Below are 230,686 nucleotides of genomic sequence, written 5' to 3' on the forward strand. Positions count from 1 at the left end.
AGCGCGGTGACTTCGTGGTCTCCCCGTTCGCCTTCGCCGACAACACCTGTCCGATCTGCCGGGACGGCTTCCACACCGCCTGTCCGCACGGCGGCTGGTACGGCGCCGGTGGTGTCGGGGGCGCGCAGGCCGAGGCCATCCGCGTACCGCAGGCCGACGGCACCCTGGTCAAGCTCCCCGCGGAGGTGGACGCGGCACTGCTGCCCTCGCTGCTCGCCCTGAGCGACGTCTACCTCACCGGCTACCACGCCGCCCACATGGGCCGGGTCGAGCCCGGCAAGACCGTCACCGTGATCGGCGACGGCGCCGTCGGTCTGTCCGCGGTGCTGGCCTCGCGCCGCATGGGCGCCGAGCGGATCATCCTCATGGGCCGCCACACCTTCCGTACCGACCTGGGCAGGGAATGGGGTGCGACCGAGGTGGTCGCCGAACGCGGCGAGGAGGGCATCGCCGAGGTGATGGACCTGACCGGCGGCGCGGGCTCCCACATCGTCCTGGAGGCCGTCGGCCTGATGCCCGCCTACGAGCAGGCGTACGGCATCGTCCGGCCCGGCGGGATCATCTCCCGCGTCGGCGTGCCCCAGTACGAGGAGGCCCCCGTCGGCTTCGGCTCCCTGTTCGGCAAGAACGCCGGCCTCACCGGCGGCCCCGCCCCCGTACGCGCCTACATCGAGCAGGTCATCCCCGACGTGCTGGAAGGCCGCATCGACCCGGGCCGGGTGTTCGACGCGGAGGTCGGCCTGGACCGGGTCGCCGACGCGTACCAGGCCATGGACGACCGCAGCCGCCTCAAGGTCGCGGTACGCCCGTGACCGTCCACGAGCCCGGCCCCGCCCACGCCCCAGGGCCATGCTCGACCCGGCCGACGGCCTCGCTCCGGTGACCCGCGGCGCATGCCCGCGGTGACCACCCCGAACGCAACCCGACAGGAGAATGACGCAACCATGAAGCACATCAAGCTCGGTGACCTACAGGTCTCGCGCATCGGCCTGGGCGCGATGGGCATGTCCCACGGTCTGACCGGCGCGGGAAGCGACGACGCGGAATCCATCCGCACCATCCACCGCGCCGTCGACCTCGGCGTCACGCTCATCGACACCGCGGAGATCTACGGCCCCTACATCAACGAAGAGCTCGTCGGACAGGCCCTCAAGGGGCGCCGTGACCAGGTCGTGCTCGCCACCAAGTTCGGCATGATCGACCACGGCGGTGCCGGCGCCTGGAACCTCGACTCCGGGCCCGCCAACATCCGCACATCCGTGGAAGGCTCCCTCAAGCGGCTCGGCACCGACCACATCGACCTCTACTACCAGCACCGGGTCGACCCGAAGACTCCCATCGAAGAGACCGCGGGAGCCGTCGCCGAACTGGTCGCCGAGGGCAAGGTCCGTCACTTCGGCCTGTCCGAGGCAGGCCCGGACACCGTCCGCCGCGCGCACGCCGTCCACCCCGTCACCGCCGTGCAGTCCGAGTACTCGCTGTGGACCCGCGGGATCGAGGACCGGGTCCTGCCCGTCCTGCGGGAACTGGGCATCGGCCTGGTGCCGTTCTCGCCGCTGGGCCACGGCTTCCTCACCGGTACCGTCCGCAGCGAGGACGACTTCGAAGAAGGCGACTTCCGGCGCGGCAACCCGCGCTTCACCTGCGAGAATTTCCGCCGCAACCTGGCACTCGCCGACGAGGTCCAGGCCATCGCCGCGGAGGTGGGTGCCACACCCGCGCAGGTCGCCATCGCCTGGCTCCTCGCCCAGGGCGACGACATCGCCCCCATTCCCGGAACCAAGCGCGTGATCCGAGTCGAGGAGAACACCGCCGCCGACGCTCTCCAGCTCGGCCCCGAGGTCCTGGCGAAGCTCTCCGGCCTCCCGCCGGCCGCCGGAGACACCCACACCGAAGCGGGCCTGCGCATGCTCGAACGCTGACCCGCTACCCACCGCCCATCGAGCACGCAAGCGCACGGAAGCGCATGAGAGCGTACGAGAGCAAGGAGCACCGCATGGAGTTCGTGAAGCCACGGCCCACCGGCAAGGGCCCCGAGGACTGGTTCGACGGAGACGTCTGGTTCGACGTCATCCAGGCCGGCCAGGAGCCCTCCCGCCTGCGCGCCAACATGGTCCGCTTCGCCCCGGGCGCCCGTACGGCCTGGCACCGTCACACCGTCGGGCAGACCCTCCACGTCGTCGCGGGCACCGCACTGGTCGGCACCCGTGACGGCGTCGTCTTCGAGGCCCACCCGGGCGAGACGGTGACCTGCCCGCCCGGCGAGGAACACTGGCACGGCGCCACCGCCGACCGGTTCATGCAGCACATCGCCCTCTGGGACGGCACCGCACCCGACGACGACCACCCCGAGACCACCTGGCTGGAACACATCACGGACGAGCAGTACGACGCCCCGCGCACCCGCGCCCACTGACCGCGTCCCGCGAGGGATGAGCCGCCCGTGCCGAGGTGACGACAGTCGCCGTCAGATGGAGGTGCCGACGAGGAACTCGTCGTGCGCCCCGTGGACGCGCGCGATGACGTCGGTGGCGGCGAGCGGCCGGGGCGCGGTGGCGAACAGCGGCGCCAGACCCTCGACGGCCTCGTCGGCGCGAGGCCGCCACTTCGTCACCCACTCGTCGAGCACACCGGTCAGGTCCGGCTTCCGCTCGATCGCGTAGCCGGTCAGGGCCTGGGTCCAGTCCCGGCTGCGGCGGGCGTCCCTGTCGAACTCGGTGCACAACTCTGCGAGGAACCGGTCCCCGTTGGCCTCGGCCAGCCTGCCGAACACCTCGTTGACGAGGGTGTCCACCGCCGGTTTGACCGCGATGTCGAGCCCGACGAAGGCCTCCCCCCAGTCGTAGGCGATCAGGAGGTGCTCCAGGGTCTGCCGCAACGGCTGCCAGGCGTGACCGTCCTCCCAGGCCCCGCGGGCGGTGGCGGTCAGCGCGAGGTCGTCGCCGTGGGCGTCGGCCAGCACCTTGGTCCAGTAGGCGATCCGCTGGATCCGGCGCATCTCGTCGGCGGCCTGGAAGTGCGCGCAGTTGGTGATGTACGACGAGGGTGCCATCTGCCCGACGTACAGACTGACCATCTGCAGTACGTGCAGCGGGAAGCGCAGGGGGACGAACAGGGTCCGTAGTGTGCCCACCCAATCAGGGTCCAGGGCCGCCACGGATTCGTTCTCCTCGTGCCGGTCGACGAGGGCGTCCAGGTAGATCTCCCGGTCGTGCTGGAGCGCGACGTAGTCGCGGTAGGTCAGTTTGGCGGGATCGCGGAAACCCTCCCAGTCGTCCACCTGCAGCGGCGATCCCTCGCGGTGGGCGAGGTACCACTTGTTCAGCGTCCACTCGGGGTCCATCTCGAACGGGACCGGATCGCGCCGGAAGTGGTAGTGGAACCTGCCGGTGACCACCTCGTACGGTGTCGGCTTGCGCCGGACGTCGCCGAACATGCTCCAGGTCTTCTGCCGCCGCCTGTTCGATGCACTCGTCACGGCTCAGTCCTGCCTCTCCAGGTACCAGACCAACTGGTCGTCCGTCTGCTTGAGGCGCCCGGCGAACGCCGCCAGCGCGGGCTCCAGTCCGCTCAGCGGGAACGCCCGGCCCAGCTCCTCCTCCAGGCTGTCGCGCGTCAGCACACAACGCCGGGGGACACTGATCCGTACGTATCCGGCCTGGTCGTCGACGACCACCTCGGAGCCGGGGTTGTCCCGTTCGATCGCGGCGGCCACCGCCTCGGCGAGGTCGCCGTCGATACCGCGGATCACGGGCCCCACCAGCTTCTCGGCTTCGGCGTCGGTGCGGGTGCCGGTGTCGGGTACGGTCATCGTCTCGTCCTCACGCTCACGCTTCTCGGCAGCGGTTGTAGTGGCTCTCGCCGTCCCGCGGGATCCCGATCCGCACCGCACCGCCGTCGGTGGCCCGGACCGGGTACCGGTAGAGCCGGCAGCCGGACGGGTTGATGCCCGCGCCGGAGTTCAGGTCGAACTCCCAGCCGTGTCCGGAGCAGGTCAGCGTGCCCGCCTCCTCGTCCCACTTGCCGTAGGACAGCGGGAACTCCTGGTGCGGGCAAGCCCCTTGGTAGGCGGAGAAGGTTCCGTCGAGGTGGTGCACGACGAGCACCTGCTCACCGGCGACCTCCGCGTCGACGAGATCGCCCTCCCACAACCCTTCGGCCTCCGGCACGTCGAACCACTGCACCGGGGCGTCGTTCATGACGCGTACCCCACTTCCACCACGTCCAGCGGCTTCATTCCCGCGCTCACCACGGTGGCGTCGTCGGGCAGCGTCCGCCCGTCGTGCCGGACCCGTAGCGGGCGGTCCTGCGCCGCCACCCGGCGGTCGACCACGTGATGGGCCACCTTGTCGGCGACCACCGTCATCGGGTCCGTGTCGTCCACCGGTACCAGCAGCACCACGAAGTCCCCGTCGAACACGGCCTGCAGGGGAAACAGCGCCATTGCCGATCATTCCTTCCGTCCGAGTCGTCGGCCCGGTCAGCCGCGGGCGGCCGGGTGCCCCGGCGCCGCGACCCGTGCCCAGGCGTAGTCGGTGGCGTCCTGGCCCATCTCCTCGGGTGACAGCCCCATCCAGGCCAGCGCGCCCTCCATCGTCGGGGGCTGGATCTGCCCGCCGAGGAACCGGTCGATGACGGTGGTGTGCCCCCGGAAGCGCCGCGGGGCCCGCTCGAAGACCCACTGGCAGGGCTCGGAGCAGAAGATGTAGCGGCGCCCGCCCCGGTCGAGGATCCTCGGCAGCGGGCCGGCGACCTTGCCCAGCCGGTACCCGGCAGGTGCCACCACCGGGATGTGGCACAGGTTGCAGATCATCGGGAACGTCTCGGGCAGCGTGGCCTCGGGGCGGCCTGCGCGGATGTTGTCGGCGATGACGTCCCAGTGCCGGCCGAAGTGGTCGTTCCAGCCGGGGTACTTGTGCTCCAGCCAGTCCCGTTCCTCGGGAGCGACTCCCGCGTCGGGATTCCACCAGACGGTCGGACGCCAGTACCAGATGCCGAGTTGCAGGGCGTGGTGGTACCAGTCGAGGTCGGGCAGGAAGTGCTCGTCCCAGTACCAGGGCTTCTCCAGGCCGAAGTCGCGGAACTGGTCCAGGAACTGTTTGCAGATCCACTCCCGCATGAACTCCTTGAACGAGTGGCCGCGGTGCTCCATCGGCGTGTAGTAGTCCATCGACAACCCGGTCAGCAGCGCGAAGAGCCGCCACGACCGCCAGAACATGTGGTCCACCAGTTGCTGAGCGACGTCCTTGCGACCGTGCTCCACCAGGAGCTTGATGGTCGGTTCCCCCTGCTGCGAGTGCCGGGCCTCGTCGGTCTGGATCGAGGAGATCAGCGCCCCGAAGTCCACGTCCCCGACCTTCATCGCGTCCGCGGCCATCCCCAGGAACTGCAGGTTGGTGAACCCGGTCTCGAACGTGAAGGTCAGCTGCACGGCCGTGGACACCGCGTCGTTCGCGGTGAACATGTCGTCGAACAGGCTGCGGGCGGCGACCGCGCCCCACTCGTTCGTGTGCAGGGCCTTGTGCGCCCAGTCCGCCCGCGGCTCCTTGGCCAGGAGCCCGTACGGGAAGTAGGTCTGGATCTGGCCGTGGCGCATCTCGTCGAGGGTGCCGAACGTCGCCATGTTCCGCCACGCCGCCGCGCGCCCGAACCGGCCCATCCGGGACTCCGCGAGACTGGCCAGGTACTCGGGGATCGCGATCACGCCGTAGTGCGCGATGATCGCCGACTTCCACCCCGGGTCCAGCTGCTCGTACACCTTCGACCGCCCGATGACGGCGTTGACGGCGTAGACACCGGCGTCCTTGCCGTACTGGTTGTGCACATACTCCGGGTACGTGACCTTGTACGGCTCGTCCCACACCCACCACGCCTCGGCCGGCAGCCCGAAGCCGTTGGAGAGCTCGGCCGGCCAGACCTCCTCCTCCTTGACGTAGGACAGGGACCAGTTCATGTCGCGGGTCAGGTCGTACCACTCGGAACGGGCAAGACGCGGCATCTGTCGTCTCCCTTCGTCGAAGCGCGGAGAGGGTGCCGATCGGCGACGTTCCCATCATGGCTATCACCGTGACGGTGCCCGCGCCATATGCAAGTCGGCTCGCACGCCGGGCAGTTACGGTGGAGAGCATGGACGTGGCGCACTCGGGCGACCCGGGTCTGTACGGCCCGGACTCCGTGACCTGGCAACTGCACGCGGACCCCATGATGTGGATCGCCGGGGTCCGCGCGCTCTACCTCCAGGCGCTGCTCCCGCGCGCGGTGCGAGGCGTCACGCAGAACTCCGGCTTCCGAGAGGACGCCTGGGGTCGTCTGATGGGTATCGCCCACTTCGTCGGCACCACCACGTACGGGACGAAGGAGGCCGCCGAGCGGGCCGGTGCGAGGGTGCGGAAGATCCACGCGACGCTCACGGCGACCGACCCCGACACGGGGGAGCGCTACGGGATCGACGAGCCCACGCTGCTGCTGTGGGTGCACTGCGCCGAGATCGACTCCTATCTGCACGTCCTGCGCCGCTCCGGTGTCCGCCTCTCGGACGCGCAGGCCGACCGCTACATCGACGAGAACCGCGTCGGCGCACGACTGGTGGGCCTCGACCCCGCCGAAGTACCGTCCGACCAGCGGGAACTGGCCGCGTACTTCGAGAGGATCCGCCCGGAACTGGCCGCCGGAGCGGAGGCACGGGACGTCGACGACTTCCTGCGCGGACCGCCCGTCCACCCACTGCTGGTCCCGGCACGCGCACTGCTGTGGCGCTGGGTGGCGCAGACCGCGTACGCCTCACTGCCGCCGTACGCCCATGAGTTGTACGGAAGATCCGTACGGTCGCCCCGGATCGTGACCCGGCGGCTGCGCCTCACAGGCACCGTGCTGCGCTGCGTTCCCGCACGTCTGCGCTGGCAACTGCCGCCCAAACACATTATCCGCGCCATGTCACGGCTCGGCCCCGGCTCGCGTCCCGCACCGTACAAAGTCGGACCATAGCTCGCCATACTGGACGAGCCAGGGGAGGGCGGGTACGGACGACGGGGGCGATCGCGGCAGATGGGGGAGACCAGGCTCATCCAGGGCCGGTACCGGCTGCTCGACCTGATAGGTCGAGGCGGCATGGGAGAGGTGTGGCGGGCGCGGGACGAGTCGCTGGGCAGGCAGGTCGCCGTCAAGTGCCTCAAACCGCTGGGCCATCATCACGACAACTCGTTCACCCGCGTGCTGCGGGAGCGGTTCCGCCGCGAGGCCAGGGTGGCCGCGGCACTCCAGCACCGCGGCGTGACCGTCGTCCACGACTTCGGCGAGTCCGACGGAGTCCTGTACCTGGTGATGGAGTTGCTCGACGGCCGCAATCTGAGCCAGCTCCTGGAGGACAACAGACAGCATCCGCTGCCGGTCGCCGACATCGTGGAGGTCGCCGAACAGGTCGCCGCCGCCCTCGCCTACACCCATCAGCAGGGCATCGTGCACCGCGATCTGAAGCCCGCCAACATCATGCGGCTCGACGACGGCACGGTGAAGATCTGCGACTTCGGCATCGCCCGCCTAGGCCACGACATCGGCTTCACCTCACGCCTCACCGGCACCGGTATCGCCATGGGCACCCCGCACTACATGTCGCCCGAGCAGATCGGCGGCACCGAGGTCGACCAGCGCAGCGACCTCTACTCCTTCGGCTGCGTGCTGTACGAGATCGCCACCGGCGCCCCGCCGTTCGACCTCGAAGACGCGTGGGCGGTACTCGTCGGACACCGGGACACGGTGCCCGAGCCACCGCGCAACCACCGGGCCGAAATCCCCGAGTACCTGGACCGGATCATCCTCGACCTGCTGGCCAAGGAGCCCGGCCGGCGACCGCACGACGCCCGGGAGCTGGGGCGCCGGATCGGCGCGGGCCGCACCACCCCGGCGTACGTGCCGACCATGGTGTCGGCGCCCGTGCGGCCCGGGGCGACGGAGTGGCCCGAGGCGAGGGAGTGGCCCGAGGCCAGGAAGTGGCCCGAACCGACGGAGCGGCCGCAGGTGGCGGAGCGGCCCGTCTCCCGAGAAGGCCGCCTGCCGTCCTGGACCCGCGGTATGACCACCGGCCACAAGGCGGCCGGGACCGGCGCGGGACTGCGCACCACACCGCCGGACGCCGCCGCGGGCCTCACCGGCGACTGGATCGCCCGCACCGACACCCGCGGGGCCCCGGACCCGGTGCCCGCCGAACGGCCCACCCCGTCACCGGAGTTGCTCACCGCACTCGCCGGCCGCCACAACGCCGGGCTGAGCCTGGGGCGGCTCGGCCGCTGGCCGGAGGCCGGCGAGGTGCACCGCGCCGTCGCCGCCGAACGCGAACACGCACTGGGGCCCGACCACCCCGACACGCTGGCCAGCCGCTACGAGGTCGGCTTCACCCTCAGCCGCACCGGCCGCCCCGCCGACGCGCTGCGCGAATACACGCATGTGGCCCGCACCAGGGAGCACGTGCTCGGCCCCGACCACCCGGACACCCTGGCCGCCCGTCAGGAAATGGCGTACGTACTCGGCCAGTTGGGACGTCACTTCGAGGCGCACCAGGTCTATACGGGCGTGCTCGGCGCCCGGGAACGCGCGATGGGGCCCGACCACCCGGACACCCTGCGCTGCCGCCACAACCTCGCCTTCAACCTCAGCAGGCTCGGGCGCCTGGAGGACTCGTACCGGATGGCGAGCGAGGTGGCCACGGCCCGCGCCCGCGTACTCGGCCCGAACCATCCCGAGACTCTCGTCACCCGCTACGAAGTGGCTTACGCCCTCGGTCAGTTGGGGCGGTGGACCGAGGCGCTGGGCACCTACCAGGAGGTCGCGGGAGCCCGGGCGCAGGCACTCGGCCCCGACCATCCGGACACGCTCGCCGCCCGCTACGAGGTCGGTATCAGCCTCGGCAGGCTCGGGCACAGCGCACGGGCCCTTGAGCTGTACCGGGGGCTGATCGACGACCGCATCCGCGTCCACGGGCCCGCCCACCCCGAGACCCTGCGCGCCCGGCACGGCCTCGGGGTCAACCTCGGCAGGCTCGGCCGCTGGGAGGAGGCCCTCGCCGAGTCCCGCGACGTGTGCGCCATCCGGGAGCGGGTCCTCGGGCCCGACCACTCGGACACCCTGGTGAGCCGGCGCGAGGTCGCCGTCGGGCTCGGCTGGCTCGGCCGCTGGGGGGACGCGCTCGCGGAGTACCGGGCGGTGGCCGGAGCGCGTGAGCGGGTGCTCGGCGCGGACCATCCCGACGCGCTGGCCAGCCGCAACGACGAGGCGCACTGCCTGGAGCAGTTGGGGCGGGCGGGGGAGGCGGCGGAGTTGTACCGGAGGGTGGCGGCGCTGCGTCAGCAGCGGGTCTCCGGGGCTTGGTGACGCAACGGGCCGTCCTCTGCCGGGGCCCGCGCCGCTCCCCGACCCGCCCCTGCCCATGACACCCGACAGGTCCGGTCGAGCGACCTGCGCACGCCCGTCGGGACGCTGCCGCACGCCCGCACCCCGGCCCAGCCCCAGCCGGCCCGGGACCGGCTCAAGGCGCCGTGCTGGACCGTGACGCCCGCCCGGTCCGCCCCCGCCGCCCACACCGTCGTCGGCTGCGACGCCCTCCTGCTGCCCTGGATGGCCGCGCACCGCGCCGCCGCACCCGCCCTGCGCCCGGGGACGGCTTCGTCTAGGCGACCCTCCCCGCCCCCGACCCGCTACAGCCGGTTCGCCGCCTACGGGCAATCCGAACCGGTCAGCCTCATGTTCACCTACGAACTCCAGCGTCGCCGAGGACGGAGGACAGCCCTTGGCGCTCTTCCGTGAGTGCACCGTCCGTATCGACGGTGACACCGCTCGCGTGCGCCACTGACCCGTGGCCGGGCGCGCAGATCCCCGCGCCCCTTGCGGGTGTCCCTGACGGGGCGTCGCCCCACATGGGTGTCCGCCGGGTGCGCGTGGGGGTGGTCGGTGTGGATCTTTGCGTGTTACCTAGGGGGATGGGTGCTCACGAGGGATACCGGGAACAGGACGTCGTCATCGTCGGCGGGGGGCACAACGGGCTGGTGGCCGCCGCCTATCTGGCCCGTGCGGGGAAGTCCGTGCTCGTCCTGGAGCGGCTGGGGAACACCGGCGGCGCCGCCGTGTCGACCCGGCCGTTCGCCGGTGTCGACGCCCGGCTGTCGCGCTACTCCTACCTGGTGAGCCTGCTGCCCCGGAAGATCGTCCGGGATCTGGGGCTGGACTTCCGGGTCCGCGGCCGCAACGTGTCCTCGTACACCCCCACCGAGCGGGGCGGCCGGCCCGCCGGACTGCTCATCGGGGGCGGCGAGCGGCGCACCCGGGAAGCCTTCACCAAGCTCACCGGCTCGGGCAGCGAGTACCAGGCCTGGCAGCGCTTCTACGGCATGACCGGCCGCCTCGCCAAGAAGGTCTTCCCCACCCTCACCGAACCGCTCCCCACCCGCGAGGAACTGCGCCGCCGCATCGACGACGAGGAAGCCTGGCGCGTCCTCTTCGAGGAACCGTTGGGGGTCGCCGTCGAGGACACCTTCGCCGACGACCTCGTCCGCGGAGTCGTCCTCACCGACGCACTCATCGGCACCTTCGCCGACGCCCACGACCCGACCCTGCGGCAGAACCGCTGCTTCCTCTACCACGTGATCGGCGGCGGCACCGGAGCCTGGGACGTGCCGGTCGGCGGCATGGGCGCGCTCACCGACGCGCTGGCCGGCGCCGCCCGCAACGCCGGCGCGGTCCTCGCGACCGGCCACGAGGCGCTCCGGGTGGAGACGGACGGCCGCGCCGCCGAGGTCACCTACCGGACCGCGGACGGTGAGGCGACCGTCGCCGCCCGGCACGTACTCGTCAACGCCTCCCCGCAGGAACTCGCGCGACTGACCGGCGACGAGCCGCCCCTGCCCGCCGAGGGCGCCCAGCTCAAGGTCAACATGCTGCTGAAGCGGCTGCCCCGGCTGCGCGACACGTCCGTCGACCCGCGCGAGGCCTTCGCCGGCACCTTCCACATCGCCGAGGGGTACGAGCAACTGGCGACCGCCCACGCGCAGGCCTCGTCCGGTGTGCTGCCCGAGGCGCCGCCCTCCGAGATCTACTGCCACTCCCTGACCGACCCCTCGATCCTGGGCCCCGATCTGATCCAGCAGGGCTACCACACCCTCACGCTCTTCGGGCTCCACACACCTGCCCGGCTCTTCGCCCAGGACAACGACGGCGTACGCCGCGAGCTGCTGAAGTCCACCCTGGCGCAACTGGACGCCCACCTCGTCGAACCGATCGTCGACTGCCTGGCGGCCGACGCGGACGGCCGGCTCTGCGTCGAGGCGAAGACACCCCTCGACCTGGAACGCGATCTCAGACTCCCCGGCGGCAACATCTTCCACCGCGACCTCGCCTTCCCCCACACCCAGGAGGACACCGGCCGCTGGGGCGTCGAGACGGCCCACGCCAACATCCTCCTCTGCGGCGCGGGCGCGGTGAGGGGCGGAGGCGTGAGCGGCGTACCGGGCCACAACGCGGCGATGGCCCTCCTGGAAGCCCCGTAGGGGAGCCCCGCAAGGGGCGCGGGGAACGGCGCGGGCAACCCCCACGACCCGCACACGCATCCGCCACGGCCGTGCCCACGGCGGATGCGGCAGGTCGAGGGTGCGCTCGGACACCGTCGGTGCACTCAGTCCGAGGACACCACCCATCCCACGGCCACGATCCGCGCCGAGTCCGCCGGCCGCGCCTCGTCGAACAGGACCCGTTCGTCGTCACCGACCCGCAGCGCGTCCACGTACACGCCCCGCCCCACGTACAGCCGATCCGTCGCGTACCGCCAGCGCAGCGCGAGTTGCGCGGCCGAGGGAAGGTCCGCGCCGACCCGGTGCCAGGTCCGGCCCGACCAGCCGGTCACCGACCCGGCGGGGTGTCCGGCCGGATCCTCCCCGCTGCGGACGGTGGTGAACGGCACGGCCTCCCACGTCGTGCCGCCGTCCACCGAGGACTCCAGGAAGAGCGCGTCCGCCTGCGGTTCGGTGTCCCACCACAGGGCGCACCGCAGCCGCCCTCCGGCGCCGACGTCCAGCGCGGGCAGCGTCAGCGTCGCGGAGGTCGCGGTCGCCATGCCGGCGAACCAGGCAGTACGCCCCCGCGCGGGCCGGACCGGAACGGCGCGGGCCAGGTTGTCGGCGGCGGCGACACGGGGAGCGGAACCGGAGCGCCAACCGCGCACGGGGTGGACGGAGTTGCCGAGGAGGACGAGGAACGAGTCGGTCGTCGGGTCGAGCACGAGCGAGGTGCCGGTGAAGCCCGTGTGCCCCGCGGTGCGCGGAGTGGCCATCGCGCCCATGTACCAGTGCTGGTAGAGCTCGAAGCCGAGACCGTGCTCGTCGCCCGGGAAGGCCGTGTTGAAGTCGGTGAACATCAGCTCCACGGACTCGGGCTCCAGGACGCGCGCCCTGCCGTACACACCGCCGTTGAGCAGCGTCCGGCCGAGGATCGCGAGGTCCCACGCGGTGGAGAAGACACCGGCGTGACCTGCCACGCCGCCCAGGCTGTACGCGTTCTCGTCGTGCACCTCGCCCCACACGAGACCGCGGTCGAGCCCCGACCAGGGCTTGCGGGCGTCCTCGGTGGCGGCGATCCGCGGTTTCCAGGAGGGCGGCGGGTTGTAGCGGGTGCGGCACATCCCGAGCGGAGCGGTGATCTCGGTCCGGAGCAGGACGTCCAGGGCGTGACCGGTGATCTTCTCCAGGACGAGTTGCAGCGAGATCAGGTTGAGGTCCGAGTAGAGGTACTTCGTGCCGGGCGGGTTGAGGGGCGCTTCCTTCCAGACGAGCTGGAGCTTCTCCTCGTACGTCGGCGCGCTGTAGAGCGGGATCCAGGCGCGGAACCCCGAGGTGTGGGTGAGCAGTTGGCGGATGGTGATGTCCTGCTTGCCCGCGCCGCCGAAGTCCGGGAGGTACGAGGCGACCTTGCCCTCCAGTTCCAGCGTGCCGCGCTCGATCTGCTGCACGGCGAGGATCGACGTGAACAGCTTCGACACCGAGGCGAGGTCGAAGACCGTGTCCTCGGCCATCGCGATCTGCTGTTCCGCGGGGAACTCCACGGCGGTGTCGGTCTTCTCGTCGTACGCCGAGTAGCGCACGGCCCTGCCGATCGGCTGATGCAGGGCGACCGTACCGCCGCGGCCCGCGAGCAGCACGGCGCCCGCGTACCAGGGGTGCTTGGGGGAGGGGCCGAGGAACGCCTCGGCGTCGGTGACGAGTCGGCGCAGGGGAGCGGGGAGGAGGCCCGCGCGTTCGGCGGAGCCGTGCCGCAGGGTCGGGCGGCGGGGGCCCGCCTTGCCGCTCCCGGCCGTGCCGGGGGCCGCCGACGCGGCGGGCAGGGGTGCCAGCATCAGTGCTCCGCCCAACGCCGTCAGGCCGCGCCCCACTTGACGACGGGTCGGCCCGCCGCCCGCTCTGTCCGCCGTCGACGCCATCGATGTGTCTCCCGTCATGCCGCCTGAAAGTAACTTTCCGCCCTCGCTGTGTCCGATGAAACTTTTGTGTCGGGCGGGGGCCCTGTCAACGGTGCCGCCTCGACTCCTCACCTGCCGAGAAAACTGACGGGGCATCAGAAAAGGTCTTCCCTCGTCCGGAGGACTGCGGCATCCTGCGCCCATGCAGACGGAGCTGAGCAAGAAACTGGGAGTCGAGCACGCCCTCTTCGGCTTCACGCCGTTCCCCGCCGTCGCCGCTGCCATCAGCCGGGCCGGCGGACTCGGCGTGCTCGGCGCGGTCCGCTACACCGACCCCGACGAGCTCAAGGGAGACCTCGACTGGATGGAGTCGCATGTCGACGGAAGGCCGTACGGGCTCGACGTCGTCATGCCCGCCAAGAAGGTCGAGGGCGTCACCGAGGCCGATGTCGAGGCGATGATCCCCGAGGGGCACCGCCAGTACGTCCGGGACACCCTGGCCAAGTACGAGGTGCCCGAACTCGACGAGGGCGAGGCCTCCGGCTGGCGCATCACCGGCTGGATGGAACAGGTCGCGCGCACCCAGCTGGACGTCGCCTTCGACTATCCGATCAAGCTGCTGGCCAACGCGCTCGGCTCGCCGCCCGCCGATGTCGTCGAGCGCGCCCACGAGAAGGGCGTGCTCGTCGCCGCCCTCGCGGGCAGTGCCCGGCACGCGCGCAAGCACGCCGAGGCGGGCATCGACATCGTCGTCGCCCAGGGCTACGAGGGCGGCGGCCACACCGGTGAGATCGCCTCCATGGTGCTCACCCCCGAGGTCGTCGAGGCGGTCGCGCCCCTGCCCGTGCTCGCCGCGGGCGGCATCGGCAGCGGGCAGCAGATGGCCGCCGCGCTCACACTCGGCGCCCAGGGTGTGTGGCTCGGCTCCATATGGCTGACCACCACAGAGGCCGACATGCACTCGCGCGCCCTGACGCGGAAGCTCCTCGCCGCGGGGTCCGGCGACACGGTCCGCTCGCGCGCGCTGACCGGGAAACCCGCACGCCAGCTGCGTACCGAATGGACCGACGCCTGGGAAGACCCGAACGGACCCGGCACGCTCCCCATGCCCCTGCAGGGACTGCTGGTCGCCGAGGCCGTCTCACGGATCCAGAAGCACGAGGTGGAACCGCTGCTCGGCACCCCCGTGGGACAGATCGTCGGCCGGATGAACAGCGAACGCAGTGTCCAGGAGGTCGTCGACGACCTCACGCGCGGCTTCGAGGAGGCCGTGGACCGACTCGACCGCATTGCCGGAAGGAGCCACGAGTGAGCCAGCCCCCCAACGGCTTCTGGTCTCAGGCCACCGCCGACCCCGAGCGCATCGTGCTCGTCGCGACCGACGGCGAGGTGTGGACCGCAGGACGGCTGCACGCCGAGGCCAACCGCCTGGTCCACGGACTGCGCGCCGCCGGGCTCGAACGCGGCGACTCCTTCGCCGTCGTGCTGCCCAACGGCGTCGAGTTCCTCACCGCCCACCTCGCCGCCTCACAGGCCGGCTTCTACCTCGTACCCGTCAACCACCATCTCGTCGGCCCCGAGATCGCCTGGATCGTCGCCGACTCCGGGGCCAAGGCGCTCATCGCGCACGAGCGGTTCGGCGACGCCGCACGCCACGCGGCCGACGAGGCGAAGCTCCCCGCGGACCGGCGGTACGCGGTCGGCGCGGCCGGGGCGGCGAGCACGACCGGTTCAGCCACTGCAGCCGGTTCGGCCGGTTCGATCGAGGGGTTCCGGCCGTACGCCGACCTGCTCGACGGGCAGCCCGGGTCCGTGCCCGGGGACCGGACGCTCGGCTGGGTCATGAACTACACCTCGGGCACCACGGGCCGTCCGCGCGGCATCCGGCGTCCGCTGCCCGGCAAGCTCCCCGAGGAGACGTACCTCGGTGGTTTCCTCGGCATCTTCGGCATCAAGCCGTTCGACGGCAACGTGCATCTGGTGTGCTCGCCGCTCTACCACACGGCGGTCCTCCAGTTCGCGGGCGCGTCCCTGCACATCGGGCACCGGCTGGTGCTGATGGACAAGTGGACGCCCGAGGAGATGCTCCGGCTCATCGACACCCATCAGTGCACGCACACCCATATGGTGCCGACCCAGTTCCACCGCCTTCTGGCGTTGCCGGAGCACACCAGAGCGGCTTACGACGTGTCGTCCATGCGGCACGCCATCCATGGTGCCGCCCCGTGCCCGGACCATGTGAAACGGGCCATGATCGAGTGGTGGGGCCACAGCGTCGAGGAGTACTACGCGGCCAGCGAGGGCGGTGGGGCCTTCGCCACCGCCGAGGACTGGCTGAAGAAGCCCGGCACGGTCGGCAAGGCGTGGCCCATCAGCGAACTCGCCGTCTTCGACGACGACGGGAACAAGGTGCCGCCCGGTGAACTCGGCACCGTCTACATGAAGATGAGCACCGGCGGATTCTCGTACCACAAGGACGAGACCAAGACGCGGAAGAACCGCATCGGCGACTTCTTCACCGTCGGTGACCTGGGATACCTCGACGAGGACGGCTACCTCTTCCTCCGCGACCGCAAGATCGACATGATCATCTCGGGCGGGGTCAACATCTACCCCGCCGAGATCGAGGCCGCGCTGCTCACCCACCCCGCAGTCGCCGACGCGGCCGCCTTCGGGATTCCGCACGACGACTGGGGCGAGGCGGTGAAGGCGGTCGTCGAACCCGCACCCGGCTTCGAACCGGGCGAGGAGCTGGCCGCGGGGATCCTCGCCCACTGCGAACAGCAGCTGGCCGGATACAAACGGCCCGGGAGCGTCGACTTCATCGAGGCGATGCCACGCGATCCCAACGGAAAGCTGTACAAGCGACGCCTGCGGGACCCGTACTGGGAAGGCCGTACGCGTTCCGTATGAGGCTCGCACCCCATGTGATCCGGCCCCAAGTGATCCGACTCCATGTGATGCCAGCCCATGTGGTGCCAGCCCATGTGGTCCCGACCTGTGGGGGTCGGGACCACATGGGGCGCGTACTGCCGCGCCTACTGGTGTACGCGCACCACCCTCAGCGCGGGTGACGAGCGGATGTCCTTCTCGCAGAAGCGGGACGTCACCCACTTCTCGGCCGAGAACAGCCGGGTCTGGTCGGCGAAGTGCGCCGAGTCCGGATTCGATGACTGGGAGTACGTCAGGAGCGTACGGGCCACGGGGCAGCGGCTGCCGTCCCAGCCGACCGCCTGGATGTAGCTCGACCCGGTGGCGACCTCCGTGTACGCGCCGGTCGTCGCGTCCCACACCGGTTCGACCTTGTTCCACACGCCGAGCGACTCCGTGCCGCCCGGCACCGGGATCCGCTTGCCGCCGCGCACGACGTACTGGTTCGCTCCGAGCTTCGCGTCGAGGGCGACGCCTGCCGCGCGCAGTTCGCTCACGGTGTCGGCGAGAGCCCTGGCGAAGCCCGTCGCCTCCGTGTTCAGCGTGTTCGGGGTGCGCACCGGGTCGGCCGCCGAGAACGGCACCTTCCACAGCTGCGCGGCCGGCACCGCCGTGAGCAGCTTCCGCCAGAACCGGTCGAAGAGCAGCGCGCCCCGGCTGTCGGTGTCCATGGAGTGGTCCCACGCCTTGAGCGCGGCGCACGCCTGCGTGACGTCGACCGCCTTGCCGTCGCTGCCCGTCGCCGTGCCGCCCGGCAGTGCGGCACACGCGCGGGCCGCGTCGTCCGCCGCGAGGTCACCGGTGGGCACGCGGTTCGCGAACTGCTGCCGCTGGAGGTCCCGCACGGTCAGGTCACCGCGCCCGGCCATGGCCGCCACGTCCTCGACCGCGCCGCGCGTGCGCGGCGAGCGCTGGGTGCCGATCGTGCCGAAGACACGCTCGTAGCCGGTCAGCGGCTTGTCGGCGTTGGCCAGCCAGGCGCTGTCGTTGGAGTTCTCCGCGTAGGGCGCGTCCTTGAGGGTCGGCATCCTGGACGGGCCGAAGATGCCCGGCTGCACGGCGTCGTCGTCCTTCCCCAGCGCGCAGTCGCTCCTCGAACCGTCCAGGACCGCGAGACCGGACGACGGATACGTGACCTTGCCGAGCGCGGTCGAGCAGCGCTGTGCCAGGTCGTCGGTGATCCGGGGGAGGACCTGCGACTGGGTGAACAGCGAATGCCCGCCCGAGTCCGCCGCGATCGTGTTGACCCACGGGAGGCCCTGCGTGCGCTTCAGCGTGTTGAGGACGTCACCGGTACCGCGCGCCTTGCCGAAGCCGAGCGAGGTGTCCGAGCCGCGCAGATTGAGTGAGTTGGGGTCGCCCAGCGCGTACGCCGTGGTGCCGGTCCAGGGCAGCGGGACCTGGGCGCCGAGGGAGTTCACGACGGGGCCGTACCGCGTCCACCACTGGGTGCGGGTCACGGGCGTGCCGTCCAGCACGTCGACGGTCACCGTCCGCTTCGTCATGCGCTCCGGCTCGCCGTCCACCAGGTACGTGGTCGGGTCGGCCGGATCGAGCGTCAGCTGATGCAGGTTGAGGGTCACGCCCGTGGCGACGGTGTGGCTCCACGCCACATGCGCGTTGTGGCCGATGGACACCGTCGGCGAGCCGAGCAACGAGCCGCCGGACACATTGAGTTCACCGGGGATCGTCTGCTGGGACTGCCAGAACCGGCGGCCCCCCTGCCAGGGGTAGTGCGGGTTGCCCAACAGCAGGCCGCGTCCACCGGCCGTCGTGCTGCCGTTGAAGGCCACGGCGTTGGAACCCATGTCGGCCGACTCCGACGCGAAGAGCTCCTGCGCGCCACGCGCGATGTCCGTAGCGCCGGTGGCCTCGGTCGCGCCCGTGGCCGTCGGCGGTTGCGCGGTCGTGATGCCTTCCACGCCGCGCCCCTGGCCGCCGAGGACGGACAGGGCGAAGCTCCGCGCCGCAACGTCCAGGGGAGTCACCTGCCGTACCCAGGCGGCACCCCGGCACGCCGGGTCGGTGATCCGGTTCTTCTTCAGCCAGGCGTTGTATCCGGCCGCCCAGCCCCGCATCAGCTCCTTCACCTCGCGGCCCGGCCCCCGGGGCGCCGGTTCGGCGAGCAGCTTCTCCACGGTTCCGGTGTCCCGCACACCGCGGAAGTACAGGTCGCTGGAGAGGTTCTTCGTGGCGGAGGAGAGCGAGCCGTCCGGTGCCGCGTCGGCGCCGAAGAAGCGGGAGCGTTCGCCGCGTACCGTCACGAATCCGTCGGCGAGCGTGCACACCTGGTCGGCGGCCTGCGCCCATCCGGTGCCGAAGCCGAGATTCGCGTAGTCCTTCGCGACGATGTGCGGAATGCCGTACTCGGTGTACCGGATCACGGCGGACAGACCGCCGTGGGAAGGGTGTTGCCGCTCCGCGGAGCTCTGTGCGGTGGCCGCGGGGAGCGCGGTCGTGGCGGTGAGCAGTGCCGCGGCCACGACGACGAGTCGTCTGAGGCGGGTGCGCATCGTGCCTCCCAACATCCGTGAGGGAAAAGGCGGTCCAACGTCCTTACGAGAAAAGGCGGTTGAGCGTAGCAACGGGTGTGTGCAGCGACGGAGCCTCTGTCGAGATCGCCGTGTCGCCCGAATTCGGCCCGTGCCGCCCGGCTTGACCTGCCGCGTGCACGGACCGAGGATCATGTGTCATGACGCCTGGACACGGCAGCACGGTTGACGGGGTGCTGCGGCGCAGTGCCCGGCGCACCCCGGCCCGCGTCGCGGTCACCTACCGCGAACGCACCTGGACCTACGCCGAACTCGACGAGGCCGTCTCCCGCGCGGCCCAGGTGCTGCACTCCTCGGGGCTCGCCCCGGGCGACCGTGTGGGCGCCTACGGGCACAACTCCGACGCGTACCTCATCGGTTTCCTGGCGTGCGCCCGCGGCGGGCTCGTTCATGTGCCGGTCAACCAGAACCTCACCGGTGACGACCTCGCGTACATCGTCGGCCAGTCGGGCAGCACACTCGTCCTGGCCGACCCGGACCTCGCGGACCGGCTCCCCGACGGCGTCCGGGTGCTGCCGCTGCGGGACGCCGAGGACTCGCTGCTCGCCCGGCTGGAGTCGACACCCGCCTACGACGGGCCCGAGCCGCGCACCGAGGACCTGGTGCAGCTGCTCTACACCTCGGGCACGACGGCACTGCCCAAGGGCGCGATGCTGACCCACCGCGCGCTGGTGCACGAGTACCTGAGCGCGATCACCGCCCTCGACCTGAGCGCGGGCGATCTGCCCGTGCACTCGCTGCCGCTCTACCACTCGGCGCAGATGCACGTGTTCCTGCTGCCGTACCTCGCGGTCGGCGCCCGGAACACCATCATCGACAGTCCCGACGCCGAGCAGCTCTTCGACCTCGTCGAGACCGGCCGCGCGGACAGCCTCTTCGCGCCGCCCACCGTGTGGATCGGCCTGTCGAACCGCCCCGACTTCGAGACCCGCGACCTGAGCGGGCTGCGCAAGGCGTACTACGGGGCATCGATCATGCCGGTGCCCGTGCTGGAACGACTGCGGGCCCGGCTGCCGAAGCTGGCCTTCTACAACTGCTTCGGGCAGAGCGAGATCGGTCCGCTGTCCATGGTTCTCGGGCCGCACGAGCACCGGAAGAAGCGGCTGGACTCCTGCGGGCGTCCGGTGCTCTTCGTGGACGCGCGGGTGGTCGACGAGGACGGCAAGGACGTGCCCGACGGCACCTCCGGTGAGGTCGTCTACCGGTCGCCGCAGCTCTGCGAGGGCTACTGGGACAAGCCCGAGGAGACCGCCGAGGCCTTCCGGGACGGCTGGTTCCACTCCGGCGATCTCGTGGTGCGGGACGCCGAGGGATTCTTCACCGTCGTCGACCGGGTGAAGGACGTCATCAACTCCGGGGGCGTACTGGTCGCTTCACGGCAGGTCGAGGACGCGCTCTACACCCATCCCGAGGTGGCCGAGGTCGCGGTGATCGGCCTGCCGGACGAGCGGTGGATCGAGGCGGTCACCGCGGTGGTCGTGCCCCGTGGCGAGGTCACGGAGGACGAACTGGTCGCCCACGCCCGCGAGAAGCTCGCGCATTTCAAGGCGCCGAAGCGGGTGGTGTTCGTGGACGACCTGCCGCGCAACGCGAGCGGGAAGATCCTCAAGCGGGAGCTGCGGGACCGGTTCGGGGAGGGCTCCCCTGTGGCGGGCCCCTCCCCGGTGACCGATTGACTCACGGGTGACCTAATCTTTGCCGGCGGAATCCTCGCGGGGCTGAACTGAACCCGCTGGTGGGCCGTACCAGTTACGTTACGGCGGTCCGGCCACCCGAGCCTGGTCCGCCCAGTCACCACAGGGTTTCGCACGGAAGGACCTTCGGGTTGTCTAGCACCACGAACTCTCCCCAGTTGCCGGACCTGGACCGGACAACCCCGAAGGAACCCGAGATGCCCGAGGCACTGCCTCCGGCGGACAGCCCGTCCACCGAGCAGGCGGACACGCCCGCCGACGAAACGGCCGCGCCCGCGGGGGCGGCGGACACGCCCGCCGACACGGCGGGCCGACCCGCCGAAGCAGCAGGTGCGCCCACCGAAGAGGCCGGTGCGCCCACCGGGACGGCCGACACGCCCACCGGGACGGCCGATGCGTCCGACGAGATAGCCGGCGCAGGAGCCGAGACTGTGGACGCGTCGACCGGTGGGGCGGTCACGTCGGCTCAGGCCGAGGACGAGGCCACCCTCACTGAGGACCGGGCCGCACCCGCCGGCCAGGCGGCAGCAGCCCAAGACGTGTCAGCGACCCAAGCGGCGGCAGCGGCCGAGAGGGACGAGAAGGCCCCGGGGGGCCAGGAGACCGAAGAGAGCCTGGCGGCCGAAGCGGACCGGGAGCCCGGAGACAGCACGGCGGCCCCGGAGGACCCCGCGCCGGAAAAGGACCCGGCGTCGGAAGCGAGCCCGGCGGCTCAAGGGGATCCGGCGCCGAAAGAGGACCCGGGGACCGATGCGGCGCCGACCGCCCGCGGCTGGCGGGCCAAGCACCCCGTCGCGGCCCGGAACGTGGCCTGCACGGTCACCACCCTCGCCGCCGTGCTCGTGCTCTTCGCGCTGCTCATGCCGAACGAACCCGACCGCTTCCGGCCCGCCGTGTTCCTCCGGCTGCCGGTGGAGGCGATCTTCGGCGCGGCCGTCCTCATGGTCCTGCCGAAGACACTGCGGCTGGTGACGGCGATCCTCGCCGGCCTGAGCCTGGGCGCGATGACCGTCCTGAACCTCCTGGACCTCGGCTTCAACGAATTCCTCGGACGCGGCTTCAACGTCGTACTCGACTGGGTCCTGTTCGACGACGCCCGGACGTATCTTGAGGACTCGATGGGCAAGGCCGGCGCGGTCGCCGTCGTGATCGCGGTCATCGTGCTCGTCATCGCGGTGTTCGTGCTGATGGCCCTCTCCGTCGTCCGCCTGGCCAACCTGCTGGGCCGGCACAGCGGTCGCGCGACCCGTGCCACGCTGGTCGCCGGCACCGTCTGGGTCGCCTGCTCGGCGCTCGGCGTGCAGTTCGCGGGGGTGCAGTTCGCGGCCCGCAGCACCGCGGGGGCCGTACAGAACCGGGTGGACCGGGTGCAGGCGACGCTGAAGGACGAGGCGGAGTTCGCCAAGATCGCCAAGAAGGACGCCTTCGCGAAGACGCCGCCGGCGCAGCTCGTCCCCGATCTGCGCGGCAAGGACGTCATCTTCGCCTTCATCGAGAGTTACGGCCGCAGCGCCATCGAGGACCCGATCATGGCGCCCGGGGTCGACGCCACGCTCGACGACAAGACGGCGGCGCTGACGGAGGCCGGCTACTCCGCCAAGAGCGGCTGGCTCACCTCGGCGACGTACGGCGGCAGCAGCTGGCTCGGCCACTCCACCTTCCTGTCCGGCCTGTGGATCAGCAACCAGGCCCGCTACCGAACCGTCACCGCGGGTGAGCACCTGACGCTCACCGGCGCCTTCCAGAAGGCAGGCGCCTGGCGGACCGTGGGCATCATGCCGGGCATCCAGAAGAACTGGCCCGAGGGGAAGTTCTACGGCCTCGACAACGTCTACGACTCCCGTGAACTCGGCTACCAGGGACCCAAGTTCAGCTGGTCGACCATGCCCGACCAGTACGCGCTGAGCGCCTACCAGCGACTTGAGCACGGCAAGAAGCGCGACAAGCCGCTGATGTCGGAGATCATCCTGACTTCCAGCCACCAGCCCTGGGCGCCGATCCCCAAGACGATCCCCTGGGACGAGGTCGGCGACGGCTCGGTCTACAAGGACATCCAGAAGGACGGCAAGAAGCCCTCGGACGTCTTCTACGACTCCACCAAGGTCAAGGAGGAGTACGGAAAGTCCATCGAGTACTCGGTGACCAGCCTCATCGACTACGTGGTGAAGTACGGCGACAAGAACACCGTGCTGGTCTTCCTCGGCGACCACCAGCCCCTGGCCAGGGTCAGCGGCAACCACGCCAGCCGGGACGTGCCGGTCTCGATCGTCGCCCACGACAAGTCCGTACTCGACAAGATCGACGACTGGAACTGGACCGAGGGCCTCAAGCCCGACGACTCGGCCCCGGTCTGGCGGATGGACTCCTTCCGCGACCGCTTCCTGACCGCGTACGGCTCGACGCCCCACCCGTAGGCGTTCTCGTCACCCGACAGGCGCCCGCGGGCTACCGCGGGCGCAGGTCCACGATGCGCTTGATCTTGCCCACCGACCGTTCCAGGGACTCCGGCTCGACGATCTCGACCAGCGCCGAGACACCGATGCCGTCCTTCACGGCCGCCGCGATGGCGCGCGCGGCGGCGTCGCGGATCTCCGGGGTGGCTCCGGCGCGCGCCTCGGCCCGTACGGTGAGCGAGTCGAGGCGGCCCTCGCGGGTCAGCCGCAGCTGGAAGTGCGGGGCGACGCCCGGAGTGCGCAGGACGATCTCCTCGACCTGGGTGGGGAAGAGGTTCACGCCGCGCACGATGACCAGGTCGTCGCTGCGGCCGGTGATCTTCCGCATCCGGCGGAAGACGCGGGCCGTGCCGGGCAGCAGCGTCGTCAGGTCCCGGGTCCGGTAGCGGATCACGGGCATGGCCTCCTTGGTGAGGGAGGTGAACACCAGCTCGCCCTCCTCGCCGTCCGGCAGCACCTCGCCCGTGATCGGATCGACGACCTCCGGGTAGAAGTGGTCCTCCCAGATGTGCAGTCCGTCCTTCGTCTCCACGCACTCCTGGGCCACCCCGGGGCCGATCACCTCCGACAGCCCGTATATGTCGACGGCGTCGATGGCGAACCGCTCCTCGATCTCCCGGCGCATCTCCTCGGTCCAGGGCTCGGCACCGAAGATGCCCACGCGGAGCGAGGTGCCGCGCGGGTCCACGCCCTGCCGCTCGAACTCGTCGAGGATCGTCAGCATGTACGAGGGCGTCACCATGATGATCCCGGGCTTCAGGTCCTGGATCAGCTGGACCTGGCGCGCTGTCATGCCGCCCGACGCGGGGATGACCGTACAGCCGAGCCGTTCGGCGCCGTAGTGCGCGCCGAGCCCGCCGGTGAACAGGCCGTAGCCGTACGCCACATGGGCTGTGTCGCCGGGCCGGCCGCCCGCCGCGCGGATCGAGCGGGCCACCATGTCGGACCACATGGACAGGTCGTTCTCGGTGTACCCGACGACCGTGGGGAGTCCCGTGGTGCCACTGGAGGCATGGATGCGGCGGATACGGTCCCGGGGCACGGCGAACATCCCGTACGGGTAGTTGTCGCGCAGGTCCGCCTTCGTGGTGAAGGGGAAGCGGGCCAGATCGGCGAGGGAGCCGCAGTCCTCGGGCCGCAGCCCCGCCTTGTCGAAGGAGTCGCGGTAGAACGGCACGTTGTCGTACGCGTGCCGCAGGGTGGCCCTCAGCCGCTCCAGCTGGAGTGCGCGCAGCCCGTCCGCGTCGAGCCGCTCGCCCGCGTCCAACAGATCCGTCGAATCCGCCACAGGCCTGCTCCCTCACCCACGCGCCATTTCGGGCGACCGATCATTCGGTCGTGTCTTCGGAGATCAAGTAATCCAGCCGTACGGGCGGCCGTCAAGGCGTGCGGCGGGAACCGGGCCTCCCGTTCGTCCCTCTTCCCTTCCGAACGGTCGGCGGGTGACGGTCGACGGATGTCTGGGGGATGGAGGAGTACGGGTGTCGCGCACCGGGAGGAGAGCCGCCGGGGTGGGCGGGCTGGTCGCCGTACTGGCCTCGGCCTGTCTCGGTTGGGCGGTCTGGGCGGTGGCTTCCGCCGGGCTCGATGGCGACGGCGCGGACGGGCGGACCGGAGGAGGGCGGGCCGAGGACTCGTGGGCCGCAGGGGCGAAGGTGCCGTGCCGGGAGGCGCTGCGATTCGCGGACCAGGAGCGGCTGCCCGCCGGGGCGGAGGATGCCGCCTGTGTGATCCAGCGGGGCATCGACACGCTGTACGACATCCGGTTCCGCATCGGCGAAGCAGGCCTCGACGCATGGCTGACCGGCGCCTATCCCGACATGAAGCTGCGTTCGGACTGCGCTCAGGAGGACGCCGACCGCTGCGGACACGTGACGCTGGACCCGTACGCCGAAGGAGGCGCCGTGGCGGTGGAGATCACGGTGCGGGACGACGGCGACGGCCGCGCCCTGGTGCACTACCGGCCCTTCAACACGTGAAAAGGCCCCTCGGCCGACACGAGAACAGGCCCCTCAGCGCGCGGCCTCCGCCGCCACCGACCGGGCCCACCGGTAGTCCGCCTTGCCGCTCGGGGAGCGCTGGATCGATTCCGTGATCACCAGTTGGCGCGGGATCTTGTAGCCGGCCAGTTGTGTACGGCAGTGGGTCTGGATCTCGTCCAGGGAGGGCCGTCCGCCGCCTTCGCGCAGTTGCACCACGGCCGCCACATGGTTGCCCCACGTCTCGTCGGGCACTCCGGCCACGAGTGCGTCGTACACGTCGGGGTGCGACTTGAGCGCCTGCTCGACCTCTTCCGGATACACCTTCTCCCCGCCGGTGTTGATGCACTGCGAGCCGCGGCCCAGGACGGTCACGATGCCCTCCTCGTCGACGGTCGCCATGTCGCCGAGCAGCACCCACCGCTCACCGTCCTTCTCGAAGAAGGTCTCGGCGGTCTTCCGCGGGTCGTTGTAGTAGCCCAGCGGCACGTGTCCGCGCTGGGCGATGCGGCCGGGCTCGCCGACGGCGACCGGCTCGTGCGTCGCCGGGTCCACCACCTGGGTGCGGGAGTTGACCTGGATGCGGAAGCCGCGGGCAGGACCCGAGTCGTCCGTCGCCGTGCCGTTGAAGCCGGACTCCGATGAGCCGAAGTTGTTGAGGAGCATCACGTTCGGCACGAGGGCCTGGAACTGTGCGCGCACCGTCTCCGACATGATCGCGCCGGACGAGGAGACGCTGAACAGGGAGGAGCAGTCGGTGCCCTTCATGGGTCCCTTCAGTGCGTCGATCAGGGGGCGCAGCATCGCGTCGCCGACCAGCGAGACGCTGGTGACCTTCTCCTTCTCGATGGTCCGCAGCACCTCCTCGGGCACGAACTTGCTGTGGATCACGATGCGTTGGCCGAAGTGGAAACCGATGAAGGCGGTGAGGGTCGAGGTGCCGTGCATCAGCGGAGGGGTGGGGAAGAAGGTGATCCCGTCCCCGCCCGCCGCCACCCGCTCGGCGAGCTCCTCCGGCGTCTTCACCGGCTCCCCGGTCGGAGCGCCACCGCCGAGGCCCGCGAAGAACAGGTCCTCGTGCCGCCACATCACGCCCTTCGGCATCCCGGTCGTGCCGCCGGTGTAGATGATGAACTGGTCGTCGGCCGACCGTGCCGGGAAACCCCGCCCGGCGGAACCGGTGGCCTCGACGGCCGCGAAGTCCAGCGCAGGCAGCGGGGGCGCGTCCGGTGCCGGGGCGCCCACCCGTATGAGGAGCCGTAACTTGGGAGCGCGTGGCAGGGCCGCGGCGACCCGCTCGGTGAACTCCGCGTCGAAGACCAGCGCGACCAGGTCGGCGTCCTGGTAGAGGTAGACCAACTCCTCCTCGACATAGCGGTAGTTGACGTTGACCGGTACGACCCGAGCCTTCAGGCACCCCAGGACGGTCTGCAGGTACTCGATGCCGTTGTAGAGGTGCAGTCCGAGGTGTTCACCGGGCCGGACACCGCTGTCGATCAGGTGGTGGGCGACACGGTTGGCCGCCGCGTCCAGCTCCGCGTACGTGAGGCGGCGTTCGGCCCCCGTACCGGGATGGTCGACGTGGACGAGCGCCTCGCGGTCGGGGACCACGTCGACGACCGACTCGAACAGGTCGGCAAGGTTGTACTCCACCGCTCCTCCAGACCCCGGCATGCGTCGGCGAACATCGGCGTACAGCGATGAACTCCGGCGCATACCGGCGAGCATCGACGTGCGTCGGCGAGTGGACGTGCGTCACCGCTTCGCCGGTCATCAGAGCAAAGCCCGCCACAACTGTGAAGGGTCCGCGCAGAAGAAATCTGACTGCCTGTCAGAAAACCCTTGTACTGCTTCGGCGCCTCCTGCAACCTGTTCTCGTTCCTGAGACGGGAGGACGGCAATGGGTGGGACGGAACACCTCACCGTGCAGCGCGAAGGCGCCACACTGGTGCTCACGCTCAACAGGCCCGAGGCCAAGAACGCGCTCTCGCTGCCGATGCTGGTCGGCCTGTACGACGGCTGGGTCGAGGCCGACGAGGACGACGCCGTCCGCTCGATCGTCCTGACCGGTGCGGGCGGCGCGTTCTGCGCGGGCATGGACCTCAAGGCCCTCGCGGGCAAGGGGATGGAGGGACAGCAGCACCGGGACCGCCTCACGGCCGACCCCGATCTGCACTGGAAGGCGATGCTGCGCCATCACCGGCCGCGCAAACCGGTGATCGCCGCGGTCGAGGGCCACTGCGTGGCCGGCGGGACCGAGATCCTCCAGGGGACCGACATCCGGGTCGCGGGGGAGTCCGCGACCTTCGGGCTGTTCGAGGTGAGGCGCGGGCTGTTTCCGATCGGCGGCTCGACGGTCCGTCTTCAGCGGCAGATTCCGCGGACGCACGCGCTGGAGATGCTGCTCACCGGGCGGCCGTACTCGGCGCGGGAGGCGGCCGGCATCGGGCTGATCGGGCATGTCGTGCCCGACGGGACCGCGCTGGAGAAAGCCTTGGCCATCGCCGAGCAGGTCAACGCGTGCGGGCCGCTGGCCGTCGAGGCCGTGAAGGCGTCCGTGTACGAGACCGCCGAGATGGGCGAGTCCGAAGGGCTTGCCGCCGAGCTGAAGAGGGGGTGGCCCGTGTTCGACACGGCTGACGCGAAGGAAGGTGCGCGGGCCTTCGCGGAGCGGCGGCCGCCGGTGTATCGGCGGGAGTGACGTGCCGTCGGCGGGTCGGTTCGTGGCTGCGGGTCCGTCGTGGCCGGTCGCGCGGTTCCCCGCGCCCCTGGCGGGGCGCGCTGTCCCTGAGCGGGGTTGTAAGCCCCCTGAAGGTGCGCTGCCCCTGACCGGGGTCGAAAGTTCCCTGTGTGTGAGGAGATCCCCGTGCCCGAAGTGCTGAAAGCACCCCTTGTCGTCGAGTTTCCCTTCACCCGGTCCCTCGGGCCCGTGCAGAGCGCGTTTCTCACCGGGCTGCGCGAGCGCGTCGTCCTGGGGGTGAGGACCGCGGACGGGCGGACGCTGGTTCCGCCCGTCGAGTACGACCCCGTCACCTCCGAGGAGATCGGCGAACTCGTCGAGGTCGCGGCCACCGGGACCGTCACCACCTGGGCCTGGAACCACGACCCCCGCCGTGGGCAGCCGCTGGACCGGCCCTTCGCCTGGGTCCTGGTACGGCTGGACGGCGCCGACACCGCCCTCCTGCACGCCCTGGACGCGCCCGGCGGGGCCGACTCCGTGCACACCGGCATGCGGGTCCGGGTCCGCTGGGCCGAGGAGCGCACCGGTGCCGTCACGGACATCGCCTGCTTCGAACCGTACGACGGCGCCACCGCCGAACTCACCGGCAGCGAGGGGCGGTTCGAGGACCTGGTGACGGGCATCGTCGCGCCCGCCCGGCTCGACTACACGTACTCACCGGGCCGCGCCCAGACCGCCTACATCCAGTCGCTCGCCGAGCGACGGGTCATCGGGGAGCGCTGCCCCTCGTGCCGCAAGGTGTACGTCCCGCCGAGGGGCGCGTGCCCCACCTGTGGTGTGGCCACGTCGGAACGGGTGGAGGTCGGCCCGCGCGGGACCGTCACGACCTTCTGCATCGTGAACATCAAGGCGAAGAACCTCGACATCGAAGTGCCGTACGTCTACGCGCACATCGCCCTCGACGGCGCCGACCTCGCCCTGCACGGCCGGATCGGCGGCATCCCCTACGACCAGGTGCGCATGGGGCTGCGCGTCGAGCCGGTGTGGTCGGACGGGGGCGGCCACCCCGACCACTACCGGCCCACCGGCGAACCGGACGCCGACTACGACACGTACAAGGAGCTGGTCTAGATGCCCGCACCGAGGCCGCTCAGGGACATCGCCGTCGTCGCCTTCGCGCAGACCGACCACCGGCGCACCAGCGACGAGCTCTCCGAGGTGGAGATGCTCATGCCGGTCCTGCACCGGGTCCTGGCGCAGACCGGGCTGAAGACCAGCGACATCGGCTTCACCTGCTCCGGCTCCACGGACTATCTCGCGGGCCGGGCGTTCTCCTTCACCATGGCCCTCGACGGCGTGGGGGCCTGGCCGCCGATCTCCGAGTCGCACGTGGAGATGGACGGCGCGTGGGCGCTGTACGAGGCCTGGACGAAGCTCCTCACCGGCGACGCGGACACCGCGCTGGTGTACGCGTACGGCAAGTCGTCGCCCGGCTCCGTACGCGACGTGCTGACCCGGCAGCTGGACCCGTACTACGTCGCGCCCCTGTGGCCCGACTCGGTCGCCCTGGCGGCCCTCCAGGCGCAGGCGCTCATCGACGCGGGTGACACGGACGAGCCGGCGCTCGCCGCCGTCGCCACCCGCAGCCGTACCTCCGCCACCGGCAACTCCCATGCTCAGCTGCGCGGTTCGGTGCCGCAGGGCGACTACGCCGTGCGCCCCCTGCGCACCGGAGACTGCCCGCCCATCGGGGACGGCGCGGCGGCCGTGATCCTCGCCGCGGGGGAGCGGGCCCGTGAACTGTGCGAGCGGCCCGCCTGGATACGGGGCATCGACCACCGCATCGAGGCACACGGACTCGGCGTACGGGATCTGACCGACTCGCCGTCCACACGGCTGGCGGCGGAACGGGCCGGACTCTTCGAACGGCCCGTGGACACAGCCGAGTTGCACGCACCGTTCAGCTCCCAGGAAGTGGTGCTGCGCAAGGCCCTGCGGCTGGACGGCAGTGTCGACGTCAATCCGTCCGGGGGAGCGCTCGCCGCCAACCCCATCATGGCCGCGGGCCTCATCCGCATCGGCGAGGCAGCCGACCGGATCCGGCGCGGTGACTCCGACCGGGCGCTGGCGCACGCCACTTCGGGTCCCTGTCTGCAACAGAACCTGGTCGCCGTACTGGAAGGAGAACCGCGATGAGCCCCGCGACGAGTTCCACGCCGAGCCCCGCGACGAGTCCCGCGGTGGGCAAGGAGCCCGTGGCCGTCGTCGGGATCGGCCAGACCAAGCACGTCGCCGCCCGAAGGGACGTGTCCATCGCGGGACTCGTCCGCGAGGCCGCCCAACGCGCTCTCGAAGACGCCGAGTTGACGTGGGCGGACATCGACGCCGTCGTCATCGGCAAGGCGCCCGACTTCTTCGAGGGCGTCATGATGCCCGAGCTCTACCTCGCGGACGCCCTCGGCGCGGTCGGCAAACCGATGCTGCGCGTCCACACCGCGGGCTCCGTCGGCGGCTCGACCGCGCTCGTCGCCACGAACCTGATCGCGGGCCGCGTCCACGGCACCGTACTGACCCTCGCCTACGAGAAGCAGTCCGAGTCGAACGCCATGTGGGGCCTGTCCCTGCCCATCCCCTTCCAGCAGCCGCTGCTCGCCGGCGCGGGCGGCTTCTTCGCGCCGCACGTGCGTGCCTACATGCGCCGCACCGGCGCCCCCGACACGGTGGGCTCCCTGGTCGCGTACAAGGACCGCCGCAACGCGCTCAAGAACCCCTACGCGCACCTCCACGAGCACGACATCACGCTGGAGAAGGTCCAGGCCTCGCCCATGCTCTGGGACCCGATCCGCTACTCGGAGACCTGCCCGTCCTCCGACGGAGCCTGCGCGATGGTCCTCACCGACCGTGCGGGGGCGGCCCGTTCACCGCGGCCACCCGCCTGGCTGCACGGCGGCGCGATGCGCAGCGAACCGACGCTCTTCGCCGGCAAGGACTTCGTCTCCCCGCAGGCCGGCAAGGACTGCGCGGCCGACGTGTACCGGCAGGCGGGCATCGCGGACCCGCGCCGCGACATCGACGCGGTCGAGATGTACGTCCCGTTCTCCTGGTACGAGCCCATGTGGCTGGAGAATCTGGGCTTCGCCGAGGAGGGCGAGGGCTGGAAACTCACCGAGTCCGGGGTCACGGAACTGGACGGCGATCTGCCGGTGAACATGTCGGGCGGGGTGCTCTCCACCAATCCCATCGGGGCCTCCGGGATGATCCGGTTCGCCGAAGCCGCACTTCAGGTGCGTGGCCAGGCCGGGGAGCACCAGGTCGACGGCGCCCGCCGGGTCCTCGGGCACGCCTACGGCGGCGGCTCCCAGTTCTTCTCGATGTGGCTGGTCGGGGCGGCGCCGCCCGCCTCGTGAGGGGTAGACCCTGTCGTGGCCTGTGCGCGGCAGGTGCCGAAAGCTAGGCTGGCCGCGGACGACGAACCGGGAGGAGCACGGACGTGGCCGAGAGCACCATCCAGCAGCACCCGCTCGCGGGCTGGGACAAGCCGGAGCTTGACCTCAGCAGCGCCGACTGGCATTCGAGCAGCCGTGGGCTGGGGGATGTCCAGATCGCCTTTGTCGAGGGTTTCATCGCGATGCGCAACAGTGGCCGCCCGGAAAGCCCCTCCTTGGTCTTCACACCAGCGGAGTGGGGCGCGTTCGTGTCGGGGGCGCGGGAAGGGGAGTTCGACCTCACCTGAGAGGGAGCGTCGGCCGCACCTGAGAGAGGGCGTCGGCCGCACCTCTTTCCCGCTCGTGCAACCATTGGCATGCACGTGTGCTAATGGTTGCAACGGGCCGTATCATTAGTCCGTGAACGACTCCCTCGGCGCGGACGCACGGCTCTCCCTGGACCTCGCCCTGACCGTCCGCCCCGACGGGCGGGGCGGCGTGGCTGACGATCTCGCCACCGCGGAAGGCCTCACGGAGTGGGTGCGCGCGCACCCGGAGACCGTGGTGGCCGGGAGCGGCCGAGCCGTCGAGCCCGGCGTCCTCGGATTCCGCGCGGGCGATGCCGAGCTGGCCGCGGTTCGTGAGGTACGCGCTGCCGTGCGCGCCCTGTTCGCCCACGCCGTGCGCCCCGGCGAGCCGAGCCCGGCCGACGCCGCCCGGCTGCTCCCGCCGCGGGACGCGGTCGCACTGCTCAACACCCGGGCGGCCCTGGTCCCGACCGTCCCCGTCCTGTCGTGGACCGAGGGCGCCGATCCCGTCGTACGCCAGGAGCCCGTCGGGCGGCAAGGATCTGCCGTGCACCCGGGATCCGTTGCGCACCAGGGGCCCGTAGCGTCCCTGGAATCCCTCGTGCACCAGGAACCCGTCGTGTCCCCGGAACCCGTGGGCGAGGGAGCCGACCTCGTGGCGGCCCTGGCCCGTGCCGCCATCGCCTTTCTCGCGAGCCCCGACCGGCAGCGGTTGCGGGCCTGCCACGCGCCGCGCTGCGTGCGCTACTTCCTCAAGGACCATCCGCGCCAGGAGTGGTGCACACGCTCGTGCGGCAACCGGGCCCGTGTCGCCCGCCATCACGAGCGGCACAAGAAATCGGCATAACCTCCTGGCATGAGCAGCACGAGCAGTGGAACGGACGCGGAACGTGACCTCGGTCGACTGCTGAGCGGTATGGAACCCGCCCTGCACCCCGGCCGCTACGTCTTCACCACCGTCCCCGGCAGCACAGCGCCACCAGGACTCTCACCCGTCGTCACCGTCGTCGAGGACGAGGGCCTCACCCTCGTCGTCGAACAGGAGGACGCCGACACCGCACGCCTGGCCTACGACTATGTGGCCGGGTGGATCACCCTGCGCATCCACTCGGTGCTGGACGCCGTCGGACTCACGGCCGCCGTCGCCCGAGCACTCGCCGACGCGGGCCTGAGCTGCAACGTCGTCGCGGGCTTCCACCACGACCATCTCTTCGTCCCGCACGAGCGGGCCGCCGAGGCCGTGGCCCTGCTGGAACAGTTGGCAGACCGCTCCGGTCAGTAACGGTCGGAAGGGCCCGTGGCACTCGCCCCCGGCGTACGCTGAGGTGCCTGTAAGCCACGGTGCGCACCGTCTCCCCGCGTCGGCCGCACCCCCTGCCACGGTGGTGCGGCCGACGCGGGGAGCGCGCCCTGGCCGGCGGCTTCGGCTGGGCCGAGGCCGACCGCGGCTTCGAGGTGCCCGTCCTCGTCGCCCTCACCTTCATGTACGCCGACCGGCCGGGACGCACCGAGGAACTGTTCGCCGCCGGGATCGCCGACTTCGAACGGCAGGGCTGGCACGGCGCCCACCTCTCCTTCGGCTACACCCTCCTCGCGTACGTACGCTTCCGCCGCGGCCGGCTCGCCGAGGCCGAGGACTTCGTCCGCGCGGGGCTCAGGCTCGCCGAACGGGTCGGCCCCGGCACCCCCGCCCACTGGTACGCGGTCGGCATCCTCGTCGAGATCCTGCTCGCCCGCGGACGGCTCACCGAGGCCACCCAGACCGCCGAGGACTACGCCTTCGAGCAACCGTTCCCCGCCGCCGTCGTCTTCCCCGACTCCCAGACCGTGCACGGCGAGCTGCTGCTGGCCCGCGGCCTGGCGAAGGACGCCGCCGCCGAACTCGCCGCGGCCGGGCGCCGCCTCGACCCGCGCGGCATGCGCAACCCCGCCTGGTGCCCGTGGCAGCTGCACCTCGCCCGCGCCGAGAGCCACGACAGCCCCGAGCGGGCCGTGGCCACGGCCGCCGACGCGGTGCGGCGGGCCCGGCTGTACGGTGCGCCGTCGGCGGTCGGCCAGGCGCTGCGCGCGGCGGCCGACGTCTCCTCGGGCTCGGCCCGCGTCAAACTCCTCGAAGAGTCCGTCGACCACCTGGAACGCTCCCCGGCGGCGTACGAACTGGCCTGTGCCCTCGTCGCCCTCGGCGCGGAGCTGCGCCGCGGCAGTCGTCCCGGGGAGGCAGCCGAGCATCTCTACCGGGGGCTCGACGCGGCCGTGCAGTGCGGCGCCGACGGTCTGGCCGAGGCGGCACGCGACGAACTCGAGGCCGCCGGGCTGCGGCCCCGCCGGCTGCACAGCGCCGAGACGGACACGCTCACCGCCCGGGAGCGCGCGGCCGCGGAACTGGCCGTGCGCGGCCTCACTGCGGCGACCATCGCCGAACAGCTCGGCACGGAGGAGGCGACGGTGGTGCGCCTGCTGTCGGCGGTGTACCGGAAGGTGGGAACGGAGCGCTCGGGGCTGGGGGCGGCACTGGGGACGGCAAGGAGGGGGAGCCCCGGGGCCCAGAGCGTCTGATCGACGGGTCGTGTCGACGCGCGACGGCCGGTGTCCGGGAGGCGGGGGCCGTCGACCGTGGGGCCGATGGCCGCCGACCCCACGGCAGTACACCCCCCGGTGCACGTACCATTGCGGCATGTCCTTCCTCCGCCGCCGCAGCGCCACTCCCGCCGGGCCAGACTTCGATGTTCTGGCCATGGATCCGGGCGACTGGCCGGGCAATCTCGGCGCGGGCCTGCTGCCCGCACTCGATGGCAGCTGCCAGGGCGTGTTCCTGCGCTACGACCTGTTCGGCGGCCGCGGCCCGGCGATGATCATCGGCAATCTGCCGGAGGGCTCCCCGGCCCGGGACATCGCCGAGGGAGAGGTCCCGTTCGAGGTGGCCCAGCTGCTGCTGGCGCTGGAGAACGACGAAGAGGTCACCGTCACCGGCGCCGAGGACATGCCGGTGATGCAGGGAGACAACCTCCTCATCGTGCGCCGCCTCAAGCTCACCGAGACGCGTATCTCCTGTGTGCAGTTCGACCGCAGCGACAAGGTCCTGGTGACGATCGCAGCCTGGGACCGCCCCATCACCGACGACCTGTACGCGCTCCTGAAGCCGCTGCCCGCGGAGCTGTTCCAGCAGGGCTGAACCTCTCGGCCGGTGCACCACCGCTCCGCCGTCCTCCGTCTTTGTCATGACCCTTGCCGCTTGGGTGATCGGACCTCTAGCGTCAGGGGTCATGTCGTTTCAGTCACCTGAATCACCTGAGTCATGTGAACCGCACGATGCGCAGACGACCCCTCAGCCTTCCCGAAGAGCCACGCTGATAACCGCAGTCGGCGGGGCGGCCGGCCTCGCCCTGGGCTCCGGGGCCCTGGCGTCCACCGAGGCGGTGGCCGCAGATACATCGGATGTGTCGTCGCTTCCGTCCCCCGGACTCTCCTCCCTCTGGTACACCACCCCGGCCGGCGACTGGGAGCGTGAGGCGCTGCCCATCGGCAACGGCGCCCTCGGCGCCACGGTGTTCGGCACCCTCGCCTCCGAGCGGCTGCAGTTCAACGAGAAGACCCTGTGGACCGGCGGCCCCGGTTCGGCTCAGGGATACGACCACGGCAACTGGCGCGACGCCCGCCCCGGCGCGATCACCGCCGTGCAGGACCGTATCGACGCCGGGACCCGTCTCTACCCCGAGGCGGTGGCCGACGAACTCGGCCAGCCGAAGGCCGGGTACGGCGCCCACCAGACCTTCGGCGATCTCCACATCGACGTTCCGGACGCGCCGACGGCGCCCCCGGAGACGTACCGGCGCGAGCTCGACATCGCCAACGCCATGGCCACCGTCGTCTACACCCACCAACAGGTACGCCATCAGCGGGAGTTCTTCGCCTCGTACCCCGACGGCGTGATCGTGGGACGGCTGAGCGCGGACCGGCCGGGCCGTGTCGCCTTCACCCTTCGTTACTCCTCGCCCCGCAGCGACTTCACCGTGACCGCGTCCGGCGGAAAGCTGACGGTCCGCGGCGCGCTCGCCGACAACGGACTGCGCTTCGAGGCGCAGATCCGCGTACGGGTACGGGGTGAAGGGGGCACCGTCACCTCGAACCCCGACGGCACCGTCACTGTGACGGGCGCCGACAGCGCCTGGTTCGTGCTGGCCGCCGGTACGGACTACGCCGACACGTACCCCGACTACCGGGGCGAGGACCCGCACGCCGCCGTCTCCCGCGCCGTCGACGAGGCGGGCGAACGGTACGAGTCGCTGGTGGCCCGTCATGTGCGGGACCACCGCGCCCTGTTCGGCCGGGTGGCCCTGGACATCCGCGCCGAGGTTCCCGAGGTCCCGACGGACCGGCTGCTGGCGGGCTACACCGGCGGCACCACGGCCACGGACCGCGCCCTGGAAGCCCTCTACTTCCAGTACGGCCGCTACCTCCTCATCGCGTCCTCGCGCCCCGGCTCGCTGCCCGCCAACCTTCAGGGCGTGTGGAACAACAGCACGTCACCGCCCTGGTCGGCCGACTACCACGTCAACATCAACCTGCAGATGAACTACTGGCCGGCCGAGGCGGCGAACCTCGCCGAGACCACGGCGCCGTACGACCGCTTCGTCGAGGCACTGCGCGCACCCGGACGCCGTACGGCGAAGGAGATGTTCGGCTCGCGGGGCTGGGTCGTGCACAACGAGACCAACCCGTACGGCTTCACCGGCGTGCACGACTGGGCCACCGCCTTCTGGTTCCCCGAGGCGGCCGCGTGGCTGACCCAACAGCTGTACGAGCACTACCGGTTCGGCGGGTCCGTCGACTACCTGCGCTCGACCGCGTACCCGGTGATGAAGGAGTCCGCCGATTTCTGGCTCGACAACCTGCGCACCGATCCGCGCGACGGCACACTCGTCGTCACGCCCAGCTACTCGCCCGAGCACGGGGACTTCACCGCGGGCGCCGCCATGTCCCAGCAGATCGTGCACGACCTGCTGACCAGCACCCTTGAGGCGGCCCGCACCCTGGGCGACAGCCCCGCGTTCCGCGCAGAGCTGGAGAAGGCCCTCGCCGGCCTCGACCCCGGCCTGCGGATCGGCTCCTGGGGCCAGCTCCAGGAGTGGAAGGCGGATCTGGACGACCCCAAGGACGACCACCGGCACGTCTCCCACCTCTACGCGCTGCATCCCGGCCGTCAGATCGAACCGGGCAGCGCATGGGCCGACGCCGCGAAGGTCTCACTCACCGCCCGCGGTGACGGCGGAACCGGCTGGTCCAAGGCCTGGAAAATCAACTTCTGGGCCCGGCTGCGCGACGGCGACCACGCGCACAGGATGCTCGGCGAACAGCTCAAGTCCTCGACCCTGCCGAACCTCTGGGACACACACCCGCCGTTCCAGATCGACGGCAACTTCGGAGCGACCTCCGGAGTCGTCGAGATGCTGCTGCAGAGCCAGTACGACGTCATCGAGATCCTCCCGGCGCTGCCCGCCGCCTGGCGGGACGGCTCGGTCAGCGGGCTGCGCGCCCGCGGCGGCGCCACCGTCGACATCGAATGGGCCGACGGCCGCGCGACCCGCATCACGCTGACCGCGTCCCGCACACGGCGCCTCACCGTCCGAAGCGACCTGCTGCCGGACGGCGGGACGACGTTCAAGGCGATCGCGGGACGGAGGTACGTCTGGGGCGAACAGCCCGACAGGACCTAGGCCGGCGCTCCCAGGAAGTGGAAGCCGGGCCGCGGATGCATGAGGAAGTCGTGATGGGAGATGTTCCACGCGTACGCACCCGCGAGCCCGAACGCCACACGGTCGCCCGCCCGGAGCGCCGACGCGGGCACGTTCCGGGCCAGGACGTCCTTCGGAGTGCACAACTGGCCGGTGAGCGTGACGAGTTCGCCTCGCGCGACCGGCCGGGCCCATGGGTGCGGCCAGCCCTCCACCCTCAGTAGCGTGCAGGGCTGGTCGTGCCCCTTGGTCGCCGGAGTGCGCAGGTGGTGCGTCCCGCCGCGCACCACGGCGAACTCCTCTCCGTGGCTGCGTTTCACGTCCAGCACCTCGGTCGCGTACCAGCCGCAGTACGCCGTCAGCGCCCGCCCGGGCTCGATACGCAACGTCAGAGCCGGGTGTCGCGACAGGAGTTGCGCGAGGCCGACGCCGTACACGCTCCAGTCGAACCGCTCGTCGGGAGCCGCGTAGTCGACCGTCATGCCCCCGCCGACGTTCACCTCCGCCGGCCGCACCCCGTGCCGCTCCGCCAGGCGAACGGCCCAGTCCACGATGGACTCGGCCATCGCGAGCTGCTCCGGAGCCCGCAGCCCGCTCGCCAGGTGAGCGTGCACGCCCTTGAACTCGAGATGTGGATAGGTGCCGTCGGTGAGCAGCCCCATCACCGTGTCCGCCTGGGCCGGGTCCATGCCGAAGGGGCTGGGGCGCCCGCCCATCGCGAGGGCGCTCGCCGCCAACGAGGCCGACGTCACAGGGAGGTTGAAGCGCGGCAGAACCCCCACCCGGCCGTCCGGAGCTACCTGCCGGGCCAGTTCGGCCAGCACGTGCAGTTCGTACTCGCTCTCCAGATGGAAGCGCTCCACGCCCAGCTCCAACGCGGCCACGATCTCGGCGGGAGTCTTGCCGGGGCCGCCGAAGGCCAGCGGGCGGCCCGGCACCGCCTTGGCGACATGGGCGAGTTCACCGCCCGACGCGACCTCGTAGCCGTCCACGTACGGGCCCAGCGCGGCCAGGATCTCCGGCTCCGGGTTGGCCTTCGCCGCGTAGTACAGCTCGACGCGCTCGGGCAGGGAGGCCCGCACGGTCGCTGCGTGCGCCCGCAGCGCCGCCAAGTCATAGACGTACGCGGGTAGTTCGTCGGAGGTCAGGGAGAGTACCCGGTCCCGTACGGCGTCGGTGGGATCGGTCATCGGGTACTCCCGGTGGTGGTGGAGGGCGCGGTCATGGCCGCGCTCGTGTGGCGCGGGATGCCTTCGCCGAGGGGTGAGGCCAGACGGACGTATCCGGCCTCGCGGTCGGCCATGCGCTCCCAGCGGGTGAGGAGGTTCGTCTTGGCGGGCAGCGGCACTCCCGCGAGCAGCGCGGCAAGCGGCGGCGGGCAGCCGTACCGGTCGGCGTACGTCCGGAGGGTGCCGCGGACCTCCGCCCACAACGCGGCCTCGGCGTGCGGATGCAGATCGGCGATGGCGGCGAGCAGCTCGGCGACGTGGTTCACGAGCAGGCAGTAGACGACCCGGTCCCAGCCGCGCTGCGCGTCGTACGTCATCGGGGCCGCGACCTCGGGCGGCAGCGAGGCGAGGGTCCCGGTGTGCCGCTCGGGCACGAGCTTGGTGCCCTCCAGGTCCCGGAAGAGGACCTGGGCGGGCATGCCGTCGCCGTCGACGCAGATCAGCACGTTCTGCAGATGGGGTTCCAGCACCAGACCGTGGTCGAAGTAGGCGGCGAGGACCGGCGGCACGAGCAGCCTGAGGTAGGCAGCCCACCAGTCGAGCGCGGCTCGCGGCCCGGCCCCGCCGAGGAGGCGGGAGATGTGCGCCGGACCGGTGGGGTACTCGTCCGCCACGGCCGCCGCGAGCAGCGGGGTGGTGCCGGGCAGGAGCCGTCGGCCCAGGCCCTCGCGGACGATGACGCCGAAGCCTTCGAGCAGCTCTCGGTCCGGTGTTCCGTCCGGGCCGGGCAGGGCGAGGCTGCGGTAGGCGGGTTCGCGGAGCACCGCGCTGCCGGGGAACCGGTCGGCCAGGTCGGCCAGCACCGGGCCCAGCACACGGGTGAGGGCGACGGCGCCGGACAGCTCGTAACTGGCGTTCTTGCGCAGGCAGTTGGTGATCCTGATGTTCAGGCTGAACTTCAGGAACGACTCGCCGTCGTACAGGGTCCGCACGGATGCGGTGGCGGCGAAGGGCCTGCCGCTCGGCCCTAGGTCGAGGATGTCCCCGCGTCCGAGAGCCGCACGCAGCGCCGGGTGCTCGCGCAGCATCTCGAACTGCCAGGGGTGCGCGGGCAACAGCCGGTACCCCTCGGGGACGGTGGCGATGTCCTGCCCGGCCTGCCTGCCCTGCCCGGTCGGCCGGTCGCGTGGGTCCCGTGGGTCCCGTGGGCCGAGTCGGCCCAGCCGGTCGAGCGCGTCCAGGGCGCCGGGCTCCGCGGACTCCTCCGCGATCAGGTGTTCGCGCACGGCGAGGTGGCGCAGCGGGAAGACCGCGGCCGCCTCCGGCGCGTAGGCAGGCCAGGAGTCCGCGTCCCCGGTGCGCGCCTTGGGAGTGGGATGGAAGCGGTGCCCGAACAGCAGCGACTGTTCGGAGGCGAGATAGGCGGCGACGGGCGTGTCCGCCGGCGCGGGGCCGCTCCCCGGCTGTACGGGGTGGGCAGTTGGGGCGGTCCCGGTCGTCCGTACGGGGAGGGTCGCGGCGACGCTCCGGTGGCTGGAGTCGACCTGCTCCAGGAACTCCTCGTTGCGCACTCCGGTACGCAGGGACAGCTCGTCCTGCGTGTGCTCGGCCAGCCGCCGCCAGCCGATCTCGCTCCAGCCACCGTCCGCCGTCTGCTCACTCACCGGCCCGGTGAAGCGGTGTGCGCCGAGCATCGACGTACGGCGCAGCGCGACACGCAGCAGCACACCGCACCGGGGCAGCCGCAGCAGCAGATGGCGGTCGGTGAGCGCGCTCTGGTGCTCGGGGGCCGACACCTCGCGCAGCAGACAGTTGAGGAGGGTGTGGGTCACGGCCTCGTCCGCGGAGGGGAGTTGAGGGGGCTGTGCGGCGGGACCGGGGGCGGGGCCGAGGACGCGGCTGGGGGCGGTGGAGAGGGAAGTGCTACCGAGCGACTCGGTCAGCGAGGGCATGTGCGGCTCCAGCAAGTGCAAATGAGAGCGAAGTATGGTCGCGCGTACGGAGGTCGGGGCGACGGCGATGGCCGCGCCGATCCGGGCGGGGAGGGGGCCGGCAGGGCTGCGCCTCGGGGCTCAAGCCGAACCCCCGGTCTGCAGCAGGTAGTTGGGTCCAGTGGTGTAGTGCTTGTTGATGTCCGCCGCGCCGGACCGTGCCTTGGTGAGGAGCGTTCCGGCGGTGACCATCGCCTTGACCGGCAGACGCGGTGCGTCCAGCACCCGGGCACGCAGCACGGCGCCGGGCTCGCCCGGTCCCGTCCCCAGCCGTTCGATCGCCTCGGCGAGCCGGTCACGCACGAGCCGCAGCAGCACCGGCAGCGGCGCGCGGCCGTGTCTCGCGAGCCCGAAGGCGTAGGCGCCCGCGCACAGATGGACCGTGATCGTCGTGAACAGGTCGACGACCGGCCCGTCCCCCTCGGTGAAGGTCCGGACGTCGTCGAAGTCTCCGGGCCCCGGAGCGGCGGCCCCCAACCGGTCGCTCAGACGCGCGCCGTTGATGCGCGGCCCGTCGTTGTCCTTCAAGAGCAGCCGCAGCCTCGTACGGCCGTTGTGCTGCCGGTCGAGGACCATCGAGACGTTCTGCTGGTGCGACTCAAGCGCGATTCCGTACCCGAACAGCGTGGTCTGCCAGTCGAAGAGCAGGGTCAGACAGGCGTCGAGCAGCCCGAGGACGTCACCGGAGTAGAAGCGGTCGGCCAGGTGGTCGACGACCAGCCGTCCGCCGGGCGCTTCGGCGAGCAGCGCGGCCATGGGCACGACGACGGAGTCCTGGAGGCCGTCCGGGTAGCGCCGGAACAGCGCGGCGAGCAGTTCGTGCCCGGCATGCGCGTACACGGTCTCGTCGGCGTGCAGGATCGTGCTCCGGAAGCGCGGCTCGCGGGCGATGATCTGCTCGATCAGCCGCTGTCCCGCGGCCCCGTCGAGGAGTGTGCCGGGTTTGATCGTCCGCCGGTTGAGCAGCCCCAGTGTGGCGGTGGCCAGGGGGAGTTTGACATGCAGGGACGGCTCCGCGGACAGGGCCACGGTACGCATCGACAGGGTCGACACGGCTTCGAGACGGGCGCGGTCGGCGAGCACGGCCCGGTCCGTCAGGCCCGTGGCGCGCAGGGCTCCTTCCAGCGCGGGGCCGACGGTCAACGGGTGTACGGGCAGCGCCACATGCGTACGGTCGAGCCCCGCGAGCCCGAGTCGCGCGGGCGTCGGCCAGCGGTCCGGAAGTGTCCCGGTGACCGCCTCCTGCGGCACGGCGAGCCAGCGCAGAGCGAACCGGGGCGCCGACTCCGGGGCGTACAAGATGAGTTGCCGCTCGTTCAGCCCGGACCGGCCGCGTGCGGTGGGGTAGACGGGGTGGTCCAGGCGGGCGGCGAGGGCGTCGTACGCCATTCCTCCGGCCAGCCCCGACCAGGCGGCCGGATCGTTGCCATGACGCTCCGTCAGCCGCTCGGCCGTCGCGTCCCGGGTCGCGGTGTGCAGCCGCATGGTGGCCAGCGTCTGCCGGCACTCGACGGCGAACGCGTCGAACCCTTCCCGGTCGAGGGGGTGGGCGAGGACGCGCAGGGCGCCGAGGATCGCGTCGCACGTCCCGTGGACCACGGGCGCGGCTCTCCCTGCCCCCTCGGCTCCCCTGAACCCCTGGCGCCCTTCTGCTTTCCCGGATCCCTCGGTCCCCTCGGCGCTCCCGGATCCCTCGGCGCTCCCGGACCCCTCGGTCCCCTCGGATTCCCGCACGAGCATGGGCAGTCGGGCCGCGTACTCGCATTGGAACCCGTCCGCGACGACCGGCAGCAGCAGAGACTGGCCCTTTCCGGCGGCCCGTCGAAGCCAGGCGCCGTCCGGCCGGTGCACGAGCCTGCCGGACGAGCGCAGGCCGACGACGTCCTCGCGGAGCAGGGCGCTGAGCACCCGGATCACCAGTTCGCCCTCGGTGGCATCAGTGGCGTCGGCCTCCGGGGGCGTGCCGCCTTGGCCGCCACCGGCGCCGGTATCGGTGAAGGAGACGGTCACGGCTGGATCTCCCACCGCTGCTCGGCCAGGAACCCGGCCACCGCCTTGTCCACGTCCTCCTGGACGGTTCCGGTGGCCCTCACCACGCCGAGGAAGTCACGGTTGGTGCGATACACCTCGTGCCGCTCGCCGACCTCCCGCAGCGGACGGTAGGTCAACCGCACACCCCCGACCGTCAGTTCGGTTGCGGCCGGGGCGGCGGTCAGCGTTCCCGCGCTCGCGGCGCACGGGTAGTCCAGCCGGGCCACGCCGTCGCTCCGCGCGCCGAGCGAGGCGGGCAGGGGCTCACCCAGGTGCGTACGCAGGATGTGCTCGAAGAGCGGGATCTCCAGCAGGTGGGCCAGCAGCAGATCGCACTGGTCGCCGATGGCGCGGTAGTTGACCTCGATGATTCTCGCCCGGCCCTCGTGCACCACGAACTCGGTGTGGCAGGCGCCGAAACCGACTCCGAGCACGTCGAGTTGCGCCAGCACCTGGGCCACGACCGCTTCGGGATGGGCCGCGACGAAGGTCAGCCGCTCCTCGACGAAGTACGGCGGCGGGGACAGCACGGTGTGGAAACCGCCCAGCACATGGCGCACGCGACCGTCCCCGAGCGTCTCCAGGGTGTAGAGCTCCCCGGGCAGATACTCCTCGACGACCAGGGCGGCCCCGGGGCGCCGGCCCCGGATCTCCGCGCAGCGCGCCACCAGCTCCTCGGCCCCCTCGACGCGTACGACGTCCTCGCTGGCCACGCCCTCACGCGGCTTGACGACACACGGGTACGGCACGTCGAGGGCGGCCACGTCCGTGTCCTCGGTGACTTCGGCCGACCACACCGTGTCCGCGCCGGAGGAGGCGAGATGGCGCCGCATCTCCGCCTTGTCCTTGGTGCGCAGGGTGACCCACCAGTCCTTGCCCGGCAGGCCGAAGTAGTCGGCGGCCAGGGCGGCCTGGGTCTGCAGGTGATCGCTGTTGGAGAAGACCGCCTCGGGACGGCCCAGCGTCGAGATCCGGGTCACGACGGAGCGGAAGTCGCGGACGTCGCACTCCAGGACCTCGATCCCCGGATACACGCGCCGATGGGCGTCCGGCTGGTCGGTGAGCACGGTCACGTCCAGGCCCAGCCGCGCGGCGGCGGGCAGAAACCCTTCGGTGACGGAGTCGGTGGGGTTGAGGGCAAGCAGATACATGCGCACGCGGGGGAACAACTTCCGCTCGTAGGTAGGCGGTTGATGGTGAGCTGGTGAGACGGGGCTCGGCCCGCGGACGCACGGAACATGCGGGGGCTCCGGCGCCGGCGGAGAGCACGGATGCGTGCGGGCGCCGGGCGGTACGCGGGCGCGCACCCGTAGGCGCGGCCCGCGCAGGTGCGACCTGTTCGGCCGCGGTCACATTGAGTGAGATCAGCTTAGGCATGTTCTGTTTCTCGACCAGCTATGAATCCACTGTGACGTGCACCTCCCTTGATCGTTGTCTCGGGGGTGCCGTCACGCGCTGCTGTTGGCGATCTCTATACTAAGGTAAGCCTTACCTGCTTTTCTCGCTTTGTCCCCATGCACAGGAGTACCGATGACCGTGGCCCTGGAGACTCAGCCGACCGGTGCGCCCACGACCGTGTCCGGCCTGCTCTCCGACACGTACCGACAACTGGCCGAGGTGTGCCGGGCGTTGACGGTGCGTGTGGCCGACCCGGCGGCGTTCTTCACCCAAAAGGGCCTGAGCGGCGCGGAGTTGACGAAGGATCAAGTGGCCCTTGAGGCCTTCCTCTCGGCCGAGGACCTGCGCATCAGGGAACGCTACGACCACGTCCCCCGCCGGGACGTCGCCGCGTCCCGCGCCCTCCACGACTACGCGTGGTCGGTCGGCCTGCTGATGAGCGGCGTCTGGTACCTCACCGGCCGGGTGCCGCGCATCCGCCCCGAGGACGTACGCATCGACCTGGCGTCCGGCACGTTCGAGATCAACCCCGGACCGGACCTGGCCTGTCTGCCGGACGATCCGGCCGGCGCTCTCCCCGGAGTCCTGACCGTCCCTCACGAGGAGGCTCTGCGGGCGGAGTTGAGGGTCGCCGTCGCCGATCACATGGAGCCGCTGCTCTCCGCGATCGCCCCGTACATCAGGCGTGGTCCGCGCGCACTGTGGGGCCTGGTCACCGACGACCTCGTCTCCGGCATCTGGTACCTCGGCCGCATGCTCGGCCGGGAACAGGAATCCGTGCGGGCCGCGACCGCACTGCTGCCCTCCGCCGTCCCGCCCTTCCCCGGGGGAGCGGACTTCCGCCACCTCACCGGTGGCGACGGCCGACAGCATCCGACCCGCACCCGTATGGGCTGCTGCCTCTACTACACGATCCGCCCCGCCGAGGCCTGCGCCACCTGCCCGCGCACCTGCGACGCCGAGCGGCTGCGCCGGATCGAGTCCTGAGCCCCGCAGCACACCGGCCCGCGCCGCTTGCCGAGCCGCGTCACCCGCCGAGTCCCCGTCACACGCTGAGGGGCCGACGGACGGAACGCCGCCGGCCCCTCCGTGAGAGCGTCCACGCAAACGCCTACGCGGACGGCATCACCCGCACATCGGCGGCCCGTACGAACGCCACCCGGTGCCCGAACTGGATCTCGTAGTACATGTCCGAACCCCGCACCACCCGGTGCGGCGTCGTGTCGAAGGTCGGCGCGTAGAAGTACTCGCCCGGCACCTTGTCACCGGCCGCGTACTTCTGCCCCGCGAGCAGCTTGTACGGCAGCGGCGAGACCGTCTGGACGGGCACTCCCTCCGGGTAGGCCTCCTTCTCCGGGTAGGCACGTCCGTAGACGGGGATGTCGGTCAGCCCGGCCTTCGGGGTGATGACGGCGCCGGCCGCGTTCACCGCCGTCGGCTGCTTCGCCGGATTCTTGAACCAGGCCTTCTGACCGAGGTACCAGATCGCGGTCCAGTCGCCGTCGCGCCCGGCGACCGCGTACCGCTGACCGGTGGAGACACGCGAGCCGAGGTCGTTCACGCCGGTCGTGGAGTCGCCGCCGCCGGGCCGCAGACCGATGTCCTTGACGAGCGGGGCGTCCTCGCGCGGCTCGGTGTAGAGGCGTACCGCGCTCGATCCGTGTGCCGCGCAGGGCTCGCCCGCCGTGACGCAGCCGGTGAACACCGGCTTGTTCGTGGCGTAATCCGGCGCGATGGTCACCAGCCCGCCCTTCGGTCCCGCCGTGGCGCGCAGCGGCTTGCCGAGCAGTGCGAAGTAGTGCTGCCAGTCCCAGTACGGGCCGGGGTCGGTGTGCATCCCCGGGATGGTCGCGGTCGTCGTACCGGGCACGGTGTCGTGGCCGAGGATGTGCTGGCGGTCCAGCGGGATGCCGTACTTCTTGGACAGGTACGTCACCAGCCGCGCAGACGACCGGTACATCGCCTCCGTGTACCAGGTGTCGGGCGCGGTCAGGAATCCCTCGTGCTCCAGGCCGATCGACTTGGCGTTGATGTACCAGTTGCCCGCGTGCCAGGCCACGTCCTTGGCCTTCACGTGCTGGGCGATGTGCCCGTCGGTGGAGCGCAGGGTGTACTGCCACGACACGTAGGTCGGGTCCTGCACCATGTCGAGGACGCCGTCCCAGGCGCCCTCGGTGTCGTGCACGACGATGTACTTGATGCTCTGGGACTTCGGCCGGTCGCCCAGGTCGTGGTTGCCGTAGTCGCCGTCCCCGAACTCCTCGTACGGCGCCGGGATCCACTCGCAGGACACGGTCGCCGGACACTCGGTGGCGCCCGCGGCGGGCGCGCGCAGCCCCGCCGTCCTCACCTGCGCCGTCTCCGCGCGCAGCCGCGGCTGCGCGCCGAGCGTGATCCGCTGCCCCGAGTCCGTCGTGCGCCGCTCGCCGCGGCGGATCACGTCGAAGACGTCGTCGGCGTACGTCGCCGCCGTCGCCGTGTCGTCGGCACCCGAGTAGCGCGCCACCGCTCCGTACCAGTCGGCCGCGTCGTCGGTGAGCGGCTCGCCGAGCTGCTTCTGGGCCGCGGCGAGCAGCGCGGCACCGCCCGCCACATTCGCGGCCGGGTCCGTGCGCAGCCGCTCCGCGGGGACGCCGGTCAGCGCGGCGGCCTTCGTCAGCGTCTTGAGGCGCGCCGGAAGCCGGTCGTTCTCCGGAACCGTCGTGTCCGAGGTCTTCGCGCTCCGGGCCTTCGTGTCGGGCAGGAGGGCGTCACGCGATTCGTCGCCCCGCGCGTCCTCCGTACCGTCGCTGTGGTGCGGTGCGACGGTACGGGCGATCGCCGTGCGGGCGTCGGTCAGATGCATCGGGCCGTAGCCGCCCGTGACGCTCGGCGCCCCGTCGTGCGCGTCCCACCGGGACTGCAGATAGGAGACGGCGAGGAGCACGCTCTGCGGTACGTCGTACTCGTCGGCCGCGTCGGCGAAAGCATTCTGCAGCTTCCCGGAAGGCAACTGCCCGGAGGACGCGGACGCCCGCCCGTCGGCGCCGCCGTCGTACGGGGCGGCCCCGAGCAGGGGCAGCAGCAGCGCGGCCGAGGCGACGGCACCCGCGGTCCGGCGGGCACGTCTGTGCCGGGCGGAAGGGCTGGGGTCGGTGGGGGATCCTCGCAAAGCAGGCCTCCTGGGACGATCGGGCGTGACGGTGCGTACGGGGGCGGGTGTGCGTCAGTGGTATCTGCTCTCCGACGATCCGTCAATCATTCCCAGAGGCGGACGATTTCCCACGTCAGCGGCAGGCGTTCACCGCTTTCGGTGCGGTGGTGACCCGGCCTGCGAGGCGTCAGTGGAGTGGACCTTTGATGAAACGGCGGCGGACACGACGAAGGTCCGCGATGCGCCGCTGTCCCTGGGCGCACCGCGGACCTTCGTCCCCGTCAGCGAGTACCGACCGCCGCGCGAACGGCCTTGCGGGCCATCTGGCAGTCGTCGTGCAGCCGCCTCAGCAGCAGCCGCTGTTCCTCGCCGGACGGCGCGGCACCCGGATGGGCCGGTCCCGGTGCCGTCGGGGTCGTCTCCTGCATCGAACGCTGCACGGCCGTCTCGTACGTACGGATCTCCCTGGTGAGGACGAGCATCAGGTTCACCAGGAACGCGTCACGTGCCGCGGGTCCCGCCGACTGGGCCAGCTGGCTGATCTGCCGGCGGGCGGCGGGCGCGTCCCCGAGGACCGCCCACAGCGTCGCCAGGTCGTAGCCCGGCAGATACCAACCCGCGTGCTCCCAGTCCACCAGCACTGGACCGGCCGGTGAGAGGAGCATGTTCGACAGGAGGGAATCGCCGTGACAGAACTGGCCCATGCCCTGGCGGCCGGCCGAGTGCGCGATGCCGTGCACCAGCTTCTGCAGGTCGCCCATGTCCCGGTCGGTGAGCAGTCCCAGCTCGTGGTACCGGGAGATCCGCGCCGCGTAGTCCAGCGGGGCGTCGAACGTCCCCGCCGGCGGCCGCCACGCGTTGAGCCGGCAGATCGCGCCGAGCGCCGCCCTGATGTCCGCGCGGGGCGGCGCTTCCACCGGATGCCGGTTCAGCGCCGCCACCCGTCCCGGCATCCGCTCGATCACCAGGGTGCAGTTGTCCGGGTCCGCCGCGATCAGCCGGGGCACCCGCACCGGCGGCCGGTGCCGCACGAACGAGCGGTATGCCGCTATCTCGTGCCGGATCCGCTCGGTCCACACGGGGGAGTGGTCCAGTAAGCACTTGGCGACCGCGGTGCTGCGCCCTGTCGTACCGACAAGGAGCACGGAGCGTCCGCTGCGGCGCAGCACCTGCACCGGAGCGAACTCCGGGCAGATCCGGTGCACCGACGCGATCGCCGTACGCAGCTGGGCGCCCTGGGGGCCGGACAAGTCGAGTCTCCCGCTGAGCGGTGGCGTGCCGAGTCCCGGAATGCGCCGCGTCCGGCCGGCGCCGAGCACGGGAGCCGCCGTGGGTCGCGCGGGGTCGAGGTAGGGGCCGCCACCGACCGGGCGGGCGTGCAGCGACCGAGGTGGGGCGGACACGGAGGACGATGCTGTGTACATGGGCGAAACAGATCCCTTCGTGTGCCGGCGAGTTGCCGCGCTACCCGCCCCGGTCACGCCGGTACACCCTGGGGAATGTCCCTCGGTGACCGGGTCGGGGTGGCGCGTTCCTACCTGACACCCGGCGCCCACTGGCACACCATCTGGCGTGCCCTGGCGAACCCTGGCGAATAGTCGCTCAGCAACTGACAGGCGGTTACTGTCAACTCAGCCGAGAACCTGGGGGCTTGACGTGAGCGGACAACCCAACACCCGACTGTCGGACCTGTTCGGCCTGGCCGGCTGGTCCAAGGGCGAACTCGCGAGGATGGTGAACCGGCAGGCGGCGGCCATGGGCCACCCCCAGCTGGCGACGGACACCTCAAGGGTGCGGCGGTGGATCGACATGGGAGAGATCCCACGCGATCCGGTGCCGCGGGTGCTGGCAGCACTGTTCACCGAGCGTCTCGGCCGTGTCGTGACCATCGAGGATCTCGGTCTGGTCCGGCACGGGCGTACGGGGAAACGGCCGAGCGGCGGGAGTGCGGAACATCCCGACGGTGTGCCGTGGGCGCCCGAGCGGACTGCCGCGGTCCTCACCGAATTCACGGGAATGGACCTCATGCTCAACCGACGCGGCTTGGTGGGCGCGGGCGCCGCGCTCGCCGCAGGATCCGCAATCAGCAGCTCCATGCACGAGTGGCTGCACACCGACCCGGCCCTCGTGGCCGACGCCCCTGAAACCGACGATCCCCTGCACGCCGACCCCGCCGGGTTCGACCGCTACGAGGCCGCCCCCATCGGGTCGCAGGAGATCGAGGAACTGGAGCGCTCGGTCGAGGTGTTCCGGGCCTGGGACGCGGCCCGCGGTGGCGGACTGCAGAGAAAGGCTGTCGTAGGACAGCTCAACGAGGTGGGAGGCATGCTCTCCTACCGACATCCCGACCATCTGCAGCGGCGCCTGTGGGGCGTCGCCGCCAACCTCGCCGTCCTCGCGGGCTGGATGTCGCACGACGTCGGCCTGGAGCCCACGGCTCAGAAGTACTTCATCATCGCCGCCCACGCGGCCCGAGAAGGCGGTGACCGGCCCCGTGCGGGCGAGGCGCTCTCCCGAGCGGCCCGTCAGATGGTGCACCTGGGCCGGCCCGACGACGCGCTCGACCTCATGAATCTCGCCAAGTCGGGATCCGGCGACGAGGTCCTGCCCCGTACGCAGGCCATGCTCTACACCATCGAGGCCTGGGCACAGGCGTCGCTGGGCAAGGGCCAGGCCATGCGGCGCACCCTGGGCGAGGCGGAGGACCTCTTCGTCTCGGACAAGGGCGACGTGCCGCCGCCGAGCTGGATGCAGTTGTTCGACGAGGCGGACATGCACGGGATGCAGGCCCTGGCCTACCGGACGCTCGCGGAGCACGACCCGGCCGCGGCCGCCGTCGCGCAGCGCCATGCCAAGGAGGCGCTGGCCCTGCGGGAGAAGGGCCGGGACCGGTCGAAGATCTTCGACCACCTCTCGCTCGCCTCGGCGTGCTTCATCGCCGACGACCCCGAACAGGCCGACCGTTACGCACGCCTGGCCCTGACGTCGATGGGTTCGAACTCGTCCCATCGCACCTGGGACCGGCTCCGGGAGATGTACCGGCTGACGGGGCAGTACTCCAGCTATCCGAAGATCCACGATCTGCGTGAGGAGATCAAACTGTCCCTGCCCAAGGGTTCGTTGAAGCCGAGGGGCAACAACAGCGCACGGGCATGAGGGCCCGCGCACAGGCGCCTGCAGGGGCCCGTGGAAACACTCACGTCCGGAATCACGCACGTCGCGTGGGACGGGTCCGGTAGGAGCACTCAGGTGGTGACCCGGGCGACGAGTACGCAGGCGTCGTCCTCGCGGTCCGTCTCGCCGAACTCCTCCACCACCGTCCGTACGCAGTCCTGTGCCGTGCGGGCCCGGTGGAAGCGGGGGGCCAGGTCGAGGAGACGGCTGACGTCCCCGGTGGTGCCTTCTCCTGTGCCGGCGGCGTCCGTGTCCGGGTGGCGGGACCCCCACCGTGGGGGGACCAGCCCGTCGGTGTGCAGGAGCAGCAGGTCGCCCGGTTCGAGCGGCACTTCGGCCTGCCCGTAGACCGGACCCGAGGTGGCACCGAGCAGGACGCCGTCCGGCGGAGCCAGCATGCGCCCCGTCCCGTTGCGGAACAGCAGCGGGGCGGGGTGTCCGGCCTGCGCCCAGACGAGGGTCCGGCTCTCCGGCCGGTAGCGGCAGCACACCGCGCTGCCCAGGGCCGGCTGGACGGAGGCGTCGAGTAACCGGTTCAGCCAGGACATGAGCTGGCCGGGCTCGGTGCCGGCCACGGCCATGCCGCGCAGCGCGCCGAGCAGCATCGCCATGCCCGAGGTCACGGTGACGCCGTGGCCGGTGAGGTCGCCCACGCTCAACAGCGTCTGCCCGTCGGGCATTTCGAGTGCGTCGTACCAGTTGCCGCCGATGAGCGCGCTGGTCGACGAGGGCAGATAGCGGGCGGCCAGGTCCAGCGTCCCCGGGCCCTGTTGCGGGAGCAGCGGGGAGCCGCGCCACGGGGGCAGGACGGCCTCCTGCAGCTCGACCGCGAGGCGGTGCTCGGTCTGTGCGGCCTGCCGCTGTCGCTGCAGCGAGTCACGGGTCTCGGTGACGGTCCGCTGGCTGCGGCGCAGTTCGCTGACGTCCCGCAGCACGGCCCACATCGAGGCGGTGCTGCCGTCCGCGTCGAGCACCGGCTCGCCCATCATGTGCACGGTCCGTACGCCGCCGTCGGGCCGGACCATGCGGAACTCGCCGTCGATCGGTTTGGCGTCGATCAGACAGTCCGTGACCATCGAGGTCAGCCTCGGCCGGTCCTCGTCGAGGACGACGGAGGGGAGTTCGTCGAGGGTGAGCGGGGGAGCGGCGGGATCCCGGCCGAGGATCTGGTAGAGCTCACCCGACCAACTCGCCTCGTCCGTCAGCAGGTTCCACTCGGCACTGCCGACCCGGCTGATCAGCGAGCCGCGCCGGGAGGCCGCGGGAGGCGCGGCTCGTACGGCGGGTGCTGCTGTTCCGTGCTCGGCGGGCACGGGCGGCGGGCCGTCCCTCAGCTGCGCCAAGTGTGCGTCGAGGTCGTCGAGTTGATGCATGGCCAGGTCGCACAGGGCGCGCTGCCAGCGTCCCTCGGGGTCCGTGCCGTCGGCCGTCGCGTCGCGTCGTACGGCGTCCATGTCGCCCCGGAGCCGGCGCGTCTGCGAGATGAGCGCGTCGACCGAGCCGCGCGGCGGCTGGGCGGCAGGGTGGTCCGCCGAGAGATGGGACGGCATGACGTACTCCGATACAGGCACGGTACGACCAAGGCAGAGGGAAGGACCGTTACGACTGTTGCACAGCCCGCGACGCGCTGTAAGGGATTTGGCAACACGCGGCAGCGTGGTGCCCGTGGCATGTGCCGCAGTCCTCGCGCGGGGCCTGACCGGGGCGATTCCAGTACGTGAAACCGGCGCCCAAGTCGTACTGCACTTGGGCGAGTTGAACGGGAAGCCGAGTGCTCGACGACGTTCTCAAGCATATGTTCGGTCGGTCGTTTGTGCGGGCGTTTCGCATCGCCATCCGGGCCGGACGACGGGCGCCCACCCGGTCGGCATCACCAGGTGCTCACACCCCGGCCAGCCGCAGCACCGCGTCCAGCCCCCGGTGCGCACCCGGAGCGGCTCCGGCGGGCAGCACATAGGCCCGCAGCCCGGCACCGGCCGCACCGCCGTCCTTCGCCGGATGGTCGCCCACCATCAGCGTCTGCGCGGGCTCGACCCCCAACTCACGGCAGGCGTACGAGAAGAGCACCGGGTCGGGCTTCTCCGTGTCGTGCTCGTAGGAGTGCACCCACGACGAGAAATGCCGATCGAGCCCGTGGTGCGCGAACGTCGCCCGCAGATCCCAGCCCACGTCACTGACCACGCCGAGCGCGATCCCCTCGTCGGTCAGCCGTGCCAGCGCGGCTCCCGTGTCCGCGTACGGCACCCAGTGTTCGGGAGCCTGCAGCTGCGCGTAGAGCGCGTCCGCGTACGGCGCGAGCTCCCGTACCGACGCGTACCACGTGGTGAACGCGTGCCGGTGTGCCCGCGACGACACATCGCGCCCGCGCTGCGCCTCGACCACGTCCGGGTCGGCCAGCCCCCTCTCCAGCCCGGTCAGGAGCTCGTCCATCTCCCGCTCGCCGACCGGGCGCCGGAGCGCGGCGCGGATCCGGTCCGCGTACGTGCCCATCTGGAAGAGCGTGCCGCCGAAGTCGAAGAGCACGGCCCTGACGGTGACGGGGGACGGGACCCGCGCGGAGGGCGTGGCGCGCAAGGGCCCCTCGGGGCCGCAGACCGGGAGCGGGGAGCGAGTCATCCGATCTTCCTGGCCGCTCGGTGCGGCAGGGGCAATCCCCGTGCTCCGCCCGGCGCTTCGGGCGCGTGTCGGGTCAGTACCGCTGGGCCTGGGACAGCTTCGGGGTCAGGGGCGGTTCGGCCGGCTTGCGGCTGACGGCGAGAGGCTGGGCGCGCTCACCCGGCGCGAGGTCCTCGGCGCCGACGTACCTCGTCTCCACCGTCTTGCCGGAGGAGTCGAGGAAATCGACCCGCACGGCGTACGAGGCCTCGCTGTCGGTCTTGTTGGTGATGTTCACGAGGACGACGAGCAGGCCGCCGGTCCCGGACCTGGGTTTGCCGGTCATGGAGACGTCGGACATCGCGTTGCCCTGGCCCTTGACGTCCTTCAGCTCGTTCTCGGCGGCCTTGTTCGCCCGCTCCACCTCCGCCGACACGGACGCCTCGAAGGAGGAGGCGGCGGCCGAGGCGGACGACGCGGCCGCGGAGGCCGCGGCGCGTGCGGACTCGACGACCGACTCCTTCATGGAAGGGGCCGTCCCCGAAAAGGACGCGGTGTCGGGAGGCGACGGACGCTCGCTGAACGACGGGGTGGAGGTGTCCGAGTCGCTGTCGGTGCTGCACGACGTGACGGCGCCGGCGACCGCGGCCACGGCCGCCATCGCGACGACAGTCGAGCGCGTACGACCCGGCCGGCGGGGCTTGAGGGGCGGTGGTGTGTCCATCGAGTGCTGTCCTCGCTGTCGATGAGCCGGAGAGGCCGGACGGTCGAAATGAACCTTATGCCGGAAAATTCGGTGAGGCACTCGGTGAGGCACTCGGTGAGACATTCCGAGCGGGCTCGCCCGTCCGGTCTGCGGGCCCGCACGGAATGGCTCACCCGTTCCCCCGCCGGGGCTCGCCGCCGCATGATCCCTGGGGCAGCATGAGGGCATGGTCGTGCCGACCCGGATACGGGCGCTGCGCTGCGGGGCCTGGATCTGTGCCGTCCTGTGCGTCGTGGTCGTGGTCGTGGGAATGACGGCCACCGCGCGCGCTACCGTGCTGAACGCAGGCTTCCACCGTGCCGTGCTGGCCGACGAGCACGCGTACGACCGGCTCTACAACCAGGTGCTGGTCGACCCGGGCAGCACACCGGTCACCCGCGATCTGCTGGGACGGCTGCCGGTCTCCGAGGCCGTACTGACCTCCAACCTCAAGACGGTCCTCCCGCCCGAGACCCTGCGCGCACTGACGGACCAGCAGATCGGGCATCTCGTCGACTATCTGCGGGGCGACACGGACGACCTGCGGCTCTCCGTCGACCTGCGGCCCGTCATCGCCAACGTCACCGGCCTGACCTCTGCGTACTTCGGCGACCTCGTCTCCTCGCTCCAGGAGCGGCAGGAGCCGGACTTCCCGGCCTTCCTCGCCGACCTGGAGGACGCGGTGGGGCAGATCGCCGCCGGGCGGCCCCCGGCCGGGCTGCCGACGCTGGCCCTGTCGAAGGCCCAGGCGGCCACCGCCGCCGACGCCCTCCTGCGGGCCGCCCCCGAGGACGTACGCGGCACACTGCGCCCGGAGGTCACGGTCGCCCTGGAGAACGGCGACGTGGCCACCGCCCTCGCCGCCGTCGGACCGGCGGCCTTCTCGGAGCGCACCCGCGACGCCGCCGCCCGGCTGCGCACCGTCGCGGACGGCGGCACCTGGAACATCGCCGCCGACCTCGAACTCGACGAGCTGCGTCAGGTCCGCGCGGCCACCCGACTCACCCTGGACGTCGTCGAACCCCTGGCCGCGGCCCTCGGCATCGCGGCCCTCGCCGCACTCTGGTTCACCGGACCCGACGCCCGGCCCCGGCGCCTCAGGCACCTCGGCTGGGCACTCGCGGGCGGCGGACTGTGCACCGCGCTCCTCGCGCTCGCGATCCTCCGGGCCGTGGGCCGCAGCCCCGTCGAGATCTCCGCGGCCTGGCCGGACTCGGCGGCCCGGCTGCTCGACGACCTGCAGACCACGGCGATCGACCGCTTCCTCGCGGCAATGCTGACCGCCGCACTCGTACCGGTGGTGGCGGGGGCACTCCTGGTCGGCCTGGCGTGGGCGGGGGAGCGCCGCAAGACGCCCGTACGCCGCGCGTGGCCGACGGGGATCGGGCCCGCGGCAGGCGCGGCGGCACTCGCCCTCGCGGGGGTCGCCCTCGTGCCGGTCGCCTTCTCCGACGACGCCCCGCGCGTCTGCCAGGGCAGCCCCCACCTGTGCGACCGGCGGTACGACGAGGTCGCCCAGCTCACCTCGCACAACGCCATGTCCACCACGGCCGACAAGTTCATCGGCCCCCTCCAGGACCCCGTCGTCGTCGACCAGCTCGACGCGGGTGTACGCGCCCTGCAGATCGACACCTACCGCTGGGAGCGGCCGGAGGACCTGACCGACCGGCTCGACGAGTCGGACTTCCCACCCGAACTGCGCCGGCAGATCACCGCCGCCGTCAAGGGGTTCAATCCGCCGCGGCCAGGCCTGTGGCTCTGCCATTCCGTCTGCCGCGCCGGCGCCCTCGAACTGGTGCCGGCGCTGCGGCAGATCGGCGACTGGCTGCGCGCCCACCCGAGTGAGATCGTCACGCTGATCATTCAGGACGCCGTCAGCGGCGAGGACACGCAGGGCGCGTTCCGCGAAGCGGGCCTGCTGGACCTGCTGTTCACACCGGACGAGGACCCCGACCGCCCCTGGCCGACACTCGGCGAGATGATCGACGGCGACCGTCGTCTCGTCGCCCTCGCCGAGCGGGCCGACGGGCCGGCGCCCTGGTACCGCAACTTCTACCGGTACGCCATGGAGACGCCGTTCGCCTTCCGCGCGCCCGGCGAACTGAGCTGTGTCCCGCACCGCGGCGGCACGGACAAGCGACTGTTCCTGCTCAACCACTTCATCACCATCGACGGCGGCAGCCGTCTCGACGCGGGCTCGATCAACACCCGCCAGGCGGTGCTGGACCGGGCGCACGCCTGCGAACGCGAGCGGGGCCGGCCCGTCAACTTCGTCGCCGTCGACTACCTGACCGTCGGAGACGCGAAGGCCGCCGTGGACCGGCTCAACGCGGAGCGGCACTGACCCGGTGAGGCACCGCCCCGGTGCGGCAGACCTTCTTGCGGTGTCGGCGCGGTCTGCTGTATCCGAGTTCTGCACAGTCCTGCGCGGTCCCGCACAGTCCGGCGACGCCCCGTGCCCGCCGCGAGCGAGGAGGACTTGATGGCCCCACCGGTGCACGTCGTCGAGATGAGTCCCGCCGAGCGCGAGCAGGCGTTCGCGACCTGTCGCCAACTGGCCGAGGAGTTCGGCAAGGCCGGGCCCCAGCACGACGTGGAGAACTCGTTCCCGTACGAACTGGCCGAGCGTGTGCGCGCGTTGCGGCTGCCGGGCCTCAACGTTCCGAAGCGGTACGGCGGGTGGGGCGCCGACATCGCGACCACCGCGCGGTGCGTGGAGCTGCTGGCGTACGGCGATCCGGCGATCGCGCTGGCGTTCAACATGCACTGGGGCGTGATCGGCTTCTTCCGCGGCATGTGGAGCGAGGAACACCAGGAGCGCTTCTTCCCGGGCGTGGCGCGCGACGGGCACCTGTTCGACGGCGCCTACAGCGAGACCCGCGCCGGTGTGATCGGCCTGGCCGACACCCGCGCCGTACCGGTCGACGGCGGTTTCCGGGTCAGCGGGCGCAAGAGCTGGGGCACCCTGGCGCCGGTGGCGGACTTCCACACCTTGAACGCGACGATCACCGAGCCCGACGGCGAACTGCCGGCCGACCACGCGGTGCGCGCGACGCGCGAGGTGCTGCTGGTGTGTCCGGCCTCGGCCGAGGGTGTGCGCGTCGAGAAGACCTGGGACGCGCTCGGCATGCGCGCGACGGGCACCGAGACCGTGGTGTTCGAGGAGGTGTTCGTACCGGCGGGCGACCTGGTGTCGCCGGAGTTCCGGCCGGGTCTGTTCGCGAACCTGGAATGGCAGACGCTGAGCTTCGCGTCGGTCTACCTCGGGCTCGCACGGCGTGCGTACGACGAGACGCTCGCGATCCTGCGTACGAAGCGACTCGGCGCGGTGCCCGAGGCCGCCGACGTCAAGGTGAGCGACCAGCAGCTGGTGCAGGCCGGTGTCGGTGAGATGCGCGTGCTCGTCGAGACCGCGGCCAACACGATCGAGGTCGCCGCCGCGCGCCTCAACGAGCGGCGCGATCTCCCGGACGACCCGGCACGCCGGCTCGGCGCGCTGGAGATCCCGAAGGTCGTGGCGACCGAGAACGCGATCCGCGTGGTCGACATCGGCATGCGCCTGGTCGGTGGCGGCGCCTACCGTCGCGGCCACCCGCTGGAGAAGCTGTACCGCGACGCGCGCAGCGGACCGTTCCACCCGCTGACCACCGACCAGCTCATGCAGCACCTCGGGAGCGCGGAACTGGGCTGAACGAGTCGCTCCGAAGCGACCGGGCCCGTGTTCCGTGCTCCGTGTTCAGCAACGGGTCCGCCCAGTACCGGACCCGTTGAGTACCGGGCCCGCCCGGTGCCGGACCCGCTCGGTTCAGTACCGGACGACCGGTTCAGTACCGGAGTACTCCGGCGATGCCCTCCGCGTCGGCCAGCGTCCCGTCCGGGACGAAGCGGACCTGCGCGCCGGTGTCCAGGCACTGCTCGACGATCTCGTCCACGATGTCGACCCGGGCGTCGAGATCGTCGCCGTCGGCCGGGACGAGATGGTCGCCGCCGTCGCGTACCGTCACGCGGTAGTTCTCCTCCACGGCCAGCAGACGCACGCGGCCGGCGGTCGCGTTCTGCCACACCTCGTCGACGCCCGCCGCGAACTCCCGGCGGCCCCGGGCGGTTTCCAGCTCCCGTGTCAGACTGTCGACGCTTCTGCGGTCCTCGGCCATGACCAGTGGACGGACCGCCTGCCACACCGCCTCGGCCCCGGCGTGCCCGAGACCGCCGTGCGGGACATGGACGGCGTCCTTCGCGGCGGTGCCGACCTCGTCGAGAAGCGAGAGCGCGGCCGGTTCACCCGAGATGTACACGGGCCGCGGTGCGGAGCGCAGGACGGCGGCGAGCATGGTGTCGGCGTCCCGCAGGAAGCGGCGCGTCTCCTCGTCGCGGAAGGTGCTCGGCACCTCGCCGACACGTTCCTCGCGCTCCACGTCCTGGGGTTCCAGGCTTCGCGTCAGCGGGAATCCCGCCGTCTTCGCCTCGACGACGTGCCCTCCGCCACCGCTCCACAGCGCCATCCGGTCCGCCGAGACCGTCAGAACCCAGAACGGGCTCTCGGCGGCCTGCGCGGCGACGAGATTGCGGGTCAGGAACGTGTCCGACAGGACGACGCGCTCCGGAACGGTCCGGGCCAGCGACCACACCTGGTGCTCCCCGGGAGCGGCGAAGATCGCGAGCCCGTCCTCGGAGTGGCTCAGGTCGACCTCCGCCAGCGCCTGTTCGAGCTGTTCGACGACGTCGATCCGCCGCTCACGGGTGACCGAGGGGTCGGATTCCAGTTGCTTCTTGGCCTCGGCCACGACATTGCGCAGCCGGACGGGATCCTGCGCCTTGTCGGGCTCTCTGCGGTGGGTCGGCGTCAGCACCGACACCGCGGGATAGGGCCGCGGCCGACGCAGTTCGGTGAGGGTGGCGGGGCTCAGAACATGCTCCATAGATGCACCATATGACTGAATCGGCGGCGAGGCATTCGGGGGAATCGAATCGGGCAAAAGGGGCATTTGGTTGTTACTGTCGCCGGGCAGTCGCCTCGTGTCTCCCCGCCACGCCCGAGGACCCATATGAGCCAGGCCGAGACCGGAAACGGGACCGGGACCGAGTCCCGGACATCCGCAGCCAAACTGACCCTGCCCACGCTGACCACGATGGTCGTCGGCTCCATGGTCGGTGCGGGTGTCTTCTCGCTGCCCCGGCGCTTCGGCCAGGAGACCGGCGTGGCCGGCGCGCTCATCGCGTGGGCGGTGGCCGGCACCGGAATGCTCATGCTGGCCTTCGTCTTCCAGCGGCTGGCGCTGCGCAGACCCGACCTCGACGCCGGTGTCTACGCCTACGCGAAGGCGGGCTTCGGCGAGTACCTCGGCTTCTTCGCCGCCTTCGGCTACTGGGCGAGCGCCTGCGTCGGCAACGTCACGTACTGGGTGCTGATCATGTCGACGATCGGGGCCATCGCCCCGGCGCTCGGCGACGGCGACACCGTCCTCGCCATGCTGCTCTCCTCGGCCGGTCTCTGGGCGTTCTTCCTGCTCATCAGCCGTGGAGTGAAGGAGGCCGCGGCCATCAACCGGATCGTCACGGTCGCCAAGGTCGTGCCCATCCTGGTCTTCGTCCTCATCGCGCTGTTCTGCCTCAAGCCGCACGTCTTCGCCGAGAACTTCGCCGGGGCCGACTACGCCGGCTCACTGTTCCAGCAGGTCAAGGGCACCATGCTGGCAACGGTCTTCGTGTTCCTCGGGGTCGAGGGCGCCAGCGTCTACTCCCGGCACGCCAAGCGCCGCGAGGACGTCGGCCGCGCGACCGTCCTGGGCTTCCTCTCCGTCTTCGCGATCTTCGCCTCGGTCACCATCGTGTCGTACGGCATCCTGCCGATGAGCGAGATCGCCGAGCTGCGGCAGCCCTCCATGGCGGGTGTCCTGGAGGAGGCGGTCGGCACCTGGGGCAAGGTGTTCGTCAGCGTCGGACTGATCATCTCCGTCCTCGGCGCCTACCTCGCCTGGACCCTCATGGCCGCCGAAGTGCTCTTCGTCGCCTCGAAGGACGAGGACATGCCCCGCTTCCTGGGGCGCTCCACGGCGGCCGACGTGCCCGTACCGGCCCTGGTGATGACCACCGTCCTCACCCAGATCGTGCTCGTCGTCACCCTCTTCTCGGACGACGCGTTCAACTTCGCGCTGGATCTGACCAGCGCCCTGACCCTCATCCCGTTCCTGCTGGCCGCCGCCTTCGCGGTGAAGGTCGCCCGGTCCGGCGGCGCGGGCCGGTGGGACCTCCCCATCGCCGCCCTGGCCACCTTCTACACCGCGTTCCTGCTCTACGCGGCCGGCCTGAAGTACCTCCTCGTGTCCCTCATCATCTACGCGCCCGCCACGGTCCTGTTCGTCATGGCCCGCCGCGAGCAGGGCAGACGGCTCTTCTCGCCCCGCGAACTCGTCGTCCTCACGGTCTCGGTAGCCGGGGCCGTCGTGGGTGTCGTGGCCCTCGCGACGGGCTGGATCAGCCTCTGACACCGCAGCACTCGATCAAGTGACACCACAGAACTCGGTCAAGGCCGCCCGGTGGCCGCTCCCGACTCCGCGAAAGGCAGACCGTGACCAGACAGGACACCCCGCCCCGGCCCGCGTACGGCGTCCACTCCGAGGTCGGCAGACTGCGCAAGGTACTGGTCTGCGCGCCCGGCCTCGCCCACCGCAGACTCACCCCCACCAACTCCGACGACCTGCTCTTCGACGACGTCATGTGGGTGGAGAACGCCCAGCGCGACCACGCCGACTTCGTCAACAAGATGCGCGAGCGGGACGTCGACGTCGTCGAACTGCACGACCTGCTCGCGCAGACCATGGCCGACCCGGAAGCGCGCACCTGGCTGCTCGACCGCAAGATCACCGCGAACGAGGTCGGCCTCGGACTCCTCGACGACACCCGCGCCTTCCTGGAGTCGCTGGAACCCCGCAGGCTCGCCGAACACCTGATCGGCGGCCTGAGCACCGTCGACCTGCCCGACGAGTTCCGCGACGGCTACGTCGCCCTGGCCCGCGAATCGACCGGCGTACGCGAGTACCTGATGCCGCCGCTGCCGAACACCCTCTACACCCGGGACACCACCTGCTGGCTGTACGGGGGACTCACGTTCAATCCGCTGTACTGGCCAGCCCGGCACGACGAGACGCTCCTCATGAAGGCGATCTACACCTTCCACCCGGACTACCGGGGCTCCTCCGTGTGGTGGGGGGACCCCGAACTCGACTGGGGCCAGGCCACGTTCGAGGGCGGCGACATCATGCCCGTCGGCAACGGCGTGGTCCTCATGGGCATGAGCGAGCGCACCTCCCGCCAGGCGATCACCCAGGTCGCGGCCGCCCTGTTCGCCAACGGGGCCGCCGAGCACGTCATCGTGGCGGGCATGCCCAAACTGCGCTCCGCGATGCACCTCGACACCGTCTTCACCTTCGCCGACCGGGACCTGGTGACGCTGTACCCGACCATCATGGACGGGGTCCACACCTTCTCCCTGCGGCCCGCAGACAAGGCGCCCGGCATCGAACTGACCGACGAGGGCTCCCGCCCCTTCGTGGACGTCGTGGCGAAGGCCCTGGGGCTCGCCGCCCTGCGGGTCGTCGAGACGGGCGGCGACGTCTACGCCTCGGAGCGGCAGCAGTGGGACAGCGGGAACAACGCCGTCGCGCTGGAGCCCGGCGTGGTGTTCACGTACGACCGCAACACACAGACCAACACCCTGTTGCGCAAGGCGGGTGTCGAGGTCATCACCATCGTCGGCGCCGAACTGGGACGAGGGCGGGGCGGCGGGCACTGCATGACATGCCCGATCGTGCGCAATCCGGTCGACTTCTGAACCGCCCCACCCCTCCCTGCACGTGGCTCACTCCTCCGAGCCGCACGATTGGCCGTCGGCCGGCAGTCGCCCGTACAGCAGGAAGTCGTCGACCTTCCGGTGCACGCACTTCGAGGAGGAGTAACCGGTGTGGCCCTCGCCCTTGTTGTCGAGGACGACGGCCGACGGGCCGAGCCGGTCCGCGGTCTCCGTGGTCCAGCGGTACGGCGTGGCGGGGTCGCCACGGGTGCCGACGAGGAGCATCTTCGGTGTGTCGACGTCCCGGACCTCGTCGCGGATGTACGTGGTGCCCTTGGGGCGTCCGTAGCACATCAGGGCCTGGGCGAGCCGGTAGCGGCCGAAGACCGGTGACGCCTGCTCGTACTCGGCACGCAGCCCGTCGAGGGTCTCGGTGATCCGGTCTGCGGTGGGCCGGTCGGGGTCGTCGGCGCAGTTGATGGCCATGAGCGCGGCCGGGAGGTTGTCGAGGGGGATCTCTCCCTCGTCGACGAGGCCGCCATCGGCTCCGCCCCTTCCCTGGTCTCCGTTGTCGTGGGGGAGCGCGCTGCCGCCGACGTAGAACCCCATGATGCCCCGGGTGTCCCCGTCCTGGACCAGCGAGGTGAGCGCCTGCGAGAGGGCGGGCCACAGTTCCTTGCTGTAGAGGGCCTGCCCTATGGCGCCCACCAGGTCCTGGCCGGAGAACGGTATGCCGAAGTCCGAGGGCACCGGGTCCTCGTCCAGCGAGCCGATCAGCCGGACCACCTCCTCCCGGGCCGAGCGCGGGTCCTGGCCGAACGCGCAGTTGACGTCCTCCGTGCACCAGTCGAGGAAGTCCTCCAGGGCGGTCTGCTGGCCCTGGGCGCCGACGACGCCCTGTTTGCTCAGCGGTTCGGTGAGGGTGTCCACGCCGTCGAGGACCATGCGGCCGGTGTTCTCGGGGAACTGGGCCGCGTACACCGCGCCCAGCCGCGTTCCGTACGAGAAGCCGAGGTAGTTGAGCTTCTTGTCGCCGAGGGCCGCGCGCATCACGTCGAGGTCGCGCGAGGCGTCGACCGTACCGATGTGGGGCAGCACCGGCCCGGAGTGCTCGGCGCATTCCGCGGCGAGCTTGCGCAGCACTTCGAGAGCGGCCTGCGGATCGCTGCTCTCGTCCGCGCCCGTCTCCGCCCCCGCCTCTGATTCCTCGTGGGAGCCGGAGCCGGAGCCGGAGCCGGACTCGGCATCGGGGTCGGTGGCGTCCGGCGCTTCGTCCATTCCCTCGCCGCAGCTGACCGGGGAACTCCGGCCGACACCGCGCGGATCGAAGGTCACCACGTCATAGCCGTTCGTGAGGCCCATGAAGTCGTCGCCGCCGTCGGCGAGTTCGCCCACTCCCGGACCGCCGGGACCGCCGAAGTTGAGCAGCACCGAACCTCGGGATTCGCCGGTCGCCCGGAATCTGGCCATGGCCAGGTCGAGCGTCCCGTCGTCGGGTTTCGTGTAGTCGACGGGGACGGTCACCTTCCCGCACTGCAGGCCGTCGGGCAGTCCGTCGCCCGGGCAGGCCGCCCATTTGATCGTCTGGTCGTGGAAGCGGGACAGGTCGGGTCGGTCGGCGGCGGCCGCGGCCACCGACGGCAGCCCTGCTCCCAGCAGGGCCAGCGTCATGGCGCAGGTGAAGGCGCGGCGTTGGTGCGTGCTCAGCATCAGGCCTCCCGGGACGCCCCGGCCCGCGGCCGGGGATTCCCCCTCGATCACGATAAGGGGGCACCTGCGGCCACGCCTCCCGGCGAGCGAACGGGCGAAACAGGCCTTACCCTCCGCCGCCCACTCGGCACTCACCCGGTATCCAGGCGGTCTTGATCCAGCAGCCGTCCGACACCTGTCCCGCACCCGTCCGGCACCCGTCCGGTATCTGTTCGACATCCGCTCGAAGGGGGCGTTTGCCGGATCGGCCATAACCTGCGTGGTTTGCCCGCGTTTAAACGGTGCGGGCGCCTGCTCGCGACCATGTCTGGAAGGCAGGGAACCGATGAAACGGGTTGCCCGAAGTGGTTTGATCATCGTGGCCGCCGCCTCCGGCGCCGTGGCCGTGACGATGCCGGTGTACGCGGACTCCGCGGCCGACGGTGGCACGGCCGACTCGCCCGGTGTGATCTCCGGCAACACCATTCAGCTCCCGGTACACGTTCCGGTGAACGCGTGCGGGAACACCGTGAACGTGGTCGGCCTCCTCAACCCCGCGGCGGGCAACAGCTGCGCCAACGAGGGCGGCGACGGCAAGGGAGGCGACCACCACGGCTCCGCGGGAGCGGTCGCCGAGGGTGCCGAGAAGGATTCACCGGGCCTGATCTCCGGCAACGGTGTGCACCTCCCGGTCCAGCTTCCCGTGAACATCACCGGCAACTCGGTGAGCGTCGTGGGCATCGGCAACCCCTCTGTCGGCAACGAATCCACGAACACCTCGGCGGACGGGCCGCAGCTCCCGGACACGCCGTCCGGCCCGAAGCCCGCCCAGCCGTCGGAGCGGCCCACCGACCCCGCGGACCCGGCCGACCCTGCCGACCCGGTGGAGGCGGAGGGGCCGCAGATCCTGCCGCAGGGTGTCCCCAAGGCCGCCCTCGCCCAGACCGGCACGGACCTCATGGGTCCGACGGCCGCCGCGAGCGCCGCGCTGATGCTGGGCGGAGCCGCGCTGTACGGCCGCTTCCGGCCCGCCGCCGTACAGCGGCGGTCGGGGCGCCGGGACGGGCGCTGACCCGAATCCGCCGACGCGCCGAAGCAGGCGTGCCGAAGCAGGAGCGCTGAAGCAGGCGCGCTGAACCGGTGTCGGACGTGAGCGAGGCGTCGATCTCCGGCCGAGCGACACCTTCGAACGGAAGGCTCCACCGGTCACCGCGACCGGCGGGGCCTTCCGTGTGCGAGCGTGTGACGCCGAGGGCCGCATCCGTCTCTCCACCTTCCTTCCGACGACCCGCGCACCCACGAACCCGCGAACCCGTGAGCCCCGAAGGCGCGGACCCCGCACCCGTGAGCCCCGAACGTGCGGGCCCCGAACCCCCGAACGGAGCGCATCGATGACCTCTCCGAGCCCCGCAGGTCTCGTCGTCACCCGGGCCTCGCTCGACGACTGGCCGGTGATCAAGGCATGGGCGGCGGCCGAGGGATGGGATCCGGGAGTGTCGGACGGGCCGAGCTTCTTCGCCCAGGACCCCGAGGGCTTCTTCCTCGGCCGGATCGACGGCGAGCCGGTCTCGGCGATCTCCGTCGTCAACTACGGTGCCGATTACGCCTTTCTGGGCTGTTACCTCGTCCGCCCGGACCTGCGCGGTCGCGGTTACGGAATCACCACCTGGAGAACGGCCCTGGCCCACGCGGGCGGACGGACCGTCGGACTCGACGGCGTGGTCGCACAGCAGGGCAACTACCGGCAGTCGGGATTCGAACTCGCCTACAAGACCTTCCGGTTCGGCGGAGTCCCGACACCGGGTGCCGCCCCTGCCGGCGCCACCGGCGTCCGCGGCGCCGAGGACAGCGACCTCAAGGCGGTCATCGCGTACGACAGCGGCTGTCACCCGGCCGACCGCCCGCAGTTCGTGGAGAGTTGGCTCTGCGCCACCGGGCACCGTGCCCTGGTCCGGGTCGTCGACGGGCGGCTCACCGGCTACGGCGTGATCCGGCCCACCGCCGGCTCCCCGCGCATCGGCCCGCTGTTCGCGGACACCCCGGACGACGCCCGTGCCCTGTTCGCCGCGTTGATCGGCGAAGCCGAGGGCCGACGGGTCTCCATCGACATCCCCGAGACGCACACGGCGGCCGTCGCCCTGGCCGAGGAGCACGGCCTCACCCCGTCGTTCGAGACGGCCCGTATGTACACCGGTCCCGTCCGGCCGTACGCCACGGACCGCGTGTACGGAGTCACGACACTGGAACTCGGCTAGCCCCGGCCTGATTTGGTCAGGCCGGGCCGGTCCTCGTTGTCGCGGCTGAACATCCACTCCACGCGTGGCTCGACGACGAACCGGAACACCGTGCGGACCGGACCGGAGCACAGTGCGGTGATGAGGCCCACGGCGGCGGCGGTGACGGCCAGTTCGCCCGGCGCGGTGTGCAGCCAGGGGTGGTCGTACCAGTCCCAGAAGCGGGAGGCCTTGATGACGAAACCGTGCAGCAGATAGCCGTACATCGTGCCCGCGCCCAGTGCCGTGAACCACAGGTGCCGGCCGGGAACCCAGGACAGGAAGCAGGCCGTCAGGACCAGGGCGAGGCAGAACAGCGCCGGAGTGCTGAACAGCCCCACCCAGTTCGGCGCGCCCTGGCCCGTGACACTGCCCCGGTGGTAGAGCCACCCGGCGCTGAACCAGGGCGCCACCAGGTACGCCGTGACCAGTGCCGCCGCTCCCACCGGCAGCGCGAGCAGCCGTACGCGCCGGGTCCGCAGCCGTTCGAAGTGCTCGGCGCGCAGGGTGAGGCCGAGCACGAAGAACGGCAGGAATCCCAGCACCCGTTGGATGGAGATGTCTCCGCCCAGATCCGGTGAGACGGCGGCCAGCACGGCCAACCCCAGTGCGATTGGCACCGGGTGACGCAGTGTCAGCCAGATCGGTGTGGTGATGCGCCAGACGAAGAGCGCGAGCAGGAACCACATCACGTACCACGGGTCCAGCAGACTCAGCGGATAGCCGGGATCGTCCTGCGCCCACCGGTAGAACAGTGTGTACGCGGTCTCGAACACCAGATACGGCACGACGACGCTCGTCAGGAGCCGGCGCACCCGGCCGGGCGCCATGTCGAAGCTCCGCGAGAAATAGCCGGAGACGAGCGCGAACGCGGGCATGTGGAAGGCGTAGACGGTCAGATACGCGGCGGTCGCGAACCGGCTCCCGTGGGTCAGGGGTTCCCAGGCGTGACCGCAGGCCACCAGCACGATGGTGAGGTACTTCGCGTTGTCGAAGTACGGATCCCGGCGGGCGGACGCCGACCTGGCCGGGGACGCCGGCTCGGCCAGGACCTCGGTCAGGCCTTTCCGTGGCGCGGTCGGTGCGGGGGCTGACAGGTCGTGCGACACCACATCTCCTGGCCTCGGTGACGGTGAGCCGATCTCTCCCGCCTGCCCCCTCACGTACGGCTCAGTCGTGCCCCGCGTTCGCTCTCAAGTCCGCTCGCACGTCAGAGGGGCGTCCCGGCGGAAACGCACGGCGGTGGCCCGCGGCGACGGTCAGCAACGTCACCGTGATCAGCAGGAGCGTCGTCCAGGGAAGGGCCTCGGAGTCCGAACTCCCCAGGATCAGACCGCCGGTGAGGGAACCGGCCGCGATGCCCGCGTTGTAGACGGTGGTCTGCAGCGAGGTGGCCACGTCGGCGTTCGCGGTGCCCGAGGCGTCGACCAGGGCGGTCTGGACCAGCGTCGGCGCACCGCCGAACGCCACACCCCACAGGGCGACCGCGGTCAGCAGGACGGCGGCATGCCCGGCCCAGGAGCCCAGCGCGAGCATCGCGGCCGCGAGCAGGGCCAGCGCTCCCAGCAGGGTCCGCCGCAGGTGCCGGTCGACCAGGGCGCCGGTGAGCCAGATCCCGGCGACGGTCGCGACCCCGAACACCAGCAGCACCAGGCCCGTACGGCCGAAACCGGCGTCCTTTGCGAAGGGCGCGACGTACGTGTACATCACCTGATGGCCGACGAGCAGCGTCAGCGTGACGGACAGCACCGTGCCGATCCCGGGCAGCGCGGCGACGCGGAGCAACGGCACACGCTCCGCGGGCGGTTCACCGGGAAAGCCCGGCACCCGGCGCCGTACCCACACCACGAGCAGCACGGCCGACACCGCGGGCGCCGCGAACGCGGCACGCCAGCCGAGCGCGTCGGCCAGCGCCGTGCCCGCGGGAAGGCCCAGGGAGAGGGCGAGTGTGATGCCCGCCAGCACGACGGCGATGGCCCGGCCGCGCCGCTCCGCGGGCACCATCCGGGCCGCGTACCCGACGAGCATGGCCCACAGCGTGCCGCCCATCACCCCGGCCGTCAGCCGCGCCGCGAACGTCAGCCCGTACGACGAGGACAGCGCGGTGACGGTGTCGGCCGCCGCGAAGCCGAGGAGCGCGCCGATGAGGACGGGGCGCCGGGGCAGACCCCGCAGGGCGGCCGTGAGCGGGATCGCGGCGAGGAACGACGCGAGCGCGTAGCCGGTCACCAGATAGCCGACCCGTGCCTCGGAGACCCCGAGATCCGGCGCCATCCGGGGCAGCAGGCCGGCCGGAAGGAGTTCCGTCAGCACGGCGGTGAAGGCGGCCGTGGACAGCGCGAGCAGCCCGGAGAGCGGAAGCCGGGGCGGGGGAGCGGCGGGCGTGCCGGCGCCACCGGAGACAGAGGCGGTCGTCATCGGACCAGGCTGGAACACTCACATCAGTGTGAAGGCAAGCCCCGCCGGTTCGAGCGCTCTCGCCCCCGGTTCGAGCGGCCTCGCCCGCCGGTCCGAGCGGTCTCCCCCCCCGGTCGGGTCCGCGTCCGAATCCCGCCAGCATCCGTGATCGTGCCCGCCCATCATGGGAAGTGGCACGAAACCGCAGGAAAGGGAGGCGACGATGACCGCCTGGACGACGATCGACAGCCCACTGGGCGAACTGCTGCTGGTCGGCGAGGAGACCCCGGACGGTGCGACGACACTGACGTCGCTGTCCATGCCGGGACAGCGCGACGCCCCCGCACCGAGGGCCGGTCGGCGGCGGGACCCCAGCCGTCTCGCCGACGTCGGACGACAGCTGACCGCCTACTTCGCCGGTGAACTCACCCGGTTCGACATCGAGTTCACCCCGACCGGTACGGATTTCCAGCGGCGTGTGTGGCACGCCCTGGAGGAGATTCCCTACGGTACGTCGACCACGTACGGCGCGCTCGCGGAGCGGCTCGGGCTGCCCCGCGAGCGGATCCAGGCCCTGGGCGCGGCGATCGGTGCGAACCCGCTGCTCCTCGTCCGCCCCTGCCACCGTGTGATCGGCGCGGACGGGTCCATGCGCGGCTACGCCGGCGGTGTCGAGCGCAAGGTCCGGCTGCTCACGCACGAGGGAGCCCTGCAGCCGACCCTCCTCTGACCGCCTGGCCCCAGGGGCGCGCGGCCGCCGAAACTCCGTTGCCCGATCGGTCCGCGGATGCTGGAGTGGCCGGATGGATCACGAAGCGGTACTGGCACTGTTCGACCGGGACATGCGTGAGGGCGCGCGCCCCTTCGGCCCCGACTCCGTGGTGGAGCGCGTCGGCGGGGTGGTCCGGCACGTGGGTTCCGAGCAGGGCTGGAACGGGGTGCTCTGGTCGGACCTCACGGAGTCCGACGCGGACGCGGCGATCGCCGAACAGACCCGCCATTTCGCGGGGCTCGGCCGCGAGTTCGAGTGGAAGCTGTACGGGCACGACCGGCCGCACGATCTGGGGCAGCGCCTGCTGGCCGCCGGGTTCACCCCTGAGCCGGCCGAGACCTTGATGATCATCGAGGCCGCCGAGCTGGATCTCGACGCCGAACCACCGGCGGGTGTCGAGCTGCGGCCCGTCACCGACGCCGCCGGCGTCGACCTCGTGGTCGACGTCCACGAACAGGCCTTCGGCACGTCCGGCGCCGGGCTGCGCCACCAGCTGCTCGCCCAGCTCGACGACGCCCCGGACACCGTGGTCGTGATCGTGGCCCTCGCCGACGGCGTCCCGGTGAGCTCGGCCCGGATGGAACTCATCCCCGGCACCCGGTTCGCGGGCCTGTGGGGCGGCGGCACGGTCGAGGCCTGGCGGGGCCGCGGCATCTACCGCGCGATGGTCGCCCACCGGGCCCGTATCGCCGTCGACCGCGGCTACCCCTACCTCCAGGTCGACGCCTCCGACCAGAGCCGCCCCATTCTCCAGCGCCTGGGTTTCGCCCCGCTCACCACGACCGTCCCGTACGTCCACCCGGCGCCGTAACCCGAGCTGCCGCCCGAGCTTCGCTGAAACAGGACGTCTCCGGCACGGCCGAACGCGAACTGCGGGGAAACCCGCAGACGCCGGCCATGACGGAGACGTCCTGCAAGAACTCTTCACAGGCTGCCGCGCCGAACGCGCCGCGAACCGCTCTCGTCAGCGGCGGCCCGCCTTCGACCTGTCCAGCGCCGCGACACCGAGCGCCGCGAGACCGATCTGGATCAGCCACTCGATCCAGTCCACCCCGTCGGTGTCGCCCACGTCGAACGCGTTCGCGAGCACCGACCCGATGAGTGCGGCCACGATGCCCACCGCGATCGTCCACAGAATGCCGATGCGCTGACGGCCCGGAACCACGAGCCGGCCCAGCACACCGATGACAATGCCGATCACGATGGCACTGATGATGCCCGAGATCTCCATCTCAGCCCCTCTTCGTCGTACTCCTTACGCATAGGAGTGCCCCCCGAAGCCGAGTGCAGTCCGAGTGGTTCTCAACTCACAGGCAGCCGCTCCCGCGACTCACCGGTTGCCGTTCCTCCGCCTCAGCGGCCGGTGTGCGGGACCCAGCCCGTGACCGCCAGTACGTCGCGCGCGATGTCGATCACCTCGCGGTCGTCGGTGACCACGCGCACGGTGTCGGCGGGCACGCGTTCCTCCAGCAGCCGCGCCTTGTTCGCGCTGCCCCGCAGCTCCTGTTCCAGCTCCGAGCCGATCTCGCGGCCCTTGAGGCGCTTGGCCGCGGTGGCGTCGGTCGCGGTGAGAAGCACCCGTACGAGTCGCACGTCCTCGCCGATCGCCCGTTCGAACATGCCCGCCGCCTCGGCCAGCACGCTCACGGTGTTCGTGTAGACGAGGCGCCGGTGGCCCAGCTCGGCGAAGTTCCCCCACACCGCCGACAGATTGCGCTCGGTGATGAGGGCCCGGTGCGGGTCGTCCTCCGGCGCCGGATGCACCTGCCCCATGAAGTCGCCCTCGATGACGGCGTGCGCGACCGCGGCCCTGCGCAGCCGTGCCGACACCTCCCAGCCGACCGTCGACTTTCCGACGCCGGCCCGTCCGCCGATGAGCAGCACCTCCGTGAGTCCCATGTGAGCAGCCTGCCAGGCACAGCCCGGACCGCGCGATCGAGAGGGGCCCCGAAGAGTTAGAGCCCGCGCGGACACGGGCCCCTCGTGCGGACGCCCTCGTGCGGACGCAGGCCTTCGCGGACGCGGGCTCTCAAGGGTTGCTGGTGAGACTCCACGTCCGCAGCGAGATCTCACGCCCTCGCGACATCCGGAGGACGGGCTCGTCGTCTGTGAGGGCGAATCCGGCGGCCCGGGCGACGGCCGCACTGGCCGTGTTGGCCTCCTCGATGCAGAGCACCACCCGGCGGGCTCCCGTCTGGCGCTCGGCGTAGGAGGACAGCAGCCGGACGGCCCGGGAGGCCAGACCCCGGCCACGGTGGGCGGCGCCGACCCCGTACGCGATCTCGACGTCCCGCTCGTCGGCCTTGCTGCGGAACAGCAGCACCTCGCCCTTCGGCAGGACACCGTCCGTGGTGATCGCGAGCTGCACCTTGCGTCCCTGGGCCCGCGCCTCCTGGGCCTCGGCGAGATAGACCTGCGCGGCGGGCGGGTCGAACGGTGAGGCCACCGGTGTCCAGCGGGCGATCTCGGGGTCGTCGTACACCGCGATCAGGGCGTCCAGGTCGTCCCGGGACCATTCGCGCAGGTGAACTCCCTCTCCTTCGAGCCGGAGGTGCGCAGGGGCGGCGAGTGTCAGCGGACTGTCCATGGGGTGATCCTGCCCCGCGTGCGGGTGGGCGGCCAAGAGCGCGTGTCCCACGCTCACACCGCCACGGTGCGCCCCGGCCCGGCGAGAGAGGGGTCGGGAGCGGTCGCGCGGCGGACGGCCTCACGGATCGCGGCCGCGGGATCGCCCTGGTGGTAGACCCGCTCCGACGGTTCGACGCCGTCCAGGAACTCCTGGTAACGCACCGCGAACGCGAGCGGCGCGAGCGGTTCGGCGACGGCCAGGGCGCGGACCGGATCGCTGCCGGGGACCTGCTCCCGCCACGCGTCGGCCCAGGCGCGGGCGGCGCTCGCGCGCACTGGCTCGGGGAGGAAGGAGCAAAGACGCAGAGCGTCCAGGACCGGGTTTCCCCAGTGTGCGTCGGCGAAGTCGACAACGACCGGCGGCCCGCCGTCGGCACGCCAGTTACCGGGGTGGAAGTCGCCGTGCACGACCGTGTCCGGCAGGCCGCACTCCTCCAGCAGCGGCCGGCGATCGGCCAGCTTCCGGGCCAGACCGACCTCTTGTGCCGTGAGCTCGGCGCGGACAGGCCCGTCGAGCAGCTCCCTCACCCGCTCGGCGAGAACGGACACCCGCCGGTCCGGTACGGAGGAAGGCCGCTCCAGCGGGCGTTCCGCGAGGACCGCCTGCGCGGCGACGAACCGTCTCACCCCCGAGGCGGCGGTCCGCGCCGACGCCCTCCAGCAGTCCTCGCCCGGAATGTGCTCCATCAGGAAGCGTCCCTCGGCGGAGCCCACGACGGTCGGCACCAGCCCCGGGTCGACGCGGGCGAACGCGGCGATCACCTCGGCCTCGTCCGCGGCGAAGCCCGGGGTGGCCTTGAGCCAGACCGCCCCGCGGTCGGTCGGCAGCCGGAAGAGCCCGGCCAGGTTCCAGGTGCGGAGCTGTTCCACCGGGCCGGTCACCGGCCGCCCCGCCGCGGCGAGGGTGCGTGTCGACCAGTCGAGGAGTTCCCGTAGCCCGTCGATGTCGGCCCACGGCGCCCGCAGTGCCTGCTCCCCTTCCAGCAACCCCGGATCCGCGGGCAGTTGGAGCAGCACGTGCGGACGCTCCAACGCCTCGACGTGGTAGGTCACATGGCCGTCGCGCCCGCCCTCCCCGCCGTCCACGGACAGCAGGCGCAGCACCAGGACCCGTACGTTCAGGGCCCGTTGCAGTCGCAGGACGACCGGTTCGACCTCGGGCCATCTCGGTACGTCGACGGCGAAGGGGCCGGCGACGCCGAGGAAGTCCTCGCCCGACGTCACCCACGCGCTGAAAGTTCGGCTCACCGCGACAGTGTGGGCGAGCGGGCCGGGCGCGGCCAGCGAATTTCGCCTCCGTGCGCACTCCACCACGAGCCCCTCCGGCCGCCGGTGATTGACATGCAGGTAATCACCTGCATAACGTTGAGTGTGCGATCGGATGAGGGAACAGAGGCGGAGAGCGAGCCGGGCCCGACCAGGGGTCCGGACATGGACCAGGTCTTCAAGGCGCTGGCCGACGGGACGCGCAGGCGGCTGCTCGACAGGCTGCACGAGCACAGTGGGCAGACGCTGGGCGAGCTCTGCGAGCACATCGACATGACCCGCCAGTCGGTGACCCAGCACCTGTCCGTACTGGAGGCGGCCAACCTGGTCAGCACGGTGCGGCGAGGACGGGAAAAACTGCACTACCTCAATCCCGTACCGCTCCACGAGATCCAGGAGCGGTGGATCGACAAGTTCGAGCGTCCGCGCCTTCGTGCGCTGAGCGCACTCAAGCGACGAGCCGAGGAAGACATGACCGACAAGCCGACATTCGTGTACGTCACCTACATCGCCAGCACGCCGGAGAAGGTCTGGGACGCGCTCACCGACGCCGACCTGACCGCCGCGTACTGGGGCCACAGCAACGTCTCCGAGGACTGGCGTCCGGGCTCGCGGTGGGAGCATCGACGCATCGACGGCTCCGGCGTCGCCGACGTGGTCGGCTCCGTCGTGGAGAGCGAGCGGCCCACCCGACTGGTGGCCACCTGGGCCTCGCCCGAGGAGGAGGGGCAGCGGGACAAGCACTCCAGGGTCACCTATGACATCCGGCCGCACGGTGACATCGTCCGGCTGACCGTCACCCATGAGGACCTGGCCGACGAGAGTGCGGTCAAGGAGGTCTCCATCGGCTGGCCGGCCGTCCTGGCCAACCTGAAGTCGCTCCTGGAGACCGGCAGCCCGCTGCCGCAGGAGCCGTGGCTCGTTCCCTGACACCCGCTGCGGGAGCATATGCCGGCCGGCCCGCGGTGGTGGGCGCGCGGACCGGCCGACGAACCTGATGTGCCTTCCGTCCTCACGTGTGCGGGAGCCCCGCTACGTCTGCTGTGTGCTCTTCGACGAGGTGGCCGCGCAGAGGAACCCCATCACCACCGCCAGGACGCCGATGACGATGTTGTTGAGCACGACACCCGCGTCGGGGCTACTGCCCACGATCCACGGAGAGACGATCATCCACGCGCCCATGGCGCACATGGCCCAGCTCAGGCCGTACATCCGTGCCGGGTTCGTGGTGAATCCGAGGGCCAGTGCACCGATGGCGATACCCATGATGAGGTTGTGCGTCACCATGGCGGGCTGGCTCGTCGTGTAGTGGAGGATCCACGGCGAAGCGGCGCAGTACAGACCGAGCAGGAAAACCGGTCCGTCCACGAGCGCCACATCGCGACCACCGAGCATGCGGGCATAGCGGTCCCGCATCTCGGGCACATCGGGGTGCCGGGTGATGTCACCTCTGGTGTTCGAGACGTTGGCCATGGCTCGACTCCTTTGTCTCTGCAGGTGTCACTGCAGGTCTGACCGCGACTGTGCGGTATGCGGTAGACGCCGCTTAGATACATTCTGCCCTTATTTATCCCTTATGTGTAGAGGTGTGGGCGACCTGTCGGAGACCCGGCCAATCCGTGCCTGCCGCAGCTTCGGAATACCCACGACGACTCCGAGTGGAGACGGCTGGGAGGAAGCACGATGGCATCAGCGTCACACGACGCCACGGCGGAGGACGGGGAGGACATACCAGGGCGCACGGACCGGACCGGGCGAGTGGAACGGGCCGGGCGAGCGGAACGGGCAGGGCGTCGCACGGCGGTCGTCGGCTCGGGCGTCGCCGGACTCACCGCCGCGTACGTCCTCGGCCGCGAACACCGGGTGTCCCTGTACGAGGCGGACGAGCGGCTCGGCGGACACGCCCACACCCATGAACTGACGTCGTCGGACGGCCGGGTGCACCGCGTCGACTCCGGCTTCATCGTCCACAACCGCCGTACCTATCCGAACCTGCTCCGGCTCTTCTCCGAGCTCGGCGTCGCCACGCAGGAGTCGGAGATGAGCATGTCCGTGCGCTGCGACGGCTGCGGCCTCGAATACGCGGGCGCGCGGGGCGCCGCCGGACTCCTCGCCCAGCCCCGGAACGCGCTGCGGGGCCCGTACCTGCGCATGCTCGTCGAAGTACCGGTCTTCCACCGCGCCGCGCGGCGACTGCTCGCCGAGGCGGACGCGGGAGCCGGGGGAGGGGACGGCTCCCTCACCCTGGGCGAGTTCCTGGCCCGGCGCCGCTTCTCCGCCTACTTCGTCGCCCACTTCATGACCCCCATGGTGTCGGCGGTGTGGTCCTGCGACGCCGAGACGGCCCAGCGCTATCCGGCCGCCTATCTGTTCCGGTTCCTGGCGAACCACGGAATGCTGTCGATCGGCGACTCACCGGCCTGGCGCACCGTCACCGGCGGCTCGCGCGAGTACGTGGACCGTGTCGCCGAACACGTCGACGCGGTGCACACCTCGACCCCTGTCCGTGCCGTCCGACGGCACCACGACCGCGTCGAGATCACCACCGAGGACGGCGCCACGGACACGTACGACTCCGTGGTGCTGGCCGTCCACCCCGACCAGGCACTGCGCCTCCTGGCCGATCCCACCGAGCAGGAGCGCGAGGTGCTCGGCGCGTTCCGCTACTCCCGCAACACCACGCTCCTGCATACCGACACCTCGCCGCTGCCGCGCGCCCGCGGAGCACGGGCCTCCTGGAACTACCTGATGCCGTCGTGCGCCGCGAACGCCGACCGGGTCCGGGTCAGTTACGACATGAGCCGGCTCCAGCGCCTCGACGCGGCCGAGACGTACGTCGTCACCCTGGGCGGCCTGGACCGCGTCGACCCCGACCGCGTCCTCGCCCGCATGGTGTACGAACACCCCGTCTACACACCCGAGTCGGTGGCCGCCCAGCGGCGACTCCCCGACCTGAACAGCGCCGTCACCGCGTACGCGGGCGCCTACCACGGCTGGGGCTTCCACGAGGACGGCTGCCGTTCCGGCGTGGCGGCGGCCGAGGCTCTGGGGGTGACCTGGTGACCCCCGCCCTGGCTTCCGCTCCCGCCCTGTACCCGTCCACGGTCACCCACGTCCGTACCGCGCCGACCCGGTACACCCTGCGCCACCGCACCTACCTGTGGCTCATCGACCCCGACCGGCCGCCGGAACTGCCGTGGTATCTGCGCCCGTTGGCCAGATTCGACGCCCGCGACCACTTCGGCGGCGGCGCGCCGACCATCCGCGAGGGCCTGGACCGCTTCCTCGCCTCGCGCGGCGTCCATCTCGACGGCGGACCGGTGTCGATGCTCGCCCACGCCCGCGTGTTGGGCCACGTCTTCAACCCGCTCAGCCTCTACTGGTGCCACGACCCCCAGGGCGAACTGCGCTGTGTCGTCGCCGAGGTCCACAACACCTACGGGGAGCGGCACAGTTATCTGCTGACCCCGGACGAGGCCGGCGTGGCGCGCACCGACAAGGAGTTCTACGTCTCGCCGTTCTTCCCCGTCGACGGCGCCTACCGCATGCGCCTGCCCGCGCCGGACGGCCGCCTCGACCTGAGCGTGCGGCTGGAGCGCGACGGCGGCCGGCCGTTCACCGCGACCGTCCACGGCACCCGCCGCCCCGCCACCGCGGGCGCGCTGGTGCGCGAGGCACTGCGCCACCCGTGGTCAACCGCGGCCGTCTCGGCCGCCATCCGCGTCCACGGCGTACGCCTTTTCCTGCGGGGACTGCCCGTCCAGCCCCGCCCCCGTCACCGATCCCAGGAGAGTGCCGAATGAGGACAGCGGAGCCCGGTTCCATCGCCGGACGGCGGATGGACGTGGATCCCGAGCTCTGGCCGGACGTCGTCGGACGGCCGGGTGCCTCGCGCGCCCGGACCGCTGTCACCCGGGCCGTGCTGCGCAGGGCGCTCGAACGTCTGCCGCTGCGCGTGAAGTTCCCCGACGGCAGCCAGCTCGGCGCGGGCGGGCCGCTGGTCGAGATCCACGACGCCGAGGCGTTCCACGGGCGTATCGGAACCCAGGGGCTGATCGGCTTCGGCGAGTCCTACATGGCGGGGGAGTGGGACGCGCCCGACCTGGTCGCCGCCCTCACCGTCCTCGCGGGCAGCCTGGCGGAGCTGATCCCGGCACCCCTCCAGCGGCTGCGCGGACTGTGGGCCCCCAAACAGCCGGGCGCCCAGCGCAACACCCCCGGTGGCGCCCGCGACAACATCAGCCGCCACTACGACCTGTCCAACGAACTGTTCGCCCTCTTCCTCGACGAGACCCTCAGCTACTCGGCGGCCCTGTTCCGGGGCTTCCCCGCCACCTGGCCGCTCCTGGCCACCGCACAGCACCGGAAGATCGACCGCCTGCTGGACCTCGCCGAGGTCGGCGAGGGCACCCGGCTGCTGGAGATCGGCACCGGCTGGGGCGAGCTGGCCCTGCGCGCCGCCGCCCGCGGCGCCCACGTCACCTCCCTCACCCTCTCCCGCGAACAGCGCGACCTCGCGATCGAGCGGGTACGCGAGGCGGGCCACGCCGACCGGGTCTCCGTCGAACTGTGCGACTACCGCGAGGCCACCGGGACGTACGACGCGGTGGTGAGCGTCGAGATGATCGAGGCCGTGGGCGTGGAGTTCTGGCCCGTGTACTTCCGCACCATCGACGCCCGCCTGGCCCCCGGCGGCCGGGCCGCGCTGCAGGCCATCACCATGCCGCACGAACGGATGCTGGCCGCCCGCCACACCTTCACCTGGATCCAGAAGTACATCTTCCCCGGCGGACAGGTGCCCTCCGTCGAGGCGGTGGAAGAGACCGTCCGCGACCACACCCGGCTGAGCGTCACCCGCCGCGACGCCCTCGGCGCGCACTACGCGGAGACCCTCCGCCTGTGGCGCGAACGCTTCACCGACCGAGCGGACGACGTCGACGCGCTCGGCTTCGACGAGACCTTCCGGCGCATGTGGACCTTCTACCTGTCCTACTCGGAAGCCGGGTTCCGCTCCGGCTACCTCGACGTCCAGCACTACCTGTTCACGAAGGAGAACCCGCCTCGATGAGTACCGCCCGCCCCGCCCGAACCGGGGCCGCCCACCGGCTCGCCGCGCTGGCCGAGGACGCGCTCGGCGGCCGGCTGCCGGTCCGGCTGCGCGCCTGGGACGGCAGCGAGACCGGCCCCGCCGGCACCCCCGTGATCGTCGTACGTTCACGGCGCGCCCTGCGCCGGCTGCTGTGGCAGCCCGGTGAACTGGGCCTGGCCCAGGCCTACGTCACCGGCGAACTCGATGTCGAGGGCGACCTCGCCCAGGGCCTGCGGACCCTGTGGGGAGCCGCACGCGAACGAGGCGCGGACACTCCCCGGTTCACCCCCGCCGACCGCGTCCGGGCGGCCGGGACCGCCCTGCGGCTGGGAGCCGTCGGCCCGCGCCCCGCCACGCCCGCGTCACAGGCACGCCTGAGGGGCGGCCTGCACAGCAAGGCCCGCGACCGGGCCGCCATCAGCCACCACTACGACCTGTCGAACGACTTCTACCGGCTGCTCCTCGACGACACCATGGCGTACTCGTGCGGCTACTGGACCGATGACGAGGCGGACTTCACCGACGCCGACGCCCAGCGGGCGAAGCTGGAACTGATCTGCCGCAAGCTGGATCTCGTCCCCGGCGCCCGGCTGCTCGACATCGGCTGCGGCTGGGGCTCCCTCACGCTGTACGCCGCCGAACAGCACAAGGCACAGGTCACCGCGGTCACCCTGGCTCGCGAACAGGCCGAGTACATCCGGGAACAGGTCCGCGAGCGCGGCCTGGAGCACCAGGTGGACGTGGTGTGCCAGGACTACCGGGACATCACCGGCGGAGCCTACGACGCGGTCGCCACGGTCGAGATGGGCGAGCACGTGGGAGACGCCGAGTACCCGGCGTTCGCCGCCGCCCTGCACCGCCTGGTGCGACCGCGCGGCCGTGTCCTCGTCCAGCAGATGTCACGGGGGACCAACGCCCCGGGCGGGGGCGAGTTCATCGAGGCGTACATCGCTCCCGACATGCACATGAGACCCATGGGACAGACCGTCGGCCTGCTGGAGGACGCCGGCCTCGAAGTGCGGTCCGTGGAGTCGATGCGCGAGCACTACGTCCGTACGATCGAGGGCTGGCACCGCACTCTTGAGGAGCACTGGGACGATTTCGTCCGGCTCGTGGGCGAGGAGACCGCCCGGGTGTGGCGGCTGTACCTGGTCGGCGGCGCCCTCGCTTTCGAGGAAGGGCGCATGGGTGTCGACCAGATCCTCGGCATCCGTCCGGCGCCGGGCGGCGACAGCGGAATGCCGCCCTCGCAGCGCTCCTGGTACACGGCCCTGGACGGACGATGAGCGGCTTCCCCTGGGCGGCCTTCGCCCAGAACCTCGCATTCGCGGCCGCCGCCGCGCTGACCGTCATGCTCGTCACCTTCGCCGTCGCCGTCCGCAAGGGCATGCACCGCGTCGTGGACGTCGCCTGGGGGATCGGGTTCACCGGCGTCGCCCTCGTGTCCTTCCTCGCGTCCGCCGGTGAGGGGGACGAAGGGCGACGCCTGCTGGTCACCGTACTGACGGCGGTCTGGGGGCTGCGGCTGGCCGCGCACATCGCGTGGCGCGGCCGGGGACACGGTGAGGACCCGCGCTACGACGCGATGCTCGCCAAGGCCCCCGGCAGCCGCGACCTCTACGCGCTGCGCATGGTCTACCTCTTGCAGGGGGCCCTCGTGTGGCTCGTGTCGCTGCCCGTCCAGGCCGCGCAGTACGTGTCCGGTCCCCTGAGCGGACTCGTGTGGGCCGGGGTCGCGCTGTGGGCGGTCGGGATGTTCTTCGAGACGGTCGGTGACCACCAGCTCGCCCGCTTCAAGGCGGACTCCGCGAACCGGGGCCGGATCATGGACCGCGGTCTGTGGAGCTGGACCCGGCACCCCAACTACTTCGGCGACTTCTGCGTCTGGTGGGGCCTGTTCCTGCTGGCCTGCGACTCCGGCGCGGCTGCCGCGGTGACCGTGCTGTCTCCGCTCGTGATGAGCTACCTGCTCATGAACGGCAGCGGAAAGCCCATGCTGGAGCGGCACATGTCGGAGCGTCCGGGATTCGCCGAGTACCGGGACAGGACCAGCGGGTTCTTCCCGCGACCGCCGAAGCGGCCGAGGTCGAGCGGCTGACGCCACAGGACAGGCCGTGCCGCCCCCTCCTCGCCGGGGAGGGAGGGGGCGGCACGGCCGCGGGTCAGGCGGGGAAGGTCAGCAGGGCCACGGGATCGGAGGTCGGTTCGGCCGAGCCACCGGCCGGTTCCACGGTGATGCCCATGCCGGAGGCCCGGTCAACGGCGCCCTCCAGGAGGACAGCCTCGGCCGTCCGGTGGGAGTCCATCAGCCCGGCGGACCGCATGGTGCCCGCGTCGTTGAACCACAGCTGGTAGACCTTGCCGCTCGGCGGGCTCGCCATGCCCGAGGCGATGAAGACCGCCTCGTCACGGCGCTTGGACACCACGACCGTGCCACGGGCCCCGTCCGCCAGCTCGGCGGTGCGGGTCCTCGCGTCGGAGGCGGCCAGTACCGCCGCGATCGCGTCCGAGCGCCGCTCCGACCGCTGCGCCTGCTCATGGGCGTCCTGCGCCCGGTCGTACTGCCAGACCGTCGTGCCACCGAACGCGGCCACTGCGGCGAGACAGGCGGCGAGCGCCCACCGGGACAGCCTGCGGGCACGGACGCTGCCGCCCAGGGGCCGCGCCGGGGACACGACCCGCGGGCTCTCCTGGCGGACCGTCGTGATCCGCCCCATGACCCGGCCCTTGAGCGCGGCGGGCGGGATCACGGAGACCGCCAGAGCGAGCCGGGCCGCGGTCTCGCTCAGTTCGAGAGCCTCCTGCGCACAGGCCTCACAGTCCGCGGCGTGCCGTTCGAACTCGCCCCGCTCGTCGTCGGAGAGCGCGTGCAGTGCGTACGCGCCCGTCAGCGTGTGCAGGTCGACCGTGCCGCTCATGCGGCCACCCCCAGGCAGTCACGCAGGCGGATGAGGCCGTCGCGCAGCCGGGTCTTGACCGTACCGAGAGGCAGCGCGAGCGACTCGGCCACCTCGCGGTAGGTCATGCCGCGGTAGTACGCCAGCGTCACGGACTCACGCTGCAGTTCCGTCAGGGTGCGCAGACAGCGTCGAACCTGTTCGCGTTCCAGCCGGGCTTCCACCTGTTCCGTCACCTCGTCGTACTCGGGGGAGTGGTCGAGCAGGGCCGCCTTGTGCTCACGCGCGGCGGAGGCCTCGACCGAGCGGACCCGGTCGACGGCACGCTGATGGGCGAGTGTGAGCACCCAGTTGATCACCGAGCCGCGGTCGTGCCGGTAGCGGGCGGCGGACCGCCACACCTCGACCAGTACTTCCTGGGCCACTTCCTCCGACTGGGCCTGATCGCGCAGCACCCTGCGCACGACGCCGATGACGGGGCCCGCCACGACGTCGTAGAGCCCGGCGAAGGCCTGCTGGTCACCGAGGGCGACACTGCCCATCAGATCCTGCAGGTCCGGTTCGGCCGAGGGGTTCTTGCCGATGTGCACGGCTTCTTTCACGAGGGGGTCCTCCGGGAGGCGAGCTTCGTACGGCTGGAATCCGTTGCCGGGGCGCCGGCGGATTGGTCAGGGGCGGCTCTCTCTGCCCACCCGTCCGTACCGGGTCGCGTCGGCCGAAGCCCGAGTCCGGGGCGCCGTCGATGGTCCGGGACGGCACCCCGGGCTGCTGGGCCGGACCGGCGGGCCGAACGCCGGCGCGGCCTCCCCTCCCGATACAGCCGACTGCCCCGGGAGGGGGGTCCGAAGGAGCGGTGTCACGTCTCTCCGTGGCCCGGAGACCCGGGCGGTGCCGCTCCCTGTCCTCCGCTCTTCCGGTGGGACGGGGCGCCCGGATGCACGAAGACGAGTCCGGTGCGCGCCGAGCCGAAAACGACCCGTATCGAAGCGAAATCGGCATGCATCGAAACGGGACCGATCCGATTGGTGATGCTGGGGAAAAAGATGCAGCGTTTTTGCGTCGAACTGAGTCACGCGGAGCGTGTACCCGCCCGACGGGTGCCATGTCAGCCGCCCGCTTCGCGGCGCAGCCCGTGCCGCAACTGGTGCAGCCCGCGGCGGGCGTGGCTCTTGACGGTCCCCAGCGGCATACCGGTGCGCCGGGCGATCTGCGTCTGGGTGAGGTCCTCGTAGAAGGCGAGGCGCAGAACCCGCTGCTGGGTGCTGGGCAGCTTGGCCATCTCGCGTCCCACCAGCACCCGGTCGAGCACGGACTCGGGCCGCTCCTGCCCGGGATCGGCCAGCACCAGGACGGCCCCCGCCGAGGCGACGAGTTCGGCGCGTCGGGTCCGGGCCGCGAGGGCGTCGGCGATCTTGCGCTTGGTGATTCCGACGATCCAGCCGACGATCGCGCCCCGCTCGGGCCGGTAGCCGTGACGGCCGCGCCAGATGCCCAGGAAGACCTGCTGGGTGACGTCCTCCGCCTCCCTGTCGTCACCCAGCGCACGCCGGGCGAGCGTGTGCACCAGGGGCGACCACCGGTCGTGGGCGGCGGCGAGACAGGACTCGTCGCCGCCCACCAGGCCCCGGGCCACCTCCGCGTCGGTGAGCGGCTCCTCCAGCAGCACCCGCCGGGGCGCGGACATCCGCGCGGACAGCTGCTCGGGCATCGGTTGTCCGGTCGTGTGTCCGGTCATGGCTCACGGCTCCTAGCCTCGGACGACGGCGTCCCGGCCGCGCGGGGCGGCCCTGTACGGCACCTCCGGACCGCGGCAGTACGGTCCCGGGATGTCGGTCCGGGGCATCCCGCGCATCGCCTCGGTGCGGTCATCGTGGGAGCGAGTGGGCAAAGGCATCAAACCGCGTCGATTCTGCGTCGTATAGTCGCTCCATGGATGAGCCGAGGGGGAAACCCGCGCCGGAACCGACGTCCGAATCGACGGGTGAGCCGGTCGGTACGGGGATCACGACCGGGGGCCTGGCCCGCCGGCTCGGGGTCTCGCCGACCACGCTGCGCTCGTGGGACCGCCGGTACGGATTGGGCCCCGCGGTCCGTGCGGACGGGCGGCACCGCCGCTGGACCCCCCAGGACGTGGCGGTGCTGGAGGCGATGTGCCGCCTCACCTCGGCCGGAGTGCCACCCGCCGAGGCGGCACGCGCCGCCAGAGCGGGAGCCACCGGAACGATGGCCGCCACTGACGGAGCCCGTGCGGCCACTTCAGGCCGGTCGGAGAACGACCGGGCCCTCAGTGGGAACGACCGGGCCCTCACGGCGGACGATCGGGTCCTCACGGTGGCCGACCGGTCCCTCACGGTGGCAGGCCTGTCACCGGCGGCGGGGCCCGCTGCCGCGCCGCCCTCGTCCGACGACCGGACGTCCGGGAGCGGCCGGCGCTCGCAGGCGGCGGGGACTCTGCCCCTCGGCGATGTGCGCCAGGAATGCCGTGGACTGGCCAGGGCGGCCGTGCGGCTCGACGCCCCGGCCGTGGACGGCCAGCTGGCCTCGGCCGTCGAGCGGTACGGCCTCGCCGTCGCCTGGGAGGAGGTGATGGTGCCGACCCTGCACGCCGTCGGGCGCAAGTGGGCGTCGTCCGGTGACCGCTATGTCGAGGTCGAGCACCTGCTGTCCTGGCACATCTCCACCGCGCTCCGCCGTGTCACCCCGGTCTTGCGGACGGTCGTGTCGGACACCACGCCGGGGCCCGTGGTCCTGGCCTGCGTGCCGGGTGAGCAGCACACCCTGCCGCTGGAGGCGCTCAACGCCGGGCTCACGGAACACGGCATGCCCACCCGGATGTTCGGCGCGGCGGTGCCGGCGGAAGCGCTCACCGCGGCGGTACGCCGCCTGGGACCCGCGTCGGTCGTCCTGTGGGCCCAGGCACGCTCCACGGCGAGCCTCCCCCTGGCCCGGCACGTCGCCGCCACCCAGTGGGGCGTGCGGGGCGCGCGCAGGCATCCGATGGTCGTCCTCGGCGGCCCCGGGTGGGCGGGCCGTTCGGCCCAGGGCATGCTCCGGCCGCCGAGCCTGAAGGAGGCCCTGTCCGTCATCACGGCCCGCCAGGGGAGCGGCCTACCGGGGCCGGTGGGCTGACGGGCCGACAAGCAGGCGGGCCGACAAGCAGGCGGGCCGACAAGCAGGCGGGCCGGGGGACCGGTGGGGCAGAGGGGCCGGTGGTCGGCTCAGCCGCGTCCGCGGGCGTGCCTGAAACGCGCCAGCGCGTCGGAGAGGTCGACGACGGGCTCGGGATAGTCGTAGGCGGCCCGTTCGGGCCCCTTGAGTTTCCACGGCTCGTGCACGGCGGCTCCGGCGAGCCCTTCGAGTTCGGGCACCCAGCGCCGTACGTACGCGCCGTCGGGGTCGTACCGCTTGGCCTGGACGACCGGGTTGAGGACCCGGTTGGGCCGGCTGTCGGTGCCCGTCCCCGCCACCCACTGCCAGTTGAGCTGGTTGTTGGCGATGTCGCCGTCGACGAGGAGTCCGAGGAAGTGGTCGGCGCCCACCCGCCAGTCGACGTACAGCGTCTTGGCGAGGAAGCTCGCCGTCAGCAGGCGTCCCCGGTTGTGCATCCAGCCCTCGTGCCGCAGCTGCCGCATGGCCGCGTCGACCACGGGATAACCGGTGCGCCCCTCCTTCCAGTCCTCGATCTCCTGCCGGGCCGAGTCCGGTGACCGCCACAGGTCGTTCCGTGTGCGGTAGTCCTGCGTGGAGGCGGCCGGCCGCGCGGCCAGCACCTGGTGGTGGAAGTCCCGCCACGCGAGCTGCCGTACGAAGGCGTCGGCGCCCGGCCCGCCCGCCTTCCGGGCCCGGTGGACGAGTTCGACGGCGGACAGCGTGCCGAAGTGGAGGTGCGGGGAGAGGCGCGAGGTGGCGTCCCCGGCCAGATCGTCGTGGCCCTCCACGTACGAGTGGATCCCGTTCCGGAGCCAGGCCGTGAGCCGTTTCCTGCCCTCCCGCTCGCCGCCCTTGGCGAGCCCCGCGGACAGGCCGGAAAGCTCCGCGCGCTCCGGGAGCCGCTCCGAACCGACGTCCTCCGGTACGCGCACCGAGCGGGGCACGCCGAGCACCTGACGCTGGTGATGCCGCTCCCAGCGGCGGAAGTACGGGGTGAAGACGGCGAAGTGGTCCGAGGAGACCGGGGTGACCTCGCCCGGAGCCAGCGCGGTGACCACCTCGTCGTGGACGTGCAGCCGTCGCCCGTCGCCCTCCAGGGCGGCTCTGAGCAGCTGCTCCCGCCGGTGGGCGTAGGCGGACACCCCGGCGGCCATGTGCACCTCGTCGGCGTCCGTCTCGGTGACCACCTTGCACACCTCGTCGACGAGGTCGCCCGAGCGGTGCACCAGCCGGCCGCCGCGTTCGCGCAGACCCGCGTCCAGGTCCCGCAGACAGTCGGCGAGGAACGCCAGCCGGTTGGGGGCGGCGAAGCCGGCCCTGTCGACGGCCCGGTCGCGTACGAAGAGGGGCACCACCGTGCGCGAGCCGTCGAGCGCCGCGTGCAGCGGCGGATGATCGTGCAGCCGCAGGTCGGAGGTGAACAGGACGACCGAGACGTTCATGACGGGACTCCGGGACGACGGAACGGAACGAGAGAGAGTGGGGGTGAGGGCGGGGGCGGAAGCGGAGACCGGGCAGGGGCGGAGCGGGGTGAGCCGGGCCCTGGTGCCTTCGGCCACGAAGTACTTCCGGACCGGGACGCCCGACGGATGCGACTGTCACCCCACGGATGCGGCCGTCACGCCACGATGCCGCTGCTGTCGGGCCGAGGACGAGGCGTGTGGCGGGCCGGGCGTCAACCCGCGGATGTGCGTGTCGGCACCGCCGTCGCGGGGCCCGTCCTGGCGGCGGTGAGCGCGATGTTGCGGGCCATGCCGCCGAAGACGAGCGCGTGGAACGGCGACACGCTCCACCAGTAGGCGTGGCCGAGCAGCCCGTGCGGGTGGAAGAGGGCGCGCTGGCGGTAGCGGACCCGGCCGTCGTCGTCGGTGTCGGCGTACATCTCCAGCCAGGCCAGGCCCGGCAGACGCATCTCGGCCCGCAGTCGCAGCAGCCGGCCCGGTTCGATCTCCTCCACACGCCAGAAGTCGAGCGAGTCGCCGACCCGCAGATGTGCGGCGTCGCGGCGCCCGCGGCGCAGGCCCACGCCGCCGACCAGCCGGTCGAGGAGGCCGCGCGCCGCCCACGCGAGCGGGAAGGAGTACCAGCCGTTGTCGCCGCCGATGCCCTCGATCACCCGCCACAGGGCCTCGGGCGAGGCGTCGACGACGCGTTCGCGCCGGTCCGTGTAGAGGCTGCCGCCCGCCCAGTCGGGGTCCGTGGGCAGCGGGTCGCTGGGGGCGCCGGGCACCGAGGCGGACGACCAGCGGGTGGTGACCTGAGCGTCCTGGATGCGTTGCAGGGCGAGGCCCACCGCCTCGTCGAAGGGGATCGGTCGGCCCGGCAGGTCGGGCACGTACCGGGCGATGTCGTGCTCGTGGCAGACGACCTCGTGGCGCAGCGACTCGGTCAGCGGGCGCGCGATGGACCGCGGTACGGGTGTCACCAGGCCGATCCAGTGGCTGGAGAGCGTCGGCGTCAGGATGGGCACGGGCAGGATCAGCCGCCGGGGCAGGCCCGCCACGGCCGCGTACCTCACCATCATCTCCCGGTACGTCAGGGTCTCCGGGCCGCCGATGTCGAAGGCCCTGCTGACGTCGTCCGGCATCCGCGCGCTGCCCACGAGGGTGCGCAGGACGTCCCGTACGGCGATCGGCTGGATCCGTGTGTGGACCCAGTTGGGGGTGACCATGACCGGCAGCCGCTCGGTGAGGTACCGCAGCATCTCGAAGGAGGCCGAGCCCGAACCGATGATGACCGCCGCCCGCAGCACGGTCGTCGGGACACCGGAGTCCAGCAGGATGCGGCCGACCTCGGCACGGGAGCGCAGATGCGCCGACAGTTCCCGGTCCGGCACCCCGGCGGGGGTGAGCCCGCCCAGATAGACGATCCGGCGCACGCCCGCCGCGCGGGCCTGTTCCCCGAAGATCCGCGCCGCTTCGCGGTCGGTCCTCTCGAAGCCCTTGCCCGTGCCCATCGCGTGCACCAGGTAGTACGCGACATCGATGTCCCGCATCGCGGCGGCGACCGAGTCGGCGTCCGTGACGTCACCGCGCACGACCTCGGCGTCACCCGCCCACGGATGGTCCCGGAGCGCGCCGGGGGTGCGGGCCACGCAGCGCACACGGTGTCCCTCGGCGAGGAGCTCCGGGACCAGGCGGCCTCCGATGTACCCCGTCGCGCCCGTCACCAGGCAGCGCAGCCCGGCTCCGGCGATGTCACCGCTCATGGTGTTCCGGCCCTTCTGTTCGGTTGCGTCCCGCCCTGTTCCGGCGTCCTCCCCGTGATCCCTTCCCCGTGGAAGCCTTCGCCGGATGCGCCGAGTGGGCCACACGGTGCGTCCGGCTGCAGTACATGTACGTGTCGATCGGGGGCAGACGAGTTTCTGCAGAGACGTCGGTTCACACGGAAGGTCGGTCGTCATGGGTGCGAAGGTGCTTGAGATGTTTCCCGCGGGAGCCCCGCGTGGATCGTGGCCCGCCGAGGAGTACGCGGCACGTCGTCGTGCCGAGGGCGAGCCCGCGGCCGTGGTGATGGACCTGGAGTCGGACGCGTTCCTCGTGGTGGTTCCGGCGGGCGAAGGGGACTGACCCTCCGTAGGTCAGGCCTTCCGTACGTCGAGCCGTCCGCATGTGAGACCTTCCGTACGTGAGGCCTTCCGTACGTGGGGCCGTCCGTACGTCAAGTGGCTTCGGCCGTCGTCCCGCTCATCGTCCCGCCGAGTGCCGCCGCCCGGCGCACGAACACCTCGTGCAGGTCGTGCGCGGCCCGTGGCACCGAGTCCGCCCGGCGCCGCTGGAGCATCAGCAGCACCCGGGTCGAGTCGCCGGCCAGCGGGCGGCAGGTGATCGCTCCCTGCCGGGTCAGCGGATCGTCGATCACACTGAAGTCGGGCAGCACCGTGGCACCCAGGCCCTCCGAGACCATCAGCTTGCCCATCTCCGCACCGTCGGTGGAGTAGGAGAAGGACGGCTCACGGTTCCCCAGGAGCCGGTGGACGAACCGGTTCATCACATAGCCGGAGCGCATGGCGATGAGCGGCTGCGTGAGCAGGTCGGACACGGTCACCACGGACAGCGACGCCAGCGGACTGCCGGGCCGGACGCACACCACCGGCCGCCCCCACAGCAACTCCGTGTACTCGAAGTCGGCGGCCACGTCGTCGCCCTCCAGATGGTTCACCAGGCCCAGGTCGAAGCCGCCCTCCAGAAGGGTCCGGTGGATGTCCGACTGCTGCGCGCCCACCACCTCCACCTGGGTCTCCGGATGCGAGTCGCGGAACTCCCGCACGGCCGGAAACAGGAGCGGGACCGTCGCCGCGTTCACCGTGCCCACGCGCACCATGCGGCTGATGCGGTGCTGCTCGCCCGCCGCGCCCCGCAGCCGGTCCACCGCCTCCAGCACATTGATGATGTGGGGCAGCAGCTCCCGTCCCTCCGCGCTCATCTTCGCCCCGGAGCGTTTCCGCTCCAGGAGGTCGACCCCGAGTTCCCGTTCGAGATTGCGGACGGTCTCGCTCAACGCGGGCTGCGAGAGGTGGAGTTCCTCGGCGGCCCGGCGCAGCGAGCCGAGCCGGGTGACCGCCGTGATGTATTCCAGCTGCTCTATTCGCACCCCGTCAGAATGCGGGTCTCCCACTGCGCTGTTCAAGGGTTGCCCTGTCACGCCTTCGTGAAATTCGCCGGTCCGGGATGCGAGACCGATCGGGTATTCCTTGACGGTCCGGACCGCCGGCTGCCACGATCGAGCACATGATGATGCGACTGGACCTCACGCGGCGACGCCATGTCGACCTCTCGCGTGTCTCCAGTGCCGCCTGTTGCTCCGTGGCCTGACCTTCCGGATCCGCGGCCCGATTCGCCGGGTCCGCCGCGCCCCAGCCGTTCCTTCCGAGGCGCGAACCTTCCACGGCGCGCTCCCTCGACCGCGCGTCCCCGCCACGACTGTCGACCCGCCGCGGATCGCTCCCGATCCCTGTCGCCCGCCGTGAGACGTATTCCGCCGCCCGAATTCGACGATTCACCGAACGCCGCTGAATCGGCCCCCTGAATTCGGTCTGCCCGAATTCCCGCAACAGGAGTTCCTCATGCCTGCCGAGAACCTTTCCGCAGACCCCGTCCGCTTCGCCTACTGGGTGCCCAATGTCAGCGGCGGCCTGGTCACCAGCACCATCGAACAGCGCACCGACTGGGGCTACGACTACAACCGCGAACTCGCCGTCCTCGCCGAGAACAACGGCTTCGACTATGCCCTCAGCCAGGTGCGGTACATGGCCAGCTACGGCGCCGAGTTCCAGCACGAGTCGACCAGCTTCAGCCTCGCCCTGCTGCTCGCCACCCAGCGCCTGAAGGTCATCGCCGCGGTCCACCCCGGCCTGTGGCACCCCGGCGTCCTCGCCAAACTCGGCGCCACCGCCGACCACCTGTCGAACGGCCGCTTCGCGGTGAACGTCGTCTCCGGCTGGTTCAAGGGCGAGTTCACCGCCCTCGGCGAACCGTGGCTGGAGCACGACGAGCGCTACCGCCGCTCCGAGGAGTTCATCCGGGCCCTGCGCCAGATCTGGACCGAGGACCACACCGAACTCGCCGGAGACTTCTACCGGTTGCGCGACTTCTCCCTCAAGCCCAAGCCCCTCAACACCCCCGAGCGCCCGCACCCGGAGATCTTCCAGGGCGGCAACTCCAGCGCCGCCCGCGCCATGGCGGGCCGGGTCTCCGACTGGTACTTCTCCAACGGCAAGGACTTCGACGGAGTCGTCGAACAGCTCGTCGACGTACGGGCGTCGGCGGCCCAAGTCGGCCGCAGGGCACCGAAGTTCGGCCTCAACGGCTTCCTGATCGCCCGCGACACCGAGGCCGAGGCCCGCGAGACCCTCCGCGAGATCGTGGCCCACGCCGACCACGAGGCCGTCGAGGGCTTCGGTGCCGCGGTGAAGCAGGCCGGACAGTCCACCGGAGACGGCAAGGGCATGTGGCAGGACTCCTCCTTCGAGGACCTGGTCCAGTACAACGACGGCTTCCGTACGGGGCTCATCGGCACCCCGGAACAGATCGCCGAGCGGATCGTCGCCTACAAGCGCCTCGGCGTCGACCTCCTGCTCCTCGGCTTCCTGCACTACCACGAGGAGGTCGAGTACTTCGGCCGCCGCGTCCTGCCCCTCGTACGCGAACTGGAAGCCCAACTCCCGGGCACCCGGACCGAATCCGGGCCCGTCGCGCCCGTCCACGCCTGAGCCGGTCCGCTTGCGCACCCCACTGCGAGCCTCCTGACCGACCGTCCCGGGGCGCCTCCCGCGCGCAGGCGCCCCCGTCCCGAAAGAGGACCCATGGCCACCGTCCTGTCCGTCTCCGGCAGTCCTTCCGCCTCCTCCCGCACCAACCGCCTGCTGCGGCACCTCGACAACCGGCTGACCGCACAGGGCCACGAGGTGATCCCGCTCGACGTCCGCACCATCCCCGCCGAGGCCCTGCTCGGCGCCGACTTCCGGCATCCGGCGATCGTCGAGGCCACCGCCCTCGTCGCGCGCGCCGACGGCATCGTCATCGGCACCCCCGTCTACAAGGCCGCCTACTCCGGAGTGCTCAAGGCACTGCTCGACCTGCTCCCGCAGTACGCCCTCACCGGCAAGACCGTGCTCCCCCTGGCCACCGGCGGTACGACGGCACATGTGCTGGCCATCGACTACGCGCTGCGCCCGGTCCTCAGCTCCATGGGCGCCCGGCACATAGTCCAGGGCTGGTTCACCCTCGACAAGGACATCGTGGTCGGTGAGGACGGCGGACTCACCGTGGCACCCGCGGCCGGCGAGGCGCTGACCCAGGTGCTCGACCAGTTCTCCGAGGCGCTGGGCCGCAGGCCGATCCTGGCCGCGGCGAGCTGACCATGTCCACACAGATCTCCGAGGAGACCGGCGCGGGGCTCCCGGCGGAAACCTCCGTGCGGGGGACGGCGGCGGTCGTCGCCGACGACGCCGAAGCCCTGGCCGTGGCCGCCGCCCTGGCCGACGAGTTCCGGGCCGGAGCCGCCGGCCGGGACGCCGAACGCAGGCTCCCGCAGGAGGAGTTGGCCCGGCTCTCCGACTCCGGCCTGCTCGCCGTCACCGTGCCGGCCGAGCACGGGGGCGCCGACGTGCGTCAGGAGACGCTCGCCGAGATCTTCCGGCTCCTCGCGTCCGCCGACGCCAGCCTCGCCCAGATCCCGCAGAGCCACTTCGTCTACGTCAACGTGATCCGTCGTCAGGGAACCGCGGAGCAGCGCGCGTTCTTCTTCGGCGAGGTGCTGGCCGGGCGCCGCTTCGGCAACGCCCAGTCGGAGGCCGGAACGAAGCACGTCCAGGACATCCGCACCCGCCTGGAGCGGAGCCCGGACGGCGGCTCGTACGTCCTCACCGGCGTCAAGCACTACTCCACGGGCGCCCTCTTCGCCGACTGGATCCCCGTCCTCGCCCGCACCGAGGACGACAACCTGCACGTCGCGTATGTCCCCCGGGACGCCGAGGGCCTGACCGTCGTCGACGACTGGGACGGCATGGGCCAGCGCACCACCGCCAGCGGTACGGTCCGGCTCGACGCCGTGCCCGTACCCGCGGACCGGGTCCTCCCGCACCACCTCACCTTCCGGGAACCCCAACTCCACGGCGCTGTCGCCCAGTTGCTGCACGCAGCCATCGACGCCGGGATCGCGGAGGGCGCCCTCTCCGAGGCCGTGGACTTCGTCCGGACGAAGAGCCGCCCGTGGTTCGAGAGCGGGTTCGAGACCGCGGCCGAGGACCCGCTGCTCATCCAGCGCTTCGGCGAACTGGCCGTCCAGGTACGGGCCACCGAGGCGCTGCTCGGCGTGGCGGCCCGCACGGTCGACACGGCCCGCGCCGGCCTCACCGAGGAGTCGGCCGCCGAGGCGTCCATCGCGGTGGCCGCGGCCAAGGCGCACGCGGCGGCGACCGCCGTCGAGGTGGCGAGCGCGCTCTTCGAGGTGTCCGGCACCCGGTCCGCCCTCAACTCCCTCAACCTGCACCGGTATTGGCGCGACGCACGCACCCACACACTCCACGACCCGGCCCGCTGGAAGATCCAGCACATCGGCCGGTACGTACTCAACGGCACCCTGCCCCCGCGCCACGGACTCCTCTGAACGCCACGGACTCATCCGAGCCGGAACCCGAAAAGCCGCCGCCCGCCCGCAGAACCGCCCCCCGCCCGCAGAACCGCCCCTCACACCGCCCGCGCCCCGATCGGAGAACGCACCCGTGTCCCTCACCTTCCACTGGTTCCTGCCCACCAACGGTGACAGCCGCCATGTCGTCGGGGGCGGCCACGGCACCCCGGCCACGGTGTCCGGCCGGGACCGGCCGCCGACGGTCGCGTATCTGAGCCAGATCGCCCGCGCCGCCGAGGACCTGGGCTTCGTCGGCGCGCTCACCCCCACCGGCGCCTGGTGCGAGGACGCCTGGCTGACCACCGCGATGGTCAGCCAGAACACCGAGCGGCTGAAGTTCCTGGTCGCCTTCCGGCCCGGGTTCGTCTCACCGACGCTCGCCGCGCAGATGGCGTCCACCTTCCAGCGCCAGTCCGGCGGACGCCTCCTCCTCAACGTCGTCACCGGCGGCGAGAGCCACGAGCAGCGCGCGTACGGCGACTTCCTCGACAAGGACGCCCGCTACCGCCGTACCGGCGAGTTCCTGCAGATCGTCCGGAGCCTGTGGGAGGGCAGGACCGTCGACCTGGACGGCGAGTTCCTGAAGGTCGAGGACGCCAGGCTGGCCCGGGTGCCCGACCCGGTCCCCGAGGTGTACTTCGGCGGCTCCTCGCCCATCGCCGGTGAGGTCGCCGCCAAGCACGTCGACGTCTACCTCACCTGGGGCGAGCCGCCCGCGCAGGTCGCCGAGAAGATCGCGTGGGTCCGCGCGCTGGCCGAGAAGGAGGGGCGCACCGTCCGGTTCGGCATCCGGCTGCACGTCATCACCCGGGACACCTCCGAGCAGGCCTGGGCGGAGGCGGAGCGGCTGCTCGCGGGCTTCGACCCGGCCACCGTGAAGTCCGTACAGGCCGGACTGGCCCGCAGCGAGTCCGAGGGCCAGCAGCGCATGCTCGCCCTCCACGGGGGCGGCAGCCGCGACGGTCTGGAGATCCACCCCAACCTCTGGGCGGGCATCGGCCTCGTGCGCGGCGGCGCGGGCACCGCCCTGGTCGGCAGCCACGACGAGGTCGCCGAACGCATCACCGAGTACCACCGCCTCGGCATCGACGAGTTCGTGCTCTCCGGCTACCCGCACCTGGAGGAGGCGTACTGGTTCGGCGAGGGCGTCCTGCCCCGGCTCGCCGCGCGGGGCCTGTGGCAGCACCCGTTCGCCGCCCGGCCCGCCCCCTCGGCACAGGTCCCCTTCGCGAGCTGAGCGCGGGCCCTCCCCCGTACCCCGCCCCTGCAATCGAAAGAAAATCGCTGTACGCGGCCACCTCCCGGGTGATGACCTTGTGCGAGCCGCCCGGCTCGCACGAGGCAGCGGGCGGCGGGGGAGAGGGGGGACGGCTGTGACCACCAAGAACATCCTGCTGTCCGGGATCGTCGGCTCGACCGCGTACGGCCTGGCCCGCGAAGGCTCGGACGTGGACCGGCTCGGCATGTTCGCCGCCCCCACCGAGGACCTCCACGGCCTGCACGGGCCGAAGGAGTCCCACGTCACGACCATGCCCGACAGCACCCTCCATGAGGCGGCCAAGTGGTGCCGGCTCGCCCTGGGCGGCAATCCGACCGTGACGGAACTGGTGTGGCTGCCCGACGAGTTGTACGAGGTCCGCACACCGCTCGGTGACGAACTGATCGGCATCCGCACGACCCTGCTCTCCGCGAAACGGGTCCGCGACGCCTATCTCGGTTACGCCACCCAGCAGTTCAAGCGGCTCTACGACCGCGGCGACAACTCCTTCTCCGCGGACAGCCGCAGGCGCACGGCCAAGCACGCCAGACATCTGCGGCGCCTGTGCCACCAGGGCTTCGAGCTGTACGCCACCGGTGCCCTGACCATCCGCGTCGAGGACCCGGACGACTACCACCGCTTCGGCGAACAGGTGGCGGCCGACGCCATGACCGCGCTGCCCCTGCTCCAGCGCTACGAGGCGGCCTTCGACGAGACCCCCAGCGCCCTGCCGGAACAGGCCGACGAGGCTCCCGTCGAGGCATGGCTGCGCCGGGTCCGCGCCCACTACTACACGCGGCCCGGGGCCTGACCGGCCCGCTCGCACGCTGAACCGTGGCGCGGCCCTCTCCCGGACCGGCCTGCTCGTTCCGGCTCTGATCGGCGCGGGCACCAGGCGCCCGCGCCGAATCGGCTCACACGCTCAGCGCCTCCCGCACCGACCGCTCGGCCTCCTGGCCCCCCTCGCCCGACGACGTGACCCGCCCCGCCTCCAGGACGTAGTAGCGCTGCGCCGCCCGCATCGCGAAGCCCACGTGCTGCTCCACCAGGAGTACGGAGAGTCCGCCGCGCGCGGCCAGGGCGAGGATCGTCTCCTCGATCTCCGCCACGACCGAGGGCTGGATGCCCTCGGTCGGTTCGTCCAGCAGCAGGATCCGAGGGTCCGTCACCAGCGCTCGCGCGATGGCCAGTTGCTGTCGCTGTCCGCCCGAGAGCAGACCCGCGCGCCGCGTCGACAGGGTGCGCAGCACCGGGAAGAGGTCCAGCGCCTCCGCGATCGCCGCCCCGCCACGCCTGCGGCCGTCGGCGACGAGCTGGAGGTTCTCCGCCGTCGTGAGGTGGGGAAAGACCTGCTGTCCCTGCGGTACGTACGCCATACCGCGCGCCACCCGCTCGTGCGGCTTGCGGCGGGTGATGTCCTCGCCGTCGAGCCGGATCGCGCCGCTGGACGGAGTGAGCAGCCCGACGGCCGCCCGCAGCAGTGTGCTCTTGCCCGCGCCGTTGTGTCCGAGCACCGCCGCGACGCCGTCGTCCGGCACGTCGACCCGGACTCCGTGCAGGACGACACTGCGGTGGTAGCCGACCCGGACGTCGTCGATCTCCAGCTTCATACGCCTCGCACCTCCTGTACGGCCGCGCCCGCCGCAGCACCGTCGGCCGACCCCGGCCGGAGCTGAGGCTCCGGCTCGTCCGGCAGTGCCGGCTCGGCGTCACCGACGGCCGCGTGCCCGAGGTACACCTCCTGCACCTTGGGGTCGGCCTGCACCTCGGCCACGGTCCCCTCGCTGAGCACCTTGCCCGCGTGCAGCACACTGACGCTGCGCGCGAAGGACCGCATGAAGTCCATGTCGTGCTCGATGACGACCACGGTCCGCTCCTCGCTGATGTGCTCCAACAGCTCGCCGGTGGCCTGCCGTTCGTCGTGGCTCATCCCGGCCACCGGCTCGTCGAGCAGCAGCAGCCGTACGTCCTGCACGAGCAGCATGCCGATCTCCAGCCACTGCTTCTGGCCGTGGGCGAGCGTGCCGGCGAGGCTGTCGGCCAGGTCCGTGAGCCCGACCGTCTCCAGCGCGTGCGCGACGGGCTCCGGCACGCCCTTGCGGCGCCGCAGCATCGTCAGCATGCCGCGTCCGGCACCGGCGGCGATGTCCAGGTTCTGCAGGACCGTCAACTCCTCGAAGACGGTGGCGGTCTGGAACGTCCGGCCGATGCCCGACCGGGCGATCCGGTGCACGCTCCGGCCGAGCAGTTCCTCGCCCCCGAAGAGGACCGAGCCCTGCGCCTTCACCAGCCCGGTGACGGCGTCGACGAGCGTGGTCTTGCCCGCGCCGTTCGGTCCGATCAGGAAGCGCAGGTCGCCCGGCCGCACGTCGAGGTCCACACCGCCGACCGCGGTGAACCCGTCGAAGGACACCCGCAGCCCGCGTATCTCAAGCCCGGAAAGCTCGCTCATACCGTTCCTCCAAGTGGCAGGGCAGGCGCCTTCTCCCCGCCGGCGTTCGCGCTCGCGCCGCCCTTGCCGACATCCCCACTCATGTCGCCGTCGCCGTCGCCGTCGCCGTCGTAGTCGCCGTCCCCGCCCGCGTGCGCCGCCCTGCGCCTCCGCACGACCCCGGCCAGCGAGACGAGACCGCCCGGCAGGAACGCCAGGGCCACGATGAACAGCAGTCCCTGGAAGTACGTCCAGGCCGCCGGGAACTCCTCCGACAGGGCCGTCTTCGCCCAGGCCACCCCGATCGCGCCCAGTACCGCCCCGGCGAGGCTCGCCCGGCCGCCGACCGCGGCGCCGATGACGAACTCGATCGACGGCACGATGCCGATCATCGCGGGGGAGATGATGCCGACCGCGGGCACGAACAGCGCCCCCGCGAGCCCAGCCGTACCGGCCGCCACCACGTACGCGACGAGCTTCACGTTCGCCGGGTCGTACCCGAGGAAACGCACCCGCTCCTCCGAGTCCCGTACGGCCACGAGGAGTTCGCCGTAACGGCTGTGGATCAGCTGCCGCACCAGGACGATCAGGAGCAGCAGGACGGCGGCGATGACGAAGTACACCATCCGCTGGTTGACCGGGTCGTCGAGGTCGTAGCCGAAGAAGCCCTGGATGTCGGTGAGTCCGTTGGTGCCGCCGGTCGTCTCCTGCTGGCCGATCAGCCAGATCGCGAAGGCGGCGGCGAGCGCCTGGCTCAGGATCGCGAAGTACGCGCCCTTGACCCGGCGGCGGAAGATGAACGAACCGAGGACCGCCGCCACGGCCATGGGCAGCAGCACGGTCGCCGCCAGCGCGAACAGTGGATTGCCGAACGGCCGCCACCACCAGGGGAGTTCGGTGGCGGTGCCGTACAGCTGCATGAAGTCGGGGAGGTTGCCGGGACCCGCGTCCGCGATCTTCAGATGCATCGCCATGGCGTAGCCGCCGAGGCCGAAGAACACACCCTGGCCGAGCGTGAGGAGGCCGCCGCGGCCCCAGGCCAGGCAGATGCCGACGGCGACCATCGCGGTGCACAGGTACTTGGCGAGCAGCCCGAGCCGGAAGTCGGAGAGTGCCAGCGGCGCGATGGCGAAGAGGGCGACGGCAGCGGCGGCGAAACCGGCCCAGGCACGCGCCGAGCGGCCTTTGAGCACGGTCACCGAACGGCCTTCGAGCAGAGGTGGCAGGGTCATACGAGACTCCTCGTACGCAGCGTGTACAGCCCCTGGGGCCGCCACTGGAGGAAGGCGACGATGGCCACGAGGACGAGCACCTTCGCCACGCTGACGGTGGTGGAGTACTCCAGGACGGACTGCATGGCACCGAGGACGAAGGCGACGATCACCGTGCCCTTGAGCTGTCCGATGCCGCCGACCACGATCACCAGGAACGCGTCGATGATGATGTTGGTGCCCATCGTCGGCCCGATCGGGCCGACCAGCGTCAGCGCGACGCCCGCGACCCCGGCGAGCCCGGAACCGAGGAAGAACGCGGTCCTGTCCACCCGCGAGGTGGAGATGCCGGACACCTCGGCCAGGTCCCGGTTCTGCACGACCCCGCGGATGCGGCGGCCGAGCGAGGTCAGCCGCAGTGTCAGCGACAGCGCGACGACGGCCGCGACGGCGAGAGCGAGGATGAAAAGCCGGCTGCTGGCGCAGGTCAGCGGGTCGGCGCCGCCGATGACGGTGATGTTGCCGGTGAGCAGGTCGGGCGCCCGGGTCTGTACGTTGGGCGCGCCGAAGATGTCCCGGGCGAGCTGCTGGAGCATCAGCGACACACCCCAGGTGACGAGCAGTGTGTCGAGCGGGCGCAGGTACAGGCGCCGGATGAGCACCCACTCCAGCAGCGCGCCGAGCGCCCCCGCCACCAGGAAGGCGACGGGCAGCGCCACGAGCAGGGACAGGCCGGCACCGGAGATCGACTTCTGGAGGACGTACGTGGTGTAGGCGCCGGCCATGATGAACTCGCCGTGGGCCATGTTGATGACGTTCATCTGGCCGAAGGTGAGCGAGAGACCGAGCGCGATGAGCAGCAGGACGGCACCGATGCTGATGCCGGTGAAGGTCTGACCGAGGATCACGGTCATACGGCGGCTCCGAGGAGGCAGGACGTGGGGGCCTCGTACGGAGGGCCCCCACGCGCGGTCGGTCAGGAGAGGCCGGAGGCCCAGTCGTAGCCCTTCAGGAACGGGTCCGGCTCGATCGCCTTGCCGGAGTCCCACACCTGCTCGATCAGCCCGTCGGTACCGATCTTCCCGATCCGGGCGGTCTTGTAGATGTGCTGGCTGGCGCCGTCCACGGTGACCTTGCCCTCGGGGGCGTCGAAGGTGATGCCGTCCGAGGCGGCCTTGACCTTCTCCGGGTCGAAGGACTTCGCCTTCTCGACCATCGCCTTCCACAGATACACCGAGGTGTACGCGGCCTCCATCGGGTCGCTGGTCGGCTTGTCCTTGCCGTACTCGGCCTTGTACGCCTTCACGAACTCGGTGTTCGCCGCGCCGGGCGTGGTCTGGTAGTAGTTCCAGGCCGTCAACTGCCCCGCCAGGTACTGCGATCCGATCGACTTGACCTCTTCCTCGGCGATCGACACCGAGACGACCGGCATGCTCTTCGCGGTCAGTCCCGCCGACTTGTACTCCTTGAAGAAGGCCACGTTCGAGTCGCCGTTGAGGGTGTTGAAGACGGCGTCGGCCTTCGACGCCTTCACCTTGTTGGCGATCGTGCTGAACTCCGTGGAGCCCAGCGGCGCGTAGTCCTCACCGAGCACCTTCATGCCGTTGGCCTTCGCGTACGCCTTGATGATCTTGTTGGCGGTGCGCGGGAAGACATAGTCGCTGCCGACGAGGTAAATACTCTTCTCGCCCTGGCTCTTGAGATAGTCGAGCGCCGGGACGATCTGCTGATTGGTGGTGGCCCCCGTGTAGAAGATGTACGGGGATTCTTCGAGGCCCTCGTACTGCACGGGATAGAACAGCAGGGACTTGTTCTTCTCGAAGACGGGTTTCACCGCTTTGCGGCTCGCGGAGGTCCAGCAGCCGAAGGTGGCCGCGACCCGGTCCTCCTTGATGAGCTTGGAGGCCTTCTCGGCGAACGTCGGCCAGTCGGAGGCGCCGTCCTCGCTGACCGGCTTGATCTGCTTGCCGAGCACCCCGCCCGAGGCGTTGATCTCCTCGATCGCCAGCTTCAGTGAGTCGCGTACGGTCACCTCGCTGATCGCCATGGTGCCGGAGAGCGAGTTGAGCAGGCCGACCTTCACGGTGTCGCCGCTCGTGTCGGCCTTGGCGGCCTGGTCGGACGAGCCGCCCGCTGCGTCGGTCTTGGCGCCGCACGCGGTGAGCGCGACGGCGGTCGCGAGTGCGGCGGCACCCGCCAGCACCCGGCGCCGGGACGAACGGGAAGCGTCGGAACCGGACGAGCGGGAACCGCTGAAACCACTGGAACCACTGATACCGCTGGACAAATGGACCCCCTCGGGCTGGGAGGACAACCTCCTCCTGGCGTGCGGTCCACAGCCTCAAGTCAGCCTGTTTCCAAGGCGTTTCGCATTACTTTCCCGGCGGTATCTTCCCGCTCTCATCGGCCTCTCGGCGGGCAACAAAAAATGCCCCGGACGGAATTCAGAACATGAATTCACAGTTCGCCCGCGGCATTCTAATTACTTCCTGTGGGAAGTATCTTCGTGCAAGCGCGAACATGTCAAGACCGGGACCCGTGAAGATTCAGCTGGGCCACCACGTCGAAGTCCACCCCGTCCGCCCGTGCCAGGTAGATCCGCTGGCGCACATGGCTGCCGCGCAGCCGGAGCAGTCCGCGCGGGCCCTCGTAGGAGACGGTGTCGGCGGCGGCGCCGATCACGGTGACGTCCAGCGTCCTGGCCCGTTCGATGAGCGCGGCGAGCAACAGCACGCCCTCGTAACACGATTCACCGAGACTGCCGAGGGCCGGTGCCTCCACGCCGTACCGTCCGGCGTACTGGCCCTGGAAGTCGAGCGTGTCCTGATTGGCGAGGGAGGCGAAGAAGCCGGCCGTGCTGTAGAGGCCGGCGGTGGCTGTCGGGCCGCTCGCCATCAGCATGTTCTCGTCCATCAGGGTGCTCAGTCGCAGGCACCGCTCGTCGAGCCCGGACGCGGCGAAAGCCCGGTTGAAGCGCACCGCGTCGCTACCCACGAGCAGCATCAGCACGCCGTCCGCGTCCGAGCGCTCGATGCGCCGCAGCACTCCGCCGAAGTCATGGGTGCCGAGCGGCAGATACGCCTCCGCGCAGACGGCGCCGCCCGACTCGCGTGCGTAGCGGTGCGAGGCCCTGGCCGTGCGGCGGGGCCACACGTAGTCGTTGCCGACGACGAACCAGCGGCGCACCCCGTGTTCCCTGGCCAACAGGCCCATGGCGGGCCGGAGTTGGTCGTCGGGGGTCTCGCTCGTGAGGAACACGCCCGCCGTGTGCTCCCCGCCCTCGTACAGCGCCGTATACACATAGGGCACCCGGTGGGCGATCCGCGGCGCGAGTGCCTGGCGCACGGACGAGATGTGCCAGCCGGTGACGCCCTGCACGATGCCGAGGTCCACCAGCGCCTCGACCTTCTCGGCGACGTGCCGTGGTTCGGCGCCGCCGTCGACCGGCAGCAGCCGCAGTTCCTTGCCGAGCACTCCGCCCGAGCGGTTGACCTGCTCCGCGGCGAGCCGCGCGCACAACTCGCAGGTGGGCCCGAAGATTCCGGCGGCGCCCTGCAGGGGGAAGACCAGTGCCACGCTGACGACCGAGTCGTCGGCCGTGAACCAGCCGAGCGGGAGCGGGTCGATCGGGGACGGGTCGAGCGGAGGCGGGTCGGGCCGGACCATGAGGGCATGATTCCGGGAACGTCCGGTGAACTCCAGTCCGTCTCGGGGTACGGTCGGCGTCGCCCGCGCGGCATGGGGGAGATCCTCGGGGAAAGCGGGACTTGTACGATGTGCCGACCCTCTGGAGTGCCCCCCGGAGCGCTCAGTCCCGGGAGCGAGGAGAAGGATGCCGACCCCACCTCCGCGCCGGTCGCAGGACCTCGTGCACCTCTTGACGCGGGCCGAACGGCTGACGGCGCGCCGGCTCCAGGCCGCCCTGGAGGAGCACGGCTGCACGCTCGACGCCTGGCGCGTGCTGTCCCTGCTCTCCGACGGTGAGGGGCACCCCATGACGGCGGTCGCCGAAGCGGCCTTCCTGCCGCCCGCGACCCTCACCAAACTGGTCGACCACCTCGTCGACCAGAACCTGGTCCACCGCCGGGTCGACCCCCTCGACCGGCGGCGCATCCTCGCCCACCTCACTCCGCGCGGCGAGACGTACTGGCGGCGCGTCGACGGCGAGGTGCGCACGCGGTTGCCCGCCCTGAGCGGCGGCGACGAGGAACTGCTGCGCGGGCTGCTGCACCGGCTGGTGGACACGCTCGACGGGGCGTCGGCGGAATCGTCCGTCTGAGCGGAGACTCGTGGCCGGGTGTGACTCGATGATCACGTGCGGTGTGTTCGGCCCGTGCGGAATTTTCGATGCCGTATAAATGGTTGGCATATACATCGAGCTTGCCGCTCGATGTACCGAGTGCGGGTCACAAGCCCGCCCCGACCAGCGAGGCACCGTGAACCAGCCCACCCCCGAGCAGCCCGCCGACGTCGTGGCCCGGCTGCGCGCCACCTTCCGCTCCGGCCGCACCAAGCCCGTCGAGTGGCGCACCGGCCAGCTGAGCCACCTGCGCGAGATGCTCACCGAGGACGGCGCGGAACTCGCCGCCGCCCTCCACGCCGACCTGGGCAAGAGCTCCACCGAAGCGTTCCGCACGGAGATCGACTTCGTGGTGCGGGAGATCGACCACACCCTCGAACACCTCGAAGAGTGGCTGCGCCCCGAGCCCGCACCCGTCCCCGCGCACCTCGGCGCGGACGCGACGGGCTGGACGCGTTACGACGCGCTCGGTGTCGTCCTGGTCATCGCCCCCTGGAACTATCCGGCGCAGCTCCTGCTGGCGCCGATGCTCGGCGCGATCGCCGCGGGCAACGCGGTGGTCGTCAAGCCCAGCGAGCTGGCCCCGGCCACCTCCGCCGAGCTGGCCAGGCTGCTGCCGCGGTACCTGGACACCGAGGCCGTCGCCGTCGTCGAGGGCGACATCCCCGAGACCACGGCCCTGCTCGCCGAGCGCTTCGACCACATCTTCTACACCGGCAACGGCACGGTCGGCCGCATCGTGATGACCGCCGCCGCCCAGCACCTCACCCCGGTCACCCTCGAACTCGGCGGCAAGTCCCCGGCCTTCGTCGACCGGGACGCCGACCTCACCGTCGTCGCCGAGCGCCTGGCCCGCGGCAAGTTCCTCAACGCCGGACAGACCTGCGTCGCGCCCGACTACGTCCTGACCGACCCGGAGACCGCCCGCGCCCTGGAGCCCGTACTGGCCGGGGCCGTCGAGACGCTGTACGGGGCCGACGCGTCCACCTCCGGAGAGTACGGGCGGATCATCAACGAGCGGCACTTCGACCGGCTCAGCGGACTGCTCGAATCCGGCCGGGTCGTCGTCGGCGGCGCCACCGACCGCGCCACGAAGTACATCGCGCCGACCGTCCTGGCGGATGTCGCCCCCGACGCGCCCGTCATGCGCGAGGAGATCTTCGGCCCGGTCCTGCCGATCGTGACCGTCCCCGGCCTCGACGAGGCCATCGACTTCATCAACGACCGCGACAAGCCCCTGGCCCTGTACGCCTTCACCGAGTCGGACACCACCCGGGAGCGGCTCGCCGCCGAGACCTCGTCCGGCGGCCTCGGCCTCGGTCTGCCGCTCGCCCATCTCACCGTCTCCGACCTGCCCTTCGGCGGAGTGGGGGAGAGCGGCATGGGCAACTACCACGGCCGCTACTCGATCGAGACGTTCAGCCACCGCAAGGCGGTACTGGAGAAGCCGCTGAGCTGAAGCCGTCGTATCAGGGGTGCCGGGCCGGTGCCCCCGATCTGAAGCGGAGCGGTGCCGGGGCGAGTTGACTGGTCTACACCCTTGACTGGTCCAGACCAAGGTGGTGGAGTGTGCCTCACCACCCCCCACCACGGCCGCCCCGTACGCCGCGACCGGTCCCCACCGGCACGTGCGTACAAGGTCCGCCCCGCGCTGCCCTCGTACGGGTCCGGCCGTGCTCCGTGAAGGAGTTGATCCTGTGTCGAGGCGCCGTATCTCCGCGTTCGTGGCCGCGATCGTCCTAGGAACCGCCGCACCCGTGCTGTTGCCGGCCTCCAGCGCGTCCGCCGCGGCCTGTTCGAGCTATCCGAGCTGGGTGGCCGGCAAGTCCTACGTGACCGGCAACATCGTCCGGTACACCGACGGCAAGGCGTACATAGCCGAGCACGACAACCCGGGCTACGACCCCACCATCAGCACCTGGTACTGGGAGCCGTACGCCTGTGACAACGGACCCACCAACCCCTCAGGGTTCGTCGTCAGCGAGGCGCAGTTCAACCAGATGTTCCCGAACCGGAACGGTTTCTACACGTACAGCGGCCTGAAGGCCGCGATGAGCGCCTACCCGGCGTTCGCGAACACCGGCAGCGACACGGTGAAGAAGCAGGAGGCAGCGGCCTTCCTCGCCAACGTCAACCACGAGACCGGCGGTCTGGTCCACATCGTCGAGCAGAACACCGCCAACTACCCGCACTACTGCGACTGGGGCCAGCCCTACGGCTGCCCGGCCGGCCAGGCCGCGTACTACGGCCGCGGGCCGATCCAGCTCAGCTGGAACTTCAACTACAAGGCCGCGGGCGACGCACTCGGCATCGACCTCCTGAACAACCCCTGGCTCGTGCAGAACGACGCGGCCGTGGCCTGGAAGACGGGCCTGTGGTACTGGAACACGCAGTCCGGCCCCGGCTCCATGACCGGCCACAACGCCATGGTCAACGGCGCGGGCTTCGGCCAGACGATCCGCAGCATCAACGGTTCGCTGGAGTGCGACGGCAAGAACCCGGCCCAGGTGCAGAGCCGGGTGGACAGCTACCAGCGGTTCGTCGGGATCCTCGGCACGTCGGCGGGCAGCAACCTGTACTGCTGATACGCCGCTTGAGCGCTGTTCCACGGCCGACTCGCCGTCGGCCGTGGAACAGCGCTTTCGTGCGCCGCGCCCGGGTCGGTTGTCCCGCGCGGTCAGCCGAAGATGCCCCACGAGGTGGTGCCGTTCACCGCGATCAGGACGCAGAGCACCACGATGTCCGCGATGCCGAGCCACAGCCCGAGCAGCGCCCTGAAGCGGCGGGGCGTGCCCCGCCGCAGGGCCATGACGGCCAGGACGATGGCCACGGGGCCGAGGAAGAAGTTGAGGACGAGGAGTCCGACCAGGCCGAGGACGAAGGAGGCCACGGCCATTCCCTCGGTGTCCCGCCGGCCGGCCTGTCGCCCGCCGGTGCCCTGTTCGCCGGTCTCCCGTCGCCGGGACTCGGTAAGCCGCATCAGGTCACGCCCTCCGGGTCCGGTCGCCGTGCCTGCGCCGCTCGCGCACCGCGAACACGGCCAGCCACACGGCGATGGCCGCACCGGCCACGACGGTCACGGGCAGGGGGAGATAGGCGGCCGAGCCGATCAGGCCGGCCAGCAGGAGAAGGGCCACGACAAGAAGGATCACGTCTGCTCCCGTTCGCGCGGGGACATGGGCAACACGGTGGATCGCCACTTCATGAACATGCGGATACGGGTGTCCCGGCGGCTCGACATCACACCTGCGAACACTTCCGGCCGGTGGCGGAGATTTGCCCCGCCGCTCAGGGGTACCCCTCGGTCTTCCGCTTGATCGCTTGATCCGAGGAAGAACTGGAAGGTGGCCGGTGCCCGAAAAGAACGTGCGCGATGTGCAGAACGACGTGAGGACCGACGCGCGGAACGACGTGCAGAACGTCTTCGTGGTAGGTCTCGACGACGCCAACCTGCCGACGCTGGAAGCGGCTGCGGCGGCAAGGTCGCTGCGGTACCACCCGCTGCTGACGATCGAGGAACTGCAGGGCGGTGAGGTGTCCGTCCCCGAGCTCATCGACAAGGCCCGGGCCGTACTGGACGCCTTCGACGGCAGGATCGACGCGATCGTCGGCTACTGGGACTTCCCCGTGAGCACCCTCGTGCCGATCCTCGCCGAGCAGTACGGGACCCGCAGCACCAGCCTCGAGTCGATCGTCAAGTGCGAGCACAAGTACTGGAGTCGGCTGGAACAGCAGAAGGTCACCGACCGGCATCCGCGGTTCGGCCGGGTCGACCTGGACACCGACGACCCGCGGCCCCCGGAGAACGTACGGTTCCCGATGTGGGTCAAGCCCGCGCTCTCGTACTCCTCCGAACTCGCCTTCGGCGTCGAGGACATGGACGAGTTCCGGGACGCCGTCCGGCAGATACGCGAGGGGATCTCCCGGGTCGGCCGCCCCTTCGAGGACATCCTCGGCCGGATCGAACTGCCGCCCGAGATGGAGGGCGTCGGCGCCCGGGTCTGCCTCGCCGAAGAGACGATGACGGGCCTGCAGGTCGCCGTCGAGGGCTATGTCCACCAGGGCGAGGTGACCGTCTACGGCGTGCTGGACTCCATCAACTACCCCGGCACGTCCAGCTTCCAGCGGCACCAGTATCCCTCCACGCTGCCCCCGGCGGTGATCGCGCAGCTGCACGACGTCACCGAGCGCGTCATGCGCCGGATCGGCTTCGAGTCGGCCACCTTCAGCGTGGAGTACTTCTTCGACCCGAAGACCCAGGAGATCAGCCTGCTGGAGATCAACCCCAGGCACTCCCAGTCCCACGCCGAACTCTTCGAGTACGTCGACGGCGTGCCCAACCACCACGCCATGCTCGGCCTCGCCCTGGGCGACGATCCGGCCATGCCGCAGCGCAAGGGCCCGTACGCGATGGCCGCGAAGTGGTACTACCGCTGGTTCACCGACGGAGTCGTGCGCGACGTGCCCTCGGCCGACGACCTCGCCCGTATCGAGCGTGAGTCCGACGGCGTGCGCGTGGACGTCACCACCGAGGAGGGACAGATCCTCTCCGACCTGTCCCAGCAGGACTCCTACAGCTACGAACTGGCGCACATATTCACCGGCGGGAACAGCGAGGAAGACCTCCGGAAGAAGTACGACCACTGTGTGGCCGCGCTGGGACTCGCCTTCGACGAGAGCCCCCAGGACCGACCGCACGCCTGAGAGAGGAAGTCCGCCTCATGCGCTACGTGAGCAACCTGCCGTACGCGACGAAGGAAGAGGAGGACGTCCGTATCCCGATGCCCGACGGCGTCCAGCTGTCGGCCCGTGTCTGGCGCCCCACCTCTTCCGACAACGAACCCGTGCCCGCGGTGCTGGAGTACATCCCCTACCGCAAACGCGACCTCACCTCGGTGCGCGACTCCATGCACCACCCCTACATCGCCGGGCACGGCTATGCCTGTGTGCGCGTCGACCTGCGCGGCACCGGTGATTCCGAGGGCGTGCTGCGGGACGAGTACCTGGAACAGGAACAGGCCGACGCGGAAGCGGTCCTCGCCTGGCTGGCGGACCAGCCCTGGTGCGACGGCACCACGGGAATGATGGGCCTGTCCTGGGGGGCCTTCGCCGCACTCCAGGTCGCCGCGAGGCAGCCGCCGAGCCTGCGGGCCGTCGTCATCGCGTCCTTCACGGACGACCGGCACGCCGACGACATGCACTACATGGGCGGCGCCATGCTGTCCGACAACCTCGCCGAGGCGGGCACCATGTTCGCCTACGCCACCTGCCCGCCCGACCCCGCCGTGGTCGGCGACCGCTGGCGCGAGATGTGGCACGAACGCCTGGAGAACACCGGCCCCTGGGTGCTGCCCTGGCTGCGCCACCAGCGCCGGGACGACTACTGGCGGCACGCCTCGGTCGCCGAGGACTACCGGGCCGTGCGGTGCCCCGTCCTCGCCTCCAGCGGCTGGGCGGACGGCTACTCCAACGCCGTGACCCGGCTGCTCGGCAACCTGGACGTGCCCCGCAAGGGACTGATCGGCCCCTGGTCGCACAAGTTCCCCCACCTCGGAGAGCCCGGCCCCGCCATCGGCTACCTCCAGGAAGTGGTGCGCTGGTGGGACCACTGGCTGAAGGGCGTCGACAACGGCGTCATGGACGGCCCCATGCTGCGCACCTGGATGCAGGACAGCGTGCCTCCGTCCACCTCGTACGAGGAGCGTCCGGGCCGCTGGGTCTCGGAACCCACCTGGCCGTCCCCGCAGATCCATCCCGTCACGTACCCGCTGACCCGGCACCGGATCGGCGCTCCGGCCGAGGACGGGACCGTCGGTGAAGGGGGCGACGAGAGCGTCGGCGGGGGCGCCGAGATGACCGTACGGTCGCCGCTGTCCGTCGGGCAGTTCGCCGGCAAGTGGGCCTCCTACAACGCGCCCCCGGACCTGCCCTACGACCAGCGCGAGGAGGACGGCGGTTCCCTCGTCTTCGAGACCGAGCCGCTGACCGAGCGGCTGGAGATCCTCGGCTCGCCGACCGTGGAACTCGACCTCGCGGCCGACCGGCCGGTCGCGATGGTGGCCGCGCGCCTGTCCGACGTGAGTCCGGACGGCGCCGCCACCCGCGTCACCTACGGGCTGCTCAACATCACCCGGCGGGAGAGCACCGAGAACCCCGAGGCCCTGGAGCCGGGCACCCGCTACCGCGCGACCGTCCAGCTCAACGGAGTGGCCCAGGCGTTCCCGCCCGGCCACCGGGTCCGCCTCTCCCTGTCCACGTCGTACTGGCCGCTCGCCTGGCCGCCCCCCGAGCCGGCGCTGCTGAGCGTGTACGAGGGCTCCAGCACCCTCACGCTCCCCGTCCGCCCGACGGACGAACCGGACGGCGTGCCGGCGGACCCGTTCGAGGAGCCCGAGGGGACATCTCCGCTGTCCGTGACCCGGGTGACCGCCCCGGACGCGCGGTGGGAGGTGAAGCGCGACATGGTCGACTACCGCGCCGAACTGGAGATCGTGAAGGACCAGGGCCTCGTCCACTTCGACGAGATCGACCTCGACGTCGGCCGTCGCGCCTACGAGCGCTACACGTCCGTCGCCGACGACTTCACCTCGGCCACCGGTGAGTCGACCTGGACCATGCGCTTCAGGCGCGACGACTGGGATGTCCGCGTGGAGACGCACACCCGGCTGACCTGCGACGACACCGACTTCTTCGTGGACGCCACCCTGGACGGCTACGAGGGTGAGCGCCGGGTCTTCTCCCGCACGTGGAACGAGACGGTGCCACGGGACCTGCTGTAGGCGGCCCCAGGCCCCCAGGCACCGAGGCGACGACGCGTTCCCGGAACCCTCCGGGGACGCGTCGTTCTCCGTTGCCCGGGCACCCGCAGGAGAACAGTGGAGCACCACGACACGGAAACGACACGGCCCAGGACATTCAGAAACGATCGAGGAGAAGCAGAGCGTGAGCACACTCACTGGTCTGGAACGAGCGATGGAACGCCTCGGAGGGTCCCTGCTCGCGCACATCCGTCACAAGGAACCGGTCGAACTGGTCGAAGCCCTGCACAAGGAGTGCGACGACAACATAGTGGTGTGCAGCGGGAGCCTGACCGTCGTCCCCAACGCCTACGACGTCGAGCTGGCCGAGTTCGCCCACAAGGAACTGGAGCGCAACGGCGGGCGCATCGACCAGGTGCTCACCGACAGCCTGCTGCGGCACGGCGAGAAGATGGGCTATGAGTGGGCCGGCCCGCTCACGGTGCACGTCACCAGGTCCCCGGACCTGCCCAACGGCCGGTACCGGGTGGCGAGCCATGTCATGAAGAACGTGCGGGCCGGCGCCTTCCAGCACTGACCGACCGCACCTGGCCCCCGTGTGCCTTGCGGATCCCGGCCGGCCCGACCACCCGGGCCGGCCGCCGAGTCAGTCCCGCCGCAGGGGCGTCGGAGGCACTTCCTCCTCCTCGGGTACGACGTGCATCGCGGCCTCCTCGGCGCCCGCCGCCCCGCCGTCGATGCCCACGTCCGACGCGACGGCCTCCTCCTCCATGTCCGCGTGCGCGCCCTCGTCCGGCGCCACCAGACGGCCCGCGCGCTCGTCTCCGGCCTCGGGGTCGGTCGCCTCGCCCTCCCCGTAGGGCAGGTCACCGATGCCGTCGCCGGCCGGGGTCTCCGCGTCGGGGACCTCCTGGCTCAGCCGCTCGTCGAGCGACTCGCCCTCGTGCTGCTCGGCCGCCGTGACGCCGGTCTTGGTGACACCCAGCGGCTTCTCGGGCGGCGAATAGCCCTCGTCGAGCACGTCGTCGTACGTTCGTTCGTCCACCGCGTCCTGGAGATCCAGCGGGGCCGCGTCCGCCTGCTCCTCGTTGGTCCCCGTGGGCTGGTAGACGTCGTCCGCCATGCTGTCGTCGCTCATGTCCGGCCTCCTGGTGCGGTGATCATTTCTTGCTCCCCGTAGGAGTACCGCGGTGCCCGGCATACGCCCCGTGAAACACCGCGCTATTGACCGGTACATACCAAGCCGATTGAGTGTCCCGCGCAGACCCCCCACTTTCCCGGCCGCCGACCAGGCGCCGCCGCGCTGCCGAAGGGACCCCGTCACCATGCGGAGACACCGCCCCCTGTTCGCCCTCACCGCCGCCGGAGCGGCCCTCACCACCGCCCTGGCCGCTCCCGCCCACGCCGCGGAGGTGCCCACGGCGGGAGTGTTCTACGTACAGAGCGCGGTCACCGGCCTGAACGCCGCCGACAGCGGGGGAGCGGTCGTCCAGCGCAACCCCAAGGGCAACGAGGACCGCCAGCAGTGGACGCTCCGGGCCACCGGCGCCTCGTACGTGCTGGAGAGCACCGACACGGCGGGCAGCTGTCTCGGGCGGTCGGGCGGTCAGGCGCGAACCGTGGCCTGCACGGGCGCCGACGCCGCGTGGGAGATCACGCCGACGGGCACCGACCGGTACCGGCTGAAGGTGCCCGGCGCCGACCAGTACCTGACCGTCGGAGCGAAGGCATCCGGGGCCAACTACCCGGCACAGCTGGTCGTGGGCGCGGCCGGTGACCCCGCCGCCTGGTACCTGACTCCGGTGACGTCCCCGACCTCCCCGATGCCGTCGACGGACCGGCGCACCCTCGACCAGGTCACGTTCCTCACCTCCCACAACGCCTACGCGAACGGCGTCGACGGCGGTTTCGCGCCGCCCTTCGTGAACCTCGTCCCGAACCAGAGCCGGGGCATCAACCAGCAACTCACCGACGGCGTACGCGGGTTCATGCTGGACATCCACCAGACCTCGGACGGCGCGATCCTGTGCCACAACAGCTGCACCCTCGTCAGCCGGCCGGTGGCGCTGAACGTGGACATCCAGCGCATGGTCGACTTCCTCCGGCAGAACCCGAACGAGTTCATCACCGTGTTCCTGGAGGACTACGTCGACCCGGGCGTCCTGCGCGGTGAACTGGCCCGCGTGAACGGCCTGTCCGATGTCCTCTACCGCCCGGACCGGACCGGCGTACGCGCCGACGGCTGGCCGAGGATGGCGGACCTGATCGCCGCGAACGACCGGCTGCTGCTCCTCACCGACCACAGCCGCTCCGCCGACCAGTCGGCCGGGCTCACCCGGGACAGCTTCGGCGTCATGTACCAGCGCGAGTGGACCGTGGAGAACTACTGGTCCATGGGTTCGGGTCTCGGCAGCTCCGACTGGTCCTGCTACAGCCGCTGGTACGACGCCAACACCAACGTCCCGCTCACGGCGACGGCGCCGCCCTTCCGCCCGCTCTTCGTGATGAACCACTTCCGGGACGCGGCGATCGCCTCGACCGCGACCACCGACAACACCAAACTCACCGACCGGGCCCAGCGCTTCTGCCAGCCCGCCGCCCGCAAGAAGCCCAACTTCCTCGCGGTGGACCGCTACGACCTCGGCTCGCCGGCCTCGGCGGTGGCGACCCTGAACACGTACACGTACTGACCTCCACGTGCCGACGTGCGCGGCTGCCCCCGGCGGGACCGGGGGCAGCCGCGCACATCACCGCTCGACGAGGCGAGGTGTGCGGTCAGCCGAGCTGCGCGTGCAGGAACTCGACCGTGCTCCGCCAGGCCCGCTCCGACGACTCGGGGTCGTGGACCTCCGGGCGGCCGTCGTTGAAGAAGGCGTGGTCGGCCGGGTAGACGCGGAAGTCCGGGGTGATGCCGGACTGCTCGCGGACGGTCTCCCCGAGAGAGGTGAGGGAGTCCACGGGGATCGCGGTGTCGCGCTCGCCGTAGTGACCGAGGATCTGCGCCTTGAGGCCGGAGAAGTCGGGGGCCTCGCCCTGGATGACGCCGTAGAACGGGACGGCGGCGCGGACGCGGGGGTCGGTGGCCGCCTGGTACAGGACGAAACCGCCGCCCATGCAGAAGCCGACCGAGCCGACGGTCTCGGACGTGACCTCCGGCATCGCCAGCAGATGGTCGACCGCGCCGGACAGCAGCTCGACACCGCGCGGCACGGGCAGCTCCTGCATCATGCGGTACGCCTCACCGCTCTCGTGGGCGACATTGCCGCCGTAGAGATCCGGGGCCAGCGCCACGAAGCCCTCCTTCGCCAGGCGCTCGGTGACGTCCGCGATGTGGTCGGTCAGCCCCCACCACTCCTGGATCACGATGACACCGGGCCCGCTTCCGGCCGGTGGCAGTGCCAGGTAACCGTGCGCGGTGGTGCCGCCGCTCGGAAAGGTGACGTTCTGATGGGCGGGGGCCCCGGTCGACCTGGGCGTCTCGGACATGGTGGGTCACTCCTGTCGCTTGATCTTGTCTCCAGCATGCCGGAGGCGGGTGTCGCGCGAGCAGGCGGCCCCGGCTCCGGCCGGTTCGAGCGCGGGAGCGCCGTATCGATGACGCACTGATGCCACCGGGGTGCCGCAGCGATGGCGTATCCTCGCGTGTTACGTATAACCCCTACCGCTGCGAACCCCCGGAGAGACACCGATGCGACGCGTTGCCCTGGTCACCCTCGTCGTCGACGACTACGACGAGGCGATCCGCTTCTACACCGAGGCGCTCGGCTTCCGGCTCGCCGAGGACACCCCGCGTCCCGACGGGTCCCGCTGGGTCGTCGTGGAGCCGGACACCGGCATGTCCGGCACCGGACTCCTGCTGGCCCGCGCCAGGAACGAGGCGCAGCGCGCCCGCGTCGGTGACCAGACCGGCGGCCGGGTCGGCTTCTTCCTGCACACCGACGACTTCTCCCGCGACCACGCACGCATGCTCGCCGCGGGCGTGACCTTCCTGGAGGAACCGCGGCACGAGGCGTACGGCTCGGTCGTCGTCCTCCAGGACCTGTACGGGAACAGGTGGGACCTGCTGCAGCCCGCCGTCCCCGACGGGGCCGACCGGTAGGCGCTTACGGCTCAGCACTCCCCGCCCACAGACGACCTCCCAAGGAATCACCGCATGACCGCGCCCCGAAACGACTCCCGTAACGACTCCCGTGTCGGCTCCCGTCCCGACACGGACACCATCCGCAGGCTCCCCAAGGCCGTCCTGCACGACCACCTTGACGGCGGCCTGCGCCCCGCGACGCTCGTCGAGCTCGCCCGCGAGGTCGGCCACACCCTCCCCGCCACCGACCCGGACGCGCTCGCCGCCTGGTACTACGAGGCTGCCAACTCCGGCGACCTCGTCCGGTACATCGCCACGTTCGAGCACACGCTGGCCGTCATGCAGACCCGCGAGGGCCTGCTGCGCACCGCCGAGGAGTATGTGCTCGATCTCGCCGAGGACGGCGTCGTCTACGGCGAGGTCCGCTACGCCCCCGAGCTGATGCTGAACGGCGGGCTCACCCTGCCCGAGGTCGTCGCGACCGTTCAGGAGGGCCTGGCCGCCGGCATGGCGAAGGCGGCCGCCGCCGGTACGCCCGTCCGGGTCGGCACGCTGCTGTGCGGGATGCGGATGTTCGACCGCAGCCGCGAGATAGCCGACCTGGCCGTGACGTTCCGGGACGCGGGTGTCGTCGGCTTCGACATCGCGGGCGCCGAGGACGGCTTCCCGCCCGCCGACCACCTCGACGCGTTCGAGCATCTGCGCGTCGAGAACGTCCCGTTCACCATCCACGCCGGCGAGGCCCACGGCCTGCCCAGCATCCACCAGGCGCTCCAGGTCTGCGGCGCCCAGCGCATCGGCCACGGCGTGCGGATCACCGACGACATCGTGGACGGCAAGCTCGGCCGCGTCGCCGACTGGATACGCGACCGCCGGATCGCCCTGGAGATGTGCCCCACCTCCAACCTCCAGACGGGCGCGGCCACCTCGATCGCCGACCACCCGATTACCCGGCTGCGTGAGCTGGGCTTCCGCGTCACCCTCAACACCGACAACCGCCTCGTGTCCGGCACGACCATGACCCGCGAGATGTCGCTGCTCGTCGACGAGGCGGGCTGGACCCTCGACGACCTGCGCGCGGTCACGGTCAACGCGCTCAAGAGCGCGTTCATCCCCTTCGAGGAGCGCAACGCCCTGATCCGGGACGTCGTCCTGCCCGGGTACGAGGTCGGGCCGCGCTGACACGTGTCGAATGAGTCGTGGCCGAAACTGGTCGGCGACTGCGGGGACGGCGGTTCGGCGCGGCGCGAACCGCCGTTCTCCCGGCGACGGAACGATCGTCGGATTCCGGCATAACGGTAGAAAAAACCCGCGTTATAGGAGTGAATCGGCCGGAACGCGCGACGGGGAGGCGCCCACGGTGCGGAAAGCTCAGGCGTTCAACTTCGGCCAGGACTGGACTGTTTGAGCCATCGAAAGATCATTAACCTGTTCCTCGACGGCACGCATCTACCAAGAGGAGTTCCGTGTCCACTGCCCAGCAGGCGCCCGACATCCTCTCTCCCGAGTTCGCCGCGGATCCCTACCCCGCGTACGCGGCGATGCGAGAGAAAAATCCCCTGATCTGGCACGAGGCCACCCAGAGTTACATCATCTCCCGTTACGACGACGTCGAACGTGTCTTCAAGGACAAGAAGTCCGAGTTCACGACCGGCAACTACGACTGGCAGCTGGAGCCGGTCCACGGCAAGACGATCCTCCAGCTGAGCGGCCGTGAGCACGCGGTGCGACGCGCACTCGTCGCCCCCGCCTTCCGCGGCAGCGACCTGCAGGAGAAGTTCCTGCCGGTCATCGAGCGCAACTCGCTCGCCCTCATAGACGCCTTCCGGGACACCGGTTCGGCCGACATCGTCAGCGACTACGCGACCCGCTTCCCGGTCAACGTCATCGCGGACATGCTGGGCCTGGACAAGGCCGACCACGCCCGCTTCCACGGCTGGTACACCGCCGTCATCGCCTTCCTCGGCAACCTCTCCGGTGACGCCGAGGTGACCGCCGCGGGCGAGCGCACCCGCAGGGAGTTCGCCGAGTACATGATCCCGATCATCCGGGACCGGCGCGACAACCTGGGCGACGACCTGCTGTCCACGCTCTGTGCCGCCGAGGTCGACGGTGTCCGGATGAGCGACGAGGACATCAAGGCGTTCTGCAGCCTGCTGCTCGCCGCGGGCGGGGAGACCACCGACAAGGCGATCGCCAGCATCCTCGCCAACCTGCTGATGAACCCGGAGCAGTTGGCGGCGGTCCACGAGGACCGGAGCCTGATCCCGGCGGCCTTCGCCGAGACGCTGCGCTACACCCCTCCGGTCCACATGATCATGCGGCAGTCGGCCACCGAGGTCGAGGTGTCCGGCGGCACCATCCCGCAGGGAGCCACGGTGACGTGCCTCATCGGAGCCGCCAACCGGGACGAGCGCCGCTACGCCAACCCCGACCGGTTCGACATATTCCGGGACGACCTCACCACGACCTCCGCGTTCTCCGCGGCGGCCGACCACCTGGCCTTCGCGCTGGGTCGGCACTTCTGTGTCGGCGCGCTGCTTGCCAAGGCGGAGGTCGAAACCGGCGTGAACCAACTGCTCGACGCCATGCCCGACCTGCGCCTCGCCGACGGCTTCGACCCGGTGGAGCAGGGCGTCTTCACCCGAGGCCCCCAGTCGCTCCCGGTGCGCTTCACCCCGGTCGGCGCCTGACCACCCACGTCCTCAGCGGGTCGGGATCACGTGTCCCGACCCGCGGAAGACACAGCGCCCCGAAGGACAGCGCCCCGAAGGAGCGCGGGGAACGGCGCGCCCAGCCACGCTGCACCCGCGGAATTGGACGCACCCCGGCGGAGCGCTAGTGCACTGCGGGAGTGAACTGCACCGGCAGCGACGTCAGTCCCCGCATCCAGATGGACGGACGCCAGGTCAGCTCCGAGGGGTCCACACCCAGCACCAGATCCGGCAGACGCTCCAGGAGCGTCTCCACCGCCGTACGCGCCATCACGTCCGCGAGGAGCGGCGCCGGATACGGGCAGCGGTGCTCGCCGTTGCTGAACGACAGGTGCGAGGAGTTCTCGGCGCCGACATGCGACTCGGGCCAGATCTGCGGATCCGTGTTGGCCGCCGCGAGGCCGAGGACGAGGCAGTCGCCCTCACGGATGAGCCGCCCGCCGAGCTGCGTGTCGCGCACGGCCCAGCGGCCGATGAAGTTCTGGGTCGGTGTGTCCAGCCACAGCACCTCGTTCAGCGCGTCGCCGACACTGACCCGGCCGCCGGAGACGTTGACCGCGAAACGCTCGTCGGTGAGCAGCAGACGCAGGGTGTTGCAGATCCAGTTCGCGGTCGGCTGCTGGGCCGCCGCGATGACGGAGATCAGGTCCTGCACGATCTCCTCGTCACTGAGATCGGCCGGATCCAGCAGCATCCGCGAGGTGACGTCGGGCCCCGGGTTCTCCCGCTTCTCCTTCACCAGCTGCATGATGCGCGCCCCGACGCGCATGTACGCCGCCACCGGGTCGTCGCCCTCACCGGCGTCGAGCGAGATCCGCAGATCGTCGACGAGCTGCTCGGTGTCCGCGCTGCCCTGCGGCATACCGCACATCCACAGCACCGCACGGGCCGGCAGGGCGTGCGCGTAGGCGTTCATCAGCTCGGCCTGGCCGCTGCCGCCGAACGAGGCGATCAGCTGCTCGGCGATCGTCTGGCACTCGCGGGCCAGTTCGAACTGGTCGACCCCCTCCAGCGCCTGGGTGATGACACCGGCCCTGCGCTGATGCTCCGCGCCCTCGGTGAACAGCACGGACGGCTGGTGACCGACGAACGGCATGAGGGGCCAGTCGGCCGGAATGTTCGGCCACTGGTTCCACCGCCGGGAGTCCCGCGCGAACAGCTCGTCGTGGCTGGTCACGTAACTGACCTCGGGATAGCCGAGTACGAGCCAGGCCGGGACGTCGCCGTCGAGCAGGACCGGAGCGACCGCCCCGTGTTCCCTGCGCATCGTGCGGTACAGCTGCGAGGGTGTCTGCTGGTACTCCAGACCGCCCAGGTGCACGGCGGAACCGTGCGCGGGGCAGCCCGGTGGAGGAGTCTTCGAGGAAGAGGAGCCGGTGGTGTCGCTCACGACGTCCCCTCCTGGGACAGGGCCAATGCGTAGAGGTGGTCCACGAGAGTGATCAGCACTTCCTTGCCCGACGACCTGACCCGCGCGTCGCAGTCGACCATGGGCACATGGTCGCCCAGCGCGAGTGCCTGCCGGATCTCGTCGAGCGAGAACCGCTGCTCGTCGTCGTCGAAACGATTGACGGCCACCACGAACGGCGTCTTGTGGTGTTCGAGCCGGTCGATCGCGTACCAGGAGTCCTCCATGCGCCGGGTGTCGACGAGGACGATCGCGCCCAGGGTGCCGGAGAACAGCCGGTCCCACAGGAACCAGAAGCGCTCCTGGCCCGGTGCGCCGAACAGGTAGAGCACCATGCGCTGGTTGAGGCTGATACGGCCGAAGTCGAAGGCGACGGTCGTCGTGGTCTTGCGCTCCACGCCTGCCGTCTCGTCGACGCCCTGCCCCGCCTGGGTCATCACCTCTTCGGTGTTCAGCGGGCGTATCTCGCTGACCGAGCGGACCAGGGTGGTCTTGCCGGCGCCGAAACCGCCCACCACGACGATCTTCAGTCCGGTCTCGGCGGCATCGGCCAGCGGCGTGCGCTGGGCGGGCAGCTCAGAGGTTGCGGAGCCCATGGAGCACCTCCTGCAGCAGTGCGGTTTCGGGGAGGGTCGCGACGGAATCGGCCGCGCGGGGGTGACGGGCGCTCACCTTGCCCATGGCATGGAGGTCGCCGAGGAGGATCCGTACCACGGTGATGGGCAGCTTGAGTTCGGCCGAGACCTCGACCAGTGCCGTCGGGTGCCGGCACAGTTCGAGGATCCGGACGTGCTCGGACTGCATCCCGGCGGTGGGCTCGCACTCGCTGACGATCAGCGTGACCAGGTCGAAGGCGTCATCGGCTTCGCTGCGTCCGCCCGTGACCGTGTAGAGCCGGTCGGGGTCGCCGATGTCCACGGGTTTGCGGCTCACGCCGAGGCACCCCTGGTGACGGGCGTGCGCGGTTCGGCCCGCAGATGTTCACCGATCTGTTCCACCAGCTCGGTCATCTGATGGCCGACGACGCCCGGGTCGGCGCTCTCCTCGGCGACGACCGCCAGGTGCGCGCCCTGGCCGGCCTCCACGATGAACAGGAGGCCGCCGTGGAACTCGGTCATGGAGTGCCGGACGCCGCCGGTTCCGTCGCCGAACTCCACGGACGCGCCCTGCGCGAGCGCCTGGATGCCGGAGCAGATCGCAGCCAGCTGGTCGGCCTGGTCGAGGGTCAGGTGTTCCGTCCAGCACAGCTTCAGACCGTCCCGGGACAGGACGAGTGCGTGGCGGGTGCCCGGCGTGCGCTCCAAGAGGTTCATCAAGAGCCAGGTGAGGCTGTTGTCAGTGGTCTCCATGATGGGCGGGTCGGGTGCCGGCCAGTCGGCGGTCACCCGGCCCGTTCCTCCAATCCAACGGGGTGCGGCGAATCAGTGCGGGGTGGGCTTGCGAAGCTCTGGGCTGTGCGAAGGGCGGGGGATCTAGCCGTCCGTCCCGGGCCCGGTGTCGGGTCCGGCGTCCTCACCGGGGGCGGCGGGCAGGTCACCGGTGTTACCGGCGGCGTGCCGGCCGCGGTGGAAGGCGCCGAACCGGCTGCCGGCGTCACGCGCCGGACCGTCCGCGTCGGGCTCGGCCCGGGACGGCTCGGACGTGGTCTTCGGCCGTCCTCTTTCCGCCTCGGCCATGGTGCGGCCGGGAGCGCGGACGGGCAGTCCGCCCGGAGTGGCCGCGGTGCGCCTGCGGGGAATGTCGGCCGGGGGCGCCTCGTCCACGGGCGCGGTGGCCCGCGGAGTCCGTACCGGGAACGTTTCCTCGGCCGTGGGGGCCGGTGCGGCGGCCGGGATCTCCGCGGCGGGACGCACACGTTCGGCAGCGACCGGCTCGCGCTGCTGGGCCACGAGCTGGGGCGGCAGCAGTACGACGACACCGGTGCCGCCGCGCGAGGAGGGGCGGTAGTTGACGCTGATGCCGTGCTTGGCGGCGAGGCGTCCCACCACGCTCAGGCCGAGCCGGGTGCCCTGGAGCGAGGCGAGGTCGGTGACCTTGCCCGACACCGACTCCTCCGCGCGGCGCATGGAGGCGTCGGACATCTTCAGGCCGCTGTCCTCGATGGTGATGACGAGGCCCGCGCTGCGCTCCTCCACGTACACGTGGACCTCGTCGATCGGCGGCGAGAAGTTGGCGGCGTTGTCCATGAGTTCGGCCAGCAGGTGCATCACGCCCTCGGCCGCGAAGCCCGCGATGGACGCCTTGCTGGAGTTGTGCAGACGCACGCGCCGGTAGGCGGCGATCCGGCCGACGGAGCCGCGCAGGATGCTCTCCATCACGATCGGCTTGTTCCACACCCGGCTGGAGCGACCACCCATCAGCAGGGCCAACCGGTCGGTCATCAGGCCCAGCTGGGAGGTGCCGTGGTCGAGGCGCAGCAGATCGCCGAAGATCTCCCCGGCGTGCCGGTCCTGCATGTCCCGGAGGTCGGCGAGCATGCCGACGGTCTTGGCCTGGACCCGGCTGAGCGCCTTCGCGGAAGCGGCCTGGGCGGCGGCGGAACGGCGCTCGCTGTACGCGAGTTCCCGGATGAACGATTCGGCGGGGGAGCGCAGCAGCGGGTTGGTCGGCCAGTCGAGCTTGGCGAGAACGGTGTCGGCCGAACTGCCCTCGCGCAGCAGTGACACCGCGGCGGGCAGGGTGTCGTTGGTCAGCCGCTCGAGTTCCTGTGTCCCCTTGGCGAGTTCGCGCCGCATCATGTCGAGGTCCGACTGCGCGTCGGCGGTCCGCCGGACGGACTGGGCGACCTCGGTGGTGAAGACGTGCAGCATCCGCCGCAGATACGGGTCGGAGGGGGTGCGCAGACCGGACAGGACCTCGTCGGGGCCTACGCCGTTCTTCAGCTGCTCGGCCACCGCCGGCAGGGTCACATTGACCAACTGGTCCGTCTCGGCGCCGTGTTGGCTCCAGTTGTTCTTCGTCATCTCCAGTTCGCCGGACCGTGACAGCGTCTGGCGGTGGGCCTTGCGCAACCGGGCGGAGGTGAAGGCGACGACGGCCGCTATGCAGCACCAGGCGGCTATCGCCGTGCCCGCCACCCACGGGCGGGCTCCCTCGGGCGCGAGGCCGACGGCGGCTCCGGCACCCGCGGCCGTGACGACCAGGACCGCGGGGAACACGACCGGAGTGGAACCCGTCTTCTGCGCAGATCGGCGCTGACGGGGGCGAGCAGGCACTGGCATTCCGCGGTCCCTCGGTCCGTGCGAGCAGGAGTACGTCCACAGGTGAAACGTCGCCGAGAAGCCGGAAGATGGTAGGCCACCTTCCGGATCAAGCGCGTCGCTCATGCTAGTCACCGCACCTGGCGGACAGGACCGGCAGGGGGCTCATCACTCGCACGACTTCACTTCGTCGAGAAATGGCTACCTCGGCACCACTGTGTGGTAGATGAACTGAGTTGACGTCAACTGGGGGATGGCGTGCGGCAGTCGTCATTTTCATGTGCTTTGCCGCTCCCCCGTCGCGTTCGAAACTTCGTCACCTTCGATTCGGAGGGCGCATTTTCAGCCAACTAACCGCTGATCCTGGCCGACGAACCGACCGTCTCGTCGGCCAGAACCTCTGTGTCGAGCAGGGACATGAAGGCCCTCGCCGCCGGGCTGGTCGCCTCCGGTGGCGGCAGCATCGCGACGGTCTCGTACGGAGTGTCGGTGTCCGCCTTGAGCGGGAGGGTCGGGAGGGCCGGCCGCTTGTGGGCGAAGTGACGCGGTACGACGGCGATGCCGAGGCCCTCCTCGACGAGGTCGAGCAGGCTGTGCACGTCGTTCACCTCCAGGGTGACCGTGCGCTGCACACGCGCCGCCGCGAAGGCCGCGTCGGTGGTGCGGCGCGGCCCCCAGTCGGGGTGGAAGTCGACGAAGGCCTCGCCGCCCAGCTCGTGCGGGGTGACCGGGCCGCCGCCCGCCAGCCGGTGCGCGGGATGACAGACGACGGTCATCGGCTCGCGGGTCAGCGGCAGGCTCCGCAGCTGTTCCGTGTCGGCGCGGGTCGTCACCGCGAACGCCAGGTCCAGCCGGCCCGCGGCGACGTCCTCGGCGAGCGCGCCCGAGCCCGCCTGCCGCAGCCGGATCTCCACGTCCGGATGCCGTCTGCGGAATTCGGCCAGCAGCGGGGCCACGTGCACGCCGGCGATGCACTGCTCGGTGCCCAGCGAGAGCGTGCCCCGCAGCACCCCCTGTACGGCGGCCACCGCGTCGTGGGCCGCGCGGACCTGCGCCAGGATCCGCTCGGCCTCGGTCAGCAGGGCCCGTCCGGCCTCGGTGAGCGTGACGCGGCGGGTGGTACGGACGAACAGCGGCGCCCGCAGTTCGCGCTCCAGGGCGCGGATGGAGGCGGACAGGCCGGACTGCGACACCATGAGGCGTTCCGCTGCCCGGGTGAAGTGCTGGTCCTCGGCGACCGCGACGAAGTGCTGGAGATGGCGCAATTCCATGATTGAGAAGCGTATCCGCTGAATCCCATCCGATTCTCCTGTTGGACCGCTGCCCGTGGGGCAGGCGAGAGTGGACACCGGTCCACTCCGTACCGACCCCTCTGGAGAACGTGTTGTACACCGCACACACCGACCGCTACGCGGACATGCCCTACCGGCGCACCGGACGCAGCGGCCTGAAGCTGCCCGCCCTCTCCCTGGGCCTGTGGCACAACTTCGGCCCCGACCGGCCGGTGGACACCCAGCGCGCGATCCTGCGGCGAGCGTTCGACCTGGGCGTCACGCACTTCGACCTGGCCAACAACTACGGGCCTCCGCCCGGCGCCGCCGAGTCCGCCCTCGGCGAGGCGCTGAAGGCGGACTTCGCGCCCTACCGCGACGAGCTGGTCATCTCCAGCAAGGCCGGCTACCTGATGTGGCCGGGCCCGTACGGCGAGTGGGGCTCCCGCAAGTACCTGCTGTCCTCGCTCGACCAGAGCCTGAAGCGCATGGGCCTCGACTACGTCGACATCTTCTACTCGCACCGCCCCGACCCGGAGACTCCCCTCGAGGAGACGATGGGTGCCCTGCACACGGCCGTCCAGCAGGGCAAGGCGCTGTACGTCGGTGTCTCGAACTACTCGCCCGAGCAGACCCGTGAGGCCGCCCGGATCCTGGGCGAGCTGGGCACCCCCCTCCTCATCCACCAGCCGCGCTACTCGATGCTCGACCGGCGCCCCGAGGAGGAGGGACTCCTGGACACGCTCGACGAGCTGCAGGTCGGGTCCATCGCCTACTCGCCGCTGGACCAGGGGCTGCTCACGGGCCGCTACCTGGACGGCATCCCCGAGGGCTCGCGGGCCGCGAGCGACAGCCCCTTCCTCAGCGCGGACAAGCTGACCGAGGACCTCGTCGCCGATCTGCGCGCCCTGAACGACATCGCGAAGTCCCGCGGTCAGTCCCTGGCCCAGATGGCGCTGGCCTGGGTGCTGCGCGGTGGGCGGGTCACCTCCGCGCTGATCGGCGCGAGCAGTCCGCAGCAGCTGGAGGACAGCGTGGCTGCCACGGGGAATCTGGCGTTCTCGGCGGATGAGCTCGCCCGGATCGACGAGGTCGTTCAGCGCTCCGCCTGATCGCTCCGCGAAGCGCTTCGACGGGGGCGCGGTGATGGATCTGCGGGCCGGTGGGGGCCGGCCGCGCAGTTCCCCGCGCCCCCTGCGGGCCCCGCGCCCTTCACGGGCCCCGCGGGCCCTGATGGGCAGCGCCCCGGGCCCCTGACGGGCCGGGTGAGCGCGTACCGGATCAGGATCACCCCGCCGCGGGCACCCGGTCGAGGAAGCCGGACACGCTCCGTATCCGGCCGTCCTCGGCCAGGGAGATGACGTCGGACCCGGCGACGGGTGCCGAACCGTCCGCGGTGTTCACCAGCTCCCAGCCGAAGCGGGCGATGTCGTGGTGGCCGTCCACCGCGCCGGCCGGACGGAACACGAAACCGGGAAACTGCTCGTGGGCCGCGGCGATCACGGCCGCGACGGCGTCGTGCCCGCGGACGTCGGCGAGGGGGTCGGTGTATCCGCCGACCGTGCTCCAGGCGGCGGCCACCGCCTTCGCCAGGGCCTCGGCCCCGTCCGCGTTCCAGGCTTCGAAGTAACGGGCGACGGCGGTCTCGTACCGGTTCTCGTTCGCGGACATGGAAATCAGCCTCCATCGAGGGGCGTGGGGATTCGGTACCGCAACCATGCCGGGCCCCCCGGGACCGTCGATTACCTCGCGGGTAATGGGCCGCCGCGCGCGGATTCCGTACAGCTGGGAATTCCGTGCGGCCGGGGACGGCCCGAGCCGTTTCGGCCAACGAACGCCGTGAATATGCCAGGAGACTGGCCGGAAAGGCATGGTGACACTGAGTCAGGAGTGGCGATACTCGAAGGCTAGGGACATTCACCATTCACCACTCGACGAGCCCCCGGCGAACGGTCCGGAGAAGCCGAACCTCCTCGGAACAGCGCCACGGTGCACGCCAGAACGAGCCGCGCGAAAGAGAGGCCGACAGGCGGCGAGCGGATGCAATGGGGGAGTGATCGTGCACGACGAATTCCTGTGCCACGTCACCGCGTACGGAGTCTGTGGCGGAATGTGGGTCGGTGTACCGCTCGGCACCTACCGGGCGCCCACTCTGGCCCTGGCCATGTGGTGGTTACGGGACCGGGCGTCCTGGATCGCCGAGCGCCTCGATCCGAACCCCGACGCGCCCTACTTCCCGCCGAACTCGATGGCGCCCGTCGCGGGCACCACCCCCGATGTGCCAGGCCAGCTGCGCAGGTGGTGCGGCGACATCGCGCAACAGGAGCTCACTGCCGAGGAGTTGGCCGCCGGTCATCTGGTGCGCATCGCCACCAGTGACGAGACCACCGAGTACGAACTGCTCGCGGAGTCGGTCGACGCCCTGCGGATGCAGCGGACCCTGCCCTTCCTGTCGGTCCCCGCCGCCTGATCCGCCCGTCGCCCCCAGTGGCCAGGGCCCCACTCCCGCAGCAGGCGCATATACGGACGAATAGCTAGAATTCAGGCATGGGAGAGCGGTCTGCGGCGCCCGAACTCGTCCTCGAAACGGAGACGGGCTCCACGGTGATGACCCCGGACCACGCCTACCGCGTCGGCCGGGATCCGCTGTGCGACGTCGTCATCGAGGACGCCCGGGTCTCCTGGCACCACGCGGTCCTGCGGGCGGGCGCCGGCCACTGGACGCTGGAGGACGAGAACAGCACGAACGGCACGTACGCCGACGGCCACCGCGTCCACGAATGGGACGTCGGAGCAGGCAGCGTCATCCGCTTCGGCGCCGCCGCCGACGGCCCGTGCGCCGTCTTCGCCGACCGGCCACCGCCCGCCCCCGACCGGCCGTCCGTCGTGTCCGTGCCCGCCGCGACCGGCACCTTCCGGCAGCCCACCAGCGTGCGCCCGCTGCCCGCCCACACCGTCCGGATCGGCCGGGCCGACGACAACGACCTCGTCGTGGACGACCTGAGCGTCTCCCGGCGCCACGCGGAGCTGCGCGCGCTGCCGGACGGCACGTACGAGATCGTCGACCTGGGCAGTCACAACGGCACCTTCCTCAACGGGCAGCCCGTCACCCGCGCCCGTATCGACGGGGGAGACGTCGTCGGCATCGGCCACTCGGCGTTCTGCCTGGTCGGCGACCAGCTCCAGGAGTACGTCGACACCGGCGAGGTCTCGCTCGACGTGCAGGACCTGTCCGTCGCCGTCGACCGGGGCCGCAGGACGCTCCTCGACCGGGTGTCCTTCCCCGTCGGCGAGAAGTGCCTGCTGGCCGTCGTCGGACCCAGCGGCGCCGGGAAGTCCACGCTCCTCAACGCCCTGACCGGACAGCGCCCCGCCGACCGCGGCACGGTCCTGTACGACGGCCGCGACCTCTACCGGGACTACGCGGAGCTGCGCCGGCGCATCGGCCTCGTACCGCAGGACGACATCCTGCACGCCCAGCTGACCGTGCGACGCGCCCTCACCTACGCCGCCGAGCTGCGCTTCCCCCAGGACACCGCGAAGGCCGAGCGCAAGGCCCGCGTCGACGAGGTCATCCGCGAACTGGGCCTCGAACAACGCGCCGGGCAGCCCATCCACAGCCTCTCCGGCGGCCAGCGCAAACGCGTCAGCGTGGCACTCGAACTGCTCACCAAGCCCTCGCTGCTCTTCCTCGACGAACCGACCTCCGGCCTCGACCCCGGCATGGACCGCTCCGTGATGCACATGCTGCGCGGACTGGCCGACGACGGGCGGACCGTCGTGGTCGTCACCCACAGCGTGCTCAGCCTCGACGTCTGCGACCGACTGCTCGTCCTCGCGCCCGGCGGAAAGGTCGCCTACTACGGGCCGCCCGACGAGACGCTCGCCTTCTTCGGCTACGACCAGTGGCCGGAGGCGTTCGAGGCCTTCGAGCGGGACCACGACCGGGACTGGGCCGGCGACTACCGCGAGTCGATCCAGCACCGCCAGTACATCGTCGACGCCACCGCCCAGCCGCGCCTGCCCCAGGCCGCACCCGCCCCCGGCACGACCGTTCGGCCGCCCAAGGCACAGAGCTGGGGCTCGCAGCTGGGCACGCTGGTGCGCCGGTACGCCGCCGCGCTCGGCGCCGACCGCACGTTCCTCGCCATCATGATCGCCCTGCCCTTCGTGATGGGAGCGATGGCCCGTGCCCTGGCGGGCAGCAAGCTCACGCAGGAGACGGCGATGAACGCGCTGCTCATCCTCTGCGTCGGCGGAGTCCTGACGGGCGCGGCCAACGCCGTACGCGAACTGGTCAAGGAACGGGTGATCTACCAGCGGGAACGGGCCGTCGGCCTGTCCAGATCGGCGTACCTGATGTCCAAGGTCGTCGTCCTCGGCGCGGTCACCGTGCTCCAGGCCGTCGTCCTGACCCTGGTGGCACTGCTCGGCGTCGACCTGAACGCGCCCGGCGGCGAGGGAGTCGTACTGCCTCCCCTCGTGGAGATCACGGTCGCCGTCGCCCTGCTCGCCTTCACCGCGATGATGCTCGGGCTCCTCGTCTCCGCGCTGGTACGCAAGGAGGAGGTCACGATGCCGCTGCTCGTGCTCCTCGCCATCGTCCAGGTCGTGTTCTGCGGCGCGCTGCTGAAACTCGACGGTGTCCCCGGCATCGAGCAGCTGTCGTGGCTGGTGCCGTCGCGCTGGGCGCTCGGCGCCATGGCCGGCACCGTCGGACTGGCCAGGCTCGTGCCGGGCGACCTGACCGCCGACCCGCTGTTCGAGCACTCGGTGGGCGTGTGGCTGCTCAACATGGGCATGCTCGTCGTCCTCTCGGCCGTCTTCGGCTACGCGGTGGCCCGGCTGCTCAGACGGCACGAACCCGCGGTCATGCGGAAGTAGGGGCGGGGAGGCGCACGCGATGACGACGACCCCAGGCTTCCGTCCCACCCATGTGGTCCCGCAGGACGGCATGGCGGCCTGGGACGCCCCCGACCCGGCCTGGCCCACCGTGCCCCTCGACGCCCTTCTGCCGGTGCGGCTCGTCGAGCGGCGCGGTGACTGGGGGCACGTCGTCTGCGCGAACGGCTGGTCCGCGTGGGTCGACGGCCGGCTGCTGGTCGCCGTCCCGCAGGAGCCGCCCGTCGCCGGACAGCCGCTCGCCCGTACCGCCGACCCGCGTCCCCTGCTCGCCCGCGTCGAGGAGACGCTCGGCCGCTACCGGCGGCACGTCGAGGAACTGGCGGCCGGCCGCCTCGACGCCGAGGCGTTCCACGGCCTGACCCAGGGGATGCGGGTCGGGATCGTCGTCGAGGGGGAGGCCGTCTGGCTGTACGAGGCCGAGCACGAGCGGTGGGTGTACTGCGACGGCAGGCGGGTGAGCACGTACGCGACGGGGGCGCCGCCGTCCGCTGCCGCCGGACAGGGAGCCGGACCGTCCCCCGGGGGCGCGGCCGACCCATCCGCCGGGGCGCGTCCCGGCCGCCCGGTCGGCACCGGCGTGCCTTCTGCGCCTCCTCCCGACTCGGCGGCGCCGGGTGCGGGTCCTGAGCCGCCCGCCGGCGCGGGGCACGCGCCCACGCAGGTCGTGCGGGGGGTGCGACCCGCGGGGCCGGGATCTCCCGACGGGCAGGAGGGCACCCGGCACGCGCCGACCCGGCTCGTCACGGGTGACGGCGACGGCGACCGTCCGGGCGACGGAGACAGGTGATGCCGCACGACACGAGTCCGCACTCGGGGCGGCCCTCCGAGCTGATCGGCAAGCAGATCGCGGGCTACCGGATCGAGCGCGAGGTCGGCCGGGGAGGCATGGCCGTCGTCTACCGCGCCAAGGACCTGCGCCTCGACCGCACGGTCGCCCTGAAACTGCTCGCCCCGGAGCTGGCCCGCAACGACACGTTCCGCAAACGCTTCACCTACGAGTCCCGGGTGGCCGCCGCGATCGACCACCCCCACATCGTGCCGGTCTTCGAGGCGGGCGAGACGGACGGCGTCCTCTACATCGCCATGCGGTACGTGGCGGGCCGCGACCTGCGCCATCTCCTCGACAAGGAGGGGCCGTTGGCCATCACCGTGGCCACCCGTATCGCCGTCCAGGTGGCGTCCGCGCTCGACGCCGCCCACGACCACGGTCTGGTCCACCGGGACGTCAAACCCGGCAACGTCCTGGTCGCCGCGGGCACGGACAGCGACCACCCCGAGCACGTCTACCTCACCGACTTCGGCCTCACCAAGAAGTCGCTGTCCCTGACCGGCTTCACGACCGTCGGCCAGTTCGTCGGCACGCTCGACTACGTGGCGCCCGAGCAGATCTCCGGACGTCCCGTCGACGGCCGCTGCGACGTCTACAGCCTCGCCTGTGTCGTGTACGAGACCCTGGCGGGCGGGCCGCCCTTCCAACGGGACGACGACATGGCGCTGTTGTGGGCGCACCAGTACGACGTGCCGCCGGCGGTGTCCGGGAAACGGCCCGATCTCGCCGGTGCCGTCGACGACGTCCTGGCGAAGGCGCTCGCCAAGAGTCCCGATGACCGGTACGGGTCGTGTCTCACGTTCGTGGCCGCGTTGCGGTCCGCGGCGGTGGGGGGTGTGGCTGTCGGCCATGGGTCCACCCGGGGGGAGCCCTCGGCTGCGGGTGCGCCCGGGGTTCCGCCCTCGCCGCCGGGGTGGGCCGGGCCCGTGTTTCCCGGCTCGGTGGGGTGAGGGGGCCGCTTCGGCGGATTGCCGGGTGCGGGTTGGTGGGGCTCGCCGCGCGGTTCCCCGCGCCCTTTACGGGGCCGCCGTCAGTTCTTGCTCAGCAGCAAGTGGGCGTGCGGGAAGGGGCGTTCGTCCTGCAGCGGGGCTCGTACGAGGCGGGCCGTTTCCGTGAAGCCCGTTTCCGCCAGCAGGTCGCAGACGCGGTCCGGGGACCAGCGGTAGGCGAGCGCCACCTTGTGGTCGAAGGACTCCGCCAGCTCCGAGGGGTCGTCGTGGGCCTGGAACGCGAGCATCAGACGACCGCCGGACGCCAGGACACGATGGAACTCCGTGAATACGCGGGGCAGTTGCTCCGGCGGAGTGTGGATGATCGAGTAGCGGGCCAGCACACCGCCCAGGCTGTCGTCCGGCAGATCCAGCGCGGTCATCGAGCCCACCTCGAACCGCAGGTCCGGACGGGCCGCACGGGCGATGGCGACCATCTCCGGCGACAGGTCGACGCCGGACACGTCCAGGCCGAGCGAATCCAGCAGGGACGTCACATGGCCGGGGCCGCAGCCGAGGTCGGCCACCGGGCCGCCGCCGTCGGTCCGTACGAAGTCGGCGAACACGGCGAGCATCGCCCGGTCCAGCGGGAACTCCTCCAGGCCGTCGGCGAAGAGCTCGGCATAGCGTTCGGCCATCGCGTCGTAGGCCGTTCGGGTGGTGCGCAGGAAGTCTGGCTCGATCATGGATGCGTACCGTAGTACGACCCTCGGGCCTCACGCCCTCGGATTCTCCAACTCGCCGTGATGGCGCGTCCGGGAGGCGAGCAGCGTGCCCACGAAGCCGGTGGCCAGGCCCCAGAGCAGGGCGAGACCGAGTGCGCCCCACAGCCGAGGCCGGAGAAAGAGCTCGCCCGACAGGCCGCCGCCGAGGTCCCCGATGCCGAACAGCGACAGGCCGTAGTGGGCGTCGATCCGGCCCAGGAGGCAGACGGCGAGCACCGTGAGCGCGAGCGCGACGGCCATGTGCAGGGCGTGCCGCCAGGCCCGCACACGGGCCGGTGATCGCGAGGCCATCAGGAAGGCGACGGCCGGCAGGAGCACCGCGTCCACGGCCACGAGCCACCACACCCTGCCGTCCTGCTCGGACAGCGTGCTCAGATTCAGGGTCGAGAGGTCGGGCGTGCGCAGCACACTGTCCAGCACCTTGGGCATCGGCAGTCCGAACGGTCCCTCGACACGGCCGTCCCAGGTCGCGCCCAGACCGATCGTGAAGACGGGCCAGACGAGGTTCGGCAGCCCGAGGAGCACCACCGCGAGCGTCTGGGCGGCCTGCCCCCGGGTCACCGCCACCACCAGCGCGATGACCGCACCCAGGACGACGCACGCGAGCAGCAGCACGACCATGGCGTACGCGGCCGGGCGCACCGACTCCTGGAAACGCAGCAGCCGGGGCGGGAGCGGCGCCTTCGGGGAGACGAGCAGCGCGAGGACGAGGACGCCGGCCAGCCACAGCAGACCGAAGGCCAGCGTCACCGGCACGTCGGCCTCGAACCCGACCCGCGGCGACGAGGCGCCGAACAGGTCGCCGATGTCGGAGAGCGTGCCCTCGCCCAGGGAGACCGCGAAGGTCCGGCGGGCCGACAGCGCGAGAGCGGCCAGGGCGAGCAGCCACAGGACGGCGATCCGGCCCGCCCAGCCCGCCAGTTCGACCGTGCCCGCGACGGCCCGGTGGCGCAACGGCCGCAGGAAGCCGGCGGCGACGACCAGGGCTCCGGTCAGCGTCACCGAGAGAGGCATCACCGTCAGGCCCGCCCGGGTCTCGGCGACGGCTCCGGCGCTCCCGGCGAGGTGCACGGAACCGCCGACCGCCGTCACCACCGTCGCCGCGACGACACGCGGGAACGCGCCGTCGGGCAGGTCGGCGGCCCCCGCCGCCCACAGTCCGAGCGCGGAGACCACGAGCATGGCGATCAGCCCGGTGAGGACCGTCGCCAGGGCCTGGACCCAGCCGTGTCGGGACCTTGCCTGGTCAGAGGCTGTCTGGAAGCTCACCCTGCCACGCTAGGCAGGCCTCCGGCGGCGCGCCTGCCGGGAGGGCCGACCGCGTCCGCTTGCGGGCGGTACGGGACTCGAGCACACAATGGGCTCACTGTGGAATAAATCGGTATGAAGTGTGTGAAGTACCGCAGTGTCCCTACGCCGGGAAGAGGAGCTCGTGAGCGTCGAACCGCCGTCCTCCGGCCGTCCCACAGGACCGCCCTCCGGCCCCTTGTCGGGGCCGACCCGGCCGAGCCCACCTTCCGGTCCCTCCGGCGGAGGTCCGGGAAGCTCCGGGGGTTCCGGCGATTCCGGCGGTCCCGGGGGCCCAGGCGGTCCCAGCGGTTCCGGTGGACCCCGGCAGCCCGATCCGGGCGCGGGCGGTGGTCCAGGACGGCCCTGGTGGAAGTCCGCGCCGCGGGTCGCCCTCATCGCCGCCGCGGTCGTCGTCGCCGTGGTCCTGGCCGTCGTCCTCACCCGGCCCGACGGCACGACCACCGCCACGGGCTCGGACGGTGAGGTCTTCCTCCAGGCGGCGGGCAAGTCGGGGCCCGACCCGTTCACCGGGTCGACGGCACGGGACAGCTCCACCGCGCCCGTGACGCCCTCGCCCACGGACACCTCCGAGTCGGGCAACGCGACACGGGGCGTGGACGGTTCGGCGCCCGGCCTCTACGGCGGAACCCGCAAGACGGCAAGCTGCGACGTCGAGAAGCAGGTCTCTGCGCTGGAGCGGGCACCGGACAAGAACCGGGCGTTCGCCTCGGTGCCGGACCTCCGGCCCGCCGAGGTGCCCGCGTATCTGCGCTCGCTGACCCCCGTACAGCTGCGGATGGACACCCGCGTCACCAATCACGGTTACCGCGACGGCAAGGCCACGAGCTACCAGGCCGTCCTGCAGGCCGGCACCGCGGTCCTCGTCGACGACCGCGGGGTGCCCCGGGTGCGCTGCGCCTGCGGCAACCCGCTGCTGCCGCCGGTCGCGCTGAAGACCACACCCAGGACGACCGGTGACTCCTGGCCGTCGTACCGGCCGTCGAACGTCGTGGTCGTCTCGCCCGCGACGCAGGTCGTCAACATCTTCGTGATCTTCGACCCGGACAGCGGCGACTGGTTCACCCGGCACCAGGGCGACACCGGTGGCAAGGACCGGAAGACGGATCCTCCGGCGAACCAACCGTCCCCGTCGACGAGCTCCCTGCCGCCCTCGTCGGACTCCCCGTCCCCGTGCGTGTCCGTGCGGGACGGCGCGAGCGTGAAGCCGGGCGGATCGGCGAGCCCGTGCCCCTCGACCTCCTCGGTCACGCCGTCGTCGCCCTCCGAGGAGTCCGACCCGCCCTCGTCCGACCCGCCCGCGCCGGAGTCCTCCGTACCGTCCTCCGAGCCGGCGCCCGACGGCGCGTCCGACACGACGACGGAGTCGGCCGCGAGCCACAGCGTCCCGGAGACGGCCGCGACCTCTCCGGGACTGTGAGCGGATCCCGCCGAGGGGCGGGGGACCGGGGCTACTCGTCGATCGCGGCGCCGAAGGCGGCACCCACGTGGGGCGCGCCGAGCGTCTCGGCGCCGTACGTCCACGAACCCGAGGCCGTGATGCCGCCCGCGCCGGCCGACAGCACCCAGACGAAGCCGTCACCGGCGTTCTCGCCCGGTGCCGAGGCCAGCAGTCCGAAGCGGCCGTCCTTGTTGGGGTCGGTGAGGCGGACCTGGCCGCCCCACTTGTCGCCCTTCTCGGGGACACCGGGCACATCGGCGGAGTCCTGGTCCCACGACTTGGCACCCGTCGCGGTCAGGCCGCCGGACGCCCCGCGCAGCACCCACACCGCGCCCGCGTCGGCGACAGTGCCGATGTCCTCGCCCGCGGCGCCGATCGCCACGTCCGCGTAACCGTCCCCGTCCGTGTCCGCCACGGACAGGTCCGTGCCCCAGCCGTCACCGCGCTCGGCGGTGCCGGGGACACCCGGGGAGTCCTGCGTCCACCACTGGATCTCGTCCGCGGGCCCGTTCGGGCCGCCGTAGCGCACGCCGACCAGACCACCGGTCATGGTCTCGCCGCCGTCGTCGGGGGAGCTCGGCTCGCCGGTCACCAGATCGTCGTAGCCGTCGTTGTCGATGTCCCCGGACGCGGTGACCGGGCCGCCGCGCACATCCCGCTCGTACGTCAGCCCGTCCGCCTGCCCGGAGAGGTACGTGGACCAGCCGTGCCCCGGTTCGTCGCCGACCGTCACGCCCGAGACGACGAGGTCCGCGAAGCCGTTCTTGTCGTAGTCGCCCGTGGTCAGCGACTTGGGCAGGATGTGGCGCTGTTCGGCCCGGGCGGCGATCCGGGTGGACGAGCGCCGCTCCAGCGAGCCGGTCGCGGAGGCGTCGTAGGCGAACAGTTCCAGGTCGTCGTGGTCGAGGACGGCCAGCAGGTCGCCCGGTGTCTCGTTCGTGAAGTGCGCCGCGGCGAGCCCCGCACCGAACTGCTCGCCCGCGGTGGGCTCCTGCGTCTCAAGCCAGTCGCTGGCCGCACCGGCGAGGCCCGCCTCCGAGCCCCACAGGATCGCGACACCGCCCGCGTCCGCGACGGTCCCCAGGTCCTCGCCGGGGATGCCGACGATCGCGTCGTCGTACCCGTCCCCGTCCAGGTCGCCGGTGGCGACCGCCCTGCCGAAGCCGTCTCCCGCCTCCGCGGCTCCGGCGACGCCCGCCGTGGACTGGCTGAAGCGGGCGGCACCGGTCGTGCCGATGCCCCTCGACGAGCCGTACTGCACGGTCACGAGGCCCGCGCCCTTCGCGCCGCTGACGGTCGCGCCGGGGGCGCCCACCAGCACGTCCTCGTATCCGTCGCCGTTGAAGTCGCTGTTGCGGTCGCCTGCGCGCGTGCTGCCGGGTGTGCCCGCGTACGCGGACGGGGCGGCGGCGATACCCAGTCCCGCAAGCAGAAGAAATGATGCCGCAGCCAGTGCTGTGGAACGGTTTTTGCGCATGAGTCGGCTCCTGAAGAGAAGAACGGCTGGGCAGCGCGGGGGTGACCGAAAAGGGCCAGTTCCTTGTTCGGCACCCTGTTTGACGCCCCATGGTGCCCGAGGGTTGTACGGGAGTTTCGAGGCCGTTCGCCCGGAGGACTCGGGCGGGAGGTTCGGCTGGAATCGCCGGAAGGAAATTCGGTGGCGGATCTCCGACGGACCGCCCATGCTCCAGCGCATGGCCGATGCCCTTGAACCAGAGCCGAACGATCAGGCACAGCCCGAGCGGAACTTCGGGTGGTGGGACATGTTCGTCCATCCCGACGAGGACCCGCGGACCGACGACGAGTTCGTGGGGGAGCGGGACACGCTCGTCGGGTATCTGCGCGACAGCCGGCTCACGTTCGAGCTGAAGTGTGCCGGGCTCGACGCGGAGAGCATGGCGAGGCGTTCGGTGGAGCCCTCGAACCTCTCGCTGCTCGGACTGCTGCGACACCACGCGAGGGTGGAGCAGGGCTGGTTCCGGCGCGTGATGGCCGGTGAGGACGTGGCGCCGCACTACCGCACCGAAGAGGACCGGAACGCGGACTTCAACGGCGCGGTGCCCGACCCCGAGGTCGTGGCCGAGGCATGGGAGACCTGGCGGGCCGAGGTCGCCTTCGCGGAACGGTTCGTGGAGAAGGCGCCCGATCTCGACCTGCCCGGCAGCGACCCCGACGAGCCGGTCACGCTGCGCGTGGTGCTGGTCCACATGATCTCGGAGTACGCGCGGCACAACGGCCACGCGGACTTCCTGCGGGAGCGCATCGACGGACGCGTCGGTCAGTAGGGGACGCGTCGGTCAGCAGACCGGGCGGGCGCATTCGTTGTCGGATCAGCTCGCGCTGCCGCCGTCCCGCCGCAACTGGCGGAAGAACGCCCGTACGTCACCGACGAGCAGGTCCGGCTGCTCCATCGCCGGGAAGTGCCCGCCGCGGTCGAACTCCGTCCAGCGCACGATGGAGTTCGTGCGCTCCGCGTGGTGCCGCAGCGGAACGAAGTTGTCCCGGGGGAAGACGGCGAGGGCGGTGGGCGCGGTCGACGGCAGTGCGAGCGCGTTCTCACCGACGGCGTGCGCGCGCTCGTAGTAGACCCGCGCGGACGAACCGGCCGTGCCCGTGAGCCAGTACAGCATCACGTTGGTCAGCAGCCGGTCCCTGTCGACCGCGTCCTCGGGGTACTCGTCCGAGTCCGTCCACTCCTTGAACTTCTCGGTGATCCAGGCGAGTTGGCCGACGGGCGAGTCCGTGAGCCCGTAGGCGAGGGTCTGCGGCCGCGTCGACTGGATGTCGGCGTAACCCTGCCGTTCGCGGGTCCACTCCTGGTTGCGCCGCCATGAGGCGAGGGTGCGTTCGCGTTCTCCGGGGCTCAGCGCGGCCAGCTCCCCGGGGGCCGGCTCGGTGGTGGCGTGGGCGCCCGGCAGCAGATTCAGATGGACGCCGATCACCCGGTCGGGGTGGGTGCGGCCCAGCTCGCGGGAGATCGCCGCGCCCCAGTCGCCGCCCTGGGCGGCGAACCGCCGGTAGCCGAGCCGGTCCATCAATACGGCGAACGCGGCGGCGATACGGCGGTACTCCCAGCCGGTGTCGCGGGTGGGCCCGGACAGGCCGAACCCGGGAATGCTCGGCACCACCACGTGGAAGGCGTCGGCGGGGTCACCGCCGTGGGCGCGCGGATCGGTCAACGGGCCCACCACATCGAGGAACTCGGCGATCGAGCCCGGCCAGCCGTGCGTGACGATCAGCGGGGTCGCGTCCGGCTCGGGCGACCGGATGTGCGCGAAGTGGATGTCCGCCCCGTCGACGACCGTCGTGAACTGGGGCCACTCGTTGAGCCGGGCCTCCGCCGCGCGCCAGTCGTAGGAGTGCCGCCAGTACTCCGCCAGCTCTTCGAGGTAGGTCCGCGGGATCCCGTAGGCCCAGCCCACGCCCGGCAGCTCGTCCGGCCATCGCGTCAGGTCCAGGCGCGTGTGCAGATCGTCGAGGTCGGCCTGGGGGAAGTCGATGCGGAAGGGCAGGACGCCTTCGCCGTGCGGGGAGCTCATGGCGGATCATGCTAGTTCCGTGGCCGGGCCCGGGCAGGTGAATAAACCCGTGGTCACGGCCGTCCCGGACGCCGTCACCGTCCCGGCTGCGGGCGAACTACGACGACACCGGTGCCACCCGTCCGAGTCACTCCTCCGAGTCACCCGTCCGGAATCCCTGCCCGCGCCACCGATGAGTTCGGCGTCGAGGATCGGTCGATACAGATGACAGCGTTCCCGCTCCAGGAGGTACCCATGAGCACCGACGGATTCACCACGTGTCTCTGGTTCGACGGCCGGGCCGAGGAGGCCGCGAACTTCTACGTCTCGGTCTTCAAGAACTCCGCGCTGGGGAAGGTCGTCCGGGCCACGGAGGCCGGGCCCGGACCCGCCGGTTCCGTCGTCACCGTCGACTTCGTGGCCAACGGCCAGAAGTTCGTCGGGCTCAACGGCGGACCGATGTTCAAGTTCTCCGAAGCCGTCTCGTTCCAGATCGACTGTGCGGACCAGGCCGAGGTGGACCACTACTCGAACGTGCTCATCGAGGGCGGCGGCGAGCAGGGCCCCTGCGGCTGGGTGAAGGACAGGTTCGGGCTTTCCTGGCAGGTCGTGCCGGGCAGGCTGATCGAGATGATCAGCGACCCGGACCAGGAGAAGGCGGCCCGCGCCACGGCGGCGATGCTCAAGATGCACAAGCTCGACATCGCCGCTCTGGAGAAGGCGTACGCCGGGGAGTGAGGCGCCCGGCACCGCACGCAGGCCGCCTCCCCCGGGTCCGGAGAGGCGGCCTGACCGCCGTCGGCCACCCGGTCCCGGACAGGCGCCCCGGGCTCAGGCGGGCCGGCTGTCACCGTGCAGCGCCGTGTAGGCACCCGCGCGCAGCATCAGCTCCTCGTGCGACCCGATCTCCCGTACGGCGCCGTCCCCCATCACCACGATCCGGTCCGCGCCCCGGATCGTCGAGAGCCGGTGCGCCACCACGAAGGTGGTCCGCCCGCGCACCAGGCGGGCCAGGGCCTGCTGGACGAGCGCCTCGGACCGCGTGTCCAGCGCGGACGTCGCCTCGTCGAGGATCAGCACGCGCGGATTGCGGATGAGGGCCCGCGCGATGGCGAGGCGCTGCCGCTGACCGCCCGACAGCCGTGCTCCGTGCTCGCCCACCAGGGTGTCGAGCCCGCGCGGCAGCCGGTCCACGAACTCCAGCGCGTTGGCGTCCCGCAGCGCCGCGCGCACGGTCGCCTCGTCGGCGTCCGCGTCGTCCATGCCGTACGCGACGTTCTCCCGCACGGTTCCGTCGAACAGGATCGACTCCTGCGGCACGACCGACACGAAGCGCCGGTACGTCCGCAGGTCCAGGGCGTTCATGTCGGTCCCGTCGAGCAGGACCCGGCCCGAGGTCGGCCGGATGAAGCCGATGACGAGACTGAGCACCGTGGACTTCCCGGCGCCCGACGCGCCGACGAGCGCGATCGTCTCGCCCGGCGCCACGGAGAGGCTGAAGTCCCGCACGGCGGGCCGGTCGGCGTCCTCGTACGCGTATCCCACCCCCTCGAACTCGACGGCTCCGCGCAACGAGTCGAGCGGCGCCTTGCCCTCGTTGTCCTCCAGTTCGGGGGCCTGCAGCACCTCGCCGACGGACCGTACGGACTCCAGGCCCTTGGTGATGACCGGGGTGAGCCCCGCCAGGGTGGTCGTGGAGTTGGTGAGCGTGGTCAGGAACGCGCTCAGCATGACGACGTCACCGGGGGAGACGGCCCACACGCCGTAGTACGAGACCAGGGCGGCCCCGGTGAGGAAGACGACTCCGATCATGTTCAGGAACACCCAGGCCAGCGAGGCGAAGCGACCGTTGAGGAGGTCGAGGCGCAGCCCCGAGGCGAGCACCTTGTGCAGGGTGCCGTCCATGCGGCGCAGGGCCTTGCCCTCCAGACCGTGGGCCCGGGTGACCGAGATGAGCCGGGTCATCTCCGTCACCCGCGAGGACAGGTGCTCGACCTCGTGACGGAAGTCCTCGTTGTGGACGCGCAGCCGGCCCCGCAGCCGCGCCACGAGCAGCGCGGCGACGGGAACCACACACAGGAACACGGGGACGAACTCCGGTGTGCGCACGGCGATGATGATCAGCCCGCCCGTGAGCACGGTGACCGCGCCGAGCCCGGTCTCCGCGGTCTGCTGCACCATCTGCTCGACCGTCTCCACGTCACGGACGACCTTCGCCTGGAGGACGCCCGCGCTGACGCGTGAGTGGTAGCCGATGGAGAGGTGCTGCATACGTGTGCACAGCGCGGACCGCAGGGCCGTGCCCATGCGGCGCACGCTGCCGTAGAGCAGCCGCACGTACAGCAGGTGCAGCGGCATGTTGACCACCAGGACGAAGAGGATGACACCGGCGCTGAGCCAGAGGTCACCGATCGGTCCGTGCCGCACGACCGTGTCGATGATGGTCGCGGTGATCAGGGGCAGCAGCCAGACCGGGCTGTGCTTGACGGTGAAGACGAGGAACGCGGCGGCGAGCCGCCACCGGTCGGCGCGGAACAGGTAGACGAGGGTGCGTATCGGATGCTCGCCGCGGTAGCGGTGGTCGAGCGGTTTCTCCCACGAGGCCATGTCGGCCGTCCCTCCCCAGGGAGTCGTGAACACGGGGCAAGCGCTTTCTCCCCATCCCTCGATCACCTACACCCGGCGCGGCCCGCCATCAGCCGCCGCTCGCCCGCGCACTCCTCCGGCCGCCTCTCCGGTCACGTAACAGCTCGGTTTCCGACGTAAATTTCCGCGGTCCGGGGGTTGGCGGAGACCTGTCGGCTGGTTATCGTTCACGCACTTCACTCAATCGTTCGGCTGAACGAATAGCGAACGAATAGCGAGAGGGACGGTCGGCCCATGCCCGACATCCACCACCCAGGACGGCGCTCCGTCCTTGCCGCGGCAGCCGCCGGCAGCGCGTCGCTCGGTGCGTCCTGGCTGCTCACCGGCTGTACGGGCGCCTCGGCCGCCCCCGCCCTGCCCGAAGGCGCGAAGGCGGGCACCCCCGACCGCGGCGGAACCCTCCGCATAGCCCGGCCGCCCGCCTCCGAGGCCGAGACCCTGGACCCGGCGAGCGCCCTGTCCGCGTACGAATACCTCGGCGCCCTCTACAACCGGCTGGTCCGTATCGGCGGAGACGGCGATCTGGCGCCCGACCTCGCCGAGTCCTGGGAGCCGGACGCCAAGGCGCGCACCTGGACCTTCCGCATCCGCAAGGGTGTTGCTTTCCACGACGGCCGGGAACTCACCTCCGCGGACGCCGCGTACACGCTGCGCCACATCCTCGCCAAGGAGACGGCGTCCCCGCAGGCCGCCGTCCTCGCCCCGCTCATCGACCCGGCGAAGCTGCGCACCCCCGACGCCCACACGCTCGTCGTGCCGCTGAAGAGCCCCAACGCGGAGTTCCCGAGCCTCCTCACGCACTACAACTGCTATGTCATCCCGGACGGCAGCGCCCGCGGCATCGGCCGCACCGGCATCGGCACAGGGCCCTTCAAGCTGGAGTCCTTCGCCCCCGCGGGACCTGGCCGGATCACCGCGTTCAAGGACCACTGGGCGGGCCGCCCGGTCCTGGACGCCATCGACTTCTACTCCGTCGCCGACATGTCGGCCCGCTCGAACGCCCTGCTCGCGGGCCAGGTCGACCTCCTCTCGCAGACCAACCTGGACTTCGCGACCGCCCGGGTCGTCGCCGCCTCCGACCGCGCGACGATCGCCCGCGTCGAGAACGCCCAGTGGTACGTGCTGCCGATGCTCACCACGGAGAAACCCTTCACCGACGTACGCGTCCGGCAGGCGATGAAGCTGGCCTACGACCCCGAGCACGTGGTGAAGGTCGCGCTGCAGGGCGCGGGCACGCCCGGCTGGGACAACCCCGTGCCGCCGAGCGACCCCGCCCACCTCGGCGCCCATCCGAAGCACGACCCGGAACAGGCCCGCCACCTGCTGAAGAAGGCGGGCCAGGAGGGGCTGACGGTCGACCTCTACACGTCCTCGTACGACCCGATCTTCACGCCCATGGCGCTCGCCTACCAGGACTCGGCCAAGCGGGCCGGGATCCGCGTACGGGTGAAGACGGCTTCGGCGGACTCGTACTACACGCAGATCTGGATGAAGAAGCCGCTCATGGCCACCTACTGGTACACCGGCAGACCCGTCGACCAGCTGTTCACGCAGGTCTTCCGCGGCGGCTCCTCCTACAACGAGACCGCCTGGTCGGACAAGGCGTTCGACGCGCTGCTCGACCGGGCCCGGCAGGAGACCGACGATGAACGCCGGCGCGAACTGTACGGCGAGGCGCAGACCTTCGTCGTCGAGAAGGGCGGGGCGATGACCCCGATGTTCGCCGACCGGCTCGTCGGCATCTCGCGGAAGGTACGCGGATACGCGGAGCACGGCTTCGAGTTCGACTACCTCGGCATCGGCCTGAAGGGAGCCTGACCATGCTCTCCTTCATCGCCCGCCGCGTCCTCGCCGCCGTGGGCACCCTCGTCCTCTCCTCCGTCCTCGTCTTCCTCGCCGTCCAGGCCCTGCCCGGCGACGTCGCCACCCAGGTCCTCGGCAAGGACGCCACCCCCGACGCGGTCGCCGCCCTCCGCGAGAAACTCGAACTCGACCAGCCCGCCTGGGAGCGCTACGCCGACTGGATCGGCGGCGCCGTCCACGGTGACTTCGGCCTCTCCCTCGTCTCCGGCAAGGCGGTCGGCGGCGAAGTCTCCATGTACCTCGGCAACTCCGCGCTCATCGCCCTCGTGACCGTCCTGTTCGCCGTCACCGGCTCGATCGTCCTCGGCATCGTCGCCGGCCTGTACCGCGACCGCTGGCCGGACCACCTCATCTCGACGGTCAGCCTGATCGGGATGAGCGTCCCCGAGTTCGTGGTCGCCACAGTGCTGGTGCTCTGCTTCTCGGTCGCCCTGCCCCTGTTCCCGGCGGTCGTCCTGTACGGCCCCGAGGCGACCGTCGGCCAGCTCATGCCCGCCGTATGGCTGCCCGCCCTCGCACTCGCCGTCGTCATGGCCGCCTACATCGTCCGGATGGCCCGCACCTCCGTCATCGACGTCATGGCCGGCGAGTACGTGACCACGGCCCGGCTCAAGGGCCTGTCGACCTGGCGGGTCGTCACCCGGCACGCACTGCCGAGCGCCCTGCTGCCGACCCTGCACGTCATCGCCCTGAACGTCGCCTGGCTCGCGGGCGGAGTCGCCGTCGTCGAGAACGTCTTCAACTACCCCGGCATCGGAAAGCTGATGCTCGCCTCCGTCCAGAACCGGGACCTCCCCGTCATCCAGGCCATCGCCCTCATCAGCGCGCTCGTGTACGTCGTCTGCAACCTGGCCGCCGACCTCGGCGCCATGGCCCTCAACCCCAAGCTCCGTACGCGCGGGAGGACCCGATGACCACCCTCGACACCCCGGCGGACGCACCCGCGGCCCCCGCCGCACCACCGTCGGCCGCGGCCCGCGCCTGGCGCACCGTGCGCTCCTCACGGGCCGCCTCCGTCGGCCTCGCGATCGTCGCCGTCCACGTCCTGATCGCCCTGCTAGCACCCCTCCTCACCTCGTACGATCCGATCGCCAACAACGCCGATCAGGCGCTCCTGGGCCCCAGTTGGAGCCACTGGGCGGGCACGGACCAGTACGGCCGTGACGTCCTGGCCCGCGTCCTGTACGGCGGCCGGTACGCCATCGGCGTCTCCGTCGCCGCGACCCTGGTGACCCTGCTGGTCGGCACGGTCGTCGGCTGCGCGGCGGCCCTGCGGGGCGGCTGGTTCGACGATGTGCTGGGCCGCGTCCTCGACGCGGTGCTCTCGGTGCCGTCGGTGCTCGCGCTCCTGGTCATCGTCACCTCGCTGGGCACGGGCCCGTCGGTCATCGTCCTCGCCATCGCGGTCGTGTACGTGCCCCAGGTCGTACGGGTCGTACGGGGCGCCGCCCTCGCGGTGGCACCCGCCGACTACGTGACCGCCGCAAGGGCCCGGGGCGAGGGCACCCTCGCGATCCTGCGCCGCGAGATCCTGCCGAACATCACCGACGTGGTGTGCGTCGAGTTCGCGATGCGGGCCTCGTGGGTCGTGCTGCTGATCTCCTCGCTGTCCTTCCTCGGCTTCGGCGCCGACCCGCCGACCCCTGACTGGGGCCTGATGGTGGCCGAGAACCGCACCGCCATCACCGTCGTCCCGATGGCGAGCCTCGCACCGATCATCGCCCTGGCCACGCTCGTGGTCGGGCTCAACCTCGCGGCCGACGGCCTGTCCAAGGCATGGGGCGTCGACCGGATCAGGGAGGGGTCCTGATGACCGCCGCCGTCGTATCGGTGAAAGCGCTCGTGTCCGTCAACTCGCTGTCCGTGGCCTACCGTTCGGGCGGCCGTGACGTGCCCGTGGTGAGCGGGGTGTCCCTGGAGGTACTGCCGGGCCGAACCCTTGCCCTGGTCGGCGAGTCGGGCAGCGGCAAGTCGACCGTCGCGGCCACGCTGCTGGGGCATCTGCGGCACGGCTCGCGGGTGACGGACGGCTCGGTGCGGATCGACGGAGCCGACGTGTTCACCCTGCCCGCACGGGAGTTGAGACGCCTTCGCGGCGGCACCGTCGCCATGGTCGCGCAGAACGCGGGCCACGCCCTGACCCCCTCCATGCGCATCGGACGCCAGATCGCGGAGGCGGGCGGCGACGTACCCGTCGTGGACCTCCTCGAACAGGTCAGGCTGCCCCGCCCCGCCGAACTCGCCCGCCGCTACCCGCACGAACTCTCCGGCGGCCAGCAGCAGCGCGTAGCCATCGCCATGGCCATCGCCGCCCGTCCCAAGGTCCTCGTCCTCGACGAACCGACGACCGGGCTCGACGTCGTCACCCAGCGCGGTGTCCTCGACCTGATCGGCGCGCTGCGCGACGAACTCGGCCTGTCCGCCGTGCTGGTGAGCCACGACCTGGGGGTCGTCGCGCACATGGCCGACGAGGTGGTTGTGCTGCGGTCCGGCCGGATCGTGGAGGCGGCCCCGACGGCTCGGCTCTTCACGATGCCCCAGGACCCGTACACCAGGCGCCTGTTGGCGAGTGTGCCGCGCCTCGACGACGAAGGGCTCGCGCGGGTGGGCGAGGAGGGCGAGCGGGAGGTGCGCCCGAAGGACGTGATCCCCGACGGCGCTCCGGTCGCCGTGGCGGCCCGGGACGTCACCGTCGACTACGGGTCCAGCCGTGCCGTGGACGGTGTCTCCTTCGACGTCCGGCGCGGTGAAGTCCTTGCGCTGGTGGGGGAGTCGGGGAGCGGGAAGTCCACGCTCGCCTGGACGCTGGCGGGGCTGCGTACGCCGTCCGGCGGGACCATGACCCATGGGTCGGGCCAGCGGGCGGGCCATGGGACGGATTCCGGGCCGGGCGACCTCGCCCGGCCCGCCGGGAAGCGGCCCTTGGCGCTCCGGCGACGGGTCCAGCTCGTCTTCCAGAACGCCGACACGTCACTCAACCCGCGCCGGTCCGTCGGTGACGCGGTGCGGCGGCCGTTGCGGTTCTTCGGCACGACCGACTCGCGTGCCGAGACCGCCGTGCGGGCCCGGCAGCTCATCTCCGACGTGCGCCTCGACCCCGCCCTCGCCGAGCGGCTGCCCGCGCAGCTCTCCGGCGGGCAGCGGCAGCGGATCGGGATCGCGCGGGCGCTCGCGGGCGAGCCGGACGTACTGATCGCGGACGAGATCACGACGGCGCTCGACGTGTCCGTGCAGGCCGACGTCCTGCGGCTGCTCGACGATCTACGGCGGGAACGGGAGCTGGCCTGTCTGTTCATCAGCCACGACCTGGCCGTGGTGCGGGGGATCGCCGATCGGGTGGTCGTGCTGTGGAGGGGTGTGGTGGTGGAGGAGGGTCCGACCGACTCGGTCTTCTCCGAGCCCGGGCATCCGTACACGCGTCAGCTGATGGCCGCCGTGCTTGAGCCTGATCCGGAGGCGCGGGTTGTTGGGGGGCCGGTGCCTCAGTGGGTGGACGCGGCGGAGGTGGGTGACCTGTGGGTCACCGATGACGGGGTTGCCCCTGTCGGGGGGCATCGGGTGCGGCGGTGGCGGGCGGTGGGGTGAGGGGGCCTTGTTTCGCCCCCGCCGCCCCTACCCGTCCCGTCACGTACTCGGGGGCGCTGCCCCCGAACCCCCGGTCCTCAAACGCCGGACGGGCTGTCTCCTAGCCCGTCCGGCGTTTGAGGACGAGCGCGTCAGCGCGATACGGGGGCGAGGGGGCGCAAGCCCCCATGCGGGGACGGGAACGGGTAGGGGCGGCGGGGGCGAAGAAGGCCACCCACTCCCGTGAGCCAAGCAACAAGGAGCGAGCCAAGTTGAAATACCGCGAGCACTTCGACCGGCAGGTCACGGTCGAGGACGTCTGGATCCCGACCAGGAACGGCCACACCCACCTGCACGCCCGCATCTGGCGCCCCACGGACGCCGACACAGCCCCCGTCCCCGCCCTCCTCGAATACCTCCCCTACCGAAAGACCGACTGGACGGCCCCCCGGGACGCCCAACGTCACCCCTGGTACGCCGGCCACGGCTACGCCTCCGTCCGCGTCGACATCCGAGGCCACGGCGACAGCGAGGGCACCCCCGGCGACGAGTACGACGCACAGGAACTCGCGGACGGCGTCGACGTCGTCAACTGGCTCGCGGCACAGCCCTGGTGCACCGGCAAGGTCGGCATGTTCGGCATCTCCTGGGGCGGCTTCAACGCCCTCCAGATCGCCGCCCTCGCCCCGCAACCGCTCAAGGCGATCGTCACCGTCTGCTCGACGGACGACCGCTACGACAACGACGTCCACTACATGGGCGGCGCCGTCCTCGGCGTCGACATGCCGGCCTGGGCGGGCACGATGCTCGCGTTCGCCTCCCGCCCGCCGGACCCCACGAGCGTGGGCCGGGACCGATGGCTGCCGATGTGGCGCGACCGCCTCGAAGCACTCGAACCCTTCCTCCACACCTGGCTGGCCCACCAGCAGCGCGACGACTACTGGAAGCACGGCAGCGTCTGCGAGGACTACTCGGCGATCGGCGCGGCGGTCCTGGCCGTCGGCGGCTGGAACGACCCCTACCGCGACACCGTGCTGCGGCTCGTGGAACACCTCCCCGAGAACCGCGTACGGGGACTCGTCGGACCCTGGTCGCACCAGTACCCGGACCGCGGCCTGCCGCCAGGACCGGCGATCGGCTTCCTCCAGGAGACCCTGCGCTGGTGGGACCAGCACCTCAAGGACGAGGACACCGGCGTCATGCGCGAGCCGCTGCTGCGCGCCTGGCTCAACGACCCGGTCCCGCCCGCGACGTCGTACGACGTGATGCCGGGGCGGTGGGTCGGAGAGAGCAACTGGCCGTCGCCCAACGTCAGTTGGGACACGCGGCCTCTCGGGCGGAGCGCCGGCCCCGTCCTCGTGCGGTCGCCCCAGCACACCGGTCTCGACGCCGGACGGTTCTTCCCGTTCGGCAACGCGAGTGATCTGCCGCCCGATCAGCGTGAGGAGGACGGCCGTTCGGCCTGCTTCGACTCCGAGCCGCTGGAGGAGAGGGTCGAGATCCTCGGGCGCCCGCGCGTGCGGCTCCGCCTCGACAGTGCGACACCCCGCACCCATGTCATCGCCCGGATCTGCGACGTCGCCCCCGACGGCTCGTCCACCCTCGTCACCCGCGGTGTCCTCAACCTGCTCAGCAGGCACGGGCGGGACCGGGCCGTGGAGTGGAACCCGGGTACGTACGAGACGGTGGAGTTCGAACTCAATGGGGTGGGGTACGGCTTTCCGCCGGGACACCGTGTCAGGGTCGCCGTCTCCGACACCTACTGGCCCTGGGTGTGGCCGCACGGCGGGCGCGGTGAGCTGACCGTGCTGCCCGCCGAGAGTGCCGTACTCCTGCCCGTGCGGGACCCCGCGTCCGACGAGGGCAGGGCGCCCGTCCGTTTCGAGGAGCCCGAGCAGGCCGTGCCGCTTGCCGTCGAGCACGAGCGGGCCGCCGATCCGGGGCCGGAACGGCTGGTCACGCACGATGTCGCCAAGGGCGAGTGGACCCTGGAGGTCGACCCCAACTACGGCGGATCGAGGATCTACCCCGACGGACTGCGCTACGAGGAGAGCGCCCGGGAGACGTACCGGATCCTCTCCGACGACCCGCTGTCCGCGCGGGCGGTCTCCGAGTGGGCGATCCGGCTGCGGCGCGGCGACGACTGGGACGCTGAGATCATCACGCGTACGGAGCTGCGGGCCACGGCCACGGAGTTCATCATGGACAGCCGGATGGAAGCCCGGGCGGACGGAGAGACAGTGGTCAAGCGCGCATGGCACCGCACCACCCCGAGGACGTCCGCGTGAGGGCCGCGAAGACGCCCCGCCGTGCGGTCGCCGCGGCCGACCGCACGCGCCAGCCCACCGAGGTCCGCCGCCGGCTCATCGTGGAGGCGGCCGTCCCGCTCATCGCCGAGCGCGGCTACGCCTCCGTGGGCGTACGGGACGTCGCCGCCGCGGCGGGCGTGTCCGTCGGCACGGTCACCTACCACTTCGGCAGCGTCCAGGAGATCCTCTCCGAGGCCATGGTGCTGAACATCGAGCGCTATTACGCGGCACTGAACGAGGCCGCCGAGGAGGCGGACGGCGGCGCCGAGGCCCTGCGGCTGCTGATCGACGCGCTGTTCACGGAGGACACCGACCGGCACTGGCGGATGTGGTTCGACTACTGGAGCGCGGGCGACCGCGACCAGGACCCCGAACAGGCCTTCGCCGGCGGCCAGGCCAAGCGGTACGAGGACTGGCACGGGCAGATCCGCGTACTGGTCGAACGGGGCGTCGCCGACGGCGAGTTCGTGTGCGCCGACCCGGCCGGTTTCACCGTCCGCTTCGCCGCCCTCTCGGACGGCCTCGCCCTGCAACGGCTGCGGCAGGCTCCTCCGCTCAGCACGGAGGACGCGCGGCGGCACATGTACCGGCTGGTCGAGACGGAGCTGGGGACCGGCGGACGCTGATTTCAGTCCGCCGCCGAGAGCACGGCGCCGGTGATCGCCCGGGTGATGCGCAGGATGCCGGGGGAGCGGACCGGGCAGGGCTTCGGTGTCGAGGTGGTCGGAGCCAGACAGAAGTGCAGGTAGTCGTCGTCGCGGTGCAGGGCCGTGCGGCCACTGCTCGGCTGCGTGCAGTACGGCCCGTGCTCGCGTTCGTACGCGGTGCACGGCAGGTACTGCGTCCAGGTGTAGCGGGCGGAGGGCGCGCTCACCGCCTTGCCGGCGTCCGCGAGCAGGTCCCCGGAGGCGGTGGCCTGCTTCTCGTAGACGGCGTTGACGCGGCGGACGCGGTCGGGAGTCATCGGGTCCGGCCCTTGCAGCACCCAGACGACCTTCGCCCCGCTCGCGGCGCCCTCGATCTGGTCCGTGAGCCGCCCGGCGTCCGCGGTGTAGCGCGCGAAGTACTCGGCCCGCTTCTTGTCGTACGTGATGCCGTCCATGCAGGGCGTGTAGCCCCAGGCGTTGCCCCAGAACTGGAGCACCACGAAGTCCGGCCGCAGCCGGCGCACCAGGGCGGCGGCCTTGTCCTTCGGCGGGACCAGGGAGTCCTGGCCGGTGCCCTCCAGGTAGTCGCACAGAGTGGTGCCGGAGTAGGGGGCGCTGGTGTAGCGCGCCCTCGCCTCGTCCCGCAGGAGTCCGCCGAGGACCTTCTGGTTCTCCATGGCGAGGGAGTCACCGAGGTACAGGACGGTGGGGCGGGGGCGCCCGGCGGTCGCCGCACCCTTGGAAGCGGGCTCCGACGCGGCCCCCGTCCCGGCGCCGGACGCGGACCCGGCACTCGCTCCGGGGGAGGCGGGCGGGCGCTGATGCGTGGTCGAGCCGGTCGCGGGGGACGAAGGCGTGGACGCCGCCTCGGGGTCGGACGAGGGATCCCCGCACGCGGTGAGCAGCAGCAGAAGTCCCGCCAGTAATCCGACGATCCACGGCCTGCTCATACGGCAACTCCCGCCCCAGCCACCGAAAACGGCCCCCAGACAAGCACAGCGGGCCGAAAGGGGGAAGGGTCCCGGGGCGGAGGAGCACGCAGGGTCCTACGAGCCGTCGCCGGTCCCCTCCGGCGGCGGCAGGGCCCCGACCGCCCGTGTCACCGCGTCGAGCACCCGGTCCGTGTCGGCCTCGGACGTCCGCCAGTTGCTGAACGCGGCCCGCAGCGCGTGCCTCCCCTCGTGGAACGTCGGGGTCAGGAAGGCCTCGCCGGACTCCGCGACCGCACGGCCCAGCGCCTGCACCCGTTCCTGGGAGGCGGACCCGGCGAGCGTGAAGCAGACGACGTTCAGCCGGACCGGCGCCAGCAGCCGCAGCCCCGGTACGGCCGCGATCCCCTCGCCGAGCCGCCGGGCCTGGGCCACGTTCCGCTCGACGATCTCGCGATGCCCCTCGCGGCCGTACGCGGTGAGCGAGAACCAGGCCGGCAGCGCGCGCAGCTGCCGTGAGTTCTCGGGCGTGAGATGCACGAAGTCGGGCTCGCCGGTGAGCAGACCGAGGTACGGCGACGCGTTGTGGAAGACCCGCACCTGGAGATCCTGGTGGCGGGTGAACTGCACGGCCGCGTCGTAGGGGACGTTGAGCCACTTGTGCAGATCGACGCAGACCGAGTCGGCGGCGTCGATGCCGTCGGTCAGGTGCGCGTATTCGGGGGACAGCGCGGCGAAACCGCCGAAGGCGGCGTCCACGTGCAGCCAGAAGTCGTACCGCTCCTTCAGCTCCGCGATCGCCCGCAGATCGTCGAAGTCGACCGTGTTCACCGTCCCCGCGTTGGCCACGACCACGGCAGGGCGCCCGTCCAGCGCTTCCAGTGCCTCGGCCAGCCGCGCCACGTCGACGGCCTCCCGGCCGCCGGGCAGCACCGGCACCGTACGCAGGCGGTCGCGGCCGATGCCGAGGACGGACAGGGCCTTGGGAATGCTGGAGTGCGGGCTGCCGGAGAGCACGTCGACCGGGCCGAGCGCGGCGGCGCCCGCCTCGGCCACCCGCACCCCCAGCCGATCGCCCAGCCACTCGCGCGCCAGGGCCAGCCCGACGGTGTTCGACATGGTCGCGCCCGTCACGAAGGCGCCGCTGTGTGCCTCGCCGAGGCCGAACAGTTCCCGCAGCCAGCCCAGTGTCTCCCGCTCCAGGGCTGCCGCCGACGAACCGTCGCCACCGGCGGCGTTCTGGTCGTAGGCGCTGGTCAGCCAGTCCCCGGCGACCGCGGCCGGAGTCGCGCCGCCGGTGACGAAGCCGAGATAGCGGGGACCCGCGGTGGCGGCGAAGCCGGGCGCCCACCGCTCGGCGAACCGGGCGAGGGCGCCCTGCGCGCCGGAGCCCTCGGCCGGAAGTGGCTGTGCGTCCGGCGCCTTGCCCTGCTGGACCGCGGACTGGACCACGGGCCGGGCCTCGACTTCCGACACTTCGCGGGCGGCGAAGTCACGGGCGGACTGGAGGAGTTCGGGGAGCCGGGAGAGATCGCCGGCGAGTGCGGGATGCATGGCCGCAGCGTAGGCGGGCAGCCTGACGGAATCAGGGGCCAATCGCGGGGAACTGGCCCCGTTCCCACCTCGAGAACCGCTCGCGTGCGGAATGACCTGGTTCAAGATCATGTCACCGTTTCGTTCCAGCCGGGCCGGCACCACAACCGATGTCCCGCTGTGCGTGTCTAGCTGGCAGAGATCGACCGGATCGAAGAGGAAAGGCCTGACCATGGGGGACACGCGCAGACGGACAGCCGTCGCACTGGGGATCACCGGACTGGTGGTGCCGCTGACCGTCGCACTGGGCGCGGCGCCCGCGCAGGCGGCGAGCTGCACCACTTCGACCGGCCCGTATCAGAAGCAGGTGGAGAAGTTCCTCGGCCGGCCGGTCGACGGCAGGCAGTCCGCCGCCGACTGCAAGGCGACCAAGGCCTTCCAGACCAAGCACGGCATCACCCCGAACATCGGCTACGCGGGATCCGTCACCTGGGGCGTGATGGACCTGATGACCAAGCAGAAAGCCGTCGGGAACAAACCCAACAAAGACGGCAAATGTCCGGTCAACAAGGGGCGCATCGCCTGTGTGAACCTGACGCTCCAGCTCAGCTGGATCCAGGACGGCAACACCCTCGTGTACGGACCGGTGCCGGTGCGCACGGGGCGCAACGGCTACGAGACCCGCACCGGCCTGAAGAAGATCTACTGGCGGCACATCGACCACGTCTCGTCGATCTACGACGTGCCGATGCCCTACAGCCAGTTCTTCGACGGCGGCCAGGCCTTCCACTCGGTCGGTGTCAGCATGTGGAACCCGCCCGGCTCGCACGGCTGCGTCAACATGACGAAGACGACCGCCAAGAAGTACTGGTCGCTGCTGAAGAAGAACGACGACGTCTACGTGTACGGCCGCAAGCCCGGCACCTGACCGGGCCGGTCCGGCCGTTCCCGGGAACCGCCGGACCGTACAGAAACGTCACGCCTGAGGCGCGTCCCCGAAGTCCGGGATCTCCAGCCGTGCCCCGCCCTGCCGCGCGGAATCGTGCGCGACGATGCCCGGCAGGGTGTACCGGGCGGCCACCCACGCGTTCACCGTCGGCAGCGTGCGGGTGTTGACGGCGGTCACGAAGTCGTCCACCAGGAAGTGGTGGCTGCCCTCGTGGCCGTTGTGCAGGTTCTCGAACTCCTTCGGCAGCCGCGACCGGTCGTGCACGGGGGCCGACCCGGAGGTGAAGGCGGCCCGCAGCTCCGGCGCGATGTGCTGCAGGGAGGGGTCGTCGGGGGACATGGTGGGCTTGGGCTCAAGGAGTTCGCTGATGTCCTTGACCCCCTTCTTGTCCTGCCAGAAGGCCACCGTGGCGAGCTGCTCCATGCTGGCCTCCGTTCCGAAGAACCGGAAACGCGACTCCCGGATGTGCGAGGGATAGCCCACCCGCCGGAACTCGTTGGTACGGAACGAGCCGCCGCCCGCGACCTCGAAGAGCGCGGTGGCGTTCGAGAAGTCGTTGCCGAACTGGCTGACGTCCTCGTCGAAGACCCCGTCCCCGCGGTCGTCCTGTACGCCGATCGCGGACACGCTCACCGCGTGCGTCTGCCAGGCCCCGAGGACGCCGCCCACCGAGTGGGTGGGGTAGAGCAGCGGAGGATAGCTGGCGGTCGCCTTCCAGTTCTCGCCGCCGCTGTACTGGTAGGCCTCGTAGAACCCGAGGTCCATGTCGTGCACGTAGTCGCCCTCGGCGTAGAAGAGCCGGCCGAAGGAGCCGTCCGCGATCTGGTTGCGGGCGTGGACGGTCGCCGGGTTGTACTGGCTGGTCTCACCCATCATGTAGGTGAGCCCGGTGGCCCGTACCGTGTCGATGATCGACGCGATCTCCTCGTGGGTGATCGCCATCGGCACCGCCGAGTAGACGTGCTTGCCTGCGTTCAGCCCCTGGACCACCAGCGGGCCGTGGGTCCAGCGCTGGGTGAAGATCGCGACGGCGTCGACCGCCTCCGACTCCAGCATCGCCTGGTACGAGGGGAAGGTTCCCGCCAGCCCTTCGGCGGCGGCCAGTTGCTCCGCCCGCTCGGGCAGGAGATCGGTGACGTAGACCTCACCGACACCCGGGTGGGCAAGAAACAGCTTCGCGAACTGGCCGGAGAACTGGCCGGCGCCGACGATGCCGAGGGAGAACGTCATGGAGTGTGTGCCTTTCACTGTCCGAGTCACGGTCCGGTTCATCGGCCGGATCACCGGCTGGTCAACCGGCCGATTCACTGGCCGAGGATGAAGTTGATCTGGTCGTTGGTCTTGGTCAGGCCCTTCACCGGGGCGTTGTTGGCGAAGACGTCCTGCATCGCGGGACGCATCAGGGCGTACACGTCCGCCGCGTAGTCGGTGACCGGGAAGGAGAAGGTGGTGAAGTCCTTCTCGTCCGTGACCGGTCCGGTGAAGGCGGACACGTCGATGTCCTTCTTCCTGTACGCCGCCACCGCCGTCCTGGTCCCGTCCAGGGTCGCGGGGAAGACGATGCCGTAGCCGCCGACGGTCTTCTGGCACTCGTCGGAGGCCAGGTAGCGCACCCACTTCTTCGCGCCCGCCTTGTTGGGGGCGTTCCTGGTGACGGAGTCGGCGAGGCCGTTCATCATGGTGGCCCGCTTGCCGGTCGGACCGGCCGGGGTGACGGCCGTACCGACGTCGAGGCCCTTGGTGCCGTAGTACGTGGAGATCATCCAGGCGCCGTCGAGGGCGGTCGCCGCCCGGCCGGAGGCGACCTGGGCGTTGGGCGGGTTGGCGCCGTCGGTGTAGTCGGTGAACGGTGCGAGGTAGCCCTTCTTCGCGAGGCCGAAGTACCAGTCGATCGCCGACTGGAAGGTCTTGCTGTCGTACTGGTACTCGGTGCCCCAGCGTGCCTTGTCCGTGTACTTCCAGCCCGCCGAGGCGGCGAACGGGCTCCAGGTGGTCTGTCCGTCGCTGTCGCCGGCGCCGCCCGTGGCGAGGCCGTACACCTTGACGTTGTTCTTGTCGAAGCCCTTCTCGTCGCCGCGCTTCCCGTTCTCGTCGACGGTCAGGTGCGCGATGGCCTTCTCGAAGGTGCCGCCGTCCTCGGGGTTCCAGGCGAGGCCGTTGAGCTCGTCCGCGGCCAGCCCGGCCTTCTCGGTCAGCTTCTTGTTGTAGAAGAGGGCGACGGTGTCCCAGTCCTTGGGGGCGCCGTAGCGGTGGCCGTCCTGGCCGGTCCAGTTGGCGGCGAGGCCCGGCTGGTAGGCGGAGTCGTCGATGTCCAGGTCGTCGAGCGGTTCGAGCACGTTCAGGTCGGCGAACTGCCCGAACTTCTGGATGTGGTCGGTGAACACGTCGGGTTCGGTGCCCGCGATGAAGCTCGCGGTGAGCTTGGTCCAGTAGTCGGCCCAGCCCATCTGGGTGATCTTCACCTTCAGTCCCGGGTTCCGGCTCTCGAAGCCCTTGGCGCAGGCCTCGTAGGCGGGCAGCTGGTTGGCGTCCCAGAGCCAGTACGTCACCGTGTCCTTGCCCGCTCCGGCGGCCCCGCCCTTCGCGCAGCCCGTCGTCAGGGACAACGCCAGCACACCGGTCAGTGCCACGACCGTACGCGTACGAATTCGCATGCCCATTCCCTTACTTGATGCCGGTGAAGCTGATGGTGCTGACGATGCGGCGCGCGAAGAAGCCGAAGAGTACGAGCATCGGGAGCGCGGCGATGAGCGTGGCCGCCATCAGGCCGGACCAGTCGTAACCGGTCTGCGGCGTCTGCGCCCGGAAGATGGCCAGTGCCACGGTGAGCACGCGCGAGCTGTCGCTGTAGGAGACCATCAGCGGCCAGAAGTAGTCGTTCCAGGAGGTGATGTACGTCAGCACGCCCAGGGTGAGGACGGGCGAGGACGCCATCGGCAGCATGACGCGGAAGAAGATGCGGATCTTCCCGGCCCCGTCGAGGAGCGCCGCCTCCTCGACCTCCCGGGGCACGTTCATGAAGAACTGGCGCATGAAGAACACCGCGAACGGGGTCATGAACATCGTCGGCAGGGAGATGCCCAGCAGGGTGTCGACCAGGCCGAGTTCCTTGATGAGGACGAAGTTCGGCAGCAGGGTGAAGATCGTGGGGACCATCAGCCCGGCCAGGAACAGCCCGAACACCTTGTCCCGGCCGCGCCACCGCAGCCGGGCAAAGGCGTACGCGGCCATGGCGGAGAAGAGGATCTGGAAGACCGTGATCAGGGTGGAGACGATCACCGAGTTGACCAGATAGCGCCAGAACTTCAGCCCGCCGCCCGAACCGCCTTCGGCGATCGCCTCCTTGGTGGACTGCAGGCCCAGCGCCCGCTCGAAACCGCCGGTCGTCAGGTCCACGGGCAGGAGATCACCGGGGTGGGCCGCGAGCGCCGTGTTCGAGGACAGCGCGGTGCGCAGGATCCAATAGAAGGGCAGCAGGGTGATGAGCACCATCGCGCCCATCACCGTCCAGGCCACGACCTTCCCGAGGGAGAGCTTTCGGCGCGGTGCGGGCCGTACCTTCGTCGTCGTTGCCGTCACGGCAGTCATGTCGGTCGCTCCCTTCGTCAGCCGAGGTCGGTCTGACCGGCTCGGGTGAGCCGGTACTGGAGGATGGTGATCGCGCTGAGCACGACCAGCAGCGCCACGGACATCGCCGAGGCGTAGCCGAACTGGAAGCGGCCGAACGCCGAGCCGTAGATGTAGAACTGGAGCACGTTGGTGGCGTTCGCGGGACCGCCGTTGGTCGTCACCGCCACGGTGTCGAAGACCTGGAACGAGCCGATCACGGTCATGATCAGCACCACCGCCAGTACCGGTCGCAGCAGCGGCATGGTGATGCGCCAGAACATCCGCCACTCGCTCGCGCCGTCGACCTTCGCCGCCTCGTACATGTCGCCGGGGATGGCCTGCAGCCCGGCGAAGAGCAGCAGGGCGGTGTAGCCGACGTGCCGCCAGACGTTGATCAGCGCGATCGTCGGGATCGCCCAGGTCTCGTCCGCCAGGAACGGGATGCGGTCGAATCCCAGGCCCGCGATGATCTCGTTGCCGATGCCGAGCTGGGTGTCGAGCATCCACAGCCAGACGATGCCCGCGACGACGTTCGACATCAGGTACGGAGTCAGCACGATGCCCCGCAGCACCGCCGACTGTGTGAGGCGCTGCAGAAGGACGGCGATGGCCAGCGCCGAGACCGTCTGCAGACCGATGTTGATGAACACGTACTCGACGGTCACCTTCATCGAGTCCCAGAAGATGGGGTCGTTGACCATGCGGGTGTAGTTGTCGAGGCCCACCCACTCGGGCGGGGTCAGCAGGTTGTAGCGGGTGAAGCTCAGATAGATGCCGCGCAGTGTCGGCCACAGAAGGAAGACCAGGAAACCCAGCATGGCCGGCGCGATGAACAGAGCCGCGAGGGCCCCGTCACCGCGGCCGCCACCGTCACGTTCTCGCTTCCTGCCGGGTTTCGGCTTCGAAGCTGTGCCCTCGACGTCGCGCGGTGACAGACGCGACGGTGGGCTGCTGGAGGCGACGGTCATCGGGAGACTCCCTCGTCTGCGGCTCGTCCTCGGGCCACTTACTTTCGAGCCGAAAGAATCAAGCCGTCAAGAGGTGTGCGGGTTTCTTTTATTCTGGGTTTACGCGGCCTAGGATGGCACCATTACTTCAGCATCGAAAGAAATCTTGTGGGGGGTCGGTCATGACCGCACGTGCTGCCAGTTGGCTGCCGCTCAGTCCCGGTGAGCGCTCCGTGGCGATCGAGGTGCTCACGCGCGGCCCGCTGTCGCGCAGCGACATCGCCCGTCGGCTCGACCTGTCCGCGGGCAGCCTGACCCGGCTCACGAAGCCGCTCATCGAGTCGGGCCTGCTGGTCGAGGTCGCCGAGGGCAGCGCGCCCCCCGAGGTCGAGGTGCGTCAGGGACGCCCGTCCCAGCCCCTCGACATCGTCGCCGAGTCCCGGACCTTCGTCGGCTTCAAGATCACCGAGGACATGGTCTACGGGGTCGTCACTACCCTCAGGAGCGACATCGTCGCCCGCCACGACCTGCCCCTGTACAGCCATGATCCGCAGCACGTCGTGGAGGTGCTGCGGGCGGTCACGGAGGAGTTCGCCCGGGACTTCCCCGGTCTGGCCGGGATCGGCATCGGACTGGGCGGCCGGGCCTCGGACCGCTCCGTCGTCGACGAGTCGGCCTTCCTCGGCTGGCGCGACGTCCCCCTGGCGCGGCTCCTCCAGGAGCGCACCGGGCTCCCCGTCGTCGTCGAGAACGACGTGAACGCGCTCGTCGAGGCCGAGAGCTGGTTCGGCGCGGGCCGCGGCCTCGACCGGTTCGCGGTGCTCACCATCGGAGCGGGCCTCGGCTACGGCCTGGTCAGCGGCGGCAAGCGGGTGGTGACCGCCGAGGACGGGCGCGGCGTCGGCCGCTTCTGGATGGTCAACCCGTACGGCCCGCTCACACCCGAGGGTGAACGCGGCAGCGCCATCTCCCTGCTGACCATCCCGAGCATCCGCTACCAGGTCCGCGCCGCCACCGGCCGGGACGTCTCGTACGACGAGATCCTCGCACTGGCCGCCGAGGGCGAGCCCATGGCCGCCCGGGTCGTCGACGAGGCGGCGCGCGCCCTGGGCACCCTCGTCGCGCAGATCGCCAACTTCGCCATGCCCGAGAAGATCCTCCTCGCCGGGGAGGGCGTCGGCCTGGTCGACGTGGCCGGACCGGTGGTCCAGCAGGCCGTCCTCGCCAACCGCCATCCGCAGGCCGATCCGGTCAACCTGGAGACCAAGGTCTCCGACTTCCACGACTGGGCACGGGGCGGAGCCGTACTGGCCATCCAGACGCTGGTCCTGGGCTCCGGATCAGGCCCGGCCTGACGCCATCGCCCGATCTTGCGGCCGGGCGCCGTGGCCCTTGTCACAGGCGCCCGGAGGCGGTAAGGATCACAGTCGCCACTCACATGGTCTTCACGCAGAGCCCCGTATGATTCACGGTATGTCCACCACTCACCGTCGTGCGCCGGGAGCCACGCAAAGATCAGCCGCCGAGGTCAACGAAGAGATCCGGGCCCTGTGGCTCCGGGCCGGCGGGACGCTGAGCGGTGAGCAGCGGCGGGAGTACCAACGACTGGTCCTGGAATGGGCGGTCGCCGCCCCCCGGCCCGACGCGCACGCGGACTCGTCGCAGGCCGCCTGACCGTCCGGTCCGCCTTCGAACCCCTGTCGGTATCCCCCTTCGAGCCCCGTCGGCGCCCGTTTCGGACCCCCGTGCCTGACGCCCCGTCAACAGCGGTCAGCCCTTCATCGCCCCCTGGAGCAGTCCCGCGATGAAGCTGCGCTGGAAGACGACGAAGAGGATCAGGATCGGCAGCATCACGATGATCGTTCCCGCCGCCAGTGTGGGGATGTCCGTGCTGTTCTGACCGACGAAGAACCCGAGACCCGCGGGCGCCGTGTGCTTGGTGGTGTCCTGGATGAGGACCAGCACCAGCAGGAACTGGTTCCACGACCACATGAAGACGAGCAGCCCGAGCGTCATCAGGGACGGCCGGGCCAGCGGCAGCAGGATCCGCACCAGGATCGTCGCCGACGAGGCCCCGTCGATCCGCGCCGCCTCCACCAGCGACGTGGGCGTCGACAGGAAGTGCGTGCGCATCCAGAACACGCTGAACGGCATGAACAGCGCGATCTCCACCAGGATCACGCCCAGGTACGAGTTGGTCAGCCCCAGAGCGCGCAGGTCGAAGTAGAGGGGCACCACGATCAGCTCCACCGGGATCGTGAGGCCGGCGATGAAGAACGCCGCCACGGCGTTGCCGCCGGGCAGTTTCATCGTGCCCAGCGCGTACCCCGCCAGCGCGGCGAGGACCAGACAGGCGGGCACGACCCCGACCGCGATGACGAGGCTGTGCCGGATGAGGTCGGAGAACCCCGCCACCGACCACGCCGTCTCGTAGTTGTCCCAGTTCCACCGCTCCGGCCAGCTCAGGCCCACCACCGGGGTCCCCGCGGGCTGCAGCGAGGCGAGGAAGACACTGAGGAACGGGATCACGACGGCGATCGCCATGACGGTGAGGAGCGCGTAGCCGGACCAGCGTTCCGAGCGCGCGACGGTGTTCATGTCCGATCCCTCGACAGACGGTTGATGAGGTAGACGATCGCGAGTATCAGGACGCCCAGGACGACGGCCAGGGCCGCGGCGAGCCCCACCTTGCCCTCGGAGAACGCCAGCCGGTACACGAGCAGGCCGGGAACCGTCGTCTGCTCGCCCGGACCGCCGTTCGTCGTCACGTACACGATGTCGAAGCTGGCCAGCGCGGCCACCGTCGTGACGGTCATGGCGACGGCGAGTTCACCCCGCAGATGCGGCAGCGTCACCGACACGAACTCGCGGACCGGGCCCGCGCCGTCGATCCGGGCCGCCTCGTACAGGCTGGGCTCCACCTTCTGCACGCCGCTGAGGAAGAGCATCATGCACAGACCGCTCAGCACCCAGGTGCCGACGAGTCCCACGGCGATCAGCGCGGCGTCGAAATCGCCCAGCCACGCCCGGGCCACGCTGTCCAGGCCCACCGCGCGCAGTGTCTGGTTGACCACCCCGTCGTCCCCGTACAGCCAGCGCCAGGTCACGCCGACCGCGACGAGCGGCACGACCTGCGGCAGCATGAACAGGAAGCGGTACGCCCCCATGCCGGGCCGCCGGTAGCGGGCCAGCAGACCGGCCGACAGCAGCCCGAGCACGATGGGCACGAGGGAGAAGAACACCACCAGCACCAGGGCGTTGAACACCGACCGGCGCAGGATCGAGTCCTGGAAGATCTCCGCGTAGTTGCCGAGCCCGACCCACTCGCCGAGCGTGACGCCGTCCCACTCGAACAGCGACAGATACGCCGTGTGCAGGGCGGGCAGCACCGCGAAGGCGAAGTACACGGCGAAGGCGGGCAGGACGTACACGTACCCGCGCCACCGCCTGCGGGCCTCCCCGCTGCGGACCGGCGGCCTACTCCCCATGATGGTCCTCCCACTCGTCCTGAAGAGAGTCGAGGTAGTCCGCGGGCTCGACGCGGTCCGCGATGAGCTTCTGGACGCCGGAGCGCAGCCGGTCGAGCATCGCGGGCGCGGCGAAGTCGGGGAACGTGGTGATGCCGTCGTCGGCCACGGCCCGCCGGTGGCCCGCCGCGATGTCCGCGAGCACGCCCGTCGGCTTCTTCACGGCGTCCGGGTTGGGCGGCATGAAGCCGTTGTCGCTGATGATCTGGCCGGCCTCGGGAGAGGTCAGGAAGTCGAGGAACGCGCCTGCGGCCTCGGGGTGTTCGGTCTTGGCCGACACGGCGTAGGAGACGCTGAACCCCGAGGCCACCGTGGGAGAGCCGGCCTGTTCGCCGGGCATCGGGAAGAACCCGACGTCGTCCCCCATGACGGTGGCCAGCTGCCCGGCCGCCCAGTTGCCGTTGATCAGGAAGACGCTGTCGCCCTTGGTGAACTGGGCGGTCGAGTCGACCTGCGCGGTGCCGTTCGCGGACTCGTTGTAGTAGCCCTTGCGGCCCCACTCGATCATGTCCTCGCTGGCCTCGACCGCGGCCGGATTCTCTATCGTGGCGCCCTTCTTGCCGTTCACCCAGTCCCAGTACTCGTCCGTGGGCATCAGCTGGTTGAGCAGGGCGGCCCACAGGTGCAGACCGCCGGAGTCGAGCGCGCCGACCCCGAGCGGGGTCAGGTCCGCGTCCTTGGCCGCGGCGAGCTGCTTCCCGAACTCGTCCAGGGTCCTGGGCGGGGCGTCGATACCGGCCTTCGCGGCGAGTTTCTTGTTGTAGTAGATGCCCGTCATCGACAGCCCGGCCGGCACCCCGAACAGGGCGCGCCCGCCGGTGGCCTCGCTCGTCTGCCCGGCCGTGAGCTGGTCGAGGCTGACCGGCGGAATGGCCTTGTCCCAGCCGTACGCCTCCCGGTAGGGCGCCAGGTCCAGGATGTGGCCGTCCGCCGCGAGATCGGTCATACCGACCGCGTACTGCGCGATGTCGGGAGCGGTGTCCGAGGTCATCGTCAGCTTGAGGTTCTGGACGTAGTCCGAGAACGTCTTGTACTGCGGCTCCACGTCGATGCCGGGGTGGTCCTTCTCGAACGCGGCGATCAGCGCGTCGACCATCAACGGGGCGTCGGCGAACTGGAGATGCAGCGTGATGTCCCCGTCCGGCACGGCCGTCGAGGACGGCACGCTCGTGGGGCCCGGCACCGCCGTCGCGCTGCCCGGGGTGAGGGCGTCGCACGCGGCGAGCGGCAGCACGAGGGCGGCGGCGCAGACCGTCGCGGCGATGCGGCGGCGCACCCGGTGTGTGCGGTCCATCATCGGCCTCCTTGCGTGGCCTCGTCGGTCGGATCGGTACGTCAGCCTCTCGGACAGCGGTCCCTGAACCGCTCCAGCAGCTCGTTGTTGCGGTGCTCGGCGTCGGCGTCGGTGTTCTGACTGACGATCAACGGCGGTTCCTGCTTGTGATGTTCGGCGAGCAGTTGGGCCGCCCGGCAGGTCAGGGCGTTCACCAGGGCCGCCCCCAGCACGGTCGACAGGGCTCCCACGGCCAGGTCGCCCAGCGGCACCACCGTGTCGCCGGGGCTGCCGTGGGTGTCGATGACGATGTCGGCGACGTCGAGCAGCCGCAGCCCGCCGCTGTGCCGGGACTCGGCGGCCAGGGAGTGCGCCCGGCTGGTGACGGCCACCACGGTCGCCCCCGACTCGCGGGCGCCCAGAGCGAATTCGACGGGCACGGCGTTGATCCCGGAGTTGGAGACGACGACCACCACCTCGCCCGCCCTGATGTCCGCCGTACGCAGGACGGCCGCCGCGTAGCCGCTGACGCGTTCGGCCGCGCCGGCGTGGCGCGGGGCCACGGGGGAGAGCGCCGGGTCCGCGATGACGTTGACCGGCGCGAGTCCGCCGGCGCGCTGCAGCGGTTCGACGGCGACGAGTTGGGAGTGGCCGCTGCCGAAGTAGTGGACGACACCCCCGGCCACGATGCTGTCCGCCACGGCCCGGGCGGCGCGCTCGATCGCGGGCCGCTCGGCGGTGGCCATCGCGGTGAGGTTCTCCTGGAGTGCGGCGAAGTAGGCGAGATCGGCGTTCATCGTATCGAGGCCACCCGAGGTGTCGAACGGAGCCGCTGGCGTGGCTGTGGACCGTACCAGAGGGCCATGGCGCTGCCCAGCCCTGCGGCCGACCTGCCTTCTTTCCGGTCGACTTCCTTGACCGGCCCGAGTGGCACGGCTAGCTTCGAGAGTTCCGTGGTACGTACCACAGCCGAGGCCGGTGATGACTGCGGCATCGACTGTCGACGCCGTTGCCGACTTCGTCGCCGATTTCGTCAGGAGCGGTCCGGACGATGACACTTCCCGAGGAACAGGGCACCGGAACCCCGGCCGCCCGGCAGCTGCTCCGGCGCCTCCTGGGGGACCGGGCCGCGGAGTTCACCGCCGAGGTGGTCCCCGGGGGCGCCGGACGCGACTGGTACGAGGTCGACGCCGGGCCGGGCGGAGTGGCCCTGCGCGGGTCCAGCGGGGTCGCGGTCGCCTCCGCGCTGCGCTGGTACCTGCGGACCGCCTGCGGGACGCAGATCACCTGGGACGCTCCCGGGCCCCGGCTGCCGGACCGGCTGCCGCGCACCGGCACGACACCGCGGACGACCTCCCCGTACCCGCACCGCTACCACTTCAACGTGTGCACCTTCGGCTACACCACGGCGTTCTGGGAGTGGGCGCGCTGGGAACGCCACATCGACTGGATGGCCCTGCACGGAGTGACCACACCCCTCGCCATGACCGGACTCGAAGCGGCCTGGCAACGCGCCCTGCTGAGCACCGGCCTCGACGACGGGACCGCCCGGAGCTTCCTCGGCGGACCGGCCTACCTGCCGTGGAACTGGCTCGCCTCGCTCGACGGCTGGTCCGGCCCCCTGCCGCAGAGCTGGATCGACGGACACGCCGACCTCGGCCGGCGCATCCTCGCCCGGGAACGCGCCCTGGGCATGCGGCCGGTCCTCCAGGGCTTCTCCGGGCACGTCCCGCAGGAGCTGATCGCGGAGCGGGGCGCCCGCTCGACGACCCTCCCCTGGTGGGACTTCGAGGTCGGCATGCTCGACCCGCGGGACCCGCTCTTCGAGGAGTTCGGTACCACCCTGCTGACCGAGCAGACCCGGCTCTTCGGCACCGACCACCTCTACGCCGCCGACCCCTTCATCGAGACGACACCCCCGGTCAGCGACCCCGCCGACCTCGCCCAGGTCGCGCGGGCGGTGCACGGCGTCATGACCGCGGTGGACGACCGGGCCACCTGGGTCCTCCAGGCGTGGCCCTTCTCCTACCGCTCCCGCTACTGGACACCCGAACGCACCGGGGCCTTTCTCGACGCCATCCCGGACGACGGACTGCTGATCCTCGACCTGTGGGCCGAGCACCGGCCGGTCTGGCAGCGCACCGACGGCTACCGGAAGAAGCCCTGGGTGTGGTGCATGCTCCACAGCCTCGGCGGGCGGCCCGGCCTCTACGGAAAGCTGGACGAGATCGCCACCGGCGCCGCCCGCGCGCAGTCCGACGCACGCGGCGGCTCACTGTCCGGGACCGGCGCGAGCATGGAGGCCTTCGGCGGCGATCCGGTCCTGTACGAGCTGCTGGCCGACGTCGCCTGGCAGGGCTCCGTCGACGACGTACGAGCCTGGCTGGAGACCTGGACGCGGGCCCGGTACGGCCGTGCGACCCCCGGACTGCTGCGCGCCTGGGACCTGCTGCACGACAGCGTCTACGCGTCCGAAGGCCCCGGGCCACCGGGCTCGGTCATCGTCGGGCGGCCCACGCTGGAGGGCGATCTGCGGCACGAGCTGCCCGTCCACCTGGCCGACCGGCCGTCGCCCGACGTACCACAGGCCCTGGCCGAGGCCTGGGTGCTCCTGGCCGACGAGGCGACCCAGGAGGACAGCGCGGGGCCGCTCGGCCGGGACCTGTGCGACGTCACCGCGCAGGTGCTCACCCACGTGGCGTGCGAACGGCAGTGGCGGGCGGCGGACGCGGCCCTGGCCCGCGACGCCGACGGCTTCCACCGGGCCGCCCGCGAACTCCTCGACACCATCGAGGACCTGGACACGCTGCTGGCCACCCGGCCCGAACACCGGCTGGACACCTGGCTGGCCGACGCCCGCGGATGGGCCGCCACCCCGGCCGAGGCCGACCTGTACGAGACCGACGCACGACGTCTGATCACCCTCTGGGGCCACACCCGCAGCAAGCTGCACGACTACTCGGGCCGCCACTGGGCCGGCCTGGTCGGCACGTTCTACCTGCCCCGCTGGCGCGGCTGGTACGAGCACATCGCCCGGGCGCTGGAGACCGGATCCCCCTACCGGGCCGAGGAGTTCGAGGCATCGCTGCTCGCCCAGGAGGAGCGGTGGGTGGCCGACCGCAGCGGGCCGGCGACACCGGGAGCGGGTACCGCCGGAGCGACGCTTGACGTGGTGCGTACTCTGATGCCCCGCTACCGCGTCCTTCGAGAACAGTGGGAACGCCGGGGATAGCGGACAGGTACGAACCGCGGAGTGAATGTGACGGTCGAGGACAGGCGCTCGGACGACGGCCAGGTGACGGACTCCTTCAAGCACGAGGCGCTGCGGCGACGGCTCCAGGCCGACATCGCCGGGATGCGCCCCGACGAGGCGCTGCCCACCGAACGGCAGCTCGCCGAACGGTACGACGTCAGCCGGGCGACCGCCCGGCGCGCGCTCCAGGCGCTCCGCGAGGACGGCCTCATCCGCAGTGTGCGGGGCGTCGGATCCTTCGTCTCCCACCCCCAGATCACCAAGACGTCGACGCTCACCTCGTTCTCCGAGGACCTGCGCTCGCGCGGCTACCGGCCCAGCGCCGAACTCCTCGCCGCGGAACTCGTCGAGGCCGACCTGCACCACTCCACGGCCCTGGGCGTCGACCCCGGCACCACCCTCCACCGCATCGAACGGCTGCGCCTCGGCGACGGCTTCCCCATCTGCCTGGAGACCGTCTACCTCTCCGCCGAGCGCTTCCCGGACCTGGACGAGTCACTGCTCAAGGGCTCGCTCTCGGAAGCCCTGCAGACCACCCAGGGCGTCCGGGTCGTGCGGGCCACCCAACAGATCCGCGCGGTGAACGTCACCGGCCGCCAGGCCCGGCTGCTCGGCGTCAAGGAGGGCTCCGCCGCCCTGCTGGTCCGCCGCACGGCCTTCGACGAGACGGGCCATGTCGTCGAGTACGGCGAGTCGCTGTGCCGGGGAGACCTGTACGAGTTCTCGCTGGTCGTCACCAAGTAGCGACCCGGGACCGGGTGGCCGCCGAGCAGGGGCCCGTGCGGCGGCGCGGGCTCTGCCGTCGGCGAATCTGCTGAGGGCCGAGATTCCTTCCGCGGCGCCGACGGCGGACCGAGGGTGGAGAGACCGCGGCACACCGGGCCGCGCCACCACCAGGAGGAGCGATGGCACTCAGCAGCACCGCGTTCGACCCAGGGCCACGGGCCGAGGAGGGTGACACCCCGCCGTCACGGTTCGACGACCACCTCGCCGCCCAGCTCCTCAACCAGCGCATCATCTTCCTCGGCACCCAGGTCGACGAGGTCTCCGCGAACCGCGTCTGCGCGCAACTGCTCCTGCTCTCCGCCGAGGACCCCCGCACCGACATCGGTCTCTACGTCAACAGCCCGGGCGGCTCCGTCCACGCGGGCCTGGCGATCTACGACACCATGCGGCTCATCCCGAACGACGTCTCGACCCTGGCCATGGGATTCGCCGCGAGCATGGGGCAGTTCCTGCTCACCGTCGGCACCCCCGGCAAGCGCTACTCGCTCCCGAACGCGCGGATCATGATGCACCAGCCCTCCGCGGGCATCGGCGGCACCACCGCCGACATCGCCATCCAGGCCGAGAACCTCCGGTTCACCAAGGAGACCATCGAGCGCATCACCGCCGAACACACCGGCCAGAGCGAGGAGACGATCTCCCGCGACGGCGACCGCGACCGCTGGTTCACGGCCGAACAGGCCAGGGAGTACGGCATGGTCGACCGGGTCGTCGAAGCACTCGACGACGTCCGCCCGGCCTCCTCGAAGCGACGGATGGGGCTCTGACATGGACCAGTACACGAGGGGCCTGGACCAGCACACAAGGGGCATGGGCCAGTATGCGCCGGGCATGAGCTCGTACACGATTCCCAATGTCGTCGAGCGCACCCCGCAGGGCGAGCGCGCGTACGACATCTACAGCCGGCTGCTGTCCGAGCGGATCATCTTCCTCGGTACCGAGATCGACGACGGCGTGGCCAACGTCGTCATCGCCCAGCTGCTCCACCTGGAGTCGGCGGGGCCCGAGCGGGAGATCGCGATCTACCTCAACTCGCCCGGCGGCTCGTTCACCTCGCTCATGGCGATCTACGACACGATGAGCTTCGTCAGCGCGCCCATCTCGACGTTCTGCGTCGGACAGGCCGCCTCGACCGCGGCGGTGCTCCTGGCGGGCGGAGACCCCGGCCGACGCTTCATCCTGGAACACGCGCGGGTGCTGCTCGGCCAGCCCGCGAGCGGCGGCGCGCGAGGGACGGTCTCCGACCTGAGCCTCCAGGCCAAGGAGATGCTCCGGATCCGTTCCCAGGTCGAGGAGGTGCTGTCCCTGCACACCCACCACTCCGTCGAGACCCTGCGCGCCGACATGGACCGCGACAAGATCTTCACCGCGCGGGAGGCGGTGGCGTACGGGCTCGCCGACGAGGTGCTGAGCGGGCGCCTGGCGGCCGCCGCCTGAGACGTCAGGTATCCGTCCCGGGCGGCGTGACGCGGGTCAGGCGGCGAGCCGGATCTCGCCGGACCGGGAGCTCGCCCCGGTGCGCCGGGGCGCGGTGCGGGAGCTGAGGGTCCGCGGCTGGACCTGACGCATCAGGCGCCGGTGCGACAGGGCGAGCAGATCGGCGAGGCCCAGTCCGAGCGCGTGCGCGGCGGCTGCGAGGACCTCGGACGAGGCCTCCTTGCGGCCGCGCTCCAGCTCCGAGAGGTACGGCATCGAGATCCGGGCCGCTTCGGCGACATCCTTGAGCGTCCGCTCCTGCGCGAGCCGCTCGCGCCGCAGGACCTCACCCACGACGTCCCGCCACAACGGCTCCCTGGGTGTCGGTACCACCGGCACCACTGGTTCGGCGGGCTCGGCCGGATCGGCCGGAACGGGTCGCAGGGGAATGACGCGGGCTGAGTTCGACGCGTGGCTGCTCACGCCACCACCCTAGGAAACGCGGCCCGGTTCGGGGAGCCCGCCGCGTTCTGCCCTCGGCGAATCAGGGGTCCGGTCCGTTCAGGGGTCCGGGCCGGGCCGTCCGCTCAGTGCAGGTGCGGCTCGTCGCGGTGGACCGGACCGTGCGCGGCCTCGCAGTGCGCGTCGTCGCCGCCGGTGCGGACCTCAAGGAAGTCCTCGGGGGCGTGGTCGACCTGAAGGGTGGTGTGGCTGACCTCGTAGTCGCACTGCAGGATCTTCTCCAGGTCCCGGCGCACGGTGTGGCAGTCCGCGACGGGTTCGACCAGGACGTGCGCGGACAGCGCCGGCGTCCCCGAGGTGATGGTCCACACATGGAGGTCGTGCACCTCGGCGACCGACGAGTGCGCGGCCAGCCGGTCCCCGATGACGTCCGGGTCGAGGTGCGCGGGCGCCGCCTCCAGAAAGATCCGCCCCGACTCCCGTACGAGCCCGTAACCGGCCTTGAACATCAGGGCCACCACGACCAGCGTGGCGATGGCGTCGGCCCGTGCGAACCCGGTCAGCAGCACGACGAGACCGGCGATCGCGGTACCGATGAACGCGAACAGGTCGTTGAGTATGTGCTGGTAGGCGCCCTCGACGTTGAGCGAGGTCCGGTTGGCCTTCGAGATGCACCAGGCCGCCACGACGTTCACCGCGATGCCCGCGAGGGCCGTGTAGAACATCAGCCCGCCCTCCACCGCGGGCGGATCGAACAGCCGCCGCACCGCCTCGTACGCCAGCCAGGCACCGAGCAGCAGCAGCGTCAGCCCGTTCGCCTGGGCGGAGAGGATCTCGGCCCGCTTCAGGCCGTATGTGAAGCCGCCGCGGGCCGGACGCTCGGCGAGCCGCATCGCGATGAGGGCCAGCACGATGGACACGGCGTCGGTGAGCATGTGCGCGGCGTCGGAGATCAGCGCGAGCGACTGGGCGACGACACCGATGACGACCTCGACCGCCATGAACGTGGCGATCAGTGTCAGCGCGATCGCGAGCCAGCGGCGGTCCGCGTCCGCGGTGACACCGTGCGAGTGCCCCGCGTGCCCGCCCGACCCGTGCTCGTGGCCGTGGTGCGCGCTGGTCATGAGAGTCCCCCTCGTTGCGGTGTCCGACGGGTGTCCGTCATCCGCAGTGAAGCGCACCTCGCGGAGATCGGCAAAGGCTGCATCGGTGACCGTTGTCATCATCGTTAACCTGCCTCTGACCTGCGACGATATACAGCGGCAGCAAGGCTGTGGCGGGCGGTCGGGGTCAGGCGCCGAAGAGCTGCGTCCAGTACGTGCCCGCCGAACCGCCGCCCGCGAAGCCGACGCCCATGTGGGTGAAGGCGGGCTTGAGGATGTTGGCGCGGTGGCCGGGGCTGTCCATCCAGCCCTGGACGACCTCGGCGGGGGAGCGCTGGCCGCAGGCGATGTTCTCGCCGATGGTGCGGCGGGCGCTGCCCGCCGCGGCGGCCCGGTGCCAGGGCTCGCTGCCGTCGGGGGCCGTGTGGGAGTAGAAGGCGCGAGCCACCATGTCCGCGCTGTGCGCCTGCGCCGCCCTGGTGAGCAGGGGGTCCTCGACCAGCGGCGGCAGACCGGCCGCGGCCCGCTCCGCGTTGGTGAGCGCGAGTACCTCGGCGGCGGTCCGCGTCAGGCCGGCCGGGGTCAGGGGCCTGGCCCACAGCGCCGTCCAGTAGAGCGTGCCGGACCGGCCGTCGGGCACGCAGGCCACACCGGCCTCGGTGAACGCCGGGTCCTGGACCGTCCGCCGGGTCCGCTCGCCCGACAGGCAGTACTCCACGAACTCCGCCGGATCGCGCGGCCCGGAGACCAGGTGCTCGCCGATCGTGAGGTAGGCGTAGCCGCCCGCGGTGACGCGCTGGTGGACGGAGAGTCCGTCGGCGCCCTCCGAGCCCAGGCGACCCCGTGCGGCCATCGTGGCGGCGTGCGCCCGCGCGGCGGCCGTCAGACGGGCGTCCAGGGCGACGGGCGCGGAACCGACGGCGGCGCGGGCGGAGTTCACGAGCCCGAGAAATCCGTCGGCGACGGGCCCGCCGGTTCCGGAGCCACGCATTCCGGAGCTATGCATTCCGGCGGGAGCGGGAGCGGGAGCGGGAGCGGGAGCGGGTTCGGAGCGGGCACCCGCGTCGGCGTCCTCGCTCACCTCGATCCCGAAGTCCCGAGCGATCCCCGCCAGCCCGTCGGCGTACCCCTGGCCCAGTGCGCGCAGCTTCCACGCGGTTCCGCGGCGGTAGATCTCCGCGAGCAGCAGCACGGTCTCCCGCTCCGGACGCGGCGGTGTGAACCGGGCGAGGAGACGACCGCCGGCCCCGGTGACCCGCAAGGTCGGCGCGGGCAGCCGTCCCAGCGGGGTCCCGGGCTCGGCGGGACTGACGACGACGGTGACGCGGCTCGCCCCGGCCCGCAGCGCGGCCGGATCGACCGTGAGGGTCTCCCCGCTCAGGCGCGCGCCGGGGGCGGCCGGCTGGTTGTAGAACACGAAGTCGGCGTCCCCGCGCACGGTGCCGCTGTCGTCGGTGACGAGCGCCGACACGTCGAACGGGCCGGACACCCGCAGGGTCAGGGCGCCGCCGGGCAGGGGCAGATTGCCGCCGGGTACCAACTCACTCATCGTGCCGCCTGTCGGGTGCCGGATCGCTGTGCGCGCCCCGTGGGGCGTTGCCCGGACAACGCCCCACGGGTGTGCGCGGGTTCCTGGCACCCGCCGCCGGTCAGTCGCGGGCGATCCCGGGAGCGATGTCCTCGTAGCGCTCCACGAACGCCTGACCGCGCGCCGCCGGGGCCTTCGAAGCCTTCGAGGTCGCCGCCGGCTTGCCGCAGAACGCGGACTCCAGCGTGCGGGCCATCGTGTTGAGGACGGTCCCGTTGTTGGACGTGTTCGCGAGCGCCGTGACCGTGCGCGCGCCGTCCTTCGACGTGAAGGCGTACGTGTAGTAGCCCTGCACGGTACCCGTGTGGCCGTACACCGAGATCCCGCACGACAGGTCGCGCCGGCGCAGGCCCAGCCCGTACCCCTGGGTGCTGTTCACGGGCACCCACTGCTGCATCTGGGCGAGCTGCGCGGCCGAGGTCAGTTCGCCGCGGAGCAGGGCCGAGAAGAAGGTGTCCAGGTCCTTGGTGCTGGAGATGATCGCGCCCGCGCTCTGTGCCCACGAGACGGTCTGCTCGGTCGAGTCGACGAGCGTCCCACCCTCGTCGGGCGGGAGGTAGCCGTTGGCGTGCCGCCCGGCGATCGTCGTCCTCGGGTGCACGTACGAGGTGTCACGCAGCTTGAGCGGCTTGATGATGCGGCTCTTGTACGCGGACTGCACGGACGTGCCGGTGAGCTTCTCGATGAGCATGCCCGCGACGACGAAGTTGGTGTTGGAGTACGAGTAGGCGGCGCCCGGAGCGTTGCCGAGGGGCTGCTTCAGGGACAGGTCCACCAGTTCCTGGTAGCTGAAGACCTTGTTGCGTACGGCCTCGAAGCCCGGGACCGTGTTGGCGAACATGTCGTTGGTGTAGTCGTACAGACCGCTGCGGTGGCTCAGCACATGGCGCACCGTGATCCGGTCGTCGGGCAGCAGCCCCGGCAGGTAGGAGTTGACCGAGGCGTCCAGGTCGAGCGCCCCCTCGTCGACCAGTTGCAGCAGCACCACGGCGGAGAAGCTCTTGGTGACACTGCCGACGCGGAAGCGGTCGGCGTTGTCGATGGCCCGTCCGTCGGCTCTGTCCGCCACACCTTCGGCGACCTTGTGGACCGTGCCGTTGTCGTCGATCCGCGCCATGGCGCCGGGCGCCCCCTGCGAGAGCGCCGTACGCAGCACCTCGCGCAGCCCCGCGACGTCGGGCGCCGGGAGGGTGTCGGCCGCTGTCGTCGAACTGCCCTGTACGGTCCGGCTGCTGACGTCGGCGGGCGTCGCGGCCGCCGCGTCGTGTGCGGGAACAGCGAGGACGGACAGCAGGGCCGCCCCCAGCGTCGCCGTACCCCTGACCGTCATTCCTGAGACCATCTGTGTCGTACTCCCCGTAGTCGTCCGTCGAGCGGATCCAGGTGCGTGCCGCACCGCGGGTCGCGGCGCAGACATCATCTTCTACGCGCCGGACCCACCTGTGGGTTGCATGTGAGGGAGTGAATTCTTGATGTCAGCGTGACGCCCGGGCCAGCAGCCCCGACAGCAGGACTTCGAGCGACTCGCGCAGGGCTGTCGCGAAGTCGATGCGCAGGACCGCCAGTTCGGGCTCGGACTCGTAGACCGCGAGCACGGCCGCCGACGGGTGCGCGTGCGGCCAGGCGGCCGTGGCCGTCAGGAGAGCCCCGGCGGCGAACCGCACGCTGTCCCGCTCGCCCAGTTCGGGTACGTGCACGCGGGCCAGGTGTGCCAGGGCGAACGCCTGGGCGATGCCGGCGCGCTTGTACTCGGCGGCGACCTGGGTCGACACGTTCCGCTCCAGGACGGCGGCCTGAGCGCTGATCAGGTCGCAGAGCACCGGGCGCGCGGCGAGGGCGTCCGCCATGGTCGCGGCGACCCGGTCGGTGCGCTCGGAGACGGGAGCGTCGGCGTCGACGGCCTGGGGGAGCGCGGTGTCCAGATGATCCAGCAGCTCCTGCGAGGCGGTGGCGAGCAGTTCCAGCAGGACGGCCTCGCGGGACTCGAAGTAGCGCAGCACGTTCGACTTCGCGAGCCCCACCCGGCGGCTCAACTCGTTCAGGGACACCTGTGACACGGGCATCTCTCCGAGCATCGCCGCCGCGGTGTCGAGGATCGCCCTGCGGCGAACGGCGCGCTGCTCCTCGTTGCGGGCGCGCTGGAAGGTGTCTGCCATGTCCGCAGTCTACAGACCGGGGGTCTGCTGCCATCGATCAACAGACCCCCGGTCTGTTGTTATCGAACCGCCGGTCTGCTAGCTTGAAATGCAACAGACCGCCGGTCTTCTAATTTCCGGTGGGCCGCGAATCCCGAAGGAGTCACCGTGTCCACGTCCTACGTCGTCCCTGATCAGACGGGCAGGTCCGTCGTCGTCACCGGTGCCAACAGCGGCACGGGCAAGGAGGCCGCGCGGCGCCTCGCCCAGGCCGGAGCGCGCGTCGTACTGGCCGTCCGCACCGTCGCCAAGGGGGAGCAGGCCCGCGCCGAGATCCTCGCCCGGCATCCGCACGCGCTGCTGGAGGTGCGGCGCGTGGACCTGGCCGACCTGGCCTCCGTCGAGGCGTTCGCCGACGGGATCCTCGCCGACGGCGCCCCGCTCGACCTGCTGGTGAACAACGCCGGAGTGATGGCCCCGCCCACCCGGCAGACCACCGCGGACGGGTTCGAGCTGCAGATGGGCAGCAACTACCTCGGCCCGTTCGCCCTGACCCTGCGCCTGCTGCCGGCCCTGCTCGCCGCACCGGCGCCCCGCGTGACGACGATGAGCAGCGGCATGGCCGACATCGGCCGCATCGCCTTCGACGACCTCCAGTGGGAGCGCCGCCGCTACAGCCCCAACCGGTCGTACGCCCAGTCCAAGCTCGCCGACCTGATGATGGCCCGGCAGTTGGCCGGCCTTGCCGCCGAGCGGGGCTGGAACCTGCTCAGCACGGCCGCCCACCCCGGCTTCACCGTGACCAACCTGCAGACCGCGGGCGCCGGCCTCGGCCGCGACAAGCCCAAGCGGACGCTGATCACGGAGCTGGGGTTCCTGCTCCCCAAACAGCAGGTCGAGGAGGGCACCGAACCGATGCTGTACGCGGCCACCAGCCCCGAAGCGACGGCCGGCGGCTACTACGGTCCCGGCCGCAGGTTCGGACTGGTCGGCCCGACCGCCACCGCCCGCGTCACCCGCCGCGCCCTCGACGCCGACGCGAACCGCAGGCTGTGGACCGAGTCCGAACGCCTCACCGGCGTGGCCGTCCCCGCCGCCGTCGCCTGAACGGCCCCGTCGTCCGGGGGCGGCGTCCGGCTCCGCGTGAACCAGGTGCCAGACTGACCCCATGGACGAGCGCGAATTCAGCAGGTCAGGACAGCACGCATCGGTCGTCGGACTCGGCACCTGGCAACTCGGTGCCGACTGGGGCGACGTGGACGCCAAGGACGCCCTGGCGGTCCTGGAGGCGGCCGCCGAGTCGGGGGTGACGTTCTTCGACACGGCCGACGTGTACGGCGACGGGCGCAGCGAGGAGACCATCGCGACGTTCCTGAGCGGCCGGCCCGACCTGCATGTGCTGGTCGCCACGAAGATGGGGCGCCGGGTCGACCAGATCCCGGAGAACTACGTACTCGACAACTTCCGTGCCTGGAACGACCGTTCACGCCGCAACCTCGGCGTCGACCGGATCGACCTGGTGCAGTTGCACTGCCCGCCGACCCCGGTGTACTCGTCGGACGAGGTGTTCGACGCGCTCGACACCCTCGTCGAGGAGGAGCGCATCGCCGCGTACGGCGTGAGCGTCGAGACCTGTGACGAGGCGCTGACGGCGATCGCCCGTCCGGGTGTGGCCAGCGTCCAGATCATCCTGAACCCGTTCCGCATGAAGCCGCTCCAGCGGGTTCTGCCCGCGGCGCGGGAGGCCGGGGTCGGCATCATCGCCCGCGTGCCGCTGGCCTCCGGGCTGCTGTCCGGCAAGTACACGAAGGACACGGTCTTCGCGGCGAACGACCACCGTACGTTCAACCGGCACGGGGAGGCTTTCGACCAGGGCGAGACCTTCTCCGGCGTCGACTACGCCACCGGTGTCGAGGCAGCGGCCGAGTTCTCCGCGCTCGCCCCGGAGGGGGTCACTCCGGCGCAGCTGGCGCTGGCGTGGATCGTCCAGCAGCCGGGCGTGACCTCGGTCATCCCCGGGGCCCGCTCGCCCGAGCAGGCCCGTGCGAACGCGGCGGCGGGCAAGCTTTCGCCGTTGCCGGCGGCCACGCTGTCCGCGATCTCGGACCTCTACGACCGCCGCATCAAGGAGCAGGTCGAAGGACGCTGGTAGCGACTGCCCCCCCGGCCTGCGCCCGCTGCCCACGAGTAGCCCGGGCCGGCACCTGTCACCTGCGGGCGGTTGCAGCCGGCCGCGCAGTTCCCCGCGCCCCTCACGGGGCCCGCCTTCCGGGGCGTGGGGAACTGCGCGTTCGGCGGCGACGGCCCGCAGCCGGTTGCGGGCCCGTCACCTCCATCCCGTCCGGGGCGTGGGGAACTGCGCGTTCGGCGGCAACCGCCCGCAGCCGGTTGCGGGCCCGCCACCCCCACTCCCTCAGGGGCGCGGGGAACTGCGCGGCCAGCCTCAACGGCCCCCAGCCAAAGACCTACCGCACCCCCGGCAGGGCACCGCAAGCGCCACCACGACCACCCCCGGCGCCAGCAACACGACCGCGCTCCAAGGGAACGCCCCCGCGCCGAAGCGGTCCAGAAGGACACCCCCGACCAGCCCGCCCCCGGCCATCGCCGCGTTCCACAACGTCACAAGCATGGCCTGCGCGGCATCCGCGGAGTCCCCACCCGCGTCCGCCACACCCGTCTGCAACAGCGTGGGCGCGCCGCCCCACCCGAGCCCCCAAAGCGCCGCCGCCGTGCAGACGAGGAGGGCGCTGCCGGCCGGCACGGCCAGCAGACCCGCCGCCGCGGCGACCAGCAGCACGCTCGCCAGCGTCAGGACTCGCATCCGCCGGTCGATATGGGCACCCACGAACCAGATGCTCACCAGGGAGGCCGCGCCGAACACCAGCAGCACCAGATCCGTCGAGCCACCCATCCCCAGCCGGTCGAGGAACGTGGCGATGTAGGTGTAGAGGATCGTGTGCGCCAGCACGAAGACCAGGGTGACGAACAGCACCGACGGGACGCCGGGAATCCTCAGCGCCCCCAGCATCGGGACCCGTACCTCCTCCCGTCGCCCCGGCAGATCCGGCACGGCCGCCGCGATCCACCCGATCAGCACCACGGCGAGCACGGTCATCAGCGAGAACGTCACCCGCCAGCCGAGCGTCTCCCCGAGGAACGTCCCCGCCGGCACTCCCAGCGACAGGGCGACGGGAATCCCGGTCATCACCACGGCGACGGCCCTGCCCTGCAGCGGGACGGGCACCAGCCGGCGCGCGTACCCCGCGAGCAGCGCCCAGGCCACACCCGCGGCCACCCCGGCGACGAACCGGGCCGCCATGGTCAGGGGATAGTTCGCGGACACGGTGGTCACCGTGTTGGCGACGGCGAAGCCGGCCATCGCCGTCAGCAGCAGCCGCTTGCGCCGCCATCCGGCGGTGGCCGCGGACAGCGGGATCGCGGTGAGCGCGGTTCCGGCCGCGTAGATGGTCACGGACTGCCCCATCGCGGACTCGCCGACCCCGAGGTCGGCGCTCATCGCGGGCAGAACCCCCGCGGGCAGGGTCTCGGTGAGACTGGTGATGAACACGGCGGTGGCCAGGGCCAGTAGTGCGGCGCGGGGCAGGCCAGGGCGGTCGGCGTCCGTGGGAGGGGCCGGTTCGTTGTCATGAGTTCCGGTGGTCCGAGTCGTCATGCCGCGTATGCTCGAACCTTCACATCGGTGTGAAGGTCAAGCGGCGAAACGCGAGGTCGGCCGGATGCGGATCGGAGAGCTGTCACAGCGCACGGGCACGCCCCCTCGGCTGCTGCGCTACTACGAGGAACAGGGCCTGATCACCCCCGAGCGCTGCACGAACGGTTATCGCTCCTACGACGAACGCCTCGTGGACCGCGTCCAGCAGATCCGGGGCCTGCTCGACGCCGGACTGCCGACCCGCATCATCAAACAGATCCTGCCCTGCCTCGACAAGCCCAGCACCATCCACTTCCCCGACCCCACCCCGGAGATGCTGGCCACCCTCGAACTCGAACTCGACCGCATGACCCGGCGCATCGACTGCCTCGCCCGCAACCGGGACGCCATCGCCGAGTACCTCGCGACGGTACGCGGCGACGACCCTCCCCTCGCCGGACAGGGCTGAACCGGACGGCACTTCGGCCCGGGAGCCGTCGTCCCGAGACAGTCGTCCCGGGGCGGTCGCCCCCGATCCATCGCCCCGGATCAGGCCGCGTGTTCCCGCGCCCGCTGGGCGGCCTCACGTACGGAGCCGCGGTGCACGGGACCGTGCCCCGGCAGCAGGACGTCGCCCGCCAGCGCCTCGAACGCGTCCAGCGAGGCCAGCGCACCGCCCAGGTCGTGATGGAACATGACGGGCAGCAGCTGCGGTCCCGCCACCCGGGAGGTGGGGTGGGCGCTGACCAGCCCGTCACCGGATATCACCACTCCCGCCTCCGGCAGATGGAAGGCGCAGTGGCCGGCCGTGTGCCCCGGGGTGTGCACGGGAACGGGGCGGCCGGGCAGGTCGAGCGGCCCCTGGCCGGGGAACGCCCGAGGCTCGGCGACCGGGACGTGGGCGGTGCCGCCGGACCGCAGCGCGTGCACGGCCCACGGCACCACACCGGGCCGCCAGGCGTTCTTCAGGACCTGTCCCACGGTCACCTGGTGGAGGAAGTCCCGGCGCGCGTGCGGGACTTCGGCCTCATGGGTGTAGACCGGCGTGCCGTAGGTGCCGCTGAGGTACTCGGCCGAACCGATGTGGTCGTTGTGGGCGTGCGTCACGAGAACGGCCGTGACGGCCTCGGGCGAACTGCCCACGGCGGCAAGGGAGGCGCGGACCTTCTCACGGTCACCGGGGTAACCGGTGTCCACGAGGGTGACGGCGTCCCCCTCGGTGAGGATCACCCAGTTGGTGTTGCTGCCGTGTACGAGATGGATACCGTCGGCGACTTGACGGATGTCTGCCTGCATGATCGTCCCGGCCCTAGAGGTCCTTGTCTGACGAGGCCAGCCAAGCAGACTCGCGGGTGTTCCGGCGCAGCGGGTCGGACGAAGCGCGCATCGACCTCAGCGCCAGCAGCAGTACGGCGATGTCGTCGAAGTAGGCCGGGTCGGGCATCAGATCGGCCGGTAGCACGACATAGGCGATCGCTCCCCAGAAGACCCAGCGGGGCCCGGTCGGCAGCCCGGCGCGGCGCAGGTTCCGCCGGGTGCGGACCAGGCGGACGGTGAGGACGATCGCCCCCGCGAGCGCCGCGGCCAGTACGGCCGCGGCGACGAGAACCAGAATCCACATGTCGGTGTCCATGAGTCCTTCCCTGACGCGTCCGGTGCTGCTGTCCGGATGCCCAGGTTCGCCCCGTCATCACAGCCGGGCCGTCCCGACACGCGGCGCGGTGCGTCGGAAGGCCCCTGGCCGCGCACCTACTCTGTGCTTTTGACCGACCACTTTGAGTGACACCTGAGCGATTGTGGGATGTGCGCGTGAAGATCGCCTGCGTCGGCGGTGGGCCCGCCGGTCTGTACTTCTCGATCCTGATGAAGCGTCAGGATCCGGGCCACGAGATCACCGTCCATGAGCGGAACCCGGCCGGTTCGACCTACGGATGGGGGGTGACGTACTGGGGGAGCCTGCTCGGCAAACTGGAGGCGGGGGACCCCGAGTCGGCGCGTGCCGTGAAGGAGAGCTCGGTCCGCTGGAGCGAGGGGGTCGCGCACGTCGGCGACCGGACGACCACGCACCACGGTGACGAGGGCTCCGGTATCGGACGCGGCCGGCTGCTGGACATCCTCGCCGAGCGGGCCCGGTCCCTCGGCGTACGCGTCGAGTTCGAGGACGAGATCGCCGACGGGGCCGCCCTGCCCGACGCCGACCTGGTCGTCGCCTGCGACGGCGTCCGCAGCGGGGTGCGCGACCGCCACGCCGCCCACTTCGGCACCGAGGTCGATCTCGGCCGCAACAGATACATCTGGCTGGGCACCACGAAGGTCTTCGAGGCGTTCACCTTCGCCTTCGTGGAGACACCGCACGGGTGGATCTGGTGCTACGCCTACGGCTTCGGCGACGACCGGAGCACCTGCGTCGTCGAGTGCTCGCCGGAGACCTGGACGGGCCTCGGCCTCGACCGGGCCGACGAGGAGGCGGGCCTCGCCCTCCTCGAAGAACTCTTCGTCAAGCTGCTGGACGGCCACCGCCTCATCGGACGGGCGACCGCGGGCGGCAGCGCGCAGTGGCTGAACTTCCGCACCCTCACCAACCGCACCTGGTCCCACGGGAACGTCGTCCTGCTCGGCGACGCCGCCCACACCACCCACTACTCCATCGGCGCGGGCACCACCCTCGCCCTGGAGGACGCCATCGCCCTGGCCGACGCGCTGCGCACCCGTACCGGTTCCGGGCAGGCCGAACTCGCCCCGGCCCTCGCCGCGTACGAGAAGGTGCGCAAGGCCGAGCTGCTGTCCGTGCAGAGCGCGGCCCGCCACAGCGCCCAGTGGTACGAGAACCTGCCGCGCTACATCACCCTGCCTCCGGCACAGATGTTCGCGCTTCTCGGGCAGCGCCACTCGCCGCTGCTGCCGTACGTGCCGCCGCAGCTCTACTACCGGATCGACCGGGCGGCCGGGCGGCTCGAATCCCTGCGCAGGCTCAAGCGATGGCTCGGCCCGAAGGTGGCACGCACCCTGCACGGCACGAAGAACTGACACCCCGTCGACAACGGTGCTGACGTCTCGTCAACAGCGTGCCAGTTTGGCGGGAATGGCGGTGTTGCCCCTGGGCCGGGAGATGCGCGAGCGTGCTGAGTCATGGACCGAGACCGGGGCGACGCCGCCCTCTCCCTCTCCCGACGCAGGCTTCTCGCGGCCGCGGGTGCCGCCGGTGCCGTCACCGCCATCGGCCTCGCACCCGCCGCCGCGCAGCCGCGTACCGGGCTCTCCCTGTCCTTCACCGCGGCCACCAACGGCTCGGCGACCCTCGCACCCGGCGGGGACCGGCTGATCGCCGAGATCCAGAACGTGCTGTGGTCGCTCCCGCGCACCGGTGGCAGGGCCGTCCCCCTCACCGCGGCGGGCCTCGAACCGAACCGCCCCGTGTACGCGCCCGACGGCGACCTCATCGCCTTCTGCGCCTACCGGGGCGGCGGCTTCCACATCTGGACCATGCGGCCCGACGGATCCGACGTACGCAGGCGCACCGACGGGCCCTTCGACGACCGCGGCCCGGCCTGGTCGCCCGACGGCACCCGCATCGCCTTCGCCTCCGAGCGCGGCGGCGACCCGGTGGCGGGCAGCCCGTACCGCGTCCACGTGCTGGACCTGCGCACCGGCGACATCCGCCGGGTGACCGGTCTGACCGGCCAGACGGGTCCGCTGCAGGACGGGGCCTGGGAGGACTTCGACCCCACCTGGTCGCCGGACGGGAAGCGGATCCTGTTCGTCCGCGCGAAGGGTGTCAGCACCGCGAACGGGGTCGGACTCGACGCCCGGACCGTCGCCGCCGTCCCCGCCTCGGGCACCGGCCCGGTCGTCGTGGAACACACCGACCCCACGACCGCCCAGGTCATGACTCCCGCCCTCGCGCCGGACGGCCGCCGCCTGGCGTATCTGCGGACCACCGCGGCACCGAACGGCTCCTGCACACTCGTCGTCGACGGCGCACCCGTCGCCGTCGCCGGGGACATCGCGCCGGTACCGCCGCGCTGGACACCGGCGGGCGAGCTCCTGCTCACCGTGGACGGCGACTTCACCCTCGTACGGCCGGAGAAGCCCGCGCAGGCGCACACGATCCCCTTCGAGGGCGTGCTGCCCGTGGACCGGCCGCGCTACGAGGTCAAGGAGTACGACCTGGGGGAGGGGCGCGCCCGTCCGGTACGGGGCATCCATCTGCCCGCGCTCTCGCCCGACGGACGGCACATCGTCTTCGCCGCCCTCAACTCGCTTTGGCTGGCGGACAGTTCGGGAGGCAGGGCGCCGAGGCGACTGCGCCGGGCGGCGGCCACGGAGTATCTGCTCGGGCCCTCGTGGTCGCGTGACGGACGCGCGCTGCTGTACGCGGACGACCGCGACGGACTCCTCGGCGTGTACCGGCGGGATCCGGCCACCGGAGAGGAGACCGCGCTCGCGACCGGCGGGCGGGTCCATCCCGCGCTCTCACCCGACGGGACCCGGCTCGCCTGCCTGGACCTGACCGGCCGGCTCGTCGTCCGGGACCTCGAAAGCGGCACGGAGAGGGTCCTCGCGACCCCGCTCGGCGCGGGAGGGCTCCCCGGCCGGCCCAGCTGGTCGCCCGACGGCCGTCATCTCGCGCTGTGCGACCGCAATCGCCTCAACCTCCGCTTCCGGGAGGGCTACAACCTCGTCCGGGTCGTCGACACCGAGAGCGGGACGGCCCGGCTGCACGCGGTGGCACCTCATGTGTCGATCGCCGACCGGTACGACTCGGGGCCCGTCTGGTCGCCCGACGGCCGCTGGATGGCGGTGATCGTCGAATCCGCGCTCTGCCTGCTGCCCGTCACCCCCGACGGGACTCCGCGCGGCGCCCTGCGCACCCTCACCACCGAACCGGCCGACCACCCCTCCTGGTCCGGCGACTCGCAGACCCTGCTGTACCTCTCCGGAACCCGGCTGCGACTGATCGACGTCGGCGGCGGGCAGGCCCGCACCGTCCAAGTGCCTCTGGACCAGCGCAGACCCGTACCCGCCGACACCGTGGTGCACGCGGGCCGGCTCTGGGACGGCACGGGCGAGTCCGTACGGGACGACGTGGACATCGTCGTGCACCGCGGGCGCGTCACGGCCGTCGAACCGCACCGGCGACGCGCGGCGGCCACCACGATCGACGCCTCCGAGCGGACCGTCGTCCCCGGGCTGTGGGACACCCACACCCACCCGTGGCAGGTCACCTACGGCAGTCGTCAGACGGTCGGCCAGCTCACCTACGGCATCACCACCGCCGTGTCCCTCGGCGGGTTCGCCTATGAACAGGCCCGTATCCGGGAGGCAGTGACGACCGGTCAGCTCGCCGGGCCACGGCTGCTGACCACCGGCGAACTCCTCGACGGCTCCCGGGTCGCGTACAGCATGGGACGCGCCCACCGTACGAGGGACGGGTTGCGGCGCTCGCTGGAGCGGGGCGCCGCGCTGGACTGGGACTTCGTCAAGACCTATGTCCGGGCGCCGAGCTGGGTGATGGAGGAGGCCGCGCGCTTCGGCCACGAGCGGCTCGGTGTGCGCTCGGGCAGCCATCTTCTCTCGCCCGGCGTGCAACTGGGACAGGACCTGACGACCCATCTGCAGGCCACCCAGCGCTACGAGTTCGGGCACGCGACCACCACGACGGGGCGTGCCTACCAGGATCTGCTGGAGATCTACACCGCGCGGGGCGTCGACTTCGGCCTCATCGCCACGCCCTTCACCTCCTCGCCGCTCCTCGGCGCGGACCCGGGGCTCGCCGACGATCCCCGGGTCACCGCCGTGATGCCGCCCTGGGACAGCGCCCTCGTCCAGCAGGGGGCGGGCGTACCGCCGACCCCGGCCCAACTCGCCACCCTGCGTACGGAGACCGACGTCTACCGGCGGATCCTGGCCGCGGGCGGAATCGTCGCCCTCGGCACCGACCAGCCGCTCGTCCCCGTCGGCCTCTCCCTCCATCTCGGCCTGCGCGCGCTGCACCGGGGCGGCCTGTCCCCGGCCGAGGCCCTGCGCACGGTGACCGTGCTGCCCGCCCGGCTCTTCGGCCTCGAAGGCGACCTCGGCACGGTCAGGCCGGGCATGCTCGCCGACCTGACCGTGGTGGACGGCGACCCCTTCACCGATTTCGACACGCTCGTCCGTACGGTCGCCGTGCTCCGGGGCGGGGTCCCGTTCACGACCGACGACCTGGTGGCCGCGTACGAGCCCGTGTCCGTGCCCGCCGCCCGTCGTGCGGCGGGCGAGGCGGACTGGCTGGAGGTGGGGCGGCTGATGCGGCGGGAGGGGTGCTGCGACGCGGGCTACTGAGGCGCGGACTACCGGGGCGCCGTGTCGAACGTGTAGTGGGCCGTGTGGTCCAGCAGATCCGCCGGTGTGGAGTCGTTCCACGGCTTCATCGGCTCGTCGCGGTCGACGACGTCCGGTGTGCCCGCGACCGGAAGGTAGCCGGAGCCCGGGTGCCGGCGCTGCCACTCGGCCCACAGCTTGTCGATGTAGGCATGGTGCAGCCAGAACACCGGGTCGTTGGGGGAGACCCCCGTGGCCATCTGACCGCCCACCCACACATGGACGCGGTTGTGCAGGTTGACTCCGCGCCACCCCTCCAGGTGGTTGCGGAAGCCGTCGGACGCGCTGTTCCACGGCGCCATGTCATAGGCGGGCATGGCGAGTACGGAGTCGACCTCGGCGGCGGTCGGCAACGGGCGGCCGTTGCCGCCGAGCGAGCGGCGCAGATAGGTGCGGGCGTCGACCCGCACGGTTATGGGCCAGTTGCCGGTGGAGGCGGCGAACGGACCCTCCATCACCCGCCCGTCGACAGCGCGACCCGTGCCGCCGAGGAAGTCCGGCGCCCACAGTGCCGCACGGGTCGTCCGGTCGGTGCTCCAGTCCCAGTACGGCAGCGCCACGGAGGCGTCCACGGCCTGCAGCGCCCGCTCGAACTCCAGCAGGAATCTCCGGTGCCAGGGAAGGAACGAGGGCGAACGGTGGCCCACCCGCTCGGAGTTGTCGGTGTCGCTGAGGATGAACGCGTTGTGGGTCGTCACGAAGGTGTCGTAGCGGCCCGCGCGCTTGAGTTCGAGGAGGGCCGCGACGAACCGCCGCTTCTCGTCCGAGGTCAGGTTCGCCTGGTTCCTGCGTACGGTCATGTTAGATGAACTCCGTTTGTGGGAGGGTCAGTTGAACGGGACGAGCTGGGCGCCCCGGAGTTCTTCCACGGCGGCGCGGGCCGCCGCCCGGGGGCTCGCCACCGGGTCGTAGTGGCTCACCACGCTGATCCAGGTGCCGTCGGCGTTGTTCATCACATGCAGTTCGACGCCGTCCACCAGCACGGTGTATCCGGCGCCGTGGTGATGGTGGCCGCCGGTCGGCCGGCCCTCTATGCGGCGGCCCTTGTAGACCTCGTCGAAGGCGGCGGGCTCCCCGCCCCGGCGGTCCGCGGCATAGCCGTGCGAGGGGGTGGCGGCGGCGAGAGTGCCGGCCGCGACGGCCAGTCCGGCGGCGTCGCGCAGGGCGCGGCGGCGGGTGGGATTCGGCATACGGAGACGTCCTCGTGCTCGGTCCGGCGGCATACGCGGTCGCATATGCCCCCGGGAATGGGTCAGTTGGTGTTTCGTATGCCTATCGACCCTTTGGCGGAGCGGGGAAGTCGGGACAGCCTGGTTGGCTGCGATCAGGACAATTGCTCACATGTCGTGCAAGGTTGAACAACGGTGATCTTGCTGTATGGGGAGCGTCGTCAGGGTGTTCCCGCGGAATTTCGCTTCGAAGGGGCGGTCGCGGCGATGATCTTCCGGGGTTCCGGACATGTCCGTGGTGTCGCTCACGTCCGAAGAGTGACGTGAATGCCCGCCATCGGTCCGCCTGCCCGCCTCCGGAAAGAATGGTTGCCTGCGGCATTCGAACGAGTTGTGATGCACGCCCCGGAGCCGGTCCGGGTATGCGCCCCCGACTTCGCGTGCGACTTGGCGGCGGCGCCCGGTCGTGACGCCCGAGCGGTCGAGCAACACGGCGCCGTGGGGCGGTAGTTGGAACCGGATCGTCCGTAAAACACACCAAGCGTCGTTCGCCTTGACACAGCCGATCGTGCGCCGGCGCAACTAATGTGATGAAACAGCGCCACAGTGACCCCACGTCGGGATACGCTGCCCCGCGCACCCCACGTTCGAGTCCGCGCACGTGGGGGCCGGTCATCCCGGCCTGCTCGTGTGCGGGTTCAGCAGAGCCCCAACGCGAGAGACATACCGTCCGGTCTGACGCTTCCACCCCTCACCGCAACCCGGTGAACAAGCCCATCCCGGAAGGCTTCACGCGGCCGGGCACCGATCAACCTTGGCGTCCGCCGCCGGTCCGTACACGCAGTGCGGTCCTCCGGGCAGGGCGTCCCGAACCCCCGTCAGGGCAGCCTCGGCTCGAACTCGGCACCGAAAAGAACGCACCACGGCCTCCGCCAGGAACCGTGCGCCGCGGACGACTCCTCAGGGCCTGCCGGTCCGGCCGGGATCGGACGCCCTCAGGTGCACAGCCGGCCGCCGAGTACCGCCGACTGCCTTTCATCCAGTGAGGAACAATGAGCATGCGCGCCCGCACCACCGTAGCTGCGGCCATTTCGACGGTCCTGTCCATTTCTCTCACCGCATGTGGTGAGGGATCCGACACCGGGAGCGACGGAAAGGCCGCATCCGTGGGTATCGCCATGCCCACGAAGACGTCTCAGCGGTGGATCAACGACGGCCAGAACATGGTCGACGAGCTCAAGGGGTTCGGCTACACCACCACCCTCAAGTACGCCGACAACGACCCGAAGAACCAGGTCGCCCAGGTCGAGGCCATGATCGACAGCGGCGTCGACGCCCTGGTCATCGCCTCGGTGGACGGAAAGGTCTTCACCGACGTCCTGGAGAAGGCGAACTCCGCCAACGTGCCGGTGATCTCCTACGACCGGCTGATCCTCGGCAGCCCCAACGTCGACTACTACGCGACCTTCGACAACGTGAAGGTCGGCACCCTGCAGGCCGACTACCTCACGGAGGGGCTCGGGCTCGTCAACGGCAGCCGGAAGGGCCCGTTCACCGTCGAGCTCTTCGCGGGTTCCCCCGACGACAACAACACGAAGTACTTCTTCGAGGCCGCCATGGAGGTCCTGGAGCCGTACATCCAGAGCGGTGACCTGATCGTCAGATCGGGGGAGACCGAGCTGAAGGAAGTCACCACGCTGCGCTGGGACGGCCCCACCGCCGAGAAGCGCATGAACAAGCTGCTCGACGCGGAGTACTCCGACCAGAGCATCGACGGGGTTCTCTCCCCGTACGACGGTATGTCGCTCGGCATCATCAAGGCGCTCAAGGCGCACGGCTACGGCACCGCGGCCAAGCCGCTGCCCATCGTCACGGGTCAGGACGCCGAGGTGCCCTCGGTCAAGTCCATCATGGACGGCGACCAGTCGCAGACCGTCTACAAGGACACCCGTGAGCTGGCGCTGGTCACCGCGTACATGGTCAACTCCATGGTCCACGGGAAGAAGCCGGCGCTCAACGACACCAGGACGTACAACAACGGCAAGAAGGTCGTGCCCGCGTACCTGCTGGAGCCGGTGAGCGTCGACAAGGCCAACTACGAGCAGGTCCTCGTCGACTCGGGCTACATAAAGAAGAGCGACCTGAAGTAACTCACGCACGGGTGCGGGGCAGGGAGATCCGTCTCCCTGCCCCGCACCCGTCCGTGCGGGCGGCTGCCGGTCGGCGTCAGTTGACGAAGACCGCCGGGCTGCCCGCCTGCGTCGTGTCGGTGACCGGGGCGTACTTGGCCGTGAAGTAGCCGTTGCTGAAGCACAGCGACGAGCCGGAGAACTTCGTGAACTGCTGGTTCGAGAACGCGATGCTGTTGTCGGCGTTGCTCGATGTGCCGGACAGGATGGGCGCCCGGTAGACACAGGTGATGCTGCCGAGCAGCGTACGCAGTACGACAGTTGTCTGGATGGTCGATCCGGCGGCCGGTGTGATGGTGAGGGAGCCCCCGGAGGTCACGGCCGTGGTGTAGGGCAGGTTGTCGACCTTGATGCTCGTGACACCGAGGACGCCGACCACGTTGCTGGTGCAACTCGCGTTGTCGAAGGTGTGGCTGGTGACCGACTCGGTGGCCGTGCCGGGCGCGGCCGGGTTGTCGATCACCGTGGCGACGAAGGCGGACGACGAGCAGGAGATGCCGCTCGTACCGGTGGCGCTGGAGTAGAGCGTGGCGTTCGTGCCGCTCGCCAGGGAGGCGCTGAGGACGTCTCCGGGGGCGACCGCGGTGCCGGCGGCGCCGCCGGTGGTCAGGACCGAGCCGTCGGCCGCGGAGGCCGGGCCGGCCGCCGAGAGGGCGAGGGCCGTGACGGCGGCGGCCAGGGCGAGGGAAGTCCGAGTGCGCATGCGGGTGCCTCGTTTTCGGGAGTGGGGGTGGGAGAGGTGGCCGTCGCCGGCCCGTCGCGCCTTCTCCGAACGCGACGGGCCGACGGCGGCTGCCGGAAGGCCGGCCGGAGGCGTCGAAGGACGGCCTCCGGCACGTGACCGGCGGTCAGGGCAGCCGGGCGCGGACCACGAGGGGGAAGCGGCCGTGCCGGTGCCGTGGAGGAATGAACGCGGATCGCACGTGTGGTCGGTCTGCGAGTGGCCGTCCGTCGACCGTGTGACGGTCTGCCGGCCGCGTCGCGGTGGTGCCGGCCAGGTGACCGGCCTGCCGGCCCTGGATGGGCCCCGCAGGCCGTGCAACGGGATGAAGCCCGGGAATCGACGTGCGTCGCCGGCTGGATCCGACGCCACGGATCCGTGCGTAGCCAGGGAGAGTTGTAGACCTGACTGATGTTCAACGTCAAGACGCAGTAAGGAAGTTGACGTTGAATCAGTGAATGTGGCCGATGATCGGCTGATCCGTGCCGCACCGGCTCCCGGCTGCGCGGCGGAGCTCCCTCCGGTGCCGCGGAAGAGCCCTCCATGGCTTCGTCACATCTTCGACTTCCTTTTTGCACAAGGTGCTTGACCCTCATGGCTTACCGCGGGTAACTTCCGTCGCGGCTACTGCTGCGTAACGAGAAAGCCCTTGCGCCCACCGGGAGGTGTGAGGAGCGTGCGCCGCGTTCGCTGTCCGCGCCAGGACAACGTGCCACCTGAAGCGCCACATCGCGTTGACCATGCCCCTGGGAGCAGAAAATGGCCTCGTCCTCGGACGCAAACCCGTCCGCCGGTTCCACCCCCGAGCCCTTCGAAGTGCCGGAAAGCGGTTCCTCGGCGGAGACACCCGACAGCCCCGAGAGACGGGGGCGGGTCCGTGCGCGCCGTGCCGCGGTGATGGCGGTTCCCGCCACCGTGATCGCCGCGGGCCTCATGATCCTCACCGCCCAGGGGGCCCTGGGTGTGCAGTTCTCGATCTCCGGCATGCCGTTCACGGTCACCGCGACCAACCTCGACGGTGAGGGCTTCGCGCAGTTCGGCGGCCTCGACCAGATGGCCGAGGGCAGCCCCAACGAGGGCGACACCGGAGGCCAGGTCCTGGTCGTGGTCTCCGCGATCAAGAAGGCGACCCTGGAGAATCTCTGCCAGAGCGTCGACCTCGGCGGCACCAACCTGCTCATCAAAGCCGGGGAGGGGTCGCAGAAGGTGTCCGCGACCAACCTCACCACCGACTCCACCGAGCTGTCCGGCAACGCGTCCTTCGACAACATCGAGATCGGCAACGACGCCAGCACGCTCGACAAGTCCCACACGCGGGGCCCGAAGGGCGTCTTCAGCCAGCAGGCCGACACCGTCCACATCGGCAATCTGAGGCAGACCAACTACGCCACCACGGCAGCGGTGTTCAAGCTTCCCGGTCTGAAGCTGAGCTTCAGCGACAAGGGCTGCTGATGGCCGCCTTCCGGCGCTGGCGCGCGGACCGCCCGTTCCTGGGCGGGCTGCTGCTCACCCTGGGCGGGGCGGAGATCCTCGTCACGCAGAAGGCGTCGCTGAAGGTCGTCATGCACATCGGCATGCAGGGCCTGGCCGGCTATCTCCTGCCGGTCCTGATGGTGATCTGCGGACTGCTGATCCTCTTCAATCCCGCCCAGCGCCTCTTCTACTCGATCCTGGGCGTCCTGATCTCCCTGGGCACCTGGATCACCTCGAACCTGGGCGGATTCCTCATCGGTCTCCTCCTCGGTGTCGTCGGCAGCTGCCTCACCTTCGGCTGGCTGCCGGACCAGGAGCCGCGCCGCCGTCGTCGATGGCTCCGCCGCAACCGGAAGCCGGCGGAATCGGCGAAGACGGTGGAGTCGGTGGGTCGTCCGTGACGCGTCGGGGGCGCCGTCGGGACGGCGCCCCCACGGTCGTGGCACCCCCGCGGGTCACTGCACGCCGTGCGGCCGGAACTGGATGCTGACACGGGGGCCCGCGGCCCGTGCGCTCTTGGGGATCGCGTGCTCCCAGGTGCGCTGGCAGGAGCCGCCCATGACGATCAGATCGCCGTGCCCCAGCGGGTGCCGGACCGCGGTCCCGCCGCGCCGGGGCCGCAGAAGCAGATCCCGCGGGGCTCCCACGGACACGATGGCGACCATGGTGTCCCGGTGGGCGCCGCGGCCTGTCCGGTCCCCGTGCCAGGCCACGCTGTCCCGGCCGTCCCGGTAGTAGCAGAGCCCGGCCGTGGTGAACGCTTCCCCCAGCTCATCCGCGTAGTGGCCGGACAGGGCGTCCCGCGCCTCCTCCAGGACGGGATGCGGCAGCGCGCGGTCCTCGCCGTAGAACGCCAGGAGTCGCGGCACGTCCACCACCTGCTCGTACATCTGACGTCGTTCCGCCCGCCAGGGGACCCCGTCGGCGAGCCGGGTGAAGAGCGCGTCCGCCCCGTGGAGCCAGCCGGGCAGCAGGTCGATCCACGCCCCGTCGCCGAGCACGGTCCGGCGCAGCCCGGTGAGCGGACCGAGCCGGATGGTGTCGCTCTGGTCGAACAGTGATCCCTGAAGGTGCGTGGACATGGGTCCAGGCTACCTGCTTATTCGAATGTGTGTGCTATTCGATGTCCGGTCGGGCCCCTCCGGGCCCCTCAGTGATCGGAACCGGGATGCGCGGCCGGAGAGTGGCGGCGGTGGCTGGTGTCGCACCAGGGAAAGATGCGGCTGCGCCGACACGTGCACAGGGCGACGCAGAAGCGGTCGGAGGACACGGTTGTACCGTCCTCCAGAACGATCTCGACCGGTCCTTCGACGAGCATGGGGCCCTCACGACGGGCGACGATCCGACGCGGGCGTTCGGCGGGGCTGTCCGGCACGGCCGTTCACCGCCTCTCTCTCGACGGGATGCGGATACGGGGGCGCTCGTACGGGATGCTCATACGGCGGTGCGCAGGGACGAGCGGCCGGACCGCCAGGCCTCCAGCAGCCGGTCCGCGAGACGGTCCTCGACCCATCCGGTCGCGTCGACGCCGAACGCGATGTCCGCGTCGAGATGGGGCTCCTCCTCCAGCAGGCCGGCGACGACCTCACGGCGTACGACCTGCTCGTGCACCGCGTCGGCCTCGACGTGCTCGGCGTAGAAGTGCTCGGCCGCCGCACCCGCCTCGTTGCGCCGCATCGCGTTCGCGAGCCGCCTGGAGCCGGGGGAGGAGGTGGTCTCCACCGCGGCGAAGTGCCCCACCAGCGCACCGCGCAGCGCGCGGTGCAGCCCGAAGAGCGACATCAGATTGACGACGGCCAGGGCCTCGGCGCCGCTCGCGTCGAGGTAGCGCCCGTACGACGGGTCCAGGTCCAGGTCGGTCATGAGGTCGGCGAACAGCCGGGCGTGCACGCGATCGGCGCGCCCCGCTCCCCACTCGTCGAACTCCACCGCCGCCATACCGGCCTTGGCGCGCCCCCACAGGCGCGGCAGGACCCAGGCGTGCGGATCGGCTTCCTTCAGGTGGTAGACCGAACGCTGGGCGGCGTACTCGCGCAGTTGCCACAACTCGCCCTTGTCCTGCAGGAAATGGGAGACGCCCTCGCCGTCGACGGGTTCCACGAGCAGCTCGTCCAGCGCCTCGTCCGCGTGGGTGTGCCGGGTCGCCCCGGCGCGCAGGGCCGCAAGGAACGGCTCCTCCAGCGCCGCGCGGACCCGCAGCAACTCGGGGTCCCACTCGCGGGCGCCGTCGACGCCGGCGAAACCGCGGTAGTGCAGCTCGTAACAGAGGTAGAGCGCGAGCTGTGGATCGTCGCCGAGCGGGTCGGCGTCGGCACCGGCGAGAGCGGCCTCGCCGGGCAGCGGTCCTGTGCCGCGCAGGTACTCGATGAGGGCCGCGGAGATCTCTCCTCGGCTCGGCGGGAGTTCCGGTTCCGCGACCGGGCGCTTGGCTGCAGGTTCCATGCGTACCGAGTACCCGTGATCGCGGGCCCCTCACGTGCGCGGACTCCCTCACCTGCGCGGACTCACCGTGGCGCGGCGCCGGCCACTTCGCGGCACCGCCGGGTCAAGGGATCATCCGCGTGCGGTGTCGATGACGCAGAAGCGGTTGCCGTCGGGATCGGCGAGCACGACGAAGTCCGGATCCTCGGGATACAGGTCCCAGTCGACCCGCCGTGCGCCGAGGGACACCAGCCGCTCGACCTCGGCGGCCTGGTCGGCGGCGTCGTCCGCGTACAGGTCCAGATGGACCCGGGGGTGCTCCTGCGCCGGCGTCCCGCTCAGCCCGAGGGACACCTGGGGGCCGGTCCCCTCGGCGGGCATCAGCACCACCCAGTCGTCCTCGGCCGCCTCGCGCGGTACGTACCCGAGCGCCTGCGTCCAGAACGCGGCGGCGCGCCGGACGTCCGACACACCCATCACCACGGAGCCGATCTTCACCATGAGCCGAGTGAAGCAGATGTCCGCGGGATGTGGCTGTGCTTTTTCGTCGTCCGGCGCGCTGGGGCGCAGGCGGTCGTGCCCGCGTACGCGGAAGGGTGGCGCGGTCGGCATCGGCGGTGCGGGTCGACGCGGGTCAGGTTCGCCCGGGGCCACCGCTGCCGAAGCCGCCACTGTCGTTGTCGCTCCAGGTCGGGCGCTCCTGGTCCGCCGCGCGGTGCGAGGAGTCGCCGCCCATCTGGTGCGGGTTCAGGCGGTCCTGGCCCTGGGGCATCTCGTCCGGCTCACGCCGTTCGGTCACCGGACCCACGGGGCCGGAGTCGGGGAGGCGGGGCTGCTCCTCGGGGCGGGGCGGCGCGGGCTGCTCGGCACGCTGCCGACGGCCCCACCACACGGCCCCGATCAGGCCACCGACGATGATGACGCCCACCAGGAACGGCACGATGCCGCCCACGGCGGCGCCGGAGGCGGCCAGTGGTGTCGCGTTGAAGTCCATTTCCCCCGAGTACCCTCCCCCACCAGCCGAAACAACCGTCCTGCCCATGACCGGGCAGACACCGTCCCGGACCGGCCCGAAGAGCGGCTCCCGGGCGGTAGGCGCCCGGGAGCCGGCTCGGCGAGGTTCTCCCTCACCATCTGTACCAGCGTGACCTGCCTCCCGATCTCGTGGTGCCGCGCATCAGGAATCCGAGCAACCAGACGACGAGCACGATCAGCGCGATCCACCACAGCACTTTCACGGCGAATCCGGCCCCGAAGAGAATCAGGACCAGCAGCAGGACCAGAAGAACCGGAACCATGGCCTCCACCTCCTGGAGGCTGAGTTCCCCGAATCCCCGTTCGTTACCGCGGCTCGGGTCGTCACTCTGCATGACGGGCCGACCATGGAAAGTCATGTTATGAAACGAATAGTTTGGAGATGTCTGGTTCGGGGGAATTCATGCATAGTGCTTCGGACTGGAGGCACGTCCGCGGGAGCTGGTGAGCCAGACCTCGGTTGTGTCCCGGCCGGGCCCGTTTGTGCGCCCTCCCACGGTGACTGTTCCGTGAGCACCCTCTGAGGGAGATGCGACGCAGTATGCCAATCACCGTCAGAACGAAGCAGCATCCCCACGACGACGCCCCCGACACGGCTGCGGCCTTCGAGCGGCTCGCCACGCTGCCCGAAGGGGCCGAACGGCAAGCCCTGCGTGACGATCTGGTGCGCGACTGGCTGCCCATGGCGAACCGGATCGCCATGCGGTACCGGGGCAGGGGCGAGTCCGTCGAGGACCTCGCCCAGGTCGCGGCCCTCGGCCTCGTCAAGGCCGTGGACCGCTACGAACCCGGGCGCGGCAACGCCTTCGAGAGCTACGCCATTCCGACCATCACCGGTGAGATCAAGCGTCACTTCCGCGACCACATGTGGGTCCTGCACGTGCCGCGGCGCGTCCAGGACCTGCGCAACCGGGTCCGCGCCGCCGCGAAGGAGCTGTCGCAGACCATTCCGGGCCGCAGGCCGACCGTCGCCGAGATCGCCGCGCAGGCGCAGATGACCGAGGACGACGTACGGGCCGGGTTCGAGGCACTCGACAGCTTCACCGCTCTGTCCCTCGACGCCGAGCTGCCCGGCAGTGACGACGGCTACGCGCTCGGGGACGCCCTCGGCGCGTCCGACGCGGGGTTCGATCTGGTCGACGACCGCGAGGCCGTGAAGCCCTGTATCGCGGCTCTCCCCGAACGCGAGCGGACCATCCTCTATCTGCGCTTCTTCAGGGGGATGACCCAGGGCCGCATCGCGGAGCACCTCGGCATCTCGCAGATGCACGTCTCGCGGCTGCTCAGCGGCTGCTGTGCCAGGGTGCGCGACGAGGCGCTCGCCGACGACGATGACGACGATCACGACGGCGACCACGGCAACGACCACGATCACGCGCGCTGACGGGCTCCCGGGCCGGCGCACTGCCGGAGCCGGCGGACCCAGCCGCCCGGCGCGGGGTGCTCCCGAGCCGGGCGACTGTGTGGCGAGCTCACTGCCGAACCCTCCCGGGAGCGGTTTGCCAGCGGCTTGCCATTCACCGAAGTAACCAGCGGCGCCCGAACGAAACGCCCCTTTCGCGTCGGTGGGCGGCCGTGTGCCGCGGCATCTCCCGCAGCGCGTGCCGCACCTGACTGGGCGTCAGTCGAATTCTTCCGGGCGGGGGAAGGGGCACGCGGCCGTCGCGGACCGCAATCACTAAGAGTCACAGACCCTCACGGATTGCGAACAGTGTGTCCCGGGCGCAGGGTGGAGACGGCAGTCCAACCCTCGTTCGAAGGCGGAAACATCATGAGCAAGGCGAAGAGCAAGGCGAAGCAGATGAAGGGCAAGATGAAGGAGACCACCGGCAGGGCCATGGACGACAAGTCCATGGAGGGCGAGGGCCGGGGCGAGCAGATGATGGGCAAGGCCGAGGAGCTCAAGGACAGGGCTTCCGGCCACATGAAGAAGTCCGGCCGATAGAGCAGCGGCCCACTCGCGCGTACGCCCCTGAACGGTCGAACGGTTCGTCCGCGACCGACGGGGGCGTTCCCGCGTCGCCCCGCGTCCCCGCGACAGGCGAGGCGCCCGTGGCGGCGGAGGTGTGGGTGAGTGATCCAGGGGCACTCGGCAGCTGAAAAGACGTGCCCGACCAGGCGTTCAGCGGCCGTGTGCACTTACCTCCCGCACCCGAGAGGGCGCCCGGACGGAGGACTCTCCTCATGGCTTTCCTCGTCGACCCGACACGTCCGCCCGGCCCCGTGATGGCACCGCCGGGCGTCTACGCACCACAGGCCGACACCTTCCTCCTGGCCCGGGCCCTCTACCGCGAGAGCCCCGGTCCCGGCATGGATGTCCTCGACCTCGGGACCGGCACCGGGACCCTGGCGATCTGCGCCGCCCGGAAGGGCGCTCGCGTGACGGCGGTCGACATCGCCTGGCGGGCCGTCCTCACCGCCCGGCTGAACGCCCTGCGGTCACGGCAGCGCCTCACGGTCCACCGTGGCGACCTGCTGGAACCGGTCCGGGGACGGTCCTTCGACATCATCATCAGCAATCCGCCGTACGTTCCCACGCCCCCCTCGGAACCGTCGGGCGGCCGGGGCCGTGAGCGGGCCTGGAACGCCGGGCTCGACGGACGCGTGGTCCTGGACCGCATCTGCGCCGACGCACCGCGTGTCCTGCGGCCCGGTGGTGTCCTGCTCATCGCGCAGTCGGGGCTGAGCGGCACCGACGAGACCCTGGACCGCCTGGCCGACGCGGGACTGCGGGCCACGGTCGGCGACCGGGCGTACATCCCGTTCGGGCCCGTACTCCGCTCGCGTCTGCCCTGGCTCAGGGAGTCCGGCCGGATCGCGGAACGCGAGGAGAACGAGGAACTGGTGATCATCAGGGCCGAACGGACCTGACCGCGGGGGCCTGCTCCAGCCCACCTCGCGGACCCGTCTCGTGTACTCGTTCCATGCACGCGTTTCGCGCACTCGCCTCATATCGGCCTCTCGCGGACGACGTCCCGCGACGGCTTGTCGTGGCGCACACCGAGGAAGCGCGGGTGGCGCAGCATGCCGTCCCGTGTCCACTCCGTGAACGCGATCTGCGCGACCAGTACCGGCTCGGCCCAGTGGGCGCCCGCCTCACGCACCCGGTCGGTGAACGGCGAGGCGGGCAGGCGGAGTTGGTCGAGAGCGCCACGCAGCGCCAGAAGCGTACGACGGTCGAATCCCGTACCCACCTTGCCCGCGTACCGCAGGTCCTCGCCCTCGAAGTGGCCCAGCAGCAGGGCGCCGAATCCGGCGCGGCTGCCGCCCGGTTCGGTGAAGCCGCCGATCACGAACTCCTGCTCCAGGGAACACTTCAGCTTGAGCCAGTCCGGTGAACGGCGTGGCTGGTAGAGGCTCGTGGCCCGCTTCGCGATGAGCCCCTCCCAGCCTCGGGTGCAGGCGTCGGCCAGCAGCTCGGCGCCTCCCTCGTTGCGGTGCGTGGTCAGGCGCAGCGGTGCCCGGTACGTCAGGGCGCGCCGGAGCAACGACTTGCGTGCGCGCAGCGGCAGCCGTGTCGTGTCCGCGCCCTCCAGCCTGAGCAGGTCGAAGAGGCAGTACGTCACGGCGACCGCGCTGGCCTCGACGTCCCGTCGCCGGGTGAGCCCCATACGCTGCTGAAGACGGGAGAAGTCCGTGCGGCCGTGTGCGAACGCGACGATCTCCCCGTCCACGGTGAAGTCCGTGCACGGCTGGGCGGCGAGCGCGTCCACGATCTCCGGGTACGTCTCGTTGAGACGGTTGCCGGTGCGCGAGAGCAGAACGACCCGTCCGCCCTCGCGCACCGCCAGCACGCGGACGCCGTCGAGCTTCCGCTCGAAGAGCCATTCGCCGGGAAAGTCGCGCTGATCGCTGAGCGTGGCGAGCATCGGCCGGGAAGCCAGCTCGACGCCGGGAACCGCGGCCCGGAGCAGCCGCCGCTGGTCGTCGGGCAGGGAACCCAGAAGGTCGGTCATCACCGCTCACTCCTTCACCCGGCCCCCTTCCCCTGCCCTACGCATCGTCCCGCAGGCCCCGGACCCCCGCGACCGCGCGGCCGGACCATGATTCCCGTGTTGCCGGCCCATGATCCTGTGCGGCAGGGAGGAGCGGCGACGGGGCAGGCAGGAGGAGGGCGCGCCGATCGTCGGCAACCCCTTCCCGCCGGGGCCGATCGCAGCATGATGTGAGGAGAACCGTGTCCCGCCCTGGCACGCGGGGAGGGCCCGGCCTCATGGGGGAGGATCCGTGGACAGGACAGGGACCACCGGCCACATATCCGACGGCGACGCCCGCTCGGAGGATCTGGCGGAACTGAGAAGCCGGGAGTTCGGCCGTCTCGACGCCGACGGCCACACCTATCTCGACCACACGGGAGCCGGCCTCGCACCGGCCTCGCTCGTCCGGGGGAGCGCCGCGCGGATCACCGGTGGAGTCTTCGGGAACCCGCACTCCGAGAGCCCGGCCTCCCGGGCCTCGGGACAGCTGCTGGCCCGGGCACGCCGGGCGGTGCTCCGCCACTTCGACGCCGACCCGGCCGAGTACGCCGTGATCTTCACCCCGAACGCGACGGGTGCGCTGCGGCTGGTCGGCGAGGCGTACCCCTTCAGCCGCCGCAGCAGGCTGGTCATGCCGCTCGACAACCACAACTCGGTCAACGGCCTGCGGGAGTACGCCCGTTCGCGCGGCGCGCGCACCACGTACGTACCCGTGGGCGGCCAAGGCCTCCGCGTGGACGAACAGCGGCTGCGGGCCGCTCTGCCCGAGCGCGGACACGGTGTCGGCCGACGGCAACCGCGACCCGGCGAGCGCAGACAGGGGCTTCTCGCCTACCCGGCACAGAGCAACTTCACCGGCGTCCGGCATCCGCTCGCCTGGATCGCGGCGGCCCAGGCGCGCGGCTACGACGTCCTGCTCGACGCGGCCGCCTTCGTCCCCACCAACACCCTCGACCTGAGCCGGTACCACCCCGACTTCACGGTCGTCAGCTGGTACAAGGTCTTCGGCCACCCCACCGGCGTCGGCAGCCTGATCGCCCGCCGGGACGCGCTCGCCCGGCTGCGCCGGCCCTGGTTCTCCGGCGGCACGATCTACGCGGTCAGCGCGCAGGCGCAGTGGCACGTCCTCGCGGACGACGAGGCGGCCTTCGAGGACGGCACGGTCAACTTCCTCTCCATTCCCGACGTGACGGCCGGGCTGGAGTGGATCGACGGCATCGGCATGGACCGGGTGCACGCCCATGTGACCGCGCTGACCGGCCAACTCCTCTCAGGCCTGGGGTCGTTGCGGCACAGCGACGGCTCCCCGCTGGTCCGGGTGTACGGCCCGCGCGATCTCGTGGCCCGCGGCGGAACCGTCGCGCTCAACCTGCTGGACGCCGACGGTCAGGTCATCGACGAGCGGGTCGTCACCCGCGACAGCGCCGCGCGGGGCATCTCACTGCGCACGGGATGCTTCTGCAATCCGGGCGCGGGCGAGGCGGCCTTCGCCCTGCCGCTCCGCCGGCTGCGTTCGGCCGCCCGCCGCCGACTGGCCTCCCTGGAGGAGTACTTGGAGCTGCTGTCCCTGCCGTCGGCGGGCGCGGTGCGTGTCTCGCTCGGCCTGTCGTCACAGCCCAGGGACATCGACACGTTCCTGAGGTTCGTACGGGAGACCTACCGTGACCGGGTGCCGGGGGCGGCCGGCCTGGAGGCGAGGGAGGGCTGCTGACGGAAAACCCCCGGTGACACCCGGCCTCAGGCTCCAGCCCGGTCGCGCACGACACCGCCCCGGCACTTGCGCACCAGCACCGCCCATGTCGCGGCCAGGAACACCAGCGTGAACCCCGCCAGGATCAGCCAGCCGCGGCCCGCCGGACCGGCGAACGAGTCCCCGTACGAGTCGAGGAGCGGCGGGCCCAGGCGGGAGGCCCCGTCGCGCCACAGCGCTTCGAGCCCGACGCCGCTGCCGAGTGCTTCGAACGCCCAGCGGTTCGTCATCGCCCAGCTGATCGCCTCCCCGGCGCCCGTCATCCGGGGGACCGGCACGAAGGCCCCGGAGAACAGCACCTGAGGGAAGCACAGCAGCGGCAGCATCAGCGTCGCCTGCCCCGGATCGGTCACCGCGGCCGAGGCGAGCAGCCCCAGCGCGAGCGCCGCGGCCGAGGCCAGCACGCTCGACACGAACAGGGAGAGGTAGGTGTCCCAGCCCGCCGCGGGCAGCCGGTCCAGGGCGCGCAGCACGGCGAGCAGCAGGGCGTCCGCGGCGGCGAGCACGGGCAGCATGATCGTGAGCTTCGAGGAGACGTACGGGCCGATCTGCAGGCCCGCAAGCCATTCGCGGCGCAGCACGGGCAGTTCCGCGCAGATCTGCAGCAGCCCGTACGTCAGCCCGAAGAAGAAGGCCCCGAAGGCGATCCAGAACATGATCATCGCGGTCGATCCCGGGTCCGGGTCCGCCGGGTCGAAGGCCCCCGCACGGAACAGCACCGCGAACATGGCCACGATCATCACGGGTGAGCCCGCCAGCACGGCGACCGAGAGCCGGTTGTGCAGCAGCAGCGCGGTGCCCCGGCGGGTGAGCAGGGACCACTGCCGTACGGCACCGACGCGCTGCCGGGGGACGGGCCGCGCCGCCGGGCCGACGCGGGGGACACCCGTTCCGTCCGGCGCCGGTCCAGTGCGCGCGCCCTCGGGTCCGGCACCGACGGATACGGCACCCTCCGGTACGGCACGTTCGGACACGACGCCCTCGGCCACCACCCCGTACACGTCCTCGACCGTGTCCACGCCGAACGCATCGCACAGGGCGCCCGGTTCACCGGCGTACGCGACCTGCCCGCCGGGGGAGAGGAAGACGACCTGGTCGCCGCGGAGCAGATCGGCGAGGACATGGGTGGTCAGCACGATGGTGGTGCCGTCCTCGGCCAGTGAGCGCAGCGTCCGCAGCAGGGCGGCGCCGGTGACCGGATCGAGTCCGGAGGTCGGTTCGTCGAGGAACAGCGCCCGCGGTCCGGTGAGCAACTCGGCGGCGACACCGGCCCGTTTGCGCTCCCCACCGCTCAGCGCCCGCACGGGCGCGGCGGCCCGGTGGGACAGCCCCAGGGAGGCCAGGACCCGGTCCACGGCCGCGGTGACCGATGCGGCGGAGGTCGCCGGGGGCATGCGCAGACCCGCCGCGTACACCAGGGTCCGGTGCAGCGGGAGGTCCCGGTGCAGGATGTCCTCCTGCGGGACGAACCCGAACTCCGGCCCCGGCGGCCCCGGTCGGACACCGTTGTGCAGTACTGCCCCTGCGTCGGCGGCACGCAGCCCCGCCAGTGTCTCCAGCAGCACCGTCTTGCCCGCCCCGCTGCTGCCCGCGATCACGACGATCTCACCGGGAGCGGCGTCGAACGACACGTCGTGCAGCACGCGTCCCGTCCCGCGCACCCGCTGAGTGACCCGACGGGCCTGGATCCGCAGGCCGTCGACACGGGCGCGCGGCGGGGAGACGGACGGACGCGGTCCTGTCGGTGTCGGCATGGAGGCAGCATGCCAGGGGGCCGCCGTCGGCGGGCCCGCTCCGAAGAGCGGAACCATCACGTCCTTCGTTCATCGGGCAACTCGGCTCTTGACGCACATATTTGCAGGCTGAAGTGGCCTTGCCGCCTGGCTTAAAACGATCTTTGTTTCTTTCATTGACGGCGGAAAAGAATCAACCTAGGTTCCGGGGCATGCGCTCGACTCCTCGCACCGAGGCGTTCCCGGCCCACACGCCGGCCGCTGCCCAGATCTTCACCACCGTGCTGTCCCACGGTCCGCTCACCCGGTCCGACATGGCCGGCCGGGCGGAGCTGTCGGCCGCCGCCGTCACCAAGGCGGTCCGGCCCCTGATCGAGGCCGGATACCTGGTGGAGGAGGCAGGGGACGAGACGCGTCCCTCGCTGGGACGGCCCGCCAACTCCGTGCGGGTGGACGGCGGTCGGGCCCTGTTCATCGGCGTCAAGGTGACCGGCGACGAGATCATCGCCGTACTGACGGACCTGTGCTGCCGGATCAGGGTCGCCCGCCATGTGCCCCTGCGGGCCCGCGAACCGCAGCCCGTGCTGACCGCCATCGCCGCCCTCGTCCACGAGCTTCTCGCGGAGGCCGACGGGTTCGGGGTCCAGGTCCAGGGGATCGGCGTCGCCGTCTCCGGTGACGTGGACCGGGCCGCGGGAGAGGTCCGCCTCTCACCCTTCCTCGAATGGCGCGACCTGCCCCTCGCGGAGCTGGTGGAGATGACGACCGGCCTCCCGGTCACCGTCGACAACGACGTCCGGGCCCTGACCGTCGCCGAGCAGTGGTTCGGCGCGGGCGTCGGCCTCTCCGACTTCGCCGTGGTCACGGTGGGAGCGGGCATCGGCTGCGGCCTGGTCGTCCACGGGCGGGTCGTCTCGGGAGCGCACGGCGTCGCGGGGGAGATCGGGCACGTGGTCATCGACCCCACGGGCCCGCTCTGCCACTGCGGGAACCGGGGCTGCGCGGAGGCGATCGCCGCCGATCCCGCGATCGTCACCGCGGTACGCGACGCGACGGGCCTCCCGGTGGCCGACGCGGCGCAGGCCGTCGACCTGGCCCGCAAGGGAGACCCCGGCGCACGGGAGGTCTACGCGCGGGCCGGGGACGCGATCGGCCGGGCCATCGCGACCGTGGCCAACCTGATGGGACCCGAACGCGTGATCATCTCCGGTGAGGGCCTCGCGGCCTACGACCTGTTCGCCGAGCAGATCCGCGACGCCTTCGCCGCCTCCGCCTTCGGCACGGCCGCCCGCTGCGACCTGCTGACACGGCCCCTGCCCTTCGACGAGTGGGCCCGCGGCGCCGCGGCCACCGCGATCCAGTCCTTCATCGGCGGCCCGACCCGCGGCCCGGGATGAGCCACCGCCTCTTACGCAGGCTCGGCGACTGCCCGACATGGCAGGGCAGTCGCCGAGCCGCCGCGCCCAGCACCTCCGCCACCACCCACCGCACCCCTTCAGATCCCCGCACGCACAGCCTCACACCCCCGCACAGCCCAACCCCCTCACTGGAGGTCCGACCCATGCGGTCATCCTCGTACGCACACATGGCCCCCGCCCGCCGCTCACTGAGAGCCTTCCTCGTCCTGGCGCTGACCGCCGCGACGGCCGCGGCCCTCCCGTCGGCACAGGCGGCCACTCCCGGCGCCGACCAGCTCTCCACCTCGACCGCGTCAGCCGCTGCGTCAGCCGCCACGTCGGCCCTCGCGGCCAAGCCGTACATGGGCTGGTCGAGTTGGAGCATGCAGTCCTCGAAGTACCCGGGCCTCAACCCCGACGGCGACTACAGCTACCTCACCGAGAAGAACGTCCTCAAGCAGGCGGACGCGCTGGCGGCCAAGCTCAAGCCGTTCGGTTACGAGTACGTCAACCTCGACGCCGGCTGGTGGATGGACCAGGCATGGAAGCCCGGCTTCGACGAGTACGGCCGCCAGAAGGCGGACCCGGGGCGCTTCCCGCGCGGTATGAAGCCCGTCGCCGACCACATCCACGGCAAGGGCCTCAAGGCCGGCATCTATCTGCCGGTCGGTCTCCAGAAGGAGGCGTACGGCGAGGGCAAGGTGCCGATCTGGAACGCCGGTGACTGCACGACCGCCGACATCGTGTACGGCGACCTGCGCACCACCAACGGCTGGGACAGCGCATACAAGATCGACTTCTCCGATCCCTGCGCGCAGAAGTACGTCGACTCGCAGGCCCGGCTCTTCGCCGACTGGGGCTACGACTTCCTGAAACTGGACGGCGTCGGACCGGGGTCCGGCAAGAACGGCGACCAGTACGACAACGTTGCCGACGTCGCCGCCTGGAACAAGGCCATCGCCGCCACCGGCCGGCCCATCCACCTGGAGGTGTCCTGGTCGCTGGACATCGGCCGGGTCGCCGACTGGAAGAAGTATTCCAACGGCTGGCGCATCGACACCGACGTCGAGTGCTACTGCAACACCCTTGTCAGCTGGGAGAACTCGGTCGACGACCGCTGGGACGACCTCCCCGGCTGGACCCGGCACGCGGGCCCCGGCGGCTGGAACGACCTGGACTCCCTGGATGTCGGCAACGGCGAGATGGACGGCCTCACCAAGGCGGAACGCCAGAGCTACGCGACCCTGTGGGCCATCGCCAAGTCTCCGCTCTACACCGGTGACGACCTGACCAAGCTCGACTCCTACGGTGTGTCCCTGCTGACCAACCGCGAGGTCATCGCCCTCAACCAGGGCAGCACGCCCCCTGCCCGCCCGATCACGTCGTCGAACCCGCAGCAGGTGTGGGCGTCCAAGAACGCCGACGGCAGCTACACCGTGGCCCTGTTCAACCTCGACGACAAGCCCGCCGCGGTCTCCGCCGACTGGGCCGCCCTCGGCTTCACCGGCAAGGCCGCCGTACGGGACCTGTGGAACCGCGAGAACCTCGGCACGTACAAGGACAAGGTGACGCAGGCGCTGCCCGCGCACGGCTCCCGGCTGTTCACCGTGACCCCGCGCGGCGCCGCGCTCGCCACGACCGGTTACGAGGCCGAGGCCGCCGCCAACACGCTCAGCGGCAACGCCTCCGTGGCCGACTGCTCGGCCTGCTCGGGCGGCAGGAAGGTCGGCAACCTCTACGTCGGCGGCAAGCTCCGCTTCAACGACATAGTCGTCGACAAGGCCGGCACGTACCAGGTGCGGGTCGCCTACGTCAGCGGTGACCCCCGCTCCGTCGAGGTCTCCGCGAACGGCAACGGCTCGACGAGTCACAAGTTCCCCTCCACCGGGGACTGGGGGACCGCCGAGACCGTCAGCGTGCCCGTCTCGCTCAAGGCCGGCGCCAACACGATCACCTTCGACAGCGGCTCCGGCTACGCCCCGGACATCGACCGCATCGGCGTACCGAAGTCGTCCTGATCGCTGTTCTCCTCACCTCTCTTCCCCCTGGAGCCGCACCATGGACAAGAGCCGCCCCGCCGAGCCCAGCAGACGAAGACTCCTCTCCCTCGCCGCGGCGACCGGTGTCGCCGCAGCCCTCGGCGGCCTGCCCGCCTTCACCGCGTCCGCCGCGCCGCAACGGCCCGCCGACTCGTCGCTCCCGAAGGGGAGTTCGCGGGATCGGCTGTGGTGGCAGGCGCCCGCCGACGAGCACTCGATGATCGAGCAGGGCCTGCCCATCGGCAACGGCCGCCTCGGCGCCCTCGCGAGCAACGACCCCGGCCGTGAGCTGCTGCTCATCACCGACGCCACCATGTGGACCGGCGGACTCAACGACACCCTCGACTCCGACGGTCAATTCCCCTACAGCCGCGACGACTTCGGCTCCTTCACCCTGCTCGGCCGCCTCACCGTCGACATCCCGGACCACGACCTGTCCGCCGTCTCCGGCTACCGGCGCACCCTGGACCTCGCCCAGGGCGTGGTCGGCACGTCGTACGTGCGCTCCGGAGTCACGTACGAGCGGCGGGTCTTCGCGAGCCGACCCGACGACGCGATCGTCCTGCACTTCACCCAGAGGGGCGGTGGCCGCTACACCGGCAGTGTGACCCTGGACGGGACGCACGGAGAGACCGTCCGGGGCACCTCCTTCGGGGCCGCCTTCCCGAACGGGCTGCGCTACGGGGCGGCCGTGAAGGCGTACGGGACCGGTGGCAGTGTCCGGGTGAAGGGTGCGCTGGTCGAGTTCACCGGGTGCAAGGACCTCACCGTGGTGGTGAGCGGCGGCACCAACTACGCGCCCGACGCGTCGGCCCACTTCCGCGATCCGTCCCTCGACCCGGAGAAGCTGGCCCGCGCCAAGGTCGCCGCCGCGGCGGCCCACTCGGCGGACACGCTCCTGCACACCCATGTGGCCGACCACCGCGCCCTGTTCGAGCAGATGGAACTCTCCCTCGGTACCTCGTCCGCCGACCAGCGCGCCCTGGACACCTGGGAGCGGATCAGGGCGCGGGCCCTGGACGACACGCCCGACCCTGAACTGGAGGCCTCCTACCTGCAGTTCGGCCGCTATCTGATGATCTCCGGATCCCGTGGCAGCCTCCCGCTGAACCTCCAGGGGCTGTGGCTGGACGGCAACGACCCGGACTGGATGGGCGACTACCACACCGACATCAACATCCAGATGAACTACTGGATGGCCGACCGGGCGGGCCTGTCCCAGAGCTTCGACGCGCTCACCGACTACTGCCTCGCGCAGTTCCCCTCCTGGAAGAAACTCACCCACGACCTCTTCAACGACCCCCGCAACCGCTACCGCAACTCCACCGGGAAGGTCGCCGGCTGGGCCGTGGCCTTCTCCACCAACATCCATGGCGGAAGCGGCTGGTGGTGGCATCCGGCGGGCAACGCCTGGCTGTGCGCGAGCCTGTGGGAGCACTACGAGTTCACCCGGTCGCGCTCCCATCTGGCCAGGATCTACCCGCTCCTGAAGAGCGCGTGCGAGTTCTGGGAGGCGCGGCTGATCACCACGACACTCCCCGGCACCTCGCGGGAGGTGCTCATCGACGACCGCGACTGGTCGCCCGAGCACGGCCCGCAGGACGCCATGGGCATCACCTACGCGCAGGAACTGGTGTGGGCGCTCTTCGACAACTACCGCACGGCGGCAAGGGAGTTGAAGAAGGACTCCGCCTACGCGAAGACCATCGGCGGCCTCCAGGAGCGGCTGTATCTGCCGAAGGTCAGTCCCACGACGGGCTGGCTGGAGGAGTGGATGTCACCCGACAACCTCGGCGAGACCACCCACCGGCATCTCTCCCCGCTCATCGGACTCTTCCCCGGCGACCGCATCCGGCCCGACGACTCCACCCCGCCCGAGATCGTCAAGGGCGCGACGGCCCTGCTCACCGCGCGCGGCATGGAGAGCTTCGGCTGGGCCAACGCCTGGCGCAGCCTGTGCTGGGCCCGGCTCAAGAACGCGGAGAACGCCTACCAGCTGATCGTCAACAACCTCCGCCCGTCCATCGACGGCGGCAACGGCTCCGCACCGAACCTCTTCGACATCTACGAGGTCGAGAAGGGCCGCGGCATCTTCCAGATCGACGCCAACTTCGGTACGCCCGCGGCGATGATCGAGATGCTGGTGTACTCCCGCCCGGGCCACCTGGAACTGCTCCCGGCCCTGCCCGACGCATGGGCGAAGTCCGGTTCCGTCACGGGGGTCGGCGCCCGCGGAGGCTTCGTCGTCGACCTGCGCTGGCGCGAGGGCAAACCGACCGAGGCGCGGATCCGCAGCGTCGGCGGCCGGACGACCACGGTCGCGTACGGGGACTCGTCCCGCACGGTGACCCTGAAGCCCGGCGCCTCCGTCACCCTGCGGGACTTCGCCCGATGACGGCCCGCGCCGCCCGAACGGGCCGAGGGGGCAGAGCGGGCCGCCTCGTGGCTCCGGTGGCCCTGCTGGTGATCGCCGCCGCCGTGCAGACCACTCCCGCGACCGCCGCCCCGGCTGCCGCCGGCCGGCACGACGTGGTCACCTGGGGCGCGAGCGCGGACCGGGTGGGGGATGCCGTCGCCGACCGCAGCTACCGCCTGATCGTGCGCACCAGCGTGGCGGGGGACAACCTGCGCGTCCGGCTCTCCAACGCCCTCGGGGACCGGCCGCTGACCTTCGACAGCGCCTACGCCGGCCTCAGGAAGTCCGGTGCGGAACTGGTCCCGGGCACCAACAAGCGGCTGACCTTCGGCGGCACTCGCTCCGTCACGATCCCGGCGGGTGCCACGGCGTACAGCGATCCGCTGCCCGGCAGGCTGCCCGCCGCGGCCGACCTGGTCGTCAGCGTGCACACGCGGACGGCGGGCGGTCCGGCGACCGGCCACGGCATGGCGATGCAGACGTCGTACGCGGCGACCGGCGACCACACGGGGGAGGACGGGGCGGCCAACTGGACCGAGCGCACCGGCTCCTGGTTCTACCTCGACGCGGTCACCGTACGCACGAACTCCGCCGTCGGTGCGGTGGTCGCGCTCGGGGACTCCATCACGGACGGCTGGCAGTCCAGCGGCGACCTGAACCGCCGCTGGCCCGACTATCTCGCCCGCCGACTGGGCGCGACGAACAGTCCGGTCAAGGGAGTCGCCAACGAGGGGATCTCCGGGAACAAGGTCCTCGCGGACGGCGCCGGACAGAGCGCCCTCAACCGGCTCGACCGTGACGTCCTGTCCCACCCGGGCGTCCGGACGGTCTTCCTCTTCGAGGGCGTCAACGACATCAAGGCGCACACGGGCGTCACGGGCGCCGACATGATCGCGGGCTACCGGGAGATCATCGCCCGCGCCCACGAGGCCGGGAAGTGTGTCGTCGGTGCCACCGTCGCGCCCTTCAAGGGCTGGTCCGAGTGGGACGCCGCCGCCGAATCCGTACGCCAGGAGGTCAACGGGTTCATCAGGAGCAGCGGGGAGTTCGACGCGGTCACCGACTTCGACCGCATTCTCCGCAGCCCATACGACCACGAGCGCATCATGCCCGTATTCGACGGTGGTGACCGGCTGCATCCCAACGACAAGGGCATGCAGGCGATGGCCGACTCGGTCGACCTCGACAGCCTGCGCTGCGACCGGTCGTCCGCGACGGATGTCCCCTGATGTGAACTACGTCCGGTGATCTGAACTTGACTTGGTTCAGGCCAAGTTGACCAAGTCGAGTTCGGGCCGTGGACACCGCTGGTGCGGGAGTTCAGGATGTGCTTCACATGGAGAGGAGTCGTTCACATGGATAGACGCCAGCTGCTGGTCGGCGGTGCCGCTCTCTCGGCCTCCGCCGCTCTGCTCCCCACGTCCGCGTCCGCCGCAGAAGCTCCCGCACCCCCCTCGCGCCTCGCGCCGCCCCTCCCGTCCAGAGCCGCCATCACCCGGGACCTGCGCCGGGTCGCCGACCACTGGATCAGCGCCCACACGGACCCCGGCGACAACGGCTGGGCCAACGCCACGTTCTTCAGCGGGCTGCTCGCCCTGCACCGGCTGACCGGCAGCACCCGCTACCTCGCGTACGCACGCGGCTGGGCCGAGAAGCACGCGTACGGGCTGCGGAGCGGCGTGACGACCCGGCACGCAGACAACCACAACGCCGGACAGGCCTACCTCGATCTCTACGAGATCGAGCCGGAGGCGCAGAAACTCGCCGCGATCGAGGAGTCCCTGCACCGCATGGTGTACACGGACCAGCCGGCGAAGAACGACGACTGGTGGTGGGACGACGCCCTCCACATGGCCATGCCGCCGTTCGCCCGCATCGGCGCCCTGCGCAAGGACCCCCAGTACTGGGAGAAGGTGTACGCCCTCTACCACCACACCAAGCGCGTCGAGGGCGGTCCCGGCCTCCACGACACCGCCACCGGCCTCTGGTACCGCGACAAGCGGTTCCTGCCCGGCGGCATCCTGTCCCCCTCGGGCAAACCGGTGGTCTGGTCGCGGGGCAACGGCTGGGTGGCGGGCGGACACGTCAAGACCCTCAAGGCCCTGCCGGGCAGCGAACGGCACACCGCCGAGTACCGGGAGACCTTGACGAGGCTGGTCACCGCCCTGGCCGGCGTGCAGCGCGCGGACGGCTTCTGGAACGTCAACCTCGCCGACGACGCGCACCTGCCGGGACCCGAGACGAGCGGCACGTCCTTCTTCGTCTTCGGCACGGCCTACGCGATCCGCTCCCGGCTCGTGACCCGGTCCGCTTTCCTGCCGGTGGCCGCCCGGGCGTGGCAGGGCCTGATCACCACGGCCGTCCACCCCGACGGATTCCTCGGCTACGTCCAGAACGTGGGCGACCGCCCGGAGTCCAGCCAGCCCGTCACCTACGACACCACGTCGGACTTCGGCGTCGGCGCCTTCCTCCTCGCCGGCACCGAACTCGCCCTGCTGGCAGGCTGACGGCACCGCCGCGCGGGTGGGCGGGGCCGCTGGGTAGCGTGGGCACCTCGACCGACGCTACGGAGGCCATCACATGACCCGCCCGATCACCGTGGGAGCAGACGGTACCGCCGAATCCCTGGCCGCCGTGCACTGGGCGGCCAGGGAAGCGGTACGCCGGGACCTTCCGCTGCGCATCGTGCACGCCTGGGAGAAGTCCGACCGCGAGGACGGGGCGGTCGACGCCCGGGAGGCGCTGACGCGGATCGCGGGCGAAGTCACCGCCCGCCACCCCGACCTGACGGTGACCACCGACCTCATCGACGGAGGCCCGGTCGAGGCGCTGATCGCGGCTGCGGCCGAGGGCACGACCCTGGTGCTCGGCTCGCGCGGCCAGGGAGCGATCGTCGGCTTCCTGCTCGGCTCCGTGGGCCAGCAGGTCATCGCCGAGTCCACGCGGCCCGTCGTTCTCGTACGCGCCGGGGACCAGCCGGAGTCGGAGGCGGGCGGCCGGGAGGTCGTCGTCGGCCAGCAGGGCGGCCCGGACGACAGCGCGGCCACCCTCGGGTACGCCTTCGAGGCGGCGGCGGCACGTGGCGCCGCCCTGCGCGTCGTAAGGGCCTGGGCGCTGCCCACCGTCTTCACCTACAGCCCCGCCTCGCTGGCGCTCGCCGACGAGGCCGGTGGCCTGGAACAGTACGAGAGGAAGGCGCTCGCGGAGGTGCTGCAGCCGTGGCTGGAGCGCTTCCCGGACGTGCAGGTGACCCAGCAGATCGAGATGGGCAGCGCGGGCGAGGTGCTGCTCTCGGTGGCGGCCCGGGCCCAGCTGATGGTGGTCGGCCGGCGCGCGCACCGCTCGGCCGTGGGCTCACGGATCGGTTCGGTCGCCCACGCGGTCGTCCATCACGCGCCCTCCCCGGTGGCGGTCGTCCCGCCGGCCTGAGCCTCCGCCCCGCCGCCCGTCGCGGGCGACAGCGTGTCCCGCATCGTGGGCAGGATGTTCGTGACGTAGTCCCGGACGACCGTGTCCAGGTCGATGTCGTGCTGCGCCCGCTCGGACAGGTACCAGCGGTGTTCGAGCAGCTCGTGATAAAGCTCGGCGGGGTCCATGGAGCCGCGCAGGTCCAGCGGTATGGCCCGCACGGTGGGCCGGAAGACGTCCCGGACCCACCGGTGGGCGAGGACTTCGGGCCGGGCGGCCGTGGGATCGCCCGGCGCGTAGTCGTCCTGGGTGGCCATCCAGCTCTCCAGGTCGTTCAGCAGCCGTCGCGCCTGGTTCTCCTCGGTGTCGAGCCCCGTCAGCCGCAGCAACTGGCGCTGATGGTGGCCCGCGTCGACGACCTTCGGCACGAACGTGACGGTGTCGCCGTTCGAGGAGTGCGCGATCTGCATCTCGGCGACGTCGAAGCCGAGTTCGTTGAGGCGACGGATCCGGCGGTCGATGTAGTGGTGCTTGCCCGCCGGGTACACGGATGTGCGGGTCAGCTCCTGCCACAGCCCGTCGTAGCGCTTGCAGATCTCCATGCCGAACTCGATCGGGTCGACGGACGGGTGCAGCGCCCCCGAGGCCTCCAGGTCCAGCAGCTCCCCGCTGATGTTGACACGTGCCAGATCGAGGTCGTACTCCCGCTGCCCCGGGCTCAGTTGCGGATGCACCTCGCCGGTCTCGGCGTCGACGAGATAGGCGGCGTACGCCCCGGCGTCCCGGCGGAACAGCGTGTTGGACAGCGAACAGTCGCCCCAGGCGAACCCCGCGAGATGCAGCCGGACCAGCAGCACGGCCAGCGCGTCCATGAGGCGGTGCATGGTGGCGGGCCGCATGGTCGTCTCGAACATCGACCGGTAGGGCATCGAGCCGCCCAGGTGCCGGGTGATGAGTACGGACTCCAGCGGATCGCCGGCCCCGTCGGTGCGGCCGGTGACCACGGCGAGGGGGTCCACCGACGGGATGTTCAGCCGGTCGAGACCGCGCAGCAGCTCGTACTCGCGCAGGGCGGGCCGTTCGGCCAGTTCCTTGACCGCCACGACCTCCGTACCGGCGCGCGCGTACCGCACCACGTGCCGGGAGATGCCCCGCGGCAACGGCACCAGATAGTGCTCCGGCCACTCCTCCAGAGGGATGTCCCAGGGCAGGTCGAGCAGGAGCGCGGGATGCTCCGGGTTGGTGGCGCTGATCTGCAATGCCATCGCTCGCTCGCCCTGCCTCACGGTCGGCCGTCATGTCGCAGGAGCATCTCCGCACCTGAACGGTCCCTTCGTCAACACGCCCGTCCGATTTGTCAGCAGTCGGGGGTGCCCCGGACGTGTCCGGACCGGCCGGTCGGCGTCCGGCGCCGCGCACCTCGATGGGACCGTCCGGACCGGGTCGCGGAACGTGATGTGCAGCACGCCGGGACGACCCTCGTGACGCCTGGGAAGGGGGTTCCCGCTGCGCACGGCTTGATCGGCGATCAAGTGGGGCAAAATCCCTGGCCAATGCCCATTCTGCTCATTTGACACCCCGTCGCCCGCCCAGATAGGAAGCAGCCCTCTGAGGTCGAGAGGTGGACCGTGTACGAGCCGAATGTGGTCGGTGACTGGCAGGAGTACGACGACGAGCATGCCGGCCTGCGCGTTCGCGTCCATGGTCTGGAGAAGGCCGAGCCGCCGCGCGGGCGCGACGACGCGGCCGAGGGCCTGGTCTACTTCCGATTCCGGGTGACCGTCGAGAACCGTACGACGGAACATTTCGGTATCCATCTCGAAGACGGCCAACTCGACGTCCGTGTCGGTACCGACGGCGAGAGCGCGTTCCTGGACTGGCGCAACTCCCAGTTCATCGAGGGCTTCGACGTCTATCCGCTGCGCCGGGTCACCTCCGTCCTGCACGCCGCCGCCCCGGAGAACTGCCTCTCCCTGGTGGACATCCAGGTGCAGTTGAAGGTCGACGACGAGTGGACCGAGCGGTACCTGTGGTCGGGCGGCCTCGGCGCGCACGACTCGGCCGTGGGGGTCGGCGCCCGCCCCGACTCCGCGATGGACAGCCTCGCCGCCCAGGTGATCAGCTTCCTTGAGCGCGAAGCGGGGCCAGGCCCGGCGTCCTGAGACCTGTTTCGTTCTGCGGGGATTCAGCCGGCCGCGCCGCCGTCCAGGGCCTCGGCGGCCTCCGCGGAGACGGCCTCGGCGACGGCCGCCAGCGCCGGGAAGTCGAGTTTCCACTGCTGCCAGAACAGGGGAACGTCGATCCGCCGGTCCGGCGCGAGACGGACGAGACGCCCCGCGCGGAGCAGGGGCTCCGCCTGCACCTCGGGAACCATGCCCCAGCCCATCCCGGCGGCGACGGCCTCGACGAAGCCCTCGGAGGTCGGCACGAGATGCCGCACCGGACTCGCGCCGCGAGGGCCGTGCGGGGCGACCGGGGCGTGCGGATCGTGCGAGGTGTGCGGGGCGGCCGGGCTGTGAGGCCCGCCGTGCGGCTCCCGTACGAGGTGGCGGACGAACGCGTCCTGGAGATCGTCCCGCCGGTCGAAGGTCACCACCGGCGCGTCGGCGACGGCCTCCCGCAGTGACGTGCCGGGCCGGCCGCCGAACCACCGCGCGGCGAAGGCGGGGCTCGCCACCGGGACGTACCGCATACGGCCCAGACTGCGCACGGAGCAGCCCGTCACCGCGTCCGGCGACGAGGTGACGGCCGCCATCACGAGCCCCTCGCGCAGCAGCGCGGCCGTGTGGTCCTGGTCCTCGCGCCGCAGTTCCCAGCAGACGGGCAGATCCTCGGGCACGCGTGCGAGGGCGGGCAGGAACCAGGTCGCCAGCGAGTCGGAGTTCACCGCGATCGACAGCCGGGTCGGCTCCCCGGCGCCGGACATGCCCAGCTCGGCCCGGGTGTCCTGCTCCAGCCGGGCCAGCCGGCGGGCGAAGCGCACCACGGCCTCGCCGGACTCGGTCGGCCGGACGGGCTTCGTGCGCATCAACAGCACGCGACCCGTGCGCTGTTCGAGAGCCTTGACCCGTTGGCTCACCGCTGAGGGTGTCACGTGGAGCACGGCAGCCGCGGCGTCGAAGGTGCCCTCGTCCACGACGGTCAGCAGGGTCCGTACCTGGTCGAGCGGAAGGTCTGTCATCACGAACGCTAAGGATACGTAAGAATCTTTAGCTGTACTTTTCCAAAGGTGGCTTCCTAGCGTGGACGCCGTGAACAGTGCTCTGACCGCCACGGCCGCCGGGTTCGGCACCGGCCTCTCCTTGATCGTCGCCATCGGCGCACAGAACGCCTTCGTCCTGCGCCAGGGCGTCCGCCGGGACGCGGTGCTCGCCGTGGTGGCCATCTGCGCCCTGTCGGACGCGGCGCTCATCACGCTGGGCGTCGGCGGTGTCGGCGCGGCCGTGGTGGCCTGGCCCTCGGTACTCACCGCGGTCGGACTGATCGGCGGACTCTTCCTGATCGGATACGGCTGTCTGGCCGCGCGCCGGGTCCTGCGGCCCTCGGCGCTGACCGTGGAGGCGGGGACGGCGGATGCCGCCGGATCGGCAGGCGTGAAGGTGGCGGCGGGTGCCGCCGGATCGGCAGGCGTGAAGGTGGCGGGTGCCGTGGGAACGGCGGTTGTGGTCGGGACGCCGGGCTCGCGACGGCGGGCCGTGCTCACCTGCCTGGCGATGACCTGGCTGAACCCGCACGTCTATCTGGACACCGTGTTCCTGCTCGGTTCCATCGCGGCCGACCGCGGGCCCTGGCGCTGGACCTTCGGCCTCGGCGCGGTGCTCGCCAGCCTGGTCTGGTTCGCCGCGCTCGGCTTCGGCGCCCGGCTGCTCAGCCCTCTCCTGGCCCGGCCGTCGGCGTGGCGGGTACTGGACGCTCTGATCGCCGTGACGATGATCGTGCTCGGTGCCACGCTGATCGCCGGGGTGTGAGCGGGCCGACCGCCGCGGTACACCGGCGGCCGCTCCGGTCACCTCGGGCGCCACGATCGCCCCGGTGCACGACGGCGACGGCCAGCAGCCCGAGCGCGAGGCCCGCCACCGTCTGCGTGCCGAACGGCTCGCCGAACATCAGCGCGCCCCACACGGCCGTGACGGGAGCCATCAGGAACATGAGGGTGTTGACCTTGGTCACCCCGGAGCGCCTGAGGATCAGCCAGTACAGCCCGTACCCGCCGAACGTGGAGAGCGTCACGAGCCACACCACCGCGGTCCAGAAGGAGCCGTCCGCCGGAGGCGTCAGACCTCCGGTGGCGGCGGCGAGCGCCGTGAACACGACGGCACTGGTGAGGGCGTGCACGGTCATCGACACCATCGGGCGGATGTCCGTGCGCGACCTGCGGTCCAGGAACGTCGCCGCGACCATGCTGAGCATGCCGAGGAACGGCACGAGGTACGCCCACCACGCGACGCCCGTCGCGGCGCCCGCGTCGGCCGTGGTGACGACGGCGACACCGGCCACGCCCAGCCCCAGCCCGAGCCACTGCGTGCGCGACACCGCCAGGCCCAGCAGCGGCCCGGCCAGCGCTCCGGCCACCAGTGGCTGCGTACCGTCGATGAGGGCCGTCGTCCCGCTGGAGACGCCCAGTTCGATCGCGTAGTACACGGTCAGCAGGTAGCCGCTCTGCGACAGCACTCCGACGCCGGCCTGCCGGAGCAGGTCACGGGCTCCCAGGCCGCGCCAGGAGGACCGGGCGGCGGTCAGGGCGACGACGCCGAGGACGAGGGCCAGTGGCAGGAAGCGCCACATGAGGAGGGTGACCGTCGAGGCGCTGCCCGACCCGAGCTTGGCCCCGATGAAGCCGGAGCTCCAGGCCCCCACGAACGCGATCGACAGAAGGATGTTCACGGCGCCGCTCACCTCCAGAGGTGGTTGGCCGCTCTCGCTCCGGAACGACCGACGGGTATACCGATCTGTATACTCGTCGGGGTCGAGTATACAGATCGGTCTACAATGGGTGGATGAGCACCACGGACGCGCCTCGTCGAGTACCGCTGACCCCCGCCGCCCGCCGCGCCCTGACCGCGGCCGGGCGCCTGTTCTACGAGCGGGGGATCCACGCCGTCGGCGTCGACCTCATCGCCGCCGAGGCCGGCGTCACGAAGAAGACGCTCTACGACCGGTTCGGCTCCAAGGAGCAGATCGTCGTCGAGTACCTCGCCGACCGTGACGAGCGCTGGCGCGCCTGCCTCGCCGCCCGCCTCGACGTCTGCGAGTCGCCGCTGGACAGTGTCCTGACCGTGTTCGACGTGTCGCGCGAGTGGATGGACGCGAACAGCCCCAGGGGCTGCAGCATGGTCATCGCCCATGCGGAGATCGACGACCCGTCCCACCCGGCCTACGGGATCATCACCGGCCAGAAGCAGTGGATGCTCACCCTGTTCACCGACCTCGTACGCCCGCTGGCGCCCGACTCGGCCGACTCGCTGGGCCGCAGCCTGATGCTGCTCCACGAGGGCGCGCTCGTCGCCTTCGGCCTGCGCATCTTCCCCGGGGCGCTGGAGCACGCCCGCGAGCAGGCGGAGGCCCTGCTGACCCGCTGACCGGTCGGCCCGTCCACGGACCGACCCCTCCTCGCGGACATCGCTCCGCATCGGCGATAGTGAACCTCTGATCGAAAGATGTATCTAACAATCAGAGCGAGCAGGACGGGTGTGGACACCAGCAAGGGCAGTGCGGACAACGGCGTGGAGCGGCAGATCGAGGACGCCGGGGCGGTGGAGCAACTACCCACGGCCGACGCGGCCAACGGGCCGCGGAGCGGGTGGCGGCGCTTCGCCATGGACACCCGGCCGCTGCGCCGTCCCGCGTACCGCCGTCTCTGGTCCTCGACCATCGTCACCGCCGTGGGCAGCCAGCTCACCGCCGTCGCCGTGCCCAAGCAGATCTACGACATCACCGGATCCTCGGCCTGGGTCGGCTACGCGAGCTTCGCGGGACTGCTGCCTCTCGTCGTCTTCGCCCTCTGGGGCGGCGCCATCGCGGACAGCGTGGACCGGCGCAAGCTCCTGCTCGTCACCAACACCGGCATCGCCGTCACCTCCCTGCTCTTCTGGATCCAGGCGGTCACCGGACTCGGCTCGGTCGCCGTCCTGATGGTGCTGCTCGCGCTCCAGCAGGCGTTCTTCGGCCTCAACTCCCCGGCCCGCCAGGCCTCCATCGCCCGGCTGGTCCCCAAGGAGGAACTGGCCGCGGCGAACGCGCTCGGCTCCACCGTCATGCAGACCGGCCTGGTCGCAGGACCGCTGCTCGCCGGAGCGCTCATACCCGTCGTGGGACTGGCCGAGCTCTACCTGATCGACGCCGTGGCCCTGTGCGCCACGGTGTGGGCCGTCTACCGGCTGCCCGCGCTGCCGCCCCTGACCGCCACCGCCAAGGCGGCCGGCCGGGCAGGGCTGAGAGGGATCGCGGAGGGCTTCCGCTACATCTCGCTCAACCAGGTGCTGCTGCTGTCCTTCCTCGCCGACATCATCGCGATGGTCTTCGGCATGCCCCGCGCGCTCTTCCCCCAGCTCGCCTCGCAGACGTACGCGCCGTACGGCGAAGGCCTGGCGCTCGGGCTGCTGTTCGCGGCGGTTCCCATCGGCGCGGTCCTCGGCGGACTCATGTCGGGCACCTTCTCGCGGGCACGCCGGCACGGCCTGATGGTCATCGTCGCGGTGATCGCCTGGGGAGTGGCCATCACCGGGTTCGGGCTGAGTGCCAACCTGTGGGTGGCCGTCGCGTTCCTCGCCGCCGCCGGAGTCGCCGACATGGTCTCCATGGTCTTCCGCGGAGCCATCCTGCTCTCCGCCGTCACCGACGAACTCCGGGGCCGCATGCAGGGCGTCTTCACCGTCGTCGTCGCGGGCGGGCCACGTCTGGCCGACGTGCTGCACGGCACGGCGGGGTCGGCGCTGGGAGCCCGTACGGCGGTCGCGGGCGGCGGTCTCCTCGTCGTCCTGTCCATGCTGGTGCTGGCGGCGACGATGCCGGCGCTGCGCCGCTACAGCGCGAGCACCTGAGCCGTCGGGAGCGCCCGCCGAACGGCGGCTCCCGTAATCGATTTCCCCTCCGTCCACGTACGGAACTAGCCTCGCCGTTCATGAACAGCCTGCGGACGATCCATGACGTGCCCGTCTTCCTGTGCGCCGCCGAGGGCGAGCCCATCGGCAGCGAGCGTGACGCACTGGACGTCATCGGCGAGGCCTCCTACCAGGGCGCGCGGTGGGCCGTCGTCCCCGCCGAGCGGCTGGACGAGACGTTCTTCAAGCTGTCCACGCGGGTCGCCGGGGACATCGTGCAGAAGTTCGCGAACTACCGGCTCGGGCTCGTCGTCCTCGGGGACATCTCCCGCCACACGGCCGACAGTTCCGCGCTGCGCGACTTCGTCCGTGAGTGCAACCGCGGGCGGCAGACCTGGTTCCTCGCGGATGCCGAGGAGCTGGAGGAGCGGATGCGGGGCTGACGGCGCGGAGGCGGGGCTGACGGCGCGAGCCCTCGGCTCGGCAGCCTCTCGGCCCGCCTCCCCGAGGTCCCTGGCCCTCAAGGTGTTGGCCCTCAGGCCTGTACGCTCGTCGCGGCCTGCGCGATCAGTTCCTGGAGGTGGAGGCCGCGTCGGGCGTCCAGGTCGCCGGACACCCCCGTGCGTACCGCCGTGGCGAAGGTCCGGCGCAGCACCGGCCAGCACTCGTCGTGGTCGAGGTCCGCGCTGTCGTACACGAGCGGGGGCCGCGGGCCGAAGAGCTCGACCCGCATGACTCCGGGCTCCACCTCGACCGACCCGGACAGCGAGGCCTGACTGACCGCCCCGCTCTCGTGCTCGCAGGTCAACTCGACCCACTTGCGGGGATCCCCTGTGCCGCGGACCCGCACGATGGGGCCCATGGAGGCGTCCAGCAGGTCCAGGATGTGGGGTCCGAGGTCCAGCAGCGCGCCGTGCTCAAGACGCCAGGGAGTCGCGAAGTCGCCGCCGAGGAACGCCCCGCTCAGACCGGCTGACCGGGCGCCCCACACCTCGATCTCCCGCGCCTCGCGCAGGAACTGCTGGGCGACGGGGTGGTAGCGGTTGGTGAGGACGACCTGGGAGACGACCCCGGCCTCGTCGATCGCGTCGACGAGGCCCCGCGCGGACGGCACGTCCAGTCCGATCGGTTTCTCCAGCAGCACTGCCTTGCCCGCCTCGGCCGCACGCCCGGCGAGGTCCGCCTGAATGTCCGGGGGCACCGCGAAGGCCACCGCCTCGCACCGGTCGAGCAGCTCCTCGAAACGCGCCACCGCGACGGCCCCGTACGGCTCGGCGGTCTCCTGCGCGGCCTCGGGGCGCCGCGCCCACACCGCCGCCAGCTCCGTCTCGGGTCCGGCGGCGAGCACGGGCGCGTGCACGCCGCGCGCCCAGGGGCCGGCGCCGACGAGGCCGACCTTGACGGGGGCGTGGGGCCAAGGGGAGACGATGTCGGCCACGGAAGTCCAATCTGCGCTACGGGATCAGTGCCGGGAGCGGCGACCGTGCAACGAACAGCCCGGACGGTACGTGCCCCTCGGGGGCGCTGCCCCCGAACCCCCGGTCCTCAAACGCCGGACGGGCTGAATACGTTTCAGCCCGTCCGGCGTTTGAGGACAACGGGGGCGAGGGGGCGCAGCCCCCATGCAGTGACGGGGAGGGTAGGGGCGGCGGGGGCGAGGGAAAAGGGCTTATGCCGGGCGGAGCCACATCGTGGAGAGGGGTGGCAGGGTCAGCTGGATGCTGGCCGGGCGGCCGTGCCAGGCCAGGTCGTCCGGCTTGACGGCCCCGGCGTTCCCCACGTCACCCCCGCCGTACCGCCCCGCGTCGGTGTTGAGCACCTCGTGCCAGGCGGTGACGTCATCGGGCACCCCGAGCCGGTACTCGTGCCGCACGACGGGCGAGAAGTTGGACACGGCGAGCAGCGGTGAGCCGTCGGCGGCATGCCGCAGGAAGGCGAAGACGTTGTCCTCGGCAGCGCCCCCGGCGACCCACCCGAACCCGTCGGGGTCGGTGTCGAGCTCCCAGAGCGCCGGCACCTGCCGGTACACCGTGTTGAGGTCCCGGACGAGGTCACGCACACCCCGGTGGTCGGCCTCCGCGCCGTACGTCGGGTCGAGGAGCCACCAGTCGGGCCCGTGCGCCTCGGACCACTCGGCGCCCTGGGCGAACTCCTGCCCCATGAAGAGGAGTTGCTTGCCGGGATGGGCCCACATGAAGCCCAGGTAGGCGCGGTGGTTGGCGCGCCGCTGCCACCAGTCACCCGGCATCTTCGACACCAGCGCCTGCTTGCCGTGGACGACCTCGTCGTGGGAGATCGGCAGGACGTAGTTCTCGCTGTACGCGTACACCATCGAGAACGTCATCTCGTCGTGGTGGTACTTGCGGTGCACGGGCTCGTGCTTGATGTACTCCAGCGAGTCGTGCATCCACCCCATGTTCCACTTGAGCCCGAAGCCGAGGCCTCCGTCGGTGGTGGGCCGGGTCACCCCGTCCCAAGCGGTCGACTCCTCCGCGATGGTCACGATCCCCGGTACCCGCCGGTACAGCGTCGCGTTCATCTCCTGGAGGAACGCCATCGCGTCCAGGTCCTCCCGGCCGCCGAAGACGTTCGGCGTCCACTGGCCGGAGTCCCGGGAGTAGTCGAGGTAGAGCATGGAGGCGACGGCGTCGACCCGCAGCCCGTCGATGTGGAACTCCTCGCACCAGTACACGGCGTTGGCGACGAGGAAGTTGCGCACCTCCACCCGCCCGTAGTCGAACTCGTAGGTGCCCCAGTCCGGATGCTCGGCCCGCCGGTCGTCCCCGGGTTCGTAGAGCGGCTCCCCGTCGAAGCGGCCCAGCGCCCAGTCGTCCTTCGGGAAGTGTGCGGGCACCCAGTCCATGATCACGCCGATGCCGGCCCGGTGCAGCGCGTCGACGAGGTACTTGAAGTCGTCGGGGGTGCCGAGGCGGGAGGTGGGCGCGTAGAAGCCGGTGACCTGGTAGCCCCAGGAGCCGCCGAAGGGATGCTCGGCGACCGGCATCAGCTCGACGTGCGTGAAGCCGAGGTCGTTGACGTACGCGGGGAGTTCAGCCGCCAGCTGACGGTACGTCAACCCCGGTCGCCAGGAAGCCAGATGAACCTCGTACACGGAGAACGGCGCCTCGTGCACCGGCGTGTCACCCCGGTGGGCCAGCCACTGCGCGTCGCCCCACTCGTAGTGCGAGGCCGTGACGACGGACGCCGTGTCGGGCGGCACCTCGGCGCGGCGGGCCATCGGGTCCGCCTTGAGGAACCGGCCGCCGTGCCGGGACGTGATCTCGAACTTGTACCGCGCGCCCTCGCCGACACCGGGCAGGAACAGCTCCCACACCCCGGCCGCGCCCAGCGACCGCATCGGGAACTGTGTGCCGTCCCAGAACGTGAAGTCCCCGGCGACCCGCACCCCTTGGGCATTCGGCGCCCACACCGTGAAGCGGGTGCCGGCCACGCCCTGGTGCTCCATCGGCTCGGCCCCCAGCGCCCGCCACAGCTGCTCGTGGCGGCCCTCGCGGACGAGGTGCAGATCCAGCTCGCCGAGCGCGGGCAGGAAGCGGTACGGATCATCCACCTCCAGCTCGACACCGCCCGCGTACCTGACCAGCAACGTGTACTCGGGAACCGCGTCGAGCGGCAGCACCCCCGAGAAGAGACCGTCGCCCTCGCTGTCCAGCAGCATCCGCAGCCCGTCCGGCAGCGACACCGCCACGGACTCGGCGAAGGGCCGCAGCGCACGGACGATGACACCGTCCGGCACCGGGTGCGCCCCGAGCAGCGCGTGCGGATCGTGATGGGCTCCCGCCAGCAGCCGCTCCCGCTCCGTCACCTCCATGGAGGACACCGGCGGTCGACCGCCAGGTCTCCCCGGCCCCGGCTCGGACGGACCGGCCTCGACGGGTCGGGCGTCCTCGGACGGCGGCGGGGTGGGGGGTACGGAGATATCGCGGGCTGCCACGGTTTTCAGCCTCCTTGAGCGTTGTGGAAAGAGTGGAAGGACGGGACCGGCGTGTGCGGACCGCCGGACGGTGCGGGGCTGTGCTCGGCCAGACGGGCGATCGCCGCCATCGGTACGGGCAGCCAGTCGGGCCTGTGCCGTGCCTCGTACAGGGCCTCGTACACGGCCCGGTCCGTCTCGTGGGCCCGCAGCAACTCGGGTTCTCCGCGCGGATCCCACCTCGCCTGCGCGGCGTAACCCGCGCAGTAGGCGTCCCGGCAGTGCCGCGCCCACTCCGGACGCCACGGGTGACGGCTGCGGGCGGCGTAGTCGAAGGAGCGCAGCATGCCCGCGACATCGCGTACGGGAGACTGCGGCCGGCGCCGTTCGTCGATGGGGCGGGCCGGTTCGCCCTCGAAGTCGATGACGAACCACCGCTCCCCGGCGCGCAGCACCTGACCGAGGTGCAGGTCGCCGTGGATCCGCTGCACCGGACGGCCCGTGTCGAGGACGGCGAGCGCGTCGAAGGCGTCCCGCAACCCGTCCACGTACGGCAGCAGTTCAGGTACCGAGCGGCTCGTGGTGTCGAGGCGTTCGATCATCGCGGCCGCGAGTCGCCTGCTCCCCTGCCCGGTCGGCGAGCCGAGGGCGAAGGCGGCGGCGAGCGCGAGATGCACCTCGGCGGTCGCACGCCCCAGTTCGTACGCCTCGTCGCGGAAGTCCCGCCCCGCGGTGAGCGATTCGAGTGCCAGGGTCCACCCGTCGACGGCGTCCGGCAGGAACGGCTGAAGCACCCCGAGCGTCGCCGGCTGCGGATCCGAGGTCCGGAACCATGCCACGGGAGCCGGTACTCGGGTGCACCCCTGGCGGGCCAGGGCCCAGGGCACCTCCAGGTCCGGATTGATGCCGGGCATGACACGCCGGAAGATCTTGAGAATGTACGAATCGCCGTACACCAGGCTCGTGTTGGACTGCTCGGCATCGAGAAGACGCGGTGTCAGACCGGCCGGGACGGTCACCTTCACGTCCCGCTCGAACCGCAGGGGGCCCGCCGTCCCCGGAGTGCGCAGCCGCTCCAGGAGCAGGTCCGCCGACCGCGGTTCCTGCAGTGCGTCGTACACGGTCAGGCCGGCCAGCGGCCCTTCGCTCGCCCGCCCGATGCGGGCGTGCGCCAGCCGTGGCGGCAGGACCTCGCCGACACCGAGGAGGAGCTGGTAGCAGTCACCGGGCCGGGACGGGGTGGCGCCGTCCCCGGTGCTGACCAGCAGGTGCAGGCATGCCGGGTGCAGCTCGGTCACCGAGAGCAGGGACAGCTCCGTGACCCGTCGGCCCTTGCCCGCGAACCAGCGCTGTTCGGGCAGCCACGCCTGAAGCATCTCGGCGAGCGACGTCAGCAGATGAGCCGGAGTGTGGCTGCTGGGGCGGGGTGAGATGACCTTGCGCATGTCGACCCGTCCTTTCAGGAGCACACCGTCAATCGGCGTTTGGTGGTGGGCGGTGCGGTGTCCTTGCGGAGGCGGAACCAGTAGAAGCCGTGGCCGGCGAGGGTGAGGAGGTAGGGGAGTTCGCCGATGGCGGGGAAGCGGACGCCGCCGATGAGTTCGACGGGGTGGCGTCCGTTGAAGGTCTGGAGGTCGAGTTCGGTGGGCTGGGCGAAGCGGGAGAAGTTGTGGACGCACAGGACGAGGTCGTCTTTGTATTCGCGGAGGAAGGCGATGACGGCGGGGTTGGAGGAGGGGAGTTCGGTGTAGGTGCCGAGGCCGAAGGCGGGGTTCTGTTTGCGGATCTCGATCATGCGGCGGGTCCAGTGCAGCAGCGATGAGGGGCTGCTCATGGAGGCTTCGACGTTGGTGACCTGGTAGCCGTGGACGGGGTCCATGATGGTGGGGAGGTAGAGGCGGCCGGGGTCGCAGGAGGAGAAGCCGGCGTTGCGGTCGGGGGTCCATTGCATGGGGGTGCGGACCGCGTCGCGGTCGCCGAGCCAGATGTTGTCGCCCATGCCGATCTCGTCGCCGTAGTAGAGGATCGGGCTGCCGGGGAGGGACAGGAGGAGGGCGGTGAAGAGTTCGATCTGGTTGCGGTCGTTGTCGAGGAGGGTGGCGAGGCGGCGGCGGATGCCGATGTTGGCGCGCATGCGGGGGTCTTTGGCGTATTCCGCGTACATGTAGTCGCGTTCTTCGTCGGTGACCATTTCGAGGGTGAGCTCGTCGTGGTTGCGCAGGAAGATGCCCCATTGGCAGCCGGAGGGGATGGCGGGGGTTTTCGCGAGGATTTCGGAGACGGGGTAGCGGGATTCGCGGCGGACGGCCATGAAGATGCGGGGCATGACGGGGAAGTGGAAGGCCATGTGGCATTCGTCGCCGCCGGCGGTGTAGTCGCCGAAGTAGTCGACGACGTCTTCGGGCCATTGGTTGGCTTCGGCGAGCAGGACGGTGTCGGGGTAGTGGGCGTCGATCTCGGCGCGGACCTGTTTGAGGACCTGGTGGGTGGCGGGGAGGTTTTCGCAGTCGGTGCCCTCTTCGGCGAAGAGGTAGGGGACGGCGTCGAGGCGGAAGCCGTCGATGCCCAGGTCGAGCCAGAAGCGCAGGGCGGAGATGATTTCTTCGACGACGGCGGGGTTTTCGAAGTTGAGGTCGGGCTGGTGGGAGAAGAAGCGGTGGAAGTAGTACTGCTTGCGGACGGGGTCGAAGGTCCAGTTGGAGGCTTCGGTGTCGACGAAGATGATGCGGGCGTCGGGGTACTGGCGGTCGTCGTCGGCCCACATGTAGTAGTCGCCGTAGGGGCCGGTGGGGTCGTTGCGGGAGGCCTGGAACCAGGGGTGCTGGTCGCTGGTGTGGTTCATGACGAAGTCGATGATGACGCGCATGCCGCGGTGGTGGGCGGCGTCGACGAATTCGACGAAGTCGGCGAGGTCGCCGAATTCGGGCAGGACGGCGGTGTAGTCGGAGACGTCGTAGCCGCCGTCGCGCAGGGGGGACTGGAAGAAGGGGGCAGCCACAGGCAGTCGACGCCGAGCCATTGGAGGTAGTCGAGTTTGGCGGTGAGGCCTTTGAGGTCGCCGATGCCGTCGCCGTTGCTGTCCTGGAAGGAGCGGACGAGGACTTCGTAGAAGACGGCGCGTTTGAACCATTCGGGGTCCCGGTCCTTGGCGGGGGTGTCCTCGAAGGTGTCCGGGACGGGTTCGTTGACGATCATGTGGGTGACCCTCCGGTGGGCGGTGAGGACGGTCGCAGGACGGTCAGGACGTGCGCGGGCCGGTGTCCCGGCGTCAGGCGTACGTAGTTGGCCCTGCCCCAGTGGTAGGTCTCGCCGGTCAGCTCGTCGCGGACCGGCACCGACGCGTGCTCGTCGAGGCCGAGTCGTGGCATGTCCAACGAGACCGTGGCTTCCTGGGTGTGGTGGGGGTCGAGGTTCACGACCACCAGAACCGTGTCCGTGCCGTCGCGCTTGCTGTACGCGATCACGGCGTCGTTGTCGGCTTGGTGGAAGTGGATGTTCCTGAGCCGGCGCAGTGCGGGGTGCTCCCGCCGGATTCTGTTCAGCGAACCGATGAGCGGCGCGATGGACGTTCCCGCGCGCTCGGCCGATTCCCAGTCCCGTGGCCGCAGCTGGTATTTCTCCGAGTCGAGATAGTCCTCGGTACCGGCTCTCGCCACGGTGTTCTCGCACAGTTCGTAACCCGCGTACATTCCCCAGCTCGGGGAGAGCGTCGCCGCCAGTACGGCCCGGATCTCGAAAGCGGGCCGGCCGCCGTGCTGAAGGAACTCGGAAAGGATGTCGGGGGTGTTGACGAAGAAGTTCGGCCGCATGTGGGCGGCCGTTTCGCCGGAGAGTTCGGTGAGGTATTCGGTCAGTTCCTGCTTGGTGTTGCGCCAGGTGAAGTACGTGTACGACTGCTGGAAACCGATCGCGCCGAGCGTGTGCATCATCGCCGGGCGGGTGAACGCCTCGGCCAGGAAGATCACGTCCGGGTCGGTGCGGTTGATGTCCGCGATCACCCGCTCCCAGAAGACGACCGGTTTCGTGTGGGGATTGTCGACGCGGAAGATCCGTACGCCATGGCTCATCCAGAACCGCAGAATGCCGAGGGTTTCCTCGACCAGGCCCGGCATGTCCTCGTCGAAGGCGATCGGATAGATGTCCTGGTACTTCTTCGGCGGGTTCTCCGCGTACGCGATCGTGCCGTCCGCCCTGTGCTGGAACCATTCCGGGTGTTTCTCCACCCAGGGGTGGTCGGGTGAGCACTGGAGGGCGAAGTCGAGCGCGATCTCCAGGTCCAGTTCCGTGGCCCGGCGGACGAATTCGTCGAAGTCGTCGATCGTTCCGAGGTCGGGATGGACGGCGTCGTGCCCGCCCTCGGGTGAGCCGATCGCCCACGGCACCCCTACATCCTCGCGATTCGCCGAGAGGTTGTTGTTGGGGCCCTTGCGGAAGGTCGTGCCGATGGGGTGGACCGGTGGCAGGTACACCACGTCGAAGCCCATGTCGGCGATGGCGGGCAGCCGCCGGGCCGCGGTCCGGAAGGTGCCGCTGACCGGTGGTTTGCCGGGCTCGACCACCGCGCCCTCCGAGCGCGGGAAGAACTCGTACCAGGAGCCGAACAACGCCCGCTCCCGTTCCACCAACAGGGGGAGGGCGGCCGACCGGGAGATCCGTTCGCGCAGGGGATGCCCGGCGAACGCCGTGTCCACGTCGGGGGTGAGGGCGGCGGCGAGACGGGCGGCCGGCGGCCGGGAATCGTCGCGCAGGGCGTCCGCGGCGGTCAGCACCGCGGCTCGCCCCGCGTCGGCCGGTACTGCGGAGGCGGCCCGCTCGTACAGTTCGGCGCCCTCCTCCAGGACCAGCCCCACGTCGATGCCGGCCGGGATCTTTATGCGGGCCGACCGGCGCCAGGCGGACACGGGGTCCGACCACGCCTCCACCCGGTAGGTCCACTCGCCCACCGCCGTGGGCGTGACCTCGGCGCCCCAGCGGTCCGTGCCGGGGGCCAGTTCCCGCATGGGAGTCCACGGGCCGGTGCGCCCGCCGGGGTCGCTCAGCACGACGTTCGCGGCGACCACGTCATGGCCCTCGCCGAACAGTGTGGCGGTGACCTGGAAGGTCTCACCCACCACCGCCTTCGCCGGGCGGTTGCCGCGGTCGACGGCCGGCCGGACATCGACGACGGGGACTCGGCCGATCGGAACGACGGACATGCGGCCGACAGGGGGGACGCGGTCGCCTGCCGTGTTCTCGATCATGCAATTCATCTCCGTCGTCGATGTAGTCGTGCTGGGCCTGACCCCGTGGTCGCCCAGGGGGTCAGGAGGTTTCTTTCCTAGGTCGCGGGGCTCGCCGCGAGTTTCTCGGGATGCCCCGGAAGGGCACCCATCGGTGTACCGCCGTTGGCTCGTACGCGGCGCCGGGCCGAACCCGCCGCCAGATAGCGCTCGGCGGCGTGCACGGCCTCGCGTGCGCAGCGCTTGCCCATGAGGACGCAGAGCGTGTAGCCCGTGTCCTCGAAGTTGCCTCGCGCGCCATGGTCGGCGGGGGCCGCGAGCATCATGCGTTCCCAGGCCCGGTAGAGCTCCAGAAGCCTGGCGACCTCGTCTTTGGCAGGCAGCAGCATCTCACTGGTCACCTTCCACTCCCTCGGATGCGCACGGCTCGCCCGGATGTGCGTGATGACCGTGCACGCAGAGATATCGACCGACTACGACGGCCGACACCTTCACTCATGGTGCACGCGCGGACACCCAACGTCCTGTTGTCGCTTCAACGACATTGGGTCGTCCCCCGGGTTGCACGAATGGAGTACCGCTCGCACTCTGGTAATGACTCAGAAGCAATCACTGCTCACGCTCTGTACTCAGAGCTCGGCCCCCCGGGGCGCGGAGGAGCGAGAGCTTCGCCGGTTGCCGGTGAGGAGCCAACGACGATGAAGACCGTAGTGCCCTGCTACTACCACCTCGACGTGGAAGTCAGTCCGGAGCGGGTCGATCAGGTCAGGCGCATTCTGGCCGCCCATCTCCGGTACTGGAATCTGGAGAACCTCGTCGAGCCCGTCTGCCACTGCGCGGAGATGCTGCTGCGGACGATCGACGCGCACGCGACGGACAAGAACACCACCCTTGAGATGTGGTGGAACGGCCAGCACCTCATCACCGCGATCGCGGACATCGACGGGAAGTCCCACCCGGAATCCGCGACGCGGGGCTGGCTGGCGCACGTCGCCGCGCTGAGCGACGGCTGGGGGTGCTGTGCCACGGGCGGTGGCGGACGGATCGTCTGGTTCTCCCGCCGGGTCCGTGCCATGGAGCGGGCCCCGCTGGTTCCGTCCGCGCCCGCGCCCAGCCTGCGGGAATCCCGGCGCACGCCCCGCGAGTTGCCCGTACCGGCGATGGCGGGACCGGCCCCCGGGGAGCCCGCCGCGGATACGGCAGCCGAGGAGCCCCTTGTGGGTGCGGCGGCCGACTAGCGACGACCGGCCGGCCCGCGGACGCGAAGGCGATCGCGGGCCGGCCGAACGCTGTACACGACTCGGCCGGCCGACGCCGCACCTGGCGTCGGCCGGCCGCGGACCGGGATCAGGCCGTCCGGTCCTCGCCGTATCGGATCAGCCGATCCGGGCCTCCCCGTAGGGGACCAGCCGGACCGGCCCCAGCAGCCCGTACGCCGCACGGGTCAGGCCGCCGTACACGGCGGGGTCGCTGATCCGCAGCCGGTTGGCGAGCGGGGTGGCCACCTCGACGTCGATGACGTTCGCACCGCGTCCGAGCAGGTCGCCCAGGTCCACCACCGGACGGATCTGGTCGACCGGGTCGAGCCGGTGACCGTTGACGGTGACCCGGCAGGTGTCGGTGACAGAGCCCAGCTCCAGACGGGCGCCGTGCCCGCCGGTCCAGGCGCGGCCGAGGGTGACGGTGGTGCGGTAGCGGCCGATGCCCGACACGTCGGCGAGCTCGGGAATCTGTGACCAGGGCACCAGCGCGTCGAGCGTCAACTCGTGCTCGACGACGGTGGTTTTGGTGGCCGAGGCACCCGGCCGCCAGTCCTGGACACGCAGACTCCACGAGGTCAGTTCCATCGGCTCGGGGACGTCCTTGAGCGTGGCGCTGACGGCGCGTCCCTTGGAGAGCGCGGTCCGGTACGTGCCCGAGGCCGTGGCCCGGACGGTGAGACCGGCGTCCGTGAAGCGGACCTCCTCGGCCTCACTGTCGACGGCGTACGGGCGGGAGCCGTTGCGGTCACCGAAGAGCCCCGGCCTGCCGATGGCCACTATGAGGGTCTCGGCGGGCTGCAGGGTGACCCGCACGGTGACCGAGTCGCCGTCCTCGGTGTAGCGGGCGACGCGCTCGGCCTTCCCGGTCCACGGGTCCAGCAGGTACGGCACGCCCTTGGCCGTGGTGCGGTGGAGGGTGACCTCGTGGTCGACGGCGGCGACCGGCGGCTTGACCGTCTCGGCGTGCTTGCCGTTGCAGAGGTAGTAGTAGTCGACGCCGTCGGCCACCCGGTGGGCGTTGAGGAGGGTCGAGGCACTCGCGTACGTGACGTCGGGCCGCACTCCGAGGGCGGTGAGCGCGTCACCGACCAGGGTCTTGTCGGTGACCTTGCGGACCAGCGGCTGAGCCAGCAACTCCTTCACCACGGACAGCAGTTCGTCGCTCTCGCCGCGGTCCGGGACGCCGGGCGGCACCACCGTGTCCCAGGCGCCGAGCAGGACGATCGGCAGTCCGGCGCGGGTGAACCGCAGCAGGGCGCGCGCGTCCCGCAGGGCGAGCGTCACCGTGGACCCGTAGAAGAAGTCGCCCTCGACGAACAGGGCCTTGTAGGCGGGGCCTTCGGGTGCGAGCCGGCCCTTGCGTACGACGGCGGAGGGCAGGTCGAGGAGCGGGCCGCTGAGGAACTGGTGGCTCCAGCCGAGCGTGATGCCCGTGGCGGTGAACCAGGACGCGCCGATGCCGGTCGCCGTGTAGCCGGTCTGCCGGAACACCGCCACGTCCGCCTTGGCCTTGCCGGTCTGCAGCACCTGGTGGACCCGGCCGAGATAGCCGGAGACGTCCGCGACGTGCTTCCAGGTGGGATGCCGGGGACCCCAGGACTCGCCGTAGCCGGCCACACCCTTGTACGGGGTGAAGGCCGCGTAGCCCGGCCAGTTGACGCCGGGGAACTCGGCGTAGGAGAAGCCGTGGATCACGGTCTGGTTGACCCCGGCGGCGTAGGCGCCGCCCATGGTGCGCAGGAACTTCTGCCACGTGGTGCTGTACGCGCCGCCCGCGTAGGCGCCGGCCTCGCACGAGAGCACCGTGTTCCCGGCCATGTCACGGCCGCCGGCCAGGCACCTGTAGTCGTCGAGGTTCTTGAAGCCCAGGGACTCGCCCTCGGGGATGTCGAGGATCGCGGCCGAGGCGATGGCGTCGGTCTGCAACCCGTAGGGCTGGGACCGCAGTTGGAGGCCGAGCGAGTGGGCCCAGGTGCGCAGCGCCGTGACGTGGTGCTTGTTGAAGAGGGTGGAGACCGTCTCCCAGAAGTCGTGGCGGATCTGGCGGGTGACGGCCGCCTCGAAGGCGTACACCTGGTTGCTGTTGTCGAGGACCAGGGCGGGCAGCAGCGGCAGCAGGGAGCGTCCGGTGTGCTCGCGGAACGCGTCGGGCAGGCCCGGCGTCCACTGGAGCCCGTCGGTCTCCAGCTCGATGGAGTCCTCGAAGAGCGCCCCGCCGGACACCTTCAGCAGGCGTCGGACGGACTTCGTGAGGATGTGCTTCTCCCAGAAGTCGGTCACCGCGCGGGTGCCGGCCGCGCTGAAGTGGTCGACGACGTAGGCGGGCGGGTCGGTGTGCGGTCCGGCCTCCGGGGTCTGGCCGGAGCCGCGCACCCAGTACGCGATCACGACCCAGGTGCCGTCGTCCGGCGCGGTCCAGTCGAGGGCGCCGGCGGCGACGGTGGAGGTGAGGTCGCGGACCGAGTCCAGGTCGAGGCCGGTCTCCTTGCGGGTGGAGTTCGCGGTGTTCACCCGGGCCGCCTGCACCAGGAGCAGCTGCTGCTCGGTGACGCCGGACGCAGCCTCGTGGACGGGCTGCGGGACGGGGCCGGAGAACGTGGCGCCGGGGGCCACGGTGGCCGCTCCGTGCGCGAGTTCCTTGACGGCGGCGTCGCTGTCGGGGGTGATGCCGGGTACGGCGGCGGGCCAGCTGGGGCCGACGGTGAGGTCCACGGTGAGACCGCGTCGCGCGGCCTGGCTCAGTGCGGCCTCGACTCCCGTGACCCAGGCGGCGGTTCCCCAGCCGTGCCGGGCCGTGTCCAGCGCCGAGGTGTCGGTGACGCTGTGGTGGACGGCGGCTATCTCGGCGCCGCCGAAGCCCGCGTCGGCGATCTGGTCGATCTCCCGTCTGATCTCGTCGGGCTGGACCAGGCCGTCCGGCCACCACCAGCGGAACTTCGGGCGCACCGCGCGGCCCGGCTCGGCGAAACGCGGGGACGAGGAGCCGGTGGCACCGGCGGTGGCCGCCGAGGCACTGCCGGGCGCCGCCCAGCCGAGGGCGCCGGCGGTGGCCGCCGTGGCCGCCGCCGCGGCGAGGACGGTACGGCGTGGGAGCCCCGTCCGGTGAACTGCGGTGAGGTCGTTCATGGTTCCAGTCCGCTCTTGGAGGGCAGCACGAAGAAGACCCCTGAGGGGTCCAGGGAATTGAATCGTTTTAATCGCTGCGACGCTGTGAAAGTAAGTCGCTCGATCAAGAGGCGTCAAGAAGCGTGCACGACACAAATTTCCGCGGGCGGCCTCGGTCGGCAGCCTGTGGACGGGCCGCCGGTGTGTGGCCGGGTCTGTTGTGGCCGATGCCGTGAGCGGGCCTGTTCGGGTGTGCGGCGGGCGTCAGGCCGGGCCGCACGCTCGCGGGAGTCACCCACCACTTCGCAGAGGTCGACGGAACCCGGCTGCGCTACGCGGCGGCGGGGACCGGCCGATCGCCGGTCCTGCCGGTCCACGGGTCTGGACGCAGTGGGGCACTATGCCGCGATGGAGGCCCCGAGCAGTTGGCGAAGGCCGTTCTCGAATTCATCGGGAACGTCGACGCGTCGGCGCACCCATGAGGCCTGACACGACCTAACGGCGGATGTCCTCCACCTCGCCGAAACCGTCCGTCGGGCTCCAGCGCAGTCGTGTGAGCCACTCGGTGGACGAGTTCGTGAACAGCAGGTCCTCGGTGCCGGGCACGGTCGCGGCCTTCTCCCAGCCGTCGAAGTCCTTGGTGACCTTCGTGTCCCACGTCGACAGGTTCCGGGTGCCCACCGCGGCGAGCGACTCCGTCGGCGGTTCGCCGTCCGCGCAGTACACACCCCAGTTCGCGATGGCCGTGACCGTACCGCGGAAGGCCTTGAGCGTGATGCTCTGGCACGCGTCGCCCTCGGTCGCGTACACGAGGCGGGGCTTGCTCCACGGTCCGCCCGCGGTCTTCCGGTGCTGCTCCATGAGTCCGCGCCCGGCGGCGTAGTACATGCCCACGCGGCCGCCGTCGGCCCATGCGATGTCCTCGACGAAGCGGGCGTGCGACGCGGACGGCGAAGGGCGCGAGGAGGCGGCGGGGGAGTCACCGCCCGGATCCCCGGTGCCCGCTGCCGTGCTCCCGCACGCGGCGGTGGCCGTCAGCAGTGCGGCCGTCGCGGCCCGTCCCGGCAAGCGGGCACCGTGTACTCGTCGCATGCGTGTCTCCCAGCCCTCGGCTCGACCGCGTCGGCCTGTGCCCGCGCGGCGCTGTGCGTGCACGCCGTCGTGCGCGCACGGTCCATGGGATCACGACCCGCGGACCGGACCGCCCGAACGCGGACGCCACCCGCGCACCGGTGGCCGCTCACCCGAAGACGTTGTCCGACTCGTCCCAGCCGTAGGGGTCGGCGGCGGGGGCGGGCGCGATGCTCCGGGGCGTGCGCGACGACGACTGGTACATCGCCTCGATCTCGGCGGCGTACCGGTCCGCGATGGCGTCCCTGCGCAGCTTCATCGACGGGGTGAGCAGCCCGTTGGCCAGGTCGAACGCCTCCGGCAGCACCCGGTACACGCGAATGGACTCCGAGCGCGACACGGTGGAGTTGGCCGCGCCGACAGCGCGGTTGATCTCCTCCCGCAGGGCGTGCTCCTCGCGCCTCTCGCGGTCGTGGACGTCGCCCGGGACGGCGTGGACCGAGCGCCAGTGGGCGAGGTACTCGGGATCGAGGGTGATCAGGGCTCCCACACAGGGCCGGTTGTCACCCACGACGACCGCCTGGTGGACGAGCGGATGGACCCGCAGTCGTTCCTCCAGAGCCGCGGGGGCGACGCTCTTGCCGCCGCTCGTGATGACGATGTCCTTCTTGCGGCCCGTGATGCTCAGATAGCCCTCGTCGTCGAGCCTGCCGATGTCACCGGTGGCCAGCCAGCCGTTGTGCAGCGCGGCCCGGTTGCCCTCATCGTCGTTGACGTACCCCTGGAAGACCGAGGGCCCCCGGACGAGGATCTCCCCGTCGTCGGCCACATGGATCTCCGTGTCGGGCAGCGGCTGTCCCACGGTGCCGAACTTCTCCCGGCCGACGGGCTGGGCCGTGATGCCGCCGCTCGTCTCCGTGAGCCCGTACCCGTCGTGGACGAAGATTCCGATCCCCGAGTAGAAGAGGGCGAGTTCACGGTTCAGGGGAGAGCCGCCCGACACGGCGCCGCACACCCTTCCGCCCAGGGCCGCGCGGAGCTTGCGGTACACCGTCTTGTCGTAGACGGCGTGCTGCAGCCGCAGATCGAGGCCCGGGCCGGGGCCGGCTCCCAGCCGGTGCCGCTCGGCGGCCGCGGCGAAGTCCTGCGCGGTACGGACGGCACGCTCGAACAGTGCGCCCTTGCCCGCCTCCTCGGCCTTGCGGAGGAAGTTCTTGTACAGCTTCTCGAAGACGTACGGGACGGCGTAGAGATAGGTGGGCCGGAAGGACAGCAGGGCCTCGGCCAGTGTCTCCGCGCGCAGGTCGGGTTCGTGGCCCATGAGGATCCCGCCGCGCATGCACAGCCCTTGGATCATGAGGCCGTAGACGTGGGAGAAGGGCAGGAAGGCCAGGACGGCCGGCTGCTGCCCGGGAGGCGCGGCGGTGTGCCCCCATCCGGCCAGCAGGGTGTCGCAGGGGCTGGCCAGGCTGCTGTGGCTCAGCGCGCAGCCCTTGGGGTGTCCCGTCGTGCCCGAGGTGTAGGCGATGACGGCCGTCGAGTCCGGCAGCACGATCCGGCGCATGGACTCGACGGTGGTGACCGGTACCGACAGGCCCGCCTCGGCCAGGTCCGCCAGGGCCCCGGCGTCGAGCTGCCAGACGTGCCGCAGGGCCGGGAGCGTGGCGCACACCGAGCCGACCGTCATGATGCCCTGCTCGTCCTCCACCACCACGGCCACGCAGCTCGCGTCCTGGAGGATCCACGCGACCTGCTCGTGCGAGGAGGTCGGATAGATCGGGACGATCTCGGCGCCCACCGTCCACAGCGCGTAGCTGAGCACGGTCCACTCGTAGCGCGTACGTGCCATGACGGCCACGCGGTGGCCCGGGAAGATCCCGGCCGCGATGAAGCCCCTGGCCACGTCCACCACTTCGTCCCGCAGCTCGATCGCGGTGACCTGCGACCAGGCTGCGGGAGAGGTGTCGGAGCGGCGTGCCAGTTGCGGCAGGAAAGGATCGCGTTCAGCTGTCTCGAAGAGACTGTCGGCGAGCCCTCCCTGCATCAGGGGCGAGGCCTGTCTGGATACTTCCAAGGGGTGCATGTGCCGCTCCAGAATCGCTCAGAGCGCCCCTCCGATGGAGTCCGGAATCGAGGGCGTTCGAAATCTAGCCCACGACAGCGGGAGTTGGGTCACGAACGGACGATCGGCCTGACCTGATTCGGTTGCTGAGCGCCACCGAGCCACTTCAGCCCGTCGAGCAGAAAGCGGTTCTGGGAGGCACTGGCGAAGGTGGACGACAGCGGGGTGTTCGACGCGTAGTCCATCGCGTTGTGACCGACGTTCGCGTAGAGCATCCGGTACTTCGTGTTGCTCCACAGAACCGGGTAGTAACCGCTGTACCAGGTCTGGTTCGGATCAGTGCCCACCGGGAAGCTGCCGGGATCGATGGAAGCCAGGATCTTGATGTCCGGATTGCGCCGGAGGTCGTTCGACCAGCTGTACCACTCGTTGACCGACGACGCGAAGGTGGCGGGCAGGTTCCTGGTGGAGGCGTGGGTGCGGTCCTCCACCCGCAGAGTGGCCGACGTCGGCCCCCAGGTGTTCGACTTGAAATTGCCGCTGCCGAGGAACTGCTGGTGGTACCACGGCCATTGCTGCGCCTCGGTGGTGAAGGCGGAGACGTGGAAGCCCAGCCATCCGCCGCCCCCGCGCATGTACCGCTCGAAGCCGGACCGCTGGGCGGCGCTCTGCGGCAGGTCGTCGAGGAAGAGGACGACCTGGTACGCGTCCACGCCTCCGTTGGACAGCAGGTTCCAGTTGGTGCTCGGGGTGTAGGTGAAACCGTTCTCGGCGGCGCGGGCGGGGAACCACTGGTTGGCCTCGCGGACGAAACTGATGTGCGCGGCGTCCCACGTACCGCTGTAGAGGGCCAGCACCTTGAACGGTGCCGCCTTCGGGGCCGCGTGCGCGGGCGGCGCCGCCAGTCCCAGCAGGGTCGCCAGCAGCACGAGCACCTGCAGGGCGATGCGTACCGGCCCGGACGTTCTGATCCCGTTCATGGTGTGCCCCTTCCTGTACGTCGACTCGCTGTACGTGCGCGCCGTCACGGGTGGCTGACGAGGTTGGCGACGTTGGTCGCGGAGTTGGACGGGCCGCCGCGGTCGTTGACCACATGGCGGATCGTGCCGGTGCCGCCGAGCGAGACCGTCACCATGCTGCGGAAGCGCACGTTCGCCGAGTTGGGCGCCTCGATGGCGTGTTCCGCGGTGACGGCCGGGTTCACGTTGAAGTAGCAGTAGCTGCCGAAGCCGTACACCTGGTGGCTGGTCACGGAGTTCGCGACCTTGTAGGCGGCGTAGCCCTGCGTGGAACCGTTCATCCAGGCCGCCTGGTTGGGCGGGTCGTAGGGCATCTCGTTCTGGTAGAAGTACGTGCGCCCGCCGTTGCCGTTCCAGATGGTCTGGTGCTTCTGGTAGTGCTCGACGAACAGGCCGTACATGGTGACGTCGTCGCCGTTGACCACGAGCCCGGTGTCCGCGGTGTTGGTGTTCCAGCCGACGCCGTTGCCGTGGTCGGCGCGCCAGATCCACAGGTGGTCGCCGATGACGTCGTCGCTGTTGACGGTGAGGCTGGTGGTGGCCTTGCCGACGGCCGCGCCGCCGATCCGGAAGAACACGTCGTGCAGGGAGCTGGGGTTGCCGCCGTGGTCGGCGGAGGAGCCGCTCGGGCCCATCTCCAGGAGCTGCGCCGAGTTGGTGGTCCCGGCGTCGAAGAGGATCCCGGCGAGCTTGATGCCGTCCACGTCGGCGACCGTCATGGCCGTGACGCCGTTGTCCGGGATGAGGGTCGCCAGGCCGAGGCCGAGCACGACGGTGTCGGGCCGGGTCACCTTCAGGGTCTGGTTCAGGTGGTAGACACCCGGGGTGACCAGCAGGTTCTTGCCCTGCGCGAGAGCGTCGTTCATCTGTGCCGCCGTCGCGCCGGGCTTGACGACGAAGAAGTCCGACAGGGGCAGCGAGCTGCCCGCCGGTGTGCCGGCCGCCCAGGTGGTGCCGCGCGAGTCGGTGCGCACGGCGGGGACGAACACCTTGTACGCGCCGGCCGCATCGACGTACAGGAAGGGCTTCTCACGCGAGACGGGTGTCCGGTCGACCGTCGTGTACGGGGGACTGGGGAAGGTGTTCGCGGGGGCGTTCTGCGCGCCGACGAAGACCATGTTCCAGTTCGAGCCCGTCCAGCTCGACCACTCGGTGTTCCGCGACAGCCACTGCTGCTGCGAGCCCGACCTGACCTGTCCGTCGATCTTCGTGTCGGCCATGAAGCCGCCGCTGGACCAGCCGCCGTCGTCGAGCTGGAGGTTGCCGCGCAGATGCATCCGGCGGTACGGGGCGGCCTGGGAGACGGCCCAGCGGTCGGTGCCGGAGGTCGGTGTCACGGACAGGTTCTCCGCCGAACGCCAGAAGTTCTGCGTGGCGTTGCCCTGGAACCAGTCGGCCTCGGCGTGCACCGCGCCGCGGATGTTGACGTCGTCGGGGGAGAGGCCGAGACCCGCGACCTGGGTGTAGAAGCCGACGTTGGCGTTCGCGTCGTAGGTGCCCGGCTTGAAGAGGAAGGCCTTGCGGGCGGTGCCGAACTGGTTGGTCTCCTGCTGGGAGAAGGCCGCGTCGAGGCTGTTCTGGATGGTGGCGGCCGGGGTGGACGGGTCGAACACGGTCACGTTCGGGCCCAGGTCCGGGGTGCCGGGCGGCTGTTGGGCGTCCACGGGGGCGACGCGGAAGGACTGGGCCGCGGAGCCGTTGCAGGTCCACTGCTGGAGCTGGACGCCGTCGGCGGTCGACGCGCTCGGCACGTCCAGGCACTTGCCGCTGTTCCGGTTCACGAAGTGATAGGTCGTCCCGCCCGCGTCCGCGACGGGCTGCCACTGCTGGTTCGTCCCGCCGC

197 protein-coding genes and 2 pseudogenes (2 of these 199 cut by a window edge) are annotated in these 230,686 nt (G+C 71.0%); 100 read left to right on the top strand and 99 right to left on the bottom strand.

Annotated elements, in window-relative coordinates; all coding sequences use genetic code 11:
* The 3 genes from OHS59_RS40115 to OHS59_RS40125 all read left to right on the top strand — a co-directional run.
* Positions 1-812, top strand: the 3' portion of a protein-coding gene (locus OHS59_RS40115; RefSeq protein WP_328498235.1) for an alcohol dehydrogenase catalytic domain-containing protein. Its footprint begins 226 nt before the window's first position; only the last 812 of its 1,038 coding nucleotides appear in the window; its start codon lies off the left edge, out of view; it ends in the stop codon at positions 810-812.
* A gap of 132 nt (positions 813-944) precedes the next feature.
* On the top strand, positions 945-1,922 hold the full coding sequence (locus OHS59_RS40120) for an aldo/keto reductase (RefSeq protein ID WP_328498236.1): 978 nt from the start codon (positions 945-947) through the stop codon (positions 1,920-1,922).
* A gap of 74 nt (positions 1,923-1,996) precedes the next feature.
* Positions 1,997-2,416 (top strand): (R)-mandelonitrile lyase, encoded by a 420-nt coding sequence (locus OHS59_RS40125; RefSeq protein ID WP_328498237.1) that lies wholly within the window; start codon positions 1,997-1,999, stop codon positions 2,414-2,416.
* 51 nt (positions 2,417-2,467) lie between these two features.
* Here OHS59_RS40125 and OHS59_RS40130 read toward each other — a convergent pair whose 3' ends face one another.
* Genes OHS59_RS40130 through OHS59_RS40150 form a run of 5 tightly spaced genes read right to left on the bottom strand, consistent with a single transcriptional unit; the run spans position 2,468 to position 5,998 of the window.
* Entirely contained in the window at positions 2,468-3,478 is a 1,011-nt protein-coding gene (locus tag OHS59_RS40130; protein ID WP_328498238.1) for a hypothetical protein, read from the bottom strand.
* A gap of 3 nt (positions 3,479-3,481) precedes the next feature.
* Positions 3,482-3,811, bottom strand: a complete 330-nt coding sequence (locus tag OHS59_RS40135) for an MmoB/DmpM family protein (RefSeq protein WP_328498239.1) — start codon at positions 3,809-3,811, stop codon at positions 3,482-3,484.
* A 16-nt stretch (positions 3,812-3,827) separates the two neighbouring features.
* A complete protein-coding gene (locus OHS59_RS40140) occupies positions 3,828-4,199 on the bottom strand; it encodes a Rieske 2Fe-2S domain-containing protein (protein WP_328498240.1) in 372 nt (123 codons plus the stop codon).
* A complete protein-coding gene (locus tag OHS59_RS40145) occupies positions 4,196-4,444 on the bottom strand; it encodes a toluene-4-monooxygenase system B family protein (protein ID WP_328498241.1) in 249 nt (82 codons plus the stop codon). Before OHS59_RS40145 ends, OHS59_RS40140 begins: the two co-directional genes overlap by 4 nt.
* 36 nt (positions 4,445-4,480) lie before the next feature.
* Complete coding sequence (locus OHS59_RS40150) at positions 4,481-5,998, bottom strand: toluene monooxygenase (RefSeq protein ID WP_328498242.1); 1,518 nt, start codon at positions 5,996-5,998, stop codon at positions 4,481-4,483.
* A gap of 128 nt (positions 5,999-6,126) precedes the next feature.
* On the opposite strand from OHS59_RS40150, the gene OHS59_RS40155 reads away from it, so the two are divergent.
* The 3 genes from OHS59_RS40155 (at position 6,127) to OHS59_RS40165 (ending at position 11,531) form a co-directional block, all read left to right on the top strand.
* Positions 6,127-6,984 carry an oxygenase MpaB family protein gene (locus OHS59_RS40155; RefSeq protein ID WP_328498243.1) on the top strand — a complete coding sequence of 286 codons (858 nt, stop codon included), beginning with the start codon at positions 6,127-6,129 and terminating at the stop codon, positions 6,982-6,984.
* A 60-nt stretch (positions 6,985-7,044) separates the two neighbouring features.
* Positions 7,045-9,363 (top strand): serine/threonine-protein kinase, encoded by a 2,319-nt coding sequence (locus OHS59_RS40160; RefSeq protein ID WP_328498244.1) that lies wholly within the window; start codon positions 7,045-7,047, stop codon positions 9,361-9,363.
* A gap of 605 nt (positions 9,364-9,968) precedes the next feature.
* Entirely contained in the window at positions 9,969-11,531 is a 1,563-nt protein-coding gene (locus tag OHS59_RS40165) for a phytoene desaturase family protein (RefSeq protein WP_328498245.1), read from the top strand.
* Between the two features lie 125 nt (positions 11,532-11,656).
* Here the strand turns inward: OHS59_RS40165 and OHS59_RS40170 are convergent, their stop codons facing one another.
* Positions 11,657-13,471 (bottom strand): serine hydrolase, encoded by a 1,815-nt coding sequence (locus OHS59_RS40170; protein WP_328498246.1) that lies wholly within the window; start codon positions 13,469-13,471, stop codon positions 11,657-11,659.
* A gap of 163 nt (positions 13,472-13,634) precedes the next feature.
* Here OHS59_RS40170 and OHS59_RS40175 point away from each other — a divergent pair, with 163 nt between their 5' ends.
* The gene (locus OHS59_RS40175) at positions 13,635-14,744 is read left to right on the top strand and encodes an NAD(P)H-dependent flavin oxidoreductase (protein WP_328498247.1); all 1,110 of its coding nucleotides are present in this window, start codon (positions 13,635-13,637) and stop codon (positions 14,742-14,744) included.
* A complete protein-coding gene (locus OHS59_RS40180; protein WP_328498248.1) occupies positions 14,741-16,345 on the top strand; it encodes an acyl-CoA synthetase in 1,605 nt (534 codons plus the stop codon). Before OHS59_RS40175 ends, OHS59_RS40180 begins: the two co-directional genes overlap by 4 nt.
* A 125-nt stretch (positions 16,346-16,470) precedes the next feature.
* Here the strand turns inward: OHS59_RS40180 and OHS59_RS40185 are convergent, their stop codons facing one another.
* On the bottom strand, positions 16,471-18,876 hold the full coding sequence (locus OHS59_RS40185; RefSeq protein WP_328498249.1) for a penicillin acylase family protein: 2,406 nt from the start codon (positions 18,874-18,876) through the stop codon (positions 16,471-16,473).
* Between the two features lie 179 nt (positions 18,877-19,055).
* Here OHS59_RS40185 and OHS59_RS40190 point away from each other — a divergent pair, with 179 nt between their 5' ends.
* On the top strand, positions 19,056-20,591 hold the full coding sequence (locus OHS59_RS40190) for an acyl-CoA synthetase (RefSeq protein WP_328498250.1): 1,536 nt from the start codon (positions 19,056-19,058) through the stop codon (positions 20,589-20,591).
* A gap of 149 nt (positions 20,592-20,740) precedes the next feature.
* Entirely contained in the window at positions 20,741-23,023 is a 2,283-nt protein-coding gene (locus tag OHS59_RS40195; protein WP_443061579.1) for a sulfatase, read from the top strand.
* Positions 23,024-23,054: 31 nt separating this feature from the next.
* Here the strand turns inward: OHS59_RS40195 and paaK are convergent, their stop codons facing one another.
* Positions 23,055-24,350, bottom strand: coding sequence for a phenylacetate--CoA ligase PaaK (gene paaK, locus OHS59_RS40200; RefSeq protein WP_328498251.1), 1,296 nt, complete (start codon positions 24,348-24,350; stop codon positions 23,055-23,057).
* A 193-nt stretch (positions 24,351-24,543) separates the two neighbouring features.
* On the opposite strand from paaK, the gene OHS59_RS40205 reads away from it, so the two are divergent.
* A complete protein-coding gene (locus tag OHS59_RS40205; protein ID WP_328498252.1) occupies positions 24,544-25,041 on the top strand; it encodes a hypothetical protein in 498 nt (165 codons plus the stop codon).
* A gap of 33 nt (positions 25,042-25,074) precedes the next feature.
* On the opposite strand, the gene OHS59_RS40210 is transcribed toward OHS59_RS40205, so the two are convergent.
* Positions 25,075-26,694 carry an acyl-CoA synthetase gene (locus OHS59_RS40210; protein WP_328498253.1) on the bottom strand — a complete coding sequence of 540 codons (1,620 nt, stop codon included), beginning with the start codon at positions 26,692-26,694 and terminating at the stop codon, positions 25,075-25,077.
* Positions 26,695-26,941: 247 nt separating this feature from the next.
* On the opposite strand from OHS59_RS40210, the gene OHS59_RS40215 reads away from it, so the two are divergent.
* The 10 genes from OHS59_RS40215 to OHS59_RS40260 all read left to right on the top strand — a co-directional run bounded on the left by OHS59_RS40215 (position 26,942) and on the right by OHS59_RS40260 (position 37,168).
* The gene (locus tag OHS59_RS40215) at positions 26,942-27,742 is read left to right on the top strand and encodes a crotonase/enoyl-CoA hydratase family protein (RefSeq protein ID WP_328498254.1); all 801 of its coding nucleotides are present in this window, start codon (positions 26,942-26,944) and stop codon (positions 27,740-27,742) included.
* 165 nt (positions 27,743-27,907) lie between these two features.
* A complete protein-coding gene (locus OHS59_RS40220; RefSeq protein WP_328498256.1) occupies positions 27,908-28,852 on the top strand; it encodes a Zn-ribbon domain-containing OB-fold protein in 945 nt (314 codons plus the stop codon).
* Complete coding sequence (locus OHS59_RS40225) at positions 28,853-29,917, top strand: thiolase domain-containing protein (protein WP_328498258.1); 1,065 nt, start codon at positions 28,853-28,855, stop codon at positions 29,915-29,917.
* 44 nt (positions 29,918-29,961) lie between these two features.
* Positions 29,962-31,128: a thiolase domain-containing protein gene (locus OHS59_RS40230; protein ID WP_328499544.1), complete on the top strand. Its 1,167-nt coding sequence runs from the start codon at positions 29,962-29,964 to the stop codon at positions 31,126-31,128.
* Between the two features lie 83 nt (positions 31,129-31,211).
* Positions 31,212-31,454, top strand: coding sequence for a DUF397 domain-containing protein (locus tag OHS59_RS40235; RefSeq protein ID WP_328498259.1), 243 nt, complete (start codon positions 31,212-31,214; stop codon positions 31,452-31,454).
* A gap of 112 nt (positions 31,455-31,566) precedes the next feature.
* Positions 31,567-32,301 (top strand): CGNR zinc finger domain-containing protein, encoded by a 735-nt coding sequence (locus OHS59_RS40240; RefSeq protein ID WP_328498260.1) that lies wholly within the window; start codon positions 31,567-31,569, stop codon positions 32,299-32,301.
* Between the two features lie 9 nt (positions 32,302-32,310).
* Positions 32,311-32,736: an ACT domain-containing protein gene (locus OHS59_RS40245; RefSeq protein WP_328498261.1), complete on the top strand. Its 426-nt coding sequence runs from the start codon at positions 32,311-32,313 to the stop codon at positions 32,734-32,736.
* A 59-nt stretch (positions 32,737-32,795) separates the two neighbouring features.
* A complete protein-coding gene (locus OHS59_RS40250; protein WP_328498262.1) occupies positions 32,796-34,010 on the top strand; it encodes a LuxR C-terminal-related transcriptional regulator in 1,215 nt (404 codons plus the stop codon).
* A gap of 118 nt (positions 34,011-34,128) precedes the next feature.
* The gene (locus OHS59_RS40255; RefSeq protein WP_328498263.1) at positions 34,129-34,626 is read left to right on the top strand and encodes a hypothetical protein; all 498 of its coding nucleotides are present in this window, start codon (positions 34,129-34,131) and stop codon (positions 34,624-34,626) included.
* Positions 34,627-34,891: 265 nt separating this feature from the next.
* A complete protein-coding gene (locus OHS59_RS40260; protein WP_443061580.1) occupies positions 34,892-37,168 on the top strand; it encodes a glycoside hydrolase family 95 protein in 2,277 nt (758 codons plus the stop codon).
* On the opposite strand, the gene OHS59_RS40265 is transcribed toward OHS59_RS40260, so the two are convergent.
* The 4 genes from OHS59_RS40265 to OHS59_RS40280 form a co-directional block, all read right to left on the bottom strand.
* On the bottom strand, positions 37,165-38,376 hold the full coding sequence (locus tag OHS59_RS40265) for a type III PLP-dependent enzyme (protein WP_328498264.1): 1,212 nt from the start codon (positions 38,374-38,376) through the stop codon (positions 37,165-37,167). The genes OHS59_RS40260 and OHS59_RS40265 overlap by 4 nt on opposite strands.
* Entirely contained in the window at positions 38,373-40,307 is a 1,935-nt protein-coding gene (locus tag OHS59_RS40270; protein WP_328498265.1) for an IucA/IucC family protein, read from the bottom strand. The genes OHS59_RS40265 and OHS59_RS40270 overlap by 4 nt, the downstream gene beginning before the upstream one ends.
* A 120-nt stretch (positions 40,308-40,427) precedes the next feature.
* Positions 40,428-42,356 (bottom strand): IucA/IucC family protein, encoded by a 1,929-nt coding sequence (locus OHS59_RS40275; protein WP_443061581.1) that lies wholly within the window; start codon positions 42,354-42,356, stop codon positions 40,428-40,430.
* On the bottom strand, positions 42,353-43,534 hold the full coding sequence (locus OHS59_RS40280; RefSeq protein WP_328498266.1) for an ATP-grasp domain-containing protein: 1,182 nt from the start codon (positions 43,532-43,534) through the stop codon (positions 42,353-42,355). Before OHS59_RS40280 ends, OHS59_RS40275 begins: the two co-directional genes overlap by 4 nt.
* A gap of 373 nt (positions 43,535-43,907) precedes the next feature.
* On the opposite strand from OHS59_RS40280, the gene OHS59_RS40285 reads away from it, so the two are divergent.
* Positions 43,908-44,762, top strand: coding sequence for a (2Fe-2S)-binding protein (locus OHS59_RS40285; RefSeq protein WP_328498267.1), 855 nt, complete (start codon positions 43,908-43,910; stop codon positions 44,760-44,762).
* Between the two features lie 124 nt (positions 44,763-44,886).
* Here OHS59_RS40285 and OHS59_RS40290 read toward each other — a convergent pair whose 3' ends face one another.
* Positions 44,887-46,926, bottom strand: a complete 2,040-nt coding sequence (locus OHS59_RS40290) for an N-acetylmuramoyl-L-alanine amidase (protein WP_328498268.1) — start codon at positions 46,924-46,926, stop codon at positions 44,887-44,889.
* Positions 46,927-47,189: 263 nt separating this feature from the next.
* Positions 47,190-48,332 carry an aminoglycoside phosphotransferase family protein gene (locus tag OHS59_RS40295; RefSeq protein ID WP_328498270.1) on the bottom strand — a complete coding sequence of 381 codons (1,143 nt, stop codon included), beginning with the start codon at positions 48,330-48,332 and terminating at the stop codon, positions 47,190-47,192.
* A gap of 232 nt (positions 48,333-48,564) precedes the next feature.
* Between OHS59_RS40295 and OHS59_RS40300 the strand changes: the two genes are divergently transcribed.
* On the top strand, positions 48,565-50,064 hold the full coding sequence (locus tag OHS59_RS40300; RefSeq protein ID WP_328498271.1) for a DNA-binding protein NsdB: 1,500 nt from the start codon (positions 48,565-48,567) through the stop codon (positions 50,062-50,064).
* An 89-nt stretch (positions 50,065-50,153) separates the two neighbouring features.
* On the opposite strand, the gene OHS59_RS40305 is transcribed toward OHS59_RS40300, so the two are convergent.
* From OHS59_RS40305 to OHS59_RS40315, 3 genes are all read right to left on the bottom strand, one after another.
* Positions 50,154-51,632, bottom strand: a complete 1,479-nt coding sequence (locus tag OHS59_RS40305) for a PP2C family protein-serine/threonine phosphatase (RefSeq protein ID WP_328498272.1) — start codon at positions 51,630-51,632, stop codon at positions 50,154-50,156.
* Positions 51,633-51,963: 331 nt separating this feature from the next.
* A complete protein-coding gene (locus OHS59_RS40310) occupies positions 51,964-52,698 on the bottom strand; it encodes an HAD family hydrolase (RefSeq protein ID WP_328498274.1) in 735 nt (244 codons plus the stop codon).
* 73 nt (positions 52,699-52,771) lie between these two features.
* Positions 52,772-53,401, bottom strand: coding sequence for a hypothetical protein (locus OHS59_RS40315; RefSeq protein ID WP_328498275.1), 630 nt, complete (start codon positions 53,399-53,401; stop codon positions 52,772-52,774).
* 208 nt (positions 53,402-53,609) lie between these two features.
* On the opposite strand from OHS59_RS40315, the gene OHS59_RS40320 reads away from it, so the two are divergent.
* Positions 53,610-55,766 carry a hypothetical protein gene (locus tag OHS59_RS40320; protein WP_328498276.1) on the top strand — a complete coding sequence of 719 codons (2,157 nt, stop codon included), beginning with the start codon at positions 53,610-53,612 and terminating at the stop codon, positions 55,764-55,766.
* 138 nt (positions 55,767-55,904) lie between these two features.
* Positions 55,905-57,113, top strand: a complete 1,209-nt coding sequence (locus OHS59_RS40325) for an acyl-CoA dehydrogenase family protein (protein ID WP_328498277.1) — start codon at positions 55,905-55,907, stop codon at positions 57,111-57,113.
* Between the two features lie 133 nt (positions 57,114-57,246).
* Here the strand turns inward: OHS59_RS40325 and OHS59_RS40330 are convergent, their stop codons facing one another.
* Positions 57,247-58,341, bottom strand: a complete 1,095-nt coding sequence (locus OHS59_RS40330; RefSeq protein WP_328498278.1) for a baeRF3 domain-containing protein — start codon at positions 58,339-58,341, stop codon at positions 57,247-57,249.
* A gap of 126 nt (positions 58,342-58,467) precedes the next feature.
* Between OHS59_RS40330 and OHS59_RS40335 the strand changes: the two genes are divergently transcribed.
* Together OHS59_RS40335 and OHS59_RS40340 are read left to right on the top strand one after the other, a co-directional pair.
* On the top strand, positions 58,468-59,907 hold the full coding sequence (locus OHS59_RS40335; protein WP_328498279.1) for a basic amino acid/polyamine antiporter: 1,440 nt from the start codon (positions 58,468-58,470) through the stop codon (positions 59,905-59,907).
* Between the two features lie 83 nt (positions 59,908-59,990).
* Positions 59,991-61,253, top strand: a complete 1,263-nt coding sequence (locus OHS59_RS40340) for an arginine deiminase (protein ID WP_328498281.1) — start codon at positions 59,991-59,993, stop codon at positions 61,251-61,253.
* Between the two features lie 27 nt (positions 61,254-61,280).
* Here the strand turns inward: OHS59_RS40340 and OHS59_RS40345 are convergent, their stop codons facing one another.
* Positions 61,281-62,921, bottom strand: coding sequence for an alpha/beta hydrolase (locus OHS59_RS40345; RefSeq protein ID WP_328498282.1), 1,641 nt, complete (start codon positions 62,919-62,921; stop codon positions 61,281-61,283).
* A gap of 325 nt (positions 62,922-63,246) precedes the next feature.
* Here OHS59_RS40345 and OHS59_RS40350 point away from each other — a divergent pair, with 325 nt between their 5' ends.
* Both OHS59_RS40350 and OHS59_RS40355 read left to right on the top strand, forming a co-directional pair.
* On the top strand, positions 63,247-63,972 hold the full coding sequence (locus OHS59_RS40350) for a chaplin (protein ID WP_328498283.1): 726 nt from the start codon (positions 63,247-63,249) through the stop codon (positions 63,970-63,972).
* A 319-nt stretch (positions 63,973-64,291) separates the two neighbouring features.
* The gene (locus tag OHS59_RS40355; protein WP_328498285.1) at positions 64,292-65,155 is read left to right on the top strand and encodes a GNAT family N-acetyltransferase; all 864 of its coding nucleotides are present in this window, start codon (positions 64,292-64,294) and stop codon (positions 65,153-65,155) included.
* Here OHS59_RS40355 and OHS59_RS40360 read toward each other — a convergent pair.
* Both OHS59_RS40360 and OHS59_RS40365 read right to left on the bottom strand, forming a co-directional pair.
* Positions 65,152-66,282: an acyltransferase family protein gene (locus OHS59_RS40360; protein WP_443061582.1), complete on the bottom strand. Its 1,131-nt coding sequence runs from the start codon at positions 66,280-66,282 to the stop codon at positions 65,152-65,154. The two genes, OHS59_RS40355 and OHS59_RS40360, sit on opposite strands and share 4 nt — an antisense overlap.
* Positions 66,283-66,343: 61 nt before the next feature.
* Positions 66,344-67,591 (bottom strand): MFS transporter, encoded by a 1,248-nt coding sequence (locus tag OHS59_RS40365; protein ID WP_328498286.1) that lies wholly within the window; start codon positions 67,589-67,591, stop codon positions 66,344-66,346.
* Positions 67,592-67,793: 202 nt separating this feature from the next.
* Here OHS59_RS40365 and OHS59_RS40370 point away from each other — a divergent pair, with 202 nt between their 5' ends.
* The gene (locus OHS59_RS40370) at positions 67,794-68,300 is read left to right on the top strand and encodes a methylated-DNA--[protein]-cysteine S-methyltransferase (RefSeq protein WP_328498287.1); all 507 of its coding nucleotides are present in this window, start codon (positions 67,794-67,796) and stop codon (positions 68,298-68,300) included.
* 73 nt (positions 68,301-68,373) lie between these two features.
* On the top strand, positions 68,374-69,153 hold the full coding sequence (locus tag OHS59_RS40375) for a GNAT family N-acetyltransferase (protein ID WP_328498289.1): 780 nt from the start codon (positions 68,374-68,376) through the stop codon (positions 69,151-69,153).
* Positions 69,154-69,306: 153 nt separating this feature from the next.
* On the opposite strand, the gene OHS59_RS40380 is transcribed toward OHS59_RS40375, so the two are convergent.
* From OHS59_RS40380 to OHS59_RS40395, 4 genes are all read right to left on the bottom strand, one after another.
* Positions 69,307-69,573, bottom strand: coding sequence for a GlsB/YeaQ/YmgE family stress response membrane protein (locus OHS59_RS40380; RefSeq protein WP_328498290.1), 267 nt, complete (start codon positions 69,571-69,573; stop codon positions 69,307-69,309).
* A 122-nt stretch (positions 69,574-69,695) separates the two neighbouring features.
* On the bottom strand, positions 69,696-70,241 hold the full coding sequence (locus OHS59_RS40385) for a hypothetical protein (RefSeq protein ID WP_328498291.1): 546 nt from the start codon (positions 70,239-70,241) through the stop codon (positions 69,696-69,698).
* A gap of 130 nt (positions 70,242-70,371) precedes the next feature.
* Positions 70,372-70,929, bottom strand: a complete 558-nt coding sequence (locus tag OHS59_RS40390) for a GNAT family N-acetyltransferase (protein WP_328498292.1) — start codon at positions 70,927-70,929, stop codon at positions 70,372-70,374.
* Between the two features lie 53 nt (positions 70,930-70,982).
* Complete coding sequence (locus OHS59_RS40395; RefSeq protein ID WP_328498293.1) at positions 70,983-72,218, bottom strand: aminoglycoside phosphotransferase family protein; 1,236 nt, start codon at positions 72,216-72,218, stop codon at positions 70,983-70,985.
* Between the two features lie 183 nt (positions 72,219-72,401).
* Between OHS59_RS40395 and OHS59_RS40400 the strand changes: the two genes are divergently transcribed.
* On the top strand, positions 72,402-73,166 hold the full coding sequence (locus OHS59_RS40400; protein WP_328498294.1) for an ArsR/SmtB family transcription factor: 765 nt from the start codon (positions 72,402-72,404) through the stop codon (positions 73,164-73,166).
* Positions 73,167-73,268: 102 nt separating this feature from the next.
* On the opposite strand, the gene OHS59_RS40405 is transcribed toward OHS59_RS40400, so the two are convergent.
* Positions 73,269-73,709, bottom strand: a complete 441-nt coding sequence (locus OHS59_RS40405; RefSeq protein ID WP_328498295.1) for an SPW repeat protein — start codon at positions 73,707-73,709, stop codon at positions 73,269-73,271.
* 210 nt (positions 73,710-73,919) lie between these two features.
* Between OHS59_RS40405 and OHS59_RS40410 the strand changes: the two genes are divergently transcribed.
* Genes OHS59_RS40410 through OHS59_RS40430 form a run of 5 tightly spaced genes read left to right on the top strand, consistent with a single transcriptional unit; the run spans position 73,920 to position 79,423 of the window.
* Positions 73,920-75,299, top strand: a complete 1,380-nt coding sequence (locus OHS59_RS40410) for an NAD(P)/FAD-dependent oxidoreductase (RefSeq protein ID WP_328498296.1) — start codon at positions 73,920-73,922, stop codon at positions 75,297-75,299.
* Positions 75,296-76,039 (top strand): DUF1365 domain-containing protein, encoded by a 744-nt coding sequence (locus OHS59_RS40415; RefSeq protein WP_328498298.1) that lies wholly within the window; start codon positions 75,296-75,298, stop codon positions 76,037-76,039. Before OHS59_RS40410 ends, OHS59_RS40415 begins: the two co-directional genes overlap by 4 nt.
* Entirely contained in the window at positions 76,036-77,304 is a 1,269-nt protein-coding gene (locus tag OHS59_RS40420) for a cyclopropane-fatty-acyl-phospholipid synthase family protein (RefSeq protein WP_328498299.1), read from the top strand. The genes OHS59_RS40415 and OHS59_RS40420 overlap by 4 nt, the downstream gene beginning before the upstream one ends.
* Entirely contained in the window at positions 77,301-78,611 is a 1,311-nt protein-coding gene (locus OHS59_RS40425) for a cyclopropane-fatty-acyl-phospholipid synthase family protein (RefSeq protein WP_328498300.1), read from the top strand. The genes OHS59_RS40420 and OHS59_RS40425 overlap by 4 nt, the downstream gene beginning before the upstream one ends.
* Positions 78,608-79,423: a DUF1295 domain-containing protein gene (locus OHS59_RS40430; RefSeq protein WP_328498301.1), complete on the top strand. Its 816-nt coding sequence runs from the start codon at positions 78,608-78,610 to the stop codon at positions 79,421-79,423. The genes OHS59_RS40425 and OHS59_RS40430 overlap by 4 nt, the downstream gene beginning before the upstream one ends.
* Positions 79,424-79,487: 64 nt before the next feature.
* On the opposite strand, the gene OHS59_RS40435 is transcribed toward OHS59_RS40430, so the two are convergent.
* The 3 genes from OHS59_RS40435 to OHS59_RS40445 form a co-directional block, all read right to left on the bottom strand.
* The gene (locus OHS59_RS40435) at positions 79,488-80,243 is read right to left on the bottom strand and encodes an anti-sigma factor (protein WP_328498303.1); all 756 of its coding nucleotides are present in this window, start codon (positions 80,241-80,243) and stop codon (positions 79,488-79,490) included.
* On the bottom strand, positions 80,240-80,824 hold the full coding sequence (locus OHS59_RS40440; protein WP_328498304.1) for a sigma-70 family RNA polymerase sigma factor: 585 nt from the start codon (positions 80,822-80,824) through the stop codon (positions 80,240-80,242). Before OHS59_RS40440 ends, OHS59_RS40435 begins: the two co-directional genes overlap by 4 nt.
* A gap of 503 nt (positions 80,825-81,327) precedes the next feature.
* Positions 81,328-81,906 (bottom strand): sigma-70 family RNA polymerase sigma factor, encoded by a 579-nt coding sequence (locus OHS59_RS40445; protein WP_328499548.1) that lies wholly within the window; start codon positions 81,904-81,906, stop codon positions 81,328-81,330.
* Positions 81,907-82,151: 245 nt separating this feature from the next.
* Here OHS59_RS40445 and OHS59_RS40450 point away from each other — a divergent pair, with 245 nt between their 5' ends.
* The gene (locus OHS59_RS40450; RefSeq protein ID WP_328498305.1) at positions 82,152-83,351 is read left to right on the top strand and encodes a MerR family transcriptional regulator; all 1,200 of its coding nucleotides are present in this window, start codon (positions 82,152-82,154) and stop codon (positions 83,349-83,351) included.
* A gap of 89 nt (positions 83,352-83,440) precedes the next feature.
* Here OHS59_RS40450 and OHS59_RS40455 read toward each other — a convergent pair whose 3' ends face one another.
* Together OHS59_RS40455 and OHS59_RS40460 are read right to left on the bottom strand one after the other, a co-directional pair.
* The gene (locus OHS59_RS40455) at positions 83,441-84,814 is read right to left on the bottom strand and encodes a cryptochrome/photolyase family protein (RefSeq protein WP_328498306.1); all 1,374 of its coding nucleotides are present in this window, start codon (positions 84,812-84,814) and stop codon (positions 83,441-83,443) included.
* Between the two features lie 233 nt (positions 84,815-85,047).
* Positions 85,048-86,580: an SDR family oxidoreductase gene (locus tag OHS59_RS40460; RefSeq protein WP_328498307.1), complete on the bottom strand. Its 1,533-nt coding sequence runs from the start codon at positions 86,578-86,580 to the stop codon at positions 85,048-85,050.
* 193 nt (positions 86,581-86,773) lie between these two features.
* On the opposite strand from OHS59_RS40460, the gene OHS59_RS40465 reads away from it, so the two are divergent.
* Positions 86,774-86,941 carry a hypothetical protein gene (locus OHS59_RS40465; RefSeq protein ID WP_328498308.1) on the top strand — a complete coding sequence of 56 codons (168 nt, stop codon included), beginning with the start codon at positions 86,774-86,776 and terminating at the stop codon, positions 86,939-86,941.
* 91 nt (positions 86,942-87,032) lie between these two features.
* Here the strand turns inward: OHS59_RS40465 and OHS59_RS40470 are convergent, their stop codons facing one another.
* The gene (locus OHS59_RS40470; RefSeq protein ID WP_328498309.1) at positions 87,033-87,965 is read right to left on the bottom strand and encodes a LysR family transcriptional regulator; all 933 of its coding nucleotides are present in this window, start codon (positions 87,963-87,965) and stop codon (positions 87,033-87,035) included.
* A 143-nt stretch (positions 87,966-88,108) separates the two neighbouring features.
* On the opposite strand from OHS59_RS40470, the gene OHS59_RS44650 reads away from it, so the two are divergent.
* The 6 genes from OHS59_RS44650 to OHS59_RS40495 all read left to right on the top strand — a co-directional run bounded on the left by OHS59_RS44650 (position 88,109) and on the right by OHS59_RS40495 (position 93,574).
* Positions 88,109-88,186, top strand: a complete 78-nt coding sequence (locus OHS59_RS44650; protein WP_443061676.1) for a putative leader peptide — start codon at positions 88,109-88,111, stop codon at positions 88,184-88,186.
* A 251-nt stretch (positions 88,187-88,437) separates the two neighbouring features.
* Positions 88,438-89,583 carry a dimethylsulfone monooxygenase SfnG gene (gene sfnG, locus OHS59_RS40475; protein ID WP_328498310.1) on the top strand — a complete coding sequence of 382 codons (1,146 nt, stop codon included), beginning with the start codon at positions 88,438-88,440 and terminating at the stop codon, positions 89,581-89,583.
* A 93-nt stretch (positions 89,584-89,676) separates the two neighbouring features.
* Positions 89,677-90,231 carry an NADPH-dependent FMN reductase gene (gene ssuE / locus OHS59_RS40480; RefSeq protein ID WP_328498311.1) on the top strand — a complete coding sequence of 185 codons (555 nt, stop codon included), beginning with the start codon at positions 89,677-89,679 and terminating at the stop codon, positions 90,229-90,231.
* A 2-nt stretch (positions 90,232-90,233) separates the two neighbouring features.
* On the top strand, positions 90,234-91,481 hold the full coding sequence (locus OHS59_RS40485; protein WP_328498312.1) for an SfnB family sulfur acquisition oxidoreductase: 1,248 nt from the start codon (positions 90,234-90,236) through the stop codon (positions 91,479-91,481).
* Positions 91,482-91,596: 115 nt separating this feature from the next.
* Entirely contained in the window at positions 91,597-92,742 is a 1,146-nt protein-coding gene (locus OHS59_RS40490; protein ID WP_328498313.1) for an LLM class flavin-dependent oxidoreductase, read from the top strand.
* A 136-nt stretch (positions 92,743-92,878) separates the two neighbouring features.
* Positions 92,879-93,574 carry a nucleotidyltransferase domain-containing protein gene (locus OHS59_RS40495; protein WP_328498314.1) on the top strand — a complete coding sequence of 232 codons (696 nt, stop codon included), beginning with the start codon at positions 92,879-92,881 and terminating at the stop codon, positions 93,572-93,574.
* A 103-nt stretch (positions 93,575-93,677) separates the two neighbouring features.
* Here OHS59_RS40495 and urtE read toward each other — a convergent pair whose 3' ends face one another.
* From urtE to OHS59_RS40525, 6 genes are all read right to left on the bottom strand, one after another.
* Entirely contained in the window at positions 93,678-94,373 is a 696-nt protein-coding gene (gene urtE, locus OHS59_RS40500; protein WP_328498315.1) for an urea ABC transporter ATP-binding subunit UrtE, read from the bottom strand.
* Positions 94,370-95,215 (bottom strand): urea ABC transporter ATP-binding protein UrtD, encoded by an 846-nt coding sequence (gene urtD / locus OHS59_RS40505; RefSeq protein WP_328498316.1) that lies wholly within the window; start codon positions 95,213-95,215, stop codon positions 94,370-94,372. Before urtD ends, urtE begins: the two co-directional genes overlap by 4 nt.
* The gene (gene urtC / locus OHS59_RS40510; RefSeq protein WP_328498317.1) at positions 95,212-96,426 is read right to left on the bottom strand and encodes an urea ABC transporter permease subunit UrtC; all 1,215 of its coding nucleotides are present in this window, start codon (positions 96,424-96,426) and stop codon (positions 95,212-95,214) included. The genes urtD and urtC overlap by 4 nt, the downstream gene beginning before the upstream one ends.
* A complete protein-coding gene (urtB, locus tag OHS59_RS40515; protein ID WP_328498318.1) occupies positions 96,423-97,319 on the bottom strand; it encodes an urea ABC transporter permease subunit UrtB in 897 nt (298 codons plus the stop codon). The genes urtC and urtB overlap by 4 nt, the downstream gene beginning before the upstream one ends.
* A gap of 62 nt (positions 97,320-97,381) precedes the next feature.
* Complete coding sequence (urtA, locus tag OHS59_RS40520; RefSeq protein ID WP_443061677.1) at positions 97,382-98,608, bottom strand: urea ABC transporter substrate-binding protein; 1,227 nt, start codon at positions 98,606-98,608, stop codon at positions 97,382-97,384.
* A gap of 320 nt (positions 98,609-98,928) precedes the next feature.
* The gene (locus OHS59_RS40525; RefSeq protein ID WP_328498319.1) at positions 98,929-100,071 is read right to left on the bottom strand and encodes a substrate-binding domain-containing protein; all 1,143 of its coding nucleotides are present in this window, start codon (positions 100,069-100,071) and stop codon (positions 98,929-98,931) included.
* Between the two features lie 166 nt (positions 100,072-100,237).
* On the opposite strand from OHS59_RS40525, the gene OHS59_RS40530 reads away from it, so the two are divergent.
* The 3 genes from OHS59_RS40530 (at position 100,238) to OHS59_RS40540 (ending at position 103,290) form a co-directional block, all read left to right on the top strand.
* Positions 100,238-100,684, top strand: a complete 447-nt coding sequence (locus OHS59_RS40530) for a MarR family winged helix-turn-helix transcriptional regulator (RefSeq protein ID WP_328498320.1) — start codon at positions 100,238-100,240, stop codon at positions 100,682-100,684.
* Between the two features lie 157 nt (positions 100,685-100,841).
* Positions 100,842-102,164, top strand: coding sequence for an aldehyde dehydrogenase family protein (locus OHS59_RS40535; protein WP_328498321.1), 1,323 nt, complete (start codon positions 100,842-100,844; stop codon positions 102,162-102,164).
* A gap of 238 nt (positions 102,165-102,402) precedes the next feature.
* A complete protein-coding gene (locus OHS59_RS40540; protein ID WP_328498322.1) occupies positions 102,403-103,290 on the top strand; it encodes a glycoside hydrolase family 19 protein in 888 nt (295 codons plus the stop codon).
* Between the two features lie 92 nt (positions 103,291-103,382).
* Here the strand turns inward: OHS59_RS40540 and OHS59_RS40545 are convergent, their stop codons facing one another.
* Positions 103,383-103,685: a DUF4190 domain-containing protein gene (locus OHS59_RS40545; RefSeq protein ID WP_328498323.1), complete on the bottom strand. Its 303-nt coding sequence runs from the start codon at positions 103,683-103,685 to the stop codon at positions 103,383-103,385.
* Positions 103,686-103,689: 4 nt separating this feature from the next.
* Positions 103,690-103,857 carry a hypothetical protein gene (locus tag OHS59_RS40550; RefSeq protein WP_328498324.1) on the bottom strand — a complete coding sequence of 56 codons (168 nt, stop codon included), beginning with the start codon at positions 103,855-103,857 and terminating at the stop codon, positions 103,690-103,692.
* Positions 103,858-104,116: 259 nt separating this feature from the next.
* On the opposite strand from OHS59_RS40550, the gene OHS59_RS40555 reads away from it, so the two are divergent.
* The 3 genes from OHS59_RS40555 to OHS59_RS40565 all read left to right on the top strand — a co-directional run bounded on the left by OHS59_RS40555 (position 104,117) and on the right by OHS59_RS40565 (position 108,040).
* On the top strand, positions 104,117-105,409 hold the full coding sequence (locus OHS59_RS40555) for an ATP-grasp domain-containing protein (protein WP_328499550.1): 1,293 nt from the start codon (positions 104,117-104,119) through the stop codon (positions 105,407-105,409).
* 17 nt (positions 105,410-105,426) lie between these two features.
* The gene (locus OHS59_RS40560; protein WP_328498325.1) at positions 105,427-107,484 is read left to right on the top strand and encodes a CocE/NonD family hydrolase; all 2,058 of its coding nucleotides are present in this window, start codon (positions 105,427-105,429) and stop codon (positions 107,482-107,484) included.
* Positions 107,485-107,647: 163 nt separating this feature from the next.
* Positions 107,648-108,040 (top strand): DUF3662 domain-containing protein, encoded by a 393-nt coding sequence (locus OHS59_RS40565; protein WP_328498326.1) that lies wholly within the window; start codon positions 107,648-107,650, stop codon positions 108,038-108,040.
* 69 nt (positions 108,041-108,109) lie between these two features.
* Here OHS59_RS40565 and OHS59_RS40570 read toward each other — a convergent pair whose 3' ends face one another.
* Positions 108,110-108,601 carry a DUF5709 domain-containing protein gene (locus OHS59_RS40570; protein WP_328498327.1) on the bottom strand — a complete coding sequence of 164 codons (492 nt, stop codon included), beginning with the start codon at positions 108,599-108,601 and terminating at the stop codon, positions 108,110-108,112.
* A gap of 187 nt (positions 108,602-108,788) precedes the next feature.
* On the opposite strand from OHS59_RS40570, the gene OHS59_RS40575 reads away from it, so the two are divergent.
* On the top strand, positions 108,789-110,153 hold the full coding sequence (locus tag OHS59_RS40575) for a phospholipase (RefSeq protein WP_328498328.1): 1,365 nt from the start codon (positions 108,789-108,791) through the stop codon (positions 110,151-110,153).
* A gap of 85 nt (positions 110,154-110,238) precedes the next feature.
* Here OHS59_RS40575 and OHS59_RS40580 read toward each other — a convergent pair whose 3' ends face one another.
* The gene (locus OHS59_RS40580; RefSeq protein WP_328498329.1) at positions 110,239-110,949 is read right to left on the bottom strand and encodes a dienelactone hydrolase family protein; all 711 of its coding nucleotides are present in this window, start codon (positions 110,947-110,949) and stop codon (positions 110,239-110,241) included.
* A gap of 202 nt (positions 110,950-111,151) precedes the next feature.
* Between OHS59_RS40580 and OHS59_RS40585 the strand changes: the two genes are divergently transcribed.
* From OHS59_RS40585 to OHS59_RS40595, 3 genes are all read left to right on the top strand, one after another.
* Positions 111,152-111,562, top strand: a complete 411-nt coding sequence (locus OHS59_RS40585; RefSeq protein ID WP_328498330.1) for a VOC family protein — start codon at positions 111,152-111,154, stop codon at positions 111,560-111,562.
* A gap of 54 nt (positions 111,563-111,616) precedes the next feature.
* Positions 111,617-112,726 (top strand): adenosine deaminase, encoded by a 1,110-nt coding sequence (locus OHS59_RS40590; protein WP_328498331.1) that lies wholly within the window; start codon positions 111,617-111,619, stop codon positions 112,724-112,726.
* Positions 112,727-113,010: 284 nt separating this feature from the next.
* Entirely contained in the window at positions 113,011-114,237 is a 1,227-nt protein-coding gene (locus OHS59_RS40595) for a cytochrome P450 (protein ID WP_328498332.1), read from the top strand.
* Between the two features lie 145 nt (positions 114,238-114,382).
* On the opposite strand, the gene OHS59_RS40600 is transcribed toward OHS59_RS40595, so the two are convergent.
* From OHS59_RS40600 to OHS59_RS40625, 6 genes are all read right to left on the bottom strand, one after another.
* On the bottom strand, positions 114,383-115,648 hold the full coding sequence (locus OHS59_RS40600; protein WP_328498333.1) for a cytochrome P450: 1,266 nt from the start codon (positions 115,646-115,648) through the stop codon (positions 114,383-114,385).
* On the bottom strand, positions 115,645-116,262 hold the full coding sequence (locus OHS59_RS40605) for a GTP-binding protein (protein WP_107019020.1): 618 nt from the start codon (positions 116,260-116,262) through the stop codon (positions 115,645-115,647). Before OHS59_RS40605 ends, OHS59_RS40600 begins: the two co-directional genes overlap by 4 nt.
* Positions 116,243-116,599 (bottom strand): DUF742 domain-containing protein, encoded by a 357-nt coding sequence (locus OHS59_RS40610; protein WP_189776066.1) that lies wholly within the window; start codon positions 116,597-116,599, stop codon positions 116,243-116,245. Before OHS59_RS40610 ends, OHS59_RS40605 begins: the two co-directional genes overlap by 20 nt.
* Complete coding sequence (locus tag OHS59_RS40615) at positions 116,596-117,015, bottom strand: roadblock/LC7 domain-containing protein (RefSeq protein ID WP_328499551.1); 420 nt, start codon at positions 117,013-117,015, stop codon at positions 116,596-116,598. The genes OHS59_RS40610 and OHS59_RS40615 overlap by 4 nt, the downstream gene beginning before the upstream one ends.
* Before the next feature lie 123 nt (positions 117,016-117,138).
* Positions 117,139-118,887, bottom strand: coding sequence for an ATP-binding protein (locus tag OHS59_RS40620; protein ID WP_328498334.1), 1,749 nt, complete (start codon positions 118,885-118,887; stop codon positions 117,139-117,141).
* Between the two features lie 329 nt (positions 118,888-119,216).
* Positions 119,217-120,137, bottom strand: a complete 921-nt coding sequence (locus tag OHS59_RS40625; RefSeq protein WP_328498335.1) for a LysR family transcriptional regulator — start codon at positions 120,135-120,137, stop codon at positions 119,217-119,219.
* 113 nt (positions 120,138-120,250) lie between these two features.
* Here OHS59_RS40625 and mgrA point away from each other — a divergent pair, with 113 nt between their 5' ends.
* Positions 120,251-121,249, top strand: coding sequence for an L-glyceraldehyde 3-phosphate reductase (mgrA, locus tag OHS59_RS40630; RefSeq protein ID WP_328498336.1), 999 nt, complete (start codon positions 120,251-120,253; stop codon positions 121,247-121,249).
* A gap of 175 nt (positions 121,250-121,424) precedes the next feature.
* Here the strand turns inward: mgrA and OHS59_RS40635 are convergent, their stop codons facing one another.
* Positions 121,425-121,808, bottom strand: a complete 384-nt coding sequence (locus OHS59_RS40635) for a nuclear transport factor 2 family protein (protein WP_328498337.1) — start codon at positions 121,806-121,808, stop codon at positions 121,425-121,427.
* A 388-nt stretch (positions 121,809-122,196) separates the two neighbouring features.
* Here OHS59_RS40635 and OHS59_RS40640 point away from each other — a divergent pair, with 388 nt between their 5' ends.
* The 4 genes from OHS59_RS40640 to OHS59_RS40655 all read left to right on the top strand — a co-directional run bounded on the left by OHS59_RS40640 (position 122,197) and on the right by OHS59_RS40655 (position 126,821).
* Positions 122,197-122,607 (top strand): hypothetical protein, encoded by a 411-nt coding sequence (locus OHS59_RS40640; RefSeq protein ID WP_328498338.1) that lies wholly within the window; start codon positions 122,197-122,199, stop codon positions 122,605-122,607.
* Positions 122,608-122,684: 77 nt separating this feature from the next.
* Entirely contained in the window at positions 122,685-125,021 is a 2,337-nt protein-coding gene (locus OHS59_RS40645; protein ID WP_328498339.1) for an ABC transporter ATP-binding protein/permease, read from the top strand.
* Between the two features lie 19 nt (positions 125,022-125,040).
* On the top strand, positions 125,041-125,829 hold the full coding sequence (locus OHS59_RS40650) for a hypothetical protein (RefSeq protein WP_328498340.1): 789 nt from the start codon (positions 125,041-125,043) through the stop codon (positions 125,827-125,829).
* On the top strand, positions 125,829-126,821 hold the full coding sequence (locus OHS59_RS40655) for a serine/threonine-protein kinase (protein WP_328498341.1): 993 nt from the start codon (positions 125,829-125,831) through the stop codon (positions 126,819-126,821). The genes OHS59_RS40650 and OHS59_RS40655 overlap by 1 nt, the downstream gene beginning before the upstream one ends.
* Positions 126,822-126,901: 80 nt before the next feature.
* On the opposite strand, the gene OHS59_RS40660 is transcribed toward OHS59_RS40655, so the two are convergent.
* The gene (locus OHS59_RS40660) at positions 126,902-127,546 is read right to left on the bottom strand and encodes a class I SAM-dependent DNA methyltransferase (RefSeq protein WP_328498342.1); all 645 of its coding nucleotides are present in this window, start codon (positions 127,544-127,546) and stop codon (positions 126,902-126,904) included.
* 30 nt (positions 127,547-127,576) lie between these two features.
* On the bottom strand, positions 127,577-128,854 hold the full coding sequence (locus tag OHS59_RS40665) for a streptophobe family protein (RefSeq protein ID WP_328498343.1): 1,278 nt from the start codon (positions 128,852-128,854) through the stop codon (positions 127,577-127,579).
* A gap of 163 nt (positions 128,855-129,017) precedes the next feature.
* Between OHS59_RS40665 and OHS59_RS40670 the strand changes: the two genes are divergently transcribed.
* Complete coding sequence (locus OHS59_RS40670; RefSeq protein ID WP_328498344.1) at positions 129,018-130,313, top strand: DUF6777 domain-containing protein; 1,296 nt, start codon at positions 129,018-129,020, stop codon at positions 130,311-130,313.
* 31 nt (positions 130,314-130,344) lie between these two features.
* On the opposite strand, the gene OHS59_RS40675 is transcribed toward OHS59_RS40670, so the two are convergent.
* Positions 130,345-131,811 (bottom strand): esterase, encoded by a 1,467-nt coding sequence (locus OHS59_RS40675; protein ID WP_328498345.1) that lies wholly within the window; start codon positions 131,809-131,811, stop codon positions 130,345-130,347.
* A 286-nt stretch (positions 131,812-132,097) separates the two neighbouring features.
* Here OHS59_RS40675 and OHS59_RS40680 point away from each other — a divergent pair, with 286 nt between their 5' ends.
* Entirely contained in the window at positions 132,098-132,619 is a 522-nt protein-coding gene (locus OHS59_RS40680) for a DinB family protein (RefSeq protein WP_328499552.1), read from the top strand.
* 45 nt (positions 132,620-132,664) lie between these two features.
* Here OHS59_RS40680 and OHS59_RS40685 read toward each other — a convergent pair whose 3' ends face one another.
* Complete coding sequence (locus tag OHS59_RS40685; protein ID WP_328498346.1) at positions 132,665-133,873, bottom strand: epoxide hydrolase family protein; 1,209 nt, start codon at positions 133,871-133,873, stop codon at positions 132,665-132,667.
* Between the two features lie 234 nt (positions 133,874-134,107).
* Between OHS59_RS40685 and OHS59_RS40690 the strand changes: the two genes are divergently transcribed.
* Positions 134,108-134,590 carry a VOC family protein gene (locus OHS59_RS40690; RefSeq protein WP_328498347.1) on the top strand — a complete coding sequence of 161 codons (483 nt, stop codon included), beginning with the start codon at positions 134,108-134,110 and terminating at the stop codon, positions 134,588-134,590.
* 93 nt (positions 134,591-134,683) lie between these two features.
* Here OHS59_RS40690 and OHS59_RS40695 read toward each other — a convergent pair whose 3' ends face one another.
* Positions 134,684-136,459: an ABC transporter ATP-binding protein gene (locus tag OHS59_RS40695; RefSeq protein ID WP_328498348.1), complete on the bottom strand. Its 1,776-nt coding sequence runs from the start codon at positions 136,457-136,459 to the stop codon at positions 134,684-134,686.
* A 273-nt stretch (positions 136,460-136,732) separates the two neighbouring features.
* Here OHS59_RS40695 and OHS59_RS40700 point away from each other — a divergent pair, with 273 nt between their 5' ends.
* The 6 genes from OHS59_RS40700 to OHS59_RS40725 all read left to right on the top strand — a co-directional run bounded on the left by OHS59_RS40700 (position 136,733) and on the right by OHS59_RS40725 (position 144,860).
* Complete coding sequence (locus OHS59_RS40700; protein WP_328498349.1) at positions 136,733-138,316, top strand: ABC transporter substrate-binding protein; 1,584 nt, start codon at positions 136,733-136,735, stop codon at positions 138,314-138,316.
* A gap of 2 nt (positions 138,317-138,318) precedes the next feature.
* Positions 138,319-139,275, top strand: a complete 957-nt coding sequence (locus OHS59_RS40705) for an ABC transporter permease (protein WP_328498350.1) — start codon at positions 138,319-138,321, stop codon at positions 139,273-139,275.
* Positions 139,272-140,171, top strand: coding sequence for an ABC transporter permease (locus OHS59_RS40710; RefSeq protein ID WP_328498351.1), 900 nt, complete (start codon positions 139,272-139,274; stop codon positions 140,169-140,171). The genes OHS59_RS40705 and OHS59_RS40710 overlap by 4 nt, the downstream gene beginning before the upstream one ends.
* A complete protein-coding gene (locus OHS59_RS40715) occupies positions 140,171-141,946 on the top strand; it encodes an ABC transporter ATP-binding protein (protein ID WP_328498352.1) in 1,776 nt (591 codons plus the stop codon). Before OHS59_RS40710 ends, OHS59_RS40715 begins: the two co-directional genes overlap by 1 nt.
* Positions 141,947-142,197: 251 nt before the next feature.
* Positions 142,198-144,213, top strand: coding sequence for a CocE/NonD family hydrolase (locus OHS59_RS40720; protein ID WP_328498353.1), 2,016 nt, complete (start codon positions 142,198-142,200; stop codon positions 144,211-144,213).
* Entirely contained in the window at positions 144,210-144,860 is a 651-nt protein-coding gene (locus OHS59_RS40725; RefSeq protein WP_328498354.1) for a TetR/AcrR family transcriptional regulator, read from the top strand. The genes OHS59_RS40720 and OHS59_RS40725 overlap by 4 nt, the downstream gene beginning before the upstream one ends.
* 2 nt (positions 144,861-144,862) lie before the next feature.
* Here OHS59_RS40725 and OHS59_RS40730 read toward each other — a convergent pair whose 3' ends face one another.
* Together OHS59_RS40730 and OHS59_RS40735 are read right to left on the bottom strand one after the other, a co-directional pair.
* Positions 144,863-145,831 carry an SGNH/GDSL hydrolase family protein gene (locus OHS59_RS40730; protein WP_328498355.1) on the bottom strand — a complete coding sequence of 323 codons (969 nt, stop codon included), beginning with the start codon at positions 145,829-145,831 and terminating at the stop codon, positions 144,863-144,865.
* Between the two features lie 96 nt (positions 145,832-145,927).
* Positions 145,928-147,364, bottom strand: a complete 1,437-nt coding sequence (locus OHS59_RS40735) for a pyridoxal phosphate-dependent decarboxylase family protein (protein ID WP_328498356.1) — start codon at positions 147,362-147,364, stop codon at positions 145,928-145,930.
* A gap of 211 nt (positions 147,365-147,575) precedes the next feature.
* Here OHS59_RS40735 and OHS59_RS40740 point away from each other — a divergent pair, with 211 nt between their 5' ends.
* Positions 147,576-148,271 carry a L,D-transpeptidase family protein gene (locus OHS59_RS40740; RefSeq protein ID WP_328498357.1) on the top strand — a complete coding sequence of 232 codons (696 nt, stop codon included), beginning with the start codon at positions 147,576-147,578 and terminating at the stop codon, positions 148,269-148,271.
* A gap of 48 nt (positions 148,272-148,319) precedes the next feature.
* On the opposite strand, the gene OHS59_RS40745 is transcribed toward OHS59_RS40740, so the two are convergent.
* From OHS59_RS40745 to OHS59_RS40760, 4 genes are all read right to left on the bottom strand, one after another.
* The gene (locus OHS59_RS40745) at positions 148,320-149,522 is read right to left on the bottom strand and encodes a Gfo/Idh/MocA family protein (RefSeq protein WP_328498358.1); all 1,203 of its coding nucleotides are present in this window, start codon (positions 149,520-149,522) and stop codon (positions 148,320-148,322) included.
* A gap of 74 nt (positions 149,523-149,596) precedes the next feature.
* Positions 149,597-150,946, bottom strand: a complete 1,350-nt coding sequence (locus tag OHS59_RS40750) for an ABC transporter substrate-binding protein (protein WP_328498359.1) — start codon at positions 150,944-150,946, stop codon at positions 149,597-149,599.
* 10 nt (positions 150,947-150,956) lie between these two features.
* On the bottom strand, positions 150,957-151,880 hold the full coding sequence (locus OHS59_RS40755) for a carbohydrate ABC transporter permease (RefSeq protein ID WP_328498360.1): 924 nt from the start codon (positions 151,878-151,880) through the stop codon (positions 150,957-150,959).
* Positions 151,881-151,897: 17 nt separating this feature from the next.
* Entirely contained in the window at positions 151,898-152,869 is a 972-nt protein-coding gene (locus OHS59_RS40760) for a carbohydrate ABC transporter permease (RefSeq protein WP_328498361.1), read from the bottom strand.
* A 161-nt stretch (positions 152,870-153,030) separates the two neighbouring features.
* Between OHS59_RS40760 and OHS59_RS40765 the strand changes: the two genes are divergently transcribed.
* Both OHS59_RS40765 and OHS59_RS40770 read left to right on the top strand, forming a co-directional pair.
* Positions 153,031-154,203 (top strand): ROK family transcriptional regulator, encoded by a 1,173-nt coding sequence (locus OHS59_RS40765; protein WP_328498362.1) that lies wholly within the window; start codon positions 153,031-153,033, stop codon positions 154,201-154,203.
* Between the two features lie 106 nt (positions 154,204-154,309).
* Positions 154,310-154,522, top strand: a complete 213-nt coding sequence (locus OHS59_RS40770) for a hypothetical protein (protein WP_328498363.1) — start codon at positions 154,310-154,312, stop codon at positions 154,520-154,522.
* A 96-nt stretch (positions 154,523-154,618) separates the two neighbouring features.
* Here the strand turns inward: OHS59_RS40770 and OHS59_RS40775 are convergent, their stop codons facing one another.
* Genes OHS59_RS40775 through OHS59_RS40790 form a run of 4 tightly spaced genes read right to left on the bottom strand, consistent with a single transcriptional unit; the run spans position 154,619 to position 158,445 of the window.
* On the bottom strand, positions 154,619-155,446 hold the full coding sequence (locus OHS59_RS40775) for a carbohydrate ABC transporter permease (protein ID WP_328498364.1): 828 nt from the start codon (positions 155,444-155,446) through the stop codon (positions 154,619-154,621).
* On the bottom strand, positions 155,443-156,336 hold the full coding sequence (locus tag OHS59_RS40780) for a carbohydrate ABC transporter permease (protein ID WP_328498365.1): 894 nt from the start codon (positions 156,334-156,336) through the stop codon (positions 155,443-155,445). Before OHS59_RS40780 ends, OHS59_RS40775 begins: the two co-directional genes overlap by 4 nt.
* Positions 156,326-157,672: an ABC transporter substrate-binding protein gene (locus tag OHS59_RS40785; RefSeq protein ID WP_328498366.1), complete on the bottom strand. Its 1,347-nt coding sequence runs from the start codon at positions 157,670-157,672 to the stop codon at positions 156,326-156,328. The genes OHS59_RS40780 and OHS59_RS40785 overlap by 11 nt, the downstream gene beginning before the upstream one ends.
* Positions 157,673-157,710: 38 nt before the next feature.
* A complete protein-coding gene (locus OHS59_RS40790; RefSeq protein WP_328498367.1) occupies positions 157,711-158,445 on the bottom strand; it encodes a sugar isomerase domain-containing protein in 735 nt (244 codons plus the stop codon).
* A 254-nt stretch (positions 158,446-158,699) separates the two neighbouring features.
* On the opposite strand from OHS59_RS40790, the gene OHS59_RS40795 reads away from it, so the two are divergent.
* From OHS59_RS40795 to OHS59_RS40810, 4 genes are all read left to right on the top strand, one after another.
* Entirely contained in the window at positions 158,700-160,880 is a 2,181-nt protein-coding gene (locus tag OHS59_RS40795) for an alpha-N-acetylglucosaminidase (protein WP_328498368.1), read from the top strand.
* 27 nt (positions 160,881-160,907) lie between these two features.
* Complete coding sequence (locus OHS59_RS40800) at positions 160,908-161,645, top strand: GntR family transcriptional regulator (RefSeq protein ID WP_328498369.1); 738 nt, start codon at positions 160,908-160,910, stop codon at positions 161,643-161,645.
* 161 nt (positions 161,646-161,806) lie between these two features.
* Positions 161,807-162,454 (top strand): ATP-dependent Clp protease proteolytic subunit, encoded by a 648-nt coding sequence (locus tag OHS59_RS40805; RefSeq protein ID WP_328498370.1) that lies wholly within the window; start codon positions 161,807-161,809, stop codon positions 162,452-162,454.
* Positions 162,455-162,518: 64 nt separating this feature from the next.
* Entirely contained in the window at positions 162,519-163,124 is a 606-nt protein-coding gene (locus OHS59_RS40810; RefSeq protein WP_328499553.1) for a ClpP family protease, read from the top strand.
* Positions 163,125-163,160: 36 nt separating this feature from the next.
* Here OHS59_RS40810 and OHS59_RS40815 read toward each other — a convergent pair whose 3' ends face one another.
* The 5 genes from OHS59_RS40815 to OHS59_RS40835 all read right to left on the bottom strand — a co-directional run bounded on the left by OHS59_RS40815 (position 163,161) and on the right by OHS59_RS40835 (position 168,412).
* Entirely contained in the window at positions 163,161-163,586 is a 426-nt protein-coding gene (locus tag OHS59_RS40815; protein ID WP_328498371.1) for a helix-turn-helix domain-containing protein, read from the bottom strand.
* A gap of 104 nt (positions 163,587-163,690) precedes the next feature.
* Complete coding sequence (locus OHS59_RS40820) at positions 163,691-164,689, bottom strand: cation diffusion facilitator family transporter (protein WP_328498372.1); 999 nt, start codon at positions 164,687-164,689, stop codon at positions 163,691-163,693.
* Positions 164,690-164,855: 166 nt separating this feature from the next.
* Positions 164,856-166,217 carry a CAP domain-containing protein gene (locus tag OHS59_RS40825; RefSeq protein WP_328498373.1) on the bottom strand — a complete coding sequence of 454 codons (1,362 nt, stop codon included), beginning with the start codon at positions 166,215-166,217 and terminating at the stop codon, positions 164,856-164,858.
* A gap of 100 nt (positions 166,218-166,317) precedes the next feature.
* The gene (locus OHS59_RS40830) at positions 166,318-167,586 is read right to left on the bottom strand and encodes a serine hydrolase domain-containing protein (RefSeq protein ID WP_328498374.1); all 1,269 of its coding nucleotides are present in this window, start codon (positions 167,584-167,586) and stop codon (positions 166,318-166,320) included.
* Between the two features lie 145 nt (positions 167,587-167,731).
* On the bottom strand, positions 167,732-168,412 hold the full coding sequence (locus OHS59_RS40835; protein WP_328498375.1) for a TetR/AcrR family transcriptional regulator: 681 nt from the start codon (positions 168,410-168,412) through the stop codon (positions 167,732-167,734).
* Positions 168,413-168,559: 147 nt separating this feature from the next.
* On the opposite strand from OHS59_RS40835, the gene OHS59_RS40840 reads away from it, so the two are divergent.
* Both OHS59_RS40840 and OHS59_RS40845 read left to right on the top strand, forming a co-directional pair.
* The gene (locus OHS59_RS40840) at positions 168,560-169,498 is read left to right on the top strand and encodes an SDR family oxidoreductase (RefSeq protein ID WP_328498376.1); all 939 of its coding nucleotides are present in this window, start codon (positions 168,560-168,562) and stop codon (positions 169,496-169,498) included.
* Between the two features lie 61 nt (positions 169,499-169,559).
* Positions 169,560-170,543: an aldo/keto reductase gene (locus OHS59_RS40845; protein WP_328498377.1), complete on the top strand. Its 984-nt coding sequence runs from the start codon at positions 169,560-169,562 to the stop codon at positions 170,541-170,543.
* 291 nt (positions 170,544-170,834) lie between these two features.
* On the opposite strand, the gene OHS59_RS40850 is transcribed toward OHS59_RS40845, so the two are convergent.
* Entirely contained in the window at positions 170,835-172,064 is a 1,230-nt protein-coding gene (locus OHS59_RS40850; protein WP_328498378.1) for an MFS transporter, read from the bottom strand.
* Between the two features lie 64 nt (positions 172,065-172,128).
* Here OHS59_RS40850 and OHS59_RS40855 point away from each other — a divergent pair, with 64 nt between their 5' ends.
* On the top strand, positions 172,129-172,512 hold the full coding sequence (locus tag OHS59_RS40855; protein ID WP_328498379.1) for a MerR family transcriptional regulator: 384 nt from the start codon (positions 172,129-172,131) through the stop codon (positions 172,510-172,512).
* 80 nt (positions 172,513-172,592) lie between these two features.
* On the opposite strand, the gene OHS59_RS40860 is transcribed toward OHS59_RS40855, so the two are convergent.
* Together OHS59_RS40860 and OHS59_RS40865 are read right to left on the bottom strand one after the other, a co-directional pair.
* Positions 172,593-173,339: an MBL fold metallo-hydrolase gene (locus OHS59_RS40860; protein WP_328498380.1), complete on the bottom strand. Its 747-nt coding sequence runs from the start codon at positions 173,337-173,339 to the stop codon at positions 172,593-172,595.
* Positions 173,340-173,352: 13 nt separating this feature from the next.
* Positions 173,353-173,676: a hypothetical protein gene (locus OHS59_RS40865; protein ID WP_328498381.1), complete on the bottom strand. Its 324-nt coding sequence runs from the start codon at positions 173,674-173,676 to the stop codon at positions 173,353-173,355.
* 176 nt (positions 173,677-173,852) lie between these two features.
* Here OHS59_RS40865 and OHS59_RS40870 point away from each other — a divergent pair, with 176 nt between their 5' ends.
* Positions 173,853-175,070: an FAD-dependent monooxygenase gene (locus tag OHS59_RS40870; protein ID WP_328498382.1), complete on the top strand. Its 1,218-nt coding sequence runs from the start codon at positions 173,853-173,855 to the stop codon at positions 175,068-175,070.
* A gap of 102 nt (positions 175,071-175,172) precedes the next feature.
* Positions 175,173-178,364 (top strand): amidohydrolase family protein, encoded by a 3,192-nt coding sequence (locus tag OHS59_RS40875; RefSeq protein WP_328498383.1) that lies wholly within the window; start codon positions 175,173-175,175, stop codon positions 178,362-178,364.
* Positions 178,365-178,372: 8 nt separating this feature from the next.
* On the opposite strand, the gene melC2 is transcribed toward OHS59_RS40875, so the two are convergent.
* The 3 genes from melC2 to OHS59_RS40890 form a co-directional block, all read right to left on the bottom strand.
* Positions 178,373-179,203 (bottom strand): tyrosinase MelC2, encoded by an 831-nt coding sequence (gene melC2, locus OHS59_RS40880; protein ID WP_328498384.1) that lies wholly within the window; start codon positions 179,201-179,203, stop codon positions 178,373-178,375.
* A gap of 27 nt (positions 179,204-179,230) precedes the next feature.
* Positions 179,231-179,593, bottom strand: a complete 363-nt coding sequence (gene melC1, locus OHS59_RS40885) for an apotyrosinase chaperone MelC1 (protein ID WP_328498385.1) — start codon at positions 179,591-179,593, stop codon at positions 179,231-179,233.
* 147 nt (positions 179,594-179,740) lie between these two features.
* Positions 179,741-179,881 (bottom strand): hypothetical protein, encoded by a 141-nt coding sequence (locus OHS59_RS40890; protein WP_328498386.1) that lies wholly within the window; start codon positions 179,879-179,881, stop codon positions 179,741-179,743.
* Positions 179,882-180,624: 743 nt separating this feature from the next.
* Here OHS59_RS40890 and chvE point away from each other — a divergent pair.
* On the top strand, positions 180,625-181,722 hold the full coding sequence (gene chvE, locus OHS59_RS40895) for a multiple monosaccharide ABC transporter substrate-binding protein (protein WP_328498387.1): 1,098 nt from the start codon (positions 180,625-180,627) through the stop codon (positions 181,720-181,722).
* Between the two features lie 76 nt (positions 181,723-181,798).
* Here chvE and OHS59_RS40900 read toward each other — a convergent pair whose 3' ends face one another.
* A complete protein-coding gene (locus OHS59_RS40900; protein WP_328498388.1) occupies positions 181,799-182,464 on the bottom strand; it encodes a Tat pathway signal sequence domain protein in 666 nt (221 codons plus the stop codon).
* A gap of 777 nt (positions 182,465-183,241) precedes the next feature.
* Between OHS59_RS40900 and OHS59_RS40905 the strand changes: the two genes are divergently transcribed.
* Both OHS59_RS40905 and OHS59_RS40910 read left to right on the top strand, forming a co-directional pair.
* Positions 183,242-183,934 (top strand): DUF6230 family protein, encoded by a 693-nt coding sequence (locus OHS59_RS40905; protein WP_328498389.1) that lies wholly within the window; start codon positions 183,242-183,244, stop codon positions 183,932-183,934.
* Positions 183,934-184,356, top strand: a complete 423-nt coding sequence (locus tag OHS59_RS40910) for a DUF6114 domain-containing protein (protein ID WP_328498390.1) — start codon at positions 183,934-183,936, stop codon at positions 184,354-184,356. The genes OHS59_RS40905 and OHS59_RS40910 overlap by 1 nt, the downstream gene beginning before the upstream one ends.
* 54 nt (positions 184,357-184,410) lie before the next feature.
* Here the strand turns inward: OHS59_RS40910 and OHS59_RS40915 are convergent, their stop codons facing one another.
* The 6 genes from OHS59_RS40915 to OHS59_RS40940 form a co-directional block, all read right to left on the bottom strand.
* The gene (locus tag OHS59_RS40915) at positions 184,411-185,037 is read right to left on the bottom strand and encodes an alpha-ketoglutarate-dependent dioxygenase AlkB (RefSeq protein ID WP_328498391.1); all 627 of its coding nucleotides are present in this window, start codon (positions 185,035-185,037) and stop codon (positions 184,411-184,413) included.
* Positions 185,038-185,105: 68 nt separating this feature from the next.
* The gene (locus tag OHS59_RS40920) at positions 185,106-185,330 is read right to left on the bottom strand and encodes a CDGSH iron-sulfur domain-containing protein (RefSeq protein WP_328498392.1); all 225 of its coding nucleotides are present in this window, start codon (positions 185,328-185,330) and stop codon (positions 185,106-185,108) included.
* Between the two features lie 59 nt (positions 185,331-185,389).
* On the bottom strand, positions 185,390-186,397 hold the full coding sequence (locus OHS59_RS40925) for an iron-containing redox enzyme family protein (RefSeq protein ID WP_328498393.1): 1,008 nt from the start codon (positions 186,395-186,397) through the stop codon (positions 185,390-185,392).
* A 111-nt stretch (positions 186,398-186,508) separates the two neighbouring features.
* Positions 186,509-186,877 carry a VOC family protein gene (locus tag OHS59_RS40930; RefSeq protein ID WP_328498394.1) on the bottom strand — a complete coding sequence of 123 codons (369 nt, stop codon included), beginning with the start codon at positions 186,875-186,877 and terminating at the stop codon, positions 186,509-186,511.
* Positions 186,878-187,010: 133 nt separating this feature from the next.
* Positions 187,011-187,370 carry a DUF6479 family protein gene (locus OHS59_RS40935; RefSeq protein ID WP_328498395.1) on the bottom strand — a complete coding sequence of 120 codons (360 nt, stop codon included), beginning with the start codon at positions 187,368-187,370 and terminating at the stop codon, positions 187,011-187,013.
* Positions 187,371-187,503: 133 nt separating this feature from the next.
* Positions 187,504-187,674 carry a hydrophobic protein gene (locus OHS59_RS40940; RefSeq protein ID WP_328498396.1) on the bottom strand — a complete coding sequence of 57 codons (171 nt, stop codon included), beginning with the start codon at positions 187,672-187,674 and terminating at the stop codon, positions 187,504-187,506.
* 278 nt (positions 187,675-187,952) lie between these two features.
* Between OHS59_RS40940 and OHS59_RS40945 the strand changes: the two genes are divergently transcribed.
* From OHS59_RS40945 to OHS59_RS40955, 3 genes are all read left to right on the top strand, one after another.
* The gene (locus OHS59_RS40945) at positions 187,953-188,795 is read left to right on the top strand and encodes a SigB/SigF/SigG family RNA polymerase sigma factor (protein ID WP_328498397.1); all 843 of its coding nucleotides are present in this window, start codon (positions 187,953-187,955) and stop codon (positions 188,793-188,795) included.
* Between the two features lie 387 nt (positions 188,796-189,182).
* Positions 189,183-189,356, top strand: coding sequence for a CsbD family protein (locus OHS59_RS40950; protein WP_328498398.1), 174 nt, complete (start codon positions 189,183-189,185; stop codon positions 189,354-189,356).
* A 239-nt stretch (positions 189,357-189,595) separates the two neighbouring features.
* Positions 189,596-190,282 (top strand): HemK2/MTQ2 family protein methyltransferase, encoded by a 687-nt coding sequence (locus tag OHS59_RS40955; RefSeq protein WP_328498399.1) that lies wholly within the window; start codon positions 189,596-189,598, stop codon positions 190,280-190,282.
* A gap of 77 nt (positions 190,283-190,359) precedes the next feature.
* Here OHS59_RS40955 and ligD read toward each other — a convergent pair whose 3' ends face one another.
* On the bottom strand, positions 190,360-191,367 hold the full coding sequence (gene ligD / locus OHS59_RS40960) for a non-homologous end-joining DNA ligase (protein ID WP_328498400.1): 1,008 nt from the start codon (positions 191,365-191,367) through the stop codon (positions 190,360-190,362).
* A 271-nt stretch (positions 191,368-191,638) separates the two neighbouring features.
* Here ligD and OHS59_RS40965 point away from each other — a divergent pair, with 271 nt between their 5' ends.
* Positions 191,639-193,099 (top strand): aminotransferase class V-fold PLP-dependent enzyme, encoded by a 1,461-nt coding sequence (locus OHS59_RS40965; RefSeq protein WP_328498401.1) that lies wholly within the window; start codon positions 191,639-191,641, stop codon positions 193,097-193,099.
* A gap of 26 nt (positions 193,100-193,125) precedes the next feature.
* Here OHS59_RS40965 and OHS59_RS40970 read toward each other — a convergent pair whose 3' ends face one another.
* Positions 193,126-194,892 (bottom strand): ATP-binding cassette domain-containing protein, encoded by a 1,767-nt coding sequence (locus tag OHS59_RS40970; protein ID WP_328498402.1) that lies wholly within the window; start codon positions 194,890-194,892, stop codon positions 193,126-193,128.
* Positions 194,893-195,083: 191 nt separating this feature from the next.
* On the opposite strand from OHS59_RS40970, the gene OHS59_RS40975 reads away from it, so the two are divergent.
* The 6 genes from OHS59_RS40975 (at position 195,084) to OHS59_RS41000 (ending at position 204,152) form a co-directional block, all read left to right on the top strand.
* Entirely contained in the window at positions 195,084-196,268 is a 1,185-nt protein-coding gene (locus OHS59_RS40975) for an ROK family transcriptional regulator (RefSeq protein ID WP_328498403.1), read from the top strand.
* A gap of 164 nt (positions 196,269-196,432) precedes the next feature.
* Positions 196,433-198,286 (top strand): alpha-galactosidase D, encoded by a 1,854-nt coding sequence (locus OHS59_RS40980; protein WP_328498404.1) that lies wholly within the window; start codon positions 196,433-196,435, stop codon positions 198,284-198,286.
* Positions 198,287-198,326: 40 nt separating this feature from the next.
* Positions 198,327-200,702, top strand: a complete 2,376-nt coding sequence (locus OHS59_RS40985; RefSeq protein WP_328498405.1) for a glycosyl hydrolase family 95 catalytic domain-containing protein — start codon at positions 198,327-198,329, stop codon at positions 200,700-200,702.
* Positions 200,699-201,952, top strand: coding sequence for an SGNH/GDSL hydrolase family protein (locus OHS59_RS40990; RefSeq protein ID WP_328498406.1), 1,254 nt, complete (start codon positions 200,699-200,701; stop codon positions 201,950-201,952). The genes OHS59_RS40985 and OHS59_RS40990 overlap by 4 nt, the downstream gene beginning before the upstream one ends.
* Before the next feature lie 126 nt (positions 201,953-202,078).
* The gene (locus OHS59_RS40995) at positions 202,079-203,230 is read left to right on the top strand and encodes a glycoside hydrolase family 88 protein (RefSeq protein ID WP_328498407.1); all 1,152 of its coding nucleotides are present in this window, start codon (positions 202,079-202,081) and stop codon (positions 203,228-203,230) included.
* A gap of 73 nt (positions 203,231-203,303) precedes the next feature.
* Positions 203,304-204,152, top strand: a complete 849-nt coding sequence (locus tag OHS59_RS41000) for a universal stress protein (RefSeq protein WP_328498408.1) — start codon at positions 203,304-203,306, stop codon at positions 204,150-204,152.
* Here OHS59_RS41000 and OHS59_RS41005 read toward each other — a convergent pair.
* Positions 204,113-205,396: a DUF4032 domain-containing protein gene (locus tag OHS59_RS41005; protein ID WP_328498409.1), complete on the bottom strand. Its 1,284-nt coding sequence runs from the start codon at positions 205,394-205,396 to the stop codon at positions 204,113-204,115. The two genes, OHS59_RS41000 and OHS59_RS41005, sit on opposite strands and share 40 nt — an antisense overlap.
* Before the next feature lie 363 nt (positions 205,397-205,759).
* Between OHS59_RS41005 and OHS59_RS41010 the strand changes: the two genes are divergently transcribed.
* Positions 205,760-206,293, top strand: coding sequence for a hypothetical protein (locus tag OHS59_RS41010; protein WP_328498410.1), 534 nt, complete (start codon positions 205,760-205,762; stop codon positions 206,291-206,293).
* A gap of 23 nt (positions 206,294-206,316) precedes the next feature.
* On the opposite strand, the gene OHS59_RS41015 is transcribed toward OHS59_RS41010, so the two are convergent.
* Positions 206,317-207,315, bottom strand: coding sequence for a LysR family transcriptional regulator ArgP (locus OHS59_RS41015; RefSeq protein ID WP_328498411.1), 999 nt, complete (start codon positions 207,313-207,315; stop codon positions 206,317-206,319).
* Positions 207,316-207,382: 67 nt separating this feature from the next.
* Here OHS59_RS41015 and OHS59_RS41020 point away from each other — a divergent pair, with 67 nt between their 5' ends.
* Entirely contained in the window at positions 207,383-208,099 is a 717-nt protein-coding gene (locus OHS59_RS41020) for a LysE/ArgO family amino acid transporter (protein WP_328498412.1), read from the top strand.
* Here the strand turns inward: OHS59_RS41020 and OHS59_RS41025 are convergent.
* A complete protein-coding gene (locus OHS59_RS41025; RefSeq protein ID WP_328498413.1) occupies positions 207,999-209,015 on the bottom strand; it encodes a DMT family transporter in 1,017 nt (338 codons plus the stop codon). The genes OHS59_RS41020 and OHS59_RS41025 overlap by 101 nt on opposite strands.
* Before the next feature lie 113 nt (positions 209,016-209,128).
* On the opposite strand from OHS59_RS41025, the gene OHS59_RS41030 reads away from it, so the two are divergent.
* The 3 genes from OHS59_RS41030 (at position 209,129) to OHS59_RS41040 (ending at position 211,614) form a co-directional block, all read left to right on the top strand.
* Positions 209,129-209,710, top strand: a complete 582-nt coding sequence (locus OHS59_RS41030) for a TetR/AcrR family transcriptional regulator (protein ID WP_328498414.1) — start codon at positions 209,129-209,131, stop codon at positions 209,708-209,710.
* A 111-nt stretch (positions 209,711-209,821) separates the two neighbouring features.
* Entirely contained in the window at positions 209,822-211,171 is a 1,350-nt protein-coding gene (locus OHS59_RS41035; RefSeq protein ID WP_443061583.1) for an MFS transporter, read from the top strand.
* Between the two features lie 80 nt (positions 211,172-211,251).
* On the top strand, positions 211,252-211,614 hold the full coding sequence (locus OHS59_RS41040) for a DUF4180 domain-containing protein (protein ID WP_328498416.1): 363 nt from the start codon (positions 211,252-211,254) through the stop codon (positions 211,612-211,614).
* A gap of 92 nt (positions 211,615-211,706) precedes the next feature.
* On the opposite strand, the gene OHS59_RS41045 is transcribed toward OHS59_RS41040, so the two are convergent.
* The 6 genes and pseudogenes from OHS59_RS41045 to OHS59_RS41070 form a co-directional block, all read right to left on the bottom strand.
* Positions 211,707-212,609: a Gfo/Idh/MocA family protein gene (locus OHS59_RS41045; RefSeq protein ID WP_328498417.1), complete on the bottom strand. Its 903-nt coding sequence runs from the start codon at positions 212,607-212,609 to the stop codon at positions 211,707-211,709.
* Between the two features lie 231 nt (positions 212,610-212,840).
* Positions 212,841-215,003: a 1,4-alpha-glucan branching enzyme gene (glgB, locus tag OHS59_RS41050; protein WP_328499554.1), complete on the bottom strand. Its 2,163-nt coding sequence runs from the start codon at positions 215,001-215,003 to the stop codon at positions 212,841-212,843.
* A gap of 128 nt (positions 215,004-215,131) precedes the next feature.
* Complete coding sequence (locus tag OHS59_RS41055; RefSeq protein ID WP_328498418.1) at positions 215,132-216,550, bottom strand: maltokinase N-terminal cap-like domain-containing protein; 1,419 nt, start codon at positions 216,548-216,550, stop codon at positions 215,132-215,134.
* A gap of 14 nt (positions 216,551-216,564) precedes the next feature.
* Positions 216,565-218,300, bottom strand: a pseudogene (treS, locus tag OHS59_RS41060) (maltose alpha-D-glucosyltransferase).
* Entirely contained in the window at positions 218,297-220,345 is a 2,049-nt protein-coding gene (locus OHS59_RS41065; RefSeq protein WP_443061584.1) for an alpha-1,4-glucan--maltose-1-phosphate maltosyltransferase, read from the bottom strand. Before OHS59_RS41065 ends, treS begins: the two are co-directional and overlap by 4 nt.
* A 77-nt stretch (positions 220,346-220,422) precedes the next feature.
* Positions 220,423-220,713: a DUF5133 domain-containing protein gene (locus OHS59_RS41070; protein ID WP_328499556.1), complete on the bottom strand. Its 291-nt coding sequence runs from the start codon at positions 220,711-220,713 to the stop codon at positions 220,423-220,425.
* A gap of 309 nt (positions 220,714-221,022) precedes the next feature.
* Between OHS59_RS41070 and OHS59_RS41075 the strand changes: the two genes are divergently transcribed.
* Entirely contained in the window at positions 221,023-221,562 is a 540-nt protein-coding gene (locus tag OHS59_RS41075; RefSeq protein WP_328498419.1) for a pep a2, read from the top strand.
* A 138-nt stretch (positions 221,563-221,700) separates the two neighbouring features.
* Here OHS59_RS41075 and OHS59_RS41080 read toward each other — a convergent pair whose 3' ends face one another.
* The 5 genes and pseudogenes from OHS59_RS41080 to OHS59_RS41100 all read right to left on the bottom strand — a co-directional run.
* Complete coding sequence (locus tag OHS59_RS41080) at positions 221,701-224,712, bottom strand: glycosyl hydrolase (RefSeq protein WP_328498420.1); 3,012 nt, start codon at positions 224,710-224,712, stop codon at positions 221,701-221,703.
* A 474-nt stretch (positions 224,713-225,186) separates the two neighbouring features.
* Positions 225,187-225,783 (bottom strand): hypothetical protein, encoded by a 597-nt coding sequence (locus OHS59_RS41085; protein WP_328498421.1) that lies wholly within the window; start codon positions 225,781-225,783, stop codon positions 225,187-225,189.
* Positions 225,784-225,931: 148 nt separating this feature from the next.
* The gene (locus tag OHS59_RS41090; RefSeq protein ID WP_328498422.1) at positions 225,932-227,845 is read right to left on the bottom strand and encodes an AMP-dependent synthetase/ligase; all 1,914 of its coding nucleotides are present in this window, start codon (positions 227,843-227,845) and stop codon (positions 225,932-225,934) included.
* A 128-nt stretch (positions 227,846-227,973) separates the two neighbouring features.
* Positions 227,974-228,804: pseudogene (locus OHS59_RS41095) on the bottom strand (ThuA domain-containing protein); the annotation flags it as partial.
* 44 nt (positions 228,805-228,848) lie between these two features.
* Positions 228,849-230,686, bottom strand: the 3' portion of a protein-coding gene (locus OHS59_RS41100; protein WP_443061585.1) for an RICIN domain-containing protein. The gene runs 385 nt beyond the window's last position; only the last 1,838 of its 2,223 coding nucleotides appear in the window; its start codon lies beyond the right edge, outside the window; its stop codon occupies positions 228,849-228,851.

The organism is Streptomyces sp. NBC_00414 (genome assembly GCF_036038375.1).
Classification (GTDB): Bacteria; Actinomycetota; Actinomycetes; order Streptomycetales; family Streptomycetaceae; genus Streptomyces.

Excerpts from the sequence above, each read along its gene's own strand:
- OHS59_RS40390 (WP_328498292.1), bottom strand. The coding sequence starts at position 70,929 with ATGGACAGTCCGCTGACACTCGCCGCCCCTGCGCACCTCCGGCTCGAA.
- OHS59_RS40570 (WP_328498327.1), bottom strand. The coding sequence starts at position 108,601 with ATGAGCGACGACAGCATGGCGGACGACGTCTACCAGCCCACGGGGACC.
- OHS59_RS40320 (WP_328498276.1), top strand. The coding sequence starts at position 53,610 with ATGGTCGTGCCGACCCGGATACGGGCGCTGCGCTGCGGGGCCTGGATC.
- OHS59_RS40860 (WP_328498380.1), bottom strand. The coding sequence starts at position 173,339 with ATGCAGGCAGACATCCGTCAAGTCGCCGACGGTATCCATCTCGTACAC.
- OHS59_RS40700 (WP_328498349.1), top strand. The coding sequence starts at position 136,733 with ATGCCCGACATCCACCACCCAGGACGGCGCTCCGTCCTTGCCGCGGCA.
- OHS59_RS41030 (WP_328498414.1), top strand. The coding sequence starts at position 209,129 with ATGAGCACCACGGACGCGCCTCGTCGAGTACCGCTGACCCCCGCCGCC.
- OHS59_RS40190 (WP_328498250.1), top strand. The coding sequence starts at position 19,056 with ATGACGCCTGGACACGGCAGCACGGTTGACGGGGTGCTGCGGCGCAGT.
- OHS59_RS40955 (WP_328498399.1), top strand. The coding sequence starts at position 189,596 with ATGGCTTTCCTCGTCGACCCGACACGTCCGCCCGGCCCCGTGATGGCA.
- OHS59_RS40585 (WP_328498330.1), top strand. The coding sequence starts at position 111,152 with ATGCGACGCGTTGCCCTGGTCACCCTCGTCGTCGACGACTACGACGAG.
- OHS59_RS40935 (WP_328498395.1), bottom strand. The coding sequence starts at position 187,370 with ATGGACTTCAACGCGACACCACTGGCCGCCTCCGGCGCCGCCGTGGGC.
- OHS59_RS40645 (WP_328498339.1), top strand. The coding sequence starts at position 122,685 with ATGGGAGAGCGGTCTGCGGCGCCCGAACTCGTCCTCGAAACGGAGACG.
- OHS59_RS40810 (WP_328499553.1), top strand. The coding sequence starts at position 162,519 with ATGAGCTCGTACACGATTCCCAATGTCGTCGAGCGCACCCCGCAGGGC.
- OHS59_RS40675 (WP_328498345.1), bottom strand. The coding sequence starts at position 131,811 with ATGCGCAAAAACCGTTCCACAGCACTGGCTGCGGCATCATTTCTTCTG.
- OHS59_RS40155 (WP_328498243.1), top strand. The coding sequence starts at position 6,127 with ATGGACGTGGCGCACTCGGGCGACCCGGGTCTGTACGGCCCGGACTCC.
- OHS59_RS40985 (WP_328498405.1), top strand. The coding sequence starts at position 198,327 with ATGGACAAGAGCCGCCCCGCCGAGCCCAGCAGACGAAGACTCCTCTCC.
- OHS59_RS40770 (WP_328498363.1), top strand. The coding sequence starts at position 154,310 with ATGATTCACGGTATGTCCACCACTCACCGTCGTGCGCCGGGAGCCACG.
- OHS59_RS40215 (WP_328498254.1), top strand. The coding sequence starts at position 26,942 with ATGGGTGGGACGGAACACCTCACCGTGCAGCGCGAAGGCGCCACACTG.
- OHS59_RS41080 (WP_328498420.1), bottom strand. The coding sequence starts at position 224,712 with ATGAACGACCTCACCGCAGTTCACCGGACGGGGCTCCCACGCCGTACC.
- OHS59_RS40255 (WP_328498263.1), top strand. The coding sequence starts at position 34,129 with ATGTCCTTCCTCCGCCGCCGCAGCGCCACTCCCGCCGGGCCAGACTTC.
- OHS59_RS40455 (WP_328498306.1), bottom strand. The coding sequence starts at position 84,814 with ATGAACGTCTCGGTCGTCCTGTTCACCTCCGACCTGCGGCTGCACGAT.
- OHS59_RS40120 (WP_328498236.1), top strand. The coding sequence starts at position 945 with ATGAAGCACATCAAGCTCGGTGACCTACAGGTCTCGCGCATCGGCCTG.
- OHS59_RS40690 (WP_328498347.1), top strand. The coding sequence starts at position 134,108 with ATGAGCACCGACGGATTCACCACGTGTCTCTGGTTCGACGGCCGGGCC.
- OHS59_RS40315 (WP_328498275.1), bottom strand. The coding sequence starts at position 53,401 with ATGGACACACCACCGCCCCTCAAGCCCCGCCGGCCGGGTCGTACGCGC.
- OHS59_RS40650 (WP_328498340.1), top strand. The coding sequence starts at position 125,041 with ATGACGACGACCCCAGGCTTCCGTCCCACCCATGTGGTCCCGCAGGAC.
- OHS59_RS40560 (WP_328498325.1), top strand. The coding sequence starts at position 105,427 with ATGCGCTACGTGAGCAACCTGCCGTACGCGACGAAGGAAGAGGAGGAC.
- OHS59_RS40835 (WP_328498375.1), bottom strand. The coding sequence starts at position 168,412 with ATGGCAGACACCTTCCAGCGCGCCCGCAACGAGGAGCAGCGCGCCGTT.
- OHS59_RS40450 (WP_328498305.1), top strand. The coding sequence starts at position 82,152 with ATGGATGAGCCGAGGGGGAAACCCGCGCCGGAACCGACGTCCGAATCG.
- OHS59_RS40365 (WP_328498286.1), bottom strand. The coding sequence starts at position 67,591 with ATGACGACCGCCTCTGTCTCCGGTGGCGCCGGCACGCCCGCCGCTCCC.
- OHS59_RS40375 (WP_328498289.1), top strand. The coding sequence starts at position 68,374 with ATGGATCACGAAGCGGTACTGGCACTGTTCGACCGGGACATGCGTGAG.
- OHS59_RS40350 (WP_328498283.1), top strand. The coding sequence starts at position 63,247 with ATGAAACGGGTTGCCCGAAGTGGTTTGATCATCGTGGCCGCCGCCTCC.
- OHS59_RS41090 (WP_328498422.1), bottom strand. The coding sequence starts at position 227,845 with ATGCACCCCTTGGAAGTATCCAGACAGGCCTCGCCCCTGATGCAGGGA.
- OHS59_RS40410 (WP_328498296.1), top strand. The coding sequence starts at position 73,920 with ATGGCATCAGCGTCACACGACGCCACGGCGGAGGACGGGGAGGACATA.
- OHS59_RS40310 (WP_328498274.1), bottom strand. The coding sequence starts at position 52,698 with ATGACTCGCTCCCCGCTCCCGGTCTGCGGCCCCGAGGGGCCCTTGCGC.
- OHS59_RS41040 (WP_328498416.1), top strand. The coding sequence starts at position 211,252 with ATGAACAGCCTGCGGACGATCCATGACGTGCCCGTCTTCCTGTGCGCC.
- glgB (WP_328499554.1), bottom strand. The coding sequence starts at position 215,003 with ATGGAGGTGACGGAGCGGGAGCGGCTGCTGGCGGGAGCCCATCACGAT.
- OHS59_RS40715 (WP_328498352.1), top strand. The coding sequence starts at position 140,171 with ATGACCGCCGCCGTCGTATCGGTGAAAGCGCTCGTGTCCGTCAACTCG.
- OHS59_RS40590 (WP_328498331.1), top strand. The coding sequence starts at position 111,617 with ATGACCGCGCCCCGAAACGACTCCCGTAACGACTCCCGTGTCGGCTCC.
- melC1 (WP_328498385.1), bottom strand. The coding sequence starts at position 179,593 with ATGCCGAATCCCACCCGCCGCCGCGCCCTGCGCGACGCCGCCGGACTG.
- OHS59_RS40900 (WP_328498388.1), bottom strand. The coding sequence starts at position 182,464 with ATGCGCACTCGGACTTCCCTCGCCCTGGCCGCCGCCGTCACGGCCCTC.
- OHS59_RS40660 (WP_328498342.1), bottom strand. The coding sequence starts at position 127,546 with ATGATCGAGCCAGACTTCCTGCGCACCACCCGAACGGCCTACGACGCG.
- OHS59_RS40735 (WP_328498356.1), bottom strand. The coding sequence starts at position 147,364 with ATGCATCCCGCACTCGCCGGCGATCTCTCCCGGCTCCCCGAACTCCTC.
- OHS59_RS40125 (WP_328498237.1), top strand. The coding sequence starts at position 1,997 with ATGGAGTTCGTGAAGCCACGGCCCACCGGCAAGGGCCCCGAGGACTGG.
- OHS59_RS40430 (WP_328498301.1), top strand. The coding sequence starts at position 78,608 with ATGAGCGGCTTCCCCTGGGCGGCCTTCGCCCAGAACCTCGCATTCGCG.
- OHS59_RS40855 (WP_328498379.1), top strand. The coding sequence starts at position 172,129 with ATGCGGATCGGAGAGCTGTCACAGCGCACGGGCACGCCCCCTCGGCTG.
- OHS59_RS40730 (WP_328498355.1), bottom strand. The coding sequence starts at position 145,831 with ATGAGCAGGCCGTGGATCGTCGGATTACTGGCGGGACTTCTGCTGCTG.
- OHS59_RS40695 (WP_328498348.1), bottom strand. The coding sequence starts at position 136,459 with ATGGCCTCGTGGGAGAAACCGCTCGACCACCGCTACCGCGGCGAGCAT.
- ligD (WP_328498400.1), bottom strand. The coding sequence starts at position 191,367 with ATGACCGACCTTCTGGGTTCCCTGCCCGACGACCAGCGGCGGCTGCTC.
- urtD (WP_328498316.1), bottom strand. The coding sequence starts at position 95,215 with ATGAGCGAGCTTTCCGGGCTTGAGATACGCGGGCTGCGGGTGTCCTTC.
- OHS59_RS41070 (WP_328499556.1), bottom strand. The coding sequence starts at position 220,713 with ATGCTGCTGCCTGCCAAAGACGAGGTCGCCAGGCTTCTGGAGCTCTAC.
- OHS59_RS40990 (WP_328498406.1), top strand. The coding sequence starts at position 200,699 with ATGACGGCCCGCGCCGCCCGAACGGGCCGAGGGGGCAGAGCGGGCCGC.
- OHS59_RS40380 (WP_328498290.1), bottom strand. The coding sequence starts at position 69,573 with ATGGAGATCTCGGGCATCATCAGTGCCATCGTGATCGGCATTGTCATC.
- OHS59_RS40865 (WP_328498381.1), bottom strand. The coding sequence starts at position 173,676 with ATGGACACCGACATGTGGATTCTGGTTCTCGTCGCCGCGGCCGTACTG.
- OHS59_RS40400 (WP_328498294.1), top strand. The coding sequence starts at position 72,402 with ATGGACCAGGTCTTCAAGGCGCTGGCCGACGGGACGCGCAGGCGGCTG.
- OHS59_RS40225 (WP_328498258.1), top strand. The coding sequence starts at position 28,853 with ATGCCCGCACCGAGGCCGCTCAGGGACATCGCCGTCGTCGCCTTCGCG.
- OHS59_RS40740 (WP_328498357.1), top strand. The coding sequence starts at position 147,576 with ATGGGGGACACGCGCAGACGGACAGCCGTCGCACTGGGGATCACCGGA.
- OHS59_RS40270 (WP_328498265.1), bottom strand. The coding sequence starts at position 40,307 with ATGCCCTCGCTGACCGAGTCGCTCGGTAGCACTTCCCTCTCCACCGCC.
- OHS59_RS40445 (WP_328499548.1), bottom strand. The coding sequence starts at position 81,906 with ATGTCCGCGCCCCGGCGGGTGCTGCTGGAGGAGCCGCTCACCGACGCG.
- OHS59_RS40420 (WP_328498299.1), top strand. The coding sequence starts at position 76,036 with ATGAGGACAGCGGAGCCCGGTTCCATCGCCGGACGGCGGATGGACGTG.
- OHS59_RS40135 (WP_328498239.1), bottom strand. The coding sequence starts at position 3,811 with ATGACCGTACCCGACACCGGCACCCGCACCGACGCCGAAGCCGAGAAG.
- OHS59_RS40680 (WP_328499552.1), top strand. The coding sequence starts at position 132,098 with ATGTTCGTCCATCCCGACGAGGACCCGCGGACCGACGACGAGTTCGTG.
- OHS59_RS40915 (WP_328498391.1), bottom strand. The coding sequence starts at position 185,037 with ATGTCCACGCACCTTCAGGGATCACTGTTCGACCAGAGCGACACCATC.
- OHS59_RS40305 (WP_328498272.1), bottom strand. The coding sequence starts at position 51,632 with ATGCCGTCCCATCTCTCGGCGGACCACCCTGCCGCCCAGCCGCCGCGC.
- OHS59_RS40615 (WP_328499551.1), bottom strand. The coding sequence starts at position 117,015 with ATGGAGACCACTGACAACAGCCTCACCTGGCTCTTGATGAACCTCTTG.
- OHS59_RS40710 (WP_328498351.1), top strand. The coding sequence starts at position 139,272 with ATGACCACCCTCGACACCCCGGCGGACGCACCCGCGGCCCCCGCCGCA.
- OHS59_RS40345 (WP_328498282.1), bottom strand. The coding sequence starts at position 62,921 with ATGCTGAGCACGCACCAACGCCGCGCCTTCACCTGCGCCATGACGCTG.
- OHS59_RS40845 (WP_328498377.1), top strand. The coding sequence starts at position 169,560 with ATGGACGAGCGCGAATTCAGCAGGTCAGGACAGCACGCATCGGTCGTC.
- OHS59_RS40805 (WP_328498370.1), top strand. The coding sequence starts at position 161,807 with ATGGCACTCAGCAGCACCGCGTTCGACCCAGGGCCACGGGCCGAGGAG.
- OHS59_RS40765 (WP_328498362.1), top strand. The coding sequence starts at position 153,031 with ATGACCGCACGTGCTGCCAGTTGGCTGCCGCTCAGTCCCGGTGAGCGC.
- OHS59_RS40245 (WP_328498261.1), top strand. The coding sequence starts at position 32,311 with ATGAGCAGCACGAGCAGTGGAACGGACGCGGAACGTGACCTCGGTCGA.
- OHS59_RS40750 (WP_328498359.1), bottom strand. The coding sequence starts at position 150,946 with ATGCGAATTCGTACGCGTACGGTCGTGGCACTGACCGGTGTGCTGGCG.
- OHS59_RS40620 (WP_328498334.1), bottom strand. The coding sequence starts at position 118,887 with ATGCCAGTGCCTGCTCGCCCCCGTCAGCGCCGATCTGCGCAGAAGACG.
- OHS59_RS40785 (WP_328498366.1), bottom strand. The coding sequence starts at position 157,672 with ATGATGGACCGCACACACCGGGTGCGCCGCCGCATCGCCGCGACGGTC.
- OHS59_RS40685 (WP_328498346.1), bottom strand. The coding sequence starts at position 133,873 with ATGAGCTCCCCGCACGGCGAAGGCGTCCTGCCCTTCCGCATCGACTTC.
- OHS59_RS40925 (WP_328498393.1), bottom strand. The coding sequence starts at position 186,397 with ATGGAACCTGCAGCCAAGCGCCCGGTCGCGGAACCGGAACTCCCGCCG.
- OHS59_RS41065 (WP_443061584.1), bottom strand. The coding sequence starts at position 220,345 with ATGATCGAGAACACGGCAGGCGACCGCGTCCCCCCTGTCGGCCGCATG.
- OHS59_RS40945 (WP_328498397.1), top strand. The coding sequence starts at position 187,953 with ATGCCAATCACCGTCAGAACGAAGCAGCATCCCCACGACGACGCCCCC.
- OHS59_RS40655 (WP_328498341.1), top strand. The coding sequence starts at position 125,829 with ATGCCGCACGACACGAGTCCGCACTCGGGGCGGCCCTCCGAGCTGATC.
- OHS59_RS41055 (WP_328498418.1), bottom strand. The coding sequence starts at position 216,550 with ATGCGCAAGGTCATCTCACCCCGCCCCAGCAGCCACACTCCGGCTCAT.
- OHS59_RS40175 (WP_328498247.1), top strand. The coding sequence starts at position 13,635 with ATGCAGACGGAGCTGAGCAAGAAACTGGGAGTCGAGCACGCCCTCTTC.
- OHS59_RS40150 (WP_328498242.1), bottom strand. The coding sequence starts at position 5,998 with ATGCCGCGTCTTGCCCGTTCCGAGTGGTACGACCTGACCCGCGACATG.
- OHS59_RS40910 (WP_328498390.1), top strand. The coding sequence starts at position 183,934 with ATGGCCGCCTTCCGGCGCTGGCGCGCGGACCGCCCGTTCCTGGGCGGG.
- OHS59_RS40875 (WP_328498383.1), top strand. The coding sequence starts at position 175,173 with ATGGACCGAGACCGGGGCGACGCCGCCCTCTCCCTCTCCCGACGCAGG.
- OHS59_RS41075 (WP_328498419.1), top strand. The coding sequence starts at position 221,023 with ATGAAGACCGTAGTGCCCTGCTACTACCACCTCGACGTGGAAGTCAGT.
- OHS59_RS40575 (WP_328498328.1), top strand. The coding sequence starts at position 108,789 with ATGCGGAGACACCGCCCCCTGTTCGCCCTCACCGCCGCCGGAGCGGCC.
- OHS59_RS41005 (WP_328498409.1), bottom strand. The coding sequence starts at position 205,396 with ATGGCATTGCAGATCAGCGCCACCAACCCGGAGCATCCCGCGCTCCTG.
- OHS59_RS40850 (WP_328498378.1), bottom strand. The coding sequence starts at position 172,064 with ATGACGACTCGGACCACCGGAACTCATGACAACGAACCGGCCCCTCCC.
- OHS59_RS41085 (WP_328498421.1), bottom strand. The coding sequence starts at position 225,783 with ATGCGACGAGTACACGGTGCCCGCTTGCCGGGACGGGCCGCGACGGCC.
- OHS59_RS40405 (WP_328498295.1), bottom strand. The coding sequence starts at position 73,709 with ATGGCCAACGTCTCGAACACCAGAGGTGACATCACCCGGCACCCCGAT.
- OHS59_RS44650 (WP_443061676.1), top strand. The coding sequence starts at position 88,109 with ATGCGACTGGACCTCACGCGGCGACGCCATGTCGACCTCTCGCGTGTC.
- OHS59_RS40545 (WP_328498323.1), bottom strand. The coding sequence starts at position 103,685 with ATGCGGCTTACCGAGTCCCGGCGACGGGAGACCGGCGAACAGGGCACC.
- OHS59_RS40950 (WP_328498398.1), top strand. The coding sequence starts at position 189,183 with ATGAGCAAGGCGAAGAGCAAGGCGAAGCAGATGAAGGGCAAGATGAAG.
- OHS59_RS40780 (WP_328498365.1), bottom strand. The coding sequence starts at position 156,336 with ATGGGGAGTAGGCCGCCGGTCCGCAGCGGGGAGGCCCGCAGGCGGTGG.
- OHS59_RS40530 (WP_328498320.1), top strand. The coding sequence starts at position 100,238 with ATGCCGACCCCACCTCCGCGCCGGTCGCAGGACCTCGTGCACCTCTTG.
- OHS59_RS40425 (WP_328498300.1), top strand. The coding sequence starts at position 77,301 with ATGAGTACCGCCCGCCCCGCCCGAACCGGGGCCGCCCACCGGCTCGCC.
- OHS59_RS40295 (WP_328498270.1), bottom strand. The coding sequence starts at position 48,332 with ATGTACACAGCATCGTCCTCCGTGTCCGCCCCACCTCGGTCGCTGCAC.
- OHS59_RS40635 (WP_328498337.1), bottom strand. The coding sequence starts at position 121,808 with ATGTCCGCGAACGAGAACCGGTACGAGACCGCCGTCGCCCGTTACTTC.
- OHS59_RS40485 (WP_328498312.1), top strand. The coding sequence starts at position 90,234 with ATGTCCACACAGATCTCCGAGGAGACCGGCGCGGGGCTCCCGGCGGAA.
- OHS59_RS40170 (WP_328498246.1), bottom strand. The coding sequence starts at position 13,471 with ATGACGGGAGACACATCGATGGCGTCGACGGCGGACAGAGCGGGCGGC.
- OHS59_RS40370 (WP_328498287.1), top strand. The coding sequence starts at position 67,794 with ATGACCGCCTGGACGACGATCGACAGCCCACTGGGCGAACTGCTGCTG.
- OHS59_RS40140 (WP_328498240.1), bottom strand. The coding sequence starts at position 4,199 with ATGAACGACGCCCCGGTGCAGTGGTTCGACGTGCCGGAGGCCGAAGGG.
- OHS59_RS40325 (WP_328498277.1), top strand. The coding sequence starts at position 55,905 with ATGGCCCCACCGGTGCACGTCGTCGAGATGAGTCCCGCCGAGCGCGAG.
- OHS59_RS40795 (WP_328498368.1), top strand. The coding sequence starts at position 158,700 with ATGACACTTCCCGAGGAACAGGGCACCGGAACCCCGGCCGCCCGGCAG.
- urtB (WP_328498318.1), bottom strand. The coding sequence starts at position 97,319 with ATGACCGTGATCCTCGGTCAGACCTTCACCGGCATCAGCATCGGTGCC.
- OHS59_RS40335 (WP_328498279.1), top strand. The coding sequence starts at position 58,468 with ATGAGCCAGGCCGAGACCGGAAACGGGACCGGGACCGAGTCCCGGACA.
- OHS59_RS40160 (WP_328498244.1), top strand. The coding sequence starts at position 7,045 with ATGGGGGAGACCAGGCTCATCCAGGGCCGGTACCGGCTGCTCGACCTG.
- urtC (WP_328498317.1), bottom strand. The coding sequence starts at position 96,426 with ATGACCCTGCCACCTCTGCTCGAAGGCCGTTCGGTGACCGTGCTCAAA.
- OHS59_RS40355 (WP_328498285.1), top strand. The coding sequence starts at position 64,292 with ATGACCTCTCCGAGCCCCGCAGGTCTCGTCGTCACCCGGGCCTCGCTC.
- OHS59_RS40285 (WP_328498267.1), top strand. The coding sequence starts at position 43,908 with ATGACCGTGGCCCTGGAGACTCAGCCGACCGGTGCGCCCACGACCGTG.
- OHS59_RS40760 (WP_328498361.1), bottom strand. The coding sequence starts at position 152,869 with ATGACCGTCGCCTCCAGCAGCCCACCGTCGCGTCTGTCACCGCGCGAC.
- OHS59_RS40980 (WP_328498404.1), top strand. The coding sequence starts at position 196,433 with ATGCGGTCATCCTCGTACGCACACATGGCCCCCGCCCGCCGCTCACTG.
- OHS59_RS40625 (WP_328498335.1), bottom strand. The coding sequence starts at position 120,137 with ATGGAATTGCGCCATCTCCAGCACTTCGTCGCGGTCGCCGAGGACCAG.
- OHS59_RS40970 (WP_328498402.1), bottom strand. The coding sequence starts at position 194,892 with ATGCCGACACCGACAGGACCGCGTCCGTCCGTCTCCCCGCCGCGCGCC.
- OHS59_RS40185 (WP_328498249.1), bottom strand. The coding sequence starts at position 18,876 with ATGCGCACCCGCCTCAGACGACTCGTCGTCGTGGCCGCGGCACTGCTC.
- OHS59_RS40525 (WP_328498319.1), bottom strand. The coding sequence starts at position 100,071 with ATGGTCCGGCCCGACCCGCCTCCGCTCGACCCGTCCCCGATCGACCCG.
- OHS59_RS40705 (WP_328498350.1), top strand. The coding sequence starts at position 138,319 with ATGCTCTCCTTCATCGCCCGCCGCGTCCTCGCCGCCGTGGGCACCCTC.
- OHS59_RS41000 (WP_328498408.1), top strand. The coding sequence starts at position 203,304 with ATGACCCGCCCGATCACCGTGGGAGCAGACGGTACCGCCGAATCCCTG.
- OHS59_RS40145 (WP_328498241.1), bottom strand. The coding sequence starts at position 4,444 with ATGGCGCTGTTTCCCCTGCAGGCCGTGTTCGACGGGGACTTCGTGGTG.
- OHS59_RS40825 (WP_328498373.1), bottom strand. The coding sequence starts at position 166,217 with ATGAGTGAGTTGGTACCCGGCGGCAATCTGCCCCTGCCCGGCGGCGCC.
- OHS59_RS40165 (WP_328498245.1), top strand. The coding sequence starts at position 9,969 with ATGGGTGCTCACGAGGGATACCGGGAACAGGACGTCGTCATCGTCGGC.
- OHS59_RS40460 (WP_328498307.1), bottom strand. The coding sequence starts at position 86,580 with ATGAGCGGTGACATCGCCGGAGCCGGGCTGCGCTGCCTGGTGACGGGC.
- OHS59_RS40385 (WP_328498291.1), bottom strand. The coding sequence starts at position 70,241 with ATGGGACTCACGGAGGTGCTGCTCATCGGCGGACGGGCCGGCGTCGGA.
- sfnG (WP_328498310.1), top strand. The coding sequence starts at position 88,438 with ATGCCTGCCGAGAACCTTTCCGCAGACCCCGTCCGCTTCGCCTACTGG.
- OHS59_RS40820 (WP_328498372.1), bottom strand. The coding sequence starts at position 164,689 with ATGACCAGCGCGCACCACGGCCACGAGCACGGGTCGGGCGGGCACGCG.
- OHS59_RS40930 (WP_328498394.1), bottom strand. The coding sequence starts at position 186,877 with ATGGTGAAGATCGGCTCCGTGGTGATGGGTGTGTCGGACGTCCGGCGC.
- OHS59_RS40905 (WP_328498389.1), top strand. The coding sequence starts at position 183,242 with ATGGCCTCGTCCTCGGACGCAAACCCGTCCGCCGGTTCCACCCCCGAG.
- OHS59_RS40580 (WP_328498329.1), bottom strand. The coding sequence starts at position 110,949 with ATGTCCGAGACGCCCAGGTCGACCGGGGCCCCCGCCCATCAGAACGTC.
- OHS59_RS40755 (WP_328498360.1), bottom strand. The coding sequence starts at position 151,880 with ATGACTGCCGTGACGGCAACGACGACGAAGGTACGGCCCGCACCGCGC.
- OHS59_RS40605 (WP_107019020.1), bottom strand. The coding sequence starts at position 116,262 with ATGGGCTCCGCAACCTCTGAGCTGCCCGCCCAGCGCACGCCGCTGGCC.
- OHS59_RS40775 (WP_328498364.1), bottom strand. The coding sequence starts at position 155,446 with ATGAACACCGTCGCGCGCTCGGAACGCTGGTCCGGCTACGCGCTCCTC.
- OHS59_RS40745 (WP_328498358.1), bottom strand. The coding sequence starts at position 149,522 with ATGACGTTCTCCCTCGGCATCGTCGGCGCCGGCCAGTTCTCCGGCCAG.
- OHS59_RS40995 (WP_328498407.1), top strand. The coding sequence starts at position 202,079 with ATGGATAGACGCCAGCTGCTGGTCGGCGGTGCCGCTCTCTCGGCCTCC.
- urtE (WP_328498315.1), bottom strand. The coding sequence starts at position 94,373 with ATGAAGCTGGAGATCGACGACGTCCGGGTCGGCTACCACCGCAGTGTC.
- OHS59_RS40975 (WP_328498403.1), top strand. The coding sequence starts at position 195,084 with ATGCGCTCGACTCCTCGCACCGAGGCGTTCCCGGCCCACACGCCGGCC.
- melC2 (WP_328498384.1), bottom strand. The coding sequence starts at position 179,203 with ATGACCGTACGCAGGAACCAGGCGAACCTGACCTCGGACGAGAAGCGG.
- ssuE (WP_328498311.1), top strand. The coding sequence starts at position 89,677 with ATGGCCACCGTCCTGTCCGTCTCCGGCAGTCCTTCCGCCTCCTCCCGC.
- OHS59_RS40790 (WP_328498367.1), bottom strand. The coding sequence starts at position 158,445 with ATGAACGCCGATCTCGCCTACTTCGCCGCACTCCAGGAGAACCTCACC.
- OHS59_RS40830 (WP_328498374.1), bottom strand. The coding sequence starts at position 167,586 with ATGACGGTCAGGGGTACGGCGACGCTGGGGGCGGCCCTGCTGTCCGTC.
- OHS59_RS40435 (WP_328498303.1), bottom strand. The coding sequence starts at position 80,243 with ATGAGCGGCACGGTCGACCTGCACACGCTGACGGGCGCGTACGCACTG.
- OHS59_RS40940 (WP_328498396.1), bottom strand. The coding sequence starts at position 187,674 with ATGGTTCCGGTTCTTCTGGTCCTGCTGCTGGTCCTGATTCTCTTCGGG.
- OHS59_RS40330 (WP_328498278.1), bottom strand. The coding sequence starts at position 58,341 with ATGGAGCATGTTCTGAGCCCCGCCACCCTCACCGAACTGCGTCGGCCG.
- chvE (WP_328498387.1), top strand. The coding sequence starts at position 180,625 with ATGAGCATGCGCGCCCGCACCACCGTAGCTGCGGCCATTTCGACGGTC.
- OHS59_RS40465 (WP_328498308.1), top strand. The coding sequence starts at position 86,774 with ATGGGTGCGAAGGTGCTTGAGATGTTTCCCGCGGGAGCCCCGCGTGGA.
- OHS59_RS40265 (WP_328498264.1), bottom strand. The coding sequence starts at position 38,376 with ATGACCGATCCCACCGACGCCGTACGGGACCGGGTACTCTCCCTGACC.